The organism is Deltaproteobacteria bacterium, from assembly GCA_026129095.1.
Lineage (GTDB): Bacteria > JAGRBM01 > JAGRBM01 > JAGRBM01 > JAHCIT01 > JAHCIT01.
Genome location: JAHCIT010000002.1, coordinates 227,416 through 458,101 on the forward strand (window position 1 = coordinate 227,416; position 230,686 = coordinate 458,101).

The window sequence follows — 230,686 nt, forward strand, 5'->3', positions numbered from 1 at the left end:
GGGCGGCTCAGCCAGCGGCAGCGGGACCAGCTCATCGACGTGCTCATCGCCATCGTGCGGCAGGATTACGAGTCGGTCGCCCGCACCTTCTGGAAGATCGGCATCCACGGCAAGGACACGGTGAAGGACTACGGCGTCTTCGAGGCCGACGTGGTGGAGATGCTGGACAAGTGGTTCACCGGAAAGACGCTGGACGAGATCGAGTTCGGCGGGCTGTTCAAGGACCTCATCGAGGGCGCCATGCGCCACCGCCTCCGGATGCCGCCCGACTACACGATGACCTTCAAGGCGGTCATCACGATGGAGGGCGTGGGCCGGGAGCTCCAGCCGGGGCTGGACGTGCTGGCCAAGGCGCGGCCGTTCATCACGGCGATCCTGAAGGAACGGTACAGCCCGGAGAAGCTGCTGAAGAAGGCGGTCGATTCGGCCCGCGAGCTGGCCGAGATCATCAGCTCGTTCCCCCAGACGGTGCAGGCGATCATGGAAGACCTTCGCAAGGGGGAGACGCAGCTCAACATCGAGCTGACCCAGGCGCGCCACCTCCAGCGCACCTACGCCAAGACCCAGAGCCGGAACATGTACGCGGTCATGGCCTCGGCGGCGGCGATCAGCGGAACGCTGGCCCTCCCTCACGACGGCTACGCCGTGCTGGGTTTTCCGGCCGTGAGCTTCTGGTTCTATCTGCTGACCGTGCTGCTGGGGGCGGGGTTCTTCCTCAAGTCCGGCGGGGATTGAGGGGCTTCCCGGCCGCCCGGCCGTTTTTTCCCGTCAGTCGTTCCGCTGGACGGGATTATTCACCGGCTTCAGCGTCATAAGATAGTCATGGATCGCGCCCAGGTCCTGATCCGTCATCCCGGCGTACATGATCCACGGCATCGGGGTGTTCACCTCCCCTTCCTGCAGGGCGCGGGGCGGATTCACGGCGGGGTCGTGCTCCCGGAACCGGGCGATGAACGTTTCGCGGCTCCAGGCGCCGATGCCGGTCTCGATGTCCGGCGTGATGTTGGAAGACCGGATCACGCCGTTCGGCATCCTGAACTCGAAGCCGCCGGCGAACTCCATCCCCTCGATCCGCTTGCCGCGCACGGCCTTCGAGTGGCAGTCGATGCAGCCGGCCATGGTCGTCACGTATTCGCCGTAGGCGGCGGCGTCCGACGGAGCGGGGCGCGGGCGGAAGCTGGGGTCGCGGGGAATCGTGGGCAGGATCATTCCCAGCGGGAAGGCGGGTTTTGATTCCGGCACGGCGTGCCCCAGGGGCTTCAGCGTGCGGACGTAGGCCGCGATCGCCCTCGCGTCCTCCTCGTCCATGCGCCCGTAGTTGGGATACGGCATCACCGGGAAGTAGGCCCGCCCGTCGCGGCTCACCCCGGCGGTGAAGGCGCGGAGCAGTTCACCGTCGGTCCAGTTGCCGATTCCGGTCACGGCGTCCGGCGTGATGTTGCGGGCGTAGTAGTCGCCGGGGAATCCGGACTCCCGTCCGAACTTCTCGCCGCCCCGTCCCTCGGTGCCCTCCACCAGGGGGCCGCCCAGCCGGTCCCAGTCCCGCGCCGAATGGCAGTCAATGCAGACGGCGACGTGGTTGGCGAGGTAGCTCCCGCGTTCAATCAGGGCCTCGTCGGCAATGATGCGGATGTCGCGGGGCGGGCTCACCTTCGGGTAGCCAAAAACGGCACAGGCGGCGAGCGCCAGCGTGCCCGCCGTCACGGCAAGCAGGCGGAAGCGGGACAGAAAGCGGAACATGACCATCGTGGACTCCTGTTCGTAACCGGATAGGAGCCACGCGATAGCCGCAGGGAGACGGGGCGGCAAGGCGCCGTTACAACTGTTTCAGCTTTTGGGCGCCCAGCGGAGGACGGGCTGGCGGGCGGCGCGGGTCTCGTCGAGGCGGCGGCGGAAGGCGCCGTGGGGGGCGGTCCGGAGGAGTTCGGGATTGTCCTTCGCCTCGGCGGCGATCTCCCGCATGGCGGCGACGAACTGGTCCAGGGTTTCCTTCGACTCGCTCTCGGTCGGCTCGATCATCAGGGCGTTCCGCACCACCAGCGGGAAGAACACCGTCGGCGGATGATAGCCCTTGTCGATCATCCGCTTGGCGATGTCGAGGGTCGTGACGCCATGGGGCCGCTGGAGTTCGTCGCTGAACACCGCTTCGTGCATGCAGGGCTCGTCGAAGGCGAGCCTGAAGCTGTCCTTGAGCTGCACGCGCAGGTAGTTGGCGTTCAGCACGGCCGCCCCGGACATCTCCTTCAGCCCTGAATTGCCCATTGTCTTTATGTACGCCCACGCCCTCAGGTTGATGCCGAAGTTCGAGAAGAAGCTCCGGATGCGGCCGATCGACTTCGGCCGGTCATGCGAGAAGGCGTAGCGGTCGCCGTTCTTCACGATGCACGGCGAGGGGAGATACGGTTCCAGCCGCTCCGAGACGACGACCGCGCCCGCGCCGGGGCCGCCTCCGCCGTGCGGGGTCGAGAAGGTCTTGTGCAGGTTGAACTGCGAGACGTCCACGCCCATCTTCCCCATCGAGGCCTGCCCGACGATGGCGTTCAGGTTCGCCCCGTCGCAGTAGAGGAGCCCGCCCTGCGAATGGATGAGGTCGCCGATGTCGGCGATCTGGTTCTCGAACAGGCCGAGCGTGCTGGGATTGGTCAGCATGATGGCGGCCGTCTCGTCATCCACCACCGCCCTCACCTCGTCCACGGTGAGGCGGCTCGCTTTTGCCTCCAGCGGCACGACCTCGAAACCGCACATGGCCGCCGTGGCCGGGTTGGTGCCGTGGGCCGTGGCCGGGACGATGATCTTCCTGCGCCGCCCGCCCCGGTCCAGGTGGTAGGCCCGGATCATCAGGACGCCGGTGAACTCGCCGTGGGCGCCGGCGGCGGGATTGAGCGCGCAGGCGTGCATGCCCACGCACTTGCGGAGATCCTCGGTGAGTTCCCACAGGATGCGGAGCGCGCCCTGCGCGAACGCCTCCGGCATCAGCGGATGCAGGCGCGAAAAGCCGGGATGCCGCACCAGCGATTCGTGCAGCTTCGGGTTGTATTTCATCGTGCAGGAACCGAGCGGAAAGAGCCCCGCATCAATGCAGTAGTTGTACTGGGCGAGCCGCGTGTAGTGGCGCACGACATCGAACTCGCTCACTTCAGGGAAACCTTCCAGCTCGCCCCGGACGAGATGGCCCTCGATGCCGTCGGGCGACTTCGCTTCCGGCGCGTCCAGTTCAGGCAGCGCGTAGCCCCGCCGGCCGGGGGAGCCGCGCTCGAAGATGAGCGGCTCCTCCAGAACGAGGCCCTGGGTGCCGGGCGGCTTCAGCAGGCTCACCGGATCACCTCCCGTGCGAAGCCGACGAGGGCATCGTGGTGGCGCTTCTGGTGGCGCTCGGTCGTGCACAGGTGCAGCTCGTTCGCGTGGGCGGGGCCGAGCAGCGCGCCGAGGTCAATGCCGGCCGCCAGCTGCCGCGCCTCGGCCTTCCTCACGAACTCCGCCGCCGGGATGGGGAGCCGCAGGACGAACTCGTTGAAGAACGGCCCGGAGTAGGCGGCCGTGACGCCGGGAATCTCCAGCAGGCGGCGGCGAAGCTCGCGGGCGAGCGAGAGGTTCTGCCGGGCGAGATCCTTCAGCCCCTGGCGGCCCATGAGCGACAGGTAGACCGTCACCCACAGGGCGCAGAGCTGCTGCGAGGTGCAGATGTTGGAGGTCGCCTTCTCGCGCCGGATGAACTGCTCGCGGGTCGTGAGCGTCAGCACGAACGCCCGGCGGCCGTCCTGGTCCACCGTCTCGCCGACGAGACGGCCCGGCATCTGCCGGACGTATTCCTTCTTGCAGCAGAAGATCCCCACGTTCGGGCCGCCGAAATAGGGCGGAAGCCCCAGTCCCTGCGCCTCGCCCACGACGATGTCCGCGCCGAACCGGCCCGGCGGCTCGACAAGCGCGAGCGAGAGGGGCTCGCCCGTCACGGCGATGAACAGGGCGCCCGTTCCGGCGGCGGCCTCCCCCACCGCCTTCCAGTCCTCGATGATGCCGAGGATGTTCGGGCTCTGGACGACCACCCCGCCCACGTCTCCGGCCTCGCGGATCCGGGCGGCCAGTTTCGCCGTGTCGGTGCGGCCGGTCGCCCGGTCCACCGGGACGGTTTCCAGCACGATCGTCTCCAGCGGGGAGACGAACGTGCGGACGGTATCCAGGTAGTGCGGGTGAAGCGCGCCCGAGACGAGGAACCGCGTCTTCCTCGTGAGCCGGTGGGCCATCAGCACCGCCTCGGCGGCCGAGGTCGCCGCGTCGTACATGGACGAGTTGGCGACATCCATGCCGGTGAGCATGGCCATGTAGGTCTGGAACTCGTACGCCCCCATGAGCGTGCCCTGGGCGATCTCCGGCTGGTAGGGCGTATAAGCCGTGGCGAACTCGCCCCGGACCACCAGATGCTCGATCACGGCCGGGGTGTAGTGGTCGTAGGCGCCCGCCCCCAGAAAAGAGATGAGGTCGCGGGGCCTTGCGGCGGCGATGGAGTCGGCGAGCCGCTGAAGCTCCATCTCGGAGACGGGCGGATCGAGCGGCAGAAGGCCGCGCACCCGCACCCGCTCGGGAATCTGCCGGTCGATGAGCTCGGTCACCGAGCCCGCACCGGCTGTCTCCAGCATGGCCTTCGCGTCGGCGTCAGTCAGGGGGATGTAACGCATGGATTGCTGGTGGCTACTGGGTGATGAGCGCCCGGTACTGTCCGGCGGTGAGCAGCTTGTCGAGGCCGGCCGTGTCCAGTGGCGCGACGCGGATCATCCACGCCTTGTAGGGGTCGGCATTGACCGATTCGGGCGCGCCGGTGAGCGACGAGTTGACCGCCGTCACCTTGCCCGAGAGCGGCGCATAGAGATCGCTCACGGCTTTCACCGACTCGATGACGCCGAATGCCTTGCCCGCCGTCACCTGCGAGTTCACGGCGGGCAGCTCCACGAACACCACGTCGCCCAGCTGCTCGGCGGCGAACTCCGTCACGCCGATGACGGCCTCGTCGCCCTCCATCCGTACCCATTCGTGCTCGGCGGTGTATCTGAGATGTTCAGGAACGTTCATGCGGCCTCGCTTGCTTCTTAAGGAAGGATACCGGGGCGAAACGGACCGAACGGACGGGGAGCCCCGGCGCGGCAAAGCTGCCTTGGCGGACCGGTGAAATCAACCGGAAAAGACATCCGGCCGGAGGGTCCGGTTTCCCCTTGCGGACCGGTCCCCCGGACGGGATATGATCCCTGAAGCCATGCACACCCTGAACTGGCGACAGATCGACGCCCTGATCGACGCGGCCCTGGAGGAAGACCTGGGCCTGGCGGGCGACATCACCTCTACTGCCATCTTCGACGGGGGCCAGCGGATCAGCGCGAGGTTCGTGGCCCGCGAGCCGGGCGTGCTCGCCGGACTGAACGTGGCGCTGCGGGTGTTCAGCCGGTTCGACCCCGCCATGGCCGCCGGAACCCTGCTGCCGGAGGGGGCCCCGTTCTCCGCCGGAGCGGAGCTGGGATACGTGAACGGGCTCGCCGCCAGTGTCCTGCCGGCCGAGCGCACGGCACTCAACTTCCTCCGCCACCTGACGGGCGTCGCCACCCTGACCCGCGCCTTCGTGGACCGGGTGAAGGGGACGAAGGCCCGGATCACCGACACCCGCAAGACGACCCCGCTCCTCCGGGGGCTGGAAAAGTATGCCGTCACGATGGGGGGCGGCATCAACCACCGGTTCGGGCTGTTCGACGCGGCCATGGTGAAGGACAACCACATCGCCGCGGCCGGTTCCATCGGCGCAGCCATCCGCAGCGTCCGGGCCCGGATTCCCCACACGGCGACGATCACCTGCGAGGTGGACCGTCTGGACCAGATCGAGGAGGCGCTCGCCGCCGGGGCCGATTCGATCCTGCTGGACAACATGACGGCGGCCGAGCTGAGGCAGGCCGTGGCGCTGGTCGGCGGCCGGGCACGGACCGAGGCCTCAGGCGGCGTCCGGCTGGAGACGGTGGGCGAGATCGCCGCCACCGGCGTTGATCTCATCAGCGTGGGCGCGCTGACCCACTCTCCCCGGCAGGTGGATATCGCACTGGATGTGCAGTGACCGCACGGAGCGGCGGCCCCAGATGGCGGCGCGAACCCTGGGTCAGACCGGTTCGTGCGGGCTAGTGGCCACCCCGGCTGCCGCCTCCACCGCTGTTGAACTCGAACTCGTCGAGCATCGAGCGCGCAACCCCTTCTTCCTCGGAATCCCGCTCGATCTTCTTGGCAGCCTTCCGGTTCGCCGACTTCTTGTCGTCGTCGATGTCGCGCAGCATCCAGGTGTACCGGTCAATCTTCCGGGCCACCAGCGGCGCCTTGCAGTAGCTGCAATAGACCTCGTCACCGTCCTCCTGGTTCACGTCCAGCGGGACGTCGGCACTGCATAACGGGCACTCGGCGGAAACGTTGGCCATGGGGCACCTCCCGGTCGGGAAAGGGGTTTGGAAAGAACCGCAGATTTCGATTCTACCCCACTGCCGGAGCGGGTAAAAGCGGGAAAATCCCCCCCAAAAACAGTCCGGGCGGCCCGGCCTCCCGCATCCTTAGCGTGGCCCCGGCCGCCCGGCTTTGCTTATAAGAATTATAAGGAAAGGGCCGGAGATTTCTCCGGCCCCTGGAGAGCCAACAGGCTCAATCTTCCTCGTCGTCGTCCGAGGACTCCTCTTCCTCTTCTTCCTCTTCTTCTTCCTCGCCGGCGCCGCCGATATCTTCCAGTATCTCCTCGTCCTCGCCAGCCTCCTCGCCGTCGTCGGCCTCCTCGGCGGCGAGGATGCTCCGCTCGGCTGCCGCCAGGCTGGTGCGGGCCGAGACGGCCGCGGCGGCTGCCACCGGTGCCGTTATCGCCGGACGGTCGGCCTGGTTGGCCCCGCAGCTCGGACAGACGCACTCGCTCTTGTGCAGGTCGTAGAACTTCGTCCCGCACTTGAAGCACATGAATTTCTTACCGTAATCGACTAGCGGCATGGCCGGACCCTCTTCTCGGTCGCCCCACATAGCGTCTCTGGCGGTGAAGGTCCATCCCCTCCCGGCGATTTTCAGGGGAGCGTGAAACTGCCCTGAAAAACATCTTCCCTGAAACCCGCCCGGGGTCATTGAAATCGCCCCTGCCGCTGGCTATGGGGGCCGGGCAAAAAAGGGCCGTTTAGGGGCATTTGGGCCGCTCAGATTGACTTTGCGGCGGATGGCTCCGACAATCGGCCCCAAGGCGGATAGTGCCGGAACCGGCCCGGAACGGGGCTGGAGAGGCAGAGGCCGCCGCGCACAACCAGATTAGTGGTCCGGCGGCCTGCCGGGCTGCCCCGTACGGCTGAAGGGAATTACGCCGCAGGGTTTGATCGGGTTTCGTCCGGCTGGTCATGGTGAACCGGCCGGGTTCCCCAAGATGGGAACTACCGGAACCCAAGGAGCACCTGGCCTTGTCCCCTCAAACTGAGGCGGCGTCCGCCGCCAAGCCCCTCGAAGAACACTCCCACCTCGTTGTCCGCTTTGCCGGCGATTCCGGCGACGGCATGCAGATCACCGGATCGCAGTTCACGGCCACCAACGCCGTGTACGGAAACGACCTGGCCACGCTGCCCGACTTCCCCGCCGAGATCCGGGCACCCGCCGGCACGCTGGCCGGCGTCTCCGGGTTCCAGCTCAATTTCGGCTCGCAGAAGATCTACACGGCCGGCGACCAGCCCGACGTCTTCGTCACCATGAACCCGGCAGCGCTCAAGGTGAACCTGCCGGAACTTCCGAACGGCTGCGTCATCATCGCCAACGAGGACGCCTTCACCGACCGCAACCTGAAGATGGCGGGATTCGCGTCGAACCCGCTCGCCGACGATTCGCTCTCGAAGTTCCGCGTCTACCCGGTGAAGATCTCGACGCTGACGAACAACGCGCTCGCCGACGTGGAAATGTCCGCCAAGGACAAGGCCCGCTGCAAGAACTTCTTTGCCCTGGGCCTCATCTACTGGATGTTCAACCGCTCGCCCGAACAGACGATGCGGTTCCTCAAGGACAAGTTCTCCAAGAAGCCGGTCATCCTGGAAGCGAACGAGAAGGCCATGCGCGCCGGCATGAACTACGGCGAGACGGCCGAGGCGTTCACCACCCGCTACGAGGTGAAGGAAGCCCAGCTGACGCCGGGCAAGTACCGCAACATCACCGGCAACTCGGCCATGGCAATCGGGCTGGTGGCGGCGTCGAAGCTGTCCGGGGTTCCGCTGTTCCTGGGGTCGTACCCGATCACCCCGGCCTCGGACATCCTCCACGAGCTGTCCCGTTACAAGAACTTCGGCATCATGACGTTCCAGGCCGAGGACGAAATCGCCGCCGTCTGCTCGGCCATCGGCGCGGCGTTCGCCGGCTACCTGGGCCTCACGACAACCTCCGGTCCCGGCATCGCCCTCAAGGCGGAGGCGATCGGGCTGGCGGTAATGACCGAGCTGCCGCTGCTCATCGTCAACGTCCAGCGCGGCGGGCCCTCGACGGGGCTGCCGACCAAGACCGAGCAGGCCGACCTCCTGCAGGCGATGTACGGCCGCAACGGCGAGTGCCCGGTGGCCATCGTCGCCCCCTCGACGCCGGGCGACTGCTTCCACATCGCCATCGAGGCCACCCGGATCGCCACCAAATACATGACTCCGGTGATGATCCTCTCGGACGGCTACCTGGCGAACGGCGCCGAGGCGTGGCGGCTCCCCAGGATATCCGACCTGCCCAGGATCGACGTGAAGTTCCGCACCGATCCCAGCGGCTACAAGCCCTACCTGCGCGACGAGAACCTGGCCCGCCCGTGGGTCAGGCCAGGCACGCCAGGGCTGGAGCACCGGATCGGCGGCATCGAGAAGCAGGACATCACCGGCAACGTGAACTACGAGGCCCGCAACCACGAGCACATGGTGAAGCTCCGGGCCCAGAAGATCGCCAACATCGCAAAAGACATTCCGGCGCTCAAGGTGCTCGGCGACCCCGAGGGCGACGTGCTCGTCGTGGGCTGGGGCTCGACCTACGGCTCCATCACCGCGGCGGTCGAAGAGCTCCGGGCCCAGGGCAAGCGCGTCTCGGGCGTGCACCTCCGGCACCTCAACCCCTTTCCGCCGAACCTGGGCGAGATCCTCGGGAAGTTCAGGAAGGTGATCGTTCCGGAGATGAACGCCGGGCAGCTCGTGAAGATCATCCGGGCCACCTTCAACGTGCCCGCCATCGGCGTGAACAAGATCCAGGGCCAGCCGTTCCGCAAGCGCGAGGTCGTGGACGGCATCCTGACGCACCTGTAAGAGCCGGGGAACCGCACCGGGGAGAAAGAACGGTTTATGACGGAAGCAGCAACCAAACTGACGAAGGCCGATTTCCAGAGCGACCAGGACATCCGGTGGTGTCCCGGCTGCGGGGACTACTCGATCCTCGCCCAGGTGCAGAACGTGATGCCGGAGCTCGGCGTCCCCAAGGAGAAGGTCGTCTTCGTCTCCGGCATCGGATGCAGCTCGCGCTTTCCCTACTACATGAACACCTATGGGCTGCACAGCATTCACGGCCGCGCCCCGGCGGTGGCCACCGGCGTCAAGTGCATGAGCCCGGACCTGTCGGTGTGGGTCGTCACCGGCGACGGCGACGGACTCTCCATCGGCGGCAACCACTTCATCCACGCCATCCGGCGGAACGTGGACCTGAACGTCCTCATGTTCAACAACCGCATCTACGGGCTCACCAAGGGCCAGTATTCGCCGACCTCGGAGCTGGGCAAGAAGACCAAGTCCACGCCGATGGGGAGCGTGGACTACCCGCTGCACCCGATCTCGCTGGCGCTCGGCGCGGAGGCGACCTTCGTCGCCCGCACCATGGACGTGGACCCCAAGTCGCTGCGCTACTGCGTCAAGCGCGCCGCCGAGCACAAGGGGATCGCGTTCGTCGAGATCTACCAGAACTGCAACATCTTCAACGACGGGGCCTACGACTCCATCGTCGAGAAGAGCATCCGCTCGGACCGCGTGCTCTACCTGGAGCACGGCAAGCCGATGATCTTCGGCAAGGACATGAACAAGGGACTGAAGCTAAACGGCTTCCAGCTCGAAGTGGCGACGATCGGCGAGAACGGCGTCACCGAGAAGGATATCGTCGTACACGACGAGACGAACCCCGACCCCACGATGGCGTTCCTCCTGTCGCGGCTGGACGAGGCCACCTTCCCGGTCCCGATGGGCGTGTTCCGCGCCGTCCGGCGGCCCGCGTTCGACGAGATGATGAACGACCAGGTGAAGGCGGCCACACAGAAGAGCGGCCCCGGCGACCTGGATTCGCTCCTGAACCAGGGCGATACCTGGGAAGTCCACTGACCGGCCGTTACAGCCGCTTGCGGTAGTTCACGCAGCGGTCCACCACCTCGAACCCCAGCGCCTCATGGGCGCGCTGCGCCTCCATGTTGTCGATCCAGGTATCGGAGGCGATCTCCATGCAACCCTGCTGGCGGCACCACGCCTCGGCCGCCGCCATCAGCGCCTTCCCTGCGCCGCGCCCCTTGAACTCCGGCCGCACGTACCAGCCCTCGATGAATCCGCACGGCCTTCCGGGGTCGCAGCCGTCGGCGTGGGACCGCAGGCCCACCTCGATAAACCCGGCCAGCTTGCTGGCCGGCCCGGCTGCCGGAGACGCCTCCGCCACCAGGATGGCGAGCGGCAGCGTGCTCCGGGGACGGCCTGCGAGAATGGCCCGGATCTCCGTCCGGTGTTCTTCCGCCGTTCCCTCCGGCCAGAGGGCGGCTCTCAAGGCAACGAGCGTTTCCTCGTCGTCGGCGGTGGCGGGGCGGACGGTCATGGGGTTCAAAAATGCCACGGGCAGGGGCGGGACGGCAATGACGCTGCCGCTACTCCCGTCTCAGCACGAGCACGTTCTGGTGGGCGATGTTCGGGACGAACGCCCTGGGATATCCGTACGGGCGCAGCCGGGTGCCGGGGACGTACCAGATGAACTCGCCCTTGAGCCGCCATCCGGCCGCCTCGGCCCGGCGGGCGGCCTCGGCCGCCACCTGGATGTAGCGCCCCTGCTGGTAGGCATTGCGGAGAATCACGGCCGCGTAGCCCCCCGGCTTCACCGCCGGAAGGAGCCGGGCGAACACCTCGCCGAGCCGCGCAAAGAACGATTCGAAATCCACCGACTGGGAGAGGTCGCCCTCGATCTCCGAAAACCGCGCCAGATCGGTCCGGCGGAGCGGGTGGCTTGCGGCACGGCCCTTCGCCGCCGGGGCGCACATGGTCCGCTCGAAGTTGAGCCCGTAGGGGGGATCGGTGGCGACGAAACCGGCGAACCCCTCGCCAAGCCTTTCGACCAGTTCCGGCACGACCCGGAGGGCGTCGCCTGTCTCGACGGGGAACGGCTCCAGGTTCTCGCGGCGGCAGACCTCCCGGTAGACTCCGGCCCACTCGGGGTTGATCTCGATGCCGAGCGCCCGCCGCCCCGACACCGCCGCGCCGAGCAGCGTGCCGCCCACGCCCGCGAACGGGTCCAGCACCAGCTCGCCCGGCTTGGTGAACAGGCGGATCAGGTCGGCCATGAGGCCGGGCGGCTTGTTCCCGCCGTGACGCTTCCTGAGATCGTGGCCCAGTTCGTGCGGATATGGGCGGTCAATCAGCGACCGGGACCAGTAGAGCCATTCGGCGCCGGTCAGATCGTTGAGCGTGTTGTCCGGGTGAACGGCGGACGGTTTCCGGGCGGGACGCCGCCGCACGGCAGGCTTAGGGTTTCGCGGGGCGGCCACCGGTGCTCCTCCCCTCACACCACCGCATTCCGCGGTTCACGGCCTTCGAGAACATCAATGATCGCCTGCGCGCACAGCTCGCCCATTTTCGCCCGTGTCTCGCGGGTAGCGCTTCCCGCATGGGGAGCGAGCACCACGTTCGGAAGGTCCACGAGGCCGGGCGACAGTTCCGGCTCCCGTTCGAACACGTCGAGCCCCGCGCCGAAGATCCTCCGCGCCCGGAGCAGTTCCACCAGCGCGGCCTCGTCCACCACCTGCCCGCGGGCGGTATTGACCAGAATGGCATCTGCCTTGAGAAGCGCCAGCCGTTCCCGCGACAGCAGGCCGGCCGATTCGGCGTTGAGCGGCGTGTGGATGGAAACGACATCGGCCGTGCGGAGCAGTTCCTCCAGCGGAACCCGGCGCGCCTGGACGGCCGCCGCATGGGGCGACTCGCTGCGGTTTGCATAAACCACGTCCATGCCGGAGGCCCGTGCCCGCCGGGCGAAGGCCGCGCCGATGCGGCCGAGGCCGATCACGCCGCAGGTCTTTCCCCAAAGCTCCACGCCCAGCATGAGGCCGGGCTGCCAGCCGGTGAACCGACCCTCGCGGGTGAAGCGGTCCCCCTCGACGATCCGCCGCGAGACGGCGAGCAGCAGCGCGAAGGCGAGCTCGGCCGTCGCCTCGGTGAGGACATCCGGCGTGTTGCAGACACGGATGCCGCGCTCGCGGCAGCAGGCGATGTCGATGTTGTTGTACCCGACGGCGTAGGTGGCGATGACCTTGAGCTCCGGGGCCGACTCGATCACCTCCCGCGTGAAGGGATCGGACAGCATGCCGAGCACGGCCGCCGACCCGCGGAGCGCCCGCCTGAGATCCGCCGGGGTGCGGGGATCCGCCCCTTCGAGAAGGTTCACACGGAACCTCTCCTCCAGCATCGCGGCCGCCGGGCCCGGCGGACGGGCGGTGACGGTGACGAGCGGACTGTCCGGTGAAGGCGGCATGAAAACGGCACTTTCGTTTCCGGCGTGTCTTGGGGCCGGGCACGGACTATGTAGCACGGGGCGGCATGACGGTGGATACCGCAGACAACAACAGCAGGCGGATTTTCTGGAGCCTTTTCCTGGCGGTTTTCTCCGCCATGATCGGCGTGGGCGTCATCACGCCGTTCCTGCCGCTGCTCGGCCAGAAGTTCGGCGCGTCGGCGACCGAGCTGGGCATCCTGGTGTCGGCCTTCTCGGTCTCCCGCCTCTTCGGCATGCCCGTGGCGGGGCGGCTCGCCGACCGGTACGGCCGCAAGCGGTTCATCTTCGCGGGCCTTGCCGGCTACACGCTGCTGTCGTTCGCCTACCTCGCCAGCAGTTCCGTCTGGGAGTTCACCGTCGTCCGCCTGCTGCACGGCCTTGCCGCCGCGCTCGTTGTGCCGCTGGCGATGGCCGTCGTGGCCGACCTCGCCCAGCCCGGAAAGGAAGGAACCCAGATCGGCACGTTCACCGTCTCCATCGGCGCCGGGTGGGGGCTCGGCCCGCTCATGGGCGGCATCCTGCTGGACCGGTTCGGCTTCAGCGCCGCGTTCTACTTCATGGGCGCGCTCACGGGGCTTGCGCTGCTTCTCGCCGTCCTTTTTCTGCCCCGGACGCCCTCGCCCGTCCGCGACAAGCCGCCCGTCCCGTACCTGGAGATGCTCCGCCACCGGCAGGTCCGTGCGCTCACCTGGTACCGGATCTCGTCGGTGACGGGCCGCTCGCTACTGATCGCCTTCCTGCCGCTGTATGCCATCACCCGCATCCACCTGACGCCGACGGAAACGGGAATCATCATCTCGGCGATGGTCCTGCTGATGAGCGCGCTGCAGCCGGTGTTCGGCCGCCTCGCCGACCGGACGAGCCGGAAGAATCTCATGGCCGCCAGTTCCGTGCTCGGAGCGGCGACGCTGGCCATCGTCCCGCTCAGCGGGAGCTTCTGGCCGCTCCTGGTTTCGGTGATCGCCTTCGGGTTCGCCAACGAGCTGGGGAGCGTGTCGGCCACCGCGCTGGTCGTCGTCGAGGGCCGCGAGTTCGGCATGGGGAGCACCATCGCCCTCTTTTCGACGGCCCTGTCGGCCGGGATGATCGTGGGTCCGCTGATAGGCGGCATCGGCGAGGACTGGCTCGGGCCGGGCGCGTCGTTCTGGTCCGCCTCGGCGGTGGTGCTCACCGGCGTGCTGGTGAGCCGCCACATCTCCGACGCGCCGCCGCTGGAAGCGGGGCTCCCCGCGCCCATCCCGACTCCGGTGAACCAGCCCGAACAGTAGGCGGGACTACTCCAGCTTCTTCAGCCGTTTGGCGGCGTCGGCGTGCCTGGGCCAGGCGGCGAGGGCGGCGAGGTAATGCTCGCGGGCCAGTTCCGGCTGCCCGTAAATTTCGTGAATCTGCCCGAGCATGGCGTGGCCGTCGGCCAGCCGGCGCCGGTCCACGGGGGCCGAGGCGACCCACGCCGCGAGATCGGTCTCGGCCCCGGCGTAGTCCCTGAGGTCGAACCGTGCGCGGCCCCGGTAGAAGCGGCCCTTCACGAACTCCGGGGCAATCGAGATGATGCGCTCGTAGTGCCGGAGGGCGCCGGCAGTGTCGTTCAGATCGAGACGGGACTGGCCCCGCAACACCAGCGAGATCACGTTGTCGGGGTAATGCTGCTCCAGCTCGGCGCCGATCGCCTCCACATCGTCGTACCGTTTTTCCTTGCGGTAGAGCCAGAGGAGCGCGATCTGCGCGATGGGCCGGGTGAACGGCCCCGACTCGGCCGCACGCCTGACCATCGCAATCCCCTCGGGACGGCGGTCCGGCAGGAAAAAGAGGAACCGGCGGAGCCGGTCGCTCACCACATACTCGTAAAGACCGAAGCCCAGGTCCGGATCGGCGAAACCGGGCTCCAGCTTCCGGGCGCGCTCCAGTTCCGACAGAGCCGCCTGCGCCCGGCGGTAGGCAGCGAAAGGATTGCCGTCCCAGAACTCAAGGAGCGCCTCGATCCCCCGGACAAATGCCCGCTGGAACCTCCAGCCCGGCACGTACGGGTCCGGCGGCGGGGGACGGTCCATGCGGAGCGTGGCGGCCTTCACCGCGCCCCTCAGCGTGGCGAGCGTGTCCTCCGATTTCGTTTCCAGGTATTCGGCAGTGAGCGCGATGCAGACGCCGAGGGGGCCCAGGATCCGGTTGGGATTCTGCGCGTCATACTGTTCGAAGCGCTGCCGGGCCTCACCGTAGCGGCGGTTCAGGATGAGATCGCGGCCAGCCACCAGTTCCCGGTAGATCTCTGGCTCGTAGAACCGGAACTGGTCCTCCGGCCGGGGGTCGCTCTCCTGCTGTGTGTCCGGCGGGGGTATTTCCACCGGCGAAGTTTCCGGAGCCTTTGCATCCGGTGGCTTTGCTGCTGACGCCGCTTCCCTGCCATTGACGCCGGTTTCAGCGCGGATTTCGGCCCGGACCTGAACGGCTGCCAGTTGCGCCGCCGCAAGGCAGGCCAGCACAAGAGGGCGCAGCGGGACCGGAAGACCTGTTCGGATAGGGTTGAGCATATGGCGGGAGGCCGGTTACAGCATAACAAATGGACGCCGAAGCACCAAAACCCCCCAGCGGAAGAATCGCCCTCGTGGTGGAGGGCGGAGGGATGCGGGGCATCTTCGCGTCCGGCGTGCTGGACGCATTCGCCGAGGCGGCCTTCGCGCCGTTCGACCTGGCGATCGGCACCTCGGCCGGCGCCTGCACGCTCGCCTCGCACCTGGCCGGTCAGACCGGCCGCAACCGGCGCGTCTTCAGGGAGCAGATGTGCAGGCCGGAGTTCATCAGCGCGTGGCGCTACCTGCGCGGCGGGCACTACATGGACCTGGACTGGCTGTGGGACACGCTGGACGCCGAGGATCCGCTGGATGTCCGGGCGGCGGCCGCCTGCCCCGGCGTGGAGTTCCTCGTCGCCGCCACCTCGGCCACGACGGGAAAGCCGGTCTACCTGAAGCCGGACGCCCCGCTGCTGAACCCCGCCCTGAAGGGATCGAGCGCCGTGCCGGTGCTCTACCGGGGGCCGGTGGACCTGGGGTTCGAGAAGGTCGTCGATGGCGGGGTCGCCGACCCCATCGCCGCGATCGAGGCCCGGCGGCGCGGAGCCGCCCGGATCGTGGTGATCCGCAGCCGCCCCTCCGGCTACGTGAAAAAGGAAGGACTGGAGAGCTGGCTCGGCCAGCAGGCGCTCAGGGGTTTTCCACAGCTCTCGCAGGCGGCGGCCCGGCAGGCCGGTGTCTACCGGGAAGCGGTGAGCTTCATCCACAACCCGCCCGATGGCTGCGAAATCACGGAAATCGCCCCACCGGGACCCCTCCGGACGGGCCGGACCACGCAGGACCGTGCCGCCCTGGACGCCGACTATGAGCTGGGCCGGAAAGCCGGCCGGGAGGCCATGATCGCGTGGCTCGGCCGGGAGTAAAGGTTTGCAGTAATTCTTGACCCCCCTGCCGGGCAACGCTACCCCCTAGGCAGGGAAACGTGCTAGAAAACGGCGCCTGACCGCATTTCCATATCAATACCGTTCTGCAGGGGGAGCAGCGTGAACTTTCGCGTATTTTGTACATCGGGGGCCGCTGTCCTCCTTCTTCTGGTGGCCGCCTGCGGCCAGGACAACGTGGACCGTCTGGACCGTTCCTCTGCTGAACCCCGGATCCTCTCCTTCGAGGTGACTCCCTCGATGATCAAGTCCGGCGTGCCGACCCGCGTGCAGTTCAACTGGCGCTACCTCTGGGAACTGCGCCCCGACCCCACCTGCGAGATCACCAATGAAGTGGGCGTCGTCCAGAACAGCGGTTATGTGACCCTCACGATCTCCGGCGACACGGAGTTCATCCTGCGGTGCGTGAACCGCTCCGGGGAGGATTCGGCCAGCCTGACGCTCCGGGCATCGCCCAACGGCGCGCCCGAAGGCGACATCCTGCTGCCGCCGAGCGTCATCGTCGCCCCCGGCGAATCGGTCAACTTCGTCAGCACCTGCAAGGACGACAACACCCCCGGCGAACTGCTTACCCACTCCTGGAGCTTCGCCGGCGCGGCGCTCAACACCACCAGCGCCCAGCCGGGCCTCGTCCGTTTCCCGAGCCCCGGCCGGTACACGGTGACCTACACCTGCACCGACGCGCTGGGACTGGCCGACCCCACGCCGGACACGGTGGTCGTGGCCGTGATGGATTTCGAGGACGCCGGACAGACGGCCCTTGGCGGCGACCCCGTGGCCGTGCGGATCGCCGACCTGAACGGCGACACGCTCATGGACCTCGCCGTGGCGAGAAGCAGCGCGAACCAGGTGTCGGTCCTCCTGCAGGACGCCCTGAACCCCGGCCAGTTCCTTCCCGCCGTGCACTACGCGACGGGTGTCAACCCGCTGGCGCTGGCCGTCGCCGACGTGAACGGCGACCTGCGGCCGGACATCGTGACGGCGGACTACGACGACGACACGGTTTCGGTGCTGCTCCAGAGCGCCACGGTGGCCGGCACGTTCGATGCCGCCGCCAGCATCCCCGTGGGCAACGGCCCCCGGGCGCTCGTCGTGACCGATCTCAATGGCGACGGCCGCCTGGATATCGCGGCGGCCAACGAACTGGGGAACAGCGTCTCGCTGCTCCGGCAGGATCCCGCCCCGGAACTGCCGGGCGCCTTCACGACGGCCGCGTCGAACTACCCGACCTGCGCCGCCCCCCGGAGCCTGTCAACCGGCTTCCTCAATACCGGCGCGCGGCCTGACCTTGCCGCCGCCTGCTCGGGCGCGAGCCACGTCTCCATCCTGTTCCAGTACGACGAGCCCAACGACCCTGGCCACTTCCGCCCGAAGGTGGACTACCCGGCCGGTCCGGCCCCCGAGAGCATCGTCGTCGCCGACTTCAACGGTGACAACCGGCCCGACATCGCCGTCACCAATCCGGGCGAGGGAGTGGTCTCCGTGCTGCTCAACAACGCGGCCCCGCTCACGATGGGCACCTACGGCCTCCGCAAGACCTACGCGGCGGGGACCACGCCGAGGCGGCTCACCTCCAGCGACATCAATAATGACACCTGGGCCGACCTCATCGTCGCCAACGAGGGTTCCTCGGACGTGTCCATCCTGATCGCCAGCACCGCCACGCCCGGAACCTTCACGGCGCCGCGGAACTTCCCCTCCGGCACAGGACCGGTGTGGGTCGCCGTGGGCGACGTTGACGGCGACGGACTGCCGGACCTCGTGACCGCCGAACCTGCGGCCGGAAACCTGTCGGTCATCTGGCACTCGCCGGCCCGGCCCGGAATCACCCAGCTCCGCGCCACCCCGGCCACGACCAACACCACGAGCACGATCTCGTTCTTCATCACCGGCCCCGCCACGGGCGGCCCGTTCGACTGGCAGCTCGACCTTACCGATGACGCGGGCGCGGTCCTGGGCACGCCCTCGGCCGGAACCTGTGATACGCCGGTCCACTGCAGCGGGACCTCCGCCGCCGGGACCACCATCACCGTCACCCTGACGGCCGGCGCCGACACCGTGGCCACGGCCACGGCCGAAGTCACCGATGGCACCCTCACCGACAGCTTCGGCATCGCCGTGACGATCGATCTCACGCCGCCGCCGCCGCCCGTTATCACCACCAACGGCGGCACCGATTTCAACGTGATCGCCGAGCCGGTCCTGATCCAGGGCACGACCTCGGCCGACACCGCCGTCATGCAGGTGCAACTGAACGGCGGCGACTTCACGGCCCTCAGCCCCTACACCGCCGGATCGGTCAACTGGACGTTCAACGGAACGATCCTGTTCGGGACGACCGACAACTACTGCTTCCGCGCCCTCGACGCGGCCGGAAACACCGGCGACCCCACCTGCATCAACGTCACGCGCTGATGGACGGGGGCGCCGGAGCCCGGATATAGTCGCCAGACCATGTCCACAAAGAAATCTCCGGCCGCAGAACCGGTCTCGCTGCTCGTCGCCACCCGCAAGGGTGCCTTCATCCTGAAGGGCGACCGGTCACGCCGCCACTGGAAACTCTCGCCGCCCATCCTGCTCGGCCACATTATCAACCATCTGGTTCAGGATCCGCGGGATCCCTCCGTCATCCTGTGCGGCGCGAGCGCCGGGCACCTGGGGCCGACACTCTACCGGTCCATCGATGCCGGAAAGACCTGGAAGGAGGTCACCCGGCCGCCCGCGTTCCGGAAAGCCGCCGGGGGCGAGACGGGGCGTGTCGTCAGCAGCGTCTTCTGGCTGACGCCGGGCCATGTGAGCGAGCCCGGCGTCTGGTACGCCGGGACCACACCGCACGGACTGTTCCGCTCCACGGACGGCGGACTCACCTGGGAGGGCGTCGAGGGCTTCAACGAAAACCCCGAACGTACTATCTGGACCGGCACGGGCGACGCGCCACCCGAAGGCCCGTTCATGCACTCGGTGATCGTTGATCCCCGCGACCCCGCCCATCTCTACATCGGCATGTCGCCGGGCGGCGTCATGGAATCGTCCGACCGGGGCCGGAGCTGGAAACCCCTGATTGACGGACTCGAAACACCCGAAGGCTACGACCGCAGCGTGCAGGCGTTTCACGACCCGCACTGCGTACGCCTGCATCCGCTGCATCCCGGCCGTTTGTACCAGCAGAACCACAACGGCATCTACCGGCTCGACCGGCCCTCGGACACCTGGGTCCGCATCGGACGGAACATGCCCAGGGCGGTAGGTGACATCGGTTTCCCGATGGTTCTCCACCCGCACGACCCTGACGCCTGCTGGGTGTTTCCGATGGAAGGGATCGACGTCTGGCCCCGCACCAGCCCCGGCGGCAAGCCGGCCGTCTACGGGACAAGGAATGGCGGGAAAACCTGGAAACGGCTGGACAAGGGGCTCCCCCGCCGCGACGCCTGGCTGACGGTGAAGCGGCAGGCGATGACCGCCGACGGCTGTGATCCGGCGGGCCTCTACTTCGGCACCACCAGCGGCGAAATCTGGGCGAGCCGCGACGAGGGCAAAAGATGGACCTGCATCGCCCGCCATCTGCCGCATATCTACGCCATCGAAACCGCCCGGCTGGGCAGATAGAACCGTCAGGCCGTGCGCGTCTTCATCCCCTCGGCACTCCGCTCCTATACCGGCGGCAAAACCGTCGCCGATGCCAGCGGCAAAACCGTCGCCGAACTGCTTGAGGATCTCGACCGCCACTACCCTGGCATCCGGTTCCGCATGGTCAACGAGCAGGACATGATCCGCCCGCACCTGCGGGTGTTCGTCAACGGGCAGGTGGCGGAGCCCGGAACCCCGGTGAAGGAAAGCGACGAGGTGAATATCGTCATGGCCCTGAGCGGCGGATGACTTCGGCCATCCGGCACTGGTTATACTGGACGCATAACCATGCCCGTAGCCGCCTCACCACCCAGCAGAATCCCCCGCGGCGTGTGGGTCCTCGGCTTCGTGAGCATGCTGATGGATATCTCATCCGAGATGATCCACAGCCTGCTTCCGCTCTTTCTGGTGGGCACCCTGGGCGCGAGCGCCTTCGCCGTCGGCCTGATCGAGGGGCTGGCCGAGTCGACCGCCCTCACCGTCAGAGTCTTTTCCGGTACGCTGAGCGACTACCTGGGCAGGCGCAAGGGACTGGCCCTGTTCGGCTATACCCTGGGCGCACTGACCAAGCCGCTTTTTGCCATTGCACCTGCCACCGGCGTCGTGCTCACGGCGCGCCTGCTGGACCGGGTCGGCAAGGGCGTGCGGGCCGCTCCGCGCGACGCGCTGATGGCGGACATCACACCGCCGGAAGTACGTGGCGCGGCGTTCGGCCTCCGGCAGTCCCTGGATACGGTGGGAGCATTTCTCGGCCCCCTCCTGGCTGTCGGCCTGATGCTGCTGTGGGCCAATGACTTCCGCTCCGTGTTCTGGGTGGCCGTTGTTCCGGGGCTGCTCGCCGTGGCGCTGCTGGCGGCCGGCGTGCGCGAGCCGGGACGTCCCGCCGGTGGAAAACGCACCAGTCCCATCCGCCGGGAGAACCTGAGGCGCCTCAGCGGCGCGTACTGGTGGGTCACCGGTGTGGGCGGTGTTTTCGCCCTGGCCCGGTTCAGCGAGGCGTTCCTGGTGCTGCGGGCCCAGCAGGGCGGAATACCCGTCGCGCTGGTGCCGCTGGTGCTGGTGGCGATGAACGCCGTCTATGCGGTTTCCGCCTATCCGTTCGGCAGGCTGTCCGACCGGATGAACCGCAAGACGCTCCTGGCACTGGGTCTTGCCGTCCTGATCGCCGCCGATCTCGTTCTGGCGATGGACAGCCACTGGACCACGGTGCTCGCCGGTGTCGTGCTGTGGGGAGTCCACATGGGCATGACGCAGGGCCTGCTGGCAGCGATGGTGGCCGATACGGCACCGGCCGATCTCCGGGGCACCGCCTTCGGATTCTTCAATCTGGTGAGCGGGGCCGCGATGCTCGTCGCCAGCACCGTGGCCGGCCTGCTGTGGGACCAGATGGGCGCGTCGTTCACCTTCTACGCGGGAGCCGCGTTCAGTGTCATCGCCCTGCTCGGCCTGCTCAGGAAGATCTGACCGGTGTTGATGGCGGCGGCAGGAACCGCTCGGGCCGCGTCGCGGCGCCCACATACCGCATGACGAACTGCATCCCCCGGCGGTTGGCGAACCGGGGAACGGCGGCAAACCCCCACCGCCCGAGCCGGCAGATCCGCTCGAACCACCGCTGGTCGGAGGCGGGCCACGGGATGCCGAACCGCTCACGCACCGGCTCCGGCAGCGTGCCGGTAACGACGATCCGGCCCGCGTTCCGCAGGACGGGGTTGCGGAAGCTGCTTCTGACGAGCGGGGGCCGCCAGTCGCCCGCGAGCGCAAGACCGAGCGTGTGTTTTGCCGATGGCGTCATTTCGAGACGGGTCCGGCAGAACATGTCGAACCGGTCGCAGAAGGAACGGTAGTCACCGGGCACGCCGTCATAGAACACGCCGTACAGGCGGTACCACTCGACGGTGTCGGCATAGAGCCGTTCCAGGTCCACGCGGGCGAGCCCGCCCAGGTGGAACAGGCGGATCGATTCAAAAACTTCCCAGGTGAACGTCGCGTGGGCCCACCACCAGGTCTCGGGTTCGAGGGCCCGGTAGTCCTGCCCGTGCCGGTCCTTGCCGTTGATGGTCCGGTGAAGATCGCGGATCCTTTTCGCCCGCTCCGCGCCACCCTTCTGGAGCACCGTCGCCCATATCTGGGGGATGGACCGGTAGACCCGTCCGAAGGGATTGGCGAAAAAGTCCGACTGCGCGCCGATGGCGGCGCCCAGCGGCGGATACATGAGCTGGAGTATTCCGGCCGTTCCGCCCGGAAAGAACGAGCGCCAGTCACCCAGGTAACGGATCAGAAGCTGCATGCGGCCCCCGGTCTCCACTCCCGAAACATACCGGTGCCGTCCGGCAGTGGCTACTCGGACCGGGGAAATTGCGAGTAAAGCCCGCACGCCCTTCAAAGGCCGGAAACCGGGATTACCGGGCGAGCATCCTGCTCGGTCTGCTCAGGAAGATCTGACCGGTGTTGCTGGCGGATGAGCGGTTTCAGTCACGCTCGCGGGCGCCCTGGCAACTGACGCAGAAGGGTGCCTCCGGCCGGGCCTTCAGCCGCCGGTAACCGATGGGCTCGCCGCAGTCGGCGCACCAGCCATAGGAGCCGTTCCCGAAGCGCAGGAGCGCGGCCTCGACCCGCTGCAGCCGGAGCCCGGTTTCGGCCTGGCTCGCCTTGGCGAGCATCTGGTTCTGCATGGCGTCCATCCGGGTGAGCCGCCCGATCGACTGCTCCAGGTCCACGGGCTGGACGCTGCCAGCCGACTGCGCCAGTCCCTCGGCCAGCTGCGTTTTCAGCCGGAGAAGACCGGCTTCCAGTTCCCGACTCTCGGATTCGGACAGTTCGGATGGCATCAGGGCCTGCCTAGCACAATTTTCCGGTTCATGAACGGCCGGGGCGACGGCCCCTGATCAGCGGAGTTTCGCCGCCTCACGCTCCAGGTCGTCCGCCCAGTCGCGGTTGAACCGGTAGACGAGGGGCTGCATGGCCCGGGTCATTACGGCGAGCAGACCCTCGGCGATCTCCCGGTGGCGGACCCGGGTGCGGGAGGGGCCCAGCGGCTCGAAGTCGAACCGGTGCTCGACCGACCCCAGGACTGAACCCGGCCGGCCCAGCCCCCACCCCACCACCCGGTCCCTGTCGTGGTGGAAGACGGTCATGCTGAGGGCGGCGGGGGCGAAATCGGGCTTGAAGCGGATCCGGGTGCCAACCCGCCAGGGACCGGCAGAAAGCTGCCGGGCGGAGGGAATCCGGCGGACCCAGCGGGGCCAGCCGCCGATATTCTCCAGCAGCGCGAACAGCTTCCCCACTGGCGCATCCAGCTCATGAACGTAGTCTATATAGACGAACCTGGGTTTCATCTGGCTCCCGATGGAATGGCCTCAAGAGGCCACGTCCCTCAGTCTAGTTCATGAGCGGGCGGGAGGCGGACCCGGCCGCTGATCTGGTCTGGCCGGGGGCGGGCCGGCGCGGGCCGCCCACCGGGAGCAGCACCTGGAATGTCGTCCCCCTGCCCGGCGCGGACTGGACCGAGATGGTCCCTCCGTGACGGTTGACGATACCCAGTACGGCGGGAAGTCCGAGGCCGTGGCCGGATTTCTTGGTGGTGAAGAACGGCTCAAAAAGCCGCTGCTGGACCTCGGGCGCGATGCCGTGGCCCGTGTCGCTCACCGACAGCAGGATGCAGGACCGGTCTTCCATCGCGGCGGGAATCTCGGCTGCGGCGGCGGGCCGCGTGGTGATGCGGACCGTTCCCTCCCGCCCCTCCAGCGCATCCGACGCGTTGACCACGAGGTTCATGATTACCTGGCCGAGCTGAACCGGATCGGCCTGGACCAGCGGCAACGCGGGATCCAGGTCGAGTGCCAGTTCCGCCCCGGCGGCGATGCGTCCACTGACGGCGCGGACGGTTTCACCGACGAGGCGGTTGATATCGACCGGCGTGGTCGTCAGCGGACTGCGGCCGGCGTATGAAAGAAGCTGGCGTACCATGTCCGCCGCCTGTCTTGCCGCCGCACGGATGTTGCCCGTGATCTGGCGGTCCTCGATGGTGAGGGCGTCCGACAGGCCCAGCAGGTCGGTATTGCCGAGAATCGTCGCGAGGATGTTGTTGAAGTCGTGGGCGACCCCGGCGGCCAGCATGCCCAGGCTCTCCATCCGGCGGACCTCGGCCAGCTCGCGCTCGGTTTCCCGCTGCTGGTCGTCGGCCTGCTTGCGGCTGGTGATGTCGGTCGAGATGCCGCACAGGGCGTAGGTTTTCCCGTCCAGCTCCTTCAGCGGAAACAGGACCGTGATGAAAATGCGCTCCTGCCCGGTGGTGTCGCGGAACCGGTCCTCGAACGAGAGGGGGACGCTGCGCTCGATGGCCATCCGGTTGTTCTCCGCGAAGGCGGCGGCACTGGCCGGGAACAGCTCGGCGTCGGTCCTGCCGGTCACTTCCGCCTCGGACAGCCCGGTGAGTTCCAGGAACCCGTGGTTCACCAGCTGGTAGCGGCCGTGCAGGTCCTTGATGAAGATGATCGAGGCGGTGTTGTTCACGATCGCCAGCAGCCGCTGCTGGCTGTCGCGGACCTGGCGGATCAGGTCCGCCTGCACCTTGTGGCTGGCCCAGTGCCGGAGGCCGAAAAATCCCGCGAGCCCGAGCGCGAGCGGCAGGGTGACGTAGAGCGGCTGGCGGGACATCTCCACCCTGAACATCAGGGCGACGATGGACATCCAGGCCAGCGCGAACGCCGGCACGAGGGATTCGGCGGCGAGCGGCTGGCTTGCAGCCGGAAGCCCCGCTGCGTCCTGTCCGGCACGGGCCGTCACGTGACCCTGCTCGATCGCCGCCCAGCCCAGAATGACGAACGAGAGCAGCCACATGACATCGAGATTCCAGCCGACGGCATATTCGCCGGTCAGGACCACATGGCCATAGATGACGCTGGCGACCGAATTGACCGCGATGGCAACGATCAGCAGCAGGAGAACCAGCCGGTTTTCCTCCCAGGTGTGCTGCCAGAGCGAGATGAGGCCGAACAGGAGGGCCGAGAGGTGAAGTACCGGGTAGCCGAGGGCCGTGAGCAGGGCGACCAGCGAACCGTCCCAGGTGCGGATGATCTCCCCGAAGACGAAGGCCACCGTAAGGAGGTCGGCGCAGATCACGACGCCCAGGTCGGCGATACCGAGCAGGCTGATCTTCCGGGCGGGCGAGCGCGAGCGGTAGAACAGGATGCCGGCGGTGAACAGGACCGGAAACGCGAGGAAACCGGCGTCGGCCAGAGCCGGAAACGGCTCGTACTCGAACAGGACCAGTTCCGACCAGCTCCAGGCGAGCATGCCGCCGAACCAGGCGAATGCCCCCGCCGACAGGCATCGCCAGGCCGCACGGTACGATGGCTCGGAAACCCGGCGGGCGGCCCTCAGGCAGAGGATACCACTGGTGAAGGAGGCGAGGGTCCACCAGAAGTCGGACCAGGCATGCACCGCCCATTCGTTGCCATCCAGCACGGCGACACCGACCGAAAAGACCACCGCCATGGCCAGGATGAAACCCGTGGCCGCGAAACGCCGGGCATCCGGCGCGACACTACTGGTAAAGCCCTCAGTCCCCGGCACATGCCCTCCGGCCTGTCACGGTCCCATACACGTACGCGGCTCGATACTGCCGATACTGGAAGGGGAAGTATATCCCGTCCGGGTGCAAAAGGGGATGCAGGGAAGGACCGGAAGCTATCTTGCCGACAGCATCCGGACGGCGAATTCGGTGAGGTAGTCGATCACCGGGGCGAGGTCCGGGCGGCGGCCCTCCACATGGGCGCGGGCGAAGCTGATGGTGAGTGCGATCATCGCCTCGGCCGTGAGATCTGCCCTTTCCGGGCTCAGGGGCCTGCCCGTGACCTGTCCCAGCCCGACGAGATCGGCCACAAGGTCGTCGTGCAGTTCCTGGCGGAGCTGCCGCGCCTGCTCGCCCAGCGGCGAACCGGCATGGTCGAGTTCCCGCAGGAACAGGTCGAACAGCCGCGGATGACCGGCCAGGACCTCAAGCGGAAGGCGGAACGTCTCGCGGACGGCATCCAGACTGGCCAGGTTGCCGACCTTCGCACGGGCCTCGCGCAGCAGGCGCCTCAGTTCCGATATGCGCTCGTAGGCGAGCGTCCGCACGAGGTCTTCCTTGTCGCGGAAATGGACATAGAAGGTGGGCTGGGCGATGCCCGCCTCGCGGGCGACGGCGCTCGCCGACAGCCCGGCATAGCCGTGCTCGCCGAGCAGCCGCGTGGCCGCCTCCAGAAGGCGGGTCCGGGTGATGAGCTTGCCTTCGTCCCGTGTGAGTGCCGCCCGCACCGCCTGGAAACCTCCTGATTACCGATAGATATATACTAAAAATGCAGTTTTATATCCTCGTTAACTAGCTGTAAATACTATATAATATGTAATCTATCAATAAAAAACAGATTGACATGACAGTTTCACCAATACTATTATCGGCGAACTGGACGCCGGTTCGCGTCCTCGCAACATCCGAAATGAGCCCGATGGTTACTGACGAAGGAGAACTGCCCATGTCCGCCACCCGGATCTTTCCCGACTCCCAGAAGACCCAGAAAACCGGCGACTTCCCGATCGTGATCGTCGGGTCCGGGTTTTCCGGCCTGTGCATGGGGATTCTCCTCAGGAAGGCCGGCATCGAGTCGTTCACCATCCTGGAGAAGGCGGACGAGGTGGGCGGCACCTGGCGCGACAACACCTACCCCGGTGCCGCGTGCGACGTTCAGTCCTACCTCTACTCCTACTCGTTCGAGCCCCGCACCGACTGGTCGCGGGCATTCTCGCCCCAGCCCGAAATCCTGGACTACCTCAGGCACTGCGCCCGCAAGTACGACCTCTACCGGCACATCCGGTTCGGGTCGGAGGTCGAAAAGGGCGTGTTCGACGAGCGCACCGGTACGTGGACGGTGCATGTGAGGAATGCCGCCCCGGTGAAGGCGCGCGCCCTCGTCATGGGCACCGGCGCGCTGCACATCCCGGCCTATCCCAGCTTCAAGGGAATGGACCGGTTCGAGGGGCGCACGTTCCACTCGGCCCGCTGGGACCATGGCTACGACCTTGCCGGCAAGACCGTGGCCGTCATCGGCACTGGCGCCAGCGCCATCCAGTTCGTTCCGGAGATCCAGCCGAAGGTAAAAAAGCTCCACCTGTTCCAGCGCACCGCCCCGTGGGTGCTGCCCAAGCCCGACCGGCGCATGAAGGACTGGGAACACACCCTGTTCCGGTCGGTCCCGGCGGCCCAGTGGCTGCACCGGGCGGGCCTCTACTGGACGCTCGAATCCCGGGTGCTCGGCTTTGCCGTGGACCCGCGCCTGCTGATGATGGCCGAGAAGCTGGGCATCCGGTACCTGAACAAGGTGGTGAAGGATCCGGAACTGCGCCGCAAGCTCACACCCGACTACCACATGGGGTGCAAGCGGATTCTCATGTCGAACGACTACTACCAGTCGCTCTGCCAGCCGAATGCCGAGGTGGTTACCGAGGCCATTGACTGCATCACTCCCCGCGGCATCCGCACAAAGGACGGCACGGAGCGGCCGGTGGACGCGATCCTGTTCGGAACCGGCTTCAGCGTGACCGAGAGCCTCGCGCCGGTTCCGCTTCAGGGGCTCGGCGGCCAGGATTTCAACGACGCCTGGAGGAAAAGCCCCGGCGCCTACTACGGCATCACGCGGTCGGGCTTTCCGAATCTCTACATCATGATGGGGCCCAACACCGGCCTCGGACACAACTCCATGGTGTTCATGATCGAGGCACAGGCCCGTTACGCGGTCCAGTGCATCGGGAAGCTCCGCTCCAGGCGGCTCGCCTGGATGGACGTCAGGCAGGATGTCGAGAGCGCGCAGTTCTGGTCGATCCAGAAGAAACTCAGGAAATCGGTCTGGGCCTCCGGCTGCAAGAGCTGGTACCAGGCCGAAGACGGCACGAACCCGACGCTGTGGCCAGGCTTTACGTTCGACTACTGGCTGCAAACCCGCCGGGTGAAGCTCGGGGACTACGTGCTCCGCAAGGAGGAGGACGCCCTCCCCCTCGCCGCGCCGGTGCCCGCCACCGCATGAGCCGCGTTCATCTGTAAAAGTTCCGTTCTAACTGCATTCCGGCTGCCACCTGTCATAGGGTTTCAGGGGGCGGTGCGGCTATCGTGCGGGCACGATGCTGAAACTGCTCGGACGCCTGATCCTGCTGCTGCTCGGCTGGAAGCCCGAAGGGCCGGTCCCCTCGCACGAAAAGTGCGTGATGATCGCCGCCCCGCACACGAGCAACTGGGATCTCGTCATCACCCTCGCCCTCACTCATGTGATGGGCCGGCCGATCCGCTGGATGGGAAAGGACGCGATCTTCCGGTTCCCGTTCGGCTGGATCATGCGCCAGCTGGGCGGCATTCCGGTGGACCGCAGCGCCCATCACAACCTCGTCCACTACACGGCGGACTACATCCGCAAGCACAAGGAGCCGCTCATCATCACGGTCCCGGCCGAGGCGACCCGCAGCCGCGCCGACTACTGGAAGTCCGGCTTCTACCACATCGCGATGGAGGCGGGGGTTCCGGTCTACCTGGGCTATCTGGACTACCGGCGGCGGCGCGGGGGCTACGGACCCGCCATCCGGCTCACCGGAAACCAGCGCGCCGACATGGACCTGATCCGCGAGTTCTACCGGGACAAGACGGCGAAATACCCCGAAGAGTTCGGCCCCATCCGGCTCCGAGACGAGGAACTGGCGGCGTAGCTCTCCCCAGATCATGCGCTTGCGCGCCCTCTCGCGGCCCCGTTACGCTCCGGTCCACCCAGTCCCAACCGGAGCGGCCCACACGATGAAATACCGGCGCCTTCAGATCCTGTCCGCCGTCACGATTTTTTCCGTCGCATTCCTTTCCGCCGCGCTTCTGCCGGCCTGCAGCGAAAAGGCCTCTGGAGAGGCGGCGATGGATTCCGGCATGCACATGGAAAAGGGGTTCGCCGGACGGGCGATGGCCATGTCGATGCCGGTCCCGGACGAGCCGCCGCCGGACGACGACGCCTCCGGCGCCCCGGAGGTGAAGAACCGGGTGCTGGTCTACCGGGCGGACATCTCGCTGGAGGTCGCCGATGCGGAGGCGGCCCGCACGCGGATTTCGGAACTGGCACTGGAGATGGGCGGATATGTCCAGAGCGCGTCGAACCGGTCGGTCACGGTGCGGATACCGGCCCCGGTGCTGGACGATGCCATGACGAAGTTCGGCAACCTGGGAAAGGTGACGGAGAAGAACATCACGGCCGATGACGTGACCGGTTCCTACCGCGACCTGGAGATGCGGATCGCCAACCTGGAAAAGGCCCGCGAGCGCTACGTGGAGATCCTCAAGAGGGCCACGGCCGTCCAGGATGTGCTCGCCGTCGAGCGCGAACTGGAGCGGGTCACCAGCGAGCTGGAGATGTACCGGGCCCAGTTCCGGCGGCTGCACGAGCGGGTGTCGCTCTCCACCGTCACGATCCGGCTCATCGAGGAAAAGGAACTGAAACGGCCCGGCCCGCTGGGCTGGGTCTTCAAGGGACTCTATCTCGCCGTGGCGTGGCTGTTCGTCTGGCCGCCGGTCTAGGTGGTCGGCCGGAATCGCCGGGGATTCAGGGAAACTTCAGGCCGACTTGGACTTCGTCTTGTGCCCGCTCACGGCCTTGGTGAGGCGGCTGATGCGGCGTGAGGCGTTGTTGCGGTGGAGGACGCCCTTGCTCTGGGCGCGGTCCAGGTAGGAGGCCGCTTGCTTGTAGATCTCGTCCAGCTTGGGGTCGTTCTTCTGCATCGCCTCGCGGACGTTGCGGACCAGCGTCCTCCAGGTGGAGGTTACGCGGCGGTTGCGCTCATGACGGGTCGCTTCCTGACGGGCACGCTTGGCGGCAGAGGGCTTGGGCACGGGGGTCTTCTCCTGCTTGGTTTCCGGTGCGCCCGGAACGGTTCCGGGGCCACATAAAGGCCGCCATTTCCCACCACCGGGGGCGGCCACAAGGGCCCGGCTTTATACGGTTGGCGGCGGCAGGTCAAGGGCGGCCTCCGGGCCGGGAACGGGGCCTGAACCCGGTTCACGAACAGCCCGGAAACTCCCGCCGGAATGTCCACAAATTTCCTTGACGCGATGCACCTGCTTGGGTAGCTTGCGGGCGGTGATTGATTGTTCAGTCAATCCGTAATTCATCCCGCGGGAAGGCTATCGCCGGGCATGGGGCCCACTGAAGTCTATCGCGCACAGACCAAATACCAATATTCCGGGAGTGGAAGCCATGTCCGAGAAGTTCACTGACTGCAAACCGATTTTCGAGCGGATCCAGAAGGGTCTTGCCGCCAATGCCGATGCCGCCAAGGCCAATGTGGGCGGCGTGTTCAAGTTCGTCGTGACCGGCGACAAGGGCGGCACCTGGCTGGTCAACTGCAAGGACAACGTGGGCGTGACGGCCGCCGACGGCGATGCCGACTGCACCATCACGGTGGACGACGAAACCTTCCTTGCGATCAACAACCGCGAGATGGACGGCCAGATGGCGTTCATGAGCGGCAAGCTGATGGTCTCGGGCGACATGTCCTTCGCGTTCAAGCTGGGACAGGTGCTCGGCGGCGGACAGCAGTAAGTTCCGCTCCGGGCCGTGCCCGGACGGCTGCACGGCAACCGTGCTCACCGCAGGCCGGGGTCTGGCGTCAGTCGCCGGCTCCGGCCTCGTTTTTGAGCCCCCTCATTCACCCTTATCCAGTCCAAGAGGAGTCGAGACACGAACATGGGCGCACCGCTTGAAGGCATCAAGGTACTTGACCTGTCCCGGCTGCTGCCGGGCCCGTTCTGCACGCAGCTGCTCGCCGACCTGGGCGCGCGCGTCGTCAAGGTGGAGGACACCCAGGGGGGCGATTACGCCCGCGCCGGGGCCCCGGCCATCGACGGCCAGAGCGCGTTCTACGCCGCCATCAACCGGAACAAGCAGTCGATCAAGCTGAACCTGAAGAAGCCCGAGGGCGTCGCCGCCTTCAAGAAGCTGCTGCCGAACTTCGACGTGGTGGTGGACACCTTCCGCCCCGGCGTCGTGGAAAAGCTCGGCGTGGGCTACGAGACCTGCCGGGCGATCCACCCGAAGGTCGTCTACTGCGCCATCACCGGCTACGGGCAGGACGGCCCCTATGCCCAGCGGGCCGGACACGACAACAACTACCTCGCGCTGGCCGGCGTGGGCGGCATCACGGGCGAGCCCGGACGCCGCCCGGTCCTGTGCGGATTCCAGCTTGCAGACCTGGGCGGAGGCGCGCTGTTCGGCCTTTCGTCGATTCTGGCCGGGCTTCTCCAGGCCCAGCGGACAGGAACCGGAACCTACTGCGACGTCTCAATGCACGACGGCGCGTTCGCCTTCCTCGCCCCCCACATGGCGGGCTACCTCCAGCAGAAGGATAATGTCCCCGGCCCCAGCACGATGCTCCTGTCGGGAGCCGTGGTCTGCTACAACATCTACCAGACGAAGGACGGCCGCTACATGTCAGTGGGCTCGCTGGAGCCGAAGTTCTGGCAGGCGTTCTGCCAGGTGACGAAGCGGCCGGACATCCAGCCCTTCGCCTTCACGAAAGCCGCCGACGGCGAGAAGGGCTACGAGACTGTCAGGGAACTGTTCCGCTCGAAGACCCAGGCCGAGTGGGCCGAGCTCCTGAAGGACGCCGACTGCTGCGTCGAGCCAATCTGGGATTTCGCCCAGACGGAAAACGACCCGCAGCTTGCCGCCCGGAAGATGTGGATCAGCATCAGGAACCGCAAGGGCGAGAGCGTGAAGCTGCCCAGCCACCCGTTCCGGTTCAGCACCGTGGAGAAGAAGTCCGAGGACGCGCCCCCTCCCCAGTACGGCGAACACACCCAGGCCGTGCTGAAGGAGTTCGGCTTCACCGACGCGGACGTTGCCCAGCTGAAGACCGGCGGCGTAATCTGACGCCGTTCCTGCAAGGGAGAGAGCACAGCCATGCACCGGAGCAGAATCTACCGAGACGACCTTCTGGAGGGTAAAAAGGCCATCGTGACCGGCGGCGGCACCGGCATCGGTGCAGCGATCACCGCCGAGCTCGCCGCCCTGGGATGCGAGGTGTTCATCTGCTCGCGCAAGCAGGAGAACGTGGAACCGGCCGCACGCGAGATCCGGGAGGCCGTGGGCAAGCACCCCGTCCACTGGGGGCTGTGCGACATCCGCAAGCATGAGGAAGTGGACCGGGTGGTGGACGAGGCCCTCCAGAAGATGGGCCGGATCGATTTCCTCGTGAACAACGCCGGGGGACAGTTCCCCTCGCCGGCGGCGGCCTACACCGACAACGGCTGGAACGCCGTCATCGGCAACAACCTCACCGGCCCCTGGTATTTCACCCAGTCCACGGCGAAGAAGGCCCTGTTCCGCCAGAACGGCGGAAAGGTCATCTTCATTACCGCCGACTGCCACCGCGGAATGCCGGGACTCGCCCACACGAGCGCCGCCCGCGCCGGGGCGCAGAACCTCGCCATGACGCTGGCGATCGAGTGGGCCTCGTTCAACATCAAGGTGAACTGCGTCGCCCCCGGAACGGTCTTCTCGACCGGCATGCGCGTCTACCCGAAGGACGTGGTGTTCACCACGGCGCGGCACATTCCGCTGAAACGGCTCGGCAGCGTGGAGGAGATCGCGCAGGCGGTCACCTATCTCCTGTCGCCCGCCGGCGACTGGATCACCGGGGAGACGCTCAAGATCGACGGCGGGGCACACCTGTGGGGCGACCGCTGGCCCATCCCCGACCCGAAGGATTTCGAAAAGACCCACGGGTGGCCGCCGCCCGCGCCGTTCGGCGGCTACGAAGGCCACGACGAGGACAAGAAGAAGTAGCGCCATGCCCGTCCGCTCCCCGGACATCCTGTTCCGAAGCGACGAGATCATCCTCGCGGACAAGCCGGCGGGAATCCTGACGACGGGCGAGAAGGGCGACCGCGACACGCTCGAAGCCCGGATCCAGGCCGGGTTCGGGCCGGGCGTGAAGGCCCTGCACCGGCTGGACCGGGAGACGAGCGGCGTCGTGGCGCTGGCGGCAGGCGAGGCGGCGCGCCGCCGGCTGGAGCCGCTGTTCCGCCGCCACGAAACCGAGCGGGTCTATCTCGCGCTGGTGCTCGGCACGTTCAGGGAAAATGAAGGCAGCCTCCGGAACTACCTCCGCACCGATCCAAGAACCCATACCGAGCAGGTGACCTACAACCCCCGGTTCGGCGTGGAGGCGCGGCTCGGCTACCGGGTGCTCCAGAGCGCCGGGGGAGCGAGCTTGCTCGAAATCCGGCCCGAAACCGGGCGGACGAACCAGATACGGGTACAGCTCGCCCACGACGGGCATCCCGTCATCGGGGACCGCAAGTACGGCAGGGGAAAGATCTATCCGGCGATGGCCAGGCGGACGATGCTGCACGCCCGCTCGCTCGCGCTCCTGCCGCCCGGCGAAAAGAAGAAGGTCCGCGCCACGAGCCCGCTCCCCGACGACTTCCGCGAGGCGCTCGCCGAACTGGCCATGAGCGCGAAGGGGCTGGGGTAGCGGGAATCAAAACTGACGCAGGTCATGCCGGGACGGACGGCCCCCGGGGGCCTTTGGTTCTTCATTCGCACCGGAGCGCGATTTCTGTTGACAGCCCAGACTGACACGCGTATCAGTCTGGGCTGATCTCCGGCCGCCACGCCGGTTCCGCATCCACCGGAACCGGGCGGCTGGACCCCGAAATCCCCGAAGGAAACCGGCATGTTCGAGCTATCAGAACCCAACAAGATGGTCATGCAGATGGTCCGCCAGTGGTGCCAGAAGAACCTCTTTCCGGCGCTGCCGAAGCTCGAAACGGGGGAGATGCTCCCCTACGACCTGATCCGGGGCATGTCGAGGCAGTTCGGCCTCGACATGATGGCGAAAACCTCGCTGCAGAAGCGGGTGAAGAAGCTGCGCGAGATCGAGAGCGGCGCCGCAACGGCGCCGGAGGGCGGCAACCTCGCCGAGATGATGGGCGACGGCGGCGGCGACCCGATGATGATGGCGGTGGTCCTGAAGGAACTGTCGCGGTGCTCGCCGGGATTCACGATGACCTGGGGCGCGTCCATCGGCCTTGCCGGCGGCGCCATTATCTCCAAGGGCACGGCCGGCCAGATCGAGAAATACGGCATCCCGCTGGCGACGATCGAGAAGATCGGCGCGTGGGGCCTCACCGAACCCGGCGCGGGTTCCGACGCCTTCGGCTCGATGAAGACGACGGCGCGGCCCGACGGCGACTGCTACGTCCTGAACGGGCAGAAGACCTTCATCACCAACGGCCCCCATGCGGACATCTATGTCATCTATGCGAAGCTGGACCGCGGCCGTCCGGGCGAGGAGATGCCGGTCAACACGTTCATCGTCGAGCGCGGCACGCCGGGGTTCACCCAGGGCAAGCCGTTCAAGAAGATGGGAATGAGGGACAGCCCGACGGGCGAGCTGTTCTTCGACAACGTACGGGTGCCGAAGGCGAACCTGCTCGGCGGCAAGGAGAAATCGGCCGAGGGGCGGGCCGACACCAAGGAGTCCCTTGGCAACGAGCGGTCGGGGATTCCCGCCATCGCCTGGGGCATCATGGAGGAGTGCTACGAGCGGTCACTGAAATACGTGCGGGAGCGTCACCAGTTCGGCCGCCCGGTGGGCGAGTTCCAGGCGGTTCAGCTCGATATCGCCGACATGTACGTGAAGATGAAGAATGTCGAGAATATCGTTTACCGGACGGCGTGGATACAGAAGCAGGGCATACGCGACGCGGCCTTCATCAACGCGACCAAGGCCTACTGCTCGCAGGCCTGCCTCGACGTGACCCTGCGTGCGATCCAGCTCCACGGCGGCTACGGCTACATGGAGGAGTACCACATCGAGAAGCTCGCCCGCGACGCCAAGCTCCTCGAAATCGGGGCCGGGACGACCCACATCAACTACATGGCGGCTGCGCGGACATTGCTCGAAGTGCAGTGAGGTTCCCCTCACCCGGTCTTGTCGGCGTCGCCGAACAGGCGGGCGCGGCGGCGTTCGATGTGGTCGAGGATGGAGCGGGCCAGTTCGCCAAGCGGGTTGGTTTCCAGGGCGCGGAGGGCGGCCTGCCGGGCTTCTTCCAGCTGGTTGCGGAAGAAGTAGATCTGCGCCTCGATCTCGTGGGCAATAACCTGCCGTCCGTCACTGCTGAGGGCGCGGCGGGTGGCATCCAGCGCCTCGTCATACCGGTTCGCCATGTAGAGAAGCTGCGCCCGCACCGCCTCGGCCGAGGCGTCGGCCATCTCGCCCGCGTAGCCGCTCAGGCGGGAGAGCACGTCCCCGAAGGCGGACAGATCCTCCTCGATGAGCGCCCGGCGGCCCTCTTCGAGCAGGCGGGTGAAATCCGGTACAGCCACAGCGATGCCCTCTGCCGTTTCTGACAAAAACCCTGATGAAGACCCCTTCATTGTGACCGGAACCGGCCGCCGTGGCAAAAGGGGCCGCCACCACACTTGGACCCGCGCCTGTGCTACGGTCCCCGGCAATGCCGCGCCGACTGCCGCTCCTTACTGCCCTCCTGGCCCTTACCGCCGCCTGCGCCCGCCTGGGCCCGGCGCCAGAGTCCGGCCAGGTCATGGCCGGGGCCGATGCCCGCCGGGAGGCCGATGGCCGCGCTTTTGCGCGGTTTTTCGACGGGGAGATGCTGCTCCGCATGGGGGATATCGCCGGGGCCGAGGCCGCCTTCCTCGAAGCCGCGCAGTTCGACCCCGCCTCGTCCGAAATCCAGCTCCGGCTGTGCCAGATCTACCAGCACCGGGGACAGCTTGAGCTTGCCGAGGAGACAGCCAGCCGCGCCGTGGAACTGGATGTCCGGAGCGTCGAGGCGCGCCTCAAGTACGCCCAGCTCCTGACGGCCCGGCGGGCGTTCCCTGACGCCCTGATCCAGCTCGGAGCGGCGCTCGAAGTCGAGCCGGGGAACACCGCCGTGCTGCTCCAGAAGGGGGCCGTCGAGATGAGCATCGGGCGGCTCGAAGCGGCCCGCAAGACCTACGAGCGGATCACCGCCGCCGAGCCGATGAACGCCGTGGCCCTCTACTCGCTGGCGCAGATCTACGCCGCCCAGGGGAACATCCCCGCCGCCGAGGCGTTCTATCTCCAGACGACCGAAGCCGCTCCGCGGTTCAAGCGGGCCTACGTGGACCTGTTCCTGCTCTATGACCAGTACGGACAGAAGCAGAAGGCCCTCGCCCTGCTGCGGAAACTGGTCGAGGAGGTGGACCCGGACAACGAGGAACTCCGGCGGCTCTACAGCTCGGCGCTCATCAACGAGGGCAAGCTGGACGAGGCGGTGCGGGTGCTGGAGAAGGAGCGGGAGATCCAGCCCGGCAACCTCGATGTGCTGGCCCGGCTCGGTTACGCGCAGTTCGAGCAGCGCAACTTCGAGGCGGCCATCGAGCAGTTCCGGCTGGTGCTGGCCCGCGACCCGGACAATCACGCAGTCCGCTACTATCTCGGCCTGTCGCTGGACGCCATGGGCGCGGGCGAAGCGGCCATCGCCGAGCTGTCGAACATCCCGGTCGGCGCCTCCGTGTACCCCGACTCCCTCCTCTACCGGGCCTACGTGCTGGAAAAGCTGGGCCGGAACTCCGAGGCGGTCGATTCGATCCGGGAGGCCATCGCCGTCAGGCCCGAGGAGCCCCGCTACCCCGAATACCTCGCGTCGCTGCTGCTCCGGGCCGGACGGCGGGCCGAGGGAATCGACACCGCCCGCAAGGCACTGGAACAGTTCCCACAGTCGGTAAGGCTCCTCGTCGTGCTCGCCTACCTGCTGGAAAAGGAGGATTTCGACGAGTCGATCCGGGTCATGCAACGGGTCCTGGACATCGAGCCCAAGAACGCCGAGGCACTGAACTTCATCGGCTACAGCTGGGCCGACCGCGGGATGCATCTCGACCGGGCCGAGGCGATGATCCGGCAGGCACTGGAACTGATGCCCGAGGACGGCAACATCACCGATTCGCTGGGGTGGGTGCTCTACAAGCGGGGCAAGTTCGCCGAGGCGCTCGAAGTCCTCAAGAAGGCCGCCGACATGTCCCCCGGCGTGGCGGAAATCCGCGACCATGTGGGTGACGCCTACCTGGCCACCGGAAACCGGGAGAAGGCCCTCAGTTCGTGGCGGCAGGCGCTGGACCTCAATCCCGACCCCGACATGCGCGAGCGGATCCAGCAGAAGATCCGGGAACATTCGGCAGTTTCGCCGGAACCTCCGAAAAAACCCTCCCCCGGAAAGAAGAAGTAGCCGCGCATGGATTTCTCACGGAGACTTGCGATGGCCTGCGCGATCATCTGCGTGGCGGCGGTTTTTTCCGGTGCCTGTGTCTGGAAGGTGGCGCCCGAGCGGCCGCTCGTCTGGACCCCGATGGACGGCACGGACGCCGCCGCCACGGCCGTCGAGGCGCGCCGCGCGCTCGTCCGGGGCCTCTATGCCAGCGCACGGGCGAAGCTGGTGACGCCGGAGCGAGACACGGTTTTCTCCGAGGAGCTGGCCATCCGCGCGCCCTGCGCCTTCCGGATCACGGTGCTGGGGCTCTTCGACCGGCCGCAGGCCTACCTCGCCAGCAACTGCGAGGAGATCGCCATGCACGACGTGGGCAGCCGCCGGTTCTTCACCGGGACGATCGAGCAGGGAATGATGCTCGACCAGTTTCCGGTCCCCCTGAAGGCCGAGGAGATCGTCGCCTCCCTGCTCGGCATTCCCTACGGCTTCGCCGAGGCCGCCGCCGGCGGCGAGGCGACAGGCCCCATCGAGGATCCGCAGAAGCGGGGCTGGCGCGTGGAACACCGGGGCGCCGGGGCGGCCGAGACCGACATCTACTGGTTCGACTCCGAGACGCACCACCCGGTCCGCTGGGCGCGGTCGGGCCCAAGAGGCGAGTTCGTGGCCGTGGAGTGGGACCAGTGGGGGCCGGCCTCCGGCAGCTGGGCCATCGAGCTGCCCCGGATCGTCCGCATCGCCCTGATCCAGCGGGGGCTCATGCTGGAACTTGCCTTCCGCGACGTGGAGATGAACCCCGGCGACCTGGATGAAAGCCTTTTCACCCTGAAGCCGCCCAGGGGAATCACGCCGGAACCGCTTGGCCAGCCCGGTCTGGCGCAATAGGCTTCCATCCACACCCGCCCCGCTGGCGAATACCGAGGTAACTCTCCCTTGAAAACCCATCCGATCGTGCTGGCGCTTTGCCTGTCTTTCGCCCTCGCCCTCTCCACGGCCGCCACCGGCTGCAAGACGACCCGGGGAACCCGGCCCGCGGAAGAAGCAGGGGCGGCAGCCGGGGCGCAGCCTTCGCTTCCGGCGGTCGCCACCGAAGTCTCCGCCGAAGGAGAACCGGTGAGCGGCGACTGGCTGGTGAGAAACCTCGGAAGCAACCCGCCCACGCTGAACCCCATCCTGTCGAACGACACGTCATCGGGCGCGGTGCTCGCCTTCCTGTTCGAGTCGCTGGTGGAGCGCGACCTGAAGACCCTGGACTACAAGCCGCTGCTCGCCGAGAGCTGGACCGTGGGCGAGGACCAGAGGACGTTCACCTTCAGGATCCGGCAGGGGGTGAAGTTCCACGACGGCACCCCCATGACGATCGAGGACGTGGTTTTTTCCTACGAGCGGATGCTGGATCCCGAAGTGGATGCCGCCGAGAAGCGGTCCTACTTCTCGCAGCTCGAACACATCCGGCAAACGGGCCCCGACACCATCGAGTGCAAGTACAAGGAAGTGTATTTCCTTGCGCTCGCCATCTGCGGCTCGGTGGAGATCATCCCCAGGCACTACTACGGCGGAGCAAAGGGCAAGGCGTTCAACACCCAGCCCGCCAACGAAAAGCCGGTCGGCACCGGCCCCCTCCGGTTCGTCGAGTGGAAGCGCGGCGAAACGCTGACGCTGGCACGGTTCGACGGCTACTGGGGGCCGAAGGACCAGCAGCTCAACGTGGAGCGGATGCTGTTCCGGTTCATCGTCGATCCCGAGGCTGAGTTCATCAACTTCACCAAGGGCGACCAGGACACACTCGCCGTCCGGCCGGAAAAATGGTTCCGCGAGGCGGCCGAGCCCGGTTTCGCGTCGAAGTTCCACCGTCTGGAGTTCGACTTCCCGGCCTATTTCTACATCGGCTGGAACATGCGAAAGCCGCAGTTCGCCGACGCGAATACCCGCGTCGCCCTGCATCACCTGATCGACCGCGACCTGATCGCCCGGCAGATCTACCGGGGGCTCGCCCGGCCGATCAACAGCATCGAGTTCGACAAGTCGCCCTACTGGAACCCCCATCTTGCGACACGGACCTACGACCCGCAGAAGGCGGCCGCCCTGCTCGCCCAGGCGGGCTGGACCGACAGCGACGGCGACGGAATCCTGGACCGGGACGGGCAGCGGCTGGAGTTCACGCTGCTGATCGTGCAGGGGAACCCCGAGGGCGAGCAGCTCGCCACCAACTTCCAGGACACGCTGAAGCGCGCCGGAATCAGGCTGAACATCGCCATGCTGGACTGGGCGAACCTGCTGAAGAAACTGGACAAGCGCGACTTCGACGCCGCCATGCTGGGCTGGGCCCTGTCGGTCGATCCTGACCCCTACCAGCTCTGGCACTCGTCCCAGGCCGGTATCGAGGGGAGCAGCAACTATCCCGGTTTTCGCAACCCCCGCGTGGACGAGCTGATCGAGATGAACCGGAGGGAACTGGACCGCGACCGGCGGATCCCCATCCTTCAGGAGATCCAGAAGATCATCTACGACGAGGCTCCGTATCTCTTCCTGTTCAGCCGGAGATCAACGCTGGCCGTCTCGAACCGGTTCCGGAACATCCGGTTCTACACCCCCCGGCCCTGCATCGACTACCGGGAGTGGTTCGTCCCCCGGCAGCTCCAGAAATACACTCCCGTGTCGCCGTGAGTTAGGGTCCGGACCCGGTGCGCACGTATCTCATCCGTCGGTTCCTGCTGATGATCCCGACCCTGTTCGGGATCACGCTCATCACCTTCTTCATCATGAAGGCGGCGCCGGGAGACACGGCGACGCTCCGGGCGGCCTCGGCCGTGCAGGGCGAAACCGATCCGGCCGTGCGGGAACAGATCCTGCGCGAGGTCCGGGCGCTGTACGGGGACGACCAGCCGCTCCTCGTCCAGTACGGCACCTGGCTGAAGCGGATCATCACGTTCGATTTCGGCGAGAGCCGCCTCTACCGGCGGCCCGTCATGGACACGATACTCGACGCCCTGCCGGTCACACTCGCCCTGAACGTGATCTCGGTGTTCATCATCTACCTTATCACGGTCCCCTGGGGGGTGTATTCATCCACCATCGTCGGAAAGAAGCTGGACGTGGCCGTTTCCACCGTCCTGTTCCTTCTCTACTCGATCCCCTCGTTCTGGGGAGCGATGATGCTGGTGCTGTTCTTCGCCAGCGGCATCTATTTCGACTGGTTCCCGGTCACGGGGATCCGGTCGGTGGGCGCGGAGAGCTGGCCCTGGTGGCGGCAACTGGCCGACTACGCCCGCCACTTCACGCTGCCCGTCTTCTGCTATGTCTATGGGAGCCTCGCGTTCCTCTCCCGGTTCGTCCGCTCGACGATGCTCGAAAACCTGTCGGCCGACCACGTCCGCACGGCCCGCGCCAAGGGGCTGTCCGAGACGGCCGTGCTGCTCCATCACGCCTTCAGGACCGGCCTCATCCCCATCGTCACCCTGCTCGGCTACCTGCTTCCGGGGCTGATCGGCGGCTCGGTCATCATCGAGAGCATCTTCAGCATACCGGGGCTGGGGCGCCTGGGGTTCGATGCGATCCTCAACTACGACTACCCGCTCATCATGGCCATCACGACCATTTCGGCCCTGCTGACGCTGGCCGGGATGCTGCTCTCCGATTTCCTCTACTCCGTGGTCGATCCCCGGATCCGGTTCGACGGGGAGCGGACATGAAAGAGCTGCTGAAGGGGCTTTACGCCGATGCCCTGATCGGGGCCGCCACGACGATGGTCCTCGCCGTGGGGCTGCTCGCCATCTTCGCGCCGGTGATCGCCAACGACCGCCCGGTGGCCATGCGGCTCGACGGGGAACTGCTGTTTCCCGCCATCCGCGAGGACGGCCGGACCCGGACGCTTTCCCGCGACGAGCTCATCACCCGGATGACCGCAGACGACTGGGCCATCTGGCCCATCCACGACCAGTCGCCCTACACGAACAACCTCGCCCGGCGGCTGGAGCCGCCCTCGGCGGAGCATCCGTTCGGGACCGACCAGAACGGCCGCGACGTGCTGGCCCGGATCATCCACGGCGGGCGGGTGTCGCTCGCCGTGGGCTTCGTCTCGATGGGGATCGCGCTCGTCATCGGCATCCTGATCGGCGCGCTGGCGGGCTGGTTCGGCGGGAAGACCGACATGGCGATCTCCCGGTTCATCGAGATCGTGATCTGCTTTCCCACGTTCTTCCTGATCCTCACGGTCATGGCCTTCTGGCCGCCGTCGATCTGGAACATCATGATCGTCATCGGCATCACCGGCTGGACCGGCATCGCCCGCCTCGTCCGGGGGGAGGTCCTCCGCATCAGGAACGAGGAGTTCGTCCTGGCGGCGCAGGTGACCGGGGCCCGCCAGATGACCGTCCTGTTCCGCCATGTGCTGCCCCACGCGCTCGCGCCGGTGATCGTCTCGGCGGCGTTCAGCGTGGCCGGCGCCATGCTGACCGAAAGCTCGCTCAGTTTCCTCGGTTTCGGGGTCCAGCCCCCCACCTCCAGCTGGGGCCAGATCCTGGGCCAGTCGAAGCCCTATGTCCGGACCGCCTGGTGGCTCGTCGTGTTTCCGGGGGTGGTCCTGTTCCTGTCGATCACGGCCTACAACATCCTGGGGGACCGGCTCCGCGAGCGGTCCGACCCCCGGAGCGTCCGCCGGTCCCGCTCCCGGTGACAGGGTCCAGCCCCCGGTTTGGCACCTTGCTTCCAGGCGGATATGGTATCCTGATACAGCGGTATCCGGACCGGTGAAGCCGGATACGCAGGAGATTGCATGGCTCCTCCCAAAAAGCGGCTCGGAGAAATCCTGATCGAGGCGAACGCCATCGACGAGATGCAGCTCAAGACCGCCCTCTCGGAACAGAAACGGTGGGGGGACCGGCTGGGCAACGTGCTGATCGCCCTCGGTTTCGTTGACGAGGGCACGATGGCGAAAGCCCTCTCCAGCCACCTCAAGATTCCGAGCGTGAACCTCACGAAGCAGGAAATCCCGGCGGAGATCATCGCCATGCTGGATGCCGAGCGTGCCCGGAAGTTCGGCGTCATTCCGGTCATGTTCAAGAAGGAAGGCACCCGCAAGACGCTGTACCTGGCCATGAGCGACCCGACGAACCTGCCCGCCCTCGACGAGATCGGGTTCGCCTCCGGCTGCCAGATCAAGCCGGTCGTCGCCGTCGATTCCCAGATCCAGGCCATGCTGGCCAAGCATTACGGCGGGGCGGATACCTTTGAGCGGAGCTACGGGGTGTCTACCGGGTTTCGCGGCGGCACCGACGCGGACGCCGGCTACCGCCTGCAGCAGGAGATGATGGACCGGTCTCAGAACCTGGAGCCCGCCCCCGCCCGGCGGGAACCGCCCCCGGCTCCTTCCCCGGCGGGCGATGGCGGGCGGCCCAGGCCTTCCAAGGAGATGCTGGCCCTGATCCGGATCCTGTCGCGCAAGGGAATCATCACCAAGGAAGAGTTCATCGAGGAGTTCCGGAACCTCTGAAGCACCGGGTCCGGTCCCAGACGCCGCCTCCATGCCACTACTGGAAATCAGGGATCTCACCGTCACCTTCGGCAGCGGCGATGCGGCCGTGAAGGCCATTGACCGCCTCTCGCTCGACATCAGCCGCGGCGAGACGGTTTGCCTCGTGGGGGAATCGGGCTGCGGGAAGTCACTGACGGCGCTCTCGATCCTGGGGCTTGTACCGAAGCCAGCGGGAAAGATCGCCGGCGGGTCCATCCGGTTCGACGGCGTGGATCTGGGCTCCCTGCCCGAAAAGGAGCTCCGGAAGATCCGGGGCCGCCGGATCGCCATGATATTCCAGGAGCCGATGACAAGCCTGAACCCCGTGCTCACCGTTGGCCGCCAGATCGGCGAGGTCCTGGAGGTCCACATGGGCATGAGCCGGCGGGCCGCCCGGGACCGTGCGGTGGAGCTGCTGACCAAAGTGGGGATTCCGGCCCCGCAGACCCGGGTGGACGAATACCCGCACCAGATGTCGGGCGGGATGCGCCAGCGCGTGATGATCGCCATGGCGCTGGCCTGCGGGCCCGATCTTCTCATCGCCGACGAGCCCACCACCGCGCTGGACGTCACGATCCAGGCACAGATCCTCGACCTGATCCGGTCGCTCAAGCAGGAGTCCGGCATGGGGACGCTGCTCATCACCCATGACATGGGCGTCGTCGCCGAGATGGCCGACCGGGTGGCGGTCATGTACGCGGGCCGGAAGGCCGAGGAGGCCCCGGCCGGGGAACTGTTCGCCCGGCCCTCGCACCCCTACACGCGGGGACTCCTGAGCTCGGTTCCCCACCCCGACCCCGCCACCGGCAGCACGAAATACCTCAAGCGGATCAGCACGATCCCGGGCTCGGTGCCGGAGCTGAAGCAGCTCGGCACAGGCTGCCACTTCGCCGGCCGCTGTCCGCTGGAAGAACCCCGCTGCCGGGACGGGGAACCGCCCCTCGCACCGGCCGGTTCGGCCCACCGGTGGGCCTGCTGGGTGACTCAAGGCGCGGCCTGATCTCCCCAAAAACAGGACCGCTCCCCTTTGGGGGGAGCGGTCCGGCATCAAGCCAAGCGAGACTGGCTGTCAGATCAGCTGCAGTCCGCCGTCGTCGTGTCGTTGCACGAGGCAGCGCCAGCGGAATCCAGCGGGGCCGCGCCGTCAGCCAGGTCGTCCAGGCACATGGCCGGTTCGCGGCCGCCGGTGTTCGACACGTTGAAACGGTCGGATGCCGTGCCGTCCAGGTTCGGGTCACCGCACATGGCGGCATTGTATGCCGTGCCACGGGCAGGCGTCCCGCCGTCATCGGTGATGAGCAGGTTGATGTGCGGCTCGTAGGTCACCGCCGACAGCGCGCAGCCGCCACCACCCGGGTTGCACACGTTCGAAACGGTCGGGTTGACTGCATTCGTGTACAGCTTGATCGGGGAGGCGATACCGAAACCGGCGTTGTAGAGGTCCGTGTAGCCGGCAACGGAGGCCGCGGCAGTCGCCGCGTTGAAGTTCATGCCTTCCATCGTCGCCGCCTGGGCGCCAACGACGGCCTGCAGAATCACCTTGGCTTCAGAACGGCGCGAGTTCGCCATGAACTTGAGGAACCGCGGCACCGCGACTGCGGCCAGAATACCGATGATCGCCACGACGACCATCAGCTCAATGAGCGTAAAACCTTTGTTTTTCTTCTTCATGATGAGTTTCTTCCTTTTCCTTTTCTTCTTGCGTGACTTTGCCTGATGGCAGGCCAGCCAGCTTGTCTTGTTGCGCTGACAGTATGAGCAAGCCACATGCCATTTACCAATCGCGGCAGATGCTTATTCTTTCAATAATTACAGCCATTTATATGAGTCCCATACCGGTACGGTTTTTGTTGGCCCATTTACGGCAACATGCACCTGCCAAAGTGACGTTTTTCGTCACTCAAAGTGCCGCTGAGCGTCACTCCGGATATTGTCCACAACCCGGTTATGCGGCGCGTCAAAGGCGGGTTTCAGGCCTTCAGCCCATACTCCTTCACCTTCCGGTAGAGCGTCGCCTTGCCGATACCCAGGAGCGTCGCCGCCTCGGCGACGTTGCGGCCGCAAAGCTCCAGAGCCTTCTCGCAGGCCTGGCGTTCAAGCTGCTCCAGCGTCGGAAACCGCTCCCGCGTCCAGCCGGTTCCCGCCGCGCTGGCCGCCACCGCCGGAGCGGGGACGACGCCGCCGGGCGCTGCCATCTGGCCGAACGGGGGCACGTCGGCGGCGGTGATGTATTCGCCCCGCGCCATGAGCGCCGACCGGTAGACGTGGTTTTCCAGTTCGCGCACGTTCCCCGGATAGTCGTGGCTCTGGAGCAGCTCGATCGCATCCGGCGAGATGCCCCGGATGAGACGGCCTTCCTCGCGGTTGAACTTGGCGAGGAAATGCCCGGCCAGCGGAACGATATCCTCCCGGCGCTCGCGCAGCGGGGGCACCCGGATCGGAAAGACGTTGAGCCGGTAAAAGAGATCCTCGCGGAACGTCCCCTCGCGCACCATGTCGTCCAGCCGCCGGTGGGTGGCGGCCACCACGCGGACATCGGCCTTCACCGTCTCCGCTCCGCCCACGCGCTCGAAGGTCCGCTCCTGCAGGACCCGCAGGAGCTTGGCCTGGAGGTTCAGGTCCATCTCGCCGATTTCGTCCAGAAACAGCGTACCCCCGGCAGCCGCCTCCACCTTGCCGATGCGGCGGGCGATGGCGCCGGTGAAGGCGCCCTTTTCATGCCCGAACAGCTCGCTCTCGATCAGGTTTTCAGGGATCGCCGCGCAGTTGACCGCAATGAACGGCCCCTTCGACCGCGCCGAGTTGAAATGGATCGCCTTCGCCAGCAGTTCCTTGCCCGTGCCGCTTTCGCCGGAGACCATCACCGTCACACTGGATGACACGACACGCTCCAGCGCCTGGAATACCTCGTTCATCGCACGCGAGCGGCCGACGATGTTACGGAACGAGAACCGCTCGCCGGCGGCCGTCTCCAGCTGGTCCACGCGGGTTTCCAGGCGGCGGTGCGCGACGGCATTGCGGACCGCGGTCGCCAGCCGCTGGAGGTCGGTGGGCTTGAGGATGTAGTCGCGGGCCCCGTGGCGGAGCGCCTGCACCGCCGAATCGAGCGTCGATTGCGCCGTCACCATGATGACCGGAAGCTGCGGGTTGCGGCCGCGCAGCGACTGGAGGAGTTCCAGGCCGTCCATCTCGGGCATCTGCACGTCCGACACGACGCACTCGATCTCCGGCGAGTAGCGGGCGAGCCCCTCCACGCCGTTCGTCGCCTGCACGACATCGTGCCCGTCGGCGCGAAGGTGCTCGGTCACGAGCCTGAGGAAATTGGGGTCGTCATCAACGACCAGCACGCGGGCCAAACGGGAAACTCCCAGCGGGAAACCTTCAGCGGTTTCACCGGGGCGGCCCTCACCACCTCAAATTGAGAAGGGACTGTATCACATTGAGAAACATTCTCAATATGAAACTCATGAACGGATACAGTACGAAGTGCCTAAGGCCATAGAAAATGGCGTAATTTCAGCATGTTATCTGGAATACCCAGCCGTCATCCCGTTGGCACAACAACTGCTTTTCAGGAGGCTCAGAGCACTTCTCCTCCTCAAACATGGCCCCGGGCGTCTACTCCCCAGACGCCCGGGGCTCCTCTTTCCGGTGCTATTTCTGAAGGTAGTGGGCGATGCCCTTCGCGTTGATCTCGTGATCCAGTTCGAGACTGTCATTCTCCGGTGCACCGGCCGGCACGCCGCGGGCCGACAGTTCCCGGCCGACCTCGCGGCGGAGCCCGTCGCGGACCGGCTCCCAGCCGGGGCCCGCCGCTTTCGCAATCTCCACGAACCGGCCGATCCAGTCCCGGCTCCCGGCCAGTTCCTCCACCGTCCCCAGCGAGAAGTGGGTGAAATAAAGGCGCGGGAGCCCGAGCGATCCGATCCGCTCCATCGTGCGGACCAGTTCCGGCGGATCGAACTCCGAGGGCGACGTGGTGGGCAGTGCCGGAACAAAACCGTAGTTGCGGAACCACGGATACCGGACTCCGGCGTTGTCGCCGGTAAAAACGCCCCGGGAAGCGGGATCGGTCACGACAAAGTGGTGACGGGCGTGTCCGGCCATGTGAAGGCACCCAAACCGCCGCCCGGTGGAGAGCTCCACGTGGCCGCCATCCGGAATCTCCACGACCCGCTCCGCCGGGACCGGTACAATGGGCGCGAACTGCCGGTCGAAGCTATCGCCGTAGACCGCCCGCGCACCGGCCATGAGCCGCGAGGGATCAACGAGATGCCGCCCCCCGCGGGGATGCACCGCCAGCTTTGCGTTCGGGAGCCGTTCCAGCAGCCATCCGGTCCCGCCCGCATGGTCCAGGTGGATATGGGTGACGATGACCCACTCGACCGCGGCGGCCGGTATCGCCAGCGTCTCCAGCGACTTCAGGATGCGCCAGGCAAGCGGCGCGGCGCCCGTTTCGATGACGGCGGCGGCCCGCGCATCGCCCACGATGTAGGCGCAGGTCCGCTCCGCCCTTCCGCCTTCGAGCAGGTCCACACAGTGAACGCCGGAGCCCAGATCCGCCGGCGGGACGAACTCCCCGGTTCCGTTCATGGCCACATCTCCACCGTCGTCCCCGCCAGCGACGCCCCGGCATCGGAGCAGGCGAAGACGGCCACGCGGGCGACCTCGGCCGGGTCAAGGGCCGTCTCCGCGTCCGGCAGCGTCTCCCGCAGCATGTCGGTGCGGACCGAGCCAAGCTGGATGGCGACCACCCGGACGCCGTGCGGCTTGCCTTCGACATGGGCCACGTCGGTCAGGCCCTGGAGGCCGTATTTGGAGGCCGAATAGGCCGCGAAACCGGGGAACTTCGGGAGCCCCAGCTTGGCCGACACGCTCGACACGTTGATGATGACGCCGCCTTTCTGCGCCGTCATCAGCTTCATCGCTTCCGAGCAGATCTCAAAGGGTGCGAGCAGGTTCACCTCCAGCACTCTCAGAAACTGATCGCGGGTCAGCTCGCCCAGCGACCGGACGATGTTGATACCGGCATTATTGACTACAATGTCAATTCGCCCGAAGCGGGCGGCCGCCTGCCGGACGAGCCCCGCGCCCGTTCCGGGCGTTTCGAGCAGGCCCGGAAGCGCGATCACTTCGGCGCCGGCGGCCTTCAGCTCCGCCGCGACCGGGGCGGCCGATCCGGCGGAGCGGGAATGGACGGCGAGACGGGCCCCCTGCCGGGCCAGCTCCAGCGCCACGGCGCGGCCGATGCCGCGCGAGGCGCCGGTCACCAGGGCCACTTTTCCCTCCAGCGATCCCTGCATGCCGCCTAAAGCCCCGCCGATCTCAGGAATTCGTCACGCTGGCGGCGGCTCCGGCGGAATGTGCCGCTGAACGCCGTCGTCACGACGCGGGCCCCATGCTTCTTGGGGCCCCGCGAGCACATGCAGAGCTGCTCGGCCTCGATCCGGACGGCGACGCCCCTGGGCCGGAGCACCCGGTCAACCGACTTCAGGATCTGGTCGGTCATCCGCTCCTGGGTCTGGAACCGGTGGGCGAAGCAGTCCACCACCCGCCCGATGGCCGAAAACCCGGTCACTGTCTTTCCCGGCACGTAGGCGATGGCGGCGCGGCCGACGAACGGGAGGAGGTGGTGGCAGCAGATGGAGGTGAAGGCGATGTCGCGGACGATGATCATCTGGCCGCTGAACGCCTCGATCGGCTCGGTCTTGAGGAGCGCCGCCGGATCCTGCCCGTATCCGTCCAGAACCTCGGACGGCCAGTCGCGGGCGACGATCCGGGGGAGCGAGCGGACATAAGGGTCGTCCACGCCAAGGCCCGTGAGGAAATCCCGCATGGATTTCGCGACGAGCGTGGAACGGCCCCGGCTGTCCGCCCGTTTCCGCTGCGTCTTTTTCCGCTGGGCTGCCAACTGCTCAGGCCGCCCGCTCGTCTTCGCCGCCCCGGTAGGTCACGTACGAATCGTGCGTCTCGTAGAGTTTCACCTCGAACAGGCCGGGAAGGTCCGGCCTGATCTGGTTCCAGATCCACATGGCGATGTTCTCGCAGGAGGGGAGCGGGATGTGGTTGTTCAGGAAGTTGTGGTCGAGTTTCACCAGCACGCGGCCGCGGACGATGCCATCCAGGTCGTCGAAATCGAGGACCATCCCGGTTTCGGGATTAACCCTGCCCTTTACGGTCACGTAGAGGAGGTAGCTGTGGCCATGCAGGTTCTGGCAGAGCCCGTCGTGATTGGGGATCTGGTGGGACGAATGGAAGCGGAATTCCCGTGTGAGCAGCATGCAGAACCTCGCCTCCGGGGAACCTATCCGTCCCCGGCCCCGGCGAGCAACCCCGGTGTCACGCGGGCAGGGAGTAAAGGAGTATTCCGGCCTTACGCCTCGGCGAAAGCCGTTACGGGGGCCGATTCCGGCAGGTTTTCCGGCTTGTGGGCGAGCCGTGCGCCGCACTGTTCGGCGACGCTGCAAACGGCCGAGGCGGCCGTCATGGCGTCCGATTCGATCACCGCATCCTTCCAGTCCAGGACCACGTGGTCGAGATCGCCAAGGGCCTGCCGGGCGCCCATGAGCTGGAGAATCAGCGCCTGGGCGGCGGCATCGTCAACCAGCCCGTCGAGCTGCCACTGTTCCAGGCCGAACGCGGGCGGATGCCGGCGAAGCCGGGCCTGGTCCCCCAGGGGGACCACCCGCGTGGCGGTTCTGAAGCTGACAGCGCCCATCTATGCCTGACTCCCTGAAAACCGGTTTCAAACGGCCGGAGGCCCCCCGCTCGGAGGGCCTCCGGAGTTACCAGTGAACATGGCCATGACTGGACGATCGACAAGGGGGCTGAAAAGAAAAGGCGCGACCCCAAGGGGCCGCGCCTTACCCGGTTCCCGGTGCCCTTCCTTCCGGGGAAAGGCCCGTGAATATCAGCGGTCGAGCGAGATACCGAGTCCCACCGTCAGGCGGTGGTAGTCGCCCTTCACCTCGCCAAAACCGCGCATGTAGGTGTAGGTCGGTGCCAGATAGACGTTCACCAGCGCGTACATCTTGACGCCCACGCCCACGTTGAACACGCCGCCGTTGCCGCTCGTGGAGCCGGTGCCGATGTTCGACCTGTTGAACATCAGGCCGCCGCCAAGGAACCCGAACGGGACGATTTCCTTCGGAATCGCCATGACGCCGCGCCAGTTGGGGAACTCCGCCTGGCCATTCAGCGTGAAGAGATAGTCGTTGGCGCTGCCACCGAAGGCGCTGAACCGCTGCCAGGCGAACTCCGGCCGCACGCCGAAGGCGACGAACGGCGCAGGCTCGATCTCGTATTGCGCGTCGCGGTTGGAGGTGCGGAACAGGATGACTCCCGACCCGCCCAGCGTGAAGCCACCCTTGCCGTCGGCGTTCACGTAACCGGTCGAAATGTCACCCGTCCGCTCCCACAGCTTGATCCGGTATCCGCCGTCATCCTGGGCGCGGGCGGGAGCCGCCGCCAGCACCAGGCCACACAGCGCCGCCATGACCGCGAGCTTCAGTTTCATTGTCCTGTTCCCCTTCTTGCCCATAGTTCCCGTTTCCATCGAGTGCCGGTTCATGCTGATGCCGTTCATCACTGGGTACCGCCCTCTCATGGCACCGTTCCGCCCACACCGGTGCGGTTCACGTAGATGTCGGAGTTGATCTCATCGTCGTCAGTGAAGCCCGGATCGGTGTTGAAGAGCGGATTCTCGTTGTAGCACTCGAAAGCGGCGTAAAGACCGTCATCGGAAATCGCCGCGCTCCAGCAGGAGGCGAAGTTGGCAGCATCCTCGTTCGGCTCGTTGCCGTTGTCGGAGTTGGTCGACACCGCCACCGTCGTGTTTGCCGTGATGTTCCGCACGAACACGTTCCAGCCGGTGCTGACGGTCTGCGTGGGATCGGCCAGGTTCGTTGCCGAGGAGGTAAACACCACGACCGTCCCGTCGTGGGAAAGGTCGAAGGCACGCGAATACATGTCGCTGTCGCTGTCGCCTTCGACACCGGCGCGCTGACCAACCAGGACGAGCGAGGTCGCCGCGGCCACGGTGCGTGCATAGTAGTGGCTGCGCCCTGCGGTCGTCGCCGGGGACGGCACCACGCTGACCGTTTGCTTCTCGTATCCGAATACCAGCCGGAGGCCATTGCCGCTGATCCGCACCTGCGACGTGTAGCTATCGAGCTGAAGACCCGTACGGCTCACGCTGACGCGAGTCGTGGTGCCCGCGGACCGGTTCCGGACGAAAGCGTCCGTCTGGTTGTTGGTGTCTCCGGACACCAGATCGTCCTTGTCAGATACCCAGGCGACGATGTTCCCGTTGTCGGAGACCGACGCGCCGTAGCAGTTGTCGCCTTCATCCGAAACCTGTCCGTTCGACCGGCGGCTCACCAGCGACGTGGTTCCCAGGACCATGTCGTACAGGAAGATGTCGGAAGCGCCGTTGATATCGGTCACCGACGGATCCAGGTCGTCGGCGTACGATTCATACACAATGAACCGGCCGCTGCCGCTGATGTAAGGCGCATAGGAATCGCCATTCGCCTCCGCGCTCGCATCAATCGCCGTGATGCAGGTGGTCTCCGCCAGCAGCAGGTCGCGCACATAGATGTGTGTGTAGTTGCCGTCGTCGCAGCCCAGATCGAGGTCGGTCGCATCCGACTGGAATACCACATAGCGCCCGTCGGCCGAGATCCGCGGGTTGTAGCTGTCACTGTCGGGCTCATCCGAATCGACGCTGATGCTGACCAGTTGCGGCACCATGCCGTCGTCGCTCTCATCGAAGATGCCGTCGTTGTCCACATCGCGGTCCACGAAGTAGATCTGCGAGAAGCTCATGGACGTCGGCACGTCGGACTGCAGGTCATCGGAAGTCGAGCTGAACACGACGAACCGCCCGTTGCCGCTGAGAGCGGGATTCCGGCTGTCGCCGTTATTTGGCTCATCCGGCAGGACGCCCTGCTTGGAGATCCGGTTGGCGGGAAGTTCCGCCGGCACAGTGGCGAGCGATTCCACCGTTTCGGCAACCGGCGTCACGCCGCCCAGCGAGGTCGTCGCGGTGAGGGTGAACGTGTCGGCGTCGTCGTACCTGAGATCGTCCCAGATGGCGTAGCCGCCGGCGATGCTCTTCGTCAGCGACGGGTTGCTGGCCGAGCTGAGGGTGCCCGCGCCGCCGGTTTCGGCGAGCGTGACCGTGCCGGAGGCGTTCGTCACCAGGTTCTGGTGCGCGTCACGGACCTCGACGGCGACGAACTGCATCGTCGCGTTTTGGGAGGTCAGGACGAACGGCGACTTCAGGAACGCGAGCGAGGCGGCCGGGCCGGCCTCCACGTCGAATGCCGCGCTGGTGTTGGTATAGGCGGAGCTGCCGTCCTCGGCGAACAGGATGTAGCCGGTGCCGGTCTTGTCCAGGCTGATGCCCGTGAAGGTGGCCAGGCCCGCCACCACCGTCCGCGTGGTGATGCCCGACAGGGTGGAACCGCCGGGGTTGTTGTCGATCGTGACCGTGATGGTCGTCGCGTTGTCGGTCGTGATGCGGTTGCTGTAGAGGTCAATCAACTCGACCGTCACGGCCGGCGTGATGGCCAGGCCCGCCTGCGCGTTCGACGGCTCCTGGACGAACCGGATGCCATCGAGCGCCGCCGGAGCGATATTGAAGCCGCCGGATGTAGCGCCGGTGAGTCCCGCCGACGAGGCGGTCAGCGTGTAGCCCGTACCGGTCTTGTCGAGCGAAACGGCGCCGAACTCGGCGTTGCCCGCCACGCCGCTCGTGACGGTCGCGGGGTTGGTTCCGGTCGTCAGCACCGAGCCGCCGGGGTTGTTGCCGATGGCCAGCGTGACTGACGTGGCGTTGTCGTTGGTCCTGATGTTGCCCAACGCGTCGCGAACGGAGACTTCCGGGGCCACGTCGTCACCGGCAATGGCCGACGACGGCTGGACCGTGAAGGCGAGGCTCGACGCCGCGCCGGGACCGACCGTGATGCTGCTGGTGTCGGCGAAGTCGCCCGTGTTGGTGTTCGTCCCGCGCAGCACGTAGTCGGCGCCGCTGGTCGTGCTCAGCCGCACGCTGAAGCTGGCCGTTCCGGCGCCGCTGGTCGTCGAGTTCAGCAGCGCGCCCAGAAGCGCCGTCGAGGGCGCCGCCTGGACGAACTGGCCGCCCACGGGGCCGGAGTCGATGGCGAGCGAGATGGGCGTGCCGGCCGCGAGGACCGGATTGCTGAACTGGTCACGCACCGTGACCGTGACCGTCTGCGACTGGTCGGTGGTCGGCGCGAGGCTCACCGGATCGGTGATGGTCACCTGGTCCGGAGCGCCCGCGCTGATGTTGAAGCTGCCGCTCTCGTCCATCGTGAGACCCGCGGCGGTCGCCCGCACCCGGTAGTTGTTGCCGGGCACGGACACCTGTAGCTGGTCGGCCGTGTCGGTGAGCAGCAGGACGCCATTCACGGTGGTCACGCCGCTGCCGGTAAGGCCGTCATAGGTGCCGCAGCCGATGAAGCAGGCCGCACCCGTCACGTCAGTAAGCGGCGGGACGAAACGGTACAGGCCGATCGTGATCTCGGTGGTGGAGCCCGCGCCGCCGTTGCCCGTTACCAGGTTGTCGAACAGGTCCAGCACCCGGACCTCGATCACCTGCTGGTCGTCCACCGTGGCCGAGGAGGGCTCGATGCTGACGAGCAGCCGGTCCGCGTCGCCGTGGCGGAGCTCGAACGGGTCGCTGAGCACACCGGTGAGCGACGGGGCGGTGGCGAACAGCCGGTAGCCCGCCGCCGGACGGTTGATGACGACGCCGTTCACGCCGGGTGTCCAGGTGGCCACGCCCGCGGCGGTCGCCACCGGGAGGCTGCCCGGGGCCTGAAGCGTGCCGGAGCCGGGGTTGACGCCGATGGAGAGCGTCACGGAGGTCGCGGCGCCTGTCGCCACGTTGTCGGATGAATCGAGCACGGCGACTTCCACCATGAGGCCGTTGGCATCGATGTTCGTCGGGCCGGCGGCCGGCTGCACCTGGAAGGCGAGCTTCGACGGCGCGCCGTGGGCGATGTCAAAGGCGCCGCTGATCGCGTTCAGCGCCGGACCGTTGGTGGTCGCGTCCAGCGTGTAGCCCGTGTCGGCCCGGATCACCCGGACGTTCGGCCAGGTGGCGACGCCGGCGACCGGAGCCACGGTTCCAGCGCCGGTGAGGACCGCGGGGCCGTGTCCGTTGTCATTGTCGAACGAGAGCGTCACCTGCGTGATGGAGGCCTGGGTCGTGGCGATGTTGCCGTGAACGTCGAGGATATGCACCACGACGGTCTGGGTCTCGTCGGCGGTCTTGTTCACCGGTCCCGTCACGAACGCGAGCGAATCGGGATCGCCGGGGGTGATCGTGAAGGAGCTGGTGTCCACCGCCGGGTTCGGCAGGACGCCCCGCGTGGCGCGAAGCGTGTAGGTGCCGGTCTTCGTGAACTGGGTCGTGAAGGTGGCGATGCCGCTCACGGTCGGCTCGGTGAGCGGGCAGACGGCGGGGGTGCAGGCAGCGCCGACGGGTCCGGTCAGGATGTCGAGCTGGATATTGCTTCCGTTGTCGCCAGTGAGCGTGTTGCCGAACAGGTCCTGCAGGGCGATCTCGACCGTCTGGTCGAGGTGCGCCTGGCGCGGGGAGATGGGCTGGGTCACGACGGCCAGCCGGTTCGCCGCCCCGGCGGCAAGGTCGAAGTCCGGCGTCACACCGCCAAGGAGCGGCAGCGCGCCGGCCGATGCGGTGAGCGAGTAGCCCACGCCCGCCCGGTTGATGTGCAGGTTCGAATAGGTGGCCACGCCAGCCACGGCAGCCTGCGCCGGTGTTACCGGCGTGCCCGCGGGGTTCACGAAGGAACCGGCGCCCGGATTGGCGAAGAAGGCCAGCGTCACCACCTGGGTGGAGCCCGCGCCGGTCGTCACCACGTTGTCGAACTGGTCCTCGATCTGGACGGAGACGGCCAGCGGGTCGCTGACGAGGCCGCTCGCCGGTGTCGTGGCGAACCGGATGTGATGGGCCGCGCCGTGCGTCAGGTTGAATGACGAGCTGAGCACCGAGCCCAGTGCGCCGATCACGCCGCCCGTCGCCGTCGCCCGAAGGGCGTAACCGTTACCCGGAAGGGTGAGCCGCGTGGAGATCGTCACGTTGCCCAGCGGGATGATGGTATTGAACGGGCAGGCCGTCGGATCGCAGGCCCCCGCGGGACTTCCGGGCTCGATCGAGAGCTCGATCTCCTCGGTCCCGAGGAACCCCTTGATGGTCGGGTTTCCATAGATATCGGCGATGGCGACGGTGAGCGACTGGAGGCTGTCCACCGTACCGCCGAGCGTCTGGCCCGTGATGGCCAGCGAATCGGGGTCGGAGCCGGTGACGGTCACGCCCGCCTGGGTCGTCGGCACCAGGTTGCCGGAAGTAGCGACGAGCTGCACCGTTTCGGCCGTCTCATAGTAGAGATCGCAGAAGGTCGCCACGCCGCCCACGGCCGCGACTGTCGTCGTGCCGAACAGGGTGTCCGTCGCGCCGGTCGCAAGGCCCACCGTGATGTTCCGGGCCGTCTCGATCAGGTTGCCATGGGTGTCCTGGACCTCGACCTCGACACATGGCGCCCACTGGACGCCCGCCTCGACCGTTCCGGGCGGGGTCTGCGAGTAGGAGAGCCGTTCGGGGATGTCCGCACGCACCCGGATGGGGTGGCCGGAGATGATCGCCAGCGGCGGGTTCGAGGTGACGTTGATCGTGTAGTTGCCGGCCACCAGCGCGTAGATGCGGTCAGAAGTGTCCGGGCTGAAGGTGGCGACGCCGAGCACCGACGTCATGGTGAGGTCCGCCGGGTCGTCCACCAGGATCGCGCCGCCCACGGGAGTGCTCGCCTCGACCACGGTGATATCCCGGTCGGCCGAGCCGTCATCAATCGTGTTTTCAAACACGTCCGTGATGCGGACCGTGAAGGGATCCCAGGTGACGCCGGCCGTCTGGTTGGCGGCGGGCGGTGTTCCGAAAACGAGCTTGTTCGGCAGGCCGACGCTGATCGTGAACGGATCGCTGTTCACCGACTGGATGCCGACCGTCGCCGGAGTGGCCCTTAGCTGGTAGCCCACGCCCGGCCGGTTGATCTGGACGTTATTGAAGGTGGCGATGCCGGTGGCGGGGTTGGTCGCCGCCGTTCCGCAGCCGCCCACGCAGGTTCCGCCGGCGGGGTTGATCCCGATGGAGAGCGTGATGTTCTCGATCGTGCCGGTGATCGGGTTGTTGAACTGGTCGCGGAGCTGGATCTCGACGGTCTGGGTCTCGTCGGTCCGGACGTTGCCGGGCTGGGTGGTGAACACGATGCTGTTCAGTCCGCCCGCGCCCACGTTGAAGCTGGCGCTGGTGACGCTGCGGAACGGGGCCAGCCCCGATGTCGCGGTCATCTGGTAGCCGATGCTGACGTACTTGAGGATGACCGGATTGAAGATCGCCTGGCCGCCGACCATCGAGACGAACGCGCTGCCGCCGCCGCCCGGCGTGCAGCCGCTGTCGCAGGCGTCGGGCTGGCCCGACGGGTTGAGCGAAAGAACCAGCTCGATCTGCGCCGCCGAGTACGGCCCCGTCGTCACCAGGTTGTCGAACTGGTCGCGGGACTGGACGATGACCGTCTGCGAGGCACCGGCCGCGATGCTGACCGGCGGCTGGGTGAGGAACAGGTGGTCCTCGGCTCCGTGCGTCTTGGTGAAGGTGTCGCTGAGCGTGTTCAGCGGGCCCTGGATCACCTGGAACCGGTATCCGCCGCCGGCCCGGTCGATCTGGATGTTGCTGAAGGTGGCGAAACCGCCCACCACGCTGGCCGGGGCCGGAACACCGGGAATGAAGCTGCCGCCGGCCGGATTGGCGCCGAAGCCGATGGAAACGGTCGGCTGCACCGGATCGTCAACCGTGTTGCCGTACTGGTCGAGCACCTGGACGATCACGGTGCTGAAATCATCCACCGTTGACGTCACCGGCATCGGTGTCGAAAAGACGAGCTGGCTGGCGGTGGCGTTGTCGATCGCCACCACATGACCGGCCGACGAAATGAGTCCGGGTGCCGTGGCCGTGACCGTGATGGTTTCCTGCGTCGTGTAGGTGAGCGACGGGAACACGGCTACGCCACCCGCCACCGTGATGACGTTCCCGATGAAGCCCCCATGGGCGGGCGTGGGGTTGCTGCCCGTGACAGTGACGACCGTCTGGTTGTTGGTGGTCGTCAGGTTGTCGAACTGGTCGAGCACCACGGCCGTCACGTTGCCGCCGCCGTTGCCGAGCCATACCTGCCCGGCGATCTGGTTGGGTTCCGGGTGTGTCGCGCTGGCGGCCGCATTCTGGAAGCGGACCTGCGAGGGCGCGCCGTGCGTGAGCGTGAAGGCGGTCGTGAACGCCGCGGGGAAGGCCGATGTCGCCTGCATCGTGTAGCCGACACCGGTCCGGTCGATCTGGAAGGTGAACTCCGACACGCCGGCGACCGCCGTCACCACCGTGCAGCCGGTGCCCGGCGGGTTCGGGGGCAGAGGCGACTGGCAGGTTCCCGGCACCGGGGCGCCGGCGTTGTTGCCGATCGCCAGCGTGATGTTGGTGCTGAAGTCGGACGTGACGATGTTGTTGTAGGCGTCGCGCACGGCGGCCTTCACCGTCTGCACGGTGCTGACCGGCGCGTTCACCGGCTGCTGGATGAACGCGACATGGTTGGCCGCGGCCGCGCTGACAGCGATGCTGACCGGCACTGCCGGGGCGAGCGCGCCGGAGGTGGCCGTGAGAAGAAGCGTCCCGGCCTTGGTGTAGGAGATGCCCGAGAAGGTCGCCACGCCGAGGACGGCGTTCACCGTCGTCGAGCCGCCGAGCACCGGATCGCCCGTGGCGGGATTGTACTGCTCGATGGTGACGGCACGCGAGGTCGGGATCACGTTGCCGAAGGCGTCCTGCACCTCGACCTCGACCGACACGCCGCCGCCCACGTCCCAGACGTCACCGGCGCCGACCGACGGCGGATAGACGGTGATGGCCAGCCGGTCCATGATGTCCGGACGGACGTCGATATCAGTGGTCGCGGGGGCCGAGGCCGCCGAGGCGGTGAGATCGGACGAAAGCTGCAGGCCGTTGCAGTTGCCGGCCGTGCAGATGGCCCTCATCGTCAGGATTTCGGCGGTATTATAGAAGATATCGGTGAAGGTCGCGGTGCCGTTGTCGATGGGGCTCACCACCTGGACCTGCTGCCCGTTGCCGCAGATGCCGCCCGCCGCATCGGGGGGCGGACAGTTGCCGCCGTTGCCCGATGGCGAATTGACGAGATCCAGGGTAACCGTGCCGGTGGCCGTGGCGCCCGTAACGGGATTGCCGAACTCGTCGACGATCCGGACAGTGAACAGGTCCCATTCGAGACCGGCCTGCTGCTGGGCCTTCGGGGCGGTGCCGTACTTGAGATGGTGCGGCGCGCCGACGGTGATGTTGAACGCCGAGCTCGCCGCGGAGGCGATACCCGGCTGCGCGGTCGTGGCCCGGACGGTGTATCCGGTACCCGGCATGCTCACGCGGAAGGCTTCGTTGGTACCGGACGAGAACGTCACGATGCCGGCGGCAGCCGGAACCGCGACGCAGTTGTGGCAGAACGCTCCGGTGGGGTTGTTCTCCAGGGCGAGCGTCACACTGGCCGTGGCGGCCGCGCCGGTCGTCACCACGTTGCTGTAGGCGTCAATGATCGCCAGCACCGGCTGCTGCCAGGTGTCGGTCGTGCCACCAGCGGGCTGGGCCGCGCCGGGAACGACGGCGGGCGAGAAGGTCATGGCGGCCGCGGCTCCGTGGCTGATCGTGATGGGCGCCGAAACGGCGGAGGCCGCGCCCGACAGCAGGGCCGCCGAAGAGATGATGGTGTAGCCGTTTCCGATCCGGTTCACCTGGAGGCCGGATACACCGGCGAAGTTCGCCACGCCGGCCGATGCGGGCTGGGGCGCATAGCCCACCAGCGAGCCCGGCACCGGGGTGCCGGCGTTCACGCCGATGGCGAGGTTCACGAGAACGGTCGAATCGGTCCCGGTGGTCACGCGGTTGGCGAACTGGTCGCGGATCTCCACCTGCACGGTCTGGCGGTCATCGGCCGTCGCGTTGGCGGGTGCCGTCAGGTAGGCGATCTGGGTCGCCGCGCCGTGGGTGATGTTGAAACTGCTGCTGGGGGCCGACGTCAGCACGCCGTTGCTGGCGCTGAGCTGGACGCCGGTGCAAACCTTGTCGATCTGGACCGGGAAGGTGGAAACGCCGAGCGTGGGCACGACCGGGGCGCCGCCGCTCACGAGCGACGCGCCGCAGGGGGCTCCGCCGAAGAAACTGAGGGTGATGGGGGCGGCCGACGTGGTGGCCGTGTTCCCCAGGGCGTCACGCACGGTCACGCCCACGAGCTGCTGGGTGTCGGCGTTCACGGTCACCGGCTGCGTCGTGAAGACGAGCGAGAACGGCGTCCCGTGGTTCACCGTCACGTTGGCGAGCGGAGTCGGCGTAATTGCCCCGCCGGCAACGCCCTGCACGGTGATCGGCGCGGCGTCCGACACGTTGTAGGTGATGGCCGGGAACTGGGCGATGCCGCCCGCCGCCGTCACGGTGTTGCTCACGAAGGCCGGGTCGCCGGGGAAGCCCTGCCGCTCGATGGTGACCGAAGTGGTGTTGTTCGAGGTGGTAAGGTTCCCGAAGGCGTCCAGGATGAACACCGCCACCGAGGGACCAGCCGCGGGCGTCCAGGGCTGACCGGCCGTCTGCGCCGCCTGGGGCGTGCGGTTCACGCCGCCAACGGAGGCGCCGTCAAACACGAGGCTCTCGGGCGCACCGTGGGCGATGTTGTAGGCGTTGCTGTTCACCGTCGTCGTGGCGAAGGTCGCGGCCGGAAGGTCCACCGAGGCCTGGAGGATGTAGCCGTTGCCGGGCCGGTTCATCTGCACGTTGGCGAACGTGGCCACGCCGCCGGCCGCGCCTACCGCCGCGCAGCCGCTGACGCAGGAACCGACCGGACTGGAGTCGCCGGTCGAGAACAGGTTGAGGTTCACGTTGCGCGTCGAGTCTGTGCCGGTGTTGACAAGGTTGCCGAACCGGTCCTGGATCTGGACGACGACCGTCTGGAGCGAATCGACGGTCCCGTTCTGCGGCTGCTGGGTAACCGCCAGCGCCAGATCGCTGCTGATGTCGGGCAGCACGGTCACCGGGATGGAGAAGGTCGTCACGAGGTCGGCCGATTCGGCCTTGATCACGATGTCCTCGGCGATGTTGTAGACAATCGCCCGGAAGGTCGCGACACCAAGGATGGCGTCCACGGCAGTCTCGCCGATCAGCGCGCCGCTGCCGGTGAAGATTGAGATCACCACCTCCTGCGAATCGTTGATCCGGTTGCCGTAGGCGTCCTGGATCTCGACGGTGAAGTCGGGCCATTCGGCGCCGGCCGTCACCGGGGTCAGCGGCTCCACGCCGAAGCCGAGCTTCGCCGGAACGTTCGGGATGACGTCAATCGCCACGTCCAGCAGCGGGCGCACGCCCGGGCCGGTGAAATCCACGATGACCGGCTCGGCCGTCTGGTACACCACGTTGTTGAACAGGGCCGCGCCGCCGACGGTGTTGACCGTCGTCGTGCCGCGGAGCGCATCGGTGCCCGACTTCAGCGAAATGGTGATCGGCACGCCGTTGGCCGTGACCGGTTCACCGCGCACGTCCACGATTTTCACGGTGAACGGCACCATCGGTACGCCAGCCGTCTGCTCCCTCAAGGGCGCGGGGCTGAACACCAGCACATGTTCGGGGTTCCCCGAACATCCGGTAGTCGCCACGAGGGCGGTAAAAAGCATTATTCCGGTAACAGACTTGAATATGGACGCCAGTCGCATCCCCACACTCCCCTGATTGTTCAAATTGGCAAAGAACCAATAGACCCTTAACGAAGGATTACGAGGCGCTAATCCTATAGAAGCCAAAAGCTGCACGCAATACCGGTCACGCACTTTTGTATGAAAAGCGACGTAAAGAACGCTGGCAGCACCATGCGACTGCCTGACTGCCGCCGACAACCATGGGCGGTGTTGCCACCAGGTGTCACGGATGGCAACGCCGGACGCATAATTCACATGTAATTTCAGCTAGTTATAAGCTGAAAGCACCGGCTTTTCCGGCTATCAGGACTGTATCTTATTGGCACAGGGCCGGATGAACCCGGCCATAGGCGCGGCCATTAAAACTGAGATCGTCAGGGGTTTTCGCGCTATAGCTGAACTCGGCCAGGCTTCCATCGGAGCGGACCACCCTGACCGTGCCGCTTTGCCTCGTTCCCGACGCCTCCCAGCGGCCCGCTCCACCCCCCGACGACGCCGTGCCCCAGCCGGAACCGTGGTAGCCCGATTCGCGCTGCTCGCGGAACTGCCCGCCGGGACAGAAGGCAAGCGTATGCTCGCTTCCGCCCCCGCCGCCGCTCACCCCGGAAACCCCGGAGTAGCTCCACCACTGGCCGCTCACGGCGGCCTGCGCCTGGTTCCGGTCAACGGCGAAGAACTTCACCGAGCGGGCCATCTGGTCCACCCGGCTCCGGAGCCCGGCGAACTGTTCCGGCGTCGTGACGCCGCCCACCATCACCGTCGCGCCCGCGCCCGCAACGGCCACAAGCCGCGCCTGAAGCGGTGTGCCGTCCTGCGCGGCCCCCGATGCATCGGCGTAGTGGGCTTCCCCGGCGGCGAGCTTCGCGCTGGCTGGGCCCGCGAGCGGTCCGAACCGGCCGCCCGTGTTCGAAAGCGCGCCGGACATTTCGCGCCCTGCGTCAGCCGCCGACCGGGCGCGGCTCATCCAGACGAACAGGAGTCCCGGCTCCGTGTCGCTGCCAAGGAGAAGCCCGTCATCGGTTTCGCGGTAGTTCCAGCCCGACGGGATCGTGATCTCCGCCCCTTCGGATTCGGCACGGTAGGGCTTTCCTTTGGCGGCAGGCCCCGCCGGATCGAACGCCGCCGGACCGGCTGCCTGCACGGGCAGGACGGCAAGAAGAAATACTGCGGGCAACGCGGGTGCAAATCTCATATGATCCGGCGGCTTTCTTTATTTCTCGAGGATTTCACTGCCGAGCCTGAATGGACGGGGCTGGCGGTGGCAAGAGGTCGCAAGGCGAGCCGAAACCATGAACCCGCCCGAAACATCCGGCGCCAGGCAAGGCACTCCCCGCATCCGCATCGTGGATTCGGTCGCCGGCATCGAGGCGGCCCGCTGGGACCGGTGCGTGGACGAGGCCAATCCGTTTCTGGAGCACGGGTTCCTTCTGGCTCTTGAGGAGTCGCGCTCGGTGGGCCCCGGCACGGGGTGGCTGCCCCGGCACCTCACGTTGTGGGACGGAGACGAGCTGATGGGCGCCGTACCCTGCTACCTGCGCGACGACTCCTGGGGCGAGTTCATCTTCGATTTCCAGTGGGCCGGTGCGTACGAGCGGTGGGGCCTGCCCTACTATCCCAAGCTCACGGCGGCCGCGCCGTTCACCCCCGCCACCGGCGGGCGGCTGCTGGTAAATCCCGGCTACCGGTTCGAGGAGGCCTCCGGAATGCTGCTGGACGGCCTTGTCCAGCTGACGGCGGAAACCGGAGCGTCGTCGGCGCACATCCTGTTCCTCACGGCCCGCGAGCAGCAGGCCGCCGCCGCCCACGGATTTCTTTCCCGCCTCAGCTACCAGTTCCACTGGGAGAACCCCGGCTACCGGACCTTCGATGACTACCTCGGTGAGCTCCGCTCCCAGAAACGCAAGCACATCCGCCGGGAGCGCAAGGAGGTGGCGGCAGCGGGTCTTGCGATCGAGACCGTCACCGGTGACGGCATCGGCGAGGAACACCGGGACGCGCTCTGGCGGTTTTACCGCTCGACGCACCTCATGCGGGGATCGCCGGGCTACCTGACGCGGGGATTTTTCGAGCGGATTTTCGATACCTTCCGGCACCGGATGGCCGTGGTTACGGCCCGCGAGCGCGGCGAGATCGTCGCCGGGACGCTGAATTTCCAGAAAGGCGGAAAGCTGTACGGCCGCTACTGGGGTTCCAGCCGCCACATCCCGTTTCTCCACTTCGAGCTCTGTTTCTACCGCCTGATCGATTTCGCCATCGAAAACGGCATCCGGCTGTTCGAGGCAGGGGCGCAGGGCGAGCACAAGTTCCTGAGGGGATTTCCGGCCCGCCCCACCTGCAGCAGCCACTGGATCGCAGACGCCGGAGCGCGGGCGGCCATTGGGGAATTCCTTGGCAGGGAGCGGGTTGCGGTCGAGCGGACGATCACCGGCTATAATGCGGTGTCGCCCCTCAAGCGGGTGCGCGGGACGGCGGATGGCCCGGACGGTACCCCGCCGCCCCCGGACCGGGAAACCGGATACGCCGGAGAAGAATGACCAGGAAGCCATGAGCAGCAGCATCCGGCGGGAAACCCGCCACGACACGGCAGTGATTACCGAGGAGAAGGTCCGCACCCGGCGGCCCAACCGGTATGCGGTCGTCCTGCTGAATGACGACTATACTCCCATGGAGTTCGTCGTGTGGCTGTTGCAGACAGTGTTCCACAAGCCGCACGGCGAGGCGACGCGCCTCATGCTCGACGTCCACAACAAGGGGCGCGGCGTGTGCGGCGTGTATACCCTGGACGTGGCGCAGACCAAGGTGGACCGCGTGCACGCCATCGCCCGCCAGCACGAGCACCCGCTCCAGGCGGTTATCGAGGCCGAGGAAGGAGACGAGACATGAAGGTCTCCGAGGAACTGCAGCAGACGCTCCGGCGCGCCTTCGAGACCGCCGAGCGGCAGCGGCACGAATACGTGACGCTGGAGCATCTCCTGCTCGCGCTGACCGAAGACCCCAGGGCGCGGGACATCCTCATCCACTGTGGCGGCGACATCGACCTGATCCGCGCGGAGATTCTCTCGTTCCTGGACAACGAAATGACCGTGATACCGGAAGGAACCGACGGCGAGCCGGAATACACCCTTGGCTTCCGGTCGGTGATCCAGCGGGCGGCGGGGCATGTGGAGTCGGCCGGCAAGCCCCTGCTGGACGGCGGGAACGTGCTCGCCGCCCTCCTGCGCGAGCGCGAATCGCACGCGGTCTTCGTGCTGGAAAAGCACGGCATCACGCGGCTCTCCGTCATACAGTATCTCTCCCACGGGATCGCCCGGTCGAACCTGCCGGTGCCACGCCCGGCCGGGGCTCCCGGCGCCGGAGAGGACGAGGAGACGCTCGGCGACCCCCTCACCCGGTTCTGCACGAACCTGAACGAGCGGGCCCGCGCCGGAAAGATAGACCCGATGGTGGGACGCGGCGCGGAGATCGAGCGTCTCGTGCACATCCTTTCCCGCCGCCGGAAGAACAACCCGGTTCTTGTGGGAGACGCCGGGGTCGGCAAGACGGCGATCGTCGAGGGGCTTGCGCTCCGCATCGTGAAGGGCGAAGTGCCCGAGGGGCTGAAGAACTGCACGATCCACGCGCTCGACATGGCGGGACTCCTGGCGGGGACCAAGTTCCGGGGCGAGTTCGAGGAACGCCTCAAGGCCGTCGTCGAGGCACTCAAGGGCGATCCCGGCAGCGTGCTGTTCGTGGACGAAATCCACACGATCATCGGCGCCGGGGCCGCCTCCGGCGGCACGCTGGACGCCTCGAACCTGCTCAAGCCCGCACTCGCCAACGGCGAGATCAAGTGCATCGGCACCACCACCTACAAGGAGTTCCGGCAGATCTTCGAGCGCGACCATGCCCTCGCCCGCCGGTTCCAGCGCATTGACGTGCGCGAGCCCACGGAAGCGGAGGCGGTCGAGATCCTCGAAGGGCTGAAGAAGCACTACGAGGATTTCCACAAGGTCCAGTACGGACCGGACGCCCTGCGCTCGGCGGTCGAGCTGTCGGCAAAGCACATCCCGGACCGCCGCCTGCCCGACAAGGCAATCGACGTGATCGACGAGAGCGGCGCGGAAGTGAAGCTGAAGCGCGCCGGAGGGGATTCAGGCGTCTCGGTGGAGGACGTCGAGAACACGGTTTCGCGCATCGCCGGAGTCCCCACCCGGACGGTGAAGGTGGACGAGCGCGAGCGGCTGCGCGACCTGCGCAACCAGCTCAAGATGCGGATTTTCGGCCAGGACGCGGCCATCGACCAGGTGGTGAACGCCATCCAGCTCGCCCGCGCCGGTCTCGGCGAGCCCGAAAGGCCGGTCGGGTCGTTCCTGTTCGCCGGTCCCACCGGCGTCGGCAAGACGGAACTGGCCCGGCAGCTTGCCCAGATCCTCGGCGTCCAGTTCATCCGGTTCGACATGAGCGAATACATGGAAAAGCACACCGTCTCGCGGCTCATCGGATCGCCGCCGGGCTACGTGGGGTTCGACCAGGGCGGACAGCTCACCGACGCCATCCACCGCTCGCCGCACGCGGTCCTGCTGCTGGACGAGATCGAGAAGGCCCACGAGGACATCTACAACATCCTCCTCCAGGTGATGGACCACGCGACCCTCACCGACAACAACGGCCGCAAGACCGATTTCCGTCAGGTGATCCTCATACTCACGACCAACCTGGGCGCACGCGAGCGGGCCGCCGGGGCCATCGGCTTCGGCGACGAGGGACGGAAAGACCCCGGCGCGAAGGCGATTGACCGGGCCTTCTCGCCGGAGTTCAGGAACCGGCTCACCTCAATCGTCCAGTTCGCCGGGCTGCGGGGCGCCGAGGTCGAGGCGATCGTCCGCAAGATGATCGACGAACTGGAGCAGCGGCTCGCGCCCAAGGGCGTGCATCTCGTCCTGGAGGACACAGCCCTGAAATACCTGGCCGAGAAAGGGTACGATCCTGTCTACGGGGCGCGGCACGTTCGGAGGCTCATCGAGACGGAAATCTCCCATCCGCTGTCCAGCGAGATCCTGTTCGGGAAGCTGGCCTCCGGCGGCGAGGTGCGGCTCCGCGCCGCCAACGGCAGAATCGAATTCGGTTTCTAGGAGTCACCCCGCCAGCGCCCAGGCCTGCCGGGCGATGCTGAGGGATTCGTCGGTGGGGATCACCAGCGTCCGCACGCGGGCATTGTCGGTGGAAATGTCGTGTGGCTGGGAGGGACCGGCCACGCGGCGGTTGCGGCCGCTCTGGATGCCGATCCCCAAAAATTCGAGACCGGCGCAGCAGAGCGAGCGAATCTCGGGCTGGTTTTCGCCCACGCCTCCCGAAAACACCACCGCATCGAGGCCGCCCATCGCCGCCGCATAGGCGCCGATCGTCTTCCGGATGCGGCCCGTGTAGATATCGATGGCGATTTCCGCCGGTTCGTGGCCCTTGCGCCGCTCCTCCATCACGTCACGCATGTCGCCGCTGGTGCCGCTCACGCCCCGGAGGCCCGAACTGGTATTGAGGAACCGGATGGTTTCGTCCAGCGACCATCCGCGGACCTCGGCGATCCGGGCCACGGCGGCCGGGTCGATATCCCCCGACCGCGTCTGCATGGGCAGGCCCTCCAGCGGCGAATAGCCCATCGTCGTGTCGATGCTCCGGCCGCCCTTTACTGCCGTGAGCGAGCAGCCGGCGCCCAGATGGCAGGTGACGATCCTCAGACGCGCCAGCGGCCGGCCTAGAAGGCGGGCCGCCTCGGCGGCCAGATATGAATGGGAGATGCCATGAAAGCCGTAGCGCCGGATCCCGTGCCGGAGGCCCAGCTCCAGCGGAATGGCGTAGTAACGGGCTGCCGGCGGGAGCTTCGCGTGGAAGGCGGTGTCGAAGCAGGCCACCTGCACGGCGTCTGGCCAGGCGGAACGGGCGGCCCGGAGCGCGTCCAGCGAGGCCGGCTGGTGAAGCGGCGCCAGCGGGGCGAGGCTGGCGATGTCGCGTTCCACCTCGGCCGTCACCTTGACCGGATCAACGTAGAGGTTCGACCCGTGCACGATCCGGTGCCCAACGATGGCGATACCGGTGACGGGAATGCCCCCGTGATCCCTCAGCCGTTCGGCGAGATTGAGAACCGCCGCCCGGTGATCACGAAGGCGCACGCGCCGGACCTCACGGTTTTCATCTACAACCCGGAGCTGGAGTTCCGACCGGTCGGAACCGAGCCGGTCCACCGAGCCGGAGACGATCCGGTCACCGCCCGGAAAGCCGAACAGGTCGAACTTGAGCGACGAGGAACCGGCGTTCAGCGACAGGACCAGTGTGGGGGCGGCAGGCATGCGGCTGGAACGGCTCCCGGCGGATCAGTGGTGCGCGCCGATCTTCACGAGCCCCATCTCTATCTGGGACGTGTAAGCGGCGGCAACCAGCGAATAGTACTTGGCATCGTCGGTATCGGCCCGGGAAGTCAGCACGATGGGTGCCTTCGCGCCGACGACGATTCCGGCCATGCGTCCGCCGGCGATGTAGGCGAAGCTCTTGGCGAGCATGTTCCCCGCCTCGATATCGGGCACGAGCAGGATATCGGCCCTGCCGGCCACCTCGTTGCGTATTCCCTTGATGCCCGCGGCCCGCTCGGAGACTGCGTTATCGAGCGCGAAGGGGCCATCCACCACGCCGTCACGGAACTGCCCGCGCAGGCTCATGAGCGACAGCAGCGCCGCGTCCTGCGTGGCGGGCATCTTGGGATCGACCAGCTCGACCGCCGCCAGCACCGCCACGCGGGGCTTTTCGATGCCAAACTCGCGGGCGAGCGAGATGGCGTTGCGGGCGATCATCGCCTTCTTCTCGAAGTTGGGGGCGATGTTCACCGCCGCATCGGTGACGAAGAGGAGTCTCCCCAGATGGGTGGCCTCCAGGATGAACACATGCGACAGCACCCTGGAATCCCTCAGCCCCAGGGCGCGGTCCAGCACGGCATGAAGGAAATCGTCGGTATGGATGAGGCCCTTCATCAGCACCTGGTTCTCGCCGCTGGCCACCGACTGGACGGCCGCCCGCGCCGCCTTCACCGGATCGGGCTCGTGCCGGATCTCGAAAGCGGCCTTCCCGGCGTTTGTCTCCCCCAGGGTCCGCTCGGCCAGCGCCCGGTCGCCGTAGATCACGCCATAGGCAACCGAATCCCCGGCAGCCCGGCTGAGGGCCCGGACCGTGTCCTCATCGTGGCCGCAGACGGCCGCCACCCTGACGGGCGGCGTGCGCCGCATCTGTACGGCCATGTCCTCGAACGTGGTGATGGGCTTCATGACCGGGAACCTAGCCGGACCGGCGGCGTTCGGAAAATGACAAATGCCATGCCGGAGCGGCCGCTCTCTTGCCTCGCCGGTACCCTTGCGGCCACAGTCGCTGGCGGCGATGGACACCCTGCACGTCAGACTCCGGCGGAATGAAGACCTTTCCTACGACATCCGGACCGGAAGCGGCGCCCTCCGGGCGCTGCCGGATACGGTGAAACGGCTGGGACGTTTCAACCTCATCTCCGTCATCAGCGACCGCAACGTGGACCGGCTGTACGGCGCGAAGGTGGCCCGCCTGCTGGCCGGACTGGCGCCCCGGGTGATCCGCCAGACGATTCCGCCCGGAGAGAAGTCCAAGACCCGCCGGATGAAGGAAAAGCTGGAGGATGGACTGCTCGCCCGCCGGGCCGGACGCGACACGCTGGTCGTCGCGGTGGGCGGCGGAGTCATGGGCGACCTGGCCGGTTTCACGGCGGCGACGCTGAACCGCGGGGTGCCGTTCATCCAGGTCCCAACGACCCTGCTCGCCATGATCGATTCGTCCATCGGTGGAAAGCTGGCCGTGGACACGCCGCACGGAAAGAATCTCATTGGCGTCTTCCAGCAGCCGGCGGCGGTCATCGCCGACACGGACCTGCTGGCGACGCTACCCCGGCGCGAACTGGTGGCGGGACTCGCCGAGGCGTTCAAGCACGCGGTGATCGCCGACCGGGACCTGTACGGCCTGCTGATGCGGAACGCCCCGCGCTACCTGAAGCCGGACCTCGGGCTTTACGGGAATCTCGTCAGGCGGGCCTGCCGGGTAAAGGCCCTCGTCGTCGAACGCGACGAGCGCGAGTCGAACCTGCGGCAGGTGCTGAACTTCGGCCACACCGTCGCCCACGCCATCGAAACCCTGCGGGGTTACCGGACCCTCCACGGCGAGGCGGTCTGGACGGGGATGGCCGTGGAAGCGTCGATGGCGGCGGCCGAGGGGCACCTTCCCGCCACCGAGCGGGACCGGATCATCGCCGGCGTGGACGTCTTTTTCCCTCCATGGCGCAATCTTCTCAAGGGAATAAGCCCGCGCGAACTCGCCCGGGCGGCCCGTTCGGACAAGAAAAACCGGGGCGGGCAGACGCGCTACGCCGTTCCTGCCAGAATAGGGAAAATGTACCGGACCGGTACGGGGAGTTATGCGGTCCCGATCGGCGATGACGCACTGGGCCGTGCGATCAGGCCCCTCATTTGACGCAAAATGCCTTTATTCCTCGATATTTGCATCGTTATGCCGTGCGGATATAATCCCGGTCCGACCCGCATCACGATCTTGGAGAGGACAACGAAAAAGCTGGCCCGTGAGCTGGGGTACGTCCCCGGCGCCTCAACGGCAGGGCTGGCTTTTCAATCGGACACCTAGATGGGCCGTATTATCGGAATCGACCTGGGAACGACCTATTCCTGCGCCGCCATTTATCTGGGCGGAAAGCTGCAGGTAATCCCGTGCAAGGGGTCGAACACCGTTCCCTCGATGGTGGCCATCGACGAGAAGGGCCGCGAGCTGGTGGGCCACGACGCCAAGCGGCAGGCCGTCATCAATCCGGTCAACACGATCCACGGGTCGAAGCGGCTCATCGGGCGCAACTTCAACGCCAAGACGACCGAGGTCATCCGCCGCCACTACCGTTACGAGATGAACGAGGACAACCATGGCAATGTGCTGATCCACATGGCGGGCAAGGACTACACGCTGACCGATGTGGCGGCGCTGGTCCTGGACCGGATGCGGGACTACGCGCAGGAGTTCCTCCAGGAGAAGGTGGAAAGGGCGGTCGTGACCGTTCCCGCCTATTTCAACGACCGCCAGCGCCAGTCGGTCAAGGAAGCCGGCAAGAAGATCGACCTGGATGTCGTGCGGATCATCAACGAGCCGACGGCGGCGGCGCTGGCCTACGGATTCAACAAGGGACTGAACGAGAAGGTGCTCATGTACGACATGGGCGGCGGCACGTTCGACGTGTCGGTGCTCTCGATCCGCGACAAGGTGTTCGAGGTGCTCGCCACGGGCGGCAACACGTTCCTTGGCGGCGTGGACTTCGACGACCGGATCATCTCGTTCGTCGCCAAGAAGTTCAAGGACCAGCACAACGTGGACCTCACCGCGGACGCCATTGCCATACAGCGGATCCGCGACGCCGCCGAGAAGGCGCGCATTGACCTCTCCACGGTGGAGGAGGTCGCGTTCAGCATCCCCTATATCGCCGTCGATGCGGCGGGCCAGCCGCTCACCATTGACATGAAGCTGAACCGGGCGATCCTGAACGGACTCACCAAGGATCTGGTGGACAAGTCGTTCCGGATCGTCGATCAGGTGCTGGCAGATGCCAAGCTGACTCCGAAGGATGTGGACCACGTGCTGCTCGTGGGCGGCGTCACCCGCATGCCGCTCGTCACCGAGCGGGTGAAATCCTACTTCGGCAAGCCGCCCGCCAAGTCGGTGAACCCCGACGAGGCCGTGGCCCTGGGCGCGGCGATCATGGCCTATTCGCTGGAGGAGAACTCCGACCTCCAGATCACGCTGCTGGACGTGGTGCCCATCTCCATCGGCATCGCCCTCCCCAACTTCAAGTTCCTCAAGATATTCGAGCGCAACACGCCGATCCCCAACTACAAGTCCAAGGTGTTCACCACCTACAAGGACAACCAGACGCAGATCCAGGTCCAGATCCGGCAGGGCGAGGCCGAGAATGCGCTCAACAACGAAATCCTCGGCAACTTCGTCTTCACCGGCATCCGCCCCGCGCCCAAGGGTGTTCCCAAGGTCGAGGCGATCTTCCACCTGGACCCCGAGGGTATCCTTACCGTAACGGCCCGCGACAAGGACACCGGTACCCAGCACGAGACGATCATCAACCTGAAGGGCGACAACGCCCCGTCGGCCGAACAGTGACAATCCGGTAACATCGCCGGCGGCGGCGTGGTTTGCCGCACGGCTGGTGCCCCATACTGCCCCCATGTCCGGAGCGAATCCGAAACCGGCGGTCCTTTTTCTCTGTACGGGCAACTCGGCAAGAAGCCTGCTCGCCGAGGCGCTGCTCCGCCGGCTGGGCGGCGGCCGGTTCGACGTGTACAGCGCCGGCACCGGGCCCAAGGGCGTCAATCCGTTCACACTCCGGGTGCTGGAGGAGGCGGGCGTCTCCGCCGAAGGGCTCTGGTCCAAGACAGTGGATGATGTGCTGGCCCAGGTGCAGCCGGACTATCTCATTGCCGTCTGCTCGGAGGCCGACCGGAACTGCCCCGCCGTTCCGCTACGCCGGGGCGAGCGGCTTTCGTGGCCATTCGACGATCCGGCAGCGGAAACAGGACCGGATGAACGGAAACTGGCCAGGTTCCGCGAGGTCCGCGACCAGATCGCCCGCCGCATCCGGGCCTGGCTCGGGGAGGAACCATGGAAGCAGCCGCCCCGCTGAGATCGAAACTGGCAGCCGAGGCCGCCGGTACGGCCTTCCTCGTCGCCACGGTGGTGGGCTCCGGAATCATGGCTGAACGCCTGGCGGCCGGGAACGAGGCTCTCGCCCTGCTGTGCAATGCACTGGCGACCGGGGCGGTACTGGTGGCGATCATCCTGGCACTGTCTGGCGTCTCCGGCGCCCACTTCAACCCGGCCGTGACGCTGTTCGAACTGGCCGGACGCCGGACCGGCCCGCGTGAAGCGGCCCTGTATATCCCGGTCCAGATCGCCGGAGGGTGCGCGGGCGCTATCGTGGCGAACCTGATGTTCGCACTCCCGGCGGTGATGGTTTCGCAGAAAATCCGGAGCGGAATGCCGCTGCTCTTCAGCGAACTCGTCGCCACGCTGGGCCTGCTCATCATCATCCGCGGGACATCAAGGCACCATGCGGGAATGGTGCCGGTAGCGGTGGGGCTTTACATCACGGCGGCCTACTGGTTCACCGCCTCGACCTCGTTCGCCAATCCGGCCGTTACCATCGCACGGACCCTGAGCGACACGTTCGCCGGCATACGTCCGCTGGACGCGCCTGGATTCGTGGCCGCAGAGCTGGCCGGAGCAGCCGCAGCGCTCGGACTGTGCGGGATCATCTGGCCCGAAGGGCCGTCTCAGGGAACGAGCCGCACTTCATAGAAGTTCCGGCCGAGAGTCCTGCGGGGACGCTTCTTCCCGCTCCCGTCGCCGGCGCCGCTTCCGTCCCCGTCCCCGCCGCCCTCGCCTTCGCCCTCATCGGCGCCTTCGGCAGGGGCCTCGCTGACGGTGGAAACACCGCCGCCGTCAGGCTGGTGATCCAGGAGCCGGAGCACGCCGCGCCGGTTGGCAACGACCCGGAACCGTTCCGGGCTGGATGTCACGGCCGCCCAGTCAATCCGGACCGGATCGCCCGTGCAGGGAACGAACTCGATTGCCTTCGGCACCGCGCCATCGGCGGCAAGAACGCCGAGCGGAAGCCAGGGACCACGGGCCTTGCCGCCGCCCTCGGGCGCCACGACGCCCGGAAGCTGCATCAGTTCCCTGTTGGGGCGGGTCCAGACGACCGTATCGCCACGGAGCAGCCGGAGCTGGTCCGACGTGCGGGCCGCGCAGCGCGAGGGCTGGGCCTCGCGGGCCGCCGCACGCTCCTTCATCTTCTCGCGGACCTGCTCCATCGACGGCCGGCTCTTGTCCGGGGTCACCTGCTGCTGCCTGGTCTTGCCGCTGTCGCCGGTCTGGTTGCAGCCGTCACAGGCAGGGAGCCCGGCCATCGCCAGCACCATCGTAAATAAAGCGGTTTTCATCCTGGAGAAATGGCGCGAAGTTTTCATGGGGAGTTTCTCTAAAACCAGTTCCCCCGGTTGGCAAGCAAATACGTGGGTAATCTTATTCCCCGCAGCCCGGCGCACAGGGGCCCCGGCGGCGGCGGAAATCGGTCACGTTGCCGCGGCGGTCCAGTTCGAGCTCGCAGCAGGAAAGCACCCCCTCGCGGATCAGGGCCCGGCCCCGCCGGACGCGGGACTTGACCGCCGGCAGGGTGAGTCCGAGCCGCACGGCGACCTCCTTCAGCTTGAGGCCCTCGATGTCGGCGAGCCGCACCGGCTCGCTGTATTTGGCGGGCAGCAGGCGGATGAACACCGGCAGCCATCCGGCCACCTGCTCGTTGAGATTCCCGTTCCCGGGCGCGCTGTCCGTACCGTCCGCCAGATCTTCCGGCAGCGGTTCATGGGGTTTTTCCCGGCGGTAGAAGCTGGCGATCTGGCTGCGGGCGACCCGGTAAAGCCAGACGTCGAGCCGGCTGGGATTTTTCAGGCCCGGCAGCGAGCGGTACGCCTTCAGGAGCGTCTCCTGGAGGATGTCGGCGGCGGCGGCAGGGTCGCGGACGCGCCGGAGGATGAACCGGTGAAGCTCACCCTCCAGCGCCGCCCAGCGCGCATCCGTGAACGCCTCGGCCTGGGTCAACGGGCCGCCTCCGCCGCGGGGCAGCAGGCCGTCGCCTTCGCCGAATGGACCGGCGCGTCGGCCTCGGTCACGACGAACACTTCCCAGGGGTTCCCGTCCGGATCCACCACCCACGCCTTGTCCTGCACGGCGTAGCAGCAGGTGGTTTTCTCCTCCGTGCGGACCTGGAGGCCCGCCATCTGGTAACGGGCGGCGGCGGCCACGACATCGGCCGGTTCCTTCACCTGGATGCCGAAGTGGGACACAGCCGTGGGGATATCGCCCGTACGCTCGTTGAGCGTGAAGTTCACCGACGGCTCGGCGGGCTCGAACTTGGCGTATCCCGGCCGGACCTTGACCGGTTCCACTCCGAAAAGGGTCCGGTAGAAGGCAACGGATTTCTCCAGGTTCCTGACCCAGATGCCCACATGCATGCGGCGGTTGCCGGCAAAACTGGCGGGGCTCCGGGGACGGGCGGTGGTTTCGGTAGCTGGAATCGTCATGGCTGATAAGTCTCCTGCAAGTATGGCTGTGGTTTCCGGGGCATGTCAGCCCCTCTCTCCCTGACAGACGCACCGTCCGGAAAAAGGATGCAGGAAATCTTTCCGGTTGACGGGCATGGGCACCGGGGCATACCGTCCCGGCCTGCCAGCAGGATTTCCAGGAGGTGGCGCATGGCGAACTCCCTTAACAAGGTGATGCTGATCGGACGTCTGGGCAAGGACCCCGAGCAGCGGTTTACGGGGGGCGGCACGGAAGTGTGCCAGTTCACGCTCGCCACCAACGAATTCGACGGCCGCGACGAGCAGGGCCAGACAAAGGAACGGACCGAGTGGCACGATATCGTCGCCTACGGAAAGCTGGCCGAAATCTGCAACAAGTACCTGGCCAAGGGACGCCAGGCGTTCATCGAGGGCAAGCTCCAGACCCGCAAGTGGGAGGACAAGCAGTCGGGCGAGCCGCGCCGCCGCACTGAAATCGTCGCCCGCGAAGTGGTGCTGCTGGGTTCCCGTGACGAACGCGGGAGCTCGGGCGAGGACCGGGGTTCCCAGCGGAACCAGGGCGGCGGCCAGGCCCGGCCCCCGCGGCAGGCGGCCCAGTCAAAGGGTGGCGGCGGCCGGAGCGGCGGCGAGTTCGACCAGGATCCCGGCTACACAGACGACCAGCCGCCGCCCGAAGACGACGTGCCGTTCTGAGGCGCGCCTAGCGGCCGATCCGGAAACCGAAACCCAGCGAGACATAGAAACGGCTGGCGTCGAAATCCAGGGGGTTTCCGGCCGTGGCCGGCGGCGTGAGCGTCAGCTCGCTCCGGTTCATCTTCCAGCCCGATTCGACCCGGATCAGCCAGCCCTTGCCGAAATAGGTGTCGAAACCGAGCGCGGCCTTGAGCGCCAGCGTGTGGCTGAGGCTTCCCGACGCGGGAAAAGCGGACGCCTCGTTGAGGAAGTTCAGGTTGACGCCCGTTCCGGCCCGCACATACGGCGATATCCAGAGATCACGCTCATGGTAACGGAACTCGGCTATCGGCATCAGCGTCACCGTGTGCACCGAGCCCATCTTCGACGCGGGCGCGATGATGGACTGGTTCAGGCCGTAATACTCCCACTCGACCTCGCCGCCCACCCGGAACCACCAGTCCAGCCGGTAAAGTCCGTTGATGCCGGCCGAAAGGCCGCTCCGGGGCGAAATGCCGGCACTGGACGATCCCATCGGGAAAGTACCGCCCAGCCGGTAGCCGAGCGCGAACTGCGGATCGTCGTAGCCAGCCCGTGCGGCGGACGGCGCGGCCAGAAGCAAAACAACGGCGGCGGAGAGAATCCAGAAGACCGGTCTCAAAAAAGGCATGGGGAAAATCTGGCTGGAACGGAAGGAAGGGGCAAATGGAAAGCTACGCCGCATCGAGATCCTTCAGGCTGTCCACCCGCTCGCCCGAGGGCATCAGCGCCCACTTGAACCTGCCGGTAACGCCGGGAGCGACACCGCCGGAAAAAACGATTCGCATCACCTGACCCTTGCGGAACGGCATCGCGCCGCGGCCCAGGAGCTCGCCTGCGAGCTGGCCCATGCGCGGCTCATGGCCGACAAACGCCACCGACGAGCCGGGCATCTCCCCAGCCGTGCGGAGCAGGTGATCGAGTGCCCTTCCGCCGGGGCCGAGCGCCGTCGCGGCGACGACCTCGCCCCGGTATTTCGTTTCGCCGGCCAGAATCTCGGCTGTCTGAACGGCCCGCACCAGCGGGCTCGTCACGATCAGGTCGAAAGAGATACCCAGGCCCTTCAGCTCGCTGGCGACCTTCGAGAAAACCTTGCGCCCCTTGGCCGTGAGGTACCGGCAGTCGTCGGAAAGCCCCGCCTCGCCGTCCACCGCGGCCGCATGACGTACCAGATAGATGTCTGTGCCGGAACCCATACTGCTCCTGTAACCGAACCGGTCCCACGCGCCTTCCCCCTTGCGGACTCTAGCCCATTCCGGACGGGGTTTCAGCCCGTCAACCCCGTGAAACATTCGTGACACGGCTCATGGAGCCGCCGGAAAGCGGCAGCGGGCAGTCCCGGTTTGGGGCACGGCCAGCCGCCGTGGTAGGCTTTCCGCCATGAAGCTCGGCGCACACGAATCCATCAGCGGGGGGATCGAGAATGCCTTCCAGCGGGGCCGCGACGACGGTTGCGAGTCCCTGCAGATTTTCACCAAGAGCGAGCGCCAGTGGTCGGCCAAGCCGCTGGCCCCGGAGGCGCTGGATGCATTCCGGACGGCAAGCAAGGGTTCCGGCATTCCGCTCTCGAACGTGCTCGTTCACGACTCCTACCTCATCAACCTCGCCTCGCCCGACCCGGTGAAACTCGAAAAGGCCAAGGCCGCCTTTGTCGAGGAGATCCGCCGGTGCGAGCAACTCGGGGTGCGGTACCTCGTCACCCACCCCGGTTCCCATGTGGGATCGGGCGAGGACCAGGCCATCGAGACGCTGGTATCGAGCTACAACGACTGCATCCACCGTTCGTCCGGTTCGCCCGTTATGATCCTGCTGGAAACGACCGCTGGGCAGGGCACCTGCATGGGCTACCGGTTCGAGCAGATCGCCGGCATCCTGAATGGGATCAAGGACCGCTCGCGCATGGGCGTCTGCGTGGACACCTGCCATATCTTCGCCGCCGGGTACGACATCCGGACGCCGGAGGGGTATGAGCAGGTGATGCAGGAGCTGGACCGGGTCATCGGCGTCAAGGAAGTCCGGGCGTTCCACATCAATGATTCCAAGAAGGAGCTGGGCTCCCGCGTGGACCGGCACGAAGAGATCGCCGAGGGGTTCATCGGCGAGACGGCCTTCCGGTGCCTGATGAACGATCCGCGATGGAAGGATACCATCGGCGTGATCGAGACGCCCGGCGAGGATTTCGCCAAGAACCTCAAGCGGCTCCGGAGCTACCAGGCCTGAGAGTCCTCTTTTTCAACGACTTCGACGTTTACGCTGGCGCCGAAAGCGCCGTGGGCGCGCTGCGCGCCGCACTGGAAGCCAGGGGCCACCAGACCCGGCTCGTCACGAAGCTGGAGTCGGGAGAGCGTGGAGTGCACGGCCCGGACGACCGGGTGCGGCGCTGCCGGAAGATCATCCAGGAGTTCCGGCCCGATGCCTGCCATTTCCACAACACGCTGGCGATGGGCTGGTCGCCGCTGGTCGCGGCGAAAAAGGAGAGTGTGCGGAATCTTGTCTGGACGATGCACGACTACCGGGCCGTCTGTCCCAACACCCTGCTCCTCCGTCCCGATCTCAATATCTGCGACGACCTTCACTGGTGCGGCAGTTGCGTGGCCCTGCCGAAGCTGCCGCACTACGACCTGGACCGCATACGGAAGAAACTCCAGGGCGTGAAAATCGCCGCCATCAGCGATGCGCAGCGCAGGCTGGTGGAGCCGCACCTGCCGGTCACGGCGACGATACACTGGGACGCCGATGCGGGACTGCTGGCGGCGCCGGAGGCGCCCGACGGCAAGCCCCTCACGGTGCTGTTCGCCGGGCGAAAGGACGTGGAAAAGGGATTCGACTTCTGCCTGCAGGCGGTCAAGCGGCTTTCCGGCCGGCATCCTGGCATCCGGCTGCACCTGGCGGGCCGCTCCCGGTTCGGCGACGAACGGCAGCGGATCGACGCGCTGGGGCTTGGAAAGCAGGTCATTGACCACGGCGCGCTCCCCCACGACCGCTATCTGGAGATGCTCCGGAACGTGCAGGTGGTCGTCTGCGCGAGCGTGTGGGCCGAGCCGTTCAACCTGTCGCTGCTGGAGGCGATGGCCTGCGGCAAGCCGGTCATCGCCACCCGCTCGGGCGCGCACGGGGAACTGGCCGGTGACGGCGGCGCAGTGCTCGCCGATCCGCGCAGTTCGGCCTCGCTGATGAACGCGATGGAAACACTGTTTGCCGATGCGGACCTGCGCCGCGACCTGGCCCGGCGGGCACGCGAGCAGGCGACCCGGTTCACCGGCTGCACGGAGAAATATCTCCGGCTCTACCGGGAATGATCCCCCGTTACTTCACCACGATGCTTCCGGGCATCTCGACCACCCTGGCTCGCAGGTATTCCCCAAGGGTCTTGGCCTGCGGGTCGCTGCGGGTGGATGAGGCCACGCCGTCACCCAGGATTCCCCGGATGTAGAAGTTGAGCGCATTCAGGTTCGGGAACTCGTACCGCTCCACCTCGAACGGCCTGGCATCCGGCAGTATCTCCTTGAGCCGTTCGGTCGTGAGGAACTCCCGCAGGAATGCGTAGCCTTCGGGGGTTTTCGACCAGATGCCGACGTTGGCGTTGCCGCCCTTGTCGCCCGACCGGGTGGCAAAGGCCCGGCCAAGCGGCTTTTTGACCGTATCTCCCTTCGGAACGGGCGGGATCCTCACCTCCGGCACCTTCACGGCGGGCGGCGTCTGCGGCGCCTGGACGGCCTCGACGTTCAGCTCCTCGCCGCCCACGTACACCTTCTGGCGGATCTTGTCGCTGGAGACGAGGGCCGGCCAGTAGATGACCGACGGAATCTCGTCGCCCGGCGGCGAGGTCATCGTGAAGCCGGGAATGCTGCACAGGGCCAGTTCCACCACGCGGGACGAAAACGCTTTCCCCACCTTCTTGGGGTTCGGGTCGATGACGTTGATCTTGAGGTAGGCAAACGCCTGCTCGTTGCTGGCCGGGTTCTCGTGATCGGTGCGGATCAGGTTCACCTCGACCCTCTGGAACTGTTCGCGCCCGCCAACGGCGTCGAAGAACATCTCCTCGACGATCTTCGCCTTCTTCTCGATGTCCAGTCCGGTGAGCAGGACGGTCATCTGGTTGCGGAACGGACCCAGGTTGTTGATGCAGACCTTGGTGGTCGGGGTCGGCGGCTCGCCCTTCGCGCCCTCAACACGCACACGGTCGGGGCCCTCCTGCGACACCTTGAGGGTGTCGAAGCGGGCGATGACGTCGGGATTGTAGTACCGGTGGCCCTGGATCTCGTACAGAAGCTGGGCCGTCACGGTTCCCACGGAAACGAGGCCGCCCGTACCGGGGTGCTTGGAGATGACGAACGATCCGTCCGCGTGCATCTCGCACAGGGGGAAGCCGAGATTCCTGTAGGTGGGCACCTCGTCCACGAACGAGTAGTTGCCTCCCGTCGCCTGTCCTCCGCACTCGATGATGTGGCCGGCGGCGACCGCCCCGGCGAGCCGGTCCCAGTCGTCACGCTTCCAGTTGAACCGCCAGGCCGCGGGGCCCACCACCACGGCCGCGTCGGTCACGCGGCCCGTGACCACGATGTCGGCACCGCGCCCGAGAGCCTCGCTGATGCCCCATCCGCCCAGATAGGCATTCGCCGTCACCGTGTTCGCCCGGGCGTCCTTGAGCGGAGTCCCCTTGTCCATGTGGGCGAATGCCTCGCCCTCCTTCTGGAGCTCGGCAAGGCGCCGGGTGAGGTCATCGCCCTCGATGAAGGCGATCTTCGGCTTGAGGCCCAGCTTTTCGGCGATTTTTTCCAGTTCCTCGGCCATCCCCCGGGGGTTCAGCCCGCCGGCGTTGGTGACGACGCGGATCTTCTTCTGGAGACATTCCCCCATCACCTCTTCCATCTGCTTGAGGAACGTGCCGGCGTAGCCCGCCTTGGGGTTCTTCATCTTGTTCCGGAACAGGATCGCCATCGTGAGCTCGGCGAGATAGTCGCCGGTGAGCACGTCGATCGGCCCCCCCTGGACCATTTCGCGGGCGGCCGAAATCCGGTCCCCGTAGAATCCGCTGCAGTTGGCGATGATCAGTTTCTCGGTCATGTGGCTGCCTTCCTCCGGCTCCCCGGCCGGTTCCCCGCCTGTCATCCAGTCATCCGGTCTGGAAACTGAATGAGCGTTCATTCAGGTTGTACCGGAAGCGGGCCCGGTGCAAGCCTCCCTATAGCGGCCCCGCCGCCCGTTTGCACCAGCGGGCGGGCATCCTCTATCTAAATCGCCGGGAGATTTCCTGCCGACAATGAGCCGCTCCGCAGCCCTTCTTGCCTTTCTGCTCGCCACCATCGTGGCCCAGCCGGTCATGGCCAGCGAAGGGGAAACGGCGGCGGATATCTATGCCCGTGCGGTGCGGCGGCTGGAGCGGCACAAGGCCGGCTGGTACCGCAACCCGGCGGACATTTTCACCAGCGACACAACCACGCGGGAGCTTTTCGAGAGCATCCGGAACCAGTACCCGCACTCGCCCGAAGCGGCGCTCGTTCCGCTCCGGCTTGGCGACACCTGGTACTACGCCGAGGACAACTGCGAGGAGGCGCTCTCCTATTACGAAGAGTACCTCACCTCACTCGGTTCCGGGTCTCTCCACGACCGGGAAGAAGACCATGCCCGGAAGATGCGGGACTATTGCGCCCAAAAGGTTCCTACGGCCGAGAAACTCTATGAAGACGGGATGCGGCGGCTCGAAATCCACCGCCAGAGCGTCGTCTGGAATCCGGCCAGATGGCGGTGGAGCGAGAACCCCATCGCCCGCGCCATCACCAACATCCGGTACGACACGGAAGAAACCCGGCGGCTGTTCCAGGAGATACGCCGGAAATACCCGGTATCGTCGCAGGCCCCGCTCGCCACACTCCGTATTGCCGATGTCTATTTCGAGGAAGGCGCCTACGTGGAAGCGCAGGTCTACTATGACGAATTCATCCGCAGCCACCCGGCCTTCCGGGAGGAGGCGGCCTATGCACAGATGAGGCGCGCCCAGTGCTTCGCGCAGCAGATGCTCGACCACGACCGTGATCCGTCGGCGGCGCTGAATGCCCGCGAGGCGTTTGCCACCGTCCAGCGGGATTACTCCGCCACGCCCGAGGGCAGCGAGGCCGCGCCCGCGCTCCAGGAGGTCACGCGCCATATCGGCGAGCAGGAAGCATTCGTGGCCGACTTCTACTACCGGCGGAGCCAGTACCAGGCGGCCATGGGCCGGTACCGGGGACTGATCGAGCAGTTCCCCGGCCACCCGCTCACAGGCTGGGCCCTCTACCGGCTCGGCCGGAGCGCCGAACACATCGGCGATTTCGAGGGCGCCCGCCGCTACTACGAGCAGGTGCTCGCCCTTCCCGACGACCAGTTCCGCCGCCCCAGGGACGTGAAGTGGGTCGATGCCTGGATCCTGTTCCTTGCCTATCCGAACGCCGACGCGACGCCCGATGGCGTCAGGCGCCGGGCCCGCCTGCGGATCGCCGTGCTGGACCTGCTGCCGGGAACTCCGAAGGCCAACTAGCGCGGCCGCCCTCCCTTGAAACGCCTCTCAGCCCGCCAGAAAAAACTGCTCGTCCGCATACTGGGCGCTCTGGTTCTCGTCGTGGCATCGTACGAACTGTGGATCATCGGCCGGGTCATCTGGTGGCGGACGAACAATCCCCGCTCGTCGGCGTTCATGGATGCCCACCGGATCCGCCTCCAGGAGCAGAAACCGGGCGCGGAGCTCAGCCACAAGTGGGTTCCCTACGGACAGATCTCCATTCACCTAAAACAGGCGGTGATCGCCAGCGAGGACGCGAAGTTCCTCCGGCACGACGGGTTCGACTGGGAGGGTATACAGGCGGCCTGGGAGCAAAACCTCAGGAAGCGCCGGATCGTCGCGGGTGGCTCCACCATCTCGCAGCAGCTCGCCAAGAACCTTTTTCTGTCGGGAAGGCGCACGCCGTGGCGCAAGCTGGACGAGGCACATATCACCGTCTGGATGGAGCTGTTCCTCTCCAAGCGGCGCATCCTCGAGATCTATCTCAACGTCATCGAGTGGGGCGACGGGGTGTTCGGGGCCGAGGCGGCCTCGCGCCATTACTACCGGGTATCCGCGGCGAAACTGACGGCGAGGCAGGCAGCCTGGCTCGCCGCCATCGTGCCCAACCCCCGCTACCACGACAGGAACCGCAAGGACCGGAAGGCGGAGCGGAAGACGAACATCATCCTCGCCCGCATGGCCTATACGGACGCGCCCGAATAGGGCCTACAGCACGAGGTTCGATGCCTCGGTCATCGCCGCGCCGATCCCGGCCGTGAGGCGGTCGCGGAGGCCGGGCCGGATGCGGTGTCCGCCCTCGCCCTCCAGCACATACTCGGCCTCGTTGAAATGGCTCACCCGCAGGCGGTATTCCCAGTTGTAGCCGGGGTACAGGGTCGTGTTCCGGCCGTTCGGGGCGAGGTACCAGCTGGCGCAGCCTGAGGTCCAGACGGTGTGTTTCATGCGCCGGTCCAGGTTCCTGTTGAACCGGCTCTGCACCGGCTCCTTCACCTCGACCGACCTGAGGTTGTGGCGGTGGAGGGACTCGACGGCCTGGACGATGTAGTCAACCTGCTTTTCCGTATAGGCGAGCACCGACGTGTGGCCGGGACCGGTGTTCGGCCCCATGAGAAAAAAGAGGTTCGGAAAGCCGGTGCAGGCAACGCCCTTGTATGCCTCCGAACCGTCGCGCCAGGCCTCGCCAAGCGAGTGACCGCTTCTGCCCACGACCGGAAACGGGGCCCCCGCCGACGGCACCCTGAACCCCGTCGCGCAGACGATCGCATCGAACTCCCGCTCGCGGCCGTCCCGGCTGACGATCCCTTTCGGCGTGATCCGCGTGATGCCGTCCGTAACCAGTTCCACGTTCGGGCGCTGGAGCGCCGGGTACCAGTCATTCGAGATCAGCATCCGCTTGCAGCCGATCCGGTAGTCCGGCGTCACCTTCCGGCGGAGTCCGGGATCCTTCACGCTCCGCCGGATGTGCTGGAGCGCAATCTGCTCGACCAGCGACTTGATCCGGTCATTTTCCAGGATGAGGAACGGGGCGAATCCCTCCAGCATCCAGTAAATCATCTGGCGCCGGGCCCAGAGTGCGGGCGGGAAGTTCCGGTACAGAGCCTTTCGCCGTTCGGTGATCTTCTGGTTCATGCGCGGGACGATCCATGGGGGCGTGCGCTGGTAAACGGCAAGCGATGCCACATCGGGCGCGATGGCCGGAACCACCTGGATGGCGCTTCGCCGCTCCCGATCACTCCGACGCGCCGGCCCTTCAGCGGATAGTCCGGATCCCACCGCGACGTATGCAGCAGCTTGCCACGGAACGAATTCAGGCCCTCAATATCGGGATACGACGGATCGGAAAGCCCGCCGGCGGCGGAAACCAGCACGCGGGCGCGGAACTCCCCGCCCCCGTCGGTGCGAAGCGTCCACATGCCGCTCCCCTCATCATAAGTCGCGCCCGTCACGGGTGTGTTGAACCGCACATGGGGCCGGATGCCGTATTTCTCCGCGCAGCGGAGAATGTAGGCCTGGATTTCCCGCGAGCCCGAGTAGGCCTCCGACCAGCCGGGGTTGGGCTCGAACGAGTAGCAGTACAGGTGCGAGGGCACGTCACAGGCGCAGCCGGGATAGGTGTTGTCCCGCCAGGTTCCGCCCACCTCGTCCGCCCGCTCGAAGATGGTGAAGTTCGTAAACCCCGCCTTCTTGAGACTGATCCCCATGTTCAGCCCGGAAAAGCCGGAACCGACAATGGCCACAGGTATCCCGCTCCGGCCTGGTGTCTTGCCCATGATACCCCTCCTAAAAATGCCCCGGAGCCGCCTCGGCCCCCAGCACGCTATTGTTGACCGAAACTGCCGCCAAGGGAAAACAGCCGGTTTCAAGCGGGGGCGGACAAATGTCCGGCACACTTATTAGTTCAAATTATTCTTTTAATATCAGTATGTTATTCAATTTATATTGACAGCCTGACATTGGGAATGATATGTCATTCCGAATGACGACGGATCCCGTCACCGACACGAAACTGGACCAGCGCCGCCGGGAGATCATCCAGGCGGCCTACAAGGTGTTTGCTGAAAAGGGATACCGCGACGCAGGCATTGCCGATATCGCCGCCGAACTGAAGCTCGGGCACGGGACCTTCTACCGCTACTTCAAGAACAAGCGCGACATCTTCCTGTCGGTCGTGATGCAGGTGGCCGAGCGGCTGGCGGCGGCCATCGCCTCCGAGCCGCCGGACGCCTCGCGCACGCTGGCCGAATACCGGGCGCAGGTCCGCCGGTGGGGCCACAAGCTGCTCGAAGTGATCCAGAAGGATCCCCGGATTGCCCGCATCCTCCTCCACGAGGCGATGGCGGTGGACCAGGAGATGACCGAGGCGGTGAACCGGTCGTGGGACATCAGCGCGCAGATCACCGAGTCCTATCTCGTCAACGGCAAGAAGCGCGGTTATCTCCGCGCCGACCTCGACACGCGCATCACCAGCATGGCCCTGAACGCGATCATCTTCGAGGCGATGCGTCGCGGAGTGGGCCAGACAGGCAGCTCCGAACTGGTCGAGACGTGGATTGACGCCATCGAGAAGCTGATGTTCGACGGGATCAGGGCCTGAAGCCGGAACCAGCAGCATCAGGGAGAGGCAGCACCATGAATATCTCGCCGGAGAGAGCCCACGAAAAACATCCGTCCAGGATTCCGCCCGCCGTGACCGATCACGAGGCCATCATCGTGGGCGCCGGCTTCGGCGGCATGGGCGCCGCCATCCAGCTGAACCGGATGGGGATCGACGACATCCTGATCCTGGACCGTGAAAACGGGGCCGGCGGGACGTGGCACGTGAATACCTATCCCGGCCTCGCCGTGGACATCGCCTCGACGACCTACTGCTATTCGTTCGAACCCAACCCGCACTGGTCGCGGGTCTATGCCCGCGGCGGCGAGCTGAAAAGCTATGCCAACCATGTCGCGGACAAATACAACCTGCGCCGGTTCATGCGCTTCGGCTCCAGCGTGGAGAAGGCTGTCTATAGCGAGAACGGCCGCTACTGGACCGTCCACACCGAAGGCCGGCCGCCGGTCACGGCCCGCATCCTCATTCTGGCCACCGGCTTCCTCGCGCAACCCAAGATGCCCGACATTCCCGGCCTCGATTCGTTCGAGGGCAAGGTCATTCACACGGCCAGGTGGGACCACGGCTATGACCTTGCCGGCAAGCGGGCAGCGGTCATCGGCACCGGTGCCACGGCCGTCCAGCTTCTGCCGGAGATCGCCCCGAAGCTCGCCCAGATGGACGTCTACCAGCGGACACCGATCTGGGTGACGCCGAAGTTCGACGCCGAGATACCGGAATCCGTGCAAAAGCTGTTTGAACGGCTCCCCCTGACCCAGCGGCTCGCCCGGTACTTCACCTCGTCTATCCTTGAAATGGTGATGGTCACCGGCGCCCTCCACTACCGGGAGTTCAGCTTCCTGACCGACTCGATGGAACGGGCCTGCAAGGCGCACATGGCCCGACAGATTCCCGATCCGGAGCTGCGGCGCAAGCTCACGCCCGGTTACAGTTTCGGCTGCAAGCGCCCGACCTTCTCGAACGACTACTATCCGACTTTCATGCGGAAGAACGTGGAGCTCATCACCGACGGAATCGACCATATCGAGCCGGACGGTATCGTCAGCAGGGATGGCAGGAAGCGGAAGATCGACACGCTTATCCTCGCGACCGGTTACAAGGTCTGGGAGAAAGGGAACTTCCCCGCCTTCGACGTGACCGGCCGGGACGGAGTGGAACTCGGTACCTGGTGGGACCAGAACGGCTACCAGTCGTACGAGGGAATCACGGTGAACGGGTTCCCGAATCTCTTCTACTTTGCCTGCCCGTTCGCCTTCACCGGTCTTTCCTACTTTTTCGCCATCGAGGCGCAGATGAAGCATGTCGCCCGCTGCCTGACGGAGATGCAGCGGCGGGGCGCCAGCGAGTTCGAGGTGAAAAGCGGCGCGCAGGAGAGGTTCGTGGCGCAGATGAAACGGAACCTGAAGAGCACGGTATTCGTGAACGGGAGCTGCGCCTCGTCGAACAGCTACTACTTCAACCAGCACGGCGAATCGCCGCTGCTCCGCCCCACCCCGACCGCCATGGGGATCTGGAGCGCGGGGCACTACCCCTTGAAGGACTACCGGTTCGAGGCCTAGGAACTCCGGCCGTACCTGTAAACGGCAGGCAACCCCGTCACCCGTCCTCTCCCGGCCAGTTCCGGCTCTCCATGACGAGATCGCTGTCCGGCGCGGCCGGTGTACGCGGAGATGGGCTCTCCAGTATGGTGCGCTCCTTCAGCGCCCCGCCACCCCAGATGGAGAGTGCCGTGCGCACGGCCTCCTGCCGCGAGATGCCGAACCGTTCGCCGAAAGCGGGGTCGGCGGCCAGCATGACGAGCCGGTTCAGCAGGCGCAGGGAGACCATGGGATTTATGTCCTTGCGGAGCAGCGGGATGAAGTATGGCGCCGAATCGAGCTGCCGCTTGATGATGAGCCCCTGAAAGCGGGCCCAGGCATCGGGATAGTCGCGGCGGAGATCCTCGAAGAAGACCGGGCTCACCGCGCTCATGCTCGCCGTCCAGGCATCCGACCAGCGGAGCAGCGTTTCCAGGGCGGACTTGCCGTCCTTTACCTTGTCCCATTCGAGCGCATTGATCGCCGCCAGCTCGTCGGCCCACCGGTCCACCATCGTGTTCACGATCTCGTCCTTGGAGGCGAAATGCTTGTAGAGCGTCATGGCGCTCATGCGGAGCCGCGTGGCCAGCTCACCCATCACCACCGACCGGATCCCCGACCGGCGCGCCCAGGCCGAAAAGGCGGCCAGTATCCTCTCGCGGACCGGATCGCCCGGCGCCGTATTGCCGCCAGCGGCTTCAGCCGGCCGGACAGGCGCCTTACGGGCGGAACCCCCCTCCGGCGAGGCCTTGTCGATCTCCCTTCTTCTGGCTCTGGACATGAGAACTCCTTAAGGAAACCGGCTGGGCGGGATATAGGACGACTCCACAGGTAATGCAAAATTACCAGCATTTCTCGATAGATATGAGAGTAATAAAATCTTCTTGACATTACTGTCGCCCCTATGGCAGTAATTATAAATCCATTTTATTTCTCATCTTACCCGCCGGGGGAGGAAAGCCCCGGCCAAGCGCAAGAATAAAACAGGAATATGTTCTGGGAGGAGAATGTCGTGCTGAAAAAAACATTTATACCGGCGGCAGCCGGAGTCCTGGCGGTTATCTGGGTGCTGGCCAGCTGTGGTGACACCGCCAGCGTCACGATCGAAGGCATCGAGGGCCAGGAAGACATCTACATGGAGGAGGCCAGCGATGCGATGGCCTACGACCCGACCGCGACCTCGTATTCCGGTACGGTTGCCTACTCCAATCCGAATGCGCTCCTGGGGAGCAAGCGGGGCGGTTCGCCCCTGTGGGACTGGTGCTACGGCAAGCCCGACAGCGCCATCCTGCCGCCTGATCCCCGCACGCAGGTCCAGCCCGGAGTGAGCGACGGCCGCGCTGTCCACTTCAACGCCTTCTGGAAGGACTGCCATGTGGACGAAGCCGCCGTTAAGGAGGCTGGCCACGCCAAGACCTGCGGCGAGCTCCGCCAGCGGTTCAACCGCGGCGACGAGCTGCTGCTCACGGGCGGAGCCAAGGTGGGCGCCCTGTTTTCCGGCGACAATCCCATGTCCCTGGAGGCCGGCTTCGGCATCGCGACCTTCACCGCCGCCCAGTTCAACAACGTCTGGAAGATCTGGGGCAGCCACCTCTGGCGCCCGGACAACTTCGACCTCCTCGTGAGCGAACGTTACGGTTCGGGCTTCAAGACCGGCAGCAATCCGTACCCGAAGCCGGGCGAGGATCCCAACCGGACGAACGGCGGCACCGGCAAGCTGCCGGAGATGTTCACCCAGCTCCGCGATCCAAAAACCGGCAAATGGACCGGCCGCATCGGGATCACCTGTCACGCCTGCCACAGCGGTGTCGTTGGCAACACGCTCACCCACGGCGGCGGCAGCAGCCTGGCGGATCTCAACCTGTTCCTGCGCGACATGCTGCCGCTGGGCTATCTCGCCTCGTTCGCGGTGATCGCCAACCTCAACCACACCCGCGGCACCAACAACGCGAGCGATATCAACCTCGCCTTCATCTTCCCCGACGAGAAGCTCCTCACACCGTCGGAGTTCTTCGGTGTCCTCACGTCGGGCACTTCCGCCGGCATGGACACTCCCGCCTGGTGGAACATGGGCCACCGCCCCGTGAAGTTCGCGGACGGCGTGTTCCCGATGGATGCCCCGCGCGTCGATATGGTGTTCTACACCCCCTTCTTCGGCCTGTTCGGCGGTCTCCTCGGTAAGATCAGCGAGGCAGGGCAGGACTGGATGCGGGCGAACGGTCCGCCGCTCAACACCTGGATCGAGAGCCTGAAGGCCCCGGTCTACCCGCTCGCCGTCAACAAGACGCTGGCCGAGCAGGGCGCCGTGCTGTTCCACACGCTCGACATGTGGGACCCCACACGGAAGAACCCGATTCCCCGCCCGCAGGGCAACGGCTCCTGCGCCGCGTGCCACGGGGCCTATTCACCGAAGTTCGTGAACGACCCCACGTTCCTCGTGAGCCCGGAGCTGGAAGGCATCGCCAGCTACATCGTTCCGCAGAACATCATCGGAACCAACCCGGTGCGGTGGCAGGTCAACAACGAGTCCGTGCAGAAGGCCGGAGCCAAGAACTTCTTCGGCTATCCGACGACCTACGGGACCGAGAACGACTGCGGCCCCCAGAACCAGAAGCGCCTGCGCGGCGACCGGGAACTGGGCTACCTCGCACCGCCGCTCTATGGCGTGTGGGCGACCGCCCCCTACTTCCACAACGGCTCGGTGCCGAACGTGTGGGAGGTGCTCAAGCCCGCCGACCGCAAGCCCATCTGGCGCCGCAAGTCCAAGCCCCAGCCCTCATGGAAGCTCGGCCAGCTGAAGAACGTCATCATGGGTTTCGACACCGACATCGCCCGCGCGTATGACCCGGTGAAGATGGGCTGGAAATACGACACCGTCGCCTGCAAGTGGCGAACCCTGCTGAACCCGTCGGTGACGCCGTACATCAACTGCGACCCGAACGACGAGTACAATGACCCGCTGTTCCAGATGATCCTGAACCCGCTGTTCTCGAACATCATTCTCGCCTGGAACATACTGTTCCCGCCGATTCTCAGCGATTCGCACATGGAAGATCGCAAGATCTTCAACACCCACCGCTACGGACAGGGCAACAAGGGCCACGAGTTCAACTCGGTGCTCACCGATGCCGAGCGGCTCGCCATCATCGAATACCTGAAGACACTGTAGTCCAGGCGACACTCCGAAGGCCCCGGCCACCTGAAAGGGTGGCCGGGGTTTTCTCTTGCTGATCATGGCAGAAACGACGGGCGACTGCCCCGGCAACGCCTGGTTCCGTAAGCAGGTCAGGCCGGTCGTGGCTGGGGTTCTGCCAAAGCCTGCTCTTCCCTTGCGGCTTTCCAGACCGGACCGAACACCCTCCGCCGCGCAGTGCGCCTTCCGTCAACTTCCCTGTGCGATTTCACGGTCAACGTAGTAGCTGACGAGATAGGCGAGTCCCTCGCCGACCTGCTCGTAGGTCACCGGCGGGTTCTCGGAAGTGAGCTGGCGCAGGACAACGAAGATACCGGCATTGACGAGAATGTAGGCCATCGTGGGGATGTTCCGGATCTTCATGTATTCGGGATGGTTGCTGAGGTACTGGACCAGAAGATCCATGAGCGCCTTGCTCACCGGTTCGATACTGTCCAGCGGTTCGGCCCGGATGAGCTGCCGGGCGATCGACAGGTAACGTCCGTCGTTGCGGGTCAGGAACTGGCCGAACCGGGCGACCAGCAGCCGGATCGCCTCGCGGATCTCGAGTTTAACCACCTCGGGTGTCAGTTCCCGGATCAGCACCACCACGTCGTCCGAGAACTTCCGGTTCATGGCAACGAAGATATCTTCCTTGTCGCGGAAATACTCATACAGCGAACCGACGCTGATACCCGCAACATCCGCTATCTGGCGGGTCGTCGTATCCGAAGGACCATGCCGGGCGACGCAGACAAAGCCTGCCTCGATAATGGCCTCAACAGTGGCCTTCGACCGTTTCTGAATGGGTTTACGTGGCATCTTCCAATCCGAATTGAACCCGAACTATTGTTCGGATTAGCATAAAGACACTGATGCTCACAATCAACCCGAAACCAGCAAGGATTCAGCAGAAACCATGAACACAAACGCATTGCGTGAAGCAATGGACGCCGAGGCCCGCAAGCTGAACGGAGCCAGGGCCGGTGTTCCCGTCCGTCATATGGATTTCGTCCACCCGGCAGAAAAGCCCCGCTTCTTCTTTTACGATCAGAACCCGCTGGCAACCTCGCTGTTTGCCGTCTTCTCGGCGATCTTTCCGCCGGGCGAGCGGTTTTTTGTCGAATCGGTCCGCCGGTTCCGGGACCAGCTCACGGATGAAACCCTCCGGGCGAAAGTCTCCGGTTTCATCGGGCAGGAGTCCATCCACGGACGCGAGCACGAACGGCTGAACGAATGGTTCGTGGCACACGGTTTCGACATGGCGATGCCAGACCGGATGATCCGGTTCAGCCTGGGACTGCTGGAGCGGCTCCCCGCCTCGCAACAGCTCGCCTGCACGACTTTCATGGAGCATTTCACGGCCCACCTCGCCGAAGCCTGGCTGACCGACACGCGGTTCCGGACAGGCGCCGATCCCGAGATGCTGCGTCTCTGGAGCTGGCATGCCCTCGAGGAACTCGAACACAAGGAAGTGGCCTTCGACGTTCACCGCGAAGTGAGCCGTCACGAGCATCTGGAACGGGTGCTCGCAGGACCGCTGGTGATTGCCGCGCTGTTTCCCGGCATTGCATTCAGTCTCGTCTGGCTGGTGGTGAAACAGGGCGAGGCGTTCAGCATAAGGGAACATCTCCGGGGGCTCGGCGCCCTGCTGGGACGGAAAGGCTTTCTCACGAACATCCTGCCGAAGATGCCGGCCTTCATGAAAACGCGCTTTCATCCCGACGAGCACGACACCCGCGCCATTGAAAAGGAGTGGCGGGAAAGACTGTTCGGAGCGGGCGGCGAACTGAACGCAATGTTCCGGAACCGCGAGGCGGTGGAACGGGCGGCCGCGTCTGCCTGAACAAGTCAGCTTCGCTTAAGGGCCAGCCGGGCAGAAAAGAGAAAACCCCTCCCAGCTGGGAGGGGTTTTCTGGTTGTCCGGCCAAACCGCTATGCGGTTACTGGTTGATGACCGGCGCAGGGCCTTCCGAAGCGGCCTTGAGCGCCGCCCGCAGGGCCTCTTCCAGCGTTGATCCCAGCCGTGCATGGCCGCGGAACACGACCGCGACGGCCTTCATCTGGGTCGTGCGGTTCTGCTGCGAGCGGAGGAAGATCGGCTCCACATAGATCACCTCGTTGCCCACGATGAGCGACATCGTATGACCGCGGATCACATCCGCGCCCATGCGGTTCCACCACGAAAGCTGGCGGCTGATATCCGGGTTCTGGTCGATGGCGGCGTCCGCCTGCTCGGGGCCCGGATAGAAGCGGCCCTTGGGCACCATCAGCATGGTGATCTTTCCGTAGTCGTCGCCGTCCTGGTAGGCGATGGGCAGGCCGCGAAGGTTCAGTGCCTTCTCGCCGGTGAACGGCATCATGAGGCTTACTGCACCTTCTCGGACGATTCGGGCAGCGTGCCGCCCGTCTCGAACAGGTAGTTGATCGGCTCGGCCGAGAAAGTGATCGCCTTGCCGTTGTCCATGACCGCTCCGAGCACCTCGTCGGCGTCGTCCATCATATCTTCCATGTTGAAGAAATACATCGGATCCCGCATCTGGTAGTAGATGTAGACGTCATCGAACTGCACGTGGAAGAACTGGACCGGGTAGGTCAGCTGCGACCGCACCGCGGCCGGCATCTCCTTCCCGTCGGTGAACAGGCCAGGGTAGATCTTCGACCAGGTTTCGATCAGCGGCGAGTCCGATATCTTGTAGAACTTCACCTCGCCGCTGTAGGCGTCCACGGTCGCCTTCACCGAGTCCTCGATGTAGTTGGCCCAGCGGTGCGGCCGCGGGTAGCGGGTGCGCTCGTCGGACTTGTCGCCGAGGTCGCCCATCCAGCTGTTCGGGTAGGCATTGCTCGTCGTCAAGCCGTTCAAGACCCACGTGATGCGGTCACCGTTGGCGAACGCATGGCCGTTCGTGTCGTAATAGAGGAACGGCGCGATCCGGTTCAGGCGCTCCACCGGAACCCGGTTGTAGTGGACGCGGGTCTCGCTGGTAATGAGGCCGCTGAACAGCACATCGAAGAACTGCCCGCTCTCCCAGCCGAAGGCGAGCCGCTTGACCAGCGAATCGATGTGGACACCGGTGCCGTCGCCCGGCGGCAGGATGAACTCGGCCCGGTCCTGTTCGGTCGGGTAGTCCAGTTCCTTCATGTTCTTGACGTTCGTGTAGGCGATCGTGCCGGAACCCTCGCCATAGTAAACGCGGGGGTTCTCGACCTTGAGAACATCGTAAGCCGTCTGGACGGGGATGTTCTTCGACACGTAGACCGGGTCGCCCTCAGGCGTGCTCTGCCCGGCCTTGCCCATCACCAGGCCATAGCCGTGGGTAAACAGCATGTACTGCTGCCCCCACCAGGCGAGCCAGGGCTGAGGCTCCACCAGCGGAACCTCGCGGATGGCGCTGAAGAACAACTGCTTCTCGCCGTCGATCGCGTAGCGGACCGAATCGATGCCGAGGAAGTTGTAGTAGGCGCGCAGTTTCTGCTGCTGCCACAGGATTTCCTCGGTCGGCCCGTAGATGATCTTGTCGCCCTGGGTCTTGAGGATGCGGAGCGAGTGCTGCGGATCGAGCTGGGCTTCCAGATAGGAAGTGAAGCCCGGCCACAGCGGCGCATTGCGCACCGCCGGGCTGTTGAGGATCTCTTCAGCCGTGGGGATCGGGTCGCCGTGCCAGTTGGGGATGAACTCCTTCTGGGTGACCTTGTTCAGGTCGAACCCCTTGCGGGTCGCCTCGATGTGGTTCCCAAGGTGTCCGAGCTGGATAACCGGCTCGTTCGGGCGGACATAGATGTTGCCCTTGATGCCGACGAGGCCCTTGAAGCCGAAGTCAGCCAGGATGAGCAGGAACACGAGGTTCCGCAGCTTGATCTGTCCCTCGCGCCAGCCCTCGGGCGGCTGCGCCTCTCCGGCAACACGGTTCAGGTTGTTCAGGTACATCACCACGGCCATGGTAATTCCGAGAATCACGAGCGTCGTGACGTAGATGTAGTTCAGGTTGGAGAGCAGCCCCTCGGTGTCGAGGTAGGTGGCGCCCTGCTTGATGACGTGCTTCTCGTTGGCCTTCAGGAGGATGTTGTAACGTGACAGCCATTCCCCGGCAGCGAGAATCACGCCCCAGATCGTCAGCGGAATGAGGACCGGACGGGTCGCCAGGCGGCCCGCCAGCTGCCAGAGCCGCGAAAGGCCGGTGCCGGAAAGCTGGCGGCCCTCGTTGGCCCACACCATGTAGGAGCAGCCGATCGCCGACAGGACGCCCGCGGTCGTTCCGAACAGGAGCGCATACCAGATCGTCCAGTAGTTCGACAGCTCGTAGACGTAGAAGCCGAGATCGTTGCCGAACACCGGGTCGGCCTCGCCGAACGGCTTGCCGCCGAACAGCAGGAAGTCGCGGTACTCAAGGCACAGGAAGTAGGCGCCCACTGAACCGGCGATCAGGGCCAGGTTGATGATGAACCGGCGCTGCCTTGCGGTGACGGGGTTCATGAACGCTGGCAGGGCGACCGAAACGGCCGTCATCAGGAAGCCGATGATAAAGAGCTTCGCGCCCATGCCGAAGTTGGTCCAGAAGACCGATTCGTGTCCGACCGCTTCCAGGAACCACTTGTCGAGCAGCACGATGCTCAACCGGTCAAGGAAGAACAGGCCGGTAAAGATCAGGCCATAGACCGAGAACCGCTCCCACAGGGCGAACGCGTGGGGAGCGCGCTCCAGCGGCACCTGCGGGAAATCGGCCGGTGCATCCTGCTCGACCGACGCGCCAGGCTGGTCCTTGGGTTCGGCCTTGCCGTCGCTGCGGCGGAACGCCGCCAGGATCTCGGCCAGCGTCGTCTTGACCGAGCCTTCCCAGCCGTTCGTCACGAGGAAGTGGAAGTTGCCGGCCGAGAACAGCCGCACGCCCAGGTGCAGCATGGCGATGGTCATCGACTCGGGGAATCCCATGCCGCCCACGTACATGGCGGCCGCCAGCGCCCACTCGCTCTGGCCGATACCGCCCGGCGTGAACCGGACGAGCCGTGCGATGTGGTAGGCGATGATCGCCATCAGGGTCGTGTTGTAGTCCGGCATGATGAACACATGGGTCGCCGTGAACCCCTGCGCAATGAAGTAGAGCGCGCCGTCCTGGAGCTCGAAGGCTGCCAGCGACAGGAAGCCCAGCCACACGGCCGTGATCGGCTGGCCCGCCACCAGGCGGATGCCCTGCCGGGCGCGGTCAAGGAAGTTCTTGACGCCGCCGGTGTCCTCGGTTTCGGGGTAGGTACGGCGCACAAGGCCGTAGGCCAGCCCAAGGATGAAGAGCGCCCAGAAGATCTGCGCGAACCACTCGCTCCAGCCGAAAATGGCCAGACCGACGAAGCCGAACACCATGATCTCAAAGATGTCGAACAGGCCCTGGATGAACACCACGGACTTGGCGCGGTCCAGCGGGACGCCCTCGTCCTTCAGCGCGAGCGCGGCGGCCGTGTTGCCGAAGCCGAACGGGGCGACCTTGTTCCAGGACAGGCTGTAGCAGTAGGCGCGCAGGTTCTGGCCGAGGTTGGTCTTGAGACCCAGGAGCTTGGCGATCCCGTGGAACTGGAGCGCCTTGAACGCGAACACGAAGAAGAAGATGGCGACGACGAGCAGGATGATGTCCCAGCGGACCGGATCCTGCGACTGCAGGTAGTACTTGGGATCCGGAATGTAGGTGTATCCGGCGTTGCGGTCGTGGTACTGGATGATGCCCGCCTTGATCATCAGGTCGAGGAGCCGGGTGTTGGCGAGGAAGTTCCAGTATCCGCCGTGGTAGACCAGCGTACTGAGGAGCGCGATCATCGCCCCCAGGGACAGGACAAGTCCCGCCACATAGTTGCCAGTGCGTTCTTGGTTGCGTGGTTCGCTCATGGATCAGGTTGCTCCTTGAAGGTGGAACGGGATTGTCCCCATTTCTCCCCTGTTTTTTCATGTACGCAGACGGCCCCGGTTTCCGCATAACGGAAATCTTGTGCCCTTCGGCACCCTTACCGGAACATGGCGTTTAGGTAATCCGCTTCCCTTGAATATCGGCCCCAGACCGCCTGATAGGCACAACGCTTAACGGATTGCGGAACCGGCGGTCAAGCTGAAATTGTCAACAATTCTCTGGTTAGGCTTCGGTATATAAGATATACCCGCCCCCCAAACGGGGTCGCGGGGGGCCAAGATCCGGCACCGGCAATTGTCTGGACTCCTCCCCCTGAACCAATATTTCTAAGGAAGCTGGCTGAAGCCCATACCGTCCCTGAAAGCATGCGTGAACTGATAGCTTATTCGGCCATGGCGGCCACGGTGGGACTGACGGTCATCCGGCCCGCGATCACCCCCTCGTGGCGCGTGGGGCCCGCCACGGCCGCCGGGTTCGGCGCGCTCGTCATGCTCGCCGCCGGCGTCGTCGGCTGGCGGGATGTCGCCGCCTCCGGGGCGCTGCACTGGCGGCCATTCGTCACCATTGTCTCGATCATGACCGTGGCCGCCGTGGCCCGGGAAACCAGCGTCATGGACGCCCTCGCCCGCCGGATCTTCGCCTCGCCCGTTCAGACGGCCCACGGCCTTTTTGTCCGGGTGTTCCTCTTCAGCGCCCTCGTGTCGTCGATCCTGAACAACGACGCGATGGTGCTGCTGGTGACGCCGCTGGTGATTGCCCTTGTCCGGCAGCGGTTCCCCGGCCGCGAGGAACTGGCGGTCCCGTTCGCCTTCGCCGTCTTCCTGTCGATCGGCGTGGCGCCCTTTGTCGTCGCCAACCCCATGAACATGATCGTGGCGAGCTATGCCCACCTCAACTTCAACCAGTACGCCAGCTGGATGATCCCGGTGGCCGTGGCCGGATGGGCGGTCGTGCTTCCGCTGGCGGCCTGGTTTTTCCGGCGCGAACTGGCGGCAATGGCCCCGGAGGGCGGGGAGCCCCCCGCCTCCGAAACCGCCATGGACGGCTCCCAGAAGGCCATTGTCGCCCTGCTGCTGGCGATGGTCGCAGCCTACCCGGTCGTGGCGCTGATTGACGGCCCGAGCATCTGGCTCGTCGCCTTTGCGGGCGCCGCCGTCGCCCTCGCCCTGTCGGTGCGGTCGGCGGCCGGTGTCCGCCAGACGGTGATCTACAGCGTGGACTGGAACATTCTCGTGTTTCTCCTCAGCGTCTACGTGCTGGCGGTCGGCATGCGGAATGTGGGGCTCATTGATTTCATCGCCTCGTTCTATTCCACCATGAACCTCGCCGTCATCGGTGGCGTCTCGGCGCTGGGCTCGGCGCTGGTGAACAACCACCCGATGGCGATCATCAACCTGCTGGCGCTCGAGGCGGTCCCCGAAGCCGGCCGCCGGGAGATCCTCGCCGCGCTGGTGGGCGGCGACATCGGGCCCCGCCTGCTGCCCATCGGCTCGCTCGCCGGGCTCCTGTGGATCGAGAGCTGCCGCCGGTCGAAGGTGGCGATTCCGCTCCGGACGTTCATGGCCGTCGGGATTCTCGTCACCGTGCCCAGCATGGCCGTTTCGCTTTTGATTCTGTGGCTGCGCTGACCTACAAAAGCCCGCGACAAGCGATTGGTATTCCGCCTTTAGATTCCGACCCAACGGAGGATATTCGCCAAATGAACCGGAAACCGGGACTGCACAGCCTGACTTTTCTGCTCGGTATTTTCCTGCTGGCCGCCCCGGCCGCCGCCCAGGAAACCTTCGAGGCCACCGTCGTCAAGGCCGTGTCGGGCGACGCCCTGGAGGTCCGGCGGGACAAGGCGAAGCAGACCGAAACCTACCACCTCGCCGGGGTGGACGCACCGGAACCGGGCCAGCCGTTCAGCAAGGAATCTGCTGATTTTCTTGGGAAAACGGCCACCGGAAAAAAGGTGAAGATCACCCCCCAGAAGGAAGAACAGCCGGGCCAGAAGGCGGCCCTCATCCTGCTGCCGGATGGCCGGAACCTCAGCCACCTCATGCTGGAGGAAGGACTCGTCTGGTGGTACCGGATGGCGCTCCCGCACGATCCGGTGCTGGACAAGACCGAGCACCAGACGCGGAAACTGAAAAAAGGCATCTGGAGCGACCGGGACACCATGCCCCCCTGGGCCTGGCGGAGCCGCCTGGAAGAAACCGGCGGCGGGCCCATTAAGGACCGCTGAAAACCACCTTCCCCTGATTTTGTTTGTTTTAAGATGCCCGGCAGCCAGGAAAACCGGGCAAAACAGCCGGTTTTAGCTGTCAAGCCATTAAAATTATTGGCTATTTTTGGTTTTCCGCTGATCCCCTGAATGGGCCCTGGGCTCCTTTTCGGGTAATGGAACCGGCCGGGATTTCCCCCAATCCCCAAGGAAAGTGCCAAAATCGGGCACATCCCGCCTTTTTCTCTTGAACCTGGCCGCCGAATCAGGCTAGCTTCCTTACTGCAAATTAAGGAACCACAACCTCCGGCCGAAAGCCATGGTGGCAAATGCCGGAGGGGGTCAGGGAGCACGGTAACATGAAGATCAATACTACTTTCGGCAAGATGCTAATTCTGTTCGCCTTCGCCATCGGCATGATGGCGATGCCTTCGGTGGCCAGCGCGGCGACCTTCACGGTCGACAGCAAGCTCGACACCTTCGACGACGACCCGGGCGACGGCATCTGCGACGACGGCGACGGCAACTGCACGCTGCGCGCAGCCATCGAGGAGGCCAACGCCAGCAGTGGCCGCGACGCGATCATCATCGGCGTCACCGGCACGATCGTTCTCTCGAACGGCAGCTTCAACTGCATCGTCGAGGGGCTCAAGATCATCGGCCCCGGCTCGGGCGTCCTGACGATTGACGTGGACGAAACCGACGATGGCCCCCTGTTCGGCTTCGACTCCGCCGGGGATCCCAGCGATCCGTGCGATGGCGATGACTCCGGTAATGGCGGCGCCCACGACTTCGTCCTGAAGGGCCTCACCATCGAGAACCTGGACGCGTGGCCGGCCGTTTACGTCGCCAACACCGACTACCTCAACCTGATTGACCTCACGGTGACGAACAGCAATGTCGAAGAGGGCGCGACGGATGACTATGCGCTTGCCGCGTTCGTGGCGATTGACGGCAGTGCCGACCTCACTGATATCGTCATCACCGACAGCACCGGCACGACCGTCACGGACGGCAGCAACTGCCGTGCCGAGGGTTCGGGCATCGCGGTGGCGGGTGAGGCCGGCACCGTGAACATGATGAACATCACCGTCACGGGACTGGAGCTGGATACCATCGGCGTCAACTGCGCCCAGGATACCGGCATGGCTGCCATCAGCGTGACCGGCGGCAACAAGAAGGTGACCATCACCAACGCGCTCATCGACTCCAACACCGTGACATGGCAGCACAACAACAGCTGGCGTGAGGTTGGCGGCCCGGGCATCGTGATCAACGGCGCCGACAAGGATGTGACGCTCGATAACGTCACTGTCACCAACAACACGTTCCTGGATGCCAATACGGGTGGCAATAGCAGTGCAGAGGACCGCCACGGCGGCGCCGGTCTCTATATCGGCAGCGGATCGCCGACGGTATGGGTCCTGGATTCCTACATCGGCAGCAACGAATCCGAGATCAACGGCGGCGGCGTCCTGATCTCCGGCGGCTACACCACCTTCGTCAACACCACGATCGAGGGCAACAGCGCCGTGGGACACTATGAAGACCAGTCGGATCCGGATATCGGCGGCGGCGGCGGCATCTTCATCACCGGTGCGCCGAAGCGCGTGGACATCATCCAGAGCACGATCCGGGACAACACGACCGAGAACGACGGCGGCGGCATCCACATGCGCGGCGCGTCGAGCACCGAGCAGTACCTGAACATCCTCAACAGCTCGATCGCCAACAACTCGGCCGAAGGCAACGGCGGCGGCATCCACCGCTACGCCGGCACGGCGACGCTGATCCACACCACGGTTGACGGAAACTCGGCCGAGGGGATCGGCGGCGGCCTGAGCGACTACTATACCAACAGCGACACCCCGCCCGACGGCTGGCCCCGCGAAAGCCGCGGCATCTCCTACCTGGCGAACTCGATCCTGTCGGGCTCGTCCGACAGCGACACCTCCTCCGACTGCGTGGGCAACGTGAAGTCGTTCGGCGGCAGCGTGGTCGAGACGGCCGCGGAGCGGACCTGCAAGGACAGCCTGCAGGCCAGCGACCGCAAGAACGTCGCCGCGCAGGTGACGGGCCTCCAGCAGGGCGGCACGGGCCCGCAGGGCAACGCCGGCGAGATGGGTATCGGCCAGGTGCTGGCGATCGCCGGCAACTCGCCCGCCGTGAACCTGGGCCTTGCCCAGTACTGCAACTTCTTCGACCAGCGGGGCGTCCTGCGCTCGCACAACGCCTGCGACGCGGGCGCGTTCCAGGCCGGTGGCGGCGGTGGCGGCGGCTGCGCCTCCTCCAGCGCCCCGGTGCTGTGGCTGCTCCTGGCGGCCATCGGCGGGGCGTGGGTGGTCCGGCGGCGCCGGGCGATCGCCTGAGAGCCCTCTAGCTAACGCTCATCACGGGACGGGCGCCTTTCCGAAGGCGCCCGTTCTCTTTTGCGGCCGGAGCGGATAAATACCCGCCATAACCGTTCGGGAGGCTTTGGATCGTGGCGGAATCGAAAAGACCGGTCTGGATCGGCGCCCTGTTGCTCACGGCGGCACTGGGGACGTTGCTGTATTTCCTGGCGGCCGAGGAGGAGCCCCTTCCGGCGCCGGCTCCAGAGCCGGTCCGCATCCTTCCCGGCTCGATGCTGGACCCCGACCGGGGCAAGGAGCCTCCGGTCGAGCCGCCACTGGAAAAGGGCGAGTTTTTCCATAACCCCGGCGACAAGAACACCTTCTACGGGAGCCCCCGCAACGACCACATGACCGGCACCGACGGCGACGATTCGCTCGCCGGCGGCGACGGCGATGACCGGCTGGAGGGCGGCAAGGGAAACGACATGCTGAAGGGCGGCCGGGGGAACGACTACCTGGACGGGGGCGAGGGCGACGACCACATCATCGGCAGCGACGGTGACGACCACATCGAGGGCGGCGAGGGCAACGATGTCGTCCGGGGCAGCGAAGGGAACGACACGATCAATGGCGGCCCCGGAGACGACGTGCTGAACGGCGGCGACGGCGACGACACGATCGACGGCGGCCCCGGCAATGACGAGCTGTACGGCGAGGAAGGCAACGACGTGCTGACCGGCGGCGAGGGGAAAGATATCCTGGATGGCGGGGACGGCGACGACATCCTCTCCGGCGGCCCCGGCAACGACATCCTTTCCGGCGGTGACGGGAATGACCGGCTTCAGGGAGGCCCCGGCGCGGACGAACTGTTCGGTGCGGGCGGCGCGGACGTTTATATCTACGCGGCCGGGGACGAAGTGGGTGGCCCGGACCGGATCAAGAACTTCAATCCCAGGGAAGGGGACGTGCTGGACCTCGCCGGCGTCATCGCCGGGCGCGGACCGGCCCGCGAGGCCTTGCGGATGAACGGCTCCATGCTCCAGATCCGCGCCGGACAGGACGAGTGGATAGACCTCGTTGACCTCGGCCGGGGCAACCACATCCTGGACGAGCTGATCGACAGCGGCGCGATCCGGTACTGAGCGGCGGCATCGCCGCGGCTGTGTCACCATGGATGCCGTTTGGCGAATGCATGCCCTGAGCCGCTTTGCGGGCTACGAAGGGCATCCTTCGCCGGTACTCATACGGCGTCAACAACTGGCTGTGAGTGGTTTCCTGTATGGCCTGCCATCCGAAGCCCGCAGGGCCAAGGATGGTGCGGATGGTGGGACTTGAACCCACACGCCGTTAGGCGCCACCCCCTCAAGATGGTGTGTCTGCCAATTCCACCACATCCGCATGAGAACCGGGAGGCCGCATCCCAGGGGAAGGCCGGCCGTCCGGAGGAGTTCCTGTTATAGCCGCTCGCGCCCGCCTTTCAAGTGGGAAGGTCCGTGGCTACTGCGCCGCTTCTTCGGCAGCGGCGGGCTTTTCGCTGGCGGCTGGGTCAGCAGCGGGCGGCGTCGCGGCCGGGGCGCCGGCGGTTTTTTCCGCCGCCGTTGCTGCCTGGACCTCGGCTGCCTTCTCGTCCTCGCCGCCGATTACGGAGCCGGTGGTACTCTTGATGAAATACGAAAGCGTGAAGCTCGTGATGAAGAACACCACGGCAAAACCGGCCGTCAGCTTCTTCTTGAACGACTCACCGCCGCCCGCGCCCATGAGCGACGACGATCCGCCGCCGCCGAAGGCCGTGCCCATGTCCGCCGATCCGGTCTGGATCAGCACCAGGACCACGAGGCAGGCCGCCACAAGCCAGTGAATAACCGTCAGAAATGTTTCCATATTCCCAATCCTGTTCCGGGCAGAGGGCTGCCGGGAGGGCGGAGCCTAGCCGCAACCCACGATGGCAGTAAAGTCCGAAGCCTTCAGGCTGGCGCCGCCGACCAGAAGCCCATCAACTTCCTTAATTCCCAGTATTTCCGCTGAGTTATCACGGCTCACGCTGCCGCCATAGAGAACCGGCACCGTTTCGGCTGGTTTTCCATAGCCCCGGACCACCTGCTGCCGGATGTGGCCGTGGGCGGCGGCGATCTGCTCGGCGGTGGCCGTCTGCCCGGTCCCGATGGCCCAGACGGGCTCGTAGGCGATCCAGCAGCGGCCCACCTGTTCGGGCGTCAAGTCGAGGAACGCCCCGCGGATCTGCTCGTCCAGAACGGTCACGGTCAGTCCCGCGCCGCGTTCAGTACCGGTTTCCCCCACGCAGACAAGCGGCACAAGACCCGCCTCTAGCGCAGCGCTTATCTTGGCGTTGATGAGGGGGCTCCGCTCCTTCAGTTGCTGCCGCCGCTCGGAATGACCGATGACCGCGAACACCCCGCCGGCGTCCCTGATCTGGGTGCAGGCAACCTGTCCGGTCGCGGCCCCCTCTGGCCGGTCGGAGCAGTCCTGCGCGCCCACGATCCACGGCGTGCCGGAAAGGGCGCGGGCCACCTGGGCCAGATGCAGGAAACCCGGCGCCACGCCGGCCGTGACGTCCGCCGGCGGCTTTGCCTTCGCCAGCGCACCGGCGATCTCCGCCGCCTGCGCAGCGGTGAAGTGCATCTTCCAGTTGCCGATGATGTGGCGGCGAATGGTCACAGGCGCCCACCCACATACCGCGCCAGGTCCAGCATCCGCGCCGAGTAGCCGGTTTCATTGTCGTACCAGCCGACCACTTTCACGAGGCCATCGCCCATGGTCTGCGTCAGCCGGGAATCGAAGATGCACGAGGCGGGATTGCCCGTGAAATCCACCGAGACGAGCGGCCGGTCCTCGTATTCCAGAACGCCCCTGAGAGAGCCCTCAGCCGCCTTCCGCATCGCCTCGTTCACGGCGTCGCGGTCCGCCTTGCGGCTGACCTGCACGGTGAGGTCCGTCAGCGAGACATCCGGTGTCGGCACCCGGACGGCATAGCCCGAAAGCCGCCCCTTCAGGTGCGGCAGCACCAGTCCCACCGCCTTGGCGGCGCCGGTCGTCGTGGGAATCATGCTGAGCGCGGCGCCCCGGGCCCGCCGGAGATCCTTCTTGTGCGGGGCGTCGTGGATGTTCTGGTCGTTGGTGTAGGAATGCACGGTCACCATCAGGCCGGCCGTGATGTCGAATGCGCTGTCCAGGACCATCGCCATCGGGGCGAGGCAGTTGGTCGTGCAGGAGGCGTTGGAGATCACAAGGTCGGTCTTCGGGTCGTACGTCTCGTGGTTGACCTTGTAGGCAAAGGTCCGGATTTCCGGCGACTTGGGCGGCGCCGACAGGATCACGCGCCGGGCGCCGGCGTCCAGGTGCTTTTTTGCCAGTTCGGTCTTGAGGAGCCGGCCCGTGCACTCAAGGACGATATCAACGCCCAGTTCCTTCCAGGGCAGCTTTTCCGGTTCCGGCACCGACGTGTAGCGGAACCGGCGGCCGCCCGCCACGATCTCTCCGCCCCCGGCCTTCACCGGCGAGGCGAGCCGTCCGTGAATCGAATCGAACTCCAGAAGGTGCGCCATCTGCTCGATGGGCGCGAGATCGTTCACCGCGACGATCTCGATTCCGGCGGGATCGTTCATCCACAGCCGCGCCGCCACGCGCCCGATGCGCCCGAAACCGTTGATTGCCACCCGTGTCATCGCTGAAAACCACTCCCGGCGGCCCAGGGGCCGCCAGCCTCATCTTCGTCAACGAAATCATGTAATTCCGGCACCCCTGCCGGTCAATGACAGGCACCGGCGGCCGGACCAGCACTTTCATGCCGCAGAAAAGGCAAAACGCCCGTCCCGTGAGAGATTCGGGACGGGCGCCAGCCGGAAACCGCCTGTCCGGCGGATCACATCGGGGCCAGGAGCATGCCGGCCGTCATGGCGAGCGACATGTCGCCGCCCAGACGGATCTTGCCGGCCATGAACGCCTGCTGCGGAGGCATCCGCGTCTCGCGCATCTCGTTCAGCTCGGCCTCCGAGGTCTCGATCGTGCAGCGCGGGTTCACGAGGTCGGCCGGGCCCACGAAGCCGATGCCGATCAGCGCATCGCCCTCATCCGTGGCGATCTTGATCATCATCGTGCCCGAAAGCTGCTGGCGGATCATATCCACCTTCGTCTGGTCGGGAACCATCTTGAGCATGTTCCCCACCTGGCCCGAGATGTCGCGGTCCAGTTCGCCGCCTGCCCGCTTCATTCCCATGTCGTAGGCCTGCCGGTTGGTCTTGACCGTCACAAGGGGGTCTTTCGCCCCGCCAGCCGAAATCCTGGGCTTGCCGCCTTCGGTCTTGATCGTCCACACGCCGCCGCCATCGCCCTCGATCGTCACTTCAAACTGGACGCCAAGGTCCGGGAAGGTGACGTCGCCGAGCTCGGCGAGCTTTTTGGGGATGAACTCCTCGATCAGCTGCTTGGGTGTCATGTCCGCATTTGCCATGATGTTTCTCCTTCCAGTGCTCCGCTCCGTCACGACCCCGCATGCGGTTGCGGGGTTCCTGCAGAGGGGCTGTAACCTTCCATCGCCCGGTACTTCATATTTGGGCCTGACGTACGTAGCACCGGCCATTGCGAAGCGGCAAGCTCTGGCGGGGTTTGGCGAATCCTCCAAAAAAACATAGGTTTGGTGCAGTCATGAACTACCTGTTCCGACTCCCGCTGCCCACGGTAATCGCAGCCGCGTCGTTTCTTGCCGCCTGCGAGGTGCCCCAGGTCCCCCGTCCGTCCAGCGAGACGTTCGTGACGATCGACGGCATCACGACCCGCTACCGCCACCGGGAGGGTCCGGCGCCCTGCCACCTGCTCTATCTTCACGGTTTTGCCGCTTCTGTGGAGACCTGGGACGCATTGATCGCCCGCCAGCCCGGCGGATGCACCGCCTGGGCCTTTGACCAGCCGGGCTTCGGCCTGTCGGACCGGCCAAGTCCGGCGCAGTATGCCTATGGACCCCAGGCTTTTGCCCGGCATGCGTCCAGGTTCATGGAGCAGATGGGTATCGGGCGGGCGTTCGTCGCGGGAAACTCCATGGGCGGGGCAGTTGCCATGATGCTGGCCCGGCTGTCGCCCGGAAAGGTGGAGGGGCTCATCCTGATCGATGCCAAATACACGGCCCTGAGCGTCCCCGGCCCGTTCTTTCTCCTGAACAGCACCGCCATGGCCGAACTGGCCTTCACGTTCATGACCCGGACCGCCATGCGGGCCGGGCTCCAGATGGCCTATCACGACAACCGGCTGGTGACGCCCGAACTGGTGACCCGGTACCACGAACCGCTCCAGTATGCGGGTTCGGTTCCAGCCTGGGGGGCCGCCTTCCGCGAACTGCAGCGGTGGTCGGCCAATTTCGCCCGCTATGAGGCACGCCAGATCACCCAGCCCACGACCATCATCTGGGGCGAGGATGACCTCCTGCTGCCCCTGAACGACGGCTACCGGCTGAAATACGACATCCCCGGCAGCGATCTCATCGTGCTGGGCGAGTGCGGGCACGTTCCGCAGGAAGAGATGCCCGGCGAGACGGCCCGGATCATCGACGAGTTCATCCGCGCCCATACCGGCGTCAGGCCGGAACAGGACGGCAGCAGTCCATGAAGATCCTGGTTACCGGCGCAACCGGATTCGTGGGCTCCCATGTGGCCCGCGCCCTGCTCCGGCTCGGCCACGAGGTGACGCTGTTTCACCGGAAGAGTTCAAAGCTGGACATCCTGGAAGGCGATGAGGCGCGCATGGGACACGCCATCGGCGATCTCGGCGACGCCGAAAGCTGCCTTGCGGCGGCCCGGGGGCAGGAGGCCGTGTTTCACGTGGCCGGGGACGTGGACCAGGGCGATGGCGACGTCGAGCGGCAGTACCGGATCAACGTGCAGGGGACGCGCAACATCTGCGAAGGGGCGCTCCAGCACAGGATCAGGCGGTTCGTGCATACCTCCAGCGTCTCGGCGATCGGCTACTCGCCGTACGGCGCCGAGTGTGACGAGACGACACCGTTCAACTTTGGACCGCTTGGACTCACCTACATGGAAACCAAGAACCAGGCCGAGTTCGTCGTGCAGGAATACGTCCGCCGGGGGCTCAACGCGGTGATCGTGAACCCCTCGACCCTGTACGGTCCCGGCGACCGCAAGTCGCTCATGGCCGAATCGGTCCGGGCGGCGGCGATGGGGCGGATGCCCGCCGTTCCGTCGGGCGGGATGAACTGGGTCTACGTGGACGACGTGACCAGCTGCCATCTGCTTGCCTTTGAAAAGGGACGCACGGGCGAGCGTTATATCGCTGCCGGGGAGAACATGGCCTTCCTTGAATTTGCCCGGCGCATTGCCCGGCTCAATGGCCGCCGGGGGCCGCTGGCGACCATTCCTCCAGTGGTATCCGTTGCCGGAGCGAGGGTTATTCGGGCCGCCTCATGGCTGACCCGCCGCCCGCCGCCATTTTCAGTGCCGTCGGCCCGCGTCTCGGCCGAGCGTTTGTACTATTCATCGCGCAAGGCGGTCAGTGAACTGGGATACCGGATCACGCCGTTCGATGAAGGAATGAAGCGTACGCTGGCCTGGATGCGCCATGCCGGATACCTGAAGGACTGACTGATCATGGCCGGTCCGGTTGCCGCGATCCTCACCGCCGATCTGGACGATCTGCGCGATGAGACCTGGAATGCCCTGCGGATGGCGGCGGCGTACCTTGTGCCCGGCGGAGCGGACATCGCACTGGCCCGGCTGGGAAGCAGGGGGCGGCTCGTCTCACTCCGGATCGTCCACCGGGGAAAGATCCGGACCTGCGTGGTCGAACTGACTGTCTACCCGGCCGGACAGCCCACCTGGGCAAGCTCCTGCCAGTTCCGCCTGCCGCTCTCGCGGGGCGCGGTGACGACGTTCAACTGGACGCGCCGGGGACGTGCGCTGTCGCTGCCCGAAACCGGCAGCCGGGCGGACGGCCAGTACCCCCTGTCGATGGCCCTTCCGGAGGAGGCTGGCGACGGGCTCGTTGCCCTGAAGGCGCGGATCGTCGAGCCCCGGAGCCGCCGTCCCCGCGTGCTCAAGATTTACCTTGAGCCAATGCTCGCCGACGAGCGGCCGCTCGTTGACGCCGGGGACGATCTCCCCGGCGAGGCAGCGGACGGCGATTCCTGATGCGTGTTCTCCATGTCATCCAGCGGTATCCGCCAGCCATCGGCGGCTCGGAACTCTGGGCCGCGCAGGTGGCCCGCCACCAGGTGAGCCAGGGCTGGAAGGCCACGGTCATGACGCTGGCCATCAACCTGGAGGACGAATACTGGGCACTGCCGGAACCCGCCGCCCGGAACATCGATCTCGGCCCGGCAGACGATGACCACGGCGTACGCGTGCTCCGCTATCCGCGCACGCTCCTCAATCCGTTCAAGATCAAGCGGTCCACGAATCCCGTGCTGAGCCGGCCCGGCCTTGATCCGGTGTTCGACCTTTTTTTCTCCGGGCCGCATTCGCTGGAACTTTACGGCGCGCTCCCGCTGGAGGCCGCCCGGCATGACGTCATTCATGTCCACGCATTCCCCTATCCGCACAACCGGGCCGGAATCTGGACCGCCCGGCTCCTGGGAAAGCCGGTTGTCTGCACTCCGCATTTTCACCCCGGGCTTCCCGGCTTCGAATCCGGCCGGACGCTCAGGCTGCTCAGGAGATGTGGCGCCGTGTTCTGCGTGAGCAGGTGGGAACAGGACTACCTTGCGGGGAAGGGGCTCCTCCCGGCCAGGCTCGTCGTGACGGGCAACGGCATTGACCGGTCGGGATTCGACACTCCGCTCGATCCGCTGTTCCGGTACCGGCTTGAGCGGACCCACCAGATTCCGGCTGATGCGCCGCTGGCGGCGGTGATCAGCCGGAAAGTGCCGCAGAAGGGGATGGCCTTCCTGTTCGACATCGCCCGCGAAATCGTGCGGCGCGGGCTGCCGGTCAGGATCGCCGTCGCAGGGCCGCCGAGCGCCTGGTTCGACGACATCTGGCCCCGCCAGCCCGCCAGTGTCCGCTCGGTGATTGCCGACGTGGGGCCGCTGACCACCCGCGACAAGATACAGCTACTCAGGCACAGCCGGATGCTGCTGCTGCCCTCGCGTCACGAGGCGTTCGGCATCGTGATGCTGGAGGCCTGGGCGGCCGGGATTCCGGTGGTGACGACCGATTCGGGTGCGTTGCCCTCGATCGTCAACGGCGGCGGGCTCACCGCCCCTTATGACAACAGTCCGGCGTTCGTGGACTGCATTGAGCGGTTTCTCAGAGACGAAACACTGGCAAGGGCGGCCGCCAGGGCCGGTGCAAACCAGATGGACACCACACACCGCTGGGACCGGATCGGCGACACGGTGATGGAAACGGTCGAACGGGTGGCGAAACCGGAAACGCAGAGCACTATTCGCTGAATATCTGCGCCTCGAACCGCTCGAGCCTCGCCGACCGCCAGGCATCGCGGTGCAAACCAGCCTTCTCGCAGGTGGCTTCCAGAAAGCCGGTGGCGTCGAATCCCCATTCGACCGCCACCTGGGGGAGCAGCAGGCCCCTGTGCATTCCCTTTTCGACAATAAGCCCATCGCGGCCAATGACGATATCCTCCGGCCCTGATACCGGAACGGGTTGGGTCAGTACCGACACCTCGACATGCAGGGAGGGAACCTCGGCGGCCCTGACCGGATCGAACCTTGGGTCCCTCAGGGCGGCCGAGAGAGCGCAGTCGGCGACTGTCTGATAGAGCGGGCGGCCGAAATCGAGCGTGCCGATGCAGCCGCGAAGATCGCCCGCTTTCGTGAGGGTCACGAAGGCTGCACCGGGCGCACGGAGCGCGGGTGTGAGGGCTTCCGCCACCGGCCGGTGTTCGGGCCTGCCAGTGATCCGGTGCTCGATCGCTGCCCGCGCAATCACGAGAAGCTCGCGGCCCTCCGAATCCGTCAGCTTCCGGACCTCCGGGCTCATGCCTGCCGTCCTTACCGCCGCCGCCCCCGTCCGCCACGGGATGATTTCGGCGACGGGGGTTTCTTTGCCGTCGCACGGGTGTTCCGGAGCATCACGCCACCCACGCGCTTGTCGGTCCGCAGCCACCGGAACAGTATCCGCCGGCGGGCGATGCTGGCATCGACCGCCTGCACATGCACACGGTCCCCGGCAGCGAAGGTCTTTCCGGTCCGCTGTCCGGCGAGCGCCGACCCGTCGGCGGTCAGCGTGTAGTGGTCGCCGTCTATCCCTTCGAGCGGCACCAGCCCCTCGGCCCCGAACTGGTCTATCGACACGTAAAAGCCGTGCCGGGCGACGCTCGTGACCGTGGCGTCGAATTCGCTGAACAGGTGCGTCTGCATGAACTCGGCCGTCTTGATGTCGTGCATGGCGCGCTCGGCCGTCATGGCAAGGCGCTCCCGCTCGGACGACTGGTTGCAGATCTCCTCCAGCCTGGGTTCCCGCGCACGGATGGCGCCGGTCTGGCCGCGCAGATAAGCCCGCAGCAGCCGGTGGACCTCAAGATCCGGATAGCGCCTTATGGGCGATGTAAAGTGCGTGTAGTTGCTGAAGGCAAGGCCGAAGTGGCCCTCGTTCCGGGGGGAATAACGCGCCTGCTTGAGCGAACGGAGGATCAGCATGCTGGCGGCCCGTTCCACCGGCTTGCCCCGGAACTTCTCCACCGCTTTCTGGATGTCTTCGGGACGGACCTCGTCCTGGTAGTCCACCGATACGCCAAACGGGGCCAGTTTTTCGTTGAGGTCGTCCACCTTCGCCGTATCGGGACGCTCATGGATCCGGTAGACGAACGGCAGCTCATTCTCCATAAACAGCTCGGCCGCCGCCCGGTTGGCGGCCAGCATGAACTCCTCGATGATCCGGTAGGCGAACAGGCGGGGCTTCAGCGTCATCCCCACGGCGCGTCCGGTGGCATCGAAGTCGAACCTGAGCTCGGGGAGCTCCAGATCAATGGCTCCCTTCTTCATGCGCTCGTCGAGAAGCCTCGCCGCCAGTTCCTCCATCAGCTTCACGTTCGGCAGCAGGGCCTTGTGGCGCTCGACCGCCTCGATGCTCGTCCCGTCCAGAAGCTGCTGGACGAGCGTGTAGGTCATGCGCTCATGGTTGCGGATCACCGACTCATAGAACTTCTTCGACACCGGCCGGCCGCTGGCATCGAATTCGATCTCGCAGGTGAGGGCCAGCCGGTCCACGCCGGGCTTGAGCGAGCACAGCTCGTTCGAAAGCGCCTCGGGCAACATTGGTATCACCCGGCCGGGGAGATAAATGCTGGTGGCGCGGAGGAGCGCCTCGTCATCCAGCGCCGTGCCTGGCCGGACGTAGTGCGAGACGTCGGCGATGGAAACCAGCAGGCGGTAGCCCCTGCCCGACCGCTCCACGAGAACCGCATCGTCGAAGTCCTTCGCATCCTCGCCGTCGATGGTGACGATCGGGAGCCCGCGCAGGTCGGTACGGCCCTGCTTGTCGGCATCCTTCACCTCCGCGCCGAACGATTCGGCCTCCCGCATGACGGCGGCCGGAAATGACTCCGGCAGCCGGAACTCGGAGACGATCCAGTCGAACTGGACCAAAGGGTCTTCGAGATCCCCGAGGACTTTCTTCAGGGTTCCCCGGGCCATCTCCTGGCCCCGGGACCGGACTCCGGCTTCAGGTTCGCTCACGGTAACGAGTACGATCTGGTTCACCGCCCTGCGGAGCAGCGGGTCATCCCCTTCCAGAAGGACCGGCGGAATCCGGTCGTCCAGCGGCTCGCAGATGAAGCGGCCCCGGCGCTCGGCAAGTGTTCCGGCGACAAACCGGCGAGCGCGTTCCTCGATACCCACGATCCGGCCCACCCGGCGGCCCCCTGCACTCTCGCGGACCTCGACCCTCACCCGGTCGCCATGCATGGCTCCGCCGTGAAGCCCCTCCGGAACGACCACATCCAGTCCGGTCGCCTTTCCGCCGCCCGGCTGGGCGACATAGCCGACGCCGGACCGGGTCTGTGAAAAGATGCCGGTCACGACGGCGCCGTCCCTGGCACCGGTGCCACGGGCAGGGGCGGAAGCCGGGCTTTTGGGCTTTCCCGTGCGGCCGGACGCCTGTTTGCCGCCATTTCCGGCGGCAGGCGGTTCTCCGGCGAACCGGTACCGCTTGCTCCCCACGCGGCGGGCCTCGCCCGCCCGGACGAGCTGTTCAAGCTGGTTCCTCAGCAAACGCTTGTCGAACCGTTTCATACCCAAGGCGGCGGCCAGTTCGTCAATGCCGATGGCCGCCCCCTGACGCTTGAGTACTGCCAGAAGGCCCTGGGTCATATCCCGGTTTTTGCCGTTTTCCGCCAAAGTCTGCTGTCTCTCCGCCGTCCGCCCTGTGTTAACATGGTTGAACCCGATGCCGAATTCCAGCCGCCATACCATCCCGGCCGAAAGTCTCACGATCGTCATACCAGCCCGGGACGAGGCCCCGCATATCGGCCGCCTGGTGGCCGAAATCCGCGGCCGGTTTCCCGAAGCCGAGATCGTCGTGGTCGATGACGGCTCGGCCGACGAAACGGGCACACTCGCCGCCGGCGCCGGGGCCTCCGTGCTCCGGCACCCGTACCCCTTGGGCAACGGCGCGGCCGTGCGAAGGGGAATCCGCGCATCGCGCCGGGAGTGGGTGCTGCTCATGGATGGAGACGGGCAGCACCGGCCGGACGAGATCGGGAGGCTTCTGGATGGCGCGGAGGAGTATGTGCTCACGGTCGGGGCGAGAAATTACCAGGGCCAGACGGCGCTCCGCGCGTTCGGGAACCGCATTTTCAACCTGCTGGCCACCTACGTGAGCGGTGTCCCCGTGCGTGACCTTACCAGCGGCATGCGTCTGTATCGCCGCCGGGCGGTCGCCACCCTCCTGCCCCTGTTTCCGAACGGGTTTTCCTCGCCCGCCACCGGAACGCTGGGGATCCTGCGATCGGGACTGCCCGTCAGGTTCGTGCCGGTACAAACTGGCCCCGGCGAGCGTCCGTCCCATCTGAACCCGTGGGCCGAAGGCGTCCGCTTCCTCATGATCATCTTCCGGATCGCCACGCTCTATTCGCCGCTCAAGGTGTTCCTCCCGCTTGCCTCACTCCTGTTTTTCGGGGGCGGGCTGTACCTGGGCTGGAGCCTCATGCGTCACCAGACGTTCCCGCCAGCCGCGCTGTTCACGCTGACTTCTGCCGTGCTGATCCTGGGGCTTGGAATGCTGTCGGAGCAGATCAGCCAGCTGCGGTTCAGCCGGGCGCTGGAAACCGGCGACGAGGAGATCCGGTGATGGGCGATTCCAGGCCAGATCCCCTGACCGGAACGATCCCCCGCAGCGAGAAGATGCGGGGCCCCGTGGGGCTGGCCGCGGGCGGGATAAAGCGGGTGCTCCACATGCTCACCCGCGAGCTGCCCCTGCCCCCGACCACGCGGGCTGCGCTTCACCGTCTGAGAGGGGTGAAGGTGGGAAAAAATGTCTTCATCGGCGCCGAGGTGTTCATCGACGACGCCGAACCGGAAGCGGTGGCCATCGAGGACGATGTGGTCATCCTGGTCCGCTCGACACTGCTTGGGCACGCCTACTACCCGTACCGGTTCCGGCCGTGGATCGAGGAAGCCAGGAACCGCCGGGGAATCGTGATCCGGAAGGGAGCCTATCTTGGCGCCTGCGTCACGGTCCTCCCCGGTGTCGAGATCGGCGAGGGCGCGATGGTCGCCGCCGGGTCGGTCGTCACGCAGGACGTTCCATCACGTACCCTCGTTGCCGGTGTCCCGGCCCGTGTGATACGCGAACTCGCGTGAACGAGCCGCACCATTCAGCACCCCACAATCCCCGGACGACCCTGAGAAATCCCTGGCTTCTCATGCCCCTTGTCCTGCTGGTGGCAGCCGTCATCGGCTTCCGCCTTACCGTCAGCCGCGAAAAAACCGTCGGCTTCATGTACAAGCCGGTCAACCCGGCCATCTTCGCCCATGTGGAAGTCCCCGCGACCGGCCTGTCCGGAACCTGGTACGATACGCGGCGGTGGCTGGGCACAGGCGATGAAGGCCGTCATACCTTCTGGTCCAAGGCGCACCGGTATCATCTGTTCTTCAGCCGGACCAGCGAAACAGTGGAGCAGTGGATCAAGCGGACCGACGAAACCCGCGAGCTGTTCCGCAGCGGAAAGGACGTCGGGCTTCCGCACGACAATCCCTGCATTCTTTCCGCCGCCGCCATCCAGGCACGCCCCCGTCCGAAGGTGGACGGCATCATGGCAAACCTGTTCATCCGGGGCGGCGTGGAGATCGAGGTGAGCGGCAATCTCGGTCCGCCGGAACTTGCCGAACTGGTCAGCTCCATCCGCTGCGGCGAATAGAGGTCAGTTCCGCTCCAGCACCGTGACCGACTCGATGTGGGCGGTCATCGGGAACTGGTCGAACAGCCCGCACGAAACGATCCGGTACGAACCGGTTTCCAGCACCGGCCTCAGGTCACGCGCCAGCGTTGCCGGGTGGCAGGACACATAACCGATCCGCTCCGGCTTCAGGTGGCTGACGAACGCCGGCAACGCTTCGCAGCCATCCCACGGCGGGTCCAGCACCAGAAGGCCCGCGGGCCCGGTCCGGGGCGCAAGGTCTGCCGACACCGCAGCCGGAAATACCTTCACGTTCAGCAGATGCAGCCGCTGGAGGTTATCCTTCAGCTGGGCGAGAGCGGCCGCGTCGGTTTCCACCGCATCCACCCAGGCGGCTTTTCTGGCCAGTCCCGCCGTGAAGGTGCCGATACCGGCAAACAGTTCGACCACACGGGTCTTGCGGTCCTTCACCAGCCCGTCAATGCGGGAGGCGATCTCGCGGGCAACGGCCGGATTGGCCTGCGAGAATGCGAGCGGCGACAGTCCGATTTCCAGATCCGAAGCCGTACGGAACCGGACCGGCTCGGCGGGACGCCGTATCCACCGGGTTCCTCCGCGGCGGTCCTCGAAAATGGCCTCCACGTCGCCGGTACCCCGGTCACCGGCCAGCAGAACCAGCTCGCCCGGTTCGGGCTCGATGAGGTGCCGGTCGCGGATCTCCCGCAGCAGACGGTTCACGGCGGGAGCAGCCACGGGACAGGAGTCTATTTCGAGAAGCTGCCGGGAATGGCGCCTGCGGAGCCCGATGAGTGGCCGCCCCCCTGCCCGCACGACGCCGAGCCGGAGCCGGTGACGATAGCCGAGCGGTTCCGGAGAGCGGTGAAATTCCACTTCCGGGAGATGACCGCCAATTCCATGCTGCTGGAATGCGCGCCGGAACAGATCCAGCTTGACCCGGACCTGCGCCGCAACAGACAGGAACTGGAAGTCGCATCCGCCACAGGCATCTGCATGAGGGCACGGCGGCTCCACGCGGTCCGGACCCGGCACGGCCACAGCGGCAATCTCCGCCTCCAGGTGGCTCTTTCGTTCATCCGTGATGCGGACACTGAGCCGGTCCCCCGGCGTTCCATTGGGCACATGGACCGTACGGCCATCGGCCAGGCGGCCAAATGCCTCGCCGGAGTGGAGCATCCCCTCGATGACGAGTTCGACCGGTCCGTCAGGTTCCGCCATCATTTCGGCACCGGCCACGCCTCGCCGGGCCGGGCGAACTTCATCAGCGCCCAGCCGCGCTTCACCGCTTCGCGGAACAGGAACGGATCGGCGTTCACCGCAACGGGGTGCCCCACCGCCTCCAGCGCGGTGATATCGGAAAGCGAATCGCTGTAGAAAAACGACGAGAGCAGGTTGATCCCTTCCTCCCGGGCAAACTGTTCCATCTGGCTCCGCTTGCCGTCGCCATAACACATGGGCGGAATGATCCGCCCGGTGAACCGGCCGTCCGCGCCCACTTCCAGCCGCGTGCAGAGATAGCCGTCCAGTTCCAGCCACCGGCAAACGGGTGCGCAGACGTAAGGTGTCGATGCCGACAGCAGGTAGATTTTATCGCCCCGGCGGCGGTGCCAGCGGACCTGCTCCATCGCATCGGCCGATATCCGGGGGCGAACATAGTCATCGAACCACTGGTCACACTCGTCGATGAACTCCTGCTCGACGTGTCCCCTGACCATCTGGAGGGCCCGGGCGGCGGTCTTTTCAGGATCCAGCAGCGCCAGCTTGTGCAGAACCAGGGTGTAGGCAGTCAGCGCCAGGTCGGCCGCCGAAAAGCGGCCCGATTCGAACATGGCCTTGGCCCACAGGCGGCCGGAATTATCGCACAGGAGCGTGTCGTCGAGATCAAAGAATGCGGCCATGAACGGTAGTCCTGCTTCCTCTCCGGGCCTGTTGTTATCCCGAACCGTCCGGTCTCTCAAGCGGCGGAACAGTGACATCGAAACGGTCCAGTTCCGGCTTCCAGGCAGCGGGGACCGGCGCGTGGGCCAGCACCGGCCGGCCCTCCCATTCAAATCTGATCCAGCAGGCGTGCAGCAGCAGCCGGGCCGCCTTCACGCCGCCACCGGCCGTATCCCCGGCGACCGGCGAGCCTTCACTGGCAAGATGCCGCCGTATCTGCCGCGTCCGGCCGGTTTCCAGTTCCAGAACCAGCGCCGCCGCCCGGGGGGACCGCGAAAGGACACGGGCATGTGTCACGGCGGGACGGCCATCAAGCGGCATTTCGACTGTCTTCAGGCTCCAGGCGGGCGGCGGCGAGACAACTCCCACATAATACCGCCGGATTTCGTGACTGCCGAACATCCGGTTGAGGACAGCCTGTGCCTTCTGGTGACGGGCCACCACCAGAAGGCCGCTGGTGGCGGCGTCAAGGCGATGGGTAATGAGACCGCCACCCGGAATCCCCTTTTCCAGCCAGCCGGATACGGTGCCGGAGACGCCGGAACGTGTCGGCTCCACCGGCATTCCCGCCGGCTTGTCCAGAATGATGAAATCTCCTGTTTCCAGAACCACTGCTGGCGTCTCGCTCACCACCGGAGCCAGCTCGTAGCAGACGATTTCCTGACTGGCCCGAACCGCTCGCGAGCAGATCCGGACACGGACGCGGTCCACGAAAACAGAGCCCGCCTCAGCCAGCTTGCGGGCCCGGCCACGGCTCAGGCCCGGCACTGCAGCGGCCAGCGCCCGGTCCAGCCGCTCGCCATCGAGCGATTCCGGCACCCGGAACCGGGCGAGAGGTTCACGGGTGGTAAAATCCCCGGATCCGCTCACGGAGTTACGTCGCAGGCAAGGAAGGGCAACGTGGCAACGAGACCCGGCGCAGGAAGCTGGTCCGGGTCGGACGAGTCGAACACGATGAAAAAGTTGTTGTCACCCGACTGGCCCGCGGTAAAACCGGCGGCGGCCAGTTCGCCGGAATCGAAAGTAATCGTGAAATCGCCGGTAGACCCATTGAACGAAAAGGGGGCGGCCGTTCCCGGCGGATTCGCGGGATCTATGGGTGCCGCCAGATCAGCCTCATCGACGCGGTACAGCGTGGCGTTGCCGGCAATCTCCGACGGTGTTCCGAACGAACCCGTGATACCGGTAGTGGCATTGAAGGCGCAGGCGGTGTCTATCACGCCTCCGTCACGGGCCGCATAAACGGGCGAGGTGAACCGGACTCCGTTGCGGACGGCGAGGGTAACGCGCCCTTCAGACGGAACCGGCACTCCGTCAGGTCCGACGGGGGAAAACTCGTTCGTGGCACTGAAGGTGAACACGTTGTCCGCCTCGGGCTCCATCGGCGAAAGGGCGTGCCGCAGGGGATCGGCGAGCACCAGATCAAACGCGCCGCCCGCCCCGACCACCAGCGGATAGGCTCCGGCGAGGGGAAGCGTCCCGATTCCATTTACCAGCCGGTAACTGACGATATTGTTGTCAACGCCGTTCAGCACCCGTCCCTGGATGAACAGGAGCGGCTGGGCACCGTTATTGGTCGTAATGGTGGCCCGGGCGTCGCCCTGCCGGATACCATCGTCGCCATCATCAAAGGGGGAAATGAACTGGAAAAGCGGCTCCCGGCTGCCCCCTCCCCCGCCACAGGCATTGACAGCCAGCAGTCCCGCCGCCAGCAAAACGCGCCTTGTCGATGAAAACCACCCGGCCATCCTGCCGGGCGTTGTAGGGCCGTGTCCGGCAAAAGGTCAACAGGGGCCGCCATTGGCGTGATACGCGGCATGGATTTGCGGCGGCCAAGCCCGTAGAATCCCCTCTCCATCCGTGGATACAGCGCCAGACCATACGCCTCCGGCCCCCAGGGCCCGGCTCACCCGGTTCGAGTGGCTGGGGCTCGTTGCCGCCCCGATCGCAATATTCTCGATCATGGTTTCCGTTGCCATGCTGCCGGCCGTATTCGGCGGGTTCCACTTCGATGACGCCTCGCTCATCACGGAAAACCCCCATCTCGTGAAAGAGCAGTACCTCTCCCAGTATTCCCAGCAGAACTGGTTCCGGTGGCGGCTGTACCAGTCGTTCAAGAACGACATCCGGCTTGCCGGTGGCAGTATCTCGGCCGAACTGATGCACGCCATGAATATCATCAACCACATCCAGACGGCGGTCGTCTGGGCCCTGCTGATCGGATGGGTACTGGTCCGGCTGGGACGGTCAGCGAGGGAACAGGCATTCGTCACGGCGGTATCAACCGGCATCTTCCTGGTGCATCCGATCATGAGCGAGCCGGTGGCCTACGTCGCCGGACGGGCCGATGTGCTCTCCGCCCTGTTCATGCTGACTGGAGTTCTGCTTTACTGCATCACTTTCATCACCGATGCGTCGAAACCAAAGGGTCTTGTTCTCGCGTTCGTGACGTACGGCCTTTCGATGCTGATGCTCGTCTGGGCGATCTTCACCAAGGAGTCGGCGATCATCTTCCCGGTTCTGGTCCTCGGCGTCTGGTTGCTGGCGTTCGAGAAGGCCCCGCAGAGCTTCCAGAAGATCAAATGGGGACTCGGGCTGCCCGTGCTGCTGGGGATCGGCCTGGTCGTGGCCCGGGCGGTCGTGTTCGGAACACCCGGAAACCCCGACACCGACCGGCCAGTGGACGAGACCCTGGCGACAAACGCCTGGGCCGTCATCAATTATATCTGGCTGTGGTTTGTCCCCTACGGACAGTCCCTGGACCACGACTTCACCCCGGTGGAGAGCCTCTTCACCATCCGGTTTGCCATTGCACTGACCGTTATCATTTCGCTGATGCGCCTGGCCTGGCGCTGGCGGCGGGAAGAACCCCTCTACACCTTCGGACTGTTCCTGTTTTTCCTGGGACTGGCGCCCACGACCAGCATCATTCCGATCACCGACCTGTTCGTCGAGCGGCGGATGTACGTCCCCTCGATGGGGCTTTCCCTTATCGCAGCCGTGTTTGTCTACCGGCGCATCCGCGAAGCCCGCCGGAGCGGCAATCCACGGCAGCTCCGGCGGTGGCAGCTCGCCGTTCCAGCGGTCATTGTCCTGCTGACCCTGTTTTCCCTGCGGATGGGATTCATCTGGAGTTCCGACGTATCCGTCTGGAAAAATGCGGCGAACCGGGCGCAATTCAAGCCCCGGCCCTGGCGAAACCTCGGCACCGCGTATCTTGAGGCCGGCGATCCCCATTCCGCAGTCACCGCCTTCTCCCGGCTCTTTGAGCTCGATCCAAAGAACGTGCCCGGATTCGTCAACGCGGCCGAGGCCCTCAGGCAGATGAACCAGTTTGACAACGCCTGGGACATCCTGAACCGGAACGTGCTCCTGCTGCAGCCCAACAGTGTCGAGGCCCGGATGAATCTTGCCATGATCGCCGAGCAGCGCGGCCAGCCGGAGCGGGCCCGTGCCATGCTGGAGGACGCGCTCGTCCACAACCCCGATTTCGTCCCGGCCATCGTCCGGATGGGGACGCTGGCCTATGCCGAGGGAGATTCGCACTTGGCCCGCGAACACTTCGAGCGGGCCCTGCGGCTGTCACCCAATGAAATCGTCGCCCACCGCTACCTTGCACTTATCTACTCACACGACCAGGTCGATCTGAAACGCGCCCGGGAGCATGTGGAGCAGCTGGCCCACCTGTCTGCCGGAGATCCCGCCATCCGCAGGGAACTGGCGGCCCTGATGATCCAGACCGGAGATCTGGCCGGGGGTTTCCGGATTTTCCAGGAGCTCGCCGAGGCAGATCCGGACGATGCCACATCCATGCTGGCACTCTCCCAGCTTCATGCCCGCCAGCAGAACTACATGGCCGCCTGCGCGTGGGCCATCAGGGCCGCACGGGTAGACCAGCTTGCCGCCGAGGAGTACCTGTCCTTCTGCCTCGTTCCGACTGCCCGGCAGGGAACCCAGGACAGGGACGGCGGCATGCCGCCGGGCTGACGCCCTACCACCGGATATCAGCAATGACCGGATCGTGATCGGACGCCTTGCGTCCGCCGGGACGGAACCGTTCAAGAACGAGCGGCGCGAGGGCCCCGGAGGCCGGCTCCGGACCGGCCGGCGACAGGTTGCGGCCGGAAAACCAGTCCACCTTCAACGGCGCCTTTCCGTTCCACGGTGCCAGCCTCCAGCGGAGCAGCTTCACGCCAATCAGGCCCACCTGGTCGCGGACGATATTGGCGGCTTCGGGGTCATCCACATCGTACAGGCTCGTGCTCTGCGCCAGATTGTTGAACTCCCGCCATGCGAATCCGTTCCGGACGGCCGTCTCGAAGATCTCGCGGTCATAGATTTCATACGGGGTCATGTAGCTCGGCACTGCATGGGCAAACCCGCCGCGCAGGAACTTTTTCAGCAGGTTCCATGCCAGATGGAGCGGCGACTGGAGATCATAGGTGCTGGTATTCCAGTCGCCGCCCACGATCACCGGTTTTCCGGCGCGGACCCCGTTGAGCCTTGAGAGCAGGTCATCCAGCTGGCGGGCCCTCCGCGCCGGCGAAGCCATCGAGTCCAGATGGACGGCGCCCACGGTCAGCGGACCGTGCGGGGTTCCAATGTCAGCCCAGAGAGCCTTCTTTACTCCGAACCGTTTTTCTGAGCTTCTGAACTTGTCCTTGGTCTCGTGGAGCGGAAGGTTTTCGGCGCACAGAACGGGGAAATGGGTGAGGATTGCATTGCCATGAAGGCCGAGGCTGTTTTCCTCGTCCGGCAGGTTGCCCCTTGCACCAATCACCGTCCCGTCCTTTCCCAGCATCAGGGTGTCACGGGGGTTTCCCCGGTCGAGGCAGAGGTAGTGATTTCCAAAGACGTAGTGCATCCCCATCCGCTCGGCGGCCAGACGGGCGATATTCCTCTGCCCGGAGCGGGCCATCCCGATATCAGCTTCGTTCAGTATTAAAACGTCAGCCGACTGCAGCAGTTCGTGGCCAAGGCCGCCGAAAACCGCCTCCAAACGCTTGCCTCTTTCGATATTCCACGCGGCCACCCGGACGAAAGGCCGCGAAGGCCGCCTCACCGGCTCGGGGTTCAGCCAGTATTCAATTCCATCCGCCACGCGCTCCAGCTCCAGGCCATGTGCCTTCCACAACCCGCTGGCGAGCAGGGCCTTCCTGGTCCTGAACTTACGGATTTCAGGCACCACTGGCTGGAGCCGGTGGTCCAGGTCGAATGGCTCTTTCAGCGGAATGATTCCGGGCAAGGCGGCGATCTTTCAGCTGTCGGCGAGGAAACCGGCCACCAGGTCATAGAGCACCCTCGTGCCCCAGCCGAGCCCTTCCACCGGGATGCGCTCGTCATGTCCGTGGTAGAGCCGGGAGAAAACGAGCCCCGGCGGCATCCGGACCGGCGTGAAGCCGTAGCACTTGATTCCAAGCCGGTTGTAGCAGAAGGCATCGGTAAAACCGGTGATCATGTAGGGCACCGGCAGGGCCCCGGGATCGGCGCGCTTCAGTGTGCTGACGATCGCATTGTACAGCGCAGTGCCCTGCGGGAACACGTCACCCGGAGCGTACTTGAGCACCTCGATCTCGTAGTCATCGCCAATCACCGACTTGATCTCGGCAATGAGGTCATCAGCCGTCTGGCCGGGGATGAGCCGGCCATCGAGATCAATCGATGCATGCGACGGAATCACGTTGATCTTCTTGCCGCCCTCGTAGATCGTCGGCGCGACGGTGTTGCGCAGCATTGCCCCCAGCGCCGCCGCCTGCCACGGATCCTGCCGGCCCACGATATTGAGGACCGCCCCGCCCAGTCTGCGGTTCAGTAGCTGAGGCAGCACGGCACTGCCCGGAAACTTCGTGAAGTCAGCCACCGTCCGGATGAAGTTCTCCACCACAGGGGTGTTGTGCTGCGGAAGCCGGACCGCCCCCAGTTTCGCCACGGCCGCGGCGAGCTTCACCGTTGCCATGTGGGAATGGGGCATGGAGCCATGCCCCGGCTCGCCCCGGGCGTGAAGGCGCATCCAGCAGATGCCCTTTTCGGACACCTGAATCGGGTAGATGGTCCCCCGGTCCAGATGCATCGTGAAACCGCCCACCTCGGTGATGCAGTATTCGGCATCGATCTTCTCCGGATGCTTCTGCACCAGGAAGTCCGAGCCCAGCTCGGAACCGGCCTCCTCGTCGGCAACGCAGACAAGCTTCAGGTCGCGCCCGATCCTCACCCCCTCGCGCTTGAGGAGCAGCATCACCATGAGCTGCATGGCAGCCATGTTTTTCATGTCGATGGCGCCGCGGCCCCAGATGAACCCGTCGTGGATTTCGCCACCAAACGGATCGTGGGTCCACATCTCCGGGTCCACCGCCACAACATCGAGATGGGCCGACAGCATCAGCGGCTTTCCGTGCCGGCCGGTGCCGGGGAGCGTGGCAACGAGATTCGCCCGTTCCGGCGCCGATTCGATGATTTCCGGCCGGATTCCCTCTGATTCCAGCACACTGGCCACATAGCGGGCAGCGGCCAGCTCGTTGCCGGGCGGGTTCACCGTATTGATCCGGATGAGATTCCGGAGGTGCTCCACCACTTCGTCCTGCGCCCTGTTCCAGTCTATCGCCATAGGCGGGAAAGCCTACCACCGGGGCCGCTGGCCCGCCAGCCGGATGCGGGTTACCCTCTTCCCGGTTTCACGGAACAACCACAAGTCAGCAGAGGGCGGAGAGTCATGGGTGCATCCAGGGAGATACTTGCCGAGGCAAAGCAGCGCGGGAAACTGCGGTCAGTCGATCCGGCCACCCTCGAAACCATCGCCGAACTGGACATCGCCACCGGCGCGCAGGTGGGTGAAGCCGTAGGCCGCGCCCGCGAAGCCGCCGCCACATGGAGTGCGACGACATTCGCCCAGCGGGCCCGGCACCTGAAAAACGTACAGGCCTGGGTAGTGGCCCACATGGACGAGATCGCCGAGACGATCTCCAGGGAAAACGGCAAGCCGCTGGTCGAGGCGATTTCGGCCGACGTGATGCCGTTCGTGGATCTTGTCAGCTGGCTGCTCAGCGATGCCGCCGAGATACTCCGGCCCGAGGAAATTGCCCTCGACTGGAAGTGGACCGGACGGCTTTCCTACATCGAGTGGCAGCCCCGTGGTGTCATCGGGATCATCGCGCCGTGGAATTTTCCGTTCAATATACCGGCTGGCCAGACGGCGATGGCCCTGATGGCAGGCAACACCGTCGTCCTGAAGCCGTCGGAATACACGCCCGTCACCGGCGAATGGGTGGCCCGCGCCTTCAACGAGGCCGGACTCCCCAGGGACGTGGTTCAGGCCATGTCGGGCGATGGCAGCACCGGAGCCGCGCTGGTCGAAGCGGGCGTGAATCTCATCTGCTTCACAGGATCAGTCCCGACCGGCAAGAAGATCATGGCAGCGGCAGCCGGCCGGCTGACTCCCGTCTGTCTCGAACTCGGCGGCAAGGCACCGATGATCGTTTGCAGGGATGCCAACATCGAGGTTGCATCGAGTGCGGCCGTCTGGGGAGCGTTCACCAATTCCGGACAGGTCTGCGCATCGGTGGAACGGCTCTACATACACGAAAGCATCTACCAGCCGTTTCTGGACAAGGTGGTCGAGAAAACGAAACAGCTCCGGCAGGGGCCGTCACTTCCGGCCCAGGACAATGACGTGGGCCCCATGTGCACGCTGGAGGGACTGGAACGGGCCGAGCGGCAGGTGCGTGACGCACGGGAAATGGGTGCGGAGATCCTCACGGGGGGCCAGCGCCATCCAGAGCACAAGGGGTGGTTTTTCCAGCCGACGGTACTCGCCAGCGTCGATCACCGGTTCGAGTGTGTTAGTGCCGAAACCTTCGGTCCGTTATTGCCCGTCATGAAGTTTCATGACGAGGAGGAGGTGGTCCGTCTCGCCAACGACTCAACCGTCGGTCTCACGGCCAGCATCTGGTCGAAAGATCTCGACAGGGCGCGGATGCTCGCTTCGCGCATCGAGGCGGGCACGGTAATGGTCAATGCCAACGTCTATACCTATGCGGTTCCCCAGACCCCCTGGGGCGGACCCAAGGAGTCCGGCATCGGCCGCACCCACGGGGCACTCGGTCTCAAGGAGATGTGCGAGCCACATCACATCCATGTGAACCGGACGCACTTCCTGAAGGAACCGTTCTGGTTCCGCTACTCCCCCCAGCACGCCGGACTGTTCAAGAGTGCGGTCCGGATGCTGTGGGGTTCCGGGCTGGGTGCCCGACTGAAGGCTCTCGAAGGCCTTCTGGGTGGTATCCGGAAGCTTCCGCCCGGAAACCAGATCTGACAGTTGTCATATGGGCCGCGGAATAATCGCCATCCACTGACCGAGGTCAGTTTCCGCGTCCCGGAACCGCTCTACCGTGGACTCCAGAGACCGGGCTGAACTTGGTCATGTGGAGGACACGGAAATGGGAACCGGTTTTCAGGCAGGAATACTGCACCCCCAGCTCCCGGATCCTTCCAGCATCACGGGCCCGCGGAGAGCGATTGTGAGACTGACCCGACACGGCGAATACGCCATTCGAGCTACCCTGTACCTGGCGAGTCTACCGGCCGGAAAGCTCGCCTCGATCACCGAGATTGCCTCCAAAGAGCACATTCCGCGGAACTTCCTGGCAAAAATCCTCAAGGATCTGCAGCGAGCCGGGATTCTCAAGTCATTTCCCGGTGCGGCGGGCGGTTACCGGCTCGCCCGAGATACCGGCAGCATCACTTTCAGGATGATTATCGAAGCAGGGCAGGGTGCAGGCGACGATGGGGATGATGATAACGGGCATGCCGACGCCCGCCCCATGACCCTGTCGATATTCAGCCGCTGGAGCGAGGCAAACGAGGCCTTCAACCGCATCCTTGAAAACACGCGGCTGTCAGACCTTCCCCCCTGGATCCCGCCTTCCGGAGGGGATGAAGCAAAGCACTGAAAAGCGGACTGCCCCTGCTAGTTGCGCGAAAGCACCGGTTCGTCCGCCTTCAGCGCGGAAGTCTGGATATTCACAGGCGCGTTGAATGCACGGTAGAATCCGCTGCCGCCTCCCTCGGGAAAACCCGGAAGGGCGATTGCCAGTCCCCGGACGATGTATTTGCGGGCCTTCAGGTTTTCCCAGCCGAGGAACTGGTATCCTAGTTCCGGCAGGCCGCCGGGAACCCGTTCAGGCGGACGGGTGGATATCTCCGAATCGATGAACAGCGCCGACGACTGGCCGCGCATCTCAGGATCAACCTCCACCACGCCGATCAGGTTGAGCCCAAGCCCGTTGGCCATGTACCAGGGTTCGCTGCCCATCGAGAGCGAGCGGTCGCTGTCCAGCATCTTCCCGTCAACCACAGTACCCTTCGGAACCTGCTGCGTTGAAACGGTCAGCCCTTTCAGGCTCTGGAAGTCCATCGTGACCGTCATGTCCATGGAGGCGGTGAACATCGCCGCCATCTTGGGAAAGTCATAGAGGCCCGTCACGACCAGCATCCGGTCGTAGTGCAGGCAGGTAATGGCGGCTTCGATCGGGAAGCCTGGAACCGGGGTTGCGACCGTCCTCAGCTCCCGGATAACCCGTACGGGACCGGCACGGACCCCGAGCAGCCGTGCCTCGATGTCGTTTTCGGTCACCGTCAGTGTCAGCAGGTTGCCGATGGTCTTCGCCTGGAAGCGGAACTTGAGCCGGTCCAGGATATTCTCGGTCTCGCGCCCCCGGAGATCACGGGTTTTCATCTCGTTCAGGATTGCCGGATGCGCCGAGTCCCACGCCAGCGTGAGCGAACTGCTGGTGATCCGGTCCGCTGCCGGTTCATACCTGACCATAAATTCGTCCGGCGCAAGACCCCGCTCGGCGATCAGGAAATACATAACGGCCGGTGCGTCCAGATAGTGCACCCGGGTTTCTGACCGGATCACTGTTCCCCGGACCGATGACAGCAGCGCGGCGGGACAGTCCGTGCCCCAGTCGCGAAGCATCGTCACGATCTCGTCATTTTCATCAATGATCCCGGGACTGTCGTCCCGTGCGATACCGGACCCGAAGTTCGGCACATACCGGCCAGCCGCATTGATCTCGTCTACCTGGAACGTGAGCGGCGTCAGCCTGCCCGCCTCGTTGCACCTGAATGCGGATAACTGGGTGACCGAGATCCCCAGGAGCGGCTTCAGGGCCGCGCCATTCAGGACGGCCGGAATGACTGACAGGTTGTTTTCCTGCCGGCGGGCGTGCGCCTCGCCGGCAACCGCCAGCATCAGTGCGAGCACCAGAAGCCGTATTCCCCCGCTCCCCATCATCTCCCGCATTGTCCCTGCCCTCCCCAAAATGACACCCGCATCACTATCCTGCACAAGACAGGAGCCTGTCAATAAGAATAGTAATGTCTTAATTTGTTTATTATCCATGCCGGTCTTTGCTGGCCCCCGTCCACCAGAGACGGTAGATATCCGCCCATGAAAATCACCGTGGTTGGATCAGGCGGAGTGGGCGGATACTACGGCGGGCGGCTGGCACTCGCCGGTGCAGACGTGACTTTCGTCGCCCGTGGCGCACACAAGGCAGCCATCAATGCCGGCGGCCTCCAGCTCGAACTCACTGGCGAAAACCGGACCGAGACAGTGCGCTCCCCGGCGCGGGAACTTTCCGAGCTTGCCGGACCACTCGACCTCGTTCTCTACTGCATCAAGACGACCCAGGATGCGGAGCTGCTTCCGGCGCTTGCCTCGCTCTGCGGTCCCACGACCTGGATACTCCCGCTGCAGAACGGGGTCGAGGCGGAGGAAAAGCTGAAGAAAGTCTGTCCCGGGGCGCAGATCCTTGGCGGTACCTGTTACGTGAGCGCCCTGCTGGAAGGCCCCGGCAAGGTCCGCCACTACGGGTCGGGGCTTGTGACGGCGGGCGACATCGGGATGTCGGGCAGCGGGACAGCCGGGAAGCTGGAAGCGATCCGGGATCTGTTCAACCGGGCAAAGATACCAACCAGCATTTCGGCCAATATCCGGCTGGACAAGTGGCGAAAGCTCGTCTGGAACGCGGGACTGAATCCCCTGACGGCGCTCACCAACCTGCTGGCCACCGACGTCATCACCAATCCCGACACACGCCAGCTCGCCCGCGACGGCATGATCGAATGCATCCGCGTGGCGCAGGCCCTCGATCTCCCGCTCACGGATGCGGATGCCGACCGGCACCTCGCTGGCACGGCAACGATCAAGACGGTGCCGACATCCATGCTCTCGGACCGGCGCGCCGGCAAGCCCGTGGAGATCGACGCCATTTCAGGCCCGATCATCAGGAACGGCGAAAAGCATTCGATCTCCACGCCAGTGGCCCGGATGTACCTGACCCTGCTGTCCGGCTATAACCGCTCGCTGGAGTCCGCCGGCAAACCGTAGCCAGAGGCCGGACGCAACAGGCCGGGCTATCGATGGAAGCCCGTCAGTGCGGTTCCGGAGCGGAACCTCCCGGAAACACGGCGATCTTCTTGACGATCTTTTCGAGCAGCTTCAGGCAGTCTTCATCGGCATCCACGAAATGAACACCCATGCCGGATCCGCCGGGCCCGGTCGTTTCATCACCGGTAGAAGTCCAGACAACTTCCCCCAGCACCTTCACGTGCTGGGCCTTCTGGCCCTCTGACAACTCGGGCGGCAGCCGGAACACCAGCTCCAGCTTGGTGCCAACGGCAAGCGGATGGGAGGTTTCCAGGAATATCCCAGACGAGGAAAAATCGCGGCCGTATTCCAGAAGGAAATCGTCGGCCTCGCCGCTCATCTGCCCCACCGGCCGGTGCCGGATGGGAAACGACAGCCGGTGGCGCTTGGCGCGCCGCCTCTCAACGAACATGGTCAGACGATCCGCCATCCGGCTCCTCGGTCAATGCTCCAACGGTCCCTGAGTCCAAGCCTTACGAGCCCATCGGGCGAGGTCAACCCCGGCGTCCATTTCCGGACGAACTCCTGTTCGGTAAATGACCGGATGCGAACCCCTCTGGCTTTCGCTACGCTTGGGAATGATGCAAAGACCGTTCGTTGTTTGTACGTCGCTTCTTTTGTTCATGTCCGCTGCCCGTGCAGCGGCTTCTCCACTGGAAACAGCACAGGTGCTCCGGCATCACACCGGCGCCATCCAGGAACTGATCCTCGACGAAACAGGCTCACGGATTGTTTCATCCGACTCGGCCGGATGGGTGGCTTACTGGGACACGGGCGCAAACGAGCCGCTCTGGTCGCAGAAGGCGATGGGAGTCCGGCTGACCGGCATTTCGGCCAGCGCGGATCTTGGCGAGCTTGTGGCTGGCGGCTGCGCCGAGGAGGCGGCCTTCGAGCCCTCACGCTGGCAGATCATCCGGTGGAAGATGCCCGGCGGCGACCGCCTGTCTGTGCTGGACGGATTCGCGCAGTCATTCGACCGGCTGGTGGTATCGTCCGGCCTCAGGCATGCCGCCCTGGTGGCATGCGGCCAACGGACCGGAAGCGAGTGCCTGCAACCCGATATCACCCTGCTTCAGCCACCCACCTGGCGGCCGCATGGCCAGCCGGCTGGACCACGCGAGCGGATCACGGAGCTCAGGTTCTCGCCATCCGGAAACATTCTGCTCGCCGCCGGCTGTGATGCCGTCAATCATGATCGCACCTGCTCAAGCCCGGTGATCCGGCTGATCGAGAGTTCCACGGGAGAGGAACAGACTGCCCTGAAACCCGCTGCGATCGTAAATGCGGCGGCCTTCACGGCAGACGGCAGCCAGTTCTTCACAGCGGCCAGTGACGGGAGCGTCGAGCTATGGGACATCGCAACCCGGAAAAGCCTGCGCCGGTTTCAGGGCGGCCGGGCGGCCGCAACAGCGGCGGCTGTTTCCCCCGACGGGAAACAGCTCGCCTGGGGAACCTATGACGGAGGGCTGTGGACCTGGAAGCCCGATACGGGAAAAGCACCCATCCGGACGGAAATCCGCACGGGTCCAATCCATGCGCTCGCATTTTCAGGGGATGCGACGAAACTTGCTGCCGGGGGCGCCGACCGGCTGATCCGGATTTACCGCGTCACACCCTGAGAACCGTTCAGGCCCGCTGCGGTGTGAGTATCTTCACCCGGCGTCCGTCGATCACAAGCCGTTTCTGGGCAAAAAGCCGGACGGCTTCCGGATAAATCCGGTACTCTTCCTCATGAACGCGGGTAGCCAGCGATTCAGGGGTATCGTCGTCGTAGACGGGCACTGTCGCCTGGAGAATGATCGGTCCAGTGTCGACGCCTTCATCAACGAAGTGAACCGTGCAGCCCGAATAGCGGACCCCGTAATCGATCACCTGCTCATGGATCCGTATGCCCGGAAAAGCCGGCAGCAGGGACGGATGGATGTTGATGATCCGGCGGGCGTACGCACGCAGGAACACGGGCGAGAGTACGCGCATGAACCCGGCGAGACAGATGAGGTCGGGCTGGTATTTGTCCAGCCGGGAGAGCAGTTCCTGGTCGTAGGCCTCCCGCGTGGGAAATGCCTTGTGCTCGGCGATCTCGACCGGAATGCCGACACGCCGGGCCCGTTCGATGACAAATGCCTGGGGATTGTTCGTGACCAGACAGACGATCTGAACGCCGATTTCCTTCAGGACGCTTGAATCCTGGATCGCCTGGAAATTGGACCCATAGCCGCTAGCCATGATGGCCACCTTCAGTTTTCCCTCTAGCATAGGATGAAATCCTCTTTCCCGCGGGGCCGCCGCTCCACCGTCCCGATGATCCATGCCCGTTCCCGGCGGCCCCGGAGCGACCGGACCAGGGCGCTTCCCTGCCCTTTTCTTACCACAAGGCAGTAGCCCACGCCGCAGTTGAACGTGGCCAGCATTTCCGCATCGTCGATGTCCCCGGCATTCTGCAACACCTGGAAAACCGGCGGCAACGACCACGAGCTGCGGTCAATCACGGGCCTCACGGAAGCGGGGAACTGGCGCGGCAGGTTCCCAGGCAGTCCGCCTCCGGTGATGTGCGCCATGCCACGGATGTCAAAGCGGGAGAGCAGCGGCAGCACCGTCTTCACGTAAATGCGCGTCGGCTCGATCAGTGCTTCACCGAGAGGCCGCCGGAGCGGAGCATACGTCCGGCGCAGGTCGAGTTTCCGGTCGGCGACGATCCGGCGGACCAGCGAGTATCCGTTTGAATGGACACCTGAGGAAGCGAGGGCGATAATCTCGTCCCCCGGCCGGATCCGCTGGCCGGTTACAAGCCTTTTGCGCTCGGCCACGCCGACCACAAAGCCAGCGAGGTCGTACTCCCCCGGTTTGTAAAAACCCGGCATCTCGGCGGTTTCACCGCCGAGGAGGGTGCATTGCCCCTCAAGGCAGCCCCGTGCAATGCCAGAAATAACCTGCTCGGCCGTGCCGACATCCAGTTTTCCGGTGGCGAAATAGTCGAGGAAAAACAGCGGGCGGGCACCCTGCACCAGCACATCGTTCACGCACATCGCCACCAGATCGATTCCAACCGAGCCATGCCGCTTCAGATCGAAAGCCAGCCTGAGCTTGGTGCCAACACCATCGGTGCCCGAGACGAGCACCGGCTCGCGGTACCCCTTCGGCAGCCGGAACAGTCCGCCAAATCCCCCGAGCCCGCCCATCGTTCCGGCGATGCGGGTCCGGCGGGCCAGCGGCGCGATGCGGTCTACAAGCCGGTCCCCGGCCTCGACATCCACGCCAGCCGCCCGGTACGTCAGCTTTGTCCTGGAAGTCACGGAATCAACGGCCTTTCCGGAGGACGGGACTACCTTACCCGTCCGGCGGCGGTCAATCGAAAACACCCTTACGGCGTACAGGCAGAAACCTTGCAGGTCTCGCCAAAGAAGGCCTCGCAGGCGCTCCCGATGCCGTTGCCATCGGAATCGATCTGGTCCGGGTTGGCCGTGCAGGGGCAGTTGTCCGCCGAATCGATGATCCCGTCGCAGTCGGAATCAGGCACGTTCGGATCGGTCTGGAAGCCGCCAGGCCTCAGGCCGAAATTCTCGATAACATCAGGCACGCCGTCGCCGTCGGTATCGGCCGGATCGATCACCGGAAGCGCGCAGGGCCCCGGCCCCGGTTCACATTTGCAGCCATCAACACTGTCCAGAATGCCGTCCTGGTCGGCGTCATCTAGGAAGGGATTCGGAGCATAGTAGAGCGGACAGATATCCAGATAGTCGATGACGCCGTCCCCATCAGTATCCTGAAGCGCCGGGCTGGAAGGATACGGGCGCGACAGCGAGGGCGGATCCATCGGCCGCGGCTGGATCTCCTGGTTGTCGGTAAGCCCGTCCAGATCGAAATCGCGGGAAGTGAGCGGAAGCAGCGTGAATGCCGGATCACAGGCATCACCAACGCCATCCCAGTCCGAGTCGGCCTGATTCAGGTTCGGAATCGTGGGGCAGTTGTCGATATCGTCCGGCCAGCTGTCGCCGTCGGTATCTTCCAGCAGCGGATCAGTACGGAAAACAATACCAGCCACATTCCATCCGCGCAGCTCGTCTCCATCGGATATCCCGTCCCCGTCCGTGTCGGCGAGCATCGGATTGAGCATTGTGGGCGGTGCGGGAAGCGGCGGGTCCGGATTCGTCGGGTCGAAACGGGCTATCTGGTAGGAGCGTGTGCAGGGGATCCGGAGCGCCGGGCACATGCGCCCGGCGCGGGCCTCGCCCACACAGACGGGCGGCAGCAGCCCACGGCAGGCCTCGTGCTCTGGAGTGCAGTTCCCCGGATCATTGAAACAGATATCCTCGGCCGTGTCGGCAAAGGCGAACACCTGCTGGAAGAAAATAAACCGGAGGTCATTCACGTCGCTGAAGCTGCCGTTGTGGTCCACGTCGATAGCCACTTCATTCGCGTCCGGCAGCCCGTCACCGTCGGTGTCGGATCGTGTAGGCGAAGTGCCATAGGGCACCGGCGCCGTTGGGAGACAGTCGGGTTGTCCCGCACCACCGCACTCCTCGATCACGTCAATCAGGCCGTCGCCGTCGGAATCCGGAAGCCCTGAATTGCCTCCGTACGGGCTCTGGTCCGACCCGTCCAGAATGCCGTCGCCGTCGGTATCGGGATCCAGCAGCGGGTATGTGCGCTCGCCCGAAAAAGGGACAACGACCTGCGGAATCAAGCAGCCCGGATCGACAAACACGCGGCAACCGGCGAACTGGCTGAGCCGGTCCCATTCGGCACCGTCGGTTTCTCCATCCAGGTCCGAATCGGGAGCAAAAGGGTGCGTTCCCAGTTTGCAGACCGGAACAGGGGCCGCACAGGCATTGTTTAGCTCAACCCTGAGTTCCTCGGCAGTGACCGGCGTTCCGGCAGACAGCAGAGCCTGAACCAGCGGAGGGAACCCTTCCAGCACATCCGGAATACCGTCGTTGTCGTCGTCAGGATCCGCGTTGTCGCCGATGCCGTCCAGATCGTTGTCGAACGCCTCCAGTGGATCGTACGGAAACCGGTCCTGCTCGTTCGGCACGCCGTCGCCGTCGATATCCGGATCGTCGCGGTTCGGGATACCGTCGCCATCAAAATCGGCATCCGGGTGCAGAAGCCCGCACTGGTTCAACGGGTCGGACGGGCAGGGATCGGCATTGTCACCGATGCCGTCACCGTCGGTGTCGATCGTCTCGCCTGGATCGTTGGGAAACCGGTCGCCGGACAACGGGCAGTCCGGTATCACCCGCGGATCGCCGTTCGGCCGGATGTTCGGGCAGCCGTCGTTGTCCCAGTCGTCATCGATCGAATCGGGAACGAGGTCACAGCGGCCAAGGGCGCTCGGGCAGTAGAAGTCAGGCCGCTCGGGGAGCGCACGGTCGATATCGACAGGATCGGAAATGCCGTCCCGGACGAAATCCCGGTCCAGTTCGTTCGGAATGCCGTCACCATCGATATCCGGATCGTCGCGGTTCGGTGTTCCATCACCATCGAGATCACCCAGCGGGAGCAGGTCATCGCAGATTGTCGCCGGATTGATAACAAGCGCCGTGCCGTCAATCCCGGTCGAGATTTCCACAAAACCGGAACTGGAAGGATCGTTGGCCGGATTAACACCCAGGTCATCCACCATGCCGTCCTGGTTGCCGTCAATGGGACACCGGACAATCAGGGAATCATCGAACCGGAGCAGAATGACCGGCCGGGTATCAGGATCCGGGTCCTCCGCATCAGGAATGCAGGGAGTGAGGCCCACGGCCTTGCCGCCGGGACCGTCATCGTTGCAGTCGGCGTTGTCGCCCACTCCGTCGCCGTCGGTGTCACTCCACTCGGTCTTGTCACGCGGAAAGGCGTCCAGAAAATCCGGCACACCATCGTTATCAATGTCCGCTTCGAGTATATCGGGTATCCCGTTTTCATTCGTGTCGGCCATCTGGAACGAGATGTCGAGCTCGTCACCGATCAGGTTGCCGATCTCCATCTGCCCGGAAAGCGCCGCACTGTCCGGGGCGGATGCTGTAATCGGGAAGAAATCACTTTTCTGTGTCGGGTCGAACTGGAACAGGAACATGTTGTTCCCGGCCAGCCTGGAAACGAACGAATCGGTGAGCCGCTGGTCCAGTTCCGTGACGTCTATGACCCGGTTACCCCTGAAGACCGGATAATTATCCCGCCGGGCATCGATACGCTGGAGTTTCTGCACCAGCGCGGCGTTGATCAGCGGCCCGTCAAGGATGTCGGCCACGCCGTCATTGTCATCGTCAGGGTCGGCATTGTCGCCAATACCGTCTCCATCGTTGTCGTACCATTCGTTCGGATCGAACGGGAAGGCATCAAAGGCATTCGGCACCCCGTCACCGTCGCTGTCCAGGAGCGAAACCCGCGAATTGCAGCCTGCGGCAAGAATGGCGCAGGCCAGCGCCGCCATCAGTAAGCGCACTCGCAAGACAGCACGAAACAGCCGTGCATCCGGTGTCGGAACCCAGCGCATGAGATGCAGTAAATCTATGAAATTGCTGGATAAAGCGCAACCAAACCTGTGTATCAACGGACCAAAACTCCGGTAAAACTTTGTGAGGCGGTCCCGATCTGGAAAACAGGGGGATACCGGTCAAAAAGAGCGCTTCCATGATCCGGACTGTGCGTTTACAATCCATTGGAATTATGAAGCTTTTCCGATCTCCTGGGGGTGCTCGCCGCACCGGCATTCCTTCCACTGTTCTGGTCACACTGTGCGCATGTGCAGCCATTTGTGCCCCGGCGGCCCTCCAGCTCCATGCCAATGAGCCCGAAAACGCCCCGGAAAAGGGCACAAGAATAGTCTCATTCGATAAAAACGGGGATAAACGGCCGGACAAGTGGGCGGTCTTTGTAGACGGCATCGTGACCGAGATCGCCTATGACCGCAATCACGACGGCAAGCCGGACTTCTGGGAATACCTGAACCCCAATGGCCGCATGGCCCGGACCGAGGCGGACAACAACCATGACGGCAAGCCGGACCTCGTTGTTTTCTATTCCAACGGGCATCTCTCCTTCAAAATCATCGATGACGATTTCGACAGCGTGCCGGACCGGGTGGTCTATTTCGACGGCGACGAACGCACCGGACTCAGCTCCGAGGAGTTCACTCACCTGAAGCAGAACCCCGAAGCAGCGCTGGACCCCGCAACCCGGCCTGCCAGGCGCGCTTCCGCTCCACGGGCATCCGGCATCCGCAAGCCAAAACCGGTCATTGCCCGGCCGGGGATATCCCCGGCTGCTGTGCCTTCCGAAGCAGAAGACCCCGCATTCTTCCCTCTGGGCCCCGATTTTCTCATACGGGTGCCGGTCCCGGGTGGGGCGGCCGCGCTGTCTGAAAACCGGACCTGGATGGTCGAGCGCGAGCCCCGGCTGTTCCGCTGGCCGGACGACGGGACCGGATTTGAACTCCAGAATACCCCGACACAAGGAGCGATCCGGATCCGCTACCAGAACCGGGATGACCCGGGAAGCCAGGTCACGCACGATGGGCTCGAGCGCCGGCTGGATTCCTATGCGCGGCGGGCATTCGGCCGGCTGCTTCATGTGAACGAGAGCGGCCGGCAGATCCTGACGGCCCTCGGCCCCGGCCGGCTCGGTGTCTACACAGTCAAATACCAGCGGCAGTCCTACCGGGTATCGCTGTGCGCGGTGGCGGCAAAGGAACACTGGATATTCTTCCTGGCAGCAGCGCCACGGGACACCCACACGGCCCTCGAAAGCGCCCTGCTGGAGATGTTACAGGGCATCCGGATCGGCTAGCGTGGCGGGACAGGGATCGGCATGGCGGACAGGCAACCGGATGACAACGATGAGACCGTGATCGGTGGCGACATTGATCTGGACGCACTTGTCGCGGAAATCGACAGCCGGCGACCAGACGCTGCACCGGCATCCGGCGGAGCCAGTGACGATCTGGAGATGGTCGAGATGGATACAGCTTCGGACCTCGAGATGGTCGAACTGGATGCGGAGCCAGAACCGCCAGTACCGGCGCCTGCCCCGGCAGCTCCGCTTCCCGACTGGCTTGGAGACGATCTGCCAGTCAAACCCGTGCAGGCCGATACGGCCATCGCAGTCAATCTGGCAGATGGCGGAGAGGAACCGGAGCTGGACCTTCGCCACGAGTTCCAGCGGGAAACCGCGCCCGATCCGTCGTTCGTCATTGATGACGATGTGGACGAGATTCCGAAAGTTATATGCGGCAAGTGCGGAACCCGCAACGAGGTCACGCGCCGCACATGCCGGAACTGCGGCGACCGGCTGAAGATTCCGGAAGAATACCAGCAGGCCGAGTAGACCGGCAGGACAGGGATTCATGAAGGGCCTCAAGACCGCAGCGGAACTGAAACAGGAGTGGCAACGCCAGCTCCGCTGGGTAGCGCCGTTTTTCGTCCGCACCAACGAGGCGGTTTCACTGCCCTTGCGGGCTTGGGGCCTGTGCGTCATGGCGGCCACAATCGCCGTCGGATTCCTGTACCTTCTCGTATACCTGTCGGTTTCCGAGCGGTTTGATGTCTACCTGAGCACCATCAACCGGACCGGCCTGTACGGCATGGGCGCCTTTTCGGCCATCACCACGACACTGCTCCTGCTTGTCGTCAACTACCAGTGGCTGCTCCGCCACAATACACGGCTCACAGAACTGGTCCGGCGCCGCCAGACGCCATCAACCGAGCTGGTTCACCAGGCGATCGACGAACTGTCCCGGTTCCCCATTACCGAAACCCTGATTTCCCTCTTTGTCTGGTTTTTTGCCGCCGGCCTCTGGTACCTGGGCTTCAGCCACTTCGCGGAACTCCCGGCGCCGCTTGTCCGGTTCATCGCCATCGGAGTCGCGTGCGAGGGCCTGCTCCTCGCCCCTTACCAGTATTTCTTCTTCCGGATGATGGTCGCCTACGACTACGACAAGATATCCGGCCTGCTGGATGAGCCGTATTACCCCGAAAAGATCCGGCTGGTTACGATGCAGCGCAAGATCGCCGGATCCATCCTTGTCCTGCTGGTGGCATCACTGGTCGCGTTCTTCTTCACTACCCGGTACCTGAGCATCTGGAACCTCCAGGGCCGAACCGTGGAAGTCGGCCGCGACCTCCTGACGGCATCGGCATTCAGTGTCTCGGGCACGCTGGGCGAATCCGGACTGTTTGCCGGAATGGACTATGACACGTTCCGCATTGACGAGGCCCGCCGGCTCATTGACACGATGGACCGGGCCACCAACCAGCCGCTGTTTCTCGTCGACCGGAACGGCAGCTTCCTGTTCGGCGATCCACGGCGCCTTCCGCGCGGCCTCAGCCAGAAAATGACGGCCGTGCTCAAGGCGGACGAAAACCTCGAAACCCGGCCCGGCGACTGGATCGAGGACCGCCAGACGCTCGACATGCTCGTCGCCGTCCGTGTCCGCGACCTCAAAACGGACAACTGGACCGGTCATTATGTGGTCACTTTTTACCTGTTCGATGATATTGAGCGAAGCCTCGACCGGACAGCCTGGATAGCGCTGTTCGTCATCGTAGTCATGGTCATCGTGGGACTGCAGGTGTCGCTGCTTGGCGCAACCGATTTCACGACGCCGGTGGGCCGGATGAATGACATCGCCGCAAGCGTTGCCGACGGCGATCTCACCCGCGAGCTTCAGGTGCTCTCCGAAGACGAGATCGGCAGCCTGGGCAAGAGCTTCTCCAGCATGCTGGGCACTATCCAGCACACGCTCCGGCGTGTCGGGCGTTCGGCCGACGAGGTTGACCAGGTGATCGGCCAGATCAGCGCAGTCGCCGACCGGGTCTCAAAGGGCGGGTCGAGCCAGATCGTCAGTGTCCGGGAAGCCTCGCAGCACCTGGACCTGCTCCACAACTCGATCCGGTCGATCGGCGAGAACGTGTCGGTACTCAACGAATCGGCCGAGGAAAGCTCCAGCTCGGTCAGCCAGATGTCCCTCCAGGTGACGACCATCAACCAGAACGTCGTGAAACTTTCCGAGTCGGTCGAGGAAACGAGCACCGCCATCGAGGAGATGCTCAGGTCCATCGAACAGGTCGGCGGGTCGGTAGGACGCCTGAAGGGTATCTCGTCCGATTCGACCAATGCGCTGGAAAAACTGAACGGCCTTATCTCCAAGGTGGAAGCAAATGCCAAGTCCACGGATGAACTGGCCCGCCAGACAGCCCGCCATGCCAGGACCGGCACCAAGTCGGTAGACGACATGATCGCCGGCATCGAGACGATCCGCACATCCTTTACGCAGATGCAGCACGTCATCGAGTCGCTGCACGAATCGGCAAGCGACATCGGCAACATTCTGGGCGTCATCCGCGACATCGCCGACCGGACGAACCTGCTCTCCCTGAACGCCTCGATCATCGCCGCCCAGGCCGGCGAGCACGGCAAGGGCTTCTCCGTAGTGGCAAACGAAATCCTGTCGCTCGCTAACTCGACGGCAACCAATACCCGCGACATCGAGCGGCGGATCGAAACCCTCCAGAGCGAGTCGCAGAAGGCGATCAAGGCGGTCGAACAGGGTTCAGAGGCTATCGGCCGGGGCCTGTCGCTTTCGCATGACGCAGGTGCCGCGCTCAAGGAGATCGCCGCCTCGGCCGAGCAGTCGGCGGCCATGGTCAAGCTGATCGTCACCACCACCAACGAGCAGTCGGCCGAGGCCAGCAACGTGAGCCGGGCGTTCGACGAAGTGGCCGCGATGGTGAGCCAGATTTCACGCGCCACGCAGGAGCAGACGCACGGAACCGGCCGGATATCGAACGCCACGGTCGAGATGCGCGATGTGGCTTCTGCCGTGTCGGCCCTGCTCGGCGAGCACCGGCACCATTCGGCCCAGATCGTCGGCGCGATGAAAAACATCACCGAGATGATCCACTACATCAGCGAGGCACAGAACCAGGAAACCGCCACCTGCGATGAAGTCCAGAAACTCGTGACCGAAATCGTCCGGGTGTCGGAAATCTATGCCGGCGAAGCCAGCACGCTGAATGAGTCCATCCTGACACTCCAGAAACTGTCCAATACCCTGCGCGAGGAACTCAGCCGGTTCGTCCTGAGTCCTGGCGGAAATGGTGCGGCAGCTCCGGCGTCAGGCCCCGGCGAGCCGCCCCGCCCCGGAACCCCGGCCATTCACTAGCAGACGCCGCTTTCCCCCTCTTTATTACCCGGCCCGATACAGTTAGGTTTCAGCCTCGTGTTTCTGCGGGCCGCCGGCCAGTAACTGGCGGCCGCCCCATCAAAAAACGCTCCGGGGGACCAACCATGAGCAAGCGAAAACTGGCTCTGCCGCTCATTTGCACAGGCCTGGTGCTGGCCTTCCAGCCGGGTTGCCAGAAAGGCGGCCAGCAAGAACCGGCGACGATCCGGATCGGCGAATATGCCTCGCTGACCGGAGCCACAGCGACCTTCGGGATCTCCTCCAGCCGGGGCAGCCGGATGGCCACCGAGGAGTGGAACGCCCGGGGCGGTCTCCTGGGCAAGAAGATCGAGCTCATCACCCTGGATAACCAGTCCAAGCCCGAAGAGGCCCGTCTCACTGCGCTCCGGCTCATTAACGAAAGCAAGGTCATTGCCCTGCTCGGAGAGGTGGCCTCATCCCGTTCCCTCGCCGTGGCCCCCGAGGCCCAGCGTTACCGGGTGCCGATGGTCTCGCCCGCTTCCACCAACCCTGCCGTGACCGAAACCGGGGACTACGTTTTCCGCGCCTGCTTCATCGATCCCTTCCAGGGATCGGCTATGGCCAAGTTCGCCTACGAGGATCTCGGCCTGCGGAAAGCGGCCGTGCTGTTCGATGTCCGCAACGACTACTCCGTCGGGCTGAAGACGTTTTTCATGCAGAAGTTCAGGGAACTGGGCGGCCAGATCGTCATTGAAACGAGTTATGCCGAGAAGGATATCGAGTTCCGTGCGCAGCTCACCCAGATCCGCGAAGCAAAGCCCGAATTCGTATTCCTGCCAGGCTACTACAACGAGGTGGGCCTGATTGCGCGGCAGGCGAGAGAACTCGGCCTCACCGTTCCGATGCTTGGCGGCGACGGGTGGGATTCAACCAAGACGGTGGAAATCGGCGGCGAGGCGGTTGAGGGCTTCTATTTTTCCAACCACTACGCTTCCGACGATCCCAGCCCCGCCATCCAGGAGTTCATCTCCCGGTTCAAGGTAAAATACGGCGAGGTCCCTGATGCCATGGCCGTGCTGGGCTATGACGCTGCCGGAATGCTCTACAGCGCCATCGAGCGGAGCGGCTCCACCGATCCGGCGAAAATCCGCGACGCACTGGCCGCGACGAGGGATTACCCCGGTATCTCGGGCGTCATCTCGATGGATGAGAAGCGGAATGCGCGCAAGCCGCTCATCGTTCTCCAGATCAGGGGCGGAAAATTCGTCTACCATAAATCGGTCAGTCCGGACTGATTCTCCGGCGGGGGCGAATGGAACTTTTTCTTCAGCAGCTCGTCAACGGCCTCGCATGGGGAAGCATCTATGTCCTGCTCGCGCTGGGCTACACGATGGTCTACGGCGTACTGAAGCTGATCAATTTCGCCCACGGCGAGGTATTCATGGCCGGCGCCATGACGGCCTTTTACGTGCATGCCTCACGGCCTGAACTGATGGCGGCCTGGTCACCCTTCACGGTCATGGCCGTCCTGTTTCTTGCCTCTGCCCTTGTCTGCGCGCTGCTGGCGCTTCTTATCGAACGGATCGCCTACCGGCCCCTCCGCTCGGCTCCCCGGCTCTCGGCCCTGATCACCGCCATCGGTGTCTCGCTGCTGCTCCAGAACGCCGGCCAGATGGTGTTCGGTGCGAACCCCAAGGTGTTTCCCACGATGATCGAATCGAGGCCGCTCCTGACGATGGGAACTGTCGTCGTTTCGAATCTGCAGGCCATCGTCATCCTCACCGGCCTCATTCTGGTCGCGGCACTGGAGCTGTTCATCCACCGGACCCGCCTCGGGCGGGCCATCCGGGCCACCTCGTTCAACCCGAAGGCCGCAAGCCTCATGGGAATAGACGTGGACCGGGTGATCGCCGCGACCTTCGTGATCGGGGCGGTGATGGCCGCCGCCGCCAGCATCCTCTATGGAATGTTCCTGCCGAAGATCGATCCGCTCATGGGGCTCATGCCCGGCCTGAAGAGCTTCGTGGCGGCCGTTCTGGGCGGAATCGGGTCGCTCCCCGGCGCGGCACTGGGCGGCCTCATCATGGGGCTGGCCGAGACTTTCGTCACTGGTTACATATCGTCCAATCTGCGCGACGCCATCGCGTTCGTGCTTCTGATATTCATACTGATTTACCGGCCGGGCGGAATCCTTGGAAACGAACAGCCTGAAAAGGTTTGATCCGGCGAGCGGGCTCGCCCTGGCAGTCCTGCTGGCGGCGCTGTTTGCCGCCGACCGCTATCTGCTGGACGGGCTCTCGCCCTATGTCCGGCTTCTCATTGTCACGTCGGCGATCAATGCACTCTTGGCGGCATCACTGAACCTGGTCAATGGCGTCACCGGACTGTTTTCCATCGGACACGCAGGTTTCATGGCCTGCGGCGCATTCCTTACCGCCGGCACTCTCGCCCATTTCGGCCGGGACGGTGTGCTGCCTGTACTGTGGGATATGGCGGGAGGACTCGGGGCGACGCTCGTGTACACGGGTATTCTCGCCGCCGGAGGCCTGCTCGCCGTGGTGGCCAGCCTCATCGTCGGCGTACCGACCTTGAGGCTCCGGGGTGACTACCTCGCCATTGCCACCCTGGGCTTTGGGGAGATCATCCGGGTTCTGATCGTCAACACCGAGAAGCTCGGCGGTGCGCGCGGGCTGTCGGTACCAGTCCGGTACCTGGTGGACGACCGTCTGTTTCCGGTGCTGTCGGTGACGATTCTCGGTATCATATTCCTCTACCGGCTGGTCCATTCGAACCGTGGACTTTCGTACTTCACGGTCCGCGAGGATGAAGTGGCCGCCCGAAGCATCGGCATTTCCACCACCCGGACGCGGATCGAGGCATTCGTGATTGGAAGCTTCTTCGCCGGTGTCGCTGGCGCCATGATGGGTTTTACCCAGACGCTGGTGCATCCCGACTCGTTCCAGTTCCTGAGAAGCATCGAGATCGTCGTGATGGTCGTACTGGGAGGCCTCGGATCCTTTACCGGCGCCGTTTCGGCCGCCGTGCTGCTGACGCTTCTTCTGGAGGGCCTCCGGAGCACTCCACTCCAGGCTCCGGAGTGGCGGCTCATCATCTACGCCCTCTTGCTCATCGTTATGATGCTGTTCCGGCCGCAGGGGCTTCTGGGACGATGGGAAATCACCAGCTGGTGGCGCAGCCGCAGGCAGGGAGGCGCTTCATGAGCCTGCTGGAGCTGTCGGGTGCCGGGATCCGGTTCGGCGGCATCCGGGCCGTCTCGTCCCTCGACCTTGCCGTTGAAACCGATTCACTGGCCGCCCTGATCGGACCCAATGGCGCCGGAAAAACGACAGCCTTCAACCTCATCACCGGCATTTACGAGCCAACCGAGGGCGGCATCCGCTTCGACGCCAAACCGCTCAAGGGACTGGATCCTTCCGCACGCGCACGGCTCGGCATCGCCCGCACGTTCCAGAACATACGCCTGTTTCGTGATCTCAGCGTGCTGGACAACATCCGCGCCGCGTATGTTCCGGCTCTGGGGTACGGGCTACTGGGGGCCATCCGGCGTGGCCGCCATTTCCACGCCGAGGAAGGCGAGTTCCGCAAACGGGCGGAACTGGTGCTGGAGGAAACCGGCCTCGCACCGTGGGCACATTCCGCCGCCGGGAGTTTGCCCTATGGCCAGCAGCGACGGCTCGAGCTGGCCAGGGCTCTGGCGACCGGTCCAAGACTTCTTCTGCTCGATGAACCGGCCGCCGGCATGAACCCGGCTGAAAAGCAGGAACTGGCGGCCCTGATCCGGAGGCTCAAGGAGCGCCACAGGCTGACCATCCTGCTCATCGAGCACGACATGCGGTTCGTCATGGGGCTTTCTGAGCATATTACGGTCATGGATCATGGCATCAGGATTGCCGATGGCACTCCGGACGATATCCGCGCCAATCCCAAGGTGATCGAGGCTTACCTTGGACCGGACGTGCCGCCCGCGGAAATGACCGAGGCCCGGCGGGAACTGGGAGAGAAGAGCCTGTGAGCCTGCTGGAGATCAGCGGACTTCATGTTTCGTACGGCGCCATCCGGGCGATCCGGGGAGTGGATTTTTCAGTCGAAGAAGGGTCGATCGTCACCCTGATCGGCGCCAACGGTGCAGGGAAAACGACCCTGCTCTCCGCCATCGCCGGCCTGCTTAAACCCTCTTCCGGATCAGTCCGGTTCGCGGGTGAGGAGATCACCGGACTCAAGGCACATCAGGCTGTCTCCAGAGGCCTGTCGCTCGTGCCGGAAGGCCGGGCCATCTTCGCAAACCTCACGGTGCAGGAAAACCTCCAGCTTGGCGCCTACCTGCGGAAGGACGGCATCGCGGACGATATCGGACGGATGCTCACGCTTTTTCCCGTGCTGAATGAACGGTACAGGCAGAATGCCGGCACGCTTTCGGGCGGCGAGCAGCAGATGCTTGCCATCGCCCGGGCGCTGATGGCCCGGCCGCGACTGCTGCTGCTGGATGAGCCTTCACTGGGACTTGCGCCGCTCGTCGTTCGGACAATCTTTGAAACGATCCGGGAGATCAGCCGAAGCGGCACCACTGTTCTGCTGGTGGAACAGAATGCCCGGATGGCGCTCGAAACCGCCTCGCACGCCCATGTGCTCGAAACAGGGGAGATCGTCCTTTCCGGACCGAGCAGCGAGCTGGCCTCAAGTGCCCGGGTAAAGGCAGCCTATCTCGGTGACTGAGGGTTATTCGCTGCCTGCGATGCCCAAATCATGCGGGCAGCGTTTTTCGAATACCGACTTTCTGCGGGCGAGAACCTTTCCCGCCGCTTTTTCCGCCTCGACCGGCTCGACGGTTTCGAGATAGGCGCGAAACTCCGCCGCGAGATCAGTCCATGACCCTTCCGGCGGCGGCGCGCCTGGACCGAGACGCCAGAGACGCTCCAGGGTGCCAGGCCCCCTGGACTCGAGCAGCCACTCCACGAACGCCCCGGCCACCGGATAGGCAGCGGCTGCGCTCTCCCGCCAGAAACCCGCAAACTGGAGAAATTGCTCCAGATCCAGTTGCGGCCGGTTTTCCACAATAACCCGCGAAAGCGCCGGAAGCCGGTACCCGGCAGGCGGCACAAGCGCCACAGCGGTTCCCTCCAGCAGCGCGATATTCCACGGAAGTCCCAGCACCGGGCCCCATCCGGCCGTCACCAGATGAACCAGCTCATGTTCCAGAAGCCGTTCGCCCCGCAGGCCGGCAAGCGACTTTGGCTCTAGGTAGGCCGTGCCGAGCCAGGGTTTTGTATAGGTCGTCTGGCGGGCGCCGGTGTAGCGGTACCGTTCATCCGCTGACGGGAAGACGAAAAGCTCCACCTGCGGAGCGGTTTCAATCCCGAGCCGGGGGAGAATATGCCTCATCGCTTCGTCCACGAGACCGGTGATTCGCTCCTGCTCCGGTGTAGAAACCTGCGGATGGAAATAGATCGCCGCCGACTTCGTTCGCGCTACGGGGGCAAATTCTGTCCTGAGCCGGGCATGGGTAACCCTCGTCCCCGTGAACGGCGCCAGAAGGAACAGCGAGAAGCCCGCCATGGCGGCCATGCCGGCAGCCCGTGGCTTTCCGAGTCCGGCCATCCAGAGCGCGAGCCCGGCCAGAAATCCCTCCAGACGGCCCCAGAACAGCGGAGGAATCACATCCACCTGTTCGTCGTAAATGGATCCGGGCCACATCCCGAACAGTGGATGGTGGAACCGGACCGGGGCATCCCTGTACAACGTCCAGAGGACATAACTGGAGGCAGCCGCCACGAGTGACAGCACAAGAAATACGCGCCACTTCACACGTTGCCACCGGCGGGAAAAAAGTCCCGCCCCGGATCCGCATATCGCGGCAGGGACAACATGGAGAAAGTAGAAGAGGAATCCCGGCGGCTGGCTGCAGGGCTGCACGGTCCACTGCTCAACCTGCGCCGGAATCAGCGGCACAAGGGCAAAGGCAGAAGTCCACCAGGCCAGCGGGCGGACGGGAACTCCGGCGGCCATCCCGGCGCCAGCCGAAAAACCAAACACCAGCACTGCAGACAGGATCGCCAGCTCATAGTGAAAGGCATTGGCAAGCGGGAACTTCCAGACGAGAACTGCAGAAATCAAAAGCAGCGCCGCAGCGGCGAAAAAGAGGCAGCGGGAGGATCTGGTCATCAGGCACCATCCCGCCCCGTCACCCCTTCGGTCTGGCGCGGGGACGGGATGCTTTCCGCTTCGTGGCCGTCCCGGTCGAACCGAATCCGCCGTGACCGCGCCGGGTAGCATCCAGCTCGTCCGTTTCCCGGAAACGGGCCTGCGCGACCGGGGCCACCACCATCTGTGCGATACGCATGCCAGGTTCTATCGTGAACGGTTCCTGTCCCAGGTTGGCGAGAATCACTTTCAGCTCGCCCCGGTAATCGGCATCGATAGTCCCGGGCGAATTGAGACAGGTAATACCGTTCTTGATGGCCAGTCCGGACCTGGGCCGGACCTGGGCCTCGTACCCGCGAGGAAGTGCGATGGCGAGCCCCGTGGGAACCAGGGCGCGCCGCCCCGGTTCCAGCACGAGCGGGTTGTCCAGATCAGCGGCGAGGTCGGCGCCGGCCGCGTCCGGAGTGGAATAGACCGGAAGAGCAGCCGTCGGCCGGAGCCGCTTAACGGCGACCGCGACCGCCACGGTCCCTGCCACCACCGCCGTAAGAACCGCGGCCACCCCTGTCGCCACGTCCACCGCGGTCACCACGCCGCTCACCGCCGCCCTGCCGGTCCTCCTCGCTCACGCCTTCATAGAGATCATCAGGCGGGGGCGGAGCCGGCTTCGTATAGTCAACGGTAGTAGGATCGAGGTGGGCCACTTCCTTGTGAGAGAGGCGCACCTTGCCCGTTCCGGCTTCGACATCGAGAACCTTGACGAGGATTTCATCGCCTTCCTGCACCACGTCCTCGACTCGCTCGACCCGGTTCTTGGCAAGATGGGAAATATGCACGAGTCCATCCTTGCCGGGGAGGATCTCGACGAATGCGCCGAAATCGGTCACCCGTCTCACCTTGCCCATGTACAGGTATCCGATTTCCGCCTCGCGGGTGAGATCTCGGATCATCTGGATCGCGGCGTCGGTCTTGGCCTGGTCGGTGGAGGCGATGTCGATGCGGCCGGAATCGTCGATATTGATGGTCGCTCCCGAGCGCGCAGTGATCTCCCGGATCACCTTTCCGCCCGGCCCGATCACGTCCCGGATCCGGTCCGACGGGATATGAATCGAGGTGATGCGCGGCGCATATTTCGACAGTTCCGAGCGCGGCTTGTCTATCGCGGCAGCCATCTTTTCCAGGATGTGGAGCCGGCCCCTGCGGGCCTGCTCCAGCGCCTCGCGCATGATGTCCGTGGTAATACCCGTGACCTTGAGGTCCATCTGGAGCGCCGTGATACCCTTGGTCGTGCCACCCACCTTGAAATCCATGTCTCCCAGATGATCTTCGTCACCGAGAATATCCGAGAGAATGGCATAACGCTTCGTGGCGGTGTCCATGATGAGTCCCATGGCGATTCCCGCTACCGGCGCCTTGAGCGGAACACCCGCGTCCATCATCGACAGCGTGCCGCCGCAGATGGTCGCCATGGATGACGATCCGTTCGATTCGGTAACCTCCGACACCACCCGGACGATGTAGGGAAACTCCTCGTACGTTGGCATGACAGATTCCAGCGAACGTTCCGCCAGGGCACCGTGGCCGATTTCCCGGCGGCCGGGGGCAAGGCGGAAGCTCGTTTCACCCACCGAATAGGGCGGAAAGTTGTAGTGCAGGAGAAAACGCTTGCGGAACATGCCGTCGTACTGGTCAATCCGCTGTTCGTCCATTTCGGTGCCGAGCGTGGCCGTGACGATGGCCTGCGTCTCGCCGCGGGTGAACAGCGCCGATCCGTGCACGCGCGGCAGCCAGCCGACTTCGCAGGTGATATCCCGGATGTTCTCCAGGCCGCGGCCGTCGATACGGACCTTGTCGTTCAGGATGGAGGCCCGCATGAGGTCGCTCTTGAGATTTTCAAGCTCCCCGCTGATCAGGGCACCATGCTTCTCGAGTTCTTCCTCGGTGAACAGCGCCTTCAGGCCCTTCTTCGCCTCGTCCAGCGCGGCGTAACGGTCCTGCTTGTCGCGGATGGCGAACGCCTTCCTCACCGGCTCCGTGGCGTAATCGCGTACTTTCCTGACGAGCGCGGCGTCCGGGGCCGGGGCGTCGAACGTGCGCTTGGCGATGCCAATCTCTTTCGCCAGCTTTTCCTGCATGTCGAGCACCGGCAGCAGCGCCTTGTGGCCGAACTCAATGGCGCGGATCATGTCTTCCTCGGACACTTCCTTTGCGCCTGCCTCGACCATCACCACGGCTTCACGCGAAGCGGCAAGGAAGATGTCGATGTCGGACTCCGCCTTCTGCTGCACAGTCGGGTTGATGATGTACTGGCCCGCGACACGCCCTACCCGGCATCCTCCGATTGGCCCGTGAAATGGGGCATCCGACACCATGAGCGCCGCCGAGGCGCCGATCATGGCCGCACCGGCAGCCTCGTTGTCCGGATCCACCGACAGCACGGTCGGCATGAGCTGGGTATCAAAGTGATAGCCTTCGGGGAACAGCGGCCGGATGGGCCGGTCGATGAGCCGCGAGATCAGGGTTTCACGGTCAGTGGGCCGGGCCTCCCGCTTGAAGTAGCCGCCGGGAATGCGCCCGCCTGCGTAGAACTTCTCGGTGTAGTTGACGGTGAGAGGGAAGAAGTCGGTGCCCTCCTTCGCCGTGGTGAGCGAGACGGCGGGCACAAGGACCACGGTCTCGCCATAGCGGATAATGACGGCCCCGGATGCCTGTTTGGCAACCCAGCCGGTTTCGATGGAGAGCGGACGGCCGCCCAGATCGACGGAAACGGTTTTCTTGTTCATGGGTAAATTACGCTTTATTTCCCTTTCGTTTTTGTTGCTGCCTCTGTTTCAACTCTTTTCAAACACCGAGACCCCGGGCCCAAACGGAGCCGGGGTCACAGGATGCGCACGGAGCGGATGGCCGCGCGCCAGCGGCCCCGCTCTTCCTACTTGCGCAGGTCGAGCGAGCCGATGAGCTTCTTGTACCGTTCGAAGTCGGTGCGCTTCAGGTAGTCCAGGAGCCGCCGCCGCTGGCCGACCAGTTTCAGGAGTCCGCGCCGGCTGCTGTGGTCCTTCTTGTGAGCCTCGAAGTGCGACTGGAGACTGTTGATCCGCTCGGTCAGGAGCGCGACCTGCACTTCCGCCGAACCGGTGTCGGTGCCGTGCTTGCGGTACTTACCAATGACTTCTGTTTTCTGGGTCTTTTCGAGCGACACTGCTGTCTGCCCTCCGAAACGGCAGCCTCGTCAACGGGCGCCGCGTTTAGGGGCCAACCGGCCGAGGGAAGGCCAGTGGTCCAGATTTTAGCTGCGCGCGGTGTTAGTCCGCCGTGCCGGGGAAGTAAAGATAGCCGGTAACAAAGGAATTCAGATGGAAACCAGCAGTGCCTGTTTCCTCATGAATTACAGATAGTTACTTTCCGAGCGCCCTATCCTCTTCTTCCATCCGGCAGGAGGTCAGTGTGCGGCCGGGAAACGGGCAGTAAAACAGTGCGGCCCGGCCATCAGGAACCACCAGCCTGCCACGGACCGGTATGGTCCCGTAACCGCCAAGCCACCGGCTGAACCGTTTCCAGCCATCAAACTGCCGGAGTTCCCCCGGATACCGCTCACGGTAGACGAAGCGGACCTCTTCCGGTCCGGCAGATACTTCGATCCGGTCCGGCAGCCATTCGATGAACTCATGCGCAGGCATCGCGGCTTCCAGAAGCCCGACAACCGTATCTGGCAGCGAGATGCCAGGCCGGACCCGCACTTCGAACGACTCATCCAGAAGCAGGTCGATTTCGAGCGGCGGCAGCGTTTCACTGGCAGCCGGTGGTTCCGGCTGCAACCGTATCCACCGGAACCCCTCATCGGTAGCAAGCGGCGGGTGGCCCGTCAGTGCAAGCACCTCATCGGAAAAGACCGGTGAAAGACCTGCTGGCGTGAGATCCCGTCCGTCTGGAAGAACCGCGGCGAAATAGGCGTCCAGGCTAAAATACGGAAGCAGGTCTGGCCGTGTCACCCGAACCAGCCGAAGCCGCGGCGAAACGTCATCCCCGAAATGGCGAGGCGTCCAGAGATTCGTGCCGACAGTAACCCTGCCACTGCCAGGCATTTCATCAATCCGCCACGCCAGTTCTGCGCGAACCGACCTGTAGTAGGCGTTCACCGGATCGTAGAACCTTTCCTCTGCGGCCAGCCGCCAGTAGACCCCTAGGATTCCGGCCACCGAGAGAACAACGGCCGCGAGAACTGGTGCCAGCCCAGTGGCCGGATACCGTCGCCCAGCCCAGGCCAGCGTCACGGCGGCCCCGAACGCCATCGCCGCGATCATCGGAGTGAGGATGAACCAGTGCACCGGTACGGCGCCAAAATAGAGGACCGTGTGCAGGGCGGCAGCCGCAAACAGCAGGCGGTACACGCTGAAGATTCCGGTCGTCCCGTTTCCGCCATCCCGGCCCAGCAGGCCGCCAACCGAGAGCACCATGACCGGAGCGGTCGCCATCCAGCGCCAGTGCTTGAATGCCGTGGCTGCAGGATTCTCCAGGACACCGTGCAGTTCTACAGCCGAGGATCCCCCCGAATGGTAAAGCACTTGGCGCACGAACCGGGCAAGGCCGAACAGGCCGCCTTCGGGCGCCATGTAGACAAACGCCAGCCACCCAAAGAAGGCCATAACCGGCGTCCACACCAGCACAATCGCCCGCCGCCGGTTCGGCAGTCCGGCACCCCAAAAAATCCAGTGCACAGTCACCGTCGCAAGGGTTATCAGCGCCGGCCAGCAGAGACACAGGCCCAGAGATGCCACCCCGGCCAGCACTCCGAGCCTGCGCCCGTCCGGCCGCTCCCGGTACCGGACATAGGCCATAATGATAGCCAGCCCAGCCAGTGTTGACGGCGCTGCGACGAGATCCGCCACACGGGCCGTCAGCACCAGTCCCGGTAGAAATCCTCCCAATGCGAGAACCAGCAACGAGACGCCCGGAAACTCCTTTTCTCCCCGCGCCGCCAGCCGCCAGCCGCCAGAGGCAGACCAGAACCAGCAGTGACGCGGCAAGATCCGGAAGACGGGAGCCCCAGTAGTTTTCACCCAGCAGCCTGAAGAGCCCGGCCATCAGCATCGGATAAAGCGGGGGCTGGTTAACGTAGTAGTCAGGGATAGCCAGGTTACGCCGCGCAGCCCGCGGCACAAGGCCGTCATGAAACAGGCCGTCCCGTGCGTACGTCAGCGCGCAGTCAACGTAATGATTCTGCCGCCACATGCCGGCGGGCCGCTGCCAGTCTTCCGCTGCCGGCCAGAACCGGACCATCGTCCCCGCCAGAATGAGGACAACTACGGCCAGCCGCCGCATTCCGGCAGACACCGAGACCCGGGATGAAACATCCACGGAAGGCATCCTATTACCGGCAGACATCGAAATCATTCAGGAGTTTTCGCCTCCTTTCCGTTCCCGGCCGGACCGGATACACCCGGATTCCGGATGAAAGTTCTTCCCACCCCCGACGATGCGGTGCTTTCCCTCCCCAGGGGCGCACGGGTGCTCCTGCCGCCCGGATGCGGCGAACCGGCCGCTCTCGTGGACGCACTGGTCCGAAATGCAGACAGACTCGAGGGGATTCACATCCAGGGCGGCTACACGGTGAGCGATGCCCGGTGGCTCGATCCGGAACTCCCGTTCCGGTGGACGACGTACCACTACACACCCAAAGCCAGGGCGCTGGAGGCCGAAGGCCGGGCCCACTATGCCCCGATCCGCTACTTCGACATGCTGACGGAGTTTGCCCCCGGTGGAGCGCAGGCGGCAGATGCCATTCTGGTGCAGGTATCGGAACCGGACCCCGGCGGCAGGTATTTTCTGGGAGTTTCGTCGAGCTACCCCTGGCCGCTGGCGAAAAAGGCTCCGCTCGTCATCGCACAGATAAACCCCCTCTGCCCCCAGACACCGGGGCCGGAGGGGTTTCTGACAGAGGCCGACATCGACATCTCCTGCCGTGCGGAAACTCCGGTGCTGGAGTATTCCAAGGCAAAGGGGACACCGGAGGAAGCCGCCATCGGCCGCCATATTGCCGCGCTGGTGGAGGATGGCTCCACAGTGCAGGTAGGCGTCGGCGGTGTCCCCGAAGCACTGATGGGATTCCTGAAGGACCACAGGGATCTCGCCCTACACTCCCTGCTGGTCGATGCCGGCATTGATCTCATCAGGTCAGGGGCCGCCAACGCGAGGTTCAACCCGGTAATGCCGGGATGCCATGAACTGGGCGAAATCATGGGCTCCCGCGCCCTGTACGGTTTCGTTCACCAAAACAGACAGATCGCTCTCCGGTCGTCGGAGATCGTCCACAACCCGCTGGAGATCGCTCGCCGGCCGAAGTTCGTCAGTGTGAATTCCGCAATCCAGGTGGACCTCACCGGGCAGGTGAATGCCGAATGGATCGGCGGCAGGCAGGTGTCGTCCGTGGGCGGAGCTTTTGATTTTCTCACCGGCGCGTCGCTTTCACCGGGCGGCAAGGGCGTGATCGGACTGCCCTCCACGGCCGGGAAAAACGGGGAGTTGAGCCGCATCGTGACCCGCCTCCCCGAAGGAACACCCGTCACCATACCCCGGTATCTCGCCCACCATGTCGTGACTGAGCACGGCGCAGCGAACCTGAAGGGCCTCAATCTGGAAGACCGCCGCCGGGCCCTGATCGCCATCGCCCATCCCCGGCATCGCGAAGCGCTGGAGAAGGGCGCGATCTGAAAAGGTTGCACCGGGCGAAGCCTTTGGGTAGGCAACCCGGTCAGCATGGGTATGAAACCAGCCACCGTTTTCCAGATTGCCGCGATCCTGCTGGCCGTGGTCTTCTGCCTTCCGGCTCATTCGCAAACGTCCGCGCAGGCCCCGGCCCGCAAGGATCATGAACTGGCGCTGGTGGACATCCAGAAGGTCATCAACCAGTCGGTTCGCGGCCGGCAGAGGCGCGAGGAGTTCCTCAAGAGCGTCCGCGCCCGGGTCGCCGAGGTTGAATCGTACCGCAAGGAAGTGGACACGCTGAACCGCCAGCTCGCCGAGAAGCAGAAGGCCGTGACGGCCGCGCAGTTCGAAAAGCACCGCGCCGACGCCGAGCGGCGGGTTCGCGACCTGCAGCGAAAGGCAGAGGATATCTCCGAGGAACTCCAGCGCCAGGAAGGACGTCTTGCCTCGGATCTGGCCCTGGACATCAAGGCCGTGGCGGCCGACTATGCCCGGAAAAAGGGTTATGACCTCGTGCTCGAGTCGGGCCAGCACCTGATACCGTACAAGACCCCCTCCGTGGACATAACCGACCAGATCATCCGTGAGTATGATGCCGCTGTCTCGGCACCCTCGCCTTCTCCCCCGGCCGCACCCGCTACCCCCAGCAGGGGCGGCGGGAAGAAATAACGGGCTCTGGCCCCGTCCCGGCCCCATTTTCCGTTTCCCCCAAACCGGTTTGCCACTGACAGGCCAATCAGCTAGTTGACTCGCCAGTCAATTTCGGGGTGCAGCCTCCCCATGAGGGGGGAGGGGCGCGCCACCGGAACCCACCAAGGAGAAACAGAATCATGGGCAAGAAAGTATTCGTGGTCGGCGTCGGCATGACCAAGTTCGAAAAGCCGGGCAGCCGCCCGAACTTCGACTATCCCCAGATGGTCAAGGAATCGGGAACCAAGGCGCTCGAAGACGCCGGAATCCCTTACACGGAGATCAAGCAGGTGGCCGCCGGCTACTGCTACGGCGACTCGACCTGCGGAGAGCGTGCGGTCTATGAGCTGGGCCTGACGGGCGTTCCGATCTACAACGTGAACAACAACTGCTCCACCGGGTCAACGGCCCTGTTTCTTGCCAAGCAGCTCGTCGAGGGCGGCCTCGCCGACTGCGTGATGGCAGTGGGATTCGAGAAGATGCAGAAGGGCTCGCTCGGATCCAACTTCCAGGACCGCACGAACCCGATGGACAAGCACATGATGGCGATGATGAAACTCCGCCAGTTCGCGCCGGCTCCGCCCGCGCCGCAACTGTTCGGCAATGCGGGCCGCGAGCACATGGAGAAGTACGGCACCAAGAAGGAGCACTTCGCCAAGATCGGCTACAAGAACCACAAGCACTCGACGAACAACCCCTACTCGCAGTTCCAGGATGAGTACACCTTCGAGCAGATCATGTCGGCCCCGGTCGTCTATGAGCCGCTCACCAAGCTCCAGTGCTGCCCGACCTCGGATGGATCGGGTGCGGCGATCCTGTGCGACGAGGATTTCGTCAAGAAGCACAATCTTCAGTCCAAGGCGGTGGAGATCATCGGCATGGCTATGGCTACCGATTACCCCAGCACCTTCGAGGACAAGAGCTGCATCAAGATCGTGGGCGGTGACATGACCAAGGCCGCCGCGAAGAAGGTCTACGAGCAATCAGGCTATGGACCGGAGAACGTGAACGTCGTGGAACTGCACGACTGCTTCTCCTGCAACGAGCTCATCACCTACGAGGCGCTGGGCCTCTGCCCCGAAGGACAGGCCGGGAAGTTCGTGGACGAGGATGCGTTCACCTACGGCGGCAAGGTTGTCGTCAATCCGTCGGGCGGCCTGATCTCGAAGGGCCACCCGCTCGGCGCCACGGGTCTTGCCCAGTGCGCCGAACTCACCTGGCAGCTCCGCGGCAAGGCCGACAAGCGGCAGGTGAAGGACGCCAAGATCGCCCTCCAGCACAACCTGGGACTGGGCGGCGCTGCCGTCGTGACGATGTACAAGAAGGCGTTCGCCTGATCCCGGCGTCCTGACGGACAAAGCCAGCTCAAAACGCCCCGGCCTGATTGAATCGGCCGGGGCGTTTTCTTTCCGGCTTGCCCTGACTCCAGCCAATTGGACACAGTCCGCGTGATGGACAAAACACCGGCAGGGCAGCTCCTTTCCATGCGTGTGCAGGCCCACCCCTGGCACGGGATTCCGCCCCATCCTGACGGCACGAACCTTGTGAATGCTTTTATCGAGATCGTTCCTGCTGACACCGTGAAATACGAGATCGACAAGGAGTCGGGGCACCTCAAGATCGACCGCATCCAGCGGTTTTCAAGCCTGTGTCCCACGCTCTACGGGTTCATTCCCCGGACCTATTGCGGTACGGAGGTGGGCACCCGCTGCCGCGCCCGCACGAATTCCCCGGAAAAAATCTCCGGCGACGGTGACCCCATGGATATCTGCGTACTGACCGAGCGGACAGTGGCGCACGGTGGATTTCTTTGCCGGGCAAAGGTCGTCGGCGGACTCCGGATGATCGACGGCAGCGAGGCCGATGACAAGATTGTCGCCGTGCTGGAGGATGACCTCGCCTATGGGAAGTTCGACGACATTGCAGAGTGTCCGGCCGGACTCATCGAACGGCTCAGCCACTACTTCCTATCCTACAAGCAGTTCCCCGTGGATCCGGCCCGCAAGGTGCGTATCGCCGAGGTTTACGGGCGGGACGAGGCGCTGGAGACGATTCGCCTCAGCATCACAGACTATCAGGGAAAGTTCACCCCCACCGGGTAGCGGTCCTGGATCGCGTTCCGGTTGGGCTGTCATCGCCTGCGGGGTTTCACTGGCCTCGGCCGGACAATCCCCAGTCCCACCCCATCTCCCAGCGGGAGCACCTGCCCGTCAATGCGCGGATGGTTTACCAAATACCGGTTGAATTCGCTCAGGGCCTTGGTGCTGGAACGGTAGTGTGCATTTTCCGGTTTCTTCGTGCCCGCCACGCGGCCCGACCAGAGCACATTGTCTGCAACGATCACTGCACCCGGCCTCATGTGCGGAAGGGCCAGTTCCACGTAGCCGATGTACTCTTCCTTGACGGCATCGATAAACAGGAAATCGATCCCGCTGCCCTTCCAGCGGTTCAGGAGATCCAGCCCCGGCACCAGGTGAAACCTCGCCTGCGGCAGGACGCCCGCCCGCTTCAGCATCGCCTTGGCCCGCTGGTGGCGTCCGGCATCGACATCCGATGTGTGCAGGCGGGCTCCCTTCGGCCCGTACTCCTTCAGGGCCCGGGCAATGAACAACGTGGAGTATCCAATGGCCGTACCCAGCTCGACAGCAGTTTTCGGCCTGCTCATGGCCACCAGGGCAGTGAGGAGCCGTCCCAGGTCCGACGAGACAATCGGGATATCTTCGCGCGTTCCCCGCCGGAACAGTTCACTCGCCAGGGGGTCGAGCGGCGGCCCCAGGCGCTCAAGATAGCGGAGGACTTCCGGACGGGTCGGCGACAGGTCGGTCGACATGGTCTTACTTCACCGGTTTGGTGGCGGTGGGCTGGTCCGGAATGAGCGAAATCTCGATCCGCCGGTTCCGGCTTCGTCCCGTTGCCGTATTGTTACTGGCAACCGGCCTGTGAAAACTGGCCCCGGCGGCAGCCATGATCTTCGGTGGCACACCCTCGGACTCCAGGAACCGTACGACCGTGACGGCCCGTGCGGTGGAAAGTTCCCAGTTGGTCGGAAATCGCGTCTGGAGCCGCTCGGAAATCTGCTGGTTATCGGTATGTCCCTCGACGAGCACACGGCGGTCCTTGGTTTTCTTCAGGATGCCGGCCACCTTGCGAAGCACCTCCTGGCCCTTGCGGTTCAGCTCTGCCGATCCGGAATCGAACAGTACCTGATCGAACAGGTCGATCTGGATGCGGCCGAGCGACTGGCTGATCGCAACCGATTTCTCCTCGATCTCGCTTTTCAGGCTCTGCACAAGACCGTCATAGGTTTCAGTCACTTCGCTCAGTTTCCGGGAAGCCAGTTCCGCCTGCTCACGCACCCGGGACAGTTCCTGCTGGGCGGCTTCCTCGCGGCGACTGGCCCGTTCCCTGGCTTCGGCAAGCTGCGCCTCCATCGCCGACACCTGCTCGGAACCCTCGGCGCGGGCCTTTGCGATCTCTTCCGACAGCTTCCGCATGCGTTCGTCGGCCGCCTGCCGCTCGACGGCCATCTCGGCTTCCAGCTCCGCTGTTCGCTGGCGGAGCCGGGCTGATGTTTCCTCCAGATCAGCCTGCAGGGCATCGGCCCGTGAGAGCAGTTCCACCGAGCGCTGACGCTCGGCCTCAAGGTCGGCTGTCAGTTCCTGGACCTTCTCCTGACTGGTACGGTTCTCCGAACTGACCTTGTCGTAGTCTGCCCGGAGAAAGTCATACGTTGACTGCGAAACGCAGCCGCCCGCCATCAGGGACAACATTGCAGTCCAAATGCACCCGCAGGTCCGTTTTCCGCTCATTTCCAGATATACCGTCCTTGTGAAAATCCGCCCTGCCCCGACAGCTTCCGTACCCGCTTGCGGCGGCGGCGGCAACCGGATTACACCCATGTTTCGATGGTCAAGATATGTCCCCACTGCGGAAGTTACTGGTTCGGCGGCCGCTACTGCCAGAAATGCGGCCCCGAAGCCACGCTGATCGATTCCTCGTCGGTCGAGGCCGAGCGGTGGAACCGCCGCCGCCGGGTGGATATCCGTACACTCTATTTCGCCCGCAGCGGGATGCTTCTCGGTGCCATGTCGATGATCGCCGCGATGGTTCTGATCCTGGTGCTCTGGGAAGAGACTGTCCGCAGCGGCGGCGGCGCGCTGGAGCGGTTCCTCGTGTTTCCGAAGGTGATCCTGCCGTTTCTCGCCTTCAACTGGCTCGTAAACTGGGTGTTCAAGCGGCAGGTGCTCAAGGACCAGAAAACCTACGGACAGACATTCAGCGGTTCGCCCGATGGCGCCGAAAGCGAGGAAGCGGCCCTGCTCCGCTCCCGCCGCAAGCCCCGCGCAACGACCGGCACGCACTGAATCTCCCGGCGCATGTCTCCCGCTTCTTACGAACCACAACGGTAACCGGTATCGTGCGCCTGCCGGCATGCAAATCTTGTCGAAAGGCCTTGTCACTGAATACGCTATCAGCTCCGGATGGAGAGGTGGATTTCTACAGCGTGAAAGGCCCGTTCACCCTGAAGGACAAGCGTCGGAAATTCCGCACATCGGTCAAGCTCGTGACCGAGGACGGCCGGCAAACGCACCGGTTTTTCCGGTCGGTGGACATCAGCACGAGCGGCATCTCGCTTTCGACCGAGTTTCCCCTGGATCTTGGCACACCCGTTGTCCTGGATTTCATGCTGCCCCAGACGCCTGAAACCGTCCGCATTGCGGGCGAGGTGATCCGCCATATCCGCGAGGAGCCCAGGCGGCAGACGTCAAAGGTGATCGGCATGGGGGTCAAGTTCCGTGACATCCAGCCGGCCCACGTGCAGGTACTCAAGGGTTTTATCCAGGGGGGCGGCGATGCCACCAGTCCCAAGTAACGGTCCGGGATGTGCCCGGTGACCACCGAGACAGCTGACAGACGTCCACCCGATGCTGCCTGGACATTCACGCTGCTCGTCCTTCTCAATCTGGCCAACTACATCGACCGCCAGTCGCTGTCGGCCCTGCTGCCGCTGGTGAACGCCGAACTGGGGCTTTCCGACACCCAGGGCGGACAGCTCGGGAGCCTTTTCCTCGTCAGCTACATGTTCGCGGGCCTCTTGCTCGGTAACCGGCTGGACGCACTCCGCCCCTGGCGCACGCTCGGTATCACCTGCATTTTCTGGTCAACGGTGGCAGGAGCCGGGGCATTCGCACCCGATTTCACCTTCCTTGCCACGACACGTCTCCTCCTTGGCGTCGCCGAAGCAGTCTATGTCTCCATTGCGCCGGTACTCGTGGCGCTCCTGTATCCCGAACACCGCCGTACCAGAATGCTGTCTGTCTTTTCACTGGCGATCCCCGTGGGATCCGCAATGGGCTTCGCCCTTGGCGGTGTGCTGGGCGAGGCCGTGGGCTGGCGCGTCTCGCTCATGATTACCGGCTTCGGCTCGATTCCGCTCGGACTGCTGGCGCTCCGCATGGCCGAACCGGAGAGCCGGCCCGCGGCAGCCAGTGAACGCCACCCGCTCCTTTCCTCCATTGCCCGCCTGATGAGGGACAGCCGTTACCGGGCCGTTGCCCTTGGCGGCGCGGCGGCAACCTTCACCTTGGGGGCCTATGCCCTGTGGCTCCCGACCGACCTCGTCCGCCGGTTCAGCCTGCCGGTGGGGACCGCCGGGATTCTCTCCGGCGGCGTCATCGCCGGAATGTCGCTGGTTGGAACACTCGCCGGCGGACTCGCCGCCGAGCGGCTAGAGCGCAAGTCCCCGTGGGCGATTTACTGGATTCCTGCCGCAGGGCTTCTCATGGGAGCCTTTGCGGCGCTGCCCTACTTCTTTGTCCAGAGCATAATACCCGCCCTCGCCGCGCTGGCTGTCTCCGTGCTGCTCATCTTTGTCCATGTGGGCCCCACGCAGCGGGCCATCCTTAACCGCTCGCCAGAGGGATTTGCGGCCATGGCGTTCGCCTTCAATGTCTTTTTCATCCATGCGGCTGGGGACGTCTGGAGCCAGCCGCTTACCGGCTGGCTGTCCGATCGGGCCGTCTCGGCGGGACAGACTCCCGCCGGTGCACTCCGGGACGCACTGTTCTGGGTCGGAGTTCCGGCTCTTTTCGCGGGAAGTTTCTTCTTTTTCCGGGGTGGCCAGATCGAACGGCTGGAAAATCGGCCGCCCGCTTTATCCGGCGGCTAACGTCGCCACAATCTTTGCCCGCGCCCGGGCCGCAAACCGGGCCGAACCGGCAGTGGCCGTGATCTGCCTGAGGGCAGCGGGGGGGTCCGGCCACAGTTTTTCCAGTTCCGCAGCGAGCGAACCGGCATGGGCGAGCAGTTCGAAAAATCCGTACCGCCGGGGAACAAGCCCTTGACGGTCGGCACCTTCCATCTCCTCATCCAGCGACGCAGCCGAGCTCCGGGCGAGCGTGACCAGCCCTTCAGCGGCGGCAACGAGTTTGCCGACGACGGCCGCCCGGTCCGTGTTACCGGCGGCAGAGCCAGCGAGTTCGCGGGAAAAGCGCCTGACCGACGCCGCGAGCCAGCTCGCCATCAGTGCATCTTCCCACTGGCGGAACGGCTTGACGATTTCAGTCCATCCATTCGTCTTGATGCCCGCAGGCCCAAGCCGCGAGCCGGAAGGAACCCGTACTTTCTCCATCGTGAGTATCCCGTGGGGAGCGGATCCGGTGACGCCGTGAAGCGGCATCTCCGTCACCGTAAGGCCCGGCGTATTGCGGGAAACAGCGAACACGCCGAGATCACGGCCGCCAGGGGCTTCCCCGCAAACGGCAAGGACAAGAAAAAGCGTGCCCACTGGCCCGCCAGTCGTGAACGCCTTGCTGCCGGTAATCGTCCAGAAGCCCTCGCCGTCTTTTGCGGCACAGGTCGAAATCTTCCCCGGATGGGATCCCACTCCCTGCTCGCTGGCTCCCATACAGAAAAGGCCCGGCTCCGAAGCGTGCAACAGCTCCGGCGCCAGGCGGCGGAGCACCATGAAACCCATGACGTAGTGAACCGTGAGGGTGAGCGAAACGCCGGGGTCCATGCCCCCGCGGGTAAGGCCCTCCATCACTGCGGCCGCACAGGCCGGTGACGGGAGTTTTTCGCCCGGAACCAGCCAGCCCCGGCTATTCAGGATCGCCAGCAGCCTTGTCCACTCACCGGGATTCGCCGGCCGCTGAAGCTCCTTCAGCAGGCCGCCGGCCAGGGCGGCCGCTTCGCCAGACAGTGCATCAACAGCAGGCATTGGAAAACCTCCGGACCCGCATACTATAGCAGCCGGGCTCCCCACGAGCCCCAGCGAAAGGAAACCCCGCATGGATCCCCGCTCCCTCAAAGTCGCCGAGATGTTCGCCAATCTCAAGGATACGGCCCGCGCCGATGCCATCCTCAACGATCTTTACGATCCTGCATGCGTCTTCATGGATCCGATCCAGAAGGCCGAGGGACTGGAGGCGATCCGGGCGATGAACCGCAGGCTGGCCACCAAGATGGGCCCGGTCACGGTAAAGCTGCTCGGCGATGCGCTGGAAGACCGAACGCTTGTGATCCGCTGGGTGATGACCTTCAAGGCGCCGTTCATGCGGAAGTCCGGCAACCTGGAGGGTGTTTCCTGGATGGAGTTCAATGCCGCCGGCAAATGCACCAGACACACTGACTACTGGGACATGGGTGGACTGCTGGATGAGGTGATTCCCATCGCCAAACCCCTGCATGACGTGGTGCGAAAACTGGCGGGGTGACCGGACGGCCGTCAGGCGGGAATGCTGGCGTATTCCGCGCAACCGTAATAGTCGCTGATCTCATGGGTTTCGCCGGCCGCATCCATGATCCGGCCCCGGAACCGGCCGCATTTCTGGTGATAAATCCCGAATGGGCGCAGGCTTACCGTCTTCCCGCCTTCGGGAAAGAATGTCACGTCGATGTTCCCGGCTTCGTCAGTGGCCCGCCACGGCTTCATGGGATCGCCCCAGTCGGCCTCGAAGTGCACCGGATCGCAGACTGAAAGCCGGTTATCCACCCACAGGCAATTTTCAGCCCAGTAGGAGTCCGGCTTCTGCGGCGTGTGCGCGAGGTCGGCACCGACCAGCCGCCCTTTCCGGTCGAAACCGCCGAAGTTGAACCAGCGGTAGTTCAGGCCCTGCAAGCTCGGATGCAGCTTCAGGTCATCCATGTTGGCAATATCCCGGTCCGGACGGAATTCGAGACGGTCACTCCCGATACGCAGCGAGCCCTCGACCGGCATCTGTGCCTTGTGGTTATAGATGAATCCGCCGCCACGGATGGGCGACATGAGCACCAGCGGCTGGATCCTTCCCGGTTCCTCATGCCACACGAGTTTTCCCTGCACGGCCGGCTTCTGCCCGCTGGCGGCGATATCGATACTGACCTCGTGATGGCCCAGTTCCAGCCGGTGCACGATTTCCAGCCGGTATCCCCGGCCGTCAAACCGGGTGAGGGAATCCCATGTCGATGCGGGTACACAGGCCTGCCCGCGAAATCCGGGCCGGTCATGGGAAAAGTAGAATCCGGTTTTCCGGTTGTACCCGTATACGACGGCGAGCGAAGCTGCCTTCGCATCGACGACGATCATTCCCAGATACCAGTCCGGGTGGGCGATTCCGGCTCCGATCCATTCGACGAGCAGCGGCGGCGACGGCCAGCTTTTCCCGGCCCCGCGCAGCAGCGCCGATTCCGCGAGGTTCATGTCCCGGACGGGAGCGGTAAACATCCCGAGCCGGATCAGCCCGTTCTCGACGATCCGTTCCGGTGCGGGCTCCGGGGAAATCCGCTGCTCTCCCGGCTTTCGGGAACTTTGGTAGTAACGGGATTCCGGCCCGATCATCCGTAAAACCTGCCTTGCACAGCGTAACCGGTGTTGTTCCGGGATGTCGAACCGGCTCAATTACTCCACGAACTTCAGGATCTCTTTTTCGTACCGTTTCGCATCCGACACGCCGAGGGCGACGGTTTCGCGGATCTTGACGGGACTCGTGTAGTCCCATTTCCGGATGGGTATTTCGGCCGATGGTGCCAGGTAAAGCCGGTTTGGTGCTTTAGGCAGAAGTTCCGGGCGTGTCGGCCGGGAAAGGAGGACCAGCACCTTTTGCTCCTGTGCCACGGGAGAAAGTGCCCGCACCGGCACGTTATCCACCAGCCCCCCGTCCACGTACGGCTGTCCATCATAGCGGTGAATATCGGTAAGCGGCGGGGTGGAAGATGCAGACAGCACCCAGGTCACGACGTCCTCCAGGGACCCGGCCTCCTGCGCCGTGACAACCCGGCTCGCCAGGCCCGGAAACGGCTCGTCCGGTCCGTGCACACGCTGGTGCTTGCGCCGCTCGTAGTTCCACGCAGCCCGCAGCCAGGTGGACACCATCGGATTGCCCTTCCGTATATAAGCCAGGAGAAACCGAACCGGTCCTGCGTCCTTCAGCCGGTCCCATGCGCCGCCAGTGAGGAGTGTCCGCAGGGCCATGCTGTACATGTCGTTGTGGGGAAAAGGCCGCTGGCCCCGAAATATCCATTCGGGATACACGTTGCGGGGGTTTTTCGAGGTCAGGTCGCAAAAGAGATTTACGGTTTCTTCCGCCTGCCCGGAAGCGGCGCAAATCGCCATCGCCGAACCGGCAGATGTTCCCGCCCACTCGTCAACCGGAGGCAGTCGGCCGCGAACGGCCTCGAACAGCCCGAGTTCCCAGAACGTACGGGCCCCTCCACCCGCAAAAACCACCGATATCCCTGATCCCATGGCCGTAGCCTCCCTGAACCAGAGGCTTCTGATCCGGCCAGTTCCGGGAGGCAAGTGCGGGTTGCACTCCGGCCGGCTTTCTGATTGGCTGGAAGCACCAACCGGGCAGGGACCAAATGGGGATTGCAGAATGAATGCGTATAACGGTGGAAGATTTGCCGCACTGCTGCTCGTGGTATTGGCGGCCGGATGTGCCTCTCCGGAAATCCGGGCAGCCGGAGCGGACAAGGAGCAGGAGGCCAGGCTCGCCCGCGGCGAAGTGCTCACCTCCTCGACCACTGACCCGCTCACGAAGGCGAACCTCGGAATCGTTACCGGTGTGATCGATTATCCGGTTGAGCAGGTATGGGCGGTCGTTTCCGATTACGACCGCTTTTCACGTTTCATCCCCCTGATGAAGGAATCGCAGGTCGTTTCGCATGAAGGGACCATGGCCACCGTCCGTGTGCTGTGGGACAATGCAAACCTGCCCATTTCGTTCATTCCGATCTCGATCCAGTACTGGTCGCATTTGCGGATCAAGACCTACCCGCGCACCTATTTCGCCGAGTTCCAGCAGATTGAAGGCAACCTGAAACGCGCCGAGGGGACATTCCTGCTGGAGCCGTTTCCGGACGCGGCCGGCAAGCGCTCCAGGGTCGTCATCAGCATCGTATTCCAGATCGGGGATATCCTTGATCTTGGAGCCAGGGGATTTTTCGAGCGCATCATGCCGTACTATGTGACCAACATGCGCCGTCACCTGACGACACTCGATCCCTCGACGGCAGAAACGAGACCGTGGGCGCAGGTGCCTCAAGTCGACATGCAGAAGCAGATTGATGCGCTCTCGGACATCGATGACGTCCTGAGGTAGTGGTTCTGCACGCCGGAGCGCTTGACAGATGCTGAACCCGCCCAATCAAAAAAAATGACCACGTCCTAAAAAAACAGTGGTAAAAGTCAACAAAATCGGTATTATTAACTCCATCGGTGAAGGGCTGATGACTGAGCAGACGCGAAACACGTCATGAAATGACGTTCGCGTGTGCACAAGAGGACACATCCAATGCCCGTTGCCAAGAAGAAACCCGCCAAGAAGAAGAAAGCCCCGGCCAAGAAGAAGAAGGCCGCTGCCAAAAAGAAGAAGAAGTAACTTCTTTCTGGTCTGAAGGACGGGTGGCCGTGCCGCATTCCAGCGGACGGTCACCCGCAGTTTTTTGTACGAACGCCGTCAGTGACGAACGTGCCGGTCCAGCCAGGAAGGGTCCGGCGGCGGCTGGGGTTCATACCCCTCGATATAGTGAATCTGCGGAAAGGTACTTTCGTCAAACCTGTCCAGACCCGCCTCGCCCAGATCGAGCATCTTCTGATAATTCTCCCGAGCCGCATGCAGGAAAAGATCGGTCCGGACCGGGGTCACCAGATGCCGGGTCCGTTCCAGTTTTTCCATTCCCCGCTCAAACAGTGCTTTCGCCCCTGAGAAAACCCGGGTCCGGATCTTGTGATAGGCCACGGCTGTCTGGATCAGGCCCTGATAATAGACCTTCTGGTCTCCTCCGGATTCGACCCAGATGTCCTCGAAAGCATCGTGGCAGCGGTGATAGTCGCCTGTGTTGAACAGCCGCACGCCTTCGTCGGCCAGGGGAGGCCACTCGATGGAAAACGGTCCGGGCTTGCTCACGGGCCGATTCTGGGGAACGCTCACTGCGATGGCAATCCCCCTGATCCGCCAAATCCTCCTGCTGGCTGCGTTCGCCGTGCTCACCACCGCCTGCAGCGGGCAGGATCGTCACGTGACCCTGGAGTTTCTTCCCGGTGAGCAGGGCCAGACGGCCGAACATCCACTCGAAATCTCCTCAGCCCCGGATGCGACGGCCTCGGTCTCGTTCCGGCTGACATCCATCGGCTCTTTCGTGGGTGATGCCTCCGTTCTGGTGTTTCCCGACCCCTTATGCCTGAACGATCTCGACGACGAGGAATCCTGTCTCGATCTTCTCTGGACACCGGAACGGCCGTACACCTTTGCCCGGCCGGGCCAGGAACGGGTCGTGACGCTGACCCTCAGCACCGAAGACGGCCTCGTAACCGAGGATGGCGTGTTCCGCATACGGATCAGCGCAGGCCCGGTGGGGCAACTGGTGGAAACGGGTGTCGATCTTTATTTCCGCATCATTCCCTGACTGCTCCTGTTGCCTCCGGATACCGGAAACGATAAGGAACCCCTTATCCTGTAAGGACAGAACTGATGTCTGCATTTCCGGAACAGATCCTGCCGCCGGTCAGCCACCGCGATATTGCCCGGCTGGTTCTCACAGCCGCCCAGGCCGATCAGGCTGTCTATTACCGCAGTGTCCGGGTGGGCGAGCAGGTTAATCTGGTCCCGTCGGCGAGCTACCCCGATAATGCCGCCCTCACTTCCCACCCCCTCATGGTGTCCCCGGCCACTGCCCTCGGCCGGTTCCTGGCCGGAACCCCGGGCGCACATGAACTGATCGACCCGCTACTGCTCGCCTCTCCCAAGGACGCGCAATTCCAGGAAGCCCTGAGAGGGTACCGCCACGGTGTCCTGCTGTCTTTCCCGGCGGCAGAAACTGATCGAAGCTGCCTGCTGGTCCTTTATAAAAACGAACAGAAACTTCCGCTCCCGGCCCTCGCGGCCATTCGTGAGCTGGTGATCCGGACCGAAACCGGAAACCGGGCGCTGACCAAGGAAACCGGCGCACCGGCGGCCGGAGAAAGCATTGCGGAACTCAAGACCCGCCTCGTCGAGGTCGAACGGATCAACCTGGGGCAGGTCGAGTTTATCGCCGGGCTTGGCCATGAACTGAAGACTCCCCTCAACTCCATCATCGGATTCGGCTCCCTGCTCGAAAAGCAGATCATGGACGAGGAACTTTCCGAGGAAATCGACATGATCATGGTCAGTGCCAACAAGCTGCTGGAGCTGATCGAGGATCTGATCGATTCCTACAAGGCTGCCGCAGGCAAGCTCGTCCTGCACCGCCAGACAGAAGACCTGAATGACGTCTTGGGCTCATCCATCGAGGCCGTTCGGGTGATCGCCGATGAAAAGGGAATTACGGTTCGCAACTACCTTGCGGGACAGATACCGAAGTTCCCGTTCGACCGGAAACGGATCCAGCAGGTGATGAACAACCTGCTCGGGAACGCCCTCAAGTTCGTCCCGCCGGGCGGCGAGATCATCGTCCGGTCGATGCTGCAGGGTGATTTCGCGCGGGTGACGGTCACCGACACGGGACAGGGGATTCCCGCCAACAGCATCGGAACCGTGTTCCAGCGTTTCAAGCAGCTCCAGGGCGCCGAAGAGCGGGATCACCACTCGGCCGGTATGGGGCTTGCCTTGTGCAAGGATTTCATCGAAATGCACGGCGGCGTGATCAAGGTTTCCAGCGAGGTCGGCCGGGGATCGGTCTTCGAGTTCACGCTTCCGCTCACGGCCGCAGCCGACGAATAGGCTCTGGCAGCGGGTACCGTTCTCTGCCGCGTTTCCGGCTATACTCTCCTCCAGCTCCTGTGCGCATTCTGGGACTTACATCTCCGGTTTCCTTCAATTCCGCAGCGGCGGCCGTCCGTGACGGCAGGCTTGTGGCCGCCGTCGAGGAAGAGCGGTTCGTTCACCTCAAGCACGCGCCCCGGATGCTCCCCAGGCAGTCAGTCAGTTACTGCCTTAACGTTCTGGAAGCAGGACTTGCGGACATCGATTGCATCGCCGTGGGTCATGAAAATTCCGGCTCACATCTTTACGGCGTGCTGAAGGCCATTTTCTCCGGCGGAATCGAACTATCCAGACTGTCGCTGGAGCAGGAACTCGCCTTCTGGACAAACCACCTGTTCGGCATGCGGAATTTCAAGGGAACCCTAGTTCCGGACAAGCGCAGACTGCGGTACTATCCGCACCATCTGTCTCATGCAGCGTCGGCGTTCTATTGCTCGGGATTCGAGCGGGCTGCAATCATGACGCTTGACGGCCGGGGCGGCTATGAAAGCGGCCTCCTGGCGTCCGGCCACGGCGCGTCAATCCGGCCCCTCGCCCATGTTTCCATCCGCCAGAGCTGGGGGCTGTTCTATGAATGGTTCACGCGGGCCCTCGGATTCCGGCACCACAGCGAGGAAGGAAAGGTCATGGGGCTGGCCGCCTACGGCCGGCCAAGCCTCGTTCCGTTCGTGGATTTTTCCGGAGAACTGCCCCGAATCGATAATAACGGAATGGCCCGCTACTTCCGCGAAATTCCGTGGCGGAAGCCCGGCGATGAGATTGCTGCGGTTCATCACGATATCGCCGCCGCCTGCCAGCATACGCTGGAGGAAGCCGGCTTGCGGATTGCCCGTTGGGTTCTTGACAGATCAGAAGCGAAGCATCTGTGCCTCGCCGGTGGAGTCGCGCTCAACTGTTCCATGAACGGCAGGCTCTGGCGCGACCTGCCACTGGAGGGGATATTCATCCAGCCAGCATCGTCCGACTCAGGTACGGCCATTGGCGCAGCAATGCTCGCCCACGTGGAAATGACTGGCGAACGGGCTCCGTTCGAGATGCGTCATGCCTACTGGGGTCCCGAATACACGGATGCCGAAGTTCTTGATGCCATCCACAAGAGCAAGGTGCCTCGTTGGGAGCGATCAGATGACATTGCTGCCGACACGGCGAAGCATCTGGCAGACGGGAAAATCCTCGCCTGGATGCAGGGCCGCATGGAGATCGGTCCCCGGGCACTGGGGGCACGGTCAATACTCGCCGATCCAAGACGGGCGGAGATGAAGGAAATCGTGAACCGGCAGGTAAAGTGGCGCGAGCCCTGGCGTCCCTTTGCCCCCAGTATACAGGAGGAACGGGTGGTGGATTACGTCTCCCATCCGGTCTGGTCGCCATTCATGATCGTGGCATTCCAGTCACTGGAGGCAGCGCGAGGAAGGATTCCGGCAGCCATCCATGTGGACGGAACGGCACGGGTGCAAACCGTCTCCCGTGAAACGAACCCGCGCTACTGGGGCCTGCTGGAGGCGTTCAGAAAGATCACGGGCGAGGCGGTGGTGCTGAACACCAGCTTCAACGTGAAGGGACAGCCGATCGTCAATACGCCTCTGGAGGCCATCTCAACACTTTATTCCTGCGGACTCGACGGCCTTGCCATCGGCAACTACCTGATCCTGAAGTAGGGGCTGGAGAGGAAACCGGGATGACACGATACCTGCTCGTTTCCCTCCTCGCACTCACGGGCCAGATTTTCTCGCTCCTGCTCCAGTTCCTCATCGCTCGGCGGTACGGGACAGTGGCATCTGTCGATGCCTGGATCGCCGCACAGGCCATTCCGGCGGTCATCTCCACCGCTGCCGGATCGCTTGGCGGACAGCTTGTCATGCCAGCCCTGATCCGGGCCGCCGAACAGGAAGGCAAGGAGGGTTTTCGCCAGGCGAGCGGCGAGTTCCTGTCGCTGTTCGCTCTGACCGGCCTCGCTGTTTCGCTACCGCTTGTCCTCGCCGCTGAGACCATTATCGGCTGGACCGTACCTGGGCTCGGAGAAGAAGCAAAGGATATGGCCGGATGGTTCCTGCGCGTGTCCGCCGCAGGTCTTCCGGCGGGAATCGTGTTCGTGTTCTTCGCGCAGGCAGCACAAACACGGGAACGGTTCCTGATTGCCCCGGTCGTTTCTGTACTGATGCTTGCCGGCCAGTTCGGTGCATTCCTCGCCGCTCCCACTGGCCGCGAACTGCACTGGGTCATTTCCGCCCAGGCACTCACCGCCTGGCTCGGTCTTCCCCTGATTGCCTTCCTCGGACTCGACTGGAAACCGGCGCCCAGACTCCGGCCAGGAAACGCTGCAATGTCCCTCATTCGCCGGTCCGTACCCGCACTCGTGATCGTCGCCTCGGTCCGCATCAACCATGCTGTGGATAACTACTTCGCTTCGGGACTTCCTGAAGGTCATCTGGCCGCCCTTGGCTACGCTGTCCGGTCGACGGCGATCCTCCAGGCGGCAGTGGCGGCCCCGATCATGTCGGTCGTATTCGCGGGGCTGGCGAAATCCGCCGCTCGCGGAGAGTGGGACCAGTTTGCCTCTGACGCCGGGCTCGCCGCCCGCCGGTCACTGTTCATATCAATGATGCTGGCCGTTCTGATGGCCGGCCTCGGAGCCCGGATATCGGTGCTGTTTCTGGGATGGGGTGCACCGTTCGATGGCATATCACGATTGGCCTGGTGCCTCGTCGTGCTCTCCGGCATTACCGCCTTTGCCGCATGGGGAAGCCTGCTCGCCCGCGTCTGCTTTGCAGCTTCACTGGACCGGCTGGCGGTCGTCTATCTCGGTATTATTCCGGTGATATTCAACCTCGTCATGGACTGGCTTCTGGTGGAGCCATTCGGCGTCATCGGACTTGCCGCTGTCACCAGCCTGAACGCCGTTCTGGGTCTGCCACTGCTGGAGCGGACGTTACGGAAGAAAGGCCGGATCGCCGGAGGGTTCTACCTGCCGTTCTTCCGCCTTGTCCTGTGTGCCGGTATCACCGGAGCTGCACTGTGGTTCTGTCCGCCGGTAATTGCCGATGGCACCCTGACACTGACAGCCGAGATCATCCTGCTTGGCATCACCGGAGCCGTACTGTTCCTGATACTGGCAGGACTGCTGGGGGACGATACTCCCCGGTACCTGGTGGACAGGTTTCGCCGGAAATTCAGCGGCGAGGAACTGGCCACCGCGGAGGCCGCCACGCCATGAAACGCCGCCGGATTGCGCAGGTCGTCAGTTCGCTTGCGCTGGGTGGTGCCGAGCGGTGCGCCCTGGAACTGGCCGCCCGCCTCGACCGGTCACGCCATGATTCAACCCTTCTGGTGGCAGGTGAAACCGCCAGCGGCCCGCTTGCCGAAATCGCCGCCCGGCAGGATCTCCCCATCCGGACAGTGCAGTTCCGCTCACTCAGGCATCCGGCGGACTGCGCACGGTATATCGCCACGCTTCGGGACTTTGATATCGTCCACGTCCACAACCGCCCACTGGACTATCAGACGGCCGCGTTGCTCGCCGCCGCTCCGCCGCTTCTGAAAAGGCCCCGGTTTTTCTGGACCTGTCATCTCCCCTATCCGGATCTTACCCGCTCAACCCGGTTCCGTTACCGAATGACGGCCCGGACCGCCCGGGACACCATTGCGTGTTCCCCGGCAGTTGCGCGTCACCTGACTGGAACGATCGGAATTCCCGCCACATCTGTCCATACGCTGACCAATGGGGTCGATCTGGACAGATACCATCCCCTGCCGCCGTCAGAGCGGAACCGGATTCGCCAGTCCATGAACTGCGAAGGAAAGACCGTAATCATCTCGGCCGGTCGGCTCACTGCCCAGAAGGGATTTGACCGGTTCCTGTCGGCGCTTGCCCTCCTTGCCAGCCACGAAAACCTTCCTCCGTGGGAAGCCTGGATCGCCGGCGGCGGACCCGAGCATGACCGGCTACGCGAGCTGATTCCCGGCTTGCGGCTGGAGTCACAGGTCCGCCTGCTTGGACCGCGGATGGACCTCCACCACCTGCTGGCGGCAGCCGACCTGTTTGTGCTGCTCTCGCGGTTTGAAGGACTCCCCCTGGCCCTGCTGGAAGCACTCGCCTGCGGGCTTCCGGCGGTCGTCTCCGGAATCCCGGCCTTCTCGCTGCTGGAAGCTGATGATGCGGTTTCCGTATCTCCGGACAGCGCGGATGAACTGGAAATCGCCACCGGAGCCACCAAATACATCCGGTCACTGGTGATGGACCCAGCAGAACGGGAACGGCGGGCCCGCAAGGCCCGCCAACTCGCGGAAAGCCGCTACGATATCCGCATGTGGGTGAAAGCCCACGAGCAGCTTTACGGCTGACGGGACTGGGCCGGTTCGCTTTCTGATGACAGCGGTTTCGACGCCGGTTTTCCCGGGCAGGCCATTGGCGACCCGTCGTCATCAAAGGCGGCAATGCACCGGACCTTGCTGACCGGTTCCAGTTCGACAGCAGCCATTTCTTCGCCAAGGAGTTTCCCGATCGCGGCCAGCAGGAGCTGTTCGCGGTAGCCGATAGAGGCGGTTTCTCCACCACCCGGCGCCTGCCGTGCCGGGACAATTTCGGCCAGCAGGGTGCGTGGATGCTCGGTCGTTGGAACCAGCCGGAGCACCGGAATCAGCACCTTCTCGCGGATGTACGCCTTGACCCGCACCTGTCCGTCTCCGGCGGGAGTGCAGGAAAGATGGATCGTGTAACGGGAAAACGCCGGGAAATCCGTCTCCGGCTCCGACTTCATCCATCCCAGCCGGAAGACCGTCAGGCTGTCGGCCGTCAGTTCGTCGGTCCGGATGAAGCAGGCCTGCCGGTCAGTAAAGGCGATGGGGAAGTTTTCCAGCGCGAGCATCATCGCGTTCCAGACATCGTCACGGCTCGCGTTAAACACCCGGACATTATCCCACACGCCGCGGTCATACTCGGCGTACCTGGCGTAGCCCAGTCCGCATCCTGACAGAAACATCGTGGATATCGCGGATGCCGCGAACATTCTGATCCGTGCAGATATGTGCATGACAAGTGTCTCCATCCCGGAGTGCTTCAGGCACTCTTCAGGATTCCGTACTCCTTCAGCTTCCGCCAGAGGGTATTGCGGCCAATGCCCAGCCGGCGTGCCGTCTCCACCTGGTTATGCTGGCAGGCGGTATAGGCGTTGAGAATATGGGTCTTTTCGGCTTCGGCGAGGGGGATCACCTGGTCTGGCGATGACGCGGGCGGCCCGCCAGCAGCCGCGGATTCTCCGCCCGAACTGCCATTTTCTCCTTCTTCGCCGATATCCACACCAATCTCGGACGGCAGATCCCGCAACTGGAGTTCATCGGATGCGGCCAGTACGGCCGCATGCCGGATCGCATTCTCCAGTTCACGGATATTGCCGGGCCACGAATACCCGGCGAGTGCCTCAAGTGCATCCCCGGATATGGCCGCCGACTGGGACTTACGTTCCCTGGCCCAGAACTGCTGGGCAAGCTGGCGGATATCGTCGCGCCGTTCACGGACCGGCGGTAGCGGGATTTCAATCACACGGAGCCGGTAGTAAAGATCCTCACGAAAGGCGCCTTCGCTCACCATCTGCTTCAGGTTCCGGTGGGTAGCGGCAATGAGCCGGACGTCGATGCGGATCGTGCGATTGTCCCCGACCCGCCGGATTTCGTTCTCTTGCAGCACCCTGAGCAGCTTTACCTGAAGCGCCAGCGGCATGTCGCCGATCTCGTCCAGAAAGATGGTTCCCTTGTCGGCTTCCTCGAACAGTCCCTTCTTGGTGGCATGTGCACCGGTAAATGCTCCCTTGGCATGGCCGAACAGCTCGCTCTCCAGCAACGCCTCCGGCAGGGCGCCGCAATTGATGGCCACGAAGGGCGACTCACCCCGCGGCGAGTTGGAATGGATGGCGCGGGCGAAGAGCTCCTTGCCGGTACCCGATTCACCCAGCAGCAGTACCGGCGCATCCGACCCTGCTACCCGCTGGGCGAGATCAATGGCCCGTTGCATGGAAGCCGAGGAGCCGACGATATGCTCGAATCCCTTGCGGAGTCCGACCTGGTTCTTGAGGCGCGTGACCTGCGTGATCAGCGAGTGCCGGTTCAGCGCAAGATTGACAACCTTGTTGAGATCCTCGGGCTTTACTGGCTTGGTGAGGAAATCGAATGCGCCCATCTTCATGGCTTCGACCGCAAGCCCGATGGTCCCCTCACCGGTGAGCAGGATGACTTCGACCGGGTACTGGAGCTCCTGCACCTTCTTCAGGACATCAAGACCGGTGAGCGGCTCCATCCGGTAGTCGGTGACGACCACTTCAGGAGCCATATCCTCGATCACCCTGAGCGCCGCTTCTCCGTCCGAAGCAGTCGTGACCTCATGGCCCGCCTTTTTCAGGAAGATCGTCAGCGCGAGCAGGCTTGATGGCTCGTCATCAACCAGCAGGATATGGGCCACTTCAGGTATCTCCTTGCCTGGGAAGCAGAATGGTGAATCGTGTCCCTTTTCCGGGGGCCGAGTCCACCTCGATGGCGCCCCCATGGGCTTCGATGAACCGGCGGGCGATGGCGAGACCCAGTCCCGTACCCTTCTTCTTGGTGGTGAAAAACGGCTCGAATACCCGGTCCTTCATTTCCGGCGGGAGACCCTTGCCCGTGTCGGACACCTCGAAAACGGTCACAAGCCCTTTCAGGCGTCCGCTTGCCGCCCCGGCGGGAGCGACCTCACCCCGGGCTTCCAGCCGGATCACGCCCCCCTCGCTCATTGCCTGCAATCCGTTGATGCCGATATTGATCAGCACCTGCTCCATCTGGTCCTCGTCAAAGGGAACCGTCTCCGGCAGATCCTTCACTGATACCTCGATGGTTTTCCCGGCGGCGGCCTCGTTCTGCTTGAGAACAGCGGCGATGCCCTCCAGGAAAGCCCGGACATTCACATGCGACAGCTTGATCTCCCGCGGCCGTGCATAGGCGAGAAAGTCGGTCAGGATGTGGTTGAGGCGGTTGGTTTCCTTCCTCAGGACCCCGAACAGGGCCTTTTTCTCCTCCTCGGAAAGTTCCGTGGCGTTCTCCGGATCAAGCAGATGGGTCGTCGTCACCAGTGAATTGAGCGGATTCCGTATTTCATGTGCAAGTACCGCTGACATCTGCCCCACAAACGCCATCCGCTCGGCTTCGATCGCCTTGGAACGGGAGTCGGCAAGATTCATGGCCATCCGGTTGAACGCACGGGCCAGCTTCCCCAGTTCATCCCCCCGGTCCACTTCCACTGCGACTGCCTGGCTTCCGGCCCCCATGCTCTCCACCGCTTCAGTGAGGGTTTCCAGGGGTTGCGTAATGGACTGGGAAACCCGCCAGGCGGTCGCCACGATCAGTACGGCAATCAGCACCACCACAAATCCGGCAAACAGCCAGACCCGGACACCCTGTTGGAAAATCGGCTTGATGGCAGCCATGGCCCCTTCCGAGAAAACACGGGCCGGTGCACCCAGGTACAGCGTCCAGCCCATCGATTCGATCTTGTGGAATGCGACCAGTTGCGGCCCATCGCCGATATCCACCTCGAAGGAGCCGATTCCCGCCGCCAGGCGTGCCCGCTCGCGCATCAGGCCGCCGGCCTCGTCGACCGGCAGCATGACCAGCTCATGCCCGGCGGATCTAGCGCCGGATTTGGGTAGTCCGGCCGCATGAACCGAGTGGCTTGCCCCCACGAGCCTTTCGTTCTGGTCATAAACCCGGACAAATCCGCCCCTGTCACCCGGTTCCACCAGTAGCGGGGTAATCCGTTCCAGGGGGATATTCACCGCCAGCATCCCCAGAAACTCGCCCGACCTCACCCACAGCGGGGCGGCAAACGTCAGCACCCAGGCTCCACCCAGCGGATCAAGATGGGTGCCAATCAGCCGGATGTGGCGGTCCGGATTCTCTCCTGGCAGAACCCGCCGGTAGGACTCCAGCTGCCGGAAATCAAAGGCCGGGTCGAGGCCTGCAATCCGTCCGGAGGCGTCGGGATCAGACGGCGGATAACGCAGCAGCAGCGAGCTTGTCGTGACAATATAGGCCGCCGACGCCGACGGGTTTGAGCGGACCCACTGCGAGAGAAATCCCTCGGCCGAAACGAGCCGTGGAATCTCGTTCCGTACACCGTCGGGCAAGGTCTGTCCCCATGCAGGATAGAGATAGACCGGGCGCAGGTCGTCGGGGTTGGGTGAAGCCCATATCCCGCTGGAGCGGCGGACCAGTTCCACAGGCCGGAGTCCGGACTCCCGGCGCGTGGAGCCTGACAGGACATCCTCTATCTGGTCCTGCACGCGCCTCAGGTCGGCGAGCATCAGCTCAAAATGCTGGGAGACCCGGGTGGCCTCGGACCTCGCCAGTTCGCGGAAGTTTTCCTCGGCAAGGTTCTTCACGATCCGGAGGCCGGATTCGAACGACATCCGCTGGAGCACATAGACGGTGTCGGCCACCACCGCCGCGATGACTCCCAGCGGCAGGATGGAGATGGAGAAGAACAGGGCCACGAGCCGGTACCGGATAGGGATAAACCTGTTCATTTTGCGGAAGTCGAAGGACATCGGCCTCAATATACCTGTTCTATTTCCGTATTCACTCCACCTTGGCACACGCGTCCTGTTCCATGTGAGAGCACTGTCCTAATCTGGAGTTCCGGTGTCTTGATATAACATATTGATATTATTGAATTATTCAAGTTGGCACGACTGTTGTATTACAAAAACCAGTTACCCTCGAAGGCCCATGTGGGGCCAGTGCAAGGAAAAGGGAAAAGGTCATGCGGAACAACAAATTCAAAACCCTCATCTTCGTCGGATTCCTGGCGGCAACGGCTTCGGGCTGTGTCGGACCGGCCCTGCTCGCGGGTTCACTGGTGGGCCCGACTGCGGCGACCGTGAGCACGACCGCGATGATGATCAAGGCCAGCGAAACAATGACGACCACCCAGTGGTACGACGGTATCGACTCACTCGACAAGAACAGCGATCCCGCGGCCCTGCGCCTGGCGCGGCTGCAGGAAGCCGCCCGCGAAATCGAGAGCCGCATCGGAGTGCCCGTGAGCCCGATCGAGGTCGAAATCCTGGCGACTCTCTACCAGGCCCGGAATGCCGATCTGGAGACTTTTGCCCGTGACCGCCGCCTGAGCCGTGCGCAGATCGAAGGTGCCCTGAAAACGCTGCGCGAAAAGGGACTGGTCAGCATGGCTGACCGCCCCGGCCGTTCCGGCGGATTTGAAGCCACCATGACCACCAGGGCCGCCATGCTGGGTAACCCCCTGGAACCGGCTCGTGGCGGGCACCCGCCGGTCTATGTGATGGCCGCCGAATAAGCGTCCCGCAGACCCGCCCTCCCCGAAAATCCGAAGGCCCCCGGAAAAACTCCGGGGGCCTTCGGGCTTCTGACAACCGTGCGGCTGGTGTCACGCGTACAGCGGAGGGATCTGGCCAGTACGCATCACCTCCCGGGCGATGGTGTTCTGCTGGATCTGGTTGGTGCCGCCGCCAATCTCGATCAGTTTCGCGTCACGGGCGTGCATTTCCACTTCGGCATCCTGCATGTAGCCGAAACCGCCCATGATCTGCACCGCGTCCATGGCGACTTTCGTCGCCGCCGGCGCACAGTAGAGCTTGTCGGCGCAAGCGATCTCCATCGGAACCCGCTCGCCACGAACCTGGTAATCGAGCATCCGGAGATGCCAGTTCTTCACGTTCTCCCGGATCGTCAGCATGTCGGCCAGCATCCACCGGAGGCCCTGGAAATCACCGATCTTCTGGCCGAACTGCTCGCGCTCACGCATGTATTTGAACGTGAGTTCGCAGCACCGGTCTATGATGCCGAGGCACATGGTCGCCGTTCCGGTGCGCTCGCTGGAGAACACATCCCGGGACTGCTCTTTGGCCTGCTCCTTTGCCTTTTCGCCGAGTAGCTGGTTGAGCGGGATCTTCACGTTATCAAGGAACACCTCGCCCGTCGGGGAGGAGTGCATCCCCATCTTCCTGAACGGCTTGGATGCCTCGAAGCCGGGTGTGCCCTTTTCGACAATGAACGCCTGGATTGGTGTGTCGCGGCTGACGCCCTGCCCCTCGTCAATCTTGGCGTAAATCACGAAGTAGTCAGCGAATGGCGCGTTGGTGATGAAAGTCTTGTGGCCGTTCAGCACCCACCAGTCGCCGTCACGACGGGCGGTGGTCCGCATCGAACCGTAGGCGTCAGAACCCGCCCCCGGTTCGGTCATGCCCCAGGCGCCGATTTTCTCCATCTTGAAGATGGGGAGACCGTATTTTTCCTTCTGCCACAGGGTTCCCTTGTTCATGATCGACTGACCATAGAGTCCCAGCGTCGCGCCGAACGAGAGGGCGATGCCCGGACACACCCGTGCCAGTTCAATGCCGAGTATCGAGCTCATCGCCGGGTCGTTACCGCCCAGCATCGAGCCGCCCTTCTTTTCCGCATCATCACCCGCTTCTCCGGCAGCCTTGGCCGCTTCGCGCTTCTTCATTTTCTGGAATGCGCTTTCGGCCATGCTGGTCACGCCAAACGTGGTGAGCAGTTTTTTCATCAGCGGATAGGGTGGATCTTCCGGGTGGTTCTCATGGTGAATCACGTGGGGCCGGATCTCCTTGTCCATGAACTGCCGGATCGCCATCTGAGCCATTCTGTGCGTGTCTTTGTACTGGAACATGATCGGTCTTCTCCTTACTTGATCAAAATGAATGACCGTTCAGTCAATCAATGCACGGTTGCCGCATTTTGTCAATTCCGGCAATGAGCAGGGTTCAGGAACATGGATACAGTTTATGGGGTTTAGTGATCTTCCGAAGGGATAGTCGTGCCGTCCACCGGGGAAGCGGCATCCGTTTCTTCCGGTCCCTCCGGCTCCCCGGCCGTATTGTTTCCCTCAGAAGGCTGACGCCGCCGCGACCGGTAGGTGCCAATCACCGGCGGAGTGGTGAAAACAGGCTCGATGATCGGCCTGACGGCGGGAATCCGCGGCAGCGGCGGAACGGCCGATGCCTCAACCTCGATATCGGCATCGTCATCCGACGGACGAAGACTCTGCCGGGCCGATTCGAGAGCGGACGAAAAGGCGCTTCGCCCGTAACGCACCAGACCATCGAAGTCGAAGTCAGGGCTCCACCACGGCCCGGAAATGAACCGACGGGCGGCCTGTGCATCCTCTTCCCGGCTATCGCGGAAGTAGGAGAAAAACAGCAGGTCACTGCGCCGGGCCAGCTCGGGCCAGGTGTGGTACCGGCCGCCCGCCGGACCGGACCGGCCCAGATCAAGACCGAAATCGAGATGCCGGGGACCGAAATATCCACGGAACGTCCAGAGCGGATCGTCAGGGCTTATCCGCTCAATCCGGTAGTCCCAGGGCGTTCCCCCGCACAATCGCCCACAAACAATGTCATCGGCATCCACGGCGGATCGTTCGGTTCCAGTAATGAGGTAGTGCCGTCGGGCCGGGAATGGTGTTGCCCGTATGCGCCGGCGGTAGTCGAGAGGAAGGTCGGGGTAAAGCTCGTGGGAACGGGCGGCGGAAACGACCTGTGCCCTCCCCGCCCTCGGCCAGGGAATATCAGCCCCGAATATATAGGTCCGGTGTGCGCCATGCTGGGACAGCACAAGGGCCACCGGAATCTGTTTCTCGTCCAGCACAACCCAGACGATCGCGTGCAGGTCAACCGGACGCCAGGCGGCCGGATCACCGGCCCGGCCAAGCAGCTTCTGCGTGTCAATGAGTCCCTCGGGAAGTCCGTCCGGCGCAAAGACAAACTGGTAGCGGAGAAAGATCCAGGGAAGCTGCGGGCCGTCTTCGGCGAGGCGTACGTTTTCGTATTCAACGGCGGCGAGCGAACGGGCGCAGCCGGTATCACCACTACAGGTGGGGCCCGGCGCCGGATACAGTGACCGGCCGTGTCCTTCGGCCAGGCAAATCCCGTCCTGATCCGGCAATGCCTTCAATGTTTCCCGGCGCGCATCAGCGGCAAGGCGCTGTCCGGTCCGGCAGTCCACAGGGTGCCGGGTTGCCAGATAGCCGGTATCGGGAGCCAGCGGACCCGTTGATCCTCGCGATACCACCAGCAGGGGCTTGTGCGTTTCCAGGAGCGCCTGTTCGTCTTCCGGCGGCAGCGGCCCCCATTCGGGCCGGGCGAAGCGCTCCGAAGCCCGGTCCATCCGGTCCAGATAGTCCCGTCGGGCTTCCAGCGTCTGCCAGCGGAAAACCGATTTCAGTGCGAATGCGGCCGCCAGGGGAAGCAAAAGAATGACGGCCGCCGTAATGAGCGCTTTCTTCACGGCGATGAGCCTAACGGGAGCGGGCCTCCGGAGCCAAACTTCATGTCAGACCCCTGTCGGCAACACTCCCTCCACGCGCTACACTCCTGTCCGGAAGGAAATCCGTGTTTACCGATTTCTACTACACGCTCCGCGGCCATGAAGTCCCGGTCACACCGACCGAGTGGCTGACTTTCATGCATGCATTGTCAACAGGGTCCGTGCCCCCGACGATGGAAGGCTTCTATTCGGTGGGCCGCGCCCTGATGGTGAAAAACGAGGGAGACTTTGACCGCTGGGACCGGGCATTTCTCGAGTATTTCAAGGACGTGGAAAGCTCGGATGACATGATGGCAAAAATACTCGCCGGCCTTAAGGCCGTTCCGCCGAAAGAACTGACCGAGGCAGAAAAGGCACTGATCGAGCATCTCGATCTTGAGCAGATCCGGGCGAACTTCGAGAAGCAGTACCGCGAAGGGCATTTCAGGGAACACGTAGGCGGAAGCAAGCGTATCGGCACCGGTGGCACGTCCACGCAAGGAAACAGCGGCTTCAACAAGGCGGGCGTACGGGTGGGGGGCGACGGCCGGCTCCGCCGGGCAGTACAGATCGCCGGTGAGCGCAAGTTCCGCGACTATGCGGGCGACCGGGTGATCGACATCCGGACCGTGCAGCTTGCGCTCCGCCGTCTCCGGAAACTGGTGCCTACGGGACCGGAGGACGAACTCAACCTCGACCGGACCATCGACGCCACCGCGAAGAATGCCGGGGATATTGATCTCGTCTGGCAGCAGCGCAAGCTGCCGGGCGTCCGGCTGGTGCTGCTGATGGATTCGGGCGGCAGCATGTGGCCGCACGCCGAGCTGGTGGAGATACTGTTCTCGGCCGCGAAGGGCCTGTTCAGGGAGGTCGAATTCTTCTATTTCCACAACATGGTTTACGATCAGGTCTGGAGGAGTTTCCGGACGGGCGAGAAAGTCCGGACGGCGGAACTCATTCATGACCGGGTTCCCGAAACCAAGATCCTCTTTGTCGGCGACGCCGCCATGGCCCTGTCAGAACTGCTCTCCGTCAACGGCGCCATTGACTACTTTGCCCGTAACGAACCGGGCATCCGGTGGCTCACCCGGTTCCGCGACAAGTTCCGTCATGTGGCATGGCTGAACCCGGAGCCGGTCGAGAACTGGCACTATGCCGATTCAACGGCACGCATCGCCCAGATGATTCCGATGTTCCCGCTCACGCTGGAAGGACTCGAGGATTCCGTCCGGGAACTGACACAAGGACGGGGGCGGTAAGACCGGAAGCCTTTTCCCATGCCTGAAGCGATACGAAACATCGGCGTCCTGACCAGCGGCGGAGATGCCCCTGGCATGAATGCCTGCATCCGGGCAGTGGTGCGATCGGCCTCGCGCCTCCGGATCGGGGTTTTCGGGATCGAGCGCGGTTTTCAGGGTCTTATTGACCGCTCGATCAGACCGCTCGGCGACGCCGATGTGTGGAGTATCGGGGGGCTGGGCGGCAGCATCCTTGCTTCCAGCCGGTCGGACCGGTTCCGCACGCCAGAGGGCAGGAAGGAGGCCGCCGCATTTCTCCGTAGCCGCGAGATAGACGGGCTCGTCGCCATCGGCGGTGACGGCACGTTCACGGGCGCCCGGCTTCTGGAGGACGAGACCGGCATCCGCGTGATGGGTTGCACCGGCACCATCGACAACGACCTGGCAGGCACCGAGAGCACGATCGGCTTCGATACGGCCGTCAACACGGCGCTGGACGCCATCGACCGGATCCATGATACCGCCGCCGCCATGCAGCGGCTGTTCTTTGTGGAGGTCATGGGCCGCCACGCTGGTGATATCGCCATCTATTCAGGCGTCGCCGGCGCTGCCGACGTGGTGCTTTATCCCGAGGACCGGACCCATACCCTCGACACGATCTGCGAATATGTGAACCGCGAGATGTCCCGCGGACACCGCACGATCCTGATCGTAGTGGCCGAAGGCGACGAACTGGGCGGAGCCGAATACATGAAGAACGAGGTTTCCAGGCGTACCGGCGTTCCCGCCTGGGCGACCGTGCTCGGACATATCCAGCGGGGTGGTAAACCAACCGCACGCGACCGGATCATCGCCACCCTCTCGGGCGAGGCGGCTGTCGAAGCCCTGGCCGAAGGAAAGTCCCGCATGATGGTTGGTGTCCGGGGGCTTTCACCAGTACTGGTTCCATTCGATGAGGCTCTTCTGGCCACACATCGGGTTCCCGAGGCCATGCTCCGGCTGGTCAGGCGGGCCGCCAAAGGCGGATAATTCTCTTTATTTTCCGATAGTTATAATATTATTCGACAACTATCTTGACAAATCTAACCATTTTAAACATATATAATCTTGTGATGTATGTATATTTAACAGTTTGTCCGTGTCCCATCGGCGAAACCGGCAGCACCCCGCAGCCCTGTTTCGCCACCCACGCACCGGCAAGATGAGTATGAGCATCACCATGTGAATCCCTTAACTCCTCCTTCAATGGGAACGACGAGGCAACCTGAAACCATGGGCACCGAGCCTTCCAAGGAACCCCGGCTGGCAACAGACCGGGATCACACGGAAACCATCGAACGAGTCCGCCGTGCGCTGGACGGACTGAGCTACGGCTCGGTGGAAATCACCGTACACGACGGACGGGTGGTACAGATCGAACGCAAGGAAAGAGTCCGCTTCAATGCAGGCCACAGCAAGAGCTGAACTGCAAGAACGCGCAAACAAAAAATAAAACTCTCCGTCATCAACGGCAGGAGAGTATCCGTAAAAACGGCCGGACCACCGGAGGCTAGCGGGTAGAAATCAGGGAACTTTCATCAATGCTAGCTTCGGCCAACAGACCCATACTCGCTGTTCTGGCGAGCATTTTCACAATCACCCAGATCCAGACCTCATTGGCCAATGAGCCCGCCGCCACGACAGAGCGTATTGAGGCGCTGGACCAGAAGATCCGGATCATCGAGCGTCAGCGGGAGCTGGATGCAGAGAGCCAAAAAAACCTGAGGTGCATGTCACCGTTAGTGGAAAAGACGGTTTTTCGATCCGATCGACTGACGGCGATTACCGGCTACGCATCCGTGGCTACATTCAGGCCGATGCGCGCCATTTTGTGGAAGATGACGCCAACAAGGGAGTCAGTTCGTTCCTGCTCCGAAGAGTCCGGCCCATTATCGAGGGAACAGTGGCGAAGCATATCAAATTCCGCATAATGCCCGATTTCGCAGGCAGTCAGCTTTCCTTGCAGGACGCCTATATCGAACTGGACTACTTCAAGGCTGCGGTGCTTCGGGCCGGAAAGTTCAAGGCTCCGTTCGGACTTGAGCGGCTTCAAAGCGCAACCGCACTGATCTTTCCAGAACGGGCCTTCCCGACAGGTCTTGCTCCAAACCGTGACATTGGTATCCAACTTGGGGGAGATATCGCCAAAGGCGCGTTGAACTATGCCGTCGGTATCTTTAACGGCGTCACTGACGGCGGCAGTGCAGATATTGACACAAATGAGGACAAGGAGTTTACCGGCCGGGTATTCCTGTACCCATTCCGGTTAGTCGAGATCGAAGCGCTTAACGACGTGGGCGTCGGTTTCGCTGGCAGTTATGGCGACCAAAAGGGTTCCAATACTGCGCCAGGGCTGTCGATGCAGCGCTCTCCCGGACAGCTCACCATATTCCGCTATCTGGCAGGAAATACCCCGCCGGAACCTGTTGTCGCCAATGGTACCCGCTACCGTCTTTCACCGCAGGGTTATGCCTATGTAGGCCCGGTCGGCGTATTCGGTGAATACGTCTACTCGTCACAAGAAGTTGTGACCGATTTCGGGAATCCCGCAACTCAACAACGTACATTCGGCCACCATGCCTGGCAGGCAGCGGCTTCTGTCGTACTGACCGGTGAACGTGCATCCTACCAGGGCGTGAACCCCTCTAACCCATATGGAGCAGTTGAACTGACAGGGCGTGTTCATCAGCTCCGGATAGACAAAGACGTGTTTCCGGCATTTGCCAATCCAGTCGCCTCTATCTCCAAGGCAACGGCCTGGGGCGCAGGGCTGAACTGGTACATCAACCGCCATCTCCGGTATTCAACATCCTACGAGCAAACCTTTTTCAAAGGTGGTGAAGCAGGTGTAGCCCCAGTTCCGTTCAGCAACCGCGAGAACGAAAAAGTCTGGTTTAACCGTGTACAGGTCTCATTCTGATAGCAGCCGTCGTTTTACCCTAGAAAAGGAACCCCGAAATGAAACTCAGCACTCTTTATAAGACCATAGTTGCAGCCATAGCATTCTTCACCAGCAATGCGTACGCCCAGCAGGAGATCCTCAACGTCTCCTATGATCCTACGCGTGAGCTGTACCTGGAGTACAACGCCGAGTTCCAGAAATACTGGAAAAGCCAGGGGGGCGGGGACATCCGCATCCGGCAGTCGCACGGCGGCGCTGGCAAGCAGGCGCGGTCGGTCATCGATGGCCTGCAGGCCGACGTCGTGACGCTGGCGCTTTCATACGATATCGACGAGATCGCTGCAAAGGCCAAGCTGTTTCCAGCAGACTGGCAAAAGCGGCTCCCGCACAACAGTGCGCCTTACACGTCCACCATTGTGCTCCTCGTCCGCAAGGGGAACCCCAGGCAGATCAGGGACTGGGATGATCTGGTAAAACCCGGTGTGGGTGTCATCACGCCAAATCCGAAAACTTCCGGCGGTGCACGCTGGAACTATCTGGCCGCCTGGGAGTTCGCCCGCCGCAAGTATGGAAGCGATGAAAAGGCGAAAGAGTTCGTCGCCGCCCTCTACAGGAACGTACCGGTCCTCGATTCCGGCGCCAGGGGATCGACCACGACCTTTGTCCAGCGGGGCATTGGCGATGTATTCATCTCCTGGGAAAACGAGGCGTTTCTGGCCATCCGGGAGTTCGGTGCCGACAAACTGGAGATCGTGGCGCCGAGCGTCAGTATTCTCGCCGAGCCTCCGGTAACCGTGGTAGACCGGGTGGTAGACCGGAAGGGAACCCGGAAAGTCGCGGAAGCCTACCTGAACTACCTGTATTCGGACGTGGGCCAGGATCTCGCCGGAAAACACTTCTACCGCCCCCGCAGTGAACAGGCGGCGGCCAAATACGCTCACCAGTTTGTGAAGATTCCGCTGTTTACCATCGACGAGGCGTTCGGCGGATGGCAAAAGGCGCAGAAAGACCATTTTGCCGACAACGGAACTTTCGACCAGATATACCTCAGAAAATGACCGCAGCCTCAACACGATGGAAAGAGCGAAGCGTGATCCCCGGATTCGGGCTCACCATGGGTTTTACGATCCTGTACTTGAGCCTGATCGTGCTCGTGCCCCTTTCGACCGTTTTCCTGAAAACCGCGACTCTCAGCTGGAATACTTTTTCCGAAACGGTCTTTTCCGAGCGGGTCATCGCATCTTACAGGCTCACTTTCAGCACGGCCCTCGGTGCGGCCCTGCTGAACGCCCTGTTCGGAACCCTGGTCGCCTGGGTTCTGGTGCGGTACGAGTTCCCCGCAAAAAAGCTGGCCGATGCGATCGTAGACCTTCCATTCGCACTTCCGACGGCGGTCGCGGGCATCTCGCTCACAGCCATCTATTCGGCAAACGGCTGGATGGGCCGGCATCTGGAACCGCTCGGTATCAAGGTCGCCTTCGCGCCACTGGGCATCATGGTCGCCCTGACCTTCATCGGCCTGCCATTCGTCGTGCGAACCGTTCAACCGGTTCTTCAGGATCTCGACACAGAGGTGGAAGAGGCCGCCTTAAGCCTGGGAGCGAACCGGCTGCAGACGTTCTGGCGAGTGATCCTCCCGGGCCTGTGGCCGCCGATCCTCACGGGTTTTGCGCTCAGTTTCGCCCGGGCACTTGGCGAATACGGTTCCGTGGTCTTTATCTCCGGCAACATGCCGATGAAAACCGAGATTACCGCACTTCTCATCATGACCAAGCTTGAGCAGTTCGAATACGCCGAGGCGACGGCCATAGCGATGGTCATGCTGATTGCCTCGTTCGTCATGCTGCTGGTCATCAACCTGCTTCAGTGGTGGGCCGCCAACCGGCACGCTTGAGGAAAGGGGAGCACAGGGTAAGCTTGTCATGGCAGGAACCGTATCACTGAAGCCCGTCATTTCCGGACACGTCCAGAGGCGGGCTGTCACGACTGAGCCACGTTGGGTGCGCTGGCTACTGACAGCTACTGCCATCGGATTTCTGCTGACGTTTCTGGTCCTTCCGCTGGTATCGGTTTTCTACGAGGCACTGGCGAAGGGACTGGAGACATACGTTGAGGCCGTCCGCGAGCCGGATACCCTGTCGGCCATACGCCTGACACTCATGGCCGCCGGCATTGCTGTGCCGCTGAACATGGTCTTCGGGCTGTCCGCCGCGTGGGCCATCACCAAGTTCGAGTTCAGGGGCAAGAACATCCTGCTGACGCTGATCGATCTGCCGTTCGCCGTCTCGCCGGTGATCGCAGGTATGATCTATGTGCTGCTGTTCGGTGCACAGGGGATCATCGGCCCCTGGCTGATCGAGCGGGACATCCAGATCATTTTTGCTGTGCCTGGCATCGTCCTGGCCACGGTATTCGTGACGTTCCCGTTCGTGGCGCGGGAACTGATCCCGCTCATGCAGGAGCAGGGAACCGACGAAGAGGAGGCGGCCATCGTGCTCGGCGCAAACGGCTGGCAGACGTTCTGGCGCGTGACGCTTCCGAACATCAAATGGGGACTTCTGTACGGCCTGATCCTGTGCAACTCGCGGGCCATGGGCGAATTCGGTGCAGTGAGCGTCGTCTCAGGACATATCCGGGGGGAAACGAATACGATTCCGCTTCACGTCGAAATCCTTTACAACGAATACAGCTTTGCCGCATCCTTTGCCGTGGCTTCGCTGCTGGCGGTGCTGGCACTGGTGACGCTTGTGGTGAAAAGCATCGTCGAATGGCGCCATCACCAGCAGATCACCGGGAACGGGCAGGACATGCACGGGGAGGCCGCCTGATGAGCATCGAAATCCGGAACCTGACCAAGCGCTTTGGAAACTTCGTGGCTCTGGATGACGTCTCCGTTGACGTACCCAACGGGGAACTCGTCGCCCTGCTGGGGCCTTCGGGGTCCGGAAAGACCACGCTGCTCCGTATCATTGCAGGGCTCGAGGCGGCAGATGGCGGCACGATCCACTTCCACGGCGAGGACGCCACGCAGCGCCATGCCCGGGAACGAGGAGTCGGCTTCGTGTTCCAGCACTATGCCCTGTTCAAGCACATGACGGTCTTCGAGAACATCGCGTTCGGGCTGCGGGTGAAACCACGCAACGAACGGCCGCCGGAAGCCCGCATCCGCGAGCGCGTGGGCAACCTGCTCGAACTGATCCAGCTCCCGTGGATTACAGACCGCTATCCTTCACAGCTTTCCGGCGGACAGCGGCAGCGCGTGGCGCTCGCCCGTGCGCTGGCCGTGGAGCCGAAGGTACTTCTGCTCGACGAGCCATTCGGCGCGCTGGATGCCAAGGTACGCAAGGAACTGCGCCGATGGCTCCGGCGGCTTCACGACGAAGTCCATGTGACCAGCGTGTTTGTCACCCATGACCAGGAAGAAGCCCTCGAGGTCGCTGACCGGGTGGTGGTGATGAACGAGGGGAAAGTCGAACAGGTGGGCGCGCCTGACGAAGTGTATGCCCATCCCGCCAATCCGTTCGTTTATAGCTTTCTCGGAAACGTCAATCTCTTCCATGGACGGTTCGAAGGTGACGCCGCCAGAATTGGCGATCTGCGAATCTCAATGACCGGTTCCGGAGGGATAGACGGTGCAGCCGCCGTCGCGTACGTGCGCCCGCACGATATCGACGTCCGGCGTCAGGCAACGTCGCCCGCTGACATTGAAGCCGTGGTGAAATACGTCCGTGCCGTGGGTCCGGTGGTGCGGCTCGAACTCGAGCGCCGTGACGGCGGGGGTCTAGTGGATGCCGAACTCTCCCATGACCGCTACCGGGAGGTCCAGGCACGCGAGGGCGATACCGTTTTCGTGGGTGTCCGGAATCCCAGGGTATTCGCCGAGGACTTTACGATCTAATAGCCGCTCGCCTTGCCGTTCTGGACCACCTGCTGGTCCTGCTGCTTCTTGAGCAGTACCCCAAGATAGGGAAAGTCTTTCTCAAGGTCGCCAGGATTGAGACCACCCCGCACCAGGCACTGAAGCCAGTCGATCAGCTCGCTGGTCGAGGGTTTTTTCCGGAGATTGGCGAGATCGCGAATTTCGTAAAACCGCCTCAGGGCGGCGTCGAGGAGCTTTTTCTCAATTCCAGGATGATGAAGGCGGACGATCTCCTCCATGAGCGGCGGCTCCGGAAACGCGATATAGTGAAACACACAGCGGCGCAGGAAGGCGTCAGGGAGTTCCTTCTCGGCGTTCGATGTGATGATGACGATGGGCCTGACCTTCGCCTGGATGCGCTCGCCCGTCTCGGGAATGTCGAATGACATTTCATCGAGTTCCTGAAGGAGGTCGTTGGGGAACTCCAGCTCCGCCTTGTCAATCTCGTCAATCAGCAGGACCGACTGCTCATGGCTGGCGAACGCCTGGCCGAGCGGTCCCAGCTTGATGTACTGGCGGATGTCGCGGATATCCCGGTCCCCGAAGCGGGAATCGTTCAGCCGTGCCACCGTGTCGTAGGTGTAAAGTCCCTCGCGGGCCTTCGACGTGCTCTTGATGTTCCAGACGAAAAATGGCTTTCCAAGCGATCTGGCAACTTCATGGGCAAGCTGCGTTTTTCCCGTGCCGGGCTCACCCTTGATGAGCAGCGGGCGCCCTAGCACCACCGCCACATCCACAATGGCCGATAGCTCCGTGCTCGCCACATACCGTTCCGTACTTCCAAAAGCCGGTTTTTTCATAGGCCTATTCCCCTAGCAGATGAAGGGCTGGGGAAGCTACCCGGGACACGTTACTCCGGCCGGCGGCGTGCGGCGAAAATGGCGATAGCCATTGCCACGAGCACCGACACGGCGGATACCGCAGCCCCGGTCAGCAGTCCGGGGGTCTGGTACCGGAACCGGACGATGGTTTCCCCAGCCTCCAGCATGACACCCTGATTCGCATGGTTGACCGGCAGGATGTCCACCGGCACTTCGGCTCCGCCGGGCAAAATCCGGTTCGCCGTCCAGCCCCGCATGTAGGTTTCACGTAATACCAAAAGTCCCGGCTCTGCCTGCCGCATGCGGATATCGTAACGCTCGGGAGACCATTCCAGGATATCACAGGCTTCCGGCACGGTTTCACGGTGGCCGTCAGCGCCAAAAGGGCCCAAGGCTATACGGTCAAAATCCCATCCGGCGCCATGATCAGCAGCAGCGAGACGATCCACCACCTGACGTCCGTCCGGTATCTGAATCCATTCCCGGGGACATATCACCCGCGCCGGATTTCCCCTGGACCAGAAGATGATCTGACTCCCCGCCTGAAACGCCGGCTGGAAGCTTCTGAGCCCGCTCCTGTCTTCCTGCGGATAGATCCGGGCCAAGGTTCCCTGCAGCACTTCATAGCGGTCAGACCACAGCTCCCGCGACAGTTCGACCAGACGCCTGCTGACCAGCGAATTGATGGTGTACGGAGAGCTGAACCCATAAAGCGAGCCGAACTCGTAGTGTATGGTTTCCCGGTCCTGGTGCTCGAAGGAGCGCATGGTAAAGCTGGGGCCGGGCGGAACCCCCGCAAGAACACCTGGCAGTGCAATCCGCGGCGGGACCACCGGTTTTCCGGCGGATGAATACTGCGCGAGAATATGGGCAAACTGGACCGGCACGGACCGGAAGTCTGACCGGCTCCGGGTGAAGTTCACCAGACTGGTTCCATGGGCCAGCAAGTCAGCGGCTATAACGAGAACGAGAACGCCAGCGTACCGTGGCTGCCGGGATAAAAGGAACAGAAGCACGGCCAGTGTAACCAGCACTATTGCCCCGTGGGTGACCGAACCCCATACGACGGTTTCAACTGAAGAATCTATTGCCGGGATCCATGCCTGAAATACCGCCAGCCAGTCCGTCAGCACGAGCACGGCGAAAAGGATCACCATCACGGCCGCCGCATATACCAGCCACCGCCGGATGCGAAGCGACGATTCCAGAACTGCCTGCAGGCCAAGCGCGGCCAGAATCGCCATGCCGAAGGTGAACCACGGAAGGGCCCGTTCGGGATTCCGGAACCGGTCCCATCCGGGAACAAACTGATAAAAAAACCTGTAAAGATCGGCCGGTGCATGGGGTCCCATGCACAGCCATCCGCCAAGCACCGTAACAGCGGCGGCGAACCAGAAAAGGGTTCTGAACCGGCGAGATACCCGCAGGCCGAGGACAGCCAGGGAAACCGATGCTGCGCCCAGATATCCACTGGCAAAATACAGGGTCCCATAGGGCGGTTCGATCAGGCGCACGGGCCAGATCGTGTTGGAATCCCCAAGATCGTGCCCCCATATTCCAGGCAGCACGAGATCCAGCCACCGGAACCAGGGACGAGCGCCGGCGCTGGCAAGTGCAAGGCTGAATCCGGACTGCCCACGGGCCGCTTCGGGAACCACCAGAGCGACCGGGAACCACTGGACCGCCGAGATGCAGACCGCCACGACCAAGAGGCCAGTGACCAAAGCGATTGCCCGGAGCGGTCTGGAGCCATTCCAGCCGCCCCCTCCGGCGGCGGCATCCGGGCTACGCCATGTCAGGACAAAAATGGCCGCCATGCCCGCATTCAGGATAAAGGTCTGGGGATCCGCCGCCAGCATTGCCAGCGTGCCGGTTGCCACCATCAGAAGAATGGCGCCGGCAGATCGAAAGCCGGAAGCAAGAGTCCGGCTCACTCCAAGCAGGAACCAGGGCATCCATGACTGGGCAAAAAGAAACTGGCCGAGGCAGGTACCCGTCAGGAATGTCCCCGAACAGGCGAGAACAAGGGCGCCCACCAGTGAGGCCTTACGGCGAAGACCAAGCGCCAGCAGAAGACAGGCCATTCCCCAGCCGGCAACAACCAGATGGGCGAACACCAGCAGATTGAAGGCACTGACAGAATCGGACGCGGCCAGCGTCAGCAGCTTTGGAAAGTAAAACACCCCCTGCACGGGATCGGCGGCAAAGGGAATGCCAGCCCCGGCATACGGGTTCCACAGGGGAAACTCTCCGGCCGACATCCGGCCATGCCAATAGTGAAAATTGGGAATGAAGTTGACACCGTTGTCCCGGCTGAACAGCGACCGGCCTTCCACAAAGAACGGTCCGAACAGGATGCCGATAACGATTGCAATACACGCCAGCGGCAGCACCGACCGTCGCAGAATGGTAGTCATGGATTCTTCCGGTGATCCCGGTGGAAAGCCAGTCAGTCTTTATACCCGCATCTTCACGCCGTGGTCCGTGTCATGCGTGGCGACTTCAAGAGCGGAAGCATGGGAACTCGCCAGTTCCACAATCTTCTTTCCACGTTCGGTCAGCGTCAGTTCGCAGTGGGCGATCTTGGAATTGAGACAATGCGTAAGCGGACCCTTTGGATTGTGGTAATACAAACCGACCATATCGTCCTTGGAAGACTGCATGTAACCCTTCAGCCGGTACTCTTTTGCCTCCACGTCAAAGGTCCACCGGTTTGTCTCGATCCGGCAGCCGGGCGAAATCGTCCCCTTGAGCGAGAGCATCGGATAGTTTTTCCCCCTGTAACGGAGAAACAGACGCGTCACCGGCGGAGTCCACAAGGGGCCAAGCTTCAGCTTTCCGGTAAAACCCTCAAAAAAAGTGTCGTCTTCGCCACTATCCCACAGCGAGCAATGGCCCCAGGCGTAAAGGTCCGTGTGCTTGCTCCCCCAGTTGTGACCCTGCATTCCTTTCCAGCCAGACACGTCGAGCCGCCGTCCGTTGGCCTCAATCCAGCCACGGAACCGGGTGTCCGGATAGGGCGAAAGCGCTTTCGATGAGGGCACCTTCGTCTGGTAAAGTTTCTCGTTCGGAAAATGGTGAAACGTCTCCCCCACCGGATCGAAGGCGAGATCCCAGTGAATGCGGTTATCGCCGGTCTTCGCGCCGCCACGAGTAAGGCCGGTCGTAAACGTGCTGTCACCGAACCGGATACCGACCTTGCTCCGGCCAAGCTCGCAGCTTCCGACCGGATATGACTCCTTTACAGCCACATGGTCATGCGTCTTGCCGTCAAAGACGATGGCCCAGACATCCGCCGTGGCCTTTTCAGGCCGCCCGTCGGGCTGGAAGATCGTGAACTTGAGCCACCAAGCAACCGGTTCGACGGGATGATTGCCCTTGAGGAAGTAACTCTCCACATGTCCCGCATCGCTGGAAGGATCGTACCGGACCAGGTTGTCTATTTCGTTCTGAGTCATCGGCATAAGATCCCCTCCGGCGACGGCCTTTTATTTCTTTTTCGCCACTTGGGCTTCTTCGGCCATCCGCTTGTACAGGAGGGCTTCCTTGTGCTTGGGGTCCACCTTCAGCACGAGCTCGGCCGATTTCGCCGATTCAGCATACTCACCGGCGGCATAGAGCGACACCGCGAGATTGAGCGAAGCCATCTGGTAGGCCGGATTGAGGCCATGGGCCACGCGGAGCTGCTCAATGGATCTCTGGATTTCCCCGTTTTCACGGAACGAGATTCCCAGCTTTGTCTGCACGTCCACGAACATGGGCCGGAGCCTTACCGCTTTTTCGTACTCGTTGATGGCTTCTCCATATTCACCAAGACTCCGGTATACATCCCCAAGCTCTGCATGCATGTTGGCGAGCTTGGAGAGCACCATCGGGTCCAAACGGCCCTGTCCGGCCTTGCGCGCCGTGGAGAGTGCGTTCTGGTAAACGTCATGGGCCCGCTGGTAATAGCCGAGATCGTTCAGGATCACCGTCAGGTTCAGGGCCGCTTCCATGTAGTTCGGATTGATCTCGATCGATTGCTCAAGGAACTTGACCGCCTGCTCGAACCGGCCACGGGAGTGAGCGATCACACCCAGCATGTAATAGACATCGGCATATTTGAGGCTGCCTTTCACCAGCGAGTCGAGGAGCGGCTCGGCTTCGTCATACTTCTTCGCCTCGAACAGCGTCTTTGCCTGCAGATATACGGATTTGGTGTCAGCATCCATCGTGATTGCCTGCGCTCCCCTGTGAAACCAGCTGTGTACCGGTCCATTACCGCGACAGGCGCAAGCCCGTCAAAGGGACGAGGATAATTACCCTCTCGCCTTCCCCGCCACCACGTCGTCCCTGTGCCCGGCTTCCGGCCGGGCGGCAGGAATGAACCCCGGAATCCGTACCCGGACTTTCTGGCGCCGGACGGTGACGACGGTCTTGATATTGCCGCGTACGTTGAAATCCCCGGTCACTTCGATAAACGCCGGTGCCAACAGCGACTCCAGATCACCCAGAATCCGGTTCGTGACTCCTTCATGGTAGCTGCCCACGTTCCGGTAGCTGTTGATGTACAGCTTGAGGGATTTCAGTTCCACGCACCAGCGGTCCGGTACGTACCGTATCCAGATGGTGCCGAAGTCGGGAAAACCGGTCTTCGGGCACAGGCAGGTAAACTCCGGACAGGTCATCCGGATTTCGTAGTGCTCCCTTGAGGGGTTCGGAAATCGCTCAAGCGGGTGCAACGGTAATTGTGAACTGTTCCCTTTTTGAGTCCGGGACTTTTTCGGCATACCGGGAGTGCTCCTCTCCATGTTCGCAAATCATGGCCGGATGGCACAGTTTTGTCACACACGCTAGCCTATACTCGCCGGAGACGAGTTCTTACGAGGAGAGCCCGCCCTGAAGGCACCCACAGAAACCATACCGGCACAGGCCGCCAGCTATCCCGATCTCTCCGATTCCTCCTGCTACATCAACCGTGAGCTATCGTGGCTTGAGTTCAATGCCCGTGTGCTCGAAGAGGCACTGGACGACACGACACCGCTCCTGGATCGCCTCAAGTTTCTGGGAATCGTCAGCTCGAATTTTGACGAGTTTTTCCAGATCCGGGTCGGCGGCCTCAAGGAACAGCTTCAGGCCGGTGTCGAGGAGCGGAATGCGGATGGACTTTCTCCGCAGGAACAGCTCCGCCGCATCTCCGCCCGGACGCATGAACTGGTCACCATCCAGTACGACTGCTTCCGGAATATCGTGCAGCCGGAACTGGAAAAGGCGGGGATCCGGGTCCGGAAGGTCCGGGATCTCCAGGGCCCACAGAAGGAATTCGTCGAGAAATATTTTTCCGATATCGTGTTCCCGGTCCTGACGCCACTTGCCGTCGATCCGGCCCATCCGTTCCCGCACATTCTCAACAAGTCGCTGAATATCGCCGTGGCGCTCCGGGGGGCAGGCCGCGGACGGCGCAGCGAAACCTCGCTGGCCATCGTGCAGGTACCGGGCGTGCTGGACCGGATGGTGAAACTTTCCGAGACGGAACCGGGCCTGACGGAGTTCGTCCTGCTGGGCGATCTCATCGCCTTCAAGGCCGCCAACCTGTTTCCTGGCCTCAAGGTGATTTCAACCTTCTCGTTCCGGGTCACCCGGAATGCCGACCTGGATGTGGACGAGGACGAGGCCGACGACCTTCTGGTGGCGATAGAAAAGGAGCTCCGGAGCCGCAACCGCGGGGCTGCCGTCAGGCTTGAGCATCACGCAGATGCCGATCCCGAAATCCTTGAGCGGCTGCGAACCGCCCTGCATCTGGACCCGGAGGACTGCTATGCGGTTCAGGGGCCGCTCCATTTGGCTGATTTTATGGCGTTATACGGCCTTGAATCAGTCGCGAAATTACGGGAGCCCCCCTATAACGCGCCCGTCTCACCTCACCTGAAAGATGCCTCCTCCATTTTCGACGCCATCCAGAAACGCGACATACTGCTTCATCATCCTTATGAGTCCTTCAACTCTGTTCTCGAGTTCATCCGCCAGGCGGCGAGCGACCCGAACGTGCTCGCCATCAAGCAGACATTGTACAGAACAGGCACCGACAGCCCGGTGATTGCCAATCTTCAGCGGGCAGCCGAGAACGGAAAGCAGGTAACGGTCCTGCTGGAACTCCGGGCCCGGTTCGACGAGCAGGCGAACATCAAGTGGGCACGGGCGCTGGAAAAGGCCGGCGTCCATGTTGTTTATGGTCTCATTGGCCTCAAGACCCACTGCAAGGTAGCACTGGTAGTCCGCCGGGAAGGGGCCCAGATACGCCGGTACGTCCATCTGAGTACGGGAAACTATAACCCGTCTACAGCAAAGATTTATGGTGACATCGGCCTCTTTACATGCAAGGAAGCCTTCGGAGCGGATGCGACTGCATTGTTCAACCTCCTAACCGGCTACGGCCGCGCCCCCTCCTGGCACCGGCTGACCGTGGCGCCTCTCGGCATGAGGGAAAAAGTGATCGAACTGATCGACCGGGAGGCCAGAAACGCCGCCGACGGCAAGCCGGCCAGGATCATCGCTAAAATGAATGCGCTGGTCGATCCGCTGGTGATCCAGGCTCTTTACCGGGCTTCACGGGCCGGCGTCGCCATTGATCTCATCATCCGTGGAATCTGCTGCCTGCGGGCCGGCGTGCCCGGCCTGTCAGAAAACATCCGGGTACGAAGTATCGTTGACCGCTTTCTGGAGCACAGCCGGGTTTTCTGTTTTGAGGCAGGCGGAACGAAGGAGATTTACTGTTCCAGCGCAGACTGGATGCCACGGAATTTCGTGCGGCGGGTAGAGACGATGTTTCCGATTGAAGATCCCGCCATCCGGACCCGCATCCTTGACGAGATATTCGCCGGCGTGCTGGCCGACAATATCAAGGCGCGTATCCTGAAGCCGGATGGTATCTGGAGCCGGGTGGAACGGAAAGCCGATGAGCCCGAATGGCGAAGCCAGTTCCGTTTCATGGAGATCGCCCGCCAGACACCAGAGACGGTGCAGCAGAAAACCCCATTCGAAGTACGTCCGCTCAGCCAGATGGAGCCGGAAAAATAGGCGGGACTATCCCGCCATCGCCGTACGAAACGACGGATGTCCCTCTGGAGCGGGACGGTCATACTCGCCTGGGAAAAGTCTCCGGACCGCCCGGAGCAGTTCAAAATACCTGAGTGGCTTGGTGAGGTAATCGCTCGCTCCTGCACGGCCAGCCTGCTCGCGGTAATCGGAACCGGCAAAGGTAGTGAGAACAAGGACAGGAAGCTGCACTGGCGCGTAGAGCTTTCGCACGCGCTCGACCAGCTGGATACCATTCATGTTCGGCATGGCGAGATCGGTAATCACGAGGTCGTAGTTTCGGCCCTCGTCGCGGGCCCGATTGATCCGCTGGATGGCGACAAGACCATCGGGAACTGTTTCCACATCACAGGCACAGATCTTGTGCAGCCAGAGATCAAGAAGCTGCCGGACGACACTGGAGTCATCAGCAACAAGTATCGACAGCTTCTTATGCCCGGTCATGTCAGTTCTACCCTCGAGCAAGCACTTGGAGCGGTCAAAACACCAAGCTCCTTGCATTTTAATAATTAAATCCCCATAGGGCAATTCTCGCGCCTGCATCAGGCTAACGCGCCGCATCACCAAAAAAGCACAGAACCCCCGCCGCTGAAGGCGAGGGCTCCGTGCCTAAACCCCCATGCGGGTCAGTCAATTCGGATATCGGGCATCAGCCTGCGGCTAATAATCAGCTTCTGGACCTGTCCGGTCCCCTCGAAGATGTCATAGACCTGGATGTCACGGAAGGCCTTTTCCACGAGAAGTTCTTCCTCGCAACCGTGCCCGCGGATCAGGTCCAGGCAGTCACGAGTGACTTCCTTGCCCACTTTTGCCGAATATGCCTTGCAGGCCGAAGCCTCCTTGGTATTCGCCAGGTCGAGATCGGCCATCCACACCGCGTGATAGGTGAGGTAACGGCTCGCCTGAACCAGCCGGTCCATGCGGGCAAGCTTCTCCTTGATCGCGGCATAGCGTGGAACCGGACGGCCGAGTTCATAGTTCTTCACCAGGAAATCACGGGTGGTGTCCAGTGCCGACTGGGCGATGCCATTGGCCATCGCCGCCACGAGCGGGCGGGTAGTATCGAAGGTTTTCATTGCCGTCTGGAAACCGCCCTTGGCGAGTTTTTCGTAGCGGTCCTCTCCGCCAAGAAGGTTGTCCTTGTGAATCCGGCACTCCTCGAATCCGAGCATTGCTGTTTCCGAGGCACGCAGGCCCAGCTTCTTTTCGATCTTGAGCACCGAGAATCCCGGCGTACCCTTCTCGACAATAAATGCCCGGTGACCTGCGCGTCCCTGCGACTTGTCAATCGTGGCGAACACGATCACCCAGTCGGCGCGGCCGCCACAGGTGATGAAGCACTTTGTCCCGTTAAGGACATAGTAGTCGCCATCCTTGCGGCAGGTCGTCGAGATGCCGGCAACGTCGGATCCGGCCCCCGGTTCGGTAAGACCATAGGCACCCCAGTGAATATCGTTCTTGTCCTTGAAGATACCAAAGTATTTGGCCTGCTGTTCCGGCGTCCCCGATGAACGGAGCGGCGGGCCGCCGAGGCCCGGCCCCGGCATGACCAGCATGAGGCTCGGATCGCCCCAGGCGAGTTCCTCGGCGCCAACGACGGCCATGCGATTGGCCTGCCGTTCGCCCTTCTTCGCCGTGGCGCCAATACCATCCCCTTCACCGCCCAGTTCCTTGGGAACGGCGCCGCCGCCAAGACCCATCGAGTTTATCATCTTGAGGAACTTGCGGTCATGATCATGATTGCGGTCGGCCTTCAGCGCCTGTGCACGAATCTGCGATTTGGCAAACATGCGTACCATGTCGCGGAGCTGCGCCTGAGCCTTGTCCAGTTCAAAATCGATACCCATTTAAAATACTCCTGAAAAATTCCGTGTGGGCCCCGAAAGGGCGGTCAGTTTTTCACCGGCACGATGATATCGGCCGCGGCTGCATCATTGAGGCCAATGGACCCGAGCAGGACGCCAAGCTGGCGCGAATCGCGCAGCCATTTTTCTGCCGGATAGTCCTCAATGAAACCAGCGCCGCCGAGCACCTGCACGCAGTCGTTGGCCACCCGCACCGACACGTCGGCCGCGTGAGCCAGTGCCTGCAAAGCCGCAAGCCGTGCATCCAGTCCCTTGTCGAACAGGGCTGCGGCCTTCCAGACCAGCCAGCGGGCCGAGTTCGTCTCGGTAAAGGCATCGGCAACCATGAAAGCAACCGACTGGAACTGCCCGATCATCTTGCCGAAGGCCGGCCGCTCCTGGGCGTATTTGGCGGCATAGTCAGCCGAAGCGGTCGAGACGCCAACGAGCCGTGCGGCAATGAGAATCCGGAGCCGGGTCAGTGCCTTCTGGATATCGGTTCCTTCCAGAGCCACGCCCTTTACGTTCTCGAGCTTCACGTTGCAGCACTCGATGGTGCGGAGACCGCACTTCTCAACCGGTGCGCCGACCGCCAGGCCTGCTGCGCCCGCTTCCACAACGAAAGCCCTCAGGTCGCTCGCGTCGGGGGCCGATCCGGTCTTGGCAATCACAACAAACAGTTTCGCGTCCCTGGCGCCGTATACCCAGCGCTTCTCGCCACTGATGACATCGCCCTTGACGGTCGTTGCCATGTTGCCAAACGTGTCGTCATCAAGGGCCTTTTCCGAGATGGCCAGCGCAATCCGGCAGGACGGATCGCCCGCATTGCCAAGATACGTTTTCTTCTGGGCCGCCGAGCCCAGTTCCAGAATTACCTGTGCACCAAGGCCGGGGCCGTCGAGACCCAGTGCCATACCGGCATCGCCCCAGGCGATCTCTTCCTCAACGATTGCGCGAGTGACCGTTCCCTGTGCAAGACCACCGAGATCTTCGGGAAAATCGACGAGCGGGAAACCGTTCTCGACATAGTCCTTCCGGATCTTGTCCGGAATGGCCTTGTGCATTTCGCATTCGCGGTAAACGTACTCCTTGTCGCCCTTGCCCCGGATACGGTCCACAGCAAACTTGCGTGCCGTCTCCTGCATCTGCTTCTGTTCGTCGGTCAGTTCAAAGCTGATCGCCATGATTTAGGAACCTCCCTGGTGCCCGTCCGCGTCTCTGTTCACGACCGTCCGGCTCGGACCCTGTAACTTGCGGTTTCACCCCACGCAGGCCACCCTGCTGCGAGGCCTTCCCCCGTTACCGCACCTTGGCGCAACTGGTCAAACCGCCGTTCAATGAAAGCAGGGGGCGCCGCCGAACCTGACCGAACCCATGTTCGATGAATACGGCCCCCAGCCTATTCGCCATTTAAACGCAGGCTCACCGCAATTTAAAGAGGACTTGCAGCAGGAACGTGGGAGCACAAGGAGAGAAAATTTACACGAGAATCTCACCCACAAGGTCATAGACATCAGCGGCAGTGATGCGAACCGGGACGATACGCCCGGTAAATCTTGCGGGATCGAGTTCCTGGATGTGGTCGCCATAATCCTTTGACTGGATACCGGCAATGTGAACCTGGCCGTCGATATCGGGAGCCATACCCGAAGTGCGGCCGGTCATCAGATGCTCGCTCTCGGGATGCGACCCCTCGACAATGACGTCGAGAGTTCGTCCCACAAGCGCCTTCGACCGGGCACGGGCGATCCCCTGCTGCACGCGCATGAGCCGCGCCAGCCGACGCTTCTTCACGTTCTCGGGCACCTGGTTTTCCATCTGGCCGGCAGGAGTGTTTTCCTCCCTTGAATAGGTGAACGCGCCCATGCGGTCGAAACCATACTCCTCGACGAAATCGATGAGCTTGTCGAACTGTTCGTCCGTCTCGCCCGGAAAGCCCACAATAAATACCGTCCGGAGCACGAGGTCCGGAATCTCGCCCCGCAGGCGCGTCATGAGATCACGGACAGTACGCTCGCGTGTGTTGCGGCGCATGTTTTTCAGGATCGTGTCATCGGCATGCTGGAGCGGCATATCCAGATAGCTGACAAGCTTTTTCTCCGATGCGAGCAGCGATACCAGCTCCGGAGTGAACTTGTCCGGATAGTTGTAAAGGAGCCGTATCCACCGGATTCCGTCCACCTGGACCAGTTCGCGCAGCAACCGGGCCAGCGTGGGCCGGCCGGGGAGATCCTCCCCATATGACGTCAGATCCTGGGCAATGAGATTGATCTCGACACAGCCATTCTCCGCGAGCCGCACCGCCTCGGCCATGATATCCGCAACAGGCCTTGAGCGCTGCGCGCCGCGAAGCTGCGGAATGATGCAGAAACTGCAGGTGCGGTTACACCCCTCGGCGATCTTGAGGAAAGCCGTCCACGGGCGGCCGGAAATTTCACGCGTCGAGTAGCTCTCAAATGTCGCCTCCGGATCTCCGATGGCCGGCAGTTCGAGCTGACCGCCATAAAGATCATCGATGGCATCGGCAATGCGGGCGAACTCGCCCGTACCGAGAAAGCGGTCCACTTCAGGAAGCGCGGCAGACATGTCTTCGCCACGGAAATTCTGGGGCAGACAGCCGGTAACAAGGAGCTTTTCGCAGGCACCCTCTTTCTTGAGACGCCCCAACTCGACGATGGTATCGATCGACTCCTGCTTGGCCGAGGCGATGAAACTGCAGGTGTTCACAACAACAATCTGCGCTTCATCTTCGGACCGGGCCACTTCGAAACCGCGGCGGCGCAGCAGCCCCAGCATGACCTCCGAATCCACGAGATTCTTCGGGCACCCAAGACTCTGGAGGAATATTTTCTTCGGCCCCAGGGCAGGAGAGCTTCGGGCAGAAAGGGACAAGACGGCATACCTCACCGGGCAAACCCGGCCAGGCCTGCCACCGGCCCGCATTATGGGGATAGACGGAGGGAAGGCAAACGGGAAACGCCGTGGCTAGTGCCGCTGGTCCAGCCGGTCCAGATATCTTTCAAGCGCTTTCCAGCCATCGGGAGAGATGGCAATAAACTGGATGCCCACGCCTTCAGCGTGCTTGGCGTCGGGCTGCCGGTGGAACTCGACATAGCCGTCGACTTCGAGCTTCTCATGAGTATCGGGAATCTCGATGGTAAGCGTCACCATGTCGCCGTGTTCCAGCAGGCGGCCGGTTTTGACGAACATGCCGCTTCGGGAAATATTTTCAGTGTATTCCTGCCGCAGTTCGACCGCGTCACGGAACACCAGCGGTATGGATACCGGGTGCCGTTCATGGCGCCGGTGATTATCTGTTTTCATGACCTTATCCTCCTGACCATTACTGTACTGCTGGCCGCTCCAGGTACCAGACCCTGACTAGTTCCTGCCGCCTTTCAGTACGGTTACCCCGCCTACCATTTTACGCCTGCCCGGAAGAGGCGCAACGAGGAATTTCAGCCAGTTATGGCGATGATGCGTGTTGAGGTGTGGTGAACCGTGGTGACAACTTAACCTTTTGGAATTAGTAAGTTTTTGTCCCTTCGACTGCTTCGGCAAGCTGGGCAATATAGTCGTCCAGAAGCCGCCGGTCCCGGGCCGGGAGCGGGCCAAACTCGATCCCGGCCCCCTTTCGGGTGCCGGTATGGCTGTGAATCACCCGGGCGGGGATATCCAGGACCAGTCCCTTTCCCGGCAGGGAGATTTCCAGCGTAAGTGCCTGTCCGGTAGTGAACTTCTGGGAGGTTTCCAGAAAGAGACCCCCTCGCGAGATATCAAAGGTGGCGGCAGACGATGCGCCGCCCGTAATTCGGTAACGGACCTCGATCCGGACCTGATGCCGGGGATAGATTCGGGTATTCAGCGCCATGCAAACGGGGCCAGCGGGTTCCCCTCCGGAATCCCGCCCGCAACGTTTCTATCATGCGCCGTTGCAAGAATTAACGCAACCGAAAGCTCCCGGATATCACCCTTCTGGGCGCTCCGATTTCGGAAGCAGCCCCCGAAGATCGCCCGACAGGCGGCCCATCTCGGCAGCAGTCGTGGCGACCTCCTCGCTCATCTGTGCAAATTCGCGGACTAGCTTTGTCACCTGAAGAGCACTGCCGGAAATGTGTCCGATGGCCGAAGCCTGCTCGCCCGCGTCATTAAGACTCGATTCCATTGACTGCCGCACGGCAGCTACGCTGTCCCGGATAGCATCAAGGCCCGAACGGGTACCCGCAAACCCCGCCTGGAATTCATCAGCCTTGAGCCGGATCTGGCCGACCGCGTCGGCCGAAGCACCGGTCTTCGATTCGATTTCGACTACCGCACGTCCGATTTCACCGCTCGTGGCGGCAGCCGCCTCAGCAAGCTTGCGCACTTCCTCGGCCACGACGCCAAACCCCCGGCCGTGCTCGCCGGCCCGGGCCGCCTCAATGGAAGCATTCAGTGCAAGCATGTTCGTCTGGGCCGCTATCTCCTGGATGGTATCGGCAAACCGGGCGACCGACTGTACCTGCCGTGCCAGCTCACCGATGGCCTTCTGGGATTCATCCACAGCCCATGTAATCTGCAGGACTCCGCTTTCGATCTCGGCAATCAGGCTGTCGATCTGCCGTGCCTGTCCATCAGCGGCTGAAATCTGCTCATTACCCGTGCGCGCACGCTCGGCCAGTGACCGGGCGCTGGCGGCGACCTCCTCGGTGGTGGAGGCGATCGATTCGGACTCTTCGCGGGCATGGTCCGCCACCTCGGCCAGCCGGCCGGTGGAGGCGGCAATCTGCTCAACCGATGAAACCAGGGCGTTCGAGGCGCGGGCAAGACGCTCGCGTGAATCTTCCAGGTCAATGAACGTCGCGTCCATCTGTCCCCGCAAGGCAAACTCCTTCCGGAGTGTCCAGTTGAGAACGGCGGTGGGAAGCCCCAGAAACGGCAGGGTCACCGAATAGAGCAGCCCCAGCTGGACAGTCTGGTTCATGGCCGCCTCGGGCATCCGGATGGCAAACACCAGCAGATGTCCGCCCATTACAAGCAGATAGAATGCACCCCACTGGACATAATTCACGGGGAGGACCACCGGTATCACGACGATGTATGCAGCCATCACGACACCGTGCAGATAGCTTAGCTGCGCTCCGGTGCCGTAAAACGCATGGTCATTGCCAGCAACGTATGCCGTCGCCACAACGATCATGTACCATGAAAACATCCGCCAGTTCCGGAGGACCGGCACAAGCACCAGGGTGGTGAGAGGAATAATCCCCCAGACTGTCCGGCGGCCTAAAACTTCCTCAATGGTGTACGGGTCCGTATAGAACATGCTTTGGCCAGACAGGAGGTATTCGGCCACCGTCAATCCGAAAGTGGCGGCGAGGCCAATGTAACAAAGCATCCGCCCACGTTCGGGCCACAGGGATTCGAGATATTTCTCGAATACCCGCTCGGTCTCTGTACTGAGTATAGATTCCGCCATCCCCTGCCTGGCACCAAGCCCAATCACGCCAATACCGGCACGGTCCCGCAAGAGGGCACCGGCCGGTCAATCAAAACTGCGAATCTATCCGAGGGTATCCGAACTGCCTCGCGATTGGCCAGAGGAATACATCAAAGTCAGAACAGGCTGTTCAAAATGCTGATTACCGCCCGCACACCGAGAAAAATTCCTACAGGAATGGCCACATAGAGCGCATACTTCAGTACCCGCTGCAGCATCCACGTGTCGTACGAGAAGTTGAGCTTCCGAAGCGCCTCCCGGTCTTCATCGCGGACCTTCTTCCGGGGTTGAGCCGGTTTCGCTCCTTTCGACATGGCAGGCGGCGGCTTTCCCGCCGCTTTGGCAGCACCGGGCATCACATGCTTGTAGGCCTTGCCTCCACTGACGGGAGCCATTTCGGCGTCCGGCACCTTCAAGCCGAGGGTTTCATTCACAAAGCCGCGGAGCTGGTTGATGTCATGCGCGTAGACTACCTCGAACTGTATGCCCATTCCGGGTGGCCTCGCCTGGTCTTCGTCCACCTTGCGGCGCACAATGCCAATGATCTTGATTGGCGCCGTACCCGGCTTCACTTCCAGCCGCAGGTACACCTTGGTCCCAGCCAGCGCCGGCTTGGCCGTCACCAGAAATATCCCGCTTTCGGAGATATCGGCCGTCACGCTCTGCGCGACATTGGAGTCGAACTTGTACTCGACCTTCAGGGCCGCGGGCACTCTCTGGACGACCCGGCGCTCCGAATCCGACGACGGCGTGAACCTATCCATGAACCTCTCCCCAAGACCCCCGCAGACTGGCCAAGAATACAGGTTCTGCGGCCCGGAGTGAACTTCGGAGAGCAAACGCGGAATGGCGCACACACGGTATCTAATTTTTTTGCATTTGTTTCAGCTACCGTAACAGCAACGAGAGTCCGTGCATAACCAATTGAAATTACAATGATATTTATGGGTGCACGGGGTTGCAGACACCCCCTTACCGGACCGCCTTCTTCCTTTTGTAACCCTGTTGCTAATGCACTAGTTTACGGCCTCTTCAGGCAGGTCCCGGGGGGAATTCGTTCGACCGGACTGGCCTGTAGCAACTGTTTTCCACTGTTGTGGTAGTCCGCTGGCCATCGAGGGGGATGGAGAGTCATGTTTTCATGGAACCGGATCCGTATTCTGCCGCTTGCAGCCCTGGGGCTGCTCAGTCTCGCTGCCTGTGGAGCGGACAACCTCTCCCAGCAGCTTGAAACCAGTCCGCTTGGCGAACTGGTGACGGCGGAAGATACCCCTGTCGGTTTCCAGATCAGGGGAACCAGCCTCGATAACGGGGATGCGGACCTGACGGTGAAAATACTGACTCCGCCAGCGCATGGAACCCTCAGCGCCATGTACGGTGGAGAACCCCTGACGGTCACCTATACGCCCGACCCCTACTTCAGCGGGACTGACGAGTTTTTCTACCAGATCACGACCGGGGACGAACGCTCCGAGGTGACGGGTATCGGCTCCATTACTGTTCAGCCGGTCGTCAATGAGCCGCTGATCAGCGTTTCAGCCGAGGGCGACGAGGACACCCTGATCCCGCTGGACATCACGGCGCTCCTGGCGGATACCGACGGATCGGAAACGCTCTCCCCTGTGGTGATTTCCGGCATCCCGGACGGAACCTTCCTCAGCAATGGTTCCTATTTCGGGAACGGCGTCTACTCACTGACCCAGAACCAGCTTGTGAATCTCAAGATCATCCCCCAGCTGAACCGTGACGAGGGGTTTGAGATCACCGTCGAGGCCACCGCCACCGAAACCGCTACTGGAGAGACCGCTACGACCACCGTCATTCATGAAGTGGTGATCCATCCGGTTGCCGACGCGCCGGTCCCGTTTGGCATCACGGATACGGTGGACGAGGATGATTTCGTTGATATCCTTCTTGATGCCTCTGATGCCGACACGGGTGATATGGTGTCGCTCACGGCGATCAACGGGCTTTCGAATGGCACCGTGACCGATACAGATGACAATCTGCTCGTCTTCCCCGTCGCCATCCCCGCCATGATCCGGTACACGCCTGACCCGGATTTCGATGGAGTGGAGACGTTCACGTTCAGCGTGACGGACACCCACAATCTCACATCCACCGGAAACGTGACGATTACGGTCATTCCCTCCGGCGATTCGCCCGTTGCCACCCCCCAGGCAGTCACGCTGTTCGAAGACTCCACCATCAACATCGTGCTGACCGGAACGGATCCCGACACTGGCGATGCCGTATCCGTCCTGAGCATACAGAATGGACCTGCAACGGGAATCCTGACGACCCTTTCTGGAAACCCGGTCGCGCTGCCGCTCGCCGCCCCCATTACCGTGCGTTACGTGCCGGACCCGGATTCGGACGTGAACGACAGCTTTGAGTTCACCGTGAGGGATATTGCCGGCAACACCGGCTCGGCGACGGTCACGATCAGCGTCACGCCGGTCAACGACCCGCCCCGTGCCATCGGCAGCGCACACACGCTCGACCAGGATACGTTCGTCGATTTCACACTGGACGGAACCGACCCCGACACGGGCGATACCCTCTTCATCCAGTCCATCCTCGTTCCGCCGTCCAGCGGCGTCATTACCGACCAGTTCGACGCGGCACTGACCCTTCCGTCGGCAACGATCACGCAGGGTGCGAACAATGGCCTTCCCGTCCGGTACCGGCCGAATGGCGGGTTCTTCTCCAGCGATCTTGCCGTCTTCCGCGTCCAGGACAGCACCGGCCTTACCCACACCGCGGTCGTGAACTTCACGGTAAACCGGGTGCCCGTACCTCCGGTGGCCCAGGCCGGCGTAGCCACGGTGAACGAGGATTCCTTCACGTTCATCCAGCTTACCGCCACCGATAGCGACATCATCCACGGCGATCAGGTGTTCCTGACCAATATCCTGAACGGCCCGGCGAACGGAACCGTGACCGATATCAACGGCGCCGCGCTCTCGTTCCCCATCCCCATGCCGGCCACTGTCCGGTATACGCCGGTCGCCGACTATAGTGGCGGCGACGCTTTCGATTTCGAGGTCACCGACACCGAGCCGGGCGCTTCATCCACGGCAACCGTTGTCATCACTGTCGATCTGGTGAACGACGCGCCGTTCCTGACCAATGTACCGGCGTCGATCACCTGCGCGGCCGGGGACACTCCGGTCTTTCAGGCCACGGGCGATGACATCGACACCAATCCGGCGACGCTGACCTTCGACCGCAGCGGCGGCACCTGCGCCTTCGGAACGGTGGCGGCTGACGGGACCGTGGGCGGCACCTGCGCGGTGCTGGGCTCGCTCTGCACTATCGGCATCCGCGTCTCCGACGGCGAAGCTTCCGCCACGGCGATGCTGACCATCGGATACAATACCCGGTTCGTCCGGACGCCACCGGCGGGTTCCGGCAACGGAAGCTCATGGGCCAACGGCACGGCGAATATCCAGCAGGCGATCAACGATCTGGCCCCGGTCTCCGGCGGGCAGGTCTGGGTGCGGCAGGGAACCTACCGTTCCAGTGGCACCGGCACTTTCATCACCATGGCCGATGGCGTGAGCCTGTATGGCGGATTTGCCGGCACTGAGGGCACCGTCTCCCAGCGCCCCTCGACACCATTCGTCCACAGCGTGCTATCGGGCGACACCAACGGGGACGGCCTGTTCACGCCGACCGACTCCAGGCGGGTTATCCACGCCGCGAGCGATGCCGATATCGATGGCTTCATCATCACTGGCGGCAACGGAGTCCTGGATACCGGGATGAATAACACAAGCGGTGCGGGAATCGGGGCCGAATATGTCACCAATCTCGTGATCAGCAACGTGATTATCAGGAAAAACCAGGCCCTCGGGGCTGCAGATGCCAGCGGAGCGGCGATTTATGCCGAGGGGTCAGAACTGTGGGTGCTGGATTCCGTCATTTTGGACAACCACGCAAACTTTTTGGCGGGAGCCATCGCCGGCTATGGCTCAACCCTGGAAATGGACAATGTAGTTGTCAGCGGAAATACCAGCCAGTTCCAGGGCGCGGCAATCTTCATGAATGCCGGATCAACTGCCACGGTTTTCAACTCCCTGTTTTCCGGCAACGGAGTCACACACAACGGCGGTGCCATTTACAACCATGATTCGGACCTTCTGGTCATCAACTCAACATTCCGCGGAAACAGTGCGGGCGTCAGCGCCTTCGGCTCCGGCGGTGCCATCTTCAGCCACAACAGCGGCGGCGGTGGAGCCACTCTGGAAGTGGTTAATGCCACTTTCAGCGGCAACGACGCCAATGCGGGCAATGGTGGCGGCATATTCAATTCGGTCGGCAGCACGGCAACCATCACCAATTCGGCCTTTTACGGAAACACTGGTGGCAGTGGGGCTGTCGATTGGGTGGATGCACCGGCATTTGTTGCAAATTGCGCCGACCAGAATCTGGGCGGCGGCAACACCCAGATATTCACCGATCCCTTCCTCCATGCGGCCAGTGGCCAGGTATTCCTCGATCCGTCCGGATCGTGCGTGGATACCGGTAGCGATGCACTGGCCGATGCGGCATTTGCCGTCATGGGCGGCCTCGACTGGACCCAGCAGACAACGAACCGCGACACGCCAAGCACGCTGGATGCTTCCCCGGCCGATCCAGGCCGCCACCATGTGCCCTACCACGTCTGGATCAAGACGTTCGAGAAATCGGGTGGCACGACCTTGAGCTGGACGACCAACGCGGCCAGCTCCTGCATTCTTTCCGGCGGCGTGCTGACCGGACCGCTGAATGTCGCCCTGAACAGCTCCCTCGTTCCGGGCGGAAACGGCGCCTATACGCTCACCTGCCAAGGGGTGAACGGTCCGGTCACCGCAGCAATCAGCCTGCCGTAAGCAGCTAGACGCCCCGGTCGCGGCCCGGCCACAGCAGCTTGTGAAGCTGGATCTGGAGGCGGCCGGGAAGCCGGTCCTCCAGCAGCCACGCGGCCAGTTCCGCCGGCTCCAGTTCACCATGCACCGGTGAATACAGGATACCGCATATGTGCCCGATTCCGTGCTCCCGGACCTGCTGGCGGGCCCATTCATAATCGGTGCGACCGGCGATCACGAACTTAACCTCATCGTGGGAATGCAACAGGTCCAGATTCCCGTACAAATTCCGGTCCGATTCACCCGAACCGGGGCACTTGAGATCGACGATCTTCCTCACCTCGGGCGGAACGTCCTTCAGGCTGTGGGCCCCGCCGGTTTCCAGCATCACCTCATAGCCTTCCGAAAGCAGGGCCTTCAGCAAAGGGACACAGCCTCCCTGGGCGAGCGGTTCGCCACCGGTCACCTCGACCAGCTTCGTTCCGTAGGCGGCGACTTTTTCGAGCACCTGGCTGTAATCCATGCCTTCGCCGCCGGCAAAGGCATACGCCGTGTCGCACCACCGGCACCGCAGTGGACAGCCGGTAAGCCGGATGAACACGCAGGGACGGCCAGCCTGGGACGATTCGCCCTGGATGGAGTGGAAGATTTCGGTGACGGTGAGGTCGGCCATTACTGCTTTTCGTCCGTTACCGGAAAGCTGCGTCCGGCAATCCTCAGGACCGCAGCCCCGTCCGCTTCTTCACTGACCCAGCGGGCCAGTTCAAGTTGCGGCAGCCGGTGAAACCTCGCAGACTGGCCCGACTTCAGCGTGCAATAGAGCGCGCCGCCGGTGCCGGACCTCAGGGTGCCGGGGTCCAGCATTTCGGAAGTTCCCGAGCCCAGCACGAGGCCCACAGCCTCCAGCGCACCGCCATCCGGACTGGTCACCGCCTCCAGCCGTTCCACGAACTGCGGCACGTCTTCCACCACGGCCCTGCACCGCTCTCCCTCGCACAGGAAGGACCATGATCCATCCGGTTCCTGCTGCAGGCCGGCGAAAAAGTCCCGTGCCAGATCAGGATCGGTCACCGGGTTTTTGCCGTAGTGCCACCGCCCGTTCCCATCCAGCCGGTATGTGTACACGCGTTTCGACAGATCACGGGACTTCATGGCTTGCTGCCTATCCGTGCGCCAGCGACTTCCCGTGTGCGGAGCCGGATCGGGTTCCGGAGCCGCTCGAACTCGCGGCGGATATTGTCACGGATCGTGTCCGTACGGGCCTTGCCGTACTCGGCGGCCAGTTCACGAAGGCGCATCAGGTCCGAAACCGCGTTGGGAGACCCGATGACTGACCGGATCCAGTCGAGTTCGCCGCGCCAGAGAGGCCTCCAGTGGGCAAGCTCCTGCACTTCCCGGTGCCGCTCCGGGCCCAGCGACCGGGCCCAGTGCTCTCCTTCGCCGCCATCTATGAGCATCTCCCCCAGCGTGGGGTACTCCAGCAGGAGCTGCTGAAGCCCCACCGATGCACCCGTCATGTCTCCCCTTCCCCGGAGGAGCAGAATTCGTCCGATGCTGCCAAGCAGACTGTTACCGAGCGCATCGTAGAACCTGTCCGCTTCATCCAGGTACCCGGCCATGTGCGCCGCCGCTGCCCGAAGCTCGACAGCGAACAGCGCGCCTTTCGGATCGAGCTGGGTGATTTCCTCGGTAAACCGGTGTGCCTCGTCGTACCGGCCGAGCCGGAAGAGCGCGCCCGCGAGCAGTTCCAGCGCCCGTGCGTAGGCACGGGCGTCGGAATCGGCCAGAAAGTCGAACGCCAGCGGAAAGGGCTTGTCGGCCAAAAAGGGATTTGCCGCCTGACGGGCCTGGAGCTGCTCACGGGCAACCTCGGTCACATGGAACAGCTTGCGAACGGCGTCCGTATCGGACCCCAGCAGAATATCGATCTCGGCCGGAACCAGCCGCGCTTCGGTAAAATTGCGGTCGGCTTCGAGAGCACGGTCAGCCAGCCGGATGGCTTCCTCTAAATCGCCACTGGCCACGGCCTTCCGTGCCCTGTCAGCCAGATCGGCGGCTTCCCGGCGGGCCGCGACACCACGGGCTGGGTGTCCCAAGCTCTCGCGCTCGGGCTCTCCGTCCGTGCTGTCGATCTCCTCCAGCCAGCCGGAAAGATAGTCCAGCGTAGAGCGAATCTCCTTCAGGCGGGCCGGTCCGGGATTCCCCCGGTGAAGCTCATCATGCAGATTCCGGGCAATCTGCATCAGTTCAGCCAGCTCGTCCGGTATTTTCCCGATCCGCCTTTCCAGCAGCTCGGCACCCGACATGAGTGTCCGCACCCGCTCCAGCAGCCGGACGGCTGGATCGCCGGAACGGCCGACTGCCCGGTGACGGTACGGTGTCCGCCGCACGGGCGCCCTGGATTTCCGGGCGGGACGCTTGTTACGGCCGGGAGTCACACAGGCATGATACCATGCTTGCGGTACGGTCTTTCAATCTCCTTGCGCCAGACAACCTCGATGGCCCGGCACAGCATGGGGCGGGTATCACGGGGATCAATCAGGTCGTCGATGAACCCCCAGTCGGCCACCTTGTGAATGTCGATGGCCGGGCGGATCATGTCCGCGATCATCTTCGCCACCTGTGGGGCAAGTTCCTGCCCCTGCTTCATGAACCGGCGGCCGAAAATACCAACCATTCCTTCGGCACCCATGATCGAGATTTCCGCACCCGGCCAGGCAAGCAGGATATCGGGCTCATAGGCCCGCCCACACATGGCGTAGTAACCCGCCCCATAACTCTTCCGGCAGATGACCGAGAGCTTGGGAACCGTCGCCGAGGCCATCGCATGAATGAACTTGGCGCCGTGGCGGATGATTCCCGCATGCTCGGCCTTGGTGCCGACCATGAAGCCCGGCACGTCATGGAAGAAAAGCAGCGGAATATTGAACGCATCGCATATCTGGATGAAATGCGCCGCCTTGTCGGAGGCGTTGTTATCAATGATTCCGCCCATGAACTTTGAATTGTTCGCCACGACCCCCACGGGATAGCCGTTCAGGCGTGACAGGCAGGTGATGATATTCCGCGCAAACTTCGGCTTGATGTCGAGAATATCTCCGTTGTCCACAATTGCCCGGACCACCGCATACATGTCGAAGGGCTTTCGCGATTCATCCGGAACCAGATCAATCAGGCTCTCTTCCCGCCGGTCAATGGAGTCGATGCAGGCGATGACAGGCGGTTTTTCCTTGCATGAAAGCGGCATGAAGGAGAGGTATTTCCGCGTAATGGCGATGCATTCCTTGTCATCGGCCGTTTCAAGATCTCCCACACCCGACACTTCGCAGTGAATTTTTGAACCACCAAGCGACTGCTCGTCGACGTCCTCCCCCATGGCGGCCTTCACGAGCGGCGGACCCGCCAGGGCCATCGAGCCGATGTTTTTCACCATCGGGACGAAGTCGGCGAGACCAGGTATGTAGGCCGTACCGGCCGCGCCGGGGCCAACCATGGCGGCCACCTGTGGCACAACGCCGCTCATTACAATCTGTTCGCGGAAGAGATAGCCCGAATCGGCAAAGAGTGACAGGAAGTCGCCAGCCGAATCGGGGATGGCCCCTCCCATGAGACCGCCACCCTTCGCACCACCGCTGCCGCCGCCCGTGGCCTGGGAGATATCAATACGGCCGCCGGCCGAATCAATCAGCCACACGATCGGGATCCGTTCACGCAGGGCGAACTCCCGCATGCGCGTGCATTTACGCTCTCCCGTGAGGCCGATCGAACCACCCTTTACCGTGAAGTCGTAGCTGATAGCCGCCACCGGGCGGCCATCTACCTTGCCCCATGCCGTCACCACTGCGTCGGCATTGACACGCTTGTCGCCAGATCCACCCGGCATCGGAGTACCGCTGATGCCGAATTCCGTCCACTCGGCCTTGTCAAACAGAAGATCGAGCCGCTCACGGGCGGATAGCTTGCCCCGCTGGTGCTGCTGGGCGATCTTGTCGGCTCCGCCCATCTCCTTGATTTTCGTCCGCAAGCTGTCGAGCTTCTGAACCCGGTCCCGCATGGTCGGCATGATGGCAGTTCTCCCTTTTCCGGCGTGGCGGGAACCGCCACAGCCAATGAATGAGCATTCATTCAGTAGCACTGCGCCGCGTCATCGGCAACAGGGTGGACGGCAGGCTGCGTGTCTCCGGCCCTGCCCCGTGTTATGAGAGTGCACCCGCCCGGCGGGTATAATTTGAGGAGTTTCGATGCCTGTGCGGATCCTCCAGAAGAGCATGAACGATATCGCGGCAGCCGGGGCGCTGGTCGTGCCGGTCTACCGGACCGGCAGCAGCCATCTGTACAGTCGTGTCCCCAAAGCGGTAATGGAACTTATCGACCGGCTCCGGGCGGCATCCGGTATCGACGGTGAGATCGGATCCGTTGCGGCCGTGAGCTGCGAAAGCAGGCTGCTTCCACCCCTTGTTGTTTTTACCGGAATCGCCTCACGGGCAGAAGCGGGAAACGCCGACCTGACAGATTCCTATGCTGCCGGCGTACGAAAGGCGGCCCTGGGCGACTGCCCCTCGGTGGCACTGCTTGCCGGGAATCTTTCCGGAAGCCGCGAAGCGGCGATTACCGGCGCGGCAATGGGATCTCTTTATTTCTCGCGCAAGCAGAAACCCCGCCGCCAGAAGCTCCGCGAGGCCATCATTGTGAGCGGGGACGAACCGCTTCCCGCCGCCGACCTGAAGAAGTTTGCCGCCATGGCAACAGCCCACGCCCGGGCCTTTGAACTGGTGAATAGCGATGGCGCCAGTGTGACGCCCGAACGGCTCGCAGAAGAAGCCCGTGGGCTGGCCAGAAATCCCCACATCAGCGCGACCATCTGGGATCACCGTGAAATCGTGAAGCGGGGCATGGGCCTGCTGGCCGCCGTGGGCCGCTCATCGGCGAATAGGCCAAAGTTCATTCATCTCGAATATTCACCTGGCAAGGCCGCCAGCGGTCATCTGGCGGTCGTCGGCAAGGGAATCACGTTCGATACGGGTGGCATCGACCTGAAACGCTACCCGGGCCTCCCGACGATGAAAGGCGACATGGGCGGGGCTGCGGCCGTTCTGGGGCTTTTCCACGCCCTGCCAGATCTAGCACCACCCATGCGGATAAGCGGACTCATTCCGGCGGCCGAGAACAGCTTTGGCGGCAACTCGTACAAACCGGGGGATGTCTATAAATCGATGAGCGGACGCCATGTGGAGGTGGGTGATACCGATGCCGAAGGACGTCTCGTACTGGCGGATGCCATTCACTATGCCACCACCCTGAAACCCGATGCCATCGTGGATCTCGCCACGCTTACCGGTTCCTGCGTCGTGGGACTTGGCGAAGACTACGCGGGGCTCTTTTCCACTTCCGACCGGCTTGCAGGTGACATTCTCGATGCCGGCAGCCGGGCGTTCGAGCGGTTCTGGCAAATGCCGCTTCCCGCCGGATACCGCCGGCACATCCTGTCTCCGATAGCCGATCTCAAGAATGTCGCCTCTACACGCTATGGTGATGCCATCATGGCGGCGCTCTTTCTCAGGGAGTTCACTGGCGGACTCCCCTGGGCCCATCTCGATATTGCCGGGCCCTCCTGGTACGACGACGACCAGCCGGGCTATCCCGGCATGGGGACCGGGTTCGGTGTACGGACACTGTGCCGGCTGGTGGAACCCGCGAACTGGCGGAGAGGCCGGTTCCTGTAAAAACACCGTAATAACGACAGGTTGAAGGGATTTCTGACCCCGATCAGCCTTGCCGCGTTTCGTTCGGGCTATATCTCGACAAGCCGCTGAAAAGCGGTTAACGAAATCTGCCGCTCGGGAACGGATGTTCCGGTATCCCGGCCGGACGTTTCATTTTCCTAAGGAGCATACCGATCACATGTCGAAGCCTACCGTCATCCACGTTGTCGGCACCGGAACCATTGGCGAGCCCCTTATTGGAATTCTCTCCCGTTTCCGCAAGGAGCTGGGAATCGACGATGTGACCTTCCACAAGCGCACCCCGCTTACCACCGACCGGTCGAAGGTGACGCAGCTGATCTCCAAGGGAGCGAGGCTTGCCGTGGACAAGGATCGCAAGGCTGATTTCGAAAAGCTCGGCATGAAGCCGGACCTTGAAGCTATTGAGGCGCTCGAACGGGCCACCGTGGTGATCGACTGCACGCCCATCGGCAACGAGATGAAGGAAAAGGTCTATTCAAAACTGAATGGCAACATCAAGGGCTTCATCGCGCAGGGCTCGGAATTCGGGTTCGGGCGCATGTATGCCAGGGGGATCAATGACGAGGCGCTTCGTCCGGGGGAGGACAAGTTTGTCCAGGTGGTTTCCTGCAATACGCACAATATTTCCGTGCTGGTGAAAACCCTTGGCATGAAGGGCGGGGCCGATCCGGGCAATCTTCTCGAAGGCCGGTTTCTCTGCATCCGGCGGGCTTCCGACATCTCGCAGGACGATGACTTCGTGCCCTCTCCCATGCCGGACAAGCACAAGGACGAGGCCTTCGGGACACACCATGCCCACGATGCTTTCCATCTGTTTGAAACGCTGAACCTGAAGCCCAAGCTCTATTCAAGCGCGCTGAAGCTTAACAGCCAGTACATGCACACGCTCCATTTCTCCATCCGGACGAAGGAGAAGGTTTCCAAGGCAGGCGTGGTTGACCGGCTGAAGAGTCACCCGCTCATCGCCCTGACGGACAAGCGCTCAACCAATACCGTTTTCAGTTTCGGCCGTGACCACGGCATTTTCGGCCGTATCCTGTCGCAGACGGTCATCTCCGCCCCCACTCTCGCCATCAAGGACGAGACCGAAGTGGTCGGCTTCTGCTTTACCCCCCAGGACGGCAACTCGCTCCTGTCGTCGATATCGGCAGCCATGTGGTTCATCGACCCCAAGACCTACGAGAAAAAACTCGACTGCCTGACGCCATACTTCTTCAGGGAAGTTTAGTTCCGCCTACGCGATCCCAGGGACAAGAGGTACCTGTTATGCCGATCCGTGAAGTCCCGCCCGCCGAGGCTCGCCGCCTGATGAGTGACGAGGGTTATGTTTATCTGGATGTCCGTACGATGGACGAATTCACGGCGGGCCACCCCGAAGGGGCCTGGAACGCACCGGTGATGGAGCCGGGACGGATGGGTATGCAGCCCAACCCCGATTTCGTCAGGGCAGTCGCGGCGAAGTTCCCCAGGAATACCAAACTTGTCGTCGGCTGCATGGCCGGTGGACGTAGCATGCGTGCCTGCCAGATTCTGGAAGGCGAGGGTTACGAGACACTTGTCAACGTGCGCGGCGGCTTCGGCGGTGCCCGCGACGGAATGGGGCGGGTGATAGAAAAAGGCTGGCAGGAGGCCGGCCTGCCGGTCTCCACCGGTGCTCTGCCCGAGCGGCTACTGAAGCCATAACGGTGCGGCTGTTCCAACTAACTCACTGTAGTTTCAAGCAGTTTTGAAAGTTCCCGGCACGGGTATTCTATTAAATTTTCTTGACGCAACACGATAAGGCGTTCACCATTTTGTCATCAGATTGACGCTGGCGTCATTGTCAGAAGGAGCCCCGGTTTCCATGCAGCAGGAGTTCAATGTCAAACCTCATCCCACTGACTTCAATCCCTACATATTCGCCAATCTGGGCAACCTGAAAAAATATCCCGAACTGGAGCGTTTGTACGAGAGCACGCTGCGGAAGTGCTGGGATGACAAGCAGGTATTTGACGATCTGGTGGCAAAGCATGGTCCCTGCCAGCTTCCCGAGGAAAAACGGCTCGCCCTCGCCCGCATTTTTTCCATCATCTACTACGGCGAGGTGGTTGCCATGCTGGTGGCAAGCCAGGTGGTCGATATCGCCCCAGACCTTGCGGCCAAATTCGCTGCCGCTGGACAGACGATCGACGAAGCCCGCCATGTATCGGTGATGGGACGGTACCTGAACTATCTCGGAGTGGAGCTTCCAGACATCAACCCCTTCGCCCGTGCCATACTGGAAGACGTCCGCCACTCGAAGGAAATCCACATCAAGCTCGCCGGAATGCAGGTGTTCGTCGAGAATATCGCCTTCAACCTGTTCAACGAGGTTGCCAGGACAAAATGCGATCCGGTACTGACCGAAGTGCTCGACTACGTGAAACTGGATGAGGCGCGGCACGTGGGTCTCGGAAAGAACTACCTTCCCCAGTACCTCGAAAACCTCACCGCCCGCGATGCCGCAGGTTTCGCTTTCAGCCAGTTCCGTTGGCTCGCCGGCATCTTCTTCGCCATCCAGATGATGAAGGAAGACGCACGGGTGATCGGGATCGATATCAACAAGGCGGTGAAAAAGGGAATGCGCGACCAGCTCGATATCGCCAAGGGCATGGGCCGCTGGAAACTCCGCCGGGGTTTCGTGATGTTCCCGAACTCCTGGAACGACTATCTGATCGACACGTTCTTTCCGCAATCGGACGACCCGCGCCGCTGGCGGCAGCTTCTCGGCAGTCAGGCTGAAAAGTGGTCGTCGGTCTTCGGGGATTTCTATATCCGGTTCTTCGCACCCCGCGACAGGAATCCCGGCGGCATGGCCTGGTCAGCCCGCAAGCTGGCGCAGGCCTGAGAAGCTTTCAGTATACCCCGCTGTCGCCGTGCCGCGTGCGCTCGCGCCATGCGACGCGGGTGACATGCGCGGCAATAGCTGCGGGCAGAAGAAATCCCAGATACTGATACCAGATAAACAGCAGCGCTCCCGCCACCGAACCCAGAACGAAAGCGACCGTCGAGGCGATCCGGACGAGCTGGACACGCAGGCGGCGTTCGCGGCTCGCTGCGTCCACCTGGGGAGTGTAGTAATACTTCACCAGTCCGATCCCCAGATCCGTGGCGATGCCGGTAAGATGGGTGCTCCGCATGGTTCCGCGTGATGCCGACGTAATGGCAGCGTTCTGGAGCCCGCTCGCTCCGCACAGGACAACCAGAAACAGGAAATCGGTCCGGACCTGGGCAACCTCGCCAAATGCACCAAACCAGTCGAAGTAGCCACCCACTGCCACCATCACCATGCACAGGGTGACAAGTCCCATTACGGCATCGTACCTGGGCTCCTGGCCCTGCTGGCTGCGCCGTTCCACAAGCAGGGCCGACCCCATCGCGCCGGCCACAAAAAACACCGGCACGGTCAGGATGCCGAACGCCTCGACGTATTTTTTCTCGACCAGATCGATACCGAAGTGGGTGGCAAAGCCGGTAATATGTGTGACGAACCGGTGACAGGCCAGAAAGCCGCCTGCATTCACACTCCCCGAAAGGAACGCCAGCAGGCTCCAGTTAAAGGCAGTCCAGAGCGGTATTTCATCTTTGATCGTGTGCCGGTACATATTTCGCCGCGGCTAAAGCCCCGGTCACTATGGGCCGGAAACGCACCGGACAGTCAAGAACAGGGAGTCCGCAAGGCACTGTTGACCCGCCCCGCAACCCGCAGTCACGCTCGGCGGCGGTTATGCCCGTCAGACGGAAACACTCCAGGCCTGCTGCCGCCGGACGCCAGATCCGTTCCCGCAAGGAACTGCATATCGAGATCTGCGCCGGGGACGATTCAGTGCAAAGTCCTGTCCCCAATGGACTGGAACGTTACCGGTTTTCCCACGAAGCAGTCCCGGAAGTGGATCTGACCAATGTGGATACCTCGACCCGCCTGTTCCGGAAGACGCTCCAGGCACCACTGATGATTTCTCCCATGACAGGCGGCACTCCGCTGGCCCACCGGATCAACCTGAACCTTGCCGAAGCCGCCGAAGAGACGGGAATCGCCATGGGCGTCGGTTCCCAGAGGTCGGGGATTGTCAACCCGGAACTCGCCTACACCTACCAGGTCCGCAAGGCTGCTCCATCCATCTTCCTGTTCGCCAACCTCGGGGCAGTACAGCTCAATTACGGTTTCGGCGCCGATGAGTGCCGCAGGGCGGTCGAAATGATCGAGGCGGATGCGCTTTTCCTGCACCTCAACCCCCTCCAGGAGGCACTACAGGAAGGCGGCGACACGAACTTTGCGGGACTTCTGGAAAAGATAGAGAAGGTCTGCCGTTCCCTTTCCGTACCGGTGTTTGCCCGCGAGGTGTCATCGGGAATCTCCGAGCGGTCGGCGCGACGGCTGATCAGCGCAGGTATTGCGGGTCTCGACACCGGCGGCCTTGGCGGAACGAACTGGGCACTGGTCGAGGGTGCGGCAAACCCCGAAAACCGCAATATCGCCAGGCTGTTCGGCGACTGGGGACACGATGTTGCTTCCAGTCTTATCAACGTCCGGAACGTGAATCGCCGGATTCCGCTGATCGCGAGCGGGGGCCTTAGAAACGGCCGCGAAGCGGCTACGGCCATCGGCCTCGGCGCGACGCTCGCCAGTACCGGCGGCGGACTACTGAACGCCGCCCGGAAATCGTCCAAGACCGTCAGCCACCAGATCGGACAGATCATACGTGAGCTTCGAGTCGCCCTGTTTTGTGCCGGTTTCGCCAGCGCGAATGAGGCGCGTGGTGCCCTGCTCAGTAAATCCTCAAGCGCCATGGCATGAGCGCGAGCAGCCGGTCGTGTGCCAGCGAGTTCCAGATTTTCAGTTCCGGCAGCAGCCCGGCCACGGGTTCGTCCGGGAACTCCACGGCAAGCCGGAGGGGAAGGCGCGGACGCCGCTGGAACCGGCTGAAAATCCGGATTGCGCCCTCGGGGAGTCCCGCCAGTGTGCGGGCGGTGTTTAGCGCGGCTCTCAGCCCTCCAACCTCGTCCACAAGCCCTCGCTCCCTGGCCTGTGCTCCAGTCCAGACGCGCCCCTGTGCAACCTCGTGAATCTCTTCAAAAGTCCTGCCACGGGCTTCAGCCACCTTGCCCACAAAATCGCGGTAAAATTCGTCGATGTCGCGCTCGGTTCGGGCCAGCTGCTCCGGTGTCCAGGGCGTATGGGCGGAGAAGTAGTTCGAGCTAGTCCCGTGTCCCACATGGGCGTGGCCCAGACCCAGTTTTTCGTACAAGCCAGCCAGTGCGATCTTTCCCGCTATGACACCGATAGAGCCGGTAATGGTCCCGGCGCCAGCGTAGATGCGGAATTTTCTGTTCGCCGCGACATAGTAACCACCTGAAGCCGCCACATCGCCCATGCTTATGACTACCGGAATTTCCAGCCGGGAAAGCGCCGCCAGCATCACGTCCGATGCAAGGCCACTGCCGCCGGGGCTGTTCACCCGGAGTACCAGCGCCTTGATCCGCCTGTTTTTCCTGATGGCCTCGACCGCGCGAACTACCGATTTTGAACCGGTGGAACGCGCCTCGCGGGCATCGCGGATCCCTTCTCCGGAGGTAATCGTCCCTTCAATATGAAGAAGTGCCACGCCATCGGAACTCCTGATCTCCTGACGGGCCCGAAGCGCAGCAAGCCTGAGATACTGGCCATAGCCCGCGCCTTTGATTTCGTTCCCTTGCCCTGTCGTGATGGTGTCTGTGGTGGCCAGTTCCAGCCGGATCCGTTCGCGTTCGTCCGGCGCATGCCCCAGGGCATCCACCAGCCGCATTTCCAGGGCCCGGCTGGCGGTATAGGGACCGTCACCGAGAATACGTAACGCCACTTCGGTACTCAGTCCGCGCCGGAGCGCGACCGCCGTTGCCAACTGCCTGAACAGGTCACCAAGCAGCTCATCCAGCATTTTCCGGTGTGGAGCGCTGATGGATTTTTCCGTCAGCAGTTCGGATGCGCTCTTGTAATCGCCCCGGTGCAGGAGCTGGGGCTCTATGCCGAACTTGTCGAGCAGCCCTCTAAAGAAAGTTACATCCGCTCCCGTCCCGGCTATCGAAAGCCCGCCCTGTGGAGCCAGCACAATCCGGTCAGCTTCGCAGGCGAGCCTGTATTCCTTCAGCCCCAGATGTTCGGCGACAACGACGATCCGCTTGCCCGCCTCCCGGACTTCGGAAATAGCGACTGCAATCTCTTCGATCCGTGCAAATCCGCATTCGAGAGTACCAATGCTGATCAGCACGGCCCGCAGGTTCTCATCCCGGGCGGCGGCGCGAAGAACGGTCAGCAGATCCAGCAGGGATACCTCGGTCTGCCTGCGCCCCATGAGGTAGCCGAGAAGATCGAAACCATCGCCCGATTCCGGCAAGGAACCCCTTATCTCGATTTCCAGCCAGGGGAATCGCAACCGGCGTCCGATCAGCCTGTAAACAAGCGAACGCCAGAGACCTGCCAAGGAGAGAATAAGCCTGCGCACCATGACCGGATCATGCCGCCTGCAACAGGCGACGGCAATCCGGAGAAATGCTTTAATTTATGCGACTGATGGTATTGCGGATACGCGCCAAAGATTCGTCCCGGCCAAGGACATCCAGAACGTCAAAAATAGGCGGGGAAACGTTCGATCCGGTAAGCGACACGCGGAGCGCCATCGCCACATCCTTAAGCTTCAGGCCGCTGGTTTCGACCCAGGTCTTCGCTGCCGCTTCCAGATCTGCGGCGGCAAATGACGGCTGTGCAGCAAGAAATTCCAGCAGCTTTTCGAGCAACGCCTTTGTTTCTGCCGTGAGCAGCTTCTGGGCCTTGTCAGTAAATGTAGCCGGACGCTCGAATGCCCAGACGTTGATATCAACCATCTCGGCCAGCGACTTCACCCGTTCCCGGGAAGCGCGAACCAGGTGGACAACCACCTTGCGCTCCGGTGGCCGGAATCCCCGCCGTTCGACCGCAGGCGAGAAAAGCTCGATAATCCGTTCCTCAGGCAGCGAACGCAGATAGTGGCCGTTCAGCCACTGGAGTTTCTCCGGGTTGAAAATACCCGCCGACCGGCCAATGCCGCCAAAATCAAAATGCCCGATCATCTCGTCACGGGAAAGGATTTCCAGATCGCCCTTGGCCCAGCCAATCCGGACAAGGAAGTTGAGGAGTGCTTCGGGCAGGATCCCCTGATCCCGGTATTCGAGCGTCGAAACCGCACCGTCACGCTTGCTGAGCTTTCCCTCCTTGCCGTGAATGAGCGGCACATGACCGAAACGGGGTGGCTCTGCGCCAAGTGCCTGGTAAATATGGACCTGCCGGAACGTATTGGTGAGGTGATCCTCGCCACGAAGGATATGGGTGATTTTCATCTCCACGTCGTCAATCACATTGGCAAGCTGGAATGTCGCCACGCTGTCGCCGCGCATGAGAACAAGGTCGTCCAGTTCCTTCGCACTTACGGTGACGCTGCCGCGTACCAGGTCGTCCAGCGTGAACTCACCCTCCAGCGGACTCTTGAGCCGCACAACGAACGGCTTGTCCGTGCTGGCCGGAATGTTCTTTTCCCGGCAGGTGCCGTCATAACGCCAGGGCCGTTTCAGGCGAATCGCCAGCTCCCGTTTTTCGCCGATCTCTTCCGGTGTGCAGATGCAACGGTAGGCGGCACCTTTCTCTATCAGTGAGCGGGCCTTTTCACGGTACAGATCGAACCTCTCCGACTGCCGGTACTCCTCGTCCCAGTGCAGTCCCAGCCATTCGAGCGAGTGGCGGATATCGTCCTCGAACTCCCTTTTGGACCGCTCCAGGTCCGTATCCTCGATCCGGAGAATGAACTTGCCGCCGTAGTGACGGGCGATGAGCCAGTTGAACAGCGCCGTACGGGCTCCACCGATATGGAGAGTGCCTGTGGGAGAGGGGGCAAAGCGGGTACGGACATTCGTCATAGGGCCCTTCCCGTAACCGTTTGGAGGGGTGCGGGCAAGCGTATAGATTCCTCTCATGGCCCGCCAGCTTGCCTTTCCCGCCGGCTATCACGCTTATCTGGAACAAACATTTTCCCCTGCCACGAGGCGGCTGGCTCCAGCGATCAGGGCCCTATCAGACCATTACGTTGGCAAGACCGGCGCCGTCCACCTGCCCGCCGTCCTGTGGACTGAGGCCTATGCGGCCTATTACGGGCCCGTGAATGCCCTCAAGTTGAGTGCCATTGCTGACGAACTTCGCTTGCGGCTTCCCGGCTGGCCCAGCCAAAAGCGGCTTCGTGTCCTGGATATCGGCGCAGGTCCGGGATCGGCGACGCTGGGGATTGCGCTCGCCCTGCCAGATTTTGGGCTGGATGCACTCTGGCTGGACAACAATCCCAGCTGGAACGAAAGTCCGCTCATCGAACCGCTCATCAAAAGCGGACACCTTACCGTCCGCCGTCAGCCCGGTGATTTCCAGTCCGTTCAGCCTCCCGCTGGTCTCTTTGATATTGTGGTGATGGCCAATACGCTGGTGGAACTGGAGGGTCCGGTTTCCGGTCTGGCCGCACGGTTTGGCCAGTGGATTTCCCAAACACTCGCACCGGACGGGGTTGCCGTCATTGTCGAACCGGCACTGAAAGCCCCTACCCGGAATCTGCATGAACTCCGTTCGCACCTGCTCAGGCCATCATCAGGGTTCTCATGGCGGATCGCCGGACCCTGTCCCCACGAAAAGGCGTGCCCGATGCTGGAGACTGACCGGGACTGGTGCCACGAAACCCGCGACTGGCTGCAGCCCGCTTACCATCACCAGATCGACCAGCTTGCCGGGTTAAGAAAGGATGCGCTGAGGTATTCCTGGCTCGCGCTCACGCACATTGTTGCTGCCGTCCTTCCGGAACCCGCAGGACGTGTGGTTAGCGAGATCCGGCGCGAAAAGGGCCGGACCCGGTTTGTCACCTGCGGGACGGACGGCAGGCTCTCAGAATGGCAGGCGCTCGAGCGGGTGATACGCACCACACCAGAACTGGCGGAAACGATGAAAACCCTTGAGCGCGGCCACCTGGTGAAACTTCCCGGTTTGGACGGGGGGAGATTGTCCCCCGGCAACAGCTTCGGTAGGCTTCCCTCAACCTAGACGCCGCATGCAGGAACGGATTTACAAGAACTTCTCCTGGCTGGCCTTGCTCACGCTGGGCATCGCCTCAGTCGTGATCTATCTGCCGGCCATCAGCGCGCCGCTGGTCTTTGATGACCAGTTCACCATCATCACTAATGAAGGCCTGGCGCAGTGGGACTACTGGCTCCATTACAGCTGGCTGCATCTTCTCAACAATCTCGACACGGTTTTTGCGAAAAACATCTTCCGGCCGGTTTTGTTCATTTCACTGGCCCTGAACCAGTCCCTCCTGGGCCAGTCTCCCGAAGGTTTCCGGGCAATCAATCTTGTCATCCATGCCATCAACACGATCCTGGTTTTCGTCGTGGTCCGGCGCGGCTTTGAAGGCATCCGCTTTAGCCCCGTCAGTCCGGCCTGGACGCCAATACTCGCAGCCGCCTTTGTAGCGGCCACCTTCGCGGCTCACCCGGTCCAGTCCGAACCCGTCATTTACATCAGCGCCCGGTCCAGCTCTCTCTCACTGATGTTCATGCTGATCGCCTGGTTATTGATCGAACGGGTGCTTGTCCGTGAAGCCACGGGACAGACCGGTCTTCTCAGGACCATTTTCCGCTACGCGGCAGCCGTGCTCTGCACGGGAGTAGCGGTTCTCTCGAAGGAAAGCGCAGTCATTCTTCCGGTCATTCTTTTTATCTATGACCGGTGGATCATTACGCCACAAACCATTGCGGCAACAGACGAACCCGATGTTCGCGCCCGGTCGCTCCGCCAGTCGATTCTGTTCGTGAGCCCATTCGCCATCGTGGCCATCCTGTTCGCCGCCTTCCGGCTGTCCGTGCTCGGCGTTACGGAAGCGCTCGAAGTCAGGCCGGGCGATTTCCACCTGCTTGCCACGAACCTGAAGGCATACTGGCACTATTTCTGGCTGTGGCTCGCACCGATCAGCCTTTCGATCGACCACGATTTTGTGTATGAACACTCACTGCTCAACTGGCGCTCGCTGGTTGCCGCCGCAGGGCTCTTTCTGTTTCTCTGGTGGGCATGGAGGCGGCGGCAATCGGCTCCCCTCACCGCCTTCGCCGTTATGGGCGCCATCATATCGCTGATGCCAACGACTGGCATTACTCCGCTTCAGGATATTCTGGTTGAAAACCGGATGTACGGCGGGACCATATTCATCGCCCTGATCGTGCTCCAGATGATTCGTTTCTTCTGGGATGTGGGCGAAACCCGCGCACGCGTTTGGACAGTAGCCGCTGCCATCGCCGTTCTGTCCCTGTGGATCTGGCGCATCGAAGTCCGAATGAGGGACTGGAACTCGGCACTCACCCTGTGGGAAGCCACTTCCCGTGTCTCGGGTACAAAGTCCCGTGTTCACTACAACCTGGGGGTAGCCTATCTGGATGCCGGCAGGGACGAAAAGGCCATGGAGGAGTTCTCCCGGGCTATCGAGCTCGATCCAAACAATGACAGTGCCCGGCTCAACCTGGCGACGCTGGCTATCTCTGTCGCATTCAAGATGACCCTCTGGGATGAACGCTCGGTCAAGCGCATGGAGCACTACCTCCAGCTCGCACGGACGGAGCTCAGATATCTGGCCGACCGGGGATACAAGCGTCCGGAGGCTTTCTACAATCTCGCCGACTCTTACCGGCTGGAGAACCAGCCCCGCGAAGCGCTCTATTTTGCGCTGGAGGCGGTAAGGGCTGACCCGGAGCGAGGACCAAGCTATGACCTGCTGGGCCGGATTTACGAGATGTATGCGATCGATCCCGAAGTCATTCGCGAATACGACCCCGGCCGGTGGAAAAGCCGGAAGGACTGGCTGAATGAAAAGGAACGGCTCACTGCCGAGTATCACAAGTATTATGATCAGGCTTTTGATGCCTACACACAGGCGCTTGAGCTCGGAGTTCCCAACCGCGTTGAGGTGATGAAGCTCCAGGCCAGGGCAAAGCTCCGGGCTGGCGATCCCGAAGAAGCCGAACGGCTCATGTACGGCGTCATCAATGAATCGGCCGATGATCCCCGGTCCCACTTCATGATGGGCACCATTCTGGACGCCAGAAACCGTACACATCTGGCCAGGGACTACTACCGGACAGCCATACAGATAGATCCGACGTTTGCAGACGCACATTTCAGACTTGCCAGGCTGCTGGAGAAGGAGCGGGACTACGCGGGGGCCGAAGCTCATTACCGGAATGCCCAGAATTTCGATAGCCGTTACCAGAAAGCCTGGTTCGAGTTCCAGAAACTCCTCACCACTGCAGAAATCGACATTACGCCGCGGTTCCGGCCGCCCCGTTAATGAGGCTTCATCCCCTTTACAAAGGTTTTTTGCGAACGGAATTTGAATCACGTTCCTTGCCGCCAGCGGCCAACTACAATGGCTACTGAATGACTCCGATTATCCACCGCCCGGTACTGCTCACCTTACTTGCGCTCACTGTCTGGCTGCTTGCCGTACCGGCACAAGCCCAGTCCTTCAATCCGGAAACCGACGACGCATTCGCGCCGCTGATGGTGGGCGGATTTCCCTCGCGCTGGTTCTCTGATGGCGAAACGGTCTACTGGTCATCCAACGGTTCCGATAATGTTACCAACGAGAGCTACGTTGCCGCAGTTACCAACGCTATTGCCGCCTGGAATAACGCGATGGCAGCCAAGGGGATCAATTTCGCCCTGACCGCCGAGAGCTGGACGCCCGTTCTGCCCGATACGACCGGGACCAGTCCCCATACCGATTCCCCTCTCGTCGAAGCTCCGAGCTGCCTGTTCCGGGCGTATAGTTCGGCCGGGAACTACGTGTGTTACACACGGGATTCCGCCGGTCGCGTCACATCGCAAACACCGTGTGACCGCGAGGACGCAACCCAGATCTGTTCACTGTTTGTGAAATGGAACATTAGCGGCGACCCTGACAATCCCGATTCGGTCCAACCTGTCAGAGACGCCAGCGGCTTCATCCAGCCGCTTGGCAACGGACGGAACGAGATCTTTTTCGAGGAAACCGACTATGCGGCCGCTGTCGCCGATTTCGCAGCTGATCCGGAATCAACACTGGCCCTTACAGTGACCCGGGCGCTCGTCGGCGGGTTCAATTTTGCCCAGATCGTTGAAGCCGACATCATCCTGAACGGACACCGCATCTGTACAACCTGCGGAACTGTGAAGGAGTACCAGACCCATAGCTGGAGCACCAGTTTCCTGCGCGGAAACGAAGCCAACTGCGTAGTGAAGGGATCTTCGGTTTCCGACGATGGTAACGTGCCATCGACTGCCAACCCCGCTACTCCAGACAATCCGGGACCGCTCTGTTATGTTGGCCCAGGGACCCCGGATGCCCAGCTGTACAGCTTTGACATACAGAATGTCCTTACCCACGAGCTGGGGCATCTTATCGGTTTTGGCCATCCGTGCGACGATGTAACTGCCAGCCAGCGTGCAGCCTGCCGGCATACCGGACAGGATCCGCGTACGGTCGGCAGCAGCTATATCGACAAGGTCTCCACAACCACGATGTTCTGGGCCGCCTTCGGACGCCAGAACACCAAGCGTTCACTCGACCAAGGGGATTTGAACGGCCTTTCAAAGGTATTTGGCTCAATCATCCCTGCTGACGGACAGGCTGGCGGCGGCGGGGGAGGCGGTTGCAGCGCTGGCGACGGAATGCCGCTGGCGGGTTTTGTGGTTGTACTGGTTGTTGCCGTTATACTGCGTTACCGCCGCTTATACCCCCTGCTTGCGACCTCGCTTGTCGTGGCCGCCACCCTGCCAGCGGCGGCTTCCTCGGTTATTCCGCTGACATTGGAACAGATGTCTGCCCGCGCCGAACTGATTGTCGAAGGCATCGTGAGCGAAGACCGGGTTCGTGTGGGTTCGCAGGGTGGTGTAAGCACGGAATACCATATTGAAATACTCGATGTCCTCACCGGTCTTCCGCCGCCGGAACTCTGGGTGGCCGTCCCCGGAGGCCGCGTGGCGGACATGGATGTCCAGGTTTCAGGTGCACCAAGGTTCCGTTCAGGCGAGCGGGCATTTTTCTTCCTGCGCCGGGCTGCGGGCAGGTGGATCGTGATCGGGCTGTCCCAGGGGGCGCGTCCGGTTTACCGGAACCTGAATGGCGATCTGGTCGTGGAGGCTGCTCCCATTGACCAGATCCGGACAGCTTCCGGCACTGCAGCCGATGCCGTCGGCTCGCCTCTGGAAGCATTCCGCAATCAGGTCCGTTCATTGATTGAACAGGCCCACCGCACCCGCGAAGCGGGGCGCCGCCAGGACAGTCCAAAGCCCGATTGACCACCGGGCCATCCGACACTATCTCCCCGGAACTTGCTGCCCCTGACTGCCCTGTGCTCCTTCTGGCGCCAGAGGCACATGCCGGGCCGGGGAGATGAACTGTCGTGACGGATCGTCTGGCGTTGCTGTCGGTATCAGACAAGGCGGGACTGGTGGAATTCGCAAGGGAGCTGAACAGCCTTGGCTGGAAGCTGCTCTCCACCGGCGGCACTGCCCGCACCCTTCGTGATGCAGGACTCAAGGTTACTGACGTGTCGGATTACACGGGCTTTCCGGAAATGATGGACGGGCGGGTGAAGACCCTGCATCCGAAGATTCATGGCGGCCTGCTCGGTCGCCGGAGTGTTCCTGCCCACACGGATGCGATGAAAGCCAATGGGGTCACGCCCATCGACCTCGTGTGCGTGAATCTCTACCCATTCGAACAAACAGTGGCCCGCCTTGGTGCAACGCTGGACGAGGCGATCGAGAACATCGACATCGGCGGCCCCTCAATGCTCCGCTCGGCCGCCAAAAACAGCGAAGACGTGACTGTCATCTGTGATCCCATCGATTACGACATCGTGTGCCGTGAACTGAAATCGAACGGAAACCGGACCAGCAGGGAAACCCGGTTCCGCCTTGCCGTCAAGGCCTACCAGCATACGGCCGCCTATGATGCAGCAATTTCCAACTGGCTGGCGCAAAAAATTGACGGCGAAAGCACCCGCTTCCCCTCGCAGCTGACCGTGCCGCTGGTTCGTGTCAGGGAACTTCGCTACGGCGAAAATCCACACCAGAAGGCCGCCCTATACCGGGAAAAAAGCCCAGGACCCTATTCGCTGGCGGCGGGTGAGGTTCTCCAGGGCAAAGAGCTCTCCTACAACAACTGGCTGGACCTGCACGCTGCCCTTGAGCTGGTGCGTGAGTTCATCCCTCCAGCCGTGTCGATCATCAAGCACAATAACCCCTGTGGATGCGCCACCGCCAGCGAACTGAGCGAAGCCTACCGCAAGGCCCATGAAGCCGACCCGGTGAGCGCATTCGGGGGTATCGTGGGCCTGAATCGCGAAGTGGATGGTCCGGCCGCCCGCCGGATGTCCGAGATATTCCTTGAGTGCGTTGTTGCACCGAATTTTTCCGCTGAGGCGCTGGAGATCCTTTCAGCCAAAAAGAATCTCCGCCTCGTCCGTGTGCCATTTCCGCCGGTTCCAGACGGTGCAGCCTCTACAGCCGGAATCGGTTCATACGAATTCCGGCGGATAAGCGGCGGCATGCTGGTCCAGGACTGGGATACCGCAGATGCCCCTGAAGCAGACTGGAAGGTAGTCACTAGGCGCCCACCCTCCGAGGCCGAACGCCGGGCCCTTGCCTTCGCATGGAAAGTCTCCAGGCACGTGAAGTCGAACGCCATCGTACTCGCCCGTGACGGACAGCTCGTCGGGACTGGCGCTGGCCAGATGAACCGGGTGGATTCGGCCCGGCTTGCAGTGGAACGGTCTGTGCTAGGGACGAAGGATGTCGTCTGTGCATCGGATGCCTTTTTCCCGTTTCCTGACGGTCTTGAAACCGTCGCTCGTGCCGGCGCTACTGCCGCCATCCAGCCCGGAGGAAGCGTTCGCGACGACGAGGTGATTCGCGCAGCTGATGCGGCAGGCATGGCGATGGTATTTACCGGTTTCCGCCATTTCCGCCATTGATGCAGGTACGGCTAGCGCTCCAGACGTGAAACTGTTTGCCGGCTTTTCAAGACTGTTTCCCCTGTGGGTCATCCTTGGATCTGCAGCCGCTTTTGCCGTACCAGAGCTGGTTCTCCCCGCTGCACCCCTGCTCCGTGGCCTGTTCATCGCCACCATGTTCTGCACCGGCATGGTGCTGCACGAATCCGAGCTGAATGAAATCCGGCGGAATCCGTGGCCCGTGGCTGGCGGTGTCTCGCTCCAGTTTCTCATCATGCCGCTGGCGGCATTTGCCATCTCCCGGCTGCTGCCTCTGGAGCCGATAGACCAACTGGGCCTCATTCTGGCCGGTGCGGTCCCCGGAGCGATGGCCAGCAACACGATCACCTATCTCGCCGGCGGGGACGTGGCCTTTTCCGTGGCGATGACCGTTGTATCAACAGCACTGGCACCAGTCCTGACGCCACTGCTGACCGGCTTCTATTCCGGTACGGCTGTATCTCTGGACACCGGCAGCATGATGTTCGATATTTTTCTGACAGTCGTACTGCCGGTCGCGGCTGGCTACACCCTTCGGTACTTTTTCACGGAACAGGTGGTACAGATAGAGCCTGTCCTGGCGTCTGCCAGCGTTTTTTCGATAACTGGAATCATCGCGATTGTCACCGCGCAGAATGCAGGGCGTATTGTCAGTGTTGGTGCGATGGTGATCCTTGCAGTCATCCTGGTAAACGGAACGGGATATCTCCTGGGCTATCTGGGAGCTCGTCTGGGTGGGCTTGACCGCAGGCGGCGGCTGACCGTGGCCATTGAGATCGGCATGCAGAACGCGGGGCTTTCCACTGTGCTGGCGAGCCGGTATATCTCTCCTGAGGCGGCTCTGGCCGGGTCGTTTTATACTGTCTGGTGCGTTATCACCGGATCACTGCTCTCCCCCTTCCGCCGGGAAGCCGCAGCTGACCGGCAGATTGCAGAACTGGCGGCCACTGCCCAGGAGAAACCTGTTCGAATGAGCGATAACACTGAGGATGACAATGGATCCACGGCCCAGCCGGCTGGCCCACGCCGGCCCATCAACTTGCCGGGAAATCCTGTAATTCTGGAGCGGAGCGAGCATCCGGTTTCACGCAAGTCGATCTCGCCAGAGGCCCAGAAAGTCCTTTACCGGCTGAGATCAGAAGGGTACCGGGCGTTTCTCGTCGGTGGATCGGTGAGGGATCTTCTACTTGGCCGCAAGCCCAAGGATTTCGACGTTGCCACTGACGCTTCCCCCCGGCAAGTGGCCCGGCTGTTCCGGAATGCACGGGTAATCGGCCGCCGTTTCCGGGTAGTCCATGTCCGGTTCGGCCGGGACACAGTGATCGAGGTCGCCACATTCCGCGCTACCCCCAAACCCGGTCAAGGCGATGACGAGCAGCAGGTTGCCGAGGAATTTGCCGGAAACGAAGCCGACGAATTCATGCATGACAATGCCATGGCTTCAGCTCCGATTGGCGATGACCTGGATGATGAGCCGACCGAAACGGATGCGCTCAGAATCGTGGCGGAAGCCGCCCATGCAGACGAAGAAGATGACGATACTGAGGACGAAAGCAATGTTGAGGATCATTCTACGGGAGTTCAGGAGCGGCGGCCGCGCCCCCCGTTGCCGCACAGGGAAACAGGCGAGAACCCGCATCTACAGTGGGACGATAACGTCTTTGGCACCGCTGAAGAGGATGCATTCCGGCGCGATCTTTCCATAAACGGCCTTTTCTACGACATCGATTCGTTTTGCGTGATTGATTACGTAGGCGGTCTCGATGATCTCAGACATCGTCTTATCCGTACCATTGGAGATCCGAATGTCCGGTTTCTTGAAGATCCTGTCCGGATGATCCGCGCCATCCGCCATGCGGCGCGTGTCGGGTTCCGGATAGAGGACAACACATGGGAGGCAATCAAGATTCACCACGAGCAGATCAAGAACTGCTCAAGGGCCCGCGTGCTGGAGGAGTTCCTGCGCGAGCTTTCCCGGGGAAGCTCACACGCCTCGCTGACACTGCTTGAGAAAACAGGGCTTCTGCGCGATATTCTTCCGCCGCTGGCCGATGCCCTTGGCCCCTGTCCCGGAGAAAACGATCACCAGAAGCGGGCCTGGCGGCGGTTTGAAGTGGCCGATCAGTGTTACCAGCGCGGCGAGCTCCCTGAGGAACTCGCCTATACTGTCGCCGTGGCTCCCTATAATGACGATCTCGTAGATGCCATATCCAGCCCCGATTTCGATGTAGGGCGGCTGCCCGGTGTGCTAACGCAGGCCGGAGAACGAATTGGGGAGATCAACCGGCGGCTGGCCGTACCACGCCGGCTCGGCATCCCGGCTGTGAATATCTATCTGAATTTCATGCTTCTCCGCCGGGGCCTTGGTACCGGACGCATGAATGCCCGGCTCGTCACGAGTCCCCAGCGGATGCAGCAGTGCTATCCGCTCTATACAATCGATGCGCTGGCCCGCGGCGAACAGCCGCAAACCATTGATGAATTCCTGAACATGCCCCGCCAGAAAAAGCGTAGCAGCAACCGGCGGCGCCCCGGCCGCCGAGGTTCATCCGGCCACTGACTTATCCAGCCGCACCGCACTTTCCTTCGTAATGTCATGCCCAAGATCATTCACGAATACCATCTGGTTGACATGCCCAAGCGGCGGATCCTCGAATTCCGGAAGCATGGGGCGAAGGTTTACAAGATATGTGAGAATCCGGATTGCGACTGGTGTGAGCAGTACGTGGAGATCATTTCCGACAGCGAGTTCATGACCTATTGCCTGCGTTGCGCGAGGAAAATACTTCGCTACGGTGTTGAAACCTCGGAAAATCCTGATCTGGATCCCTGAAGATTCTATTCCGGTAGAGGTGGCAAGTCGGTCGCAGGCGGGGGTATGCCCGGTTCGGCGGGACGAACCGGTTCGGGTGGAGGTGGAGGGGGCAAAGCCGGTTCTGCCGGAGGGGGCGGCGGCGCTGCCGGAGCCGGTGCTGGTACTGGCGGAGCCGGCTCCGAGGCAGGAGTTTCGGCCTGCTGGCTTCCGGACCTGGTCCCTTCGCGTATTTTCTCGATCGCCTTCCGTGCCCTGGTCTCTCGTGGATTTTCGATCAGTGCCGTATCGTACTGGGCAACTGCCGCTTTCAGGTCACCTGTGAGACGGAACATTTCCCCCCGGTAGAAATGGGCCTGGCTGCGAAGCGTGGGGCTAAGCTGCCCACGGTAGACTGTCATCAGCAGTTCAAGATTGGCCGTCGCTTCGGCATATTTCTGGTCCTTGACGAGCTGTTCGGTGGAAATAAAGAGATCCTGGACCTCCCTGTCCGAAAGTTTCGGAGGCTCTTTCTGAGCGGCGGGATCAGGTGGCAAATCCCTCAGTAACAGTTTCTGTCCAACGGCACGGGCACGGACATGGGAGGGACTGATAGCCAGTGTTTCGCGCACCTGCACTTCTGCAGCCTCAAGATCCTGTCCAGCTGCCGTGTAACGGTTCGCCAGTTCCGCACGGGCCGCAGCAAAGCGTGGCTCCAGCTCAATCGCCTTCAAATAGTGGTCCATCCCAGCCGGATCCGACAGTTTGGCCAGCCCCTGAAGGTAGTGGACAAATGGATCGTTGGGACTCCGCGCACCTTCTTCACCTGCGATTTTCTGGGCCTCGGTAAATCTCCGGGCAAGCAGCAATCCAGTCACAACTGCATTCCGGCTGGCCAGCGGGGCGGAGGTGATCTGCGCCAGGTTTTCTACTGCCGTCAGGGCGCTATCCGCATAGGAACTGTCACCCTGGGAAAGGGCGGAAAACGCCTGTATCATCTTCACCAGTGCCGTGATTTCGCGTGGCGTGTCTTCCGTACCTGTCAGCGGATCCAGTACGGCAAGTGCCGCGGCATATGCGTCAGGAGTATCGGGAAGCATCGCCATGAGCGCTTCCGACACCGGCTGAAGATAGGGATTGTCGCCTTCCAGTCTGGGAACATAGTTCTCAGCGTACGGCCGCTGGGCCCGCTCGGCCTGGCTGGCCCGCAACTGCTGCTGAAGCAGTGCCTGTTGCCGGGCGATGCGCTCGGCATCCCGCATATCCGGCGGCTGGTATTCCGGTTTCAGAATGGCAACAACCGGTTCAAGCACCGGCCGGGCCGGGCCGGCGAAAAAGCGATCCAGAAGATCATCCTTGGGAAGCACCACGGCATAAAACACGCCGCCAGCCGCCAGAACCAGCAATACCAGGCCAATCGCTGCCGTCAGCACAAGGCTCCCGCCCTTTGGCGCAGATGGGGCCTCTTCGTCGAGACTGTCGAGCTCAAAGCCCAGCGTTGCCGGCTTACGTGGAGACTGCTGTGCGGGTGGCGACAGCCTGATGTTTTCAGGCACAGGTTCTGGAGCTGAAGCCGGAGCCGGAGCCGGTGGCTTGGAAACCGGCGTAACTGCATCCGGATCCGGAGCAAGACCCAGCAGCGGAGCAATTTCTATGAATTTCTGTGGCGGAGCCCAGTCCGAGCCGTCGCGAGAATAGGTGTCGCGTGCCCCAATCCGCTCATTGGATATCCAGGACTGGACTGTATTCAGATCCGCAGGACCGTATATCAGGCCAAGACCCTGCTTCTTGACGCGCCATTTGGCACCGGAATCTTTTACAGGTGCAGCGACGGCCGTCTTGGCAGCGGCTGGAGCCGCCGGAGCTGGTGATGGCTTGGCCGGGGGTGGGGTTGCCGGAGCGGCAGGCTTTGGCTGTGGCGGCACTTTTACCAGATCATTCAGCGTCTCCGAATATATGGGTGCCTTGCCCCCCCCAGAGTTTTGGGGTGACTCGCTGGAGGCACTGTCCGCCATCGGAATTGGCTGCTCATCGACCATTGAACTGCTCATCGGAGCCGATTTTGCACCGCCATGAATCGGATCATCATCGGATCGGGGAGTGGACGGCTTTGCCGCGGGTACAGTCTTTGCTGGAGGCGGGGCTGATGCTTCGCCATCAACTGCCTTGCGCTTGACCACAAAAACATTGGAGCAGCTGCTGCAACGGACTTTCGTTCCCTGTGGAGAAAGTTTCTGCGGGTCCAGATTGTACTGGGCGCTGCATTTCGGACATTTCACCCGCATCGCCATTGGCCAACTACTCCCTCGTCTCACACGGACAACCAGCCTGCTAGCCGTCCGCAAACCCCTGAGTAGACGCCTTTTTAGCGCCCGCCCGCCTGAATACCAAATCCCGTTACCTGACGCCGAGCTGGGCCATTTCGGCTGGCTGGTACTTATGGCCGACGAGAATCCGGCGGATCTCATCCTCTCCCAGCCCCTGCCCGCGAATGGCTCCGATCACGTCCATTTTCCGTTTGTCGCTGAGCTGCGCGGTTTTGGCGAGTGCCCTGCTCCAGCTCGCTACGGCACCACGTGAATCATTCTTCTCATAAAGCAACGAATAGCCAATCTGGACATGGGCCTCACCCAGGTTCGAATCATACCGGATAGCCTGCCGGCAGTGGCCTTCGCCGCCAACATAGTCCTGCTTGTCCATGGCGATCAGACACCGGTACAAGTGCGCCTTGGGAATTGCCGGTCTGATCGACAGTAACCGTTTCAGCGTCGCATCCGACTGGGCTGGGCGGTCAAGCTCG

195 protein-coding genes, 1 tRNA gene and 1 pseudogene (2 of these 197 running past the window's edge) are annotated in these 230,686 nt (G+C 63.6%); 101 read left to right on the forward strand and 96 right to left on the reverse strand.

What is annotated here, in order from left to right; all coding sequences use genetic code 11:
* Nucleotides 1-735, forward strand: partial view of an AarF/ABC1/UbiB kinase family protein gene (locus KIT79_03510; GenBank protein MCW5828364.1) — the end only. It extends 963 nt beyond the left edge of the window; the window shows 735 of its 1,698 coding nt (coding positions 964-1,698); the start codon falls outside the window, past its left edge; it ends in the stop codon at nt 733-735.
* 33 nt (nt 736-768) lie between these two features.
* On the opposite strand, the gene KIT79_03515 is transcribed toward KIT79_03510, so the two are convergent.
* The 4 genes from KIT79_03515 to gcvH form a co-directional block, all read right to left on the reverse strand.
* On the reverse strand, nt 769-1,740 hold the full coding sequence (locus tag KIT79_03515) for a c-type cytochrome (protein ID MCW5828365.1): 972 nt from the start codon (nt 1,738-1,740) through the stop codon (nt 769-771).
* 87 nt (nt 1,741-1,827) lie between these two features.
* Nucleotides 1,828-3,306: an aminomethyl-transferring glycine dehydrogenase subunit GcvPB gene (gene gcvPB, locus KIT79_03520; GenBank protein MCW5828366.1), complete on the reverse strand. Its 1,479-nt coding sequence runs from the start codon at nt 3,304-3,306 to the stop codon at nt 1,828-1,830.
* A gap of 5 nt (nt 3,307-3,311) precedes the next feature.
* The gene (gene gcvPA, locus KIT79_03525; protein ID MCW5828367.1) at nt 3,312-4,673 is read right to left on the reverse strand and encodes an aminomethyl-transferring glycine dehydrogenase subunit GcvPA; all 1,362 of its coding nucleotides are present in this window, start codon (nt 4,671-4,673) and stop codon (nt 3,312-3,314) included.
* Between the two features lie 13 nt (nt 4,674-4,686).
* The gene (gene gcvH, locus KIT79_03530) at nt 4,687-5,064 is read right to left on the reverse strand and encodes a glycine cleavage system protein GcvH (GenBank protein MCW5828368.1); all 378 of its coding nucleotides are present in this window, start codon (nt 5,062-5,064) and stop codon (nt 4,687-4,689) included.
* Nucleotides 5,065-5,245: 181 nt separating this feature from the next.
* Here gcvH and nadC point away from each other — a divergent pair, with 181 nt between their 5' ends.
* Nucleotides 5,246-6,088 carry a carboxylating nicotinate-nucleotide diphosphorylase gene (gene nadC, locus KIT79_03535; protein MCW5828369.1) on the forward strand — a complete coding sequence of 281 codons (843 nt, stop codon included), beginning with the start codon at nt 5,246-5,248 and terminating at the stop codon, nt 6,086-6,088.
* Nucleotides 6,089-6,149: 61 nt separating this feature from the next.
* Here the strand turns inward: nadC and KIT79_03540 are convergent, their stop codons facing one another.
* Both KIT79_03540 and KIT79_03545 read right to left on the reverse strand, forming a co-directional pair.
* The gene (locus KIT79_03540; GenBank protein MCW5828370.1) at nt 6,150-6,440 is read right to left on the reverse strand and encodes a hypothetical protein; all 291 of its coding nucleotides are present in this window, start codon (nt 6,438-6,440) and stop codon (nt 6,150-6,152) included.
* Nucleotides 6,441-6,657: 217 nt separating this feature from the next.
* Nucleotides 6,658-6,990: an FYDLN acid domain-containing protein gene (locus KIT79_03545; protein MCW5828371.1), complete on the reverse strand. Its 333-nt coding sequence runs from the start codon at nt 6,988-6,990 to the stop codon at nt 6,658-6,660.
* A gap of 392 nt (nt 6,991-7,382) precedes the next feature.
* Here KIT79_03545 and KIT79_03550 point away from each other — a divergent pair, with 392 nt between their 5' ends.
* Both KIT79_03550 and KIT79_03555 read left to right on the forward strand, forming a co-directional pair.
* Nucleotides 7,383-9,293 carry a 2-oxoacid:acceptor oxidoreductase subunit alpha gene (locus tag KIT79_03550; GenBank protein MCW5828372.1) on the forward strand — a complete coding sequence of 637 codons (1,911 nt, stop codon included), beginning with the start codon at nt 7,383-7,385 and terminating at the stop codon, nt 9,291-9,293.
* Between the two features lie 36 nt (nt 9,294-9,329).
* Entirely contained in the window at nt 9,330-10,349 is a 1,020-nt protein-coding gene (locus tag KIT79_03555) for a 2-oxoacid:ferredoxin oxidoreductase subunit beta (GenBank protein MCW5828373.1), read from the forward strand.
* Nucleotides 10,350-10,356: 7 nt separating this feature from the next.
* Here the strand turns inward: KIT79_03555 and KIT79_03560 are convergent, their stop codons facing one another.
* From KIT79_03560 to KIT79_03570, 3 genes are read right to left on the reverse strand one after another with little or no spacing between them, the layout of a single operon-like run.
* Nucleotides 10,357-10,827, reverse strand: a complete 471-nt coding sequence (locus KIT79_03560; protein ID MCW5828374.1) for a GNAT family N-acetyltransferase — start codon at nt 10,825-10,827, stop codon at nt 10,357-10,359.
* Between the two features lie 49 nt (nt 10,828-10,876).
* Nucleotides 10,877-11,767 carry a class I SAM-dependent methyltransferase gene (locus KIT79_03565; GenBank protein ID MCW5828375.1) on the reverse strand — a complete coding sequence of 297 codons (891 nt, stop codon included), beginning with the start codon at nt 11,765-11,767 and terminating at the stop codon, nt 10,877-10,879.
* 14 nt (nt 11,768-11,781) lie between these two features.
* On the reverse strand, nt 11,782-12,684 hold the full coding sequence (locus KIT79_03570) for a D-glycerate dehydrogenase (GenBank protein MCW5828376.1): 903 nt from the start codon (nt 12,682-12,684) through the stop codon (nt 11,782-11,784).
* Nucleotides 12,685-12,821: 137 nt separating this feature from the next.
* Between KIT79_03570 and KIT79_03575 the strand changes: the two genes are divergently transcribed.
* Nucleotides 12,822-14,039, forward strand: coding sequence for an MFS transporter (locus KIT79_03575; protein MCW5828377.1), 1,218 nt, complete (start codon nt 12,822-12,824; stop codon nt 14,037-14,039).
* Nucleotides 14,040-14,045: 6 nt separating this feature from the next.
* On the opposite strand, the gene KIT79_03580 is transcribed toward KIT79_03575, so the two are convergent.
* Nucleotides 14,046-15,296, reverse strand: a complete 1,251-nt coding sequence (locus KIT79_03580) for a tetratricopeptide repeat protein (protein ID MCW5828378.1) — start codon at nt 15,294-15,296, stop codon at nt 14,046-14,048.
* 29 nt (nt 15,297-15,325) lie between these two features.
* Here KIT79_03580 and KIT79_03585 point away from each other — a divergent pair, with 29 nt between their 5' ends.
* From KIT79_03585 to KIT79_03605, 5 genes are all read left to right on the forward strand, one after another.
* The gene (locus KIT79_03585; GenBank protein MCW5828379.1) at nt 15,326-16,198 is read left to right on the forward strand and encodes a patatin family protein; all 873 of its coding nucleotides are present in this window, start codon (nt 15,326-15,328) and stop codon (nt 16,196-16,198) included.
* Nucleotides 16,199-16,318: 120 nt separating this feature from the next.
* A complete protein-coding gene (locus tag KIT79_03590) occupies nt 16,319-18,631 on the forward strand; it encodes a VCBS repeat-containing protein (GenBank protein ID MCW5828380.1) in 2,313 nt (770 codons plus the stop codon).
* A 39-nt stretch (nt 18,632-18,670) separates the two neighbouring features.
* A complete protein-coding gene (locus KIT79_03595; GenBank protein ID MCW5828381.1) occupies nt 18,671-19,822 on the forward strand; it encodes a glycosyl hydrolase in 1,152 nt (383 codons plus the stop codon).
* A gap of 12 nt (nt 19,823-19,834) precedes the next feature.
* The gene (locus KIT79_03600) at nt 19,835-20,092 is read left to right on the forward strand and encodes a MoaD/ThiS family protein (GenBank protein ID MCW5828382.1); all 258 of its coding nucleotides are present in this window, start codon (nt 19,835-19,837) and stop codon (nt 20,090-20,092) included.
* Between the two features lie 39 nt (nt 20,093-20,131).
* Entirely contained in the window at nt 20,132-21,307 is a 1,176-nt protein-coding gene (locus KIT79_03605) for an MFS transporter (GenBank protein ID MCW5828383.1), read from the forward strand.
* Here KIT79_03605 and KIT79_03610 read toward each other — a convergent pair.
* The 5 genes from KIT79_03610 to KIT79_03630 form a co-directional block, all read right to left on the reverse strand.
* Nucleotides 21,294-22,130 (reverse strand): DUF2236 domain-containing protein, encoded by an 837-nt coding sequence (locus KIT79_03610; protein MCW5828384.1) that lies wholly within the window; start codon nt 22,128-22,130, stop codon nt 21,294-21,296. The genes KIT79_03605 and KIT79_03610 overlap by 14 nt on opposite strands.
* 181 nt (nt 22,131-22,311) lie before the next feature.
* Nucleotides 22,312-22,659: a TraR/DksA family transcriptional regulator gene (locus tag KIT79_03615; protein ID MCW5828385.1), complete on the reverse strand. Its 348-nt coding sequence runs from the start codon at nt 22,657-22,659 to the stop codon at nt 22,312-22,314.
* A 69-nt stretch (nt 22,660-22,728) separates the two neighbouring features.
* Nucleotides 22,729-23,178: an SRPBCC family protein gene (locus KIT79_03620; GenBank protein MCW5828386.1), complete on the reverse strand. Its 450-nt coding sequence runs from the start codon at nt 23,176-23,178 to the stop codon at nt 22,729-22,731.
* A gap of 43 nt (nt 23,179-23,221) precedes the next feature.
* The gene (locus KIT79_03625) at nt 23,222-25,417 is read right to left on the reverse strand and encodes a PAS domain-containing protein (GenBank protein ID MCW5828387.1); all 2,196 of its coding nucleotides are present in this window, start codon (nt 25,415-25,417) and stop codon (nt 23,222-23,224) included.
* 114 nt (nt 25,418-25,531) lie between these two features.
* Complete coding sequence (locus KIT79_03630; protein ID MCW5828388.1) at nt 25,532-26,143, reverse strand: TetR family transcriptional regulator; 612 nt, start codon at nt 26,141-26,143, stop codon at nt 25,532-25,534.
* Between the two features lie 218 nt (nt 26,144-26,361).
* Between KIT79_03630 and KIT79_03635 the strand changes: the two genes are divergently transcribed.
* The 3 genes from KIT79_03635 (at nt 26,362) to KIT79_03645 (ending at nt 29,426) form a co-directional block, all read left to right on the forward strand.
* Nucleotides 26,362-27,906, forward strand: coding sequence for an NAD(P)/FAD-dependent oxidoreductase (locus tag KIT79_03635; GenBank protein MCW5828389.1), 1,545 nt, complete (start codon nt 26,362-26,364; stop codon nt 27,904-27,906).
* Between the two features lie 94 nt (nt 27,907-28,000).
* Nucleotides 28,001-28,576 (forward strand): 1-acyl-sn-glycerol-3-phosphate acyltransferase, encoded by a 576-nt coding sequence (locus tag KIT79_03640; GenBank protein MCW5828390.1) that lies wholly within the window; start codon nt 28,001-28,003, stop codon nt 28,574-28,576.
* 85 nt (nt 28,577-28,661) lie between these two features.
* On the forward strand, nt 28,662-29,426 hold the full coding sequence (locus tag KIT79_03645; protein ID MCW5828391.1) for a DUF4349 domain-containing protein: 765 nt from the start codon (nt 28,662-28,664) through the stop codon (nt 29,424-29,426).
* A 36-nt stretch (nt 29,427-29,462) separates the two neighbouring features.
* Here KIT79_03645 and rpsT read toward each other — a convergent pair whose 3' ends face one another.
* Nucleotides 29,463-29,738 (reverse strand): 30S ribosomal protein S20, encoded by a 276-nt coding sequence (gene rpsT, locus KIT79_03650; protein ID MCW5828392.1) that lies wholly within the window; start codon nt 29,736-29,738, stop codon nt 29,463-29,465.
* 364 nt (nt 29,739-30,102) lie between these two features.
* Here rpsT and KIT79_03655 point away from each other — a divergent pair, with 364 nt between their 5' ends.
* The 5 genes from KIT79_03655 to KIT79_03675 all read left to right on the forward strand — a co-directional run bounded on the left by KIT79_03655 (nt 30,103) and on the right by KIT79_03675 (nt 34,825).
* Entirely contained in the window at nt 30,103-30,447 is a 345-nt protein-coding gene (locus KIT79_03655) for an SCP2 sterol-binding domain-containing protein (protein ID MCW5828393.1), read from the forward strand.
* 144 nt (nt 30,448-30,591) lie between these two features.
* Complete coding sequence (locus KIT79_03660) at nt 30,592-31,776, forward strand: CoA transferase (GenBank protein ID MCW5828394.1); 1,185 nt, start codon at nt 30,592-30,594, stop codon at nt 31,774-31,776.
* 30 nt (nt 31,777-31,806) lie between these two features.
* On the forward strand, nt 31,807-32,691 hold the full coding sequence (locus KIT79_03665; protein ID MCW5828395.1) for an SDR family oxidoreductase: 885 nt from the start codon (nt 31,807-31,809) through the stop codon (nt 32,689-32,691).
* Between the two features lie 4 nt (nt 32,692-32,695).
* Nucleotides 32,696-33,382 carry an RNA pseudouridine synthase gene (locus KIT79_03670; protein MCW5828396.1) on the forward strand — a complete coding sequence of 229 codons (687 nt, stop codon included), beginning with the start codon at nt 32,696-32,698 and terminating at the stop codon, nt 33,380-33,382.
* Nucleotides 33,383-33,583: 201 nt separating this feature from the next.
* Complete coding sequence (locus KIT79_03675; GenBank protein MCW5828397.1) at nt 33,584-34,825, forward strand: acyl-CoA dehydrogenase family protein; 1,242 nt, start codon at nt 33,584-33,586, stop codon at nt 34,823-34,825.
* Nucleotides 34,826-34,833: 8 nt separating this feature from the next.
* Here the strand turns inward: KIT79_03675 and KIT79_03680 are convergent, their stop codons facing one another.
* Nucleotides 34,834-35,238: a hypothetical protein gene (locus tag KIT79_03680; protein MCW5828398.1), complete on the reverse strand. Its 405-nt coding sequence runs from the start codon at nt 35,236-35,238 to the stop codon at nt 34,834-34,836.
* Nucleotides 35,239-35,366: 128 nt separating this feature from the next.
* On the opposite strand from KIT79_03680, the gene KIT79_03685 reads away from it, so the two are divergent.
* From KIT79_03685 to KIT79_03715, 7 genes are all read left to right on the forward strand, one after another.
* Nucleotides 35,367-37,121 (forward strand): tetratricopeptide repeat protein, encoded by a 1,755-nt coding sequence (locus KIT79_03685; GenBank protein ID MCW5828399.1) that lies wholly within the window; start codon nt 35,367-35,369, stop codon nt 37,119-37,121.
* Between the two features lie 6 nt (nt 37,122-37,127).
* Entirely contained in the window at nt 37,128-37,982 is an 855-nt protein-coding gene (locus KIT79_03690) for a hypothetical protein (GenBank protein ID MCW5828400.1), read from the forward strand.
* 48 nt (nt 37,983-38,030) lie between these two features.
* Complete coding sequence (locus KIT79_03695; protein MCW5828401.1) at nt 38,031-39,764, forward strand: peptide-binding protein; 1,734 nt, start codon at nt 38,031-38,033, stop codon at nt 39,762-39,764.
* A 17-nt stretch (nt 39,765-39,781) separates the two neighbouring features.
* Nucleotides 39,782-40,789, forward strand: a complete 1,008-nt coding sequence (locus KIT79_03700) for an ABC transporter permease (GenBank protein MCW5828402.1) — start codon at nt 39,782-39,784, stop codon at nt 40,787-40,789.
* Between the two features lie 206 nt (nt 40,790-40,995).
* Nucleotides 40,996-41,772, forward strand: a complete 777-nt coding sequence (locus KIT79_03705) for an ABC transporter permease (protein MCW5828403.1) — start codon at nt 40,996-40,998, stop codon at nt 41,770-41,772.
* Between the two features lie 99 nt (nt 41,773-41,871).
* The gene (locus KIT79_03710) at nt 41,872-42,588 is read left to right on the forward strand and encodes a hypothetical protein (GenBank protein ID MCW5828404.1); all 717 of its coding nucleotides are present in this window, start codon (nt 41,872-41,874) and stop codon (nt 42,586-42,588) included.
* Between the two features lie 31 nt (nt 42,589-42,619).
* A complete protein-coding gene (locus KIT79_03715; GenBank protein ID MCW5828405.1) occupies nt 42,620-43,609 on the forward strand; it encodes an ABC transporter ATP-binding protein in 990 nt (329 codons plus the stop codon).
* Nucleotides 43,610-43,683: 74 nt separating this feature from the next.
* Here the strand turns inward: KIT79_03715 and KIT79_03720 are convergent, their stop codons facing one another.
* The 10 genes from KIT79_03720 to KIT79_03765 form a co-directional block, all read right to left on the reverse strand.
* A complete protein-coding gene (locus tag KIT79_03720) occupies nt 43,684-44,280 on the reverse strand; it encodes a prepilin-type N-terminal cleavage/methylation domain-containing protein (protein MCW5828406.1) in 597 nt (198 codons plus the stop codon).
* 299 nt (nt 44,281-44,579) lie between these two features.
* Nucleotides 44,580-45,965, reverse strand: a complete 1,386-nt coding sequence (locus KIT79_03725; GenBank protein ID MCW5828407.1) for a sigma-54-dependent Fis family transcriptional regulator — start codon at nt 45,963-45,965, stop codon at nt 44,580-44,582.
* A 298-nt stretch (nt 45,966-46,263) separates the two neighbouring features.
* On the reverse strand, nt 46,264-47,202 hold the full coding sequence (locus KIT79_03730) for an MBL fold metallo-hydrolase (GenBank protein ID MCW5828408.1): 939 nt from the start codon (nt 47,200-47,202) through the stop codon (nt 46,264-46,266).
* The gene (locus tag KIT79_03735; protein MCW5828409.1) at nt 47,199-47,912 is read right to left on the reverse strand and encodes an SDR family oxidoreductase; all 714 of its coding nucleotides are present in this window, start codon (nt 47,910-47,912) and stop codon (nt 47,199-47,201) included. Before KIT79_03735 ends, KIT79_03730 begins: the two co-directional genes overlap by 4 nt.
* A 5-nt stretch (nt 47,913-47,917) precedes the next feature.
* A complete protein-coding gene (locus KIT79_03740; GenBank protein MCW5828410.1) occupies nt 47,918-48,520 on the reverse strand; it encodes a GTP cyclohydrolase I in 603 nt (200 codons plus the stop codon).
* Between the two features lie 4 nt (nt 48,521-48,524).
* A complete protein-coding gene (queD, locus tag KIT79_03745; GenBank protein MCW5828411.1) occupies nt 48,525-48,890 on the reverse strand; it encodes a 6-carboxytetrahydropterin synthase QueD in 366 nt (121 codons plus the stop codon).
* 92 nt (nt 48,891-48,982) lie between these two features.
* Nucleotides 48,983-49,327, reverse strand: coding sequence for a hypothetical protein (locus KIT79_03750; protein MCW5828412.1), 345 nt, complete (start codon nt 49,325-49,327; stop codon nt 48,983-48,985).
* A gap of 192 nt (nt 49,328-49,519) precedes the next feature.
* Nucleotides 49,520-50,197, reverse strand: coding sequence for an outer membrane beta-barrel protein (locus KIT79_03755; GenBank protein MCW5828413.1), 678 nt, complete (start codon nt 50,195-50,197; stop codon nt 49,520-49,522).
* 14 nt (nt 50,198-50,211) lie between these two features.
* Entirely contained in the window at nt 50,212-60,462 is a 10,251-nt protein-coding gene (locus KIT79_03760) for a PD40 domain-containing protein (GenBank protein MCW5828414.1), read from the reverse strand.
* Between the two features lie 298 nt (nt 60,463-60,760).
* Entirely contained in the window at nt 60,761-61,636 is an 876-nt protein-coding gene (locus KIT79_03765) for a hypothetical protein (protein ID MCW5828415.1), read from the reverse strand.
* Nucleotides 61,637-61,733: 97 nt separating this feature from the next.
* On the opposite strand from KIT79_03765, the gene KIT79_03770 reads away from it, so the two are divergent.
* The 3 genes from KIT79_03770 to clpA are packed head-to-tail and all read left to right on the forward strand — an operon-like array spanning nt 61,734 to nt 65,555.
* Nucleotides 61,734-62,978: an N-acetyltransferase gene (locus tag KIT79_03770; GenBank protein MCW5828416.1), complete on the forward strand. Its 1,245-nt coding sequence runs from the start codon at nt 61,734-61,736 to the stop codon at nt 62,976-62,978.
* A gap of 10 nt (nt 62,979-62,988) precedes the next feature.
* The gene (clpS, locus tag KIT79_03775) at nt 62,989-63,327 is read left to right on the forward strand and encodes an ATP-dependent Clp protease adapter ClpS (protein MCW5828417.1); all 339 of its coding nucleotides are present in this window, start codon (nt 62,989-62,991) and stop codon (nt 63,325-63,327) included.
* Entirely contained in the window at nt 63,324-65,555 is a 2,232-nt protein-coding gene (gene clpA / locus KIT79_03780) for an ATP-dependent Clp protease ATP-binding subunit ClpA (GenBank protein ID MCW5828418.1), read from the forward strand. The genes clpS and clpA overlap by 4 nt, the downstream gene beginning before the upstream one ends.
* Nucleotides 65,556-65,558: 3 nt before the next feature.
* Here clpA and KIT79_03785 read toward each other — a convergent pair whose 3' ends face one another.
* Together KIT79_03785 and KIT79_03790 are read right to left on the reverse strand one after the other, a co-directional pair.
* The gene (locus KIT79_03785) at nt 65,559-66,767 is read right to left on the reverse strand and encodes an acetate kinase (GenBank protein ID MCW5828419.1); all 1,209 of its coding nucleotides are present in this window, start codon (nt 66,765-66,767) and stop codon (nt 65,559-65,561) included.
* A gap of 24 nt (nt 66,768-66,791) precedes the next feature.
* Complete coding sequence (locus KIT79_03790) at nt 66,792-67,706, reverse strand: bifunctional enoyl-CoA hydratase/phosphate acetyltransferase (GenBank protein ID MCW5828420.1); 915 nt, start codon at nt 67,704-67,706, stop codon at nt 66,792-66,794.
* A 70-nt stretch (nt 67,707-67,776) separates the two neighbouring features.
* Between KIT79_03790 and aroB the strand changes: the two genes are divergently transcribed.
* The 4 genes from aroB to KIT79_03810 all read left to right on the forward strand — a co-directional run bounded on the left by aroB (nt 67,777) and on the right by KIT79_03810 (nt 71,847).
* Nucleotides 67,777-68,955, forward strand: a complete 1,179-nt coding sequence (gene aroB / locus KIT79_03795) for a 3-dehydroquinate synthase (GenBank protein ID MCW5828421.1) — start codon at nt 67,777-67,779, stop codon at nt 68,953-68,955.
* Between the two features lie 168 nt (nt 68,956-69,123).
* Nucleotides 69,124-70,653 carry an Hsp70 family protein gene (locus tag KIT79_03800; protein MCW5828422.1) on the forward strand — a complete coding sequence of 510 codons (1,530 nt, stop codon included), beginning with the start codon at nt 69,124-69,126 and terminating at the stop codon, nt 70,651-70,653.
* 64 nt (nt 70,654-70,717) lie between these two features.
* Nucleotides 70,718-71,173, forward strand: coding sequence for an arsenate reductase ArsC (locus KIT79_03805; protein ID MCW5828423.1), 456 nt, complete (start codon nt 70,718-70,720; stop codon nt 71,171-71,173).
* Nucleotides 71,152-71,847 carry an aquaporin family protein gene (locus KIT79_03810; protein ID MCW5828424.1) on the forward strand — a complete coding sequence of 232 codons (696 nt, stop codon included), beginning with the start codon at nt 71,152-71,154 and terminating at the stop codon, nt 71,845-71,847. Before KIT79_03805 ends, KIT79_03810 begins: the two co-directional genes overlap by 22 nt.
* Here KIT79_03810 and KIT79_03815 read toward each other — a convergent pair.
* From KIT79_03815 to KIT79_03825, 3 genes are all read right to left on the reverse strand, one after another.
* Nucleotides 71,823-72,491, reverse strand: a complete 669-nt coding sequence (locus tag KIT79_03815; protein MCW5828425.1) for a hypothetical protein — start codon at nt 72,489-72,491, stop codon at nt 71,823-71,825. The two genes, KIT79_03810 and KIT79_03815, sit on opposite strands and share 25 nt — an antisense overlap.
* An 82-nt stretch (nt 72,492-72,573) precedes the next feature.
* Nucleotides 72,574-73,149: a sigma-70 family RNA polymerase sigma factor gene (locus KIT79_03820; protein ID MCW5828426.1), complete on the reverse strand. Its 576-nt coding sequence runs from the start codon at nt 73,147-73,149 to the stop codon at nt 72,574-72,576.
* On the reverse strand, nt 73,146-73,631 hold the full coding sequence (locus tag KIT79_03825) for a VOC family protein (GenBank protein ID MCW5828427.1): 486 nt from the start codon (nt 73,629-73,631) through the stop codon (nt 73,146-73,148). The genes KIT79_03820 and KIT79_03825 overlap by 4 nt, the downstream gene beginning before the upstream one ends.
* A 171-nt stretch (nt 73,632-73,802) precedes the next feature.
* Here KIT79_03825 and ssb point away from each other — a divergent pair, with 171 nt between their 5' ends.
* Nucleotides 73,803-74,324, forward strand: a complete 522-nt coding sequence (gene ssb, locus KIT79_03830; protein MCW5828428.1) for a single-stranded DNA-binding protein — start codon at nt 73,803-73,805, stop codon at nt 74,322-74,324.
* A 7-nt stretch (nt 74,325-74,331) separates the two neighbouring features.
* Here ssb and KIT79_03835 read toward each other — a convergent pair whose 3' ends face one another.
* A complete protein-coding gene (locus KIT79_03835) occupies nt 74,332-74,973 on the reverse strand; it encodes a hypothetical protein (GenBank protein ID MCW5828429.1) in 642 nt (213 codons plus the stop codon).
* Between the two features lie 43 nt (nt 74,974-75,016).
* Nucleotides 75,017-75,538 carry a histidine phosphatase family protein gene (locus tag KIT79_03840; GenBank protein MCW5828430.1) on the reverse strand — a complete coding sequence of 174 codons (522 nt, stop codon included), beginning with the start codon at nt 75,536-75,538 and terminating at the stop codon, nt 75,017-75,019.
* Nucleotides 75,539-75,722: 184 nt separating this feature from the next.
* On the opposite strand from KIT79_03840, the gene KIT79_03845 reads away from it, so the two are divergent.
* Together KIT79_03845 and KIT79_03850 are read left to right on the forward strand one after the other, a co-directional pair.
* Nucleotides 75,723-76,562: a deoxyribonuclease IV gene (locus KIT79_03845; GenBank protein MCW5828431.1), complete on the forward strand. Its 840-nt coding sequence runs from the start codon at nt 75,723-75,725 to the stop codon at nt 76,560-76,562.
* Nucleotides 76,563-76,612: 50 nt separating this feature from the next.
* Nucleotides 76,613-77,641 carry a glycosyltransferase gene (locus KIT79_03850; protein MCW5828432.1) on the forward strand — a complete coding sequence of 343 codons (1,029 nt, stop codon included), beginning with the start codon at nt 76,613-76,615 and terminating at the stop codon, nt 77,639-77,641.
* A gap of 7 nt (nt 77,642-77,648) precedes the next feature.
* Here the strand turns inward: KIT79_03850 and KIT79_03855 are convergent, their stop codons facing one another.
* On the reverse strand, nt 77,649-79,409 hold the full coding sequence (locus tag KIT79_03855; protein MCW5828433.1) for a DUF1446 domain-containing protein: 1,761 nt from the start codon (nt 79,407-79,409) through the stop codon (nt 77,649-77,651).
* Between the two features lie 196 nt (nt 79,410-79,605).
* Here KIT79_03855 and bamD point away from each other — a divergent pair, with 196 nt between their 5' ends.
* Nucleotides 79,606-80,859 carry an outer membrane protein assembly factor BamD gene (gene bamD / locus KIT79_03860; GenBank protein MCW5828434.1) on the forward strand — a complete coding sequence of 418 codons (1,254 nt, stop codon included), beginning with the start codon at nt 79,606-79,608 and terminating at the stop codon, nt 80,857-80,859.
* 15 nt (nt 80,860-80,874) lie between these two features.
* Entirely contained in the window at nt 80,875-81,585 is a 711-nt protein-coding gene (mtgA, locus tag KIT79_03865; protein ID MCW5828435.1) for a monofunctional biosynthetic peptidoglycan transglycosylase, read from the forward strand.
* 3 nt (nt 81,586-81,588) lie between these two features.
* Here mtgA and KIT79_03870 read toward each other — a convergent pair.
* A pseudogene (locus KIT79_03870) lies at nt 81,589-83,153 on the reverse strand (NAD(P)/FAD-dependent oxidoreductase).
* A 206-nt stretch (nt 83,154-83,359) separates the two neighbouring features.
* On the opposite strand from KIT79_03870, the gene KIT79_03875 reads away from it, so the two are divergent.
* Entirely contained in the window at nt 83,360-83,977 is a 618-nt protein-coding gene (locus KIT79_03875) for a TetR/AcrR family transcriptional regulator (GenBank protein MCW5828436.1), read from the forward strand.
* Between the two features lie 35 nt (nt 83,978-84,012).
* On the forward strand, nt 84,013-85,554 hold the full coding sequence (locus tag KIT79_03880) for an NAD(P)/FAD-dependent oxidoreductase (protein MCW5828437.1): 1,542 nt from the start codon (nt 84,013-84,015) through the stop codon (nt 85,552-85,554).
* Nucleotides 85,555-85,591: 37 nt separating this feature from the next.
* Here the strand turns inward: KIT79_03880 and KIT79_03885 are convergent, their stop codons facing one another.
* Nucleotides 85,592-86,353: a TetR/AcrR family transcriptional regulator gene (locus KIT79_03885; protein ID MCW5828438.1), complete on the reverse strand. Its 762-nt coding sequence runs from the start codon at nt 86,351-86,353 to the stop codon at nt 85,592-85,594.
* Between the two features lie 231 nt (nt 86,354-86,584).
* Between KIT79_03885 and KIT79_03890 the strand changes: the two genes are divergently transcribed.
* Complete coding sequence (locus KIT79_03890) at nt 86,585-88,741, forward strand: hypothetical protein (protein MCW5828439.1); 2,157 nt, start codon at nt 86,585-86,587, stop codon at nt 88,739-88,741.
* A 213-nt stretch (nt 88,742-88,954) separates the two neighbouring features.
* Here the strand turns inward: KIT79_03890 and KIT79_03895 are convergent, their stop codons facing one another.
* A complete protein-coding gene (locus tag KIT79_03895) occupies nt 88,955-89,566 on the reverse strand; it encodes a TetR/AcrR family transcriptional regulator (GenBank protein ID MCW5828440.1) in 612 nt (203 codons plus the stop codon).
* Between the two features lie 124 nt (nt 89,567-89,690).
* On the opposite strand from KIT79_03895, the gene KIT79_03900 reads away from it, so the two are divergent.
* Nucleotides 89,691-90,590: a metal-dependent hydrolase gene (locus KIT79_03900; GenBank protein MCW5828441.1), complete on the forward strand. Its 900-nt coding sequence runs from the start codon at nt 89,691-89,693 to the stop codon at nt 90,588-90,590.
* Nucleotides 90,591-90,687: 97 nt separating this feature from the next.
* Here KIT79_03900 and KIT79_03905 read toward each other — a convergent pair whose 3' ends face one another.
* Together KIT79_03905 and KIT79_03910 are read right to left on the reverse strand one after the other, a co-directional pair.
* Nucleotides 90,688-91,107, reverse strand: coding sequence for a UPF0182 family protein (locus KIT79_03905; protein ID MCW5828442.1), 420 nt, complete (start codon nt 91,105-91,107; stop codon nt 90,688-90,690).
* Between the two features lie 5 nt (nt 91,108-91,112).
* On the reverse strand, nt 91,113-94,616 hold the full coding sequence (locus tag KIT79_03910) for a UPF0182 family protein (protein ID MCW5828443.1): 3,504 nt from the start codon (nt 94,614-94,616) through the stop codon (nt 91,113-91,115).
* Nucleotides 94,617-95,000: 384 nt separating this feature from the next.
* Between KIT79_03910 and KIT79_03915 the strand changes: the two genes are divergently transcribed.
* The 4 genes from KIT79_03915 (at nt 95,001) to KIT79_03930 (ending at nt 100,316) form a co-directional block, all read left to right on the forward strand.
* Nucleotides 95,001-96,263 (forward strand): anion permease, encoded by a 1,263-nt coding sequence (locus KIT79_03915; protein ID MCW5828444.1) that lies wholly within the window; start codon nt 95,001-95,003, stop codon nt 96,261-96,263.
* A gap of 71 nt (nt 96,264-96,334) precedes the next feature.
* Nucleotides 96,335-96,862 carry a thermonuclease family protein gene (locus KIT79_03920; protein MCW5828445.1) on the forward strand — a complete coding sequence of 176 codons (528 nt, stop codon included), beginning with the start codon at nt 96,335-96,337 and terminating at the stop codon, nt 96,860-96,862.
* A gap of 338 nt (nt 96,863-97,200) precedes the next feature.
* On the forward strand, nt 97,201-99,210 hold the full coding sequence (locus tag KIT79_03925) for a hypothetical protein (GenBank protein ID MCW5828446.1): 2,010 nt from the start codon (nt 97,201-97,203) through the stop codon (nt 99,208-99,210).
* Nucleotides 99,211-99,323: 113 nt separating this feature from the next.
* Complete coding sequence (locus KIT79_03930) at nt 99,324-100,316, forward strand: calcium-binding protein (protein ID MCW5828447.1); 993 nt, start codon at nt 99,324-99,326, stop codon at nt 100,314-100,316.
* A 171-nt stretch (nt 100,317-100,487) separates the two neighbouring features.
* Here the strand turns inward: KIT79_03930 and KIT79_03935 are convergent.
* The 5 genes from KIT79_03935 to KIT79_03955 all read right to left on the reverse strand — a co-directional run bounded on the left by KIT79_03935 (nt 100,488) and on the right by KIT79_03955 (nt 103,642).
* Nucleotides 100,488-100,572, reverse strand: a tRNA-Leu gene (locus KIT79_03935).
* A gap of 99 nt (nt 100,573-100,671) precedes the next feature.
* Nucleotides 100,672-101,055, reverse strand: a complete 384-nt coding sequence (gene secG, locus KIT79_03940) for a preprotein translocase subunit SecG (GenBank protein ID MCW5828448.1) — start codon at nt 101,053-101,055, stop codon at nt 100,672-100,674.
* Between the two features lie 45 nt (nt 101,056-101,100).
* Nucleotides 101,101-101,850 (reverse strand): triose-phosphate isomerase, encoded by a 750-nt coding sequence (gene tpiA, locus KIT79_03945; protein MCW5828449.1) that lies wholly within the window; start codon nt 101,848-101,850, stop codon nt 101,101-101,103.
* Nucleotides 101,847-102,857, reverse strand: a complete 1,011-nt coding sequence (gene gap, locus KIT79_03950) for a type I glyceraldehyde-3-phosphate dehydrogenase (GenBank protein MCW5828450.1) — start codon at nt 102,855-102,857, stop codon at nt 101,847-101,849. Before gap ends, tpiA begins: the two co-directional genes overlap by 4 nt.
* A gap of 197 nt (nt 102,858-103,054) precedes the next feature.
* Nucleotides 103,055-103,642, reverse strand: a complete 588-nt coding sequence (locus KIT79_03955) for an SCP2 sterol-binding domain-containing protein (GenBank protein MCW5828451.1) — start codon at nt 103,640-103,642, stop codon at nt 103,055-103,057.
* 194 nt (nt 103,643-103,836) lie between these two features.
* Between KIT79_03955 and KIT79_03960 the strand changes: the two genes are divergently transcribed.
* Genes KIT79_03960 through KIT79_03975 form a run of 4 tightly spaced genes read left to right on the forward strand, consistent with a single transcriptional unit; the run spans nt 103,837 to nt 107,587 of the window.
* The gene (locus tag KIT79_03960) at nt 103,837-104,790 is read left to right on the forward strand and encodes an alpha/beta hydrolase (protein MCW5828452.1); all 954 of its coding nucleotides are present in this window, start codon (nt 103,837-103,839) and stop codon (nt 104,788-104,790) included.
* Nucleotides 104,787-105,779 carry an SDR family oxidoreductase gene (locus KIT79_03965; protein MCW5828453.1) on the forward strand — a complete coding sequence of 331 codons (993 nt, stop codon included), beginning with the start codon at nt 104,787-104,789 and terminating at the stop codon, nt 105,777-105,779. Before KIT79_03960 ends, KIT79_03965 begins: the two co-directional genes overlap by 4 nt.
* Nucleotides 105,780-105,785: 6 nt before the next feature.
* Nucleotides 105,786-106,325, forward strand: coding sequence for a hypothetical protein (locus KIT79_03970; GenBank protein ID MCW5828454.1), 540 nt, complete (start codon nt 105,786-105,788; stop codon nt 106,323-106,325).
* On the forward strand, nt 106,325-107,587 hold the full coding sequence (locus KIT79_03975) for a glycosyltransferase family 4 protein (GenBank protein ID MCW5828455.1): 1,263 nt from the start codon (nt 106,325-106,327) through the stop codon (nt 107,585-107,587). Before KIT79_03970 ends, KIT79_03975 begins: the two co-directional genes overlap by 1 nt.
* On the opposite strand, the gene amrA is transcribed toward KIT79_03975, so the two are convergent.
* Both amrA and rnr read right to left on the reverse strand, forming a co-directional pair.
* Nucleotides 107,577-108,134, reverse strand: coding sequence for an AmmeMemoRadiSam system protein A (amrA, locus tag KIT79_03980; GenBank protein ID MCW5828456.1), 558 nt, complete (start codon nt 108,132-108,134; stop codon nt 107,577-107,579). The two genes, KIT79_03975 and amrA, sit on opposite strands and share 11 nt — an antisense overlap.
* A gap of 11 nt (nt 108,135-108,145) precedes the next feature.
* Nucleotides 108,146-110,464 (reverse strand): ribonuclease R, encoded by a 2,319-nt coding sequence (gene rnr / locus KIT79_03985; protein MCW5828457.1) that lies wholly within the window; start codon nt 110,462-110,464, stop codon nt 108,146-108,148.
* Nucleotides 110,465-110,540: 76 nt separating this feature from the next.
* Between rnr and KIT79_03990 the strand changes: the two genes are divergently transcribed.
* The 3 genes from KIT79_03990 to KIT79_04000 all read left to right on the forward strand — a co-directional run bounded on the left by KIT79_03990 (nt 110,541) and on the right by KIT79_04000 (nt 112,512).
* The gene (locus tag KIT79_03990) at nt 110,541-111,443 is read left to right on the forward strand and encodes a glycosyltransferase family 2 protein (protein ID MCW5828458.1); all 903 of its coding nucleotides are present in this window, start codon (nt 110,541-110,543) and stop codon (nt 111,441-111,443) included.
* A 173-nt stretch (nt 111,444-111,616) separates the two neighbouring features.
* Entirely contained in the window at nt 111,617-111,955 is a 339-nt protein-coding gene (locus tag KIT79_03995; GenBank protein ID MCW5828459.1) for an acyltransferase, read from the forward strand.
* Nucleotides 111,952-112,512, forward strand: a complete 561-nt coding sequence (locus KIT79_04000) for a hypothetical protein (GenBank protein ID MCW5828460.1) — start codon at nt 111,952-111,954, stop codon at nt 112,510-112,512. The genes KIT79_03995 and KIT79_04000 overlap by 4 nt, the downstream gene beginning before the upstream one ends.
* 3 nt (nt 112,513-112,515) lie before the next feature.
* Here KIT79_04000 and KIT79_04005 read toward each other — a convergent pair whose 3' ends face one another.
* Genes KIT79_04005 through KIT79_04020 form a run of 4 tightly spaced genes read right to left on the reverse strand, consistent with a single transcriptional unit; the run spans nt 112,516 to nt 116,195 of the window.
* Nucleotides 112,516-113,730 (reverse strand): class I SAM-dependent RNA methyltransferase, encoded by a 1,215-nt coding sequence (locus tag KIT79_04005; protein ID MCW5828461.1) that lies wholly within the window; start codon nt 113,728-113,730, stop codon nt 112,516-112,518.
* On the reverse strand, nt 113,727-114,407 hold the full coding sequence (locus tag KIT79_04010) for an HAD family hydrolase (GenBank protein MCW5828462.1): 681 nt from the start codon (nt 114,405-114,407) through the stop codon (nt 113,727-113,729). The genes KIT79_04005 and KIT79_04010 overlap by 4 nt, the downstream gene beginning before the upstream one ends.
* Nucleotides 114,408-114,441: 34 nt before the next feature.
* A complete protein-coding gene (locus tag KIT79_04015; protein MCW5828463.1) occupies nt 114,442-115,317 on the reverse strand; it encodes an RluA family pseudouridine synthase in 876 nt (291 codons plus the stop codon).
* The gene (locus KIT79_04020) at nt 115,314-116,195 is read right to left on the reverse strand and encodes a hypothetical protein (protein ID MCW5828464.1); all 882 of its coding nucleotides are present in this window, start codon (nt 116,193-116,195) and stop codon (nt 115,314-115,316) included. The genes KIT79_04015 and KIT79_04020 overlap by 4 nt, the downstream gene beginning before the upstream one ends.
* 112 nt (nt 116,196-116,307) lie before the next feature.
* Here KIT79_04020 and KIT79_04025 point away from each other — a divergent pair, with 112 nt between their 5' ends.
* Nucleotides 116,308-118,434: a tetratricopeptide repeat protein gene (locus tag KIT79_04025; protein ID MCW5828465.1), complete on the forward strand. Its 2,127-nt coding sequence runs from the start codon at nt 116,308-116,310 to the stop codon at nt 118,432-118,434.
* Nucleotides 118,435-118,438: 4 nt separating this feature from the next.
* Here KIT79_04025 and KIT79_04030 read toward each other — a convergent pair whose 3' ends face one another.
* Both KIT79_04030 and KIT79_04035 read right to left on the reverse strand, forming a co-directional pair.
* A complete protein-coding gene (locus tag KIT79_04030) occupies nt 118,439-119,692 on the reverse strand; it encodes an endonuclease/exonuclease/phosphatase family protein (GenBank protein ID MCW5828466.1) in 1,254 nt (417 codons plus the stop codon).
* 12 nt (nt 119,693-119,704) lie between these two features.
* Nucleotides 119,705-121,051 (reverse strand): M20/M25/M40 family metallo-hydrolase, encoded by a 1,347-nt coding sequence (locus tag KIT79_04035; protein MCW5828467.1) that lies wholly within the window; start codon nt 121,049-121,051, stop codon nt 119,705-119,707.
* Between the two features lie 105 nt (nt 121,052-121,156).
* Between KIT79_04035 and KIT79_04040 the strand changes: the two genes are divergently transcribed.
* Both KIT79_04040 and KIT79_04045 read left to right on the forward strand, forming a co-directional pair.
* On the forward strand, nt 121,157-122,755 hold the full coding sequence (locus KIT79_04040) for an aldehyde dehydrogenase family protein (protein MCW5828468.1): 1,599 nt from the start codon (nt 121,157-121,159) through the stop codon (nt 122,753-122,755).
* 205 nt (nt 122,756-122,960) lie between these two features.
* Complete coding sequence (locus tag KIT79_04045; protein MCW5828469.1) at nt 122,961-123,392, forward strand: Rrf2 family transcriptional regulator; 432 nt, start codon at nt 122,961-122,963, stop codon at nt 123,390-123,392.
* A 17-nt stretch (nt 123,393-123,409) separates the two neighbouring features.
* On the opposite strand, the gene KIT79_04050 is transcribed toward KIT79_04045, so the two are convergent.
* Nucleotides 123,410-124,747: a hypothetical protein gene (locus tag KIT79_04050; GenBank protein ID MCW5828470.1), complete on the reverse strand. Its 1,338-nt coding sequence runs from the start codon at nt 124,745-124,747 to the stop codon at nt 123,410-123,412.
* A gap of 147 nt (nt 124,748-124,894) precedes the next feature.
* Between KIT79_04050 and KIT79_04055 the strand changes: the two genes are divergently transcribed.
* Nucleotides 124,895-125,836: a 2-dehydropantoate 2-reductase gene (locus KIT79_04055; protein ID MCW5828471.1), complete on the forward strand. Its 942-nt coding sequence runs from the start codon at nt 124,895-124,897 to the stop codon at nt 125,834-125,836.
* Between the two features lie 43 nt (nt 125,837-125,879).
* On the opposite strand, the gene KIT79_04060 is transcribed toward KIT79_04055, so the two are convergent.
* The gene (locus KIT79_04060) at nt 125,880-126,305 is read right to left on the reverse strand and encodes a PilZ domain-containing protein (GenBank protein MCW5828472.1); all 426 of its coding nucleotides are present in this window, start codon (nt 126,303-126,305) and stop codon (nt 125,880-125,882) included.
* A gap of 193 nt (nt 126,306-126,498) precedes the next feature.
* Here KIT79_04060 and KIT79_04065 point away from each other — a divergent pair, with 193 nt between their 5' ends.
* Entirely contained in the window at nt 126,499-127,494 is a 996-nt protein-coding gene (locus KIT79_04065) for a hypothetical protein (GenBank protein ID MCW5828473.1), read from the forward strand.
* A 7-nt stretch (nt 127,495-127,501) separates the two neighbouring features.
* Here KIT79_04065 and KIT79_04070 read toward each other — a convergent pair whose 3' ends face one another.
* The 3 genes from KIT79_04070 to KIT79_04080 form a co-directional block, all read right to left on the reverse strand.
* Nucleotides 127,502-128,131, reverse strand: coding sequence for a phosphoribosylglycinamide formyltransferase (locus tag KIT79_04070; protein MCW5828474.1), 630 nt, complete (start codon nt 128,129-128,131; stop codon nt 127,502-127,504).
* Nucleotides 128,125-129,168 carry a phosphoribosylformylglycinamidine cyclo-ligase gene (gene purM / locus KIT79_04075; GenBank protein MCW5828475.1) on the reverse strand — a complete coding sequence of 348 codons (1,044 nt, stop codon included), beginning with the start codon at nt 129,166-129,168 and terminating at the stop codon, nt 128,125-128,127. The genes KIT79_04070 and purM overlap by 7 nt, the downstream gene beginning before the upstream one ends.
* A 68-nt stretch (nt 129,169-129,236) precedes the next feature.
* On the reverse strand, nt 129,237-132,311 hold the full coding sequence (locus tag KIT79_04080; protein MCW5828476.1) for a thrombospondin type 3 repeat-containing protein: 3,075 nt from the start codon (nt 132,309-132,311) through the stop codon (nt 129,237-129,239).
* Nucleotides 132,312-132,529: 218 nt separating this feature from the next.
* On the opposite strand from KIT79_04080, the gene KIT79_04085 reads away from it, so the two are divergent.
* From KIT79_04085 to KIT79_04120, 8 genes are all read left to right on the forward strand, one after another.
* Entirely contained in the window at nt 132,530-133,648 is a 1,119-nt protein-coding gene (locus KIT79_04085; GenBank protein ID MCW5828477.1) for a hypothetical protein, read from the forward strand.
* Between the two features lie 21 nt (nt 133,649-133,669).
* Nucleotides 133,670-134,185 carry a hypothetical protein gene (locus KIT79_04090; protein ID MCW5828478.1) on the forward strand — a complete coding sequence of 172 codons (516 nt, stop codon included), beginning with the start codon at nt 133,670-133,672 and terminating at the stop codon, nt 134,183-134,185.
* Nucleotides 134,186-134,204: 19 nt separating this feature from the next.
* Nucleotides 134,205-137,021: a HAMP domain-containing protein gene (locus KIT79_04095; GenBank protein ID MCW5828479.1), complete on the forward strand. Its 2,817-nt coding sequence runs from the start codon at nt 134,205-134,207 to the stop codon at nt 137,019-137,021.
* Between the two features lie 125 nt (nt 137,022-137,146).
* Entirely contained in the window at nt 137,147-138,298 is a 1,152-nt protein-coding gene (locus KIT79_04100) for an ABC transporter substrate-binding protein (GenBank protein ID MCW5828480.1), read from the forward strand.
* A gap of 17 nt (nt 138,299-138,315) precedes the next feature.
* The gene (locus KIT79_04105; protein ID MCW5828481.1) at nt 138,316-139,224 is read left to right on the forward strand and encodes a branched-chain amino acid ABC transporter permease; all 909 of its coding nucleotides are present in this window, start codon (nt 138,316-138,318) and stop codon (nt 139,222-139,224) included.
* A 19-nt stretch (nt 139,225-139,243) separates the two neighbouring features.
* Nucleotides 139,244-140,224, forward strand: a complete 981-nt coding sequence (locus KIT79_04110; GenBank protein ID MCW5828482.1) for a branched-chain amino acid ABC transporter permease — start codon at nt 139,244-139,246, stop codon at nt 140,222-140,224.
* The gene (locus KIT79_04115; protein ID MCW5828483.1) at nt 140,221-141,036 is read left to right on the forward strand and encodes an ABC transporter ATP-binding protein; all 816 of its coding nucleotides are present in this window, start codon (nt 140,221-140,223) and stop codon (nt 141,034-141,036) included. Before KIT79_04110 ends, KIT79_04115 begins: the two co-directional genes overlap by 4 nt.
* The gene (locus KIT79_04120; protein ID MCW5828484.1) at nt 141,033-141,737 is read left to right on the forward strand and encodes an ABC transporter ATP-binding protein; all 705 of its coding nucleotides are present in this window, start codon (nt 141,033-141,035) and stop codon (nt 141,735-141,737) included. Before KIT79_04115 ends, KIT79_04120 begins: the two co-directional genes overlap by 4 nt.
* A 3-nt stretch (nt 141,738-141,740) precedes the next feature.
* Here KIT79_04120 and KIT79_04125 read toward each other — a convergent pair whose 3' ends face one another.
* The 5 genes from KIT79_04125 to KIT79_04145 all read right to left on the reverse strand — a co-directional run bounded on the left by KIT79_04125 (nt 141,741) and on the right by KIT79_04145 (nt 148,186).
* Nucleotides 141,741-143,183, reverse strand: a complete 1,443-nt coding sequence (locus KIT79_04125) for a hypothetical protein (protein MCW5828485.1) — start codon at nt 143,181-143,183, stop codon at nt 141,741-141,743.
* A 19-nt stretch (nt 143,184-143,202) separates the two neighbouring features.
* Nucleotides 143,203-143,688 carry a dUTP diphosphatase gene (gene dut, locus KIT79_04130; GenBank protein MCW5828486.1) on the reverse strand — a complete coding sequence of 162 codons (486 nt, stop codon included), beginning with the start codon at nt 143,686-143,688 and terminating at the stop codon, nt 143,203-143,205.
* Entirely contained in the window at nt 143,666-145,945 is a 2,280-nt protein-coding gene (gene pnp, locus KIT79_04135; protein MCW5828487.1) for a polyribonucleotide nucleotidyltransferase, read from the reverse strand. The genes dut and pnp overlap by 23 nt, the downstream gene beginning before the upstream one ends.
* Nucleotides 145,946-146,091: 146 nt before the next feature.
* The gene (rpsO, locus tag KIT79_04140; GenBank protein MCW5828488.1) at nt 146,092-146,361 is read right to left on the reverse strand and encodes a 30S ribosomal protein S15; all 270 of its coding nucleotides are present in this window, start codon (nt 146,359-146,361) and stop codon (nt 146,092-146,094) included.
* A gap of 196 nt (nt 146,362-146,557) precedes the next feature.
* Nucleotides 146,558-148,186: a hypothetical protein gene (locus KIT79_04145; protein ID MCW5828489.1), complete on the reverse strand. Its 1,629-nt coding sequence runs from the start codon at nt 148,184-148,186 to the stop codon at nt 146,558-146,560.
* A gap of 424 nt (nt 148,187-148,610) precedes the next feature.
* On the opposite strand from KIT79_04145, the gene KIT79_04150 reads away from it, so the two are divergent.
* The 4 genes from KIT79_04150 to KIT79_04165 all read left to right on the forward strand — a co-directional run bounded on the left by KIT79_04150 (nt 148,611) and on the right by KIT79_04165 (nt 152,656).
* Nucleotides 148,611-149,870, forward strand: a complete 1,260-nt coding sequence (locus KIT79_04150; protein MCW5828490.1) for a 4-hydroxybutyrate CoA-transferase — start codon at nt 148,611-148,613, stop codon at nt 149,868-149,870.
* Between the two features lie 45 nt (nt 149,871-149,915).
* On the forward strand, nt 149,916-150,533 hold the full coding sequence (locus KIT79_04155) for an OmpH family outer membrane protein (protein ID MCW5828491.1): 618 nt from the start codon (nt 149,916-149,918) through the stop codon (nt 150,531-150,533).
* Nucleotides 150,534-150,694: 161 nt separating this feature from the next.
* Nucleotides 150,695-151,891 carry a lipid-transfer protein gene (locus tag KIT79_04160; GenBank protein ID MCW5828492.1) on the forward strand — a complete coding sequence of 399 codons (1,197 nt, stop codon included), beginning with the start codon at nt 150,695-150,697 and terminating at the stop codon, nt 151,889-151,891.
* 147 nt (nt 151,892-152,038) lie between these two features.
* The gene (locus KIT79_04165) at nt 152,039-152,656 is read left to right on the forward strand and encodes an inorganic pyrophosphatase (protein MCW5828493.1); all 618 of its coding nucleotides are present in this window, start codon (nt 152,039-152,041) and stop codon (nt 152,654-152,656) included.
* A 29-nt stretch (nt 152,657-152,685) separates the two neighbouring features.
* Here the strand turns inward: KIT79_04165 and KIT79_04170 are convergent, their stop codons facing one another.
* Together KIT79_04170 and KIT79_04175 are read right to left on the reverse strand one after the other, a co-directional pair.
* Nucleotides 152,686-153,384, reverse strand: coding sequence for an O-methyltransferase (locus KIT79_04170; protein MCW5828494.1), 699 nt, complete (start codon nt 153,382-153,384; stop codon nt 152,686-152,688).
* A 4-nt stretch (nt 153,385-153,388) separates the two neighbouring features.
* Nucleotides 153,389-154,363, reverse strand: coding sequence for an OmpA family protein (locus KIT79_04175; protein MCW5828495.1), 975 nt, complete (start codon nt 154,361-154,363; stop codon nt 153,389-153,391).
* A gap of 96 nt (nt 154,364-154,459) precedes the next feature.
* On the opposite strand from KIT79_04175, the gene KIT79_04180 reads away from it, so the two are divergent.
* The 3 genes from KIT79_04180 (at nt 154,460) to KIT79_04190 (ending at nt 156,723) form a co-directional block, all read left to right on the forward strand.
* The gene (locus KIT79_04180) at nt 154,460-154,918 is read left to right on the forward strand and encodes a hypothetical protein (protein ID MCW5828496.1); all 459 of its coding nucleotides are present in this window, start codon (nt 154,460-154,462) and stop codon (nt 154,916-154,918) included.
* Nucleotides 154,919-155,043: 125 nt separating this feature from the next.
* Entirely contained in the window at nt 155,044-155,427 is a 384-nt protein-coding gene (locus tag KIT79_04185; protein MCW5828497.1) for a PilZ domain-containing protein, read from the forward strand.
* Nucleotides 155,428-155,445: 18 nt separating this feature from the next.
* Nucleotides 155,446-156,723 carry an MFS transporter gene (locus tag KIT79_04190; GenBank protein ID MCW5828498.1) on the forward strand — a complete coding sequence of 426 codons (1,278 nt, stop codon included), beginning with the start codon at nt 155,446-155,448 and terminating at the stop codon, nt 156,721-156,723.
* On the opposite strand, the gene KIT79_04195 is transcribed toward KIT79_04190, so the two are convergent.
* The gene (locus KIT79_04195; protein MCW5828499.1) at nt 156,709-157,773 is read right to left on the reverse strand and encodes an acyl-CoA dehydrogenase family protein; all 1,065 of its coding nucleotides are present in this window, start codon (nt 157,771-157,773) and stop codon (nt 156,709-156,711) included. The two genes, KIT79_04190 and KIT79_04195, sit on opposite strands and share 15 nt — an antisense overlap.
* 70 nt (nt 157,774-157,843) lie before the next feature.
* On the opposite strand from KIT79_04195, the gene KIT79_04200 reads away from it, so the two are divergent.
* Nucleotides 157,844-158,269 carry a nuclear transport factor 2 family protein gene (locus KIT79_04200; protein ID MCW5828500.1) on the forward strand — a complete coding sequence of 142 codons (426 nt, stop codon included), beginning with the start codon at nt 157,844-157,846 and terminating at the stop codon, nt 158,267-158,269.
* Nucleotides 158,270-158,280: 11 nt separating this feature from the next.
* Here the strand turns inward: KIT79_04200 and KIT79_04205 are convergent, their stop codons facing one another.
* Both KIT79_04205 and KIT79_04210 read right to left on the reverse strand, forming a co-directional pair.
* Complete coding sequence (locus tag KIT79_04205; protein MCW5828501.1) at nt 158,281-159,372, reverse strand: DUF2804 family protein; 1,092 nt, start codon at nt 159,370-159,372, stop codon at nt 158,281-158,283.
* A gap of 60 nt (nt 159,373-159,432) precedes the next feature.
* The gene (locus KIT79_04210) at nt 159,433-160,278 is read right to left on the reverse strand and encodes a patatin-like phospholipase family protein (protein ID MCW5828502.1); all 846 of its coding nucleotides are present in this window, start codon (nt 160,276-160,278) and stop codon (nt 159,433-159,435) included.
* 130 nt (nt 160,279-160,408) lie between these two features.
* On the opposite strand from KIT79_04210, the gene KIT79_04215 reads away from it, so the two are divergent.
* Nucleotides 160,409-161,134: an SRPBCC family protein gene (locus KIT79_04215; protein MCW5828503.1), complete on the forward strand. Its 726-nt coding sequence runs from the start codon at nt 160,409-160,411 to the stop codon at nt 161,132-161,134.
* 357 nt (nt 161,135-161,491) lie between these two features.
* On the opposite strand, the gene KIT79_04220 is transcribed toward KIT79_04215, so the two are convergent.
* The gene (locus tag KIT79_04220; GenBank protein MCW5828504.1) at nt 161,492-161,941 is read right to left on the reverse strand and encodes a DUF309 domain-containing protein; all 450 of its coding nucleotides are present in this window, start codon (nt 161,939-161,941) and stop codon (nt 161,492-161,494) included.
* A 28-nt stretch (nt 161,942-161,969) separates the two neighbouring features.
* Here KIT79_04220 and KIT79_04225 point away from each other — a divergent pair, with 28 nt between their 5' ends.
* From KIT79_04225 to KIT79_04245, 5 genes are all read left to right on the forward strand, one after another.
* Entirely contained in the window at nt 161,970-162,440 is a 471-nt protein-coding gene (locus KIT79_04225; GenBank protein MCW5828505.1) for a hypothetical protein, read from the forward strand.
* Between the two features lie 65 nt (nt 162,441-162,505).
* The gene (locus KIT79_04230; GenBank protein MCW5828506.1) at nt 162,506-163,735 is read left to right on the forward strand and encodes a hypothetical protein; all 1,230 of its coding nucleotides are present in this window, start codon (nt 162,506-162,508) and stop codon (nt 163,733-163,735) included.
* A gap of 59 nt (nt 163,736-163,794) precedes the next feature.
* Nucleotides 163,795-165,435, forward strand: coding sequence for a carbamoyltransferase (locus KIT79_04235; GenBank protein MCW5828507.1), 1,641 nt, complete (start codon nt 163,795-163,797; stop codon nt 165,433-165,435).
* 20 nt (nt 165,436-165,455) lie between these two features.
* Nucleotides 165,456-166,991 (forward strand): polysaccharide biosynthesis C-terminal domain-containing protein, encoded by a 1,536-nt coding sequence (locus KIT79_04240; protein ID MCW5828508.1) that lies wholly within the window; start codon nt 165,456-165,458, stop codon nt 166,989-166,991.
* Complete coding sequence (locus KIT79_04245; GenBank protein ID MCW5828509.1) at nt 166,988-168,118, forward strand: glycosyltransferase; 1,131 nt, start codon at nt 166,988-166,990, stop codon at nt 168,116-168,118. Before KIT79_04240 ends, KIT79_04245 begins: the two co-directional genes overlap by 4 nt.
* Here KIT79_04245 and KIT79_04250 read toward each other — a convergent pair.
* Genes KIT79_04250 through KIT79_04260 form a run of 3 tightly spaced genes read right to left on the reverse strand, consistent with a single transcriptional unit; the run spans nt 168,109 to nt 172,344 of the window.
* Nucleotides 168,109-168,807 carry a hypothetical protein gene (locus KIT79_04250; GenBank protein MCW5828510.1) on the reverse strand — a complete coding sequence of 233 codons (699 nt, stop codon included), beginning with the start codon at nt 168,805-168,807 and terminating at the stop codon, nt 168,109-168,111. The two genes, KIT79_04245 and KIT79_04250, sit on opposite strands and share 10 nt — an antisense overlap.
* 26 nt (nt 168,808-168,833) lie before the next feature.
* Nucleotides 168,834-170,228, reverse strand: a complete 1,395-nt coding sequence (locus tag KIT79_04255; GenBank protein ID MCW5828511.1) for a sigma-54-dependent Fis family transcriptional regulator — start codon at nt 170,226-170,228, stop codon at nt 168,834-168,836.
* Between the two features lies 1 nt (nt 170,229).
* The gene (locus tag KIT79_04260) at nt 170,230-172,344 is read right to left on the reverse strand and encodes a HAMP domain-containing protein (GenBank protein ID MCW5828512.1); all 2,115 of its coding nucleotides are present in this window, start codon (nt 172,342-172,344) and stop codon (nt 170,230-170,232) included.
* A 215-nt stretch (nt 172,345-172,559) separates the two neighbouring features.
* Between KIT79_04260 and KIT79_04265 the strand changes: the two genes are divergently transcribed.
* Nucleotides 172,560-173,111 (forward strand): hypothetical protein, encoded by a 552-nt coding sequence (locus KIT79_04265; GenBank protein ID MCW5828513.1) that lies wholly within the window; start codon nt 172,560-172,562, stop codon nt 173,109-173,111.
* Between the two features lie 90 nt (nt 173,112-173,201).
* On the opposite strand, the gene KIT79_04270 is transcribed toward KIT79_04265, so the two are convergent.
* Both KIT79_04270 and KIT79_04275 read right to left on the reverse strand, forming a co-directional pair.
* Nucleotides 173,202-174,464, reverse strand: a complete 1,263-nt coding sequence (locus KIT79_04270; protein ID MCW5828514.1) for an acyl-CoA/acyl-ACP dehydrogenase — start codon at nt 174,462-174,464, stop codon at nt 173,202-173,204.
* A gap of 122 nt (nt 174,465-174,586) precedes the next feature.
* On the reverse strand, nt 174,587-176,080 hold the full coding sequence (locus KIT79_04275) for a hypothetical protein (protein MCW5828515.1): 1,494 nt from the start codon (nt 176,078-176,080) through the stop codon (nt 174,587-174,589).
* A 104-nt stretch (nt 176,081-176,184) separates the two neighbouring features.
* Here KIT79_04275 and KIT79_04280 point away from each other — a divergent pair, with 104 nt between their 5' ends.
* The 8 genes from KIT79_04280 (at nt 176,185) to KIT79_04315 (ending at nt 184,175) form a co-directional block, all read left to right on the forward strand.
* A complete protein-coding gene (locus tag KIT79_04280) occupies nt 176,185-177,357 on the forward strand; it encodes a VWA domain-containing protein (protein ID MCW5828516.1) in 1,173 nt (390 codons plus the stop codon).
* Between the two features lie 18 nt (nt 177,358-177,375).
* Nucleotides 177,376-178,365 carry a 6-phosphofructokinase gene (locus KIT79_04285; protein ID MCW5828517.1) on the forward strand — a complete coding sequence of 330 codons (990 nt, stop codon included), beginning with the start codon at nt 177,376-177,378 and terminating at the stop codon, nt 178,363-178,365.
* Nucleotides 178,366-178,608: 243 nt separating this feature from the next.
* Nucleotides 178,609-178,800 (forward strand): YezD family protein, encoded by a 192-nt coding sequence (locus KIT79_04290; GenBank protein ID MCW5828518.1) that lies wholly within the window; start codon nt 178,609-178,611, stop codon nt 178,798-178,800.
* Nucleotides 178,801-179,101: 301 nt separating this feature from the next.
* On the forward strand, nt 179,102-180,295 hold the full coding sequence (locus KIT79_04295) for a porin (protein MCW5828519.1): 1,194 nt from the start codon (nt 179,102-179,104) through the stop codon (nt 180,293-180,295).
* A gap of 38 nt (nt 180,296-180,333) precedes the next feature.
* A complete protein-coding gene (locus tag KIT79_04300; protein ID MCW5828520.1) occupies nt 180,334-181,335 on the forward strand; it encodes a sulfate ABC transporter substrate-binding protein in 1,002 nt (333 codons plus the stop codon).
* Nucleotides 181,332-182,171, forward strand: coding sequence for a sulfate ABC transporter permease subunit CysT (gene cysT, locus KIT79_04305; GenBank protein MCW5828521.1), 840 nt, complete (start codon nt 181,332-181,334; stop codon nt 182,169-182,171). The genes KIT79_04300 and cysT overlap by 4 nt, the downstream gene beginning before the upstream one ends.
* 28 nt (nt 182,172-182,199) lie before the next feature.
* Entirely contained in the window at nt 182,200-183,105 is a 906-nt protein-coding gene (gene cysW / locus KIT79_04310; GenBank protein MCW5828522.1) for a sulfate ABC transporter permease subunit CysW, read from the forward strand.
* A complete protein-coding gene (locus KIT79_04315; GenBank protein ID MCW5828523.1) occupies nt 183,105-184,175 on the forward strand; it encodes a sulfate ABC transporter ATP-binding protein in 1,071 nt (356 codons plus the stop codon). The genes cysW and KIT79_04315 overlap by 1 nt, the downstream gene beginning before the upstream one ends.
* On the opposite strand, the gene KIT79_04320 is transcribed toward KIT79_04315, so the two are convergent.
* The 5 genes from KIT79_04320 to queF all read right to left on the reverse strand — a co-directional run bounded on the left by KIT79_04320 (nt 184,172) and on the right by queF (nt 189,786).
* Nucleotides 184,172-184,996 carry a MoxR family ATPase gene (locus tag KIT79_04320; protein MCW5828524.1) on the reverse strand — a complete coding sequence of 275 codons (825 nt, stop codon included), beginning with the start codon at nt 184,994-184,996 and terminating at the stop codon, nt 184,172-184,174. The two genes, KIT79_04315 and KIT79_04320, sit on opposite strands and share 4 nt — an antisense overlap.
* 50 nt (nt 184,997-185,046) lie before the next feature.
* Complete coding sequence (locus KIT79_04325; GenBank protein ID MCW5828525.1) at nt 185,047-187,434, reverse strand: hypothetical protein; 2,388 nt, start codon at nt 187,432-187,434, stop codon at nt 185,047-185,049.
* Nucleotides 187,435-187,473: 39 nt separating this feature from the next.
* A complete protein-coding gene (locus tag KIT79_04330; protein MCW5828526.1) occupies nt 187,474-188,475 on the reverse strand; it encodes a hypothetical protein in 1,002 nt (333 codons plus the stop codon).
* Between the two features lie 30 nt (nt 188,476-188,505).
* Nucleotides 188,506-189,228, reverse strand: a complete 723-nt coding sequence (locus tag KIT79_04335; GenBank protein ID MCW5828527.1) for a tetratricopeptide repeat protein — start codon at nt 189,226-189,228, stop codon at nt 188,506-188,508.
* Between the two features lie 87 nt (nt 189,229-189,315).
* Nucleotides 189,316-189,786, reverse strand: coding sequence for a preQ(1) synthase (gene queF / locus KIT79_04340; GenBank protein MCW5828528.1), 471 nt, complete (start codon nt 189,784-189,786; stop codon nt 189,316-189,318).
* 70 nt (nt 189,787-189,856) lie between these two features.
* Here queF and ppk1 point away from each other — a divergent pair, with 70 nt between their 5' ends.
* Nucleotides 189,857-192,073: a polyphosphate kinase 1 gene (gene ppk1, locus KIT79_04345; GenBank protein MCW5828529.1), complete on the forward strand. Its 2,217-nt coding sequence runs from the start codon at nt 189,857-189,859 to the stop codon at nt 192,071-192,073.
* 6 nt (nt 192,074-192,079) lie between these two features.
* Here the strand turns inward: ppk1 and KIT79_04350 are convergent, their stop codons facing one another.
* The 8 genes from KIT79_04350 to KIT79_04385 form a co-directional block, all read right to left on the reverse strand.
* Nucleotides 192,080-192,535: a response regulator gene (locus KIT79_04350; protein ID MCW5828530.1), complete on the reverse strand. Its 456-nt coding sequence runs from the start codon at nt 192,533-192,535 to the stop codon at nt 192,080-192,082.
* 182 nt (nt 192,536-192,717) lie between these two features.
* Nucleotides 192,718-193,938, reverse strand: coding sequence for an acyl-CoA dehydrogenase family protein (locus tag KIT79_04355; GenBank protein MCW5828531.1), 1,221 nt, complete (start codon nt 193,936-193,938; stop codon nt 192,718-192,720).
* A gap of 44 nt (nt 193,939-193,982) precedes the next feature.
* Nucleotides 193,983-195,119: an acyl-CoA dehydrogenase family protein gene (locus KIT79_04360; GenBank protein ID MCW5828532.1), complete on the reverse strand. Its 1,137-nt coding sequence runs from the start codon at nt 195,117-195,119 to the stop codon at nt 193,983-193,985.
* 295 nt (nt 195,120-195,414) lie between these two features.
* Nucleotides 195,415-196,878 (reverse strand): 30S ribosomal protein S12 methylthiotransferase RimO, encoded by a 1,464-nt coding sequence (gene rimO, locus KIT79_04365; protein ID MCW5828533.1) that lies wholly within the window; start codon nt 196,876-196,878, stop codon nt 195,415-195,417.
* A 42-nt stretch (nt 196,879-196,920) separates the two neighbouring features.
* Complete coding sequence (locus KIT79_04370) at nt 196,921-197,259, reverse strand: PilZ domain-containing protein (GenBank protein MCW5828534.1); 339 nt, start codon at nt 197,257-197,259, stop codon at nt 196,921-196,923.
* Between the two features lie 202 nt (nt 197,260-197,461).
* Nucleotides 197,462-197,806: a PilZ domain-containing protein gene (locus tag KIT79_04375; protein MCW5828535.1), complete on the reverse strand. Its 345-nt coding sequence runs from the start codon at nt 197,804-197,806 to the stop codon at nt 197,462-197,464.
* 96 nt (nt 197,807-197,902) lie between these two features.
* On the reverse strand, nt 197,903-199,393 hold the full coding sequence (locus KIT79_04380; GenBank protein ID MCW5828536.1) for a hypothetical protein: 1,491 nt from the start codon (nt 199,391-199,393) through the stop codon (nt 197,903-197,905).
* 137 nt (nt 199,394-199,530) lie between these two features.
* Nucleotides 199,531-200,178 carry a PilZ domain-containing protein gene (locus tag KIT79_04385; GenBank protein MCW5828537.1) on the reverse strand — a complete coding sequence of 216 codons (648 nt, stop codon included), beginning with the start codon at nt 200,176-200,178 and terminating at the stop codon, nt 199,531-199,533.
* 369 nt (nt 200,179-200,547) lie between these two features.
* Here KIT79_04385 and KIT79_04390 point away from each other — a divergent pair, with 369 nt between their 5' ends.
* On the forward strand, nt 200,548-204,291 hold the full coding sequence (locus KIT79_04390; GenBank protein ID MCW5828538.1) for a tandem-95 repeat protein: 3,744 nt from the start codon (nt 200,548-200,550) through the stop codon (nt 204,289-204,291).
* Between the two features lie 4 nt (nt 204,292-204,295).
* On the opposite strand, the gene queE is transcribed toward KIT79_04390, so the two are convergent.
* Genes queE through KIT79_04410 form a run of 4 tightly spaced genes read right to left on the reverse strand, consistent with a single transcriptional unit; the run spans nt 204,296 to nt 208,321 of the window.
* Nucleotides 204,296-204,940: a 7-carboxy-7-deazaguanine synthase QueE gene (gene queE / locus KIT79_04395; GenBank protein MCW5828539.1), complete on the reverse strand. Its 645-nt coding sequence runs from the start codon at nt 204,938-204,940 to the stop codon at nt 204,296-204,298.
* A complete protein-coding gene (locus KIT79_04400) occupies nt 204,940-205,419 on the reverse strand; it encodes a DUF1285 domain-containing protein (protein MCW5828540.1) in 480 nt (159 codons plus the stop codon). The genes queE and KIT79_04400 overlap by 1 nt, the downstream gene beginning before the upstream one ends.
* A complete protein-coding gene (locus KIT79_04405) occupies nt 205,416-206,657 on the reverse strand; it encodes a hypothetical protein (GenBank protein MCW5828541.1) in 1,242 nt (413 codons plus the stop codon). Before KIT79_04405 ends, KIT79_04400 begins: the two co-directional genes overlap by 4 nt.
* Nucleotides 206,658-206,701: 44 nt before the next feature.
* Complete coding sequence (locus KIT79_04410; protein ID MCW5828542.1) at nt 206,702-208,321, reverse strand: acyl-CoA carboxylase subunit beta; 1,620 nt, start codon at nt 208,319-208,321, stop codon at nt 206,702-206,704.
* 187 nt (nt 208,322-208,508) lie between these two features.
* Here KIT79_04410 and KIT79_04415 point away from each other — a divergent pair, with 187 nt between their 5' ends.
* From KIT79_04415 to KIT79_04430, 4 genes are all read left to right on the forward strand, one after another.
* A complete protein-coding gene (locus KIT79_04415) occupies nt 208,509-209,990 on the forward strand; it encodes a leucyl aminopeptidase family protein (GenBank protein MCW5828543.1) in 1,482 nt (493 codons plus the stop codon).
* A gap of 178 nt (nt 209,991-210,168) precedes the next feature.
* Nucleotides 210,169-211,239, forward strand: coding sequence for a hypothetical protein (locus KIT79_04420; GenBank protein ID MCW5828544.1), 1,071 nt, complete (start codon nt 210,169-210,171; stop codon nt 211,237-211,239).
* A 38-nt stretch (nt 211,240-211,277) separates the two neighbouring features.
* The gene (locus KIT79_04425; GenBank protein ID MCW5828545.1) at nt 211,278-211,694 is read left to right on the forward strand and encodes a rhodanese-like domain-containing protein; all 417 of its coding nucleotides are present in this window, start codon (nt 211,278-211,280) and stop codon (nt 211,692-211,694) included.
* Between the two features lie 160 nt (nt 211,695-211,854).
* Nucleotides 211,855-212,877: a ferritin-like domain-containing protein gene (locus KIT79_04430; protein MCW5828546.1), complete on the forward strand. Its 1,023-nt coding sequence runs from the start codon at nt 211,855-211,857 to the stop codon at nt 212,875-212,877.
* Between the two features lie 7 nt (nt 212,878-212,884).
* Here the strand turns inward: KIT79_04430 and KIT79_04435 are convergent, their stop codons facing one another.
* Entirely contained in the window at nt 212,885-213,634 is a 750-nt protein-coding gene (locus tag KIT79_04435; protein MCW5828547.1) for a DUF1275 domain-containing protein, read from the reverse strand.
* 122 nt (nt 213,635-213,756) lie between these two features.
* Between KIT79_04435 and fni the strand changes: the two genes are divergently transcribed.
* Nucleotides 213,757-214,827, forward strand: a complete 1,071-nt coding sequence (gene fni / locus KIT79_04440) for a type 2 isopentenyl-diphosphate Delta-isomerase (GenBank protein ID MCW5828548.1) — start codon at nt 213,757-213,759, stop codon at nt 214,825-214,827.
* Here fni and sppA read toward each other — a convergent pair.
* Nucleotides 214,799-216,514: a signal peptide peptidase SppA gene (sppA, locus tag KIT79_04445; GenBank protein MCW5828549.1), complete on the reverse strand. Its 1,716-nt coding sequence runs from the start codon at nt 216,512-216,514 to the stop codon at nt 214,799-214,801. The two genes, fni and sppA, sit on opposite strands and share 29 nt — an antisense overlap.
* A 49-nt stretch (nt 216,515-216,563) precedes the next feature.
* Nucleotides 216,564-217,955, reverse strand: coding sequence for a glutamate--tRNA ligase (locus KIT79_04450; protein ID MCW5828550.1), 1,392 nt, complete (start codon nt 217,953-217,955; stop codon nt 216,564-216,566).
* Between the two features lie 55 nt (nt 217,956-218,010).
* Here KIT79_04450 and KIT79_04455 point away from each other — a divergent pair, with 55 nt between their 5' ends.
* The 6 genes from KIT79_04455 (at nt 218,011) to KIT79_04480 (ending at nt 227,928) form a co-directional block, all read left to right on the forward strand.
* A complete protein-coding gene (locus KIT79_04455; protein MCW5828551.1) occupies nt 218,011-219,114 on the forward strand; it encodes a methyltransferase domain-containing protein in 1,104 nt (367 codons plus the stop codon).
* A 7-nt stretch (nt 219,115-219,121) separates the two neighbouring features.
* Nucleotides 219,122-221,407, forward strand: coding sequence for a tetratricopeptide repeat protein (locus tag KIT79_04460; protein MCW5828552.1), 2,286 nt, complete (start codon nt 219,122-219,124; stop codon nt 221,405-221,407).
* Nucleotides 221,408-221,496: 89 nt separating this feature from the next.
* A complete protein-coding gene (locus KIT79_04465) occupies nt 221,497-223,398 on the forward strand; it encodes a hypothetical protein (GenBank protein MCW5828553.1) in 1,902 nt (633 codons plus the stop codon).
* Nucleotides 223,399-223,502: 104 nt separating this feature from the next.
* Nucleotides 223,503-225,077 (forward strand): bifunctional phosphoribosylaminoimidazolecarboxamide formyltransferase/IMP cyclohydrolase, encoded by a 1,575-nt coding sequence (gene purH / locus KIT79_04470; protein ID MCW5828554.1) that lies wholly within the window; start codon nt 223,503-223,505, stop codon nt 225,075-225,077.
* Nucleotides 225,078-225,102: 25 nt separating this feature from the next.
* Nucleotides 225,103-227,655 (forward strand): bile acid:sodium symporter, encoded by a 2,553-nt coding sequence (locus KIT79_04475; GenBank protein MCW5828555.1) that lies wholly within the window; start codon nt 225,103-225,105, stop codon nt 227,653-227,655.
* Between the two features lie 36 nt (nt 227,656-227,691).
* Nucleotides 227,692-227,928: a hypothetical protein gene (locus KIT79_04480; protein ID MCW5828556.1), complete on the forward strand. Its 237-nt coding sequence runs from the start codon at nt 227,692-227,694 to the stop codon at nt 227,926-227,928.
* Between the two features lie 5 nt (nt 227,929-227,933).
* Here KIT79_04480 and KIT79_04485 read toward each other — a convergent pair whose 3' ends face one another.
* The gene (locus KIT79_04485) at nt 227,934-230,177 is read right to left on the reverse strand and encodes a zinc-ribbon domain-containing protein (GenBank protein ID MCW5828557.1); all 2,244 of its coding nucleotides are present in this window, start codon (nt 230,175-230,177) and stop codon (nt 227,934-227,936) included.
* Nucleotides 230,178-230,283: 106 nt separating this feature from the next.
* A protein-coding gene (locus KIT79_04490; GenBank protein MCW5828558.1) for a zinc-ribbon domain-containing protein crosses the window boundary here: on the reverse strand, nt 230,284-230,686 show its 3' end. 3,221 nt of this gene lie beyond the right edge of the window; 403 of the gene's 3,624 nt are visible here — the last part of the coding sequence; its start codon lies off the right edge, out of view; it ends in the stop codon at nt 230,284-230,286.

What these genes read in the sequence shown, in the direction of transcription:
- KIT79_03515 (MCW5828365.1), bottom strand. Translation starts at nt 1,740, where the DNA reads ATGTTCCGCTTTCTGTCCCGCTTCCGCCTGCTTGCCGTGACGGCGGGC.
- gcvPA (MCW5828367.1), bottom strand. Translation starts at nt 4,673, where the DNA reads ATGCGTTACATCCCCCTGACTGACGCCGACGCGAAGGCCATGCTGGAG.
- gcvH (MCW5828368.1), bottom strand. Translation starts at nt 5,064, where the DNA reads ATGAACGTTCCTGAACATCTCAGATACACCGCCGAGCACGAATGGGTA.
- nadC (MCW5828369.1), top strand. Translation starts at nt 5,246, where the DNA reads ATGCACACCCTGAACTGGCGACAGATCGACGCCCTGATCGACGCGGCC.
- KIT79_03540 (MCW5828370.1), bottom strand. Translation starts at nt 6,440, where the DNA reads ATGGCCAACGTTTCCGCCGAGTGCCCGTTATGCAGTGCCGACGTCCCG.
- KIT79_03545 (MCW5828371.1), bottom strand. Translation starts at nt 6,990, where the DNA reads ATGCCGCTAGTCGATTACGGTAAGAAATTCATGTGCTTCAAGTGCGGG.
- KIT79_03550 (MCW5828372.1), top strand. Translation starts at nt 7,383, where the DNA reads ATGGTGAACCGGCCGGGTTCCCCAAGATGGGAACTACCGGAACCCAAG.
- KIT79_03555 (MCW5828373.1), top strand. Translation starts at nt 9,330, where the DNA reads ATGACGGAAGCAGCAACCAAACTGACGAAGGCCGATTTCCAGAGCGAC.
- KIT79_03560 (MCW5828374.1), bottom strand. Translation starts at nt 10,827, where the DNA reads ATGACCGTCCGCCCCGCCACCGCCGACGACGAGGAAACGCTCGTTGCC.
- KIT79_03570 (MCW5828376.1), bottom strand. Translation starts at nt 12,684, where the DNA reads ATGCTGGAGGAGAGGTTCCGTGTGAACCTTCTCGAAGGGGCGGATCCC.
- KIT79_03580 (MCW5828378.1), bottom strand. Translation starts at nt 15,296, where the DNA reads ATGCTCAACCCTATCCGAACAGGTCTTCCGGTCCCGCTGCGCCCTCTT.
- KIT79_03585 (MCW5828379.1), top strand. Translation starts at nt 15,326, where the DNA reads ATGGACGCCGAAGCACCAAAACCCCCCAGCGGAAGAATCGCCCTCGTG.
- KIT79_03595 (MCW5828381.1), top strand. Translation starts at nt 18,671, where the DNA reads ATGTCCACAAAGAAATCTCCGGCCGCAGAACCGGTCTCGCTGCTCGTC.
- KIT79_03605 (MCW5828383.1), top strand. Translation starts at nt 20,132, where the DNA reads ATGCCCGTAGCCGCCTCACCACCCAGCAGAATCCCCCGCGGCGTGTGG.
- KIT79_03610 (MCW5828384.1), bottom strand. Translation starts at nt 22,130, where the DNA reads ATGCAGCTTCTGATCCGTTACCTGGGTGACTGGCGCTCGTTCTTTCCG.
- KIT79_03620 (MCW5828386.1), bottom strand. Translation starts at nt 23,178, where the DNA reads ATGAAACCCAGGTTCGTCTATATAGACTACGTTCATGAGCTGGATGCG.
- KIT79_03635 (MCW5828389.1), top strand. Translation starts at nt 26,362, where the DNA reads ATGTCCGCCACCCGGATCTTTCCCGACTCCCAGAAGACCCAGAAAACC.
- KIT79_03640 (MCW5828390.1), top strand. Translation starts at nt 28,001, where the DNA reads ATGCTGAAACTGCTCGGACGCCTGATCCTGCTGCTGCTCGGCTGGAAG.
- KIT79_03645 (MCW5828391.1), top strand. Translation starts at nt 28,662, where the DNA reads ATGAAATACCGGCGCCTTCAGATCCTGTCCGCCGTCACGATTTTTTCC.
- KIT79_03655 (MCW5828393.1), top strand. Translation starts at nt 30,103, where the DNA reads ATGTCCGAGAAGTTCACTGACTGCAAACCGATTTTCGAGCGGATCCAG.
- KIT79_03660 (MCW5828394.1), top strand. Translation starts at nt 30,592, where the DNA reads ATGGGCGCACCGCTTGAAGGCATCAAGGTACTTGACCTGTCCCGGCTG.
- KIT79_03665 (MCW5828395.1), top strand. Translation starts at nt 31,807, where the DNA reads ATGCACCGGAGCAGAATCTACCGAGACGACCTTCTGGAGGGTAAAAAG.
- KIT79_03670 (MCW5828396.1), top strand. Translation starts at nt 32,696, where the DNA reads ATGCCCGTCCGCTCCCCGGACATCCTGTTCCGAAGCGACGAGATCATC.
- KIT79_03675 (MCW5828397.1), top strand. Translation starts at nt 33,584, where the DNA reads ATGTTCGAGCTATCAGAACCCAACAAGATGGTCATGCAGATGGTCCGC.
- KIT79_03685 (MCW5828399.1), top strand. Translation starts at nt 35,367, where the DNA reads ATGCCGCGCCGACTGCCGCTCCTTACTGCCCTCCTGGCCCTTACCGCC.
- KIT79_03690 (MCW5828400.1), top strand. Translation starts at nt 37,128, where the DNA reads ATGGATTTCTCACGGAGACTTGCGATGGCCTGCGCGATCATCTGCGTG.
- KIT79_03705 (MCW5828403.1), top strand. Translation starts at nt 40,996, where the DNA reads ATGACCGCAGACGACTGGGCCATCTGGCCCATCCACGACCAGTCGCCC.
- KIT79_03710 (MCW5828404.1), top strand. Translation starts at nt 41,872, where the DNA reads ATGGCTCCTCCCAAAAAGCGGCTCGGAGAAATCCTGATCGAGGCGAAC.
- KIT79_03715 (MCW5828405.1), top strand. Translation starts at nt 42,620, where the DNA reads ATGCCACTACTGGAAATCAGGGATCTCACCGTCACCTTCGGCAGCGGC.
- KIT79_03720 (MCW5828406.1), bottom strand. Translation starts at nt 44,280, where the DNA reads ATGAAGAAGAAAAACAAAGGTTTTACGCTCATTGAGCTGATGGTCGTC.
- KIT79_03730 (MCW5828408.1), bottom strand. Translation starts at nt 47,202, where the DNA reads ATGAACGGAACCGGGGAGTTCGTCCCGCCGGCGGATCTGGGCTCCGGC.
- KIT79_03735 (MCW5828409.1), bottom strand. Translation starts at nt 47,912, where the DNA reads ATGCAGGGATCGCTGGAGGGAAAAGTGGCCCTGGTGACCGGCGCCTCG.
- queD (MCW5828411.1), bottom strand. Translation starts at nt 48,890, where the DNA reads ATGCTGCTCACACGGGAATTCCGCTTCCATTCGTCCCACCAGATCCCC.
- KIT79_03750 (MCW5828412.1), bottom strand. Translation starts at nt 49,327, where the DNA reads ATGGGCGCTGTCAGCTTCAGAACCGCCACGCGGGTGGTCCCCCTGGGG.
- KIT79_03760 (MCW5828414.1), bottom strand. Translation starts at nt 60,462, where the DNA reads ATGCGACTGGCGTCCATATTCAAGTCTGTTACCGGAATAATGCTTTTT.
- KIT79_03765 (MCW5828415.1), bottom strand. Translation starts at nt 61,636, where the DNA reads ATGAGATTTGCACCCGCGTTGCCCGCAGTATTTCTTCTTGCCGTCCTG.
- KIT79_03770 (MCW5828416.1), top strand. Translation starts at nt 61,734, where the DNA reads ATGAACCCGCCCGAAACATCCGGCGCCAGGCAAGGCACTCCCCGCATC.
- clpS (MCW5828417.1), top strand. Translation starts at nt 62,989, where the DNA reads ATGAGCAGCAGCATCCGGCGGGAAACCCGCCACGACACGGCAGTGATT.
- clpA (MCW5828418.1), top strand. Translation starts at nt 63,324, where the DNA reads ATGAAGGTCTCCGAGGAACTGCAGCAGACGCTCCGGCGCGCCTTCGAG.
- KIT79_03785 (MCW5828419.1), bottom strand. Translation starts at nt 66,767, where the DNA reads ATGCCTGCCGCCCCCACACTGGTCCTGTCGCTGAACGCCGGTTCCTCG.
- KIT79_03790 (MCW5828420.1), bottom strand. Translation starts at nt 67,706, where the DNA reads ATGGCCGTACAGATGCGGCGCACGCCGCCCGTCAGGGTGGCGGCCGTC.
- aroB (MCW5828421.1), top strand. Translation starts at nt 67,777, where the DNA reads ATGCCATGCCGGAGCGGCCGCTCTCTTGCCTCGCCGGTACCCTTGCGG.
- KIT79_03800 (MCW5828422.1), top strand. Translation starts at nt 69,124, where the DNA reads ATGGGCCGTATTATCGGAATCGACCTGGGAACGACCTATTCCTGCGCC.
- KIT79_03805 (MCW5828423.1), top strand. Translation starts at nt 70,718, where the DNA reads ATGTCCGGAGCGAATCCGAAACCGGCGGTCCTTTTTCTCTGTACGGGC.
- KIT79_03810 (MCW5828424.1), top strand. Translation starts at nt 71,152, where the DNA reads ATGGAAGCAGCCGCCCCGCTGAGATCGAAACTGGCAGCCGAGGCCGCC.
- KIT79_03815 (MCW5828425.1), bottom strand. Translation starts at nt 72,491, where the DNA reads ATGAAAACCGCTTTATTTACGATGGTGCTGGCGATGGCCGGGCTCCCT.
- KIT79_03825 (MCW5828427.1), bottom strand. Translation starts at nt 73,631, where the DNA reads ATGACGATTCCAGCTACCGAAACCACCGCCCGTCCCCGGAGCCCCGCC.
- ssb (MCW5828428.1), top strand. Translation starts at nt 73,803, where the DNA reads ATGGCGAACTCCCTTAACAAGGTGATGCTGATCGGACGTCTGGGCAAG.
- KIT79_03835 (MCW5828429.1), bottom strand. Translation starts at nt 74,973, where the DNA reads ATGCCTTTTTTGAGACCGGTCTTCTGGATTCTCTCCGCCGCCGTTGTT.
- KIT79_03840 (MCW5828430.1), bottom strand. Translation starts at nt 75,538, where the DNA reads ATGGGTTCCGGCACAGACATCTATCTGGTACGTCATGCGGCCGCGGTG.
- KIT79_03845 (MCW5828431.1), top strand. Translation starts at nt 75,723, where the DNA reads ATGAAGCTCGGCGCACACGAATCCATCAGCGGGGGGATCGAGAATGCC.
- KIT79_03855 (MCW5828433.1), bottom strand. Translation starts at nt 79,409, where the DNA reads ATGACCGAGAAACTGATCATCGCCAACTGCAGCGGATTCTACGGGGAC.
- bamD (MCW5828434.1), top strand. Translation starts at nt 79,606, where the DNA reads ATGAGCCGCTCCGCAGCCCTTCTTGCCTTTCTGCTCGCCACCATCGTG.
- KIT79_03875 (MCW5828436.1), top strand. Translation starts at nt 83,360, where the DNA reads ATGACGACGGATCCCGTCACCGACACGAAACTGGACCAGCGCCGCCGG.
- KIT79_03880 (MCW5828437.1), top strand. Translation starts at nt 84,013, where the DNA reads ATGAATATCTCGCCGGAGAGAGCCCACGAAAAACATCCGTCCAGGATT.
- KIT79_03885 (MCW5828438.1), bottom strand. Translation starts at nt 86,353, where the DNA reads ATGTCCAGAGCCAGAAGAAGGGAGATCGACAAGGCCTCGCCGGAGGGG.
- KIT79_03895 (MCW5828440.1), bottom strand. Translation starts at nt 89,566, where the DNA reads ATGCCACGTAAACCCATTCAGAAACGGTCGAAGGCCACTGTTGAGGCC.
- KIT79_03900 (MCW5828441.1), top strand. Translation starts at nt 89,691, where the DNA reads ATGGACGCCGAGGCCCGCAAGCTGAACGGAGCCAGGGCCGGTGTTCCC.
- KIT79_03905 (MCW5828442.1), bottom strand. Translation starts at nt 91,107, where the DNA reads ATGATGCCGTTCACCGGCGAGAAGGCACTGAACCTTCGCGGCCTGCCC.
- KIT79_03910 (MCW5828443.1), bottom strand. Translation starts at nt 94,616, where the DNA reads ATGAGCGAACCACGCAACCAAGAACGCACTGGCAACTATGTGGCGGGA.
- KIT79_03915 (MCW5828444.1), top strand. Translation starts at nt 95,001, where the DNA reads ATGCGTGAACTGATAGCTTATTCGGCCATGGCGGCCACGGTGGGACTG.
- KIT79_03920 (MCW5828445.1), top strand. Translation starts at nt 96,335, where the DNA reads ATGAACCGGAAACCGGGACTGCACAGCCTGACTTTTCTGCTCGGTATT.
- KIT79_03925 (MCW5828446.1), top strand. Translation starts at nt 97,201, where the DNA reads ATGAAGATCAATACTACTTTCGGCAAGATGCTAATTCTGTTCGCCTTC.
- secG (MCW5828448.1), bottom strand. Translation starts at nt 101,055, where the DNA reads ATGGAAACATTTCTGACGGTTATTCACTGGCTTGTGGCGGCCTGCCTC.
- gap (MCW5828450.1), bottom strand. Translation starts at nt 102,857, where the DNA reads ATGACACGGGTGGCAATCAACGGTTTCGGGCGCATCGGGCGCGTGGCG.
- KIT79_03955 (MCW5828451.1), bottom strand. Translation starts at nt 103,642, where the DNA reads ATGGCAAATGCGGACATGACACCCAAGCAGCTGATCGAGGAGTTCATC.
- KIT79_03960 (MCW5828452.1), top strand. Translation starts at nt 103,837, where the DNA reads ATGAACTACCTGTTCCGACTCCCGCTGCCCACGGTAATCGCAGCCGCG.
- KIT79_03965 (MCW5828453.1), top strand. Translation starts at nt 104,787, where the DNA reads ATGAAGATCCTGGTTACCGGCGCAACCGGATTCGTGGGCTCCCATGTG.
- KIT79_03970 (MCW5828454.1), top strand. Translation starts at nt 105,786, where the DNA reads ATGGCCGGTCCGGTTGCCGCGATCCTCACCGCCGATCTGGACGATCTG.
- KIT79_03975 (MCW5828455.1), top strand. Translation starts at nt 106,325, where the DNA reads ATGCGTGTTCTCCATGTCATCCAGCGGTATCCGCCAGCCATCGGCGGC.
- amrA (MCW5828456.1), bottom strand. Translation starts at nt 108,134, where the DNA reads ATGAGCCCGGAGGTCCGGAAGCTGACGGATTCGGAGGGCCGCGAGCTT.
- rnr (MCW5828457.1), bottom strand. Translation starts at nt 110,464, where the DNA reads ATGACCCAGGGCCTTCTGGCAGTACTCAAGCGTCAGGGGGCGGCCATC.
- KIT79_03990 (MCW5828458.1), top strand. Translation starts at nt 110,541, where the DNA reads ATGCCGAATTCCAGCCGCCATACCATCCCGGCCGAAAGTCTCACGATC.
- KIT79_04005 (MCW5828461.1), bottom strand. Translation starts at nt 113,730, where the DNA reads ATGATGGCGGAACCTGACGGACCGGTCGAACTCGTCATCGAGGGGATG.
- KIT79_04010 (MCW5828462.1), bottom strand. Translation starts at nt 114,407, where the DNA reads ATGGCCGCATTCTTTGATCTCGACGACACGCTCCTGTGCGATAATTCC.
- KIT79_04020 (MCW5828464.1), bottom strand. Translation starts at nt 116,195, where the DNA reads ATGGCCGGGTGGTTTTCATCGACAAGGCGCGTTTTGCTGGCGGCGGGA.
- KIT79_04035 (MCW5828467.1), bottom strand. Translation starts at nt 121,051, where the DNA reads ATGGCGATAGACTGGAACAGGGCGCAGGACGAAGTGGTGGAGCACCTC.
- KIT79_04040 (MCW5828468.1), top strand. Translation starts at nt 121,157, where the DNA reads ATGGGTGCATCCAGGGAGATACTTGCCGAGGCAAAGCAGCGCGGGAAA.
- KIT79_04050 (MCW5828470.1), bottom strand. Translation starts at nt 124,747, where the DNA reads ATGCGGGAGATGATGGGGAGCGGGGGAATACGGCTTCTGGTGCTCGCA.
- KIT79_04055 (MCW5828471.1), top strand. Translation starts at nt 124,895, where the DNA reads ATGAAAATCACCGTGGTTGGATCAGGCGGAGTGGGCGGATACTACGGC.
- KIT79_04060 (MCW5828472.1), bottom strand. Translation starts at nt 126,305, where the DNA reads ATGGCGGATCGTCTGACCATGTTCGTTGAGAGGCGGCGCGCCAAGCGC.
- KIT79_04065 (MCW5828473.1), top strand. Translation starts at nt 126,499, where the DNA reads ATGTCCGCTGCCCGTGCAGCGGCTTCTCCACTGGAAACAGCACAGGTG.
- KIT79_04070 (MCW5828474.1), bottom strand. Translation starts at nt 128,131, where the DNA reads ATGCTAGAGGGAAAACTGAAGGTGGCCATCATGGCTAGCGGCTATGGG.
- KIT79_04085 (MCW5828477.1), top strand. Translation starts at nt 132,530, where the DNA reads ATGAAGCTTTTCCGATCTCCTGGGGGTGCTCGCCGCACCGGCATTCCT.
- KIT79_04090 (MCW5828478.1), top strand. Translation starts at nt 133,670, where the DNA reads ATGGCGGACAGGCAACCGGATGACAACGATGAGACCGTGATCGGTGGC.
- KIT79_04095 (MCW5828479.1), top strand. Translation starts at nt 134,205, where the DNA reads ATGAAGGGCCTCAAGACCGCAGCGGAACTGAAACAGGAGTGGCAACGC.
- KIT79_04100 (MCW5828480.1), top strand. Translation starts at nt 137,147, where the DNA reads ATGAGCAAGCGAAAACTGGCTCTGCCGCTCATTTGCACAGGCCTGGTG.
- KIT79_04105 (MCW5828481.1), top strand. Translation starts at nt 138,316, where the DNA reads ATGGAACTTTTTCTTCAGCAGCTCGTCAACGGCCTCGCATGGGGAAGC.
- KIT79_04115 (MCW5828483.1), top strand. Translation starts at nt 140,221, where the DNA reads ATGAGCCTGCTGGAGCTGTCGGGTGCCGGGATCCGGTTCGGCGGCATC.
- KIT79_04125 (MCW5828485.1), bottom strand. Translation starts at nt 143,183, where the DNA reads ATGACCAGATCCTCCCGCTGCCTCTTTTTCGCCGCTGCGGCGCTGCTT.
- pnp (MCW5828487.1), bottom strand. Translation starts at nt 145,945, where the DNA reads ATGAACAAGAAAACCGTTTCCGTCGATCTGGGCGGCCGTCCGCTCTCC.
- KIT79_04150 (MCW5828490.1), top strand. Translation starts at nt 148,611, where the DNA reads ATGAAAGTTCTTCCCACCCCCGACGATGCGGTGCTTTCCCTCCCCAGG.
- KIT79_04155 (MCW5828491.1), top strand. Translation starts at nt 149,916, where the DNA reads ATGGGTATGAAACCAGCCACCGTTTTCCAGATTGCCGCGATCCTGCTG.
- KIT79_04160 (MCW5828492.1), top strand. Translation starts at nt 150,695, where the DNA reads ATGGGCAAGAAAGTATTCGTGGTCGGCGTCGGCATGACCAAGTTCGAA.
- KIT79_04165 (MCW5828493.1), top strand. Translation starts at nt 152,039, where the DNA reads ATGCGTGTGCAGGCCCACCCCTGGCACGGGATTCCGCCCCATCCTGAC.
- KIT79_04170 (MCW5828494.1), bottom strand. Translation starts at nt 153,384, where the DNA reads ATGTCGACCGACCTGTCGCCGACCCGTCCGGAAGTCCTCCGCTATCTT.
- KIT79_04175 (MCW5828495.1), bottom strand. Translation starts at nt 154,363, where the DNA reads ATGAGCGGAAAACGGACCTGCGGGTGCATTTGGACTGCAATGTTGTCC.
- KIT79_04180 (MCW5828496.1), top strand. Translation starts at nt 154,460, where the DNA reads ATGGTCAAGATATGTCCCCACTGCGGAAGTTACTGGTTCGGCGGCCGC.
- KIT79_04195 (MCW5828499.1), bottom strand. Translation starts at nt 157,773, where the DNA reads ATGCCTGCTGTTGATGCACTGTCTGGCGAAGCGGCCGCCCTGGCCGGC.
- KIT79_04200 (MCW5828500.1), top strand. Translation starts at nt 157,844, where the DNA reads ATGGATCCCCGCTCCCTCAAAGTCGCCGAGATGTTCGCCAATCTCAAG.
- KIT79_04205 (MCW5828501.1), bottom strand. Translation starts at nt 159,372, where the DNA reads ATGATCGGGCCGGAATCCCGTTACTACCAAAGTTCCCGAAAGCCGGGA.
- KIT79_04210 (MCW5828502.1), bottom strand. Translation starts at nt 160,278, where the DNA reads ATGGGATCAGGGATATCGGTGGTTTTTGCGGGTGGAGGGGCCCGTACG.
- KIT79_04215 (MCW5828503.1), top strand. Translation starts at nt 160,409, where the DNA reads ATGAATGCGTATAACGGTGGAAGATTTGCCGCACTGCTGCTCGTGGTA.
- KIT79_04225 (MCW5828505.1), top strand. Translation starts at nt 161,970, where the DNA reads ATGGCAATCCCCCTGATCCGCCAAATCCTCCTGCTGGCTGCGTTCGCC.
- KIT79_04230 (MCW5828506.1), top strand. Translation starts at nt 162,506, where the DNA reads ATGTCTGCATTTCCGGAACAGATCCTGCCGCCGGTCAGCCACCGCGAT.
- KIT79_04240 (MCW5828508.1), top strand. Translation starts at nt 165,456, where the DNA reads ATGACACGATACCTGCTCGTTTCCCTCCTCGCACTCACGGGCCAGATT.
- KIT79_04245 (MCW5828509.1), top strand. Translation starts at nt 166,988, where the DNA reads ATGAAACGCCGCCGGATTGCGCAGGTCGTCAGTTCGCTTGCGCTGGGT.
- KIT79_04250 (MCW5828510.1), bottom strand. Translation starts at nt 168,807, where the DNA reads ATGCACATATCTGCACGGATCAGAATGTTCGCGGCATCCGCGATATCC.
- KIT79_04260 (MCW5828512.1), bottom strand. Translation starts at nt 172,344, where the DNA reads ATGTCCTTCGACTTCCGCAAAATGAACAGGTTTATCCCTATCCGGTAC.
- KIT79_04265 (MCW5828513.1), top strand. Translation starts at nt 172,560, where the DNA reads ATGCGGAACAACAAATTCAAAACCCTCATCTTCGTCGGATTCCTGGCG.
- KIT79_04270 (MCW5828514.1), bottom strand. Translation starts at nt 174,464, where the DNA reads ATGTTCCAGTACAAAGACACGCACAGAATGGCTCAGATGGCGATCCGG.
- KIT79_04285 (MCW5828517.1), top strand. Translation starts at nt 177,376, where the DNA reads ATGCCTGAAGCGATACGAAACATCGGCGTCCTGACCAGCGGCGGAGAT.
- KIT79_04290 (MCW5828518.1), top strand. Translation starts at nt 178,609, where the DNA reads ATGGGCACCGAGCCTTCCAAGGAACCCCGGCTGGCAACAGACCGGGAT.
- KIT79_04300 (MCW5828520.1), top strand. Translation starts at nt 180,334, where the DNA reads ATGAAACTCAGCACTCTTTATAAGACCATAGTTGCAGCCATAGCATTC.
- cysT (MCW5828521.1), top strand. Translation starts at nt 181,332, where the DNA reads ATGACCGCAGCCTCAACACGATGGAAAGAGCGAAGCGTGATCCCCGGA.
- cysW (MCW5828522.1), top strand. Translation starts at nt 182,200, where the DNA reads ATGGCAGGAACCGTATCACTGAAGCCCGTCATTTCCGGACACGTCCAG.
- KIT79_04315 (MCW5828523.1), top strand. Translation starts at nt 183,105, where the DNA reads ATGAGCATCGAAATCCGGAACCTGACCAAGCGCTTTGGAAACTTCGTG.
- KIT79_04320 (MCW5828524.1), bottom strand. Translation starts at nt 184,996, where the DNA reads ATGAAAAAACCGGCTTTTGGAAGTACGGAACGGTATGTGGCGAGCACG.
- KIT79_04325 (MCW5828525.1), bottom strand. Translation starts at nt 187,434, where the DNA reads ATGACTACCATTCTGCGACGGTCGGTGCTGCCGCTGGCGTGTATTGCA.
- KIT79_04330 (MCW5828526.1), bottom strand. Translation starts at nt 188,475, where the DNA reads ATGACTCAGAACGAAATAGACAACCTGGTCCGGTACGATCCTTCCAGC.
- KIT79_04335 (MCW5828527.1), bottom strand. Translation starts at nt 189,228, where the DNA reads ATGGATGCTGACACCAAATCCGTATATCTGCAGGCAAAGACGCTGTTC.
- queF (MCW5828528.1), bottom strand. Translation starts at nt 189,786, where the DNA reads ATGCCGAAAAAGTCCCGGACTCAAAAAGGGAACAGTTCACAATTACCG.
- KIT79_04350 (MCW5828530.1), bottom strand. Translation starts at nt 192,535, where the DNA reads ATGACCGGGCATAAGAAGCTGTCGATACTTGTTGCTGATGACTCCAGT.
- KIT79_04355 (MCW5828531.1), bottom strand. Translation starts at nt 193,938, where the DNA reads ATGGGTATCGATTTTGAACTGGACAAGGCTCAGGCGCAGCTCCGCGAC.
- KIT79_04360 (MCW5828532.1), bottom strand. Translation starts at nt 195,119, where the DNA reads ATGGCGATCAGCTTTGAACTGACCGACGAACAGAAGCAGATGCAGGAG.
- rimO (MCW5828533.1), bottom strand. Translation starts at nt 196,878, where the DNA reads ATGCGGGCCGGTGGCAGGCCTGGCCGGGTTTGCCCGGTGAGGTATGCC.
- KIT79_04370 (MCW5828534.1), bottom strand. Translation starts at nt 197,259, where the DNA reads ATGAAAACAGATAATCACCGGCGCCATGAACGGCACCCGGTATCCATA.
- KIT79_04375 (MCW5828535.1), bottom strand. Translation starts at nt 197,806, where the DNA reads ATGGCGCTGAATACCCGAATCTATCCCCGGCATCAGGTCCGGATCGAG.
- KIT79_04380 (MCW5828536.1), bottom strand. Translation starts at nt 199,393, where the DNA reads ATGGCGGAATCTATACTCAGTACAGAGACCGAGCGGGTATTCGAGAAA.
- KIT79_04385 (MCW5828537.1), bottom strand. Translation starts at nt 200,178, where the DNA reads ATGGATAGGTTCACGCCGTCGTCGGATTCGGAGCGCCGGGTCGTCCAG.
- KIT79_04390 (MCW5828538.1), top strand. Translation starts at nt 200,548, where the DNA reads ATGTTTTCATGGAACCGGATCCGTATTCTGCCGCTTGCAGCCCTGGGG.
- queE (MCW5828539.1), bottom strand. Translation starts at nt 204,940, where the DNA reads ATGGCCGACCTCACCGTCACCGAAATCTTCCACTCCATCCAGGGCGAA.
- KIT79_04400 (MCW5828540.1), bottom strand. Translation starts at nt 205,419, where the DNA reads ATGAAGTCCCGTGATCTGTCGAAACGCGTGTACACATACCGGCTGGAT.
- KIT79_04410 (MCW5828542.1), bottom strand. Translation starts at nt 208,321, where the DNA reads ATGCGGGACCGGGTTCAGAAGCTCGACAGCTTGCGGACGAAAATCAAG.
- KIT79_04415 (MCW5828543.1), top strand. Translation starts at nt 208,509, where the DNA reads ATGCCTGTGCGGATCCTCCAGAAGAGCATGAACGATATCGCGGCAGCC.
- KIT79_04420 (MCW5828544.1), top strand. Translation starts at nt 210,169, where the DNA reads ATGTCGAAGCCTACCGTCATCCACGTTGTCGGCACCGGAACCATTGGC.
- KIT79_04425 (MCW5828545.1), top strand. Translation starts at nt 211,278, where the DNA reads ATGCCGATCCGTGAAGTCCCGCCCGCCGAGGCTCGCCGCCTGATGAGT.
- KIT79_04430 (MCW5828546.1), top strand. Translation starts at nt 211,855, where the DNA reads ATGCAGCAGGAGTTCAATGTCAAACCTCATCCCACTGACTTCAATCCC.
- KIT79_04435 (MCW5828547.1), bottom strand. Translation starts at nt 213,634, where the DNA reads ATGTACCGGCACACGATCAAAGATGAAATACCGCTCTGGACTGCCTTT.
- fni (MCW5828548.1), top strand. Translation starts at nt 213,757, where the DNA reads ATGCCCGTCAGACGGAAACACTCCAGGCCTGCTGCCGCCGGACGCCAG.
- sppA (MCW5828549.1), bottom strand. Translation starts at nt 216,514, where the DNA reads ATGGTGCGCAGGCTTATTCTCTCCTTGGCAGGTCTCTGGCGTTCGCTT.
- KIT79_04450 (MCW5828550.1), bottom strand. Translation starts at nt 217,955, where the DNA reads ATGACGAATGTCCGTACCCGCTTTGCCCCCTCTCCCACAGGCACTCTC.
- KIT79_04455 (MCW5828551.1), top strand. Translation starts at nt 218,011, where the DNA reads ATGGCCCGCCAGCTTGCCTTTCCCGCCGGCTATCACGCTTATCTGGAA.
- KIT79_04460 (MCW5828552.1), top strand. Translation starts at nt 219,122, where the DNA reads ATGCAGGAACGGATTTACAAGAACTTCTCCTGGCTGGCCTTGCTCACG.
- KIT79_04465 (MCW5828553.1), top strand. Translation starts at nt 221,497, where the DNA reads ATGACTCCGATTATCCACCGCCCGGTACTGCTCACCTTACTTGCGCTC.
- KIT79_04480 (MCW5828556.1), top strand. Translation starts at nt 227,692, where the DNA reads ATGCCCAAGATCATTCACGAATACCATCTGGTTGACATGCCCAAGCGG.
- KIT79_04485 (MCW5828557.1), bottom strand. Translation starts at nt 230,177, where the DNA reads ATGGCGATGCGGGTGAAATGTCCGAAATGCAGCGCCCAGTACAATCTG.